Source organism: Streptacidiphilus fuscans (genome assembly GCF_015690355.1).
Taxonomy (GTDB): domain Bacteria; phylum Actinomycetota; class Actinomycetes; order Streptomycetales; family Streptomycetaceae; genus Streptacidiphilus; species Streptacidiphilus fuscans.
Genome location: NZ_JADPRT010000006.1, coordinates 56,132 through 282,824 on the forward strand (window position 1 = coordinate 56,132; position 226,693 = coordinate 282,824).

208 protein-coding genes and 2 pseudogenes (2 of these 210 cut by a window edge) are annotated in these 226,693 nt (G+C 72.1%); 112 read left to right on the top strand and 98 right to left on the bottom strand.

Annotated features, from left to right (window positions below):
- The 4 genes from I2501_RS16070 to I2501_RS40610 all read right to left on the bottom strand — a co-directional run.
- Positions 1-489, bottom strand: partial view of an aldo/keto reductase gene (locus I2501_RS16070; protein WP_196194730.1) — the 5' portion only. It extends 537 nt beyond the left edge of the window; 489 of the gene's 1,026 nt are visible here — the first part of the coding sequence; its start codon is at positions 487-489; the stop codon falls past the left edge of the window.
- Positions 486-920 carry a MerR family transcriptional regulator gene (locus I2501_RS16075; protein ID WP_196194731.1) on the bottom strand — a complete coding sequence of 145 codons (435 nt, stop codon included), beginning with the start codon at positions 918-920 and terminating at the stop codon, positions 486-488. The genes I2501_RS16070 and I2501_RS16075 overlap by 4 nt, the downstream gene beginning before the upstream one ends.
- 73 nt (positions 921-993) lie before the next feature.
- Positions 994-1,755 carry an alpha/beta fold hydrolase gene (locus tag I2501_RS16080; protein WP_196194732.1) on the bottom strand — a complete coding sequence of 254 codons (762 nt, stop codon included), beginning with the start codon at positions 1,753-1,755 and terminating at the stop codon, positions 994-996.
- Between the two features lie 269 nt (positions 1,756-2,024).
- Positions 2,025-3,560 (bottom strand): RICIN domain-containing protein, encoded by a 1,536-nt coding sequence (locus I2501_RS40610; RefSeq protein ID WP_196194733.1) that lies wholly within the window; start codon positions 3,558-3,560, stop codon positions 2,025-2,027.
- A gap of 329 nt (positions 3,561-3,889) precedes the next feature.
- Between I2501_RS40610 and I2501_RS16090 the strand changes: the two genes are divergently transcribed.
- The 7 genes from I2501_RS16090 (at position 3,890) to I2501_RS16120 (ending at position 12,891) form a co-directional block, all read left to right on the top strand.
- A complete protein-coding gene (locus I2501_RS16090; protein WP_196194734.1) occupies positions 3,890-4,189 on the top strand; it encodes a WXG100 family type VII secretion target in 300 nt (99 codons plus the stop codon).
- A gap of 86 nt (positions 4,190-4,275) precedes the next feature.
- Entirely contained in the window at positions 4,276-8,724 is a 4,449-nt protein-coding gene (locus I2501_RS16095; protein WP_196194735.1) for an FtsK/SpoIIIE domain-containing protein, read from the top strand.
- Positions 8,724-8,999, top strand: a complete 276-nt coding sequence (locus I2501_RS16100; protein ID WP_196194736.1) for a hypothetical protein — start codon at positions 8,724-8,726, stop codon at positions 8,997-8,999. The genes I2501_RS16095 and I2501_RS16100 overlap by 1 nt, the downstream gene beginning before the upstream one ends.
- A gap of 79 nt (positions 9,000-9,078) precedes the next feature.
- Positions 9,079-10,605, top strand: a complete 1,527-nt coding sequence (locus I2501_RS16105) for a hypothetical protein (protein WP_196194737.1) — start codon at positions 9,079-9,081, stop codon at positions 10,603-10,605.
- Between the two features lie 32 nt (positions 10,606-10,637).
- Complete coding sequence (locus I2501_RS16110; protein ID WP_196194738.1) at positions 10,638-11,393, top strand: hypothetical protein; 756 nt, start codon at positions 10,638-10,640, stop codon at positions 11,391-11,393.
- Positions 11,390-12,184 carry a hypothetical protein gene (locus I2501_RS16115; RefSeq protein WP_196194739.1) on the top strand — a complete coding sequence of 265 codons (795 nt, stop codon included), beginning with the start codon at positions 11,390-11,392 and terminating at the stop codon, positions 12,182-12,184. Before I2501_RS16110 ends, I2501_RS16115 begins: the two co-directional genes overlap by 4 nt.
- A gap of 35 nt (positions 12,185-12,219) precedes the next feature.
- Entirely contained in the window at positions 12,220-12,891 is a 672-nt protein-coding gene (locus I2501_RS16120) for a response regulator transcription factor (protein ID WP_215909690.1), read from the top strand.
- On the opposite strand, the gene I2501_RS16125 is transcribed toward I2501_RS16120, so the two are convergent.
- From I2501_RS16125 to I2501_RS16155, 7 genes are all read right to left on the bottom strand, one after another.
- Entirely contained in the window at positions 12,871-15,354 is a 2,484-nt protein-coding gene (locus I2501_RS16125; protein ID WP_196194740.1) for an AfsR/SARP family transcriptional regulator, read from the bottom strand. The two genes, I2501_RS16120 and I2501_RS16125, sit on opposite strands and share 21 nt — an antisense overlap.
- 54 nt (positions 15,355-15,408) lie before the next feature.
- Complete coding sequence (locus tag I2501_RS16130; RefSeq protein ID WP_196194741.1) at positions 15,409-16,497, bottom strand: PfkB family carbohydrate kinase; 1,089 nt, start codon at positions 16,495-16,497, stop codon at positions 15,409-15,411.
- Positions 16,497-17,486 carry a zinc-dependent alcohol dehydrogenase family protein gene (locus I2501_RS16135; RefSeq protein WP_196194742.1) on the bottom strand — a complete coding sequence of 330 codons (990 nt, stop codon included), beginning with the start codon at positions 17,484-17,486 and terminating at the stop codon, positions 16,497-16,499. The genes I2501_RS16130 and I2501_RS16135 overlap by 1 nt, the downstream gene beginning before the upstream one ends.
- Positions 17,483-18,361, bottom strand: coding sequence for a carbohydrate ABC transporter permease (locus I2501_RS16140; protein WP_408022744.1), 879 nt, complete (start codon positions 18,359-18,361; stop codon positions 17,483-17,485). The genes I2501_RS16135 and I2501_RS16140 overlap by 4 nt, the downstream gene beginning before the upstream one ends.
- Before the next feature lie 32 nt (positions 18,362-18,393).
- On the bottom strand, positions 18,394-19,356 hold the full coding sequence (locus I2501_RS16145; RefSeq protein ID WP_196194743.1) for a carbohydrate ABC transporter permease: 963 nt from the start codon (positions 19,354-19,356) through the stop codon (positions 18,394-18,396).
- Between the two features lie 28 nt (positions 19,357-19,384).
- Entirely contained in the window at positions 19,385-20,752 is a 1,368-nt protein-coding gene (locus I2501_RS16150) for an ABC transporter substrate-binding protein (protein ID WP_196194744.1), read from the bottom strand.
- A 146-nt stretch (positions 20,753-20,898) separates the two neighbouring features.
- Complete coding sequence (locus I2501_RS16155) at positions 20,899-21,660, bottom strand: DeoR/GlpR family DNA-binding transcription regulator (RefSeq protein WP_196194745.1); 762 nt, start codon at positions 21,658-21,660, stop codon at positions 20,899-20,901.
- A gap of 305 nt (positions 21,661-21,965) precedes the next feature.
- Between I2501_RS16155 and I2501_RS16160 the strand changes: the two genes are divergently transcribed.
- Both I2501_RS16160 and I2501_RS16165 read left to right on the top strand, forming a co-directional pair.
- On the top strand, positions 21,966-22,412 hold the full coding sequence (locus I2501_RS16160; protein WP_196194746.1) for a pyridoxamine 5'-phosphate oxidase family protein: 447 nt from the start codon (positions 21,966-21,968) through the stop codon (positions 22,410-22,412).
- A complete protein-coding gene (locus tag I2501_RS16165) occupies positions 22,409-23,104 on the top strand; it encodes an alpha/beta fold hydrolase (RefSeq protein WP_196194747.1) in 696 nt (231 codons plus the stop codon). Before I2501_RS16160 ends, I2501_RS16165 begins: the two co-directional genes overlap by 4 nt.
- Positions 23,105-23,692: 588 nt before the next feature.
- Here the strand turns inward: I2501_RS16165 and I2501_RS16170 are convergent.
- The 5 genes from I2501_RS16170 to I2501_RS16190 all read right to left on the bottom strand — a co-directional run bounded on the left by I2501_RS16170 (position 23,693) and on the right by I2501_RS16190 (position 27,868).
- Positions 23,693-23,890: a 4a-hydroxytetrahydrobiopterin dehydratase gene (locus I2501_RS16170; protein WP_328806396.1), complete on the bottom strand. Its 198-nt coding sequence runs from the start codon at positions 23,888-23,890 to the stop codon at positions 23,693-23,695.
- Positions 23,860-24,294, bottom strand: a complete 435-nt coding sequence (locus I2501_RS16175; RefSeq protein ID WP_196194748.1) for an MmcQ/YjbR family DNA-binding protein — start codon at positions 24,292-24,294, stop codon at positions 23,860-23,862. The genes I2501_RS16170 and I2501_RS16175 overlap by 31 nt, the downstream gene beginning before the upstream one ends.
- 59 nt (positions 24,295-24,353) lie before the next feature.
- On the bottom strand, positions 24,354-25,283 hold the full coding sequence (locus I2501_RS16180; protein WP_196194749.1) for a class I SAM-dependent methyltransferase: 930 nt from the start codon (positions 25,281-25,283) through the stop codon (positions 24,354-24,356).
- Positions 25,284-25,432: 149 nt separating this feature from the next.
- A complete protein-coding gene (locus tag I2501_RS16185) occupies positions 25,433-27,439 on the bottom strand; it encodes a S9 family peptidase (protein WP_196194750.1) in 2,007 nt (668 codons plus the stop codon).
- Positions 27,440-27,616: 177 nt separating this feature from the next.
- Complete coding sequence (locus I2501_RS16190) at positions 27,617-27,868, bottom strand: hypothetical protein (RefSeq protein WP_196194751.1); 252 nt, start codon at positions 27,866-27,868, stop codon at positions 27,617-27,619.
- Between the two features lie 471 nt (positions 27,869-28,339).
- Between I2501_RS16190 and I2501_RS16195 the strand changes: the two genes are divergently transcribed.
- The 5 genes from I2501_RS16195 (at position 28,340) to I2501_RS16215 (ending at position 31,923) form a co-directional block, all read left to right on the top strand.
- Positions 28,340-28,492 carry a hypothetical protein gene (locus I2501_RS16195; protein ID WP_196194752.1) on the top strand — a complete coding sequence of 51 codons (153 nt, stop codon included), beginning with the start codon at positions 28,340-28,342 and terminating at the stop codon, positions 28,490-28,492.
- 262 nt (positions 28,493-28,754) lie between these two features.
- Positions 28,755-29,015 carry a DUF6400 family protein gene (locus tag I2501_RS16200; RefSeq protein WP_196194753.1) on the top strand — a complete coding sequence of 87 codons (261 nt, stop codon included), beginning with the start codon at positions 28,755-28,757 and terminating at the stop codon, positions 29,013-29,015.
- Positions 29,002-29,223: a hypothetical protein gene (locus tag I2501_RS16205; protein ID WP_196194754.1), complete on the top strand. Its 222-nt coding sequence runs from the start codon at positions 29,002-29,004 to the stop codon at positions 29,221-29,223. Before I2501_RS16200 ends, I2501_RS16205 begins: the two co-directional genes overlap by 14 nt.
- A 147-nt stretch (positions 29,224-29,370) precedes the next feature.
- Entirely contained in the window at positions 29,371-31,047 is a 1,677-nt protein-coding gene (locus I2501_RS16210) for a phospholipase C (protein ID WP_196194755.1), read from the top strand.
- Between the two features lie 198 nt (positions 31,048-31,245).
- Positions 31,246-31,923: a DUF1707 SHOCT-like domain-containing protein gene (locus I2501_RS16215; protein ID WP_196194756.1), complete on the top strand. Its 678-nt coding sequence runs from the start codon at positions 31,246-31,248 to the stop codon at positions 31,921-31,923.
- A gap of 10 nt (positions 31,924-31,933) precedes the next feature.
- On the opposite strand, the gene I2501_RS16220 is transcribed toward I2501_RS16215, so the two are convergent.
- Positions 31,934-32,935 carry a helix-turn-helix transcriptional regulator gene (locus tag I2501_RS16220; protein WP_196194757.1) on the bottom strand — a complete coding sequence of 334 codons (1,002 nt, stop codon included), beginning with the start codon at positions 32,933-32,935 and terminating at the stop codon, positions 31,934-31,936.
- Between the two features lie 92 nt (positions 32,936-33,027).
- On the opposite strand from I2501_RS16220, the gene I2501_RS16225 reads away from it, so the two are divergent.
- Both I2501_RS16225 and I2501_RS16230 read left to right on the top strand, forming a co-directional pair.
- Positions 33,028-33,426 carry a VOC family protein gene (locus tag I2501_RS16225; RefSeq protein ID WP_196194758.1) on the top strand — a complete coding sequence of 133 codons (399 nt, stop codon included), beginning with the start codon at positions 33,028-33,030 and terminating at the stop codon, positions 33,424-33,426.
- A gap of 263 nt (positions 33,427-33,689) precedes the next feature.
- Positions 33,690-34,217 carry a GNAT family N-acetyltransferase gene (locus tag I2501_RS16230; RefSeq protein ID WP_328806397.1) on the top strand — a complete coding sequence of 176 codons (528 nt, stop codon included), beginning with the start codon at positions 33,690-33,692 and terminating at the stop codon, positions 34,215-34,217.
- A 3-nt stretch (positions 34,218-34,220) separates the two neighbouring features.
- Here the strand turns inward: I2501_RS16230 and I2501_RS16235 are convergent, their stop codons facing one another.
- The 3 genes from I2501_RS16235 to I2501_RS16245 form a co-directional block, all read right to left on the bottom strand.
- The gene (locus I2501_RS16235) at positions 34,221-35,000 is read right to left on the bottom strand and encodes an alpha/beta fold hydrolase (protein WP_196194760.1); all 780 of its coding nucleotides are present in this window, start codon (positions 34,998-35,000) and stop codon (positions 34,221-34,223) included.
- Positions 35,001-35,142: 142 nt separating this feature from the next.
- Positions 35,143-35,679 (bottom strand): NUDIX hydrolase family protein, encoded by a 537-nt coding sequence (locus I2501_RS16240; protein ID WP_196195026.1) that lies wholly within the window; start codon positions 35,677-35,679, stop codon positions 35,143-35,145.
- A gap of 99 nt (positions 35,680-35,778) precedes the next feature.
- A complete protein-coding gene (locus tag I2501_RS16245; RefSeq protein ID WP_196194761.1) occupies positions 35,779-36,732 on the bottom strand; it encodes a helix-turn-helix domain-containing protein in 954 nt (317 codons plus the stop codon).
- A 94-nt stretch (positions 36,733-36,826) separates the two neighbouring features.
- Between I2501_RS16245 and I2501_RS16250 the strand changes: the two genes are divergently transcribed.
- The gene (locus tag I2501_RS16250) at positions 36,827-37,009 is read left to right on the top strand and encodes a hypothetical protein (protein ID WP_196194762.1); all 183 of its coding nucleotides are present in this window, start codon (positions 36,827-36,829) and stop codon (positions 37,007-37,009) included.
- Positions 37,010-37,143: 134 nt separating this feature from the next.
- On the top strand, positions 37,144-37,599 hold the full coding sequence (locus tag I2501_RS16255; RefSeq protein WP_196194763.1) for an SPW repeat protein: 456 nt from the start codon (positions 37,144-37,146) through the stop codon (positions 37,597-37,599).
- Positions 37,600-37,654: 55 nt separating this feature from the next.
- Here I2501_RS16255 and I2501_RS16260 read toward each other — a convergent pair whose 3' ends face one another.
- The 3 genes from I2501_RS16260 to I2501_RS16270 all read right to left on the bottom strand — a co-directional run bounded on the left by I2501_RS16260 (position 37,655) and on the right by I2501_RS16270 (position 40,844).
- Complete coding sequence (locus tag I2501_RS16260) at positions 37,655-38,704, bottom strand: AraC family transcriptional regulator (RefSeq protein ID WP_196194764.1); 1,050 nt, start codon at positions 38,702-38,704, stop codon at positions 37,655-37,657.
- An 82-nt stretch (positions 38,705-38,786) separates the two neighbouring features.
- On the bottom strand, positions 38,787-39,725 hold the full coding sequence (locus I2501_RS16265) for an NADP-dependent oxidoreductase (RefSeq protein ID WP_196194765.1): 939 nt from the start codon (positions 39,723-39,725) through the stop codon (positions 38,787-38,789).
- Between the two features lie 195 nt (positions 39,726-39,920).
- Entirely contained in the window at positions 39,921-40,844 is a 924-nt protein-coding gene (locus I2501_RS16270; RefSeq protein WP_196194766.1) for an LLM class F420-dependent oxidoreductase, read from the bottom strand.
- Between the two features lie 150 nt (positions 40,845-40,994).
- Here I2501_RS16270 and I2501_RS16275 point away from each other — a divergent pair, with 150 nt between their 5' ends.
- Positions 40,995-41,945 carry a DUF2797 domain-containing protein gene (locus I2501_RS16275; protein ID WP_196194767.1) on the top strand — a complete coding sequence of 317 codons (951 nt, stop codon included), beginning with the start codon at positions 40,995-40,997 and terminating at the stop codon, positions 41,943-41,945.
- A 116-nt stretch (positions 41,946-42,061) separates the two neighbouring features.
- Here the strand turns inward: I2501_RS16275 and I2501_RS16280 are convergent, their stop codons facing one another.
- Complete coding sequence (locus tag I2501_RS16280; RefSeq protein ID WP_196194768.1) at positions 42,062-42,613, bottom strand: NADPH-dependent FMN reductase; 552 nt, start codon at positions 42,611-42,613, stop codon at positions 42,062-42,064.
- 132 nt (positions 42,614-42,745) lie between these two features.
- Here I2501_RS16280 and I2501_RS16285 point away from each other — a divergent pair, with 132 nt between their 5' ends.
- Positions 42,746-43,411 (top strand): TetR/AcrR family transcriptional regulator, encoded by a 666-nt coding sequence (locus I2501_RS16285; protein WP_196194769.1) that lies wholly within the window; start codon positions 42,746-42,748, stop codon positions 43,409-43,411.
- Positions 43,412-43,490: 79 nt separating this feature from the next.
- Here I2501_RS16285 and I2501_RS16290 read toward each other — a convergent pair whose 3' ends face one another.
- Positions 43,491-44,369: a glycoside hydrolase family 16 protein gene (locus I2501_RS16290; RefSeq protein ID WP_196194770.1), complete on the bottom strand. Its 879-nt coding sequence runs from the start codon at positions 44,367-44,369 to the stop codon at positions 43,491-43,493.
- Positions 44,370-44,511: 142 nt separating this feature from the next.
- On the opposite strand from I2501_RS16290, the gene I2501_RS16295 reads away from it, so the two are divergent.
- The 4 genes from I2501_RS16295 to I2501_RS16310 all read left to right on the top strand — a co-directional run bounded on the left by I2501_RS16295 (position 44,512) and on the right by I2501_RS16310 (position 49,138).
- A complete protein-coding gene (locus I2501_RS16295) occupies positions 44,512-45,381 on the top strand; it encodes an LLM class F420-dependent oxidoreductase (RefSeq protein ID WP_196194771.1) in 870 nt (289 codons plus the stop codon).
- A 305-nt stretch (positions 45,382-45,686) separates the two neighbouring features.
- The gene (locus I2501_RS16300; RefSeq protein WP_196194772.1) at positions 45,687-46,595 is read left to right on the top strand and encodes an alkaline phosphatase family protein; all 909 of its coding nucleotides are present in this window, start codon (positions 45,687-45,689) and stop codon (positions 46,593-46,595) included.
- A 3-nt stretch (positions 46,596-46,598) separates the two neighbouring features.
- On the top strand, positions 46,599-47,852 hold the full coding sequence (locus tag I2501_RS16305) for an EfeM/EfeO family lipoprotein (protein ID WP_196194773.1): 1,254 nt from the start codon (positions 46,599-46,601) through the stop codon (positions 47,850-47,852).
- Positions 47,853-47,941: 89 nt separating this feature from the next.
- Positions 47,942-49,138 carry a Dyp-type peroxidase gene (locus tag I2501_RS16310; RefSeq protein WP_196195027.1) on the top strand — a complete coding sequence of 399 codons (1,197 nt, stop codon included), beginning with the start codon at positions 47,942-47,944 and terminating at the stop codon, positions 49,136-49,138.
- A 28-nt stretch (positions 49,139-49,166) separates the two neighbouring features.
- Here I2501_RS16310 and I2501_RS16315 read toward each other — a convergent pair whose 3' ends face one another.
- The 3 genes from I2501_RS16315 to I2501_RS16325 all read right to left on the bottom strand — a co-directional run bounded on the left by I2501_RS16315 (position 49,167) and on the right by I2501_RS16325 (position 51,847).
- The gene (locus I2501_RS16315; protein WP_196195067.1) at positions 49,167-49,469 is read right to left on the bottom strand and encodes a hypothetical protein; all 303 of its coding nucleotides are present in this window, start codon (positions 49,467-49,469) and stop codon (positions 49,167-49,169) included.
- 177 nt (positions 49,470-49,646) lie between these two features.
- Complete coding sequence (locus I2501_RS16320) at positions 49,647-51,062, bottom strand: ricin-type beta-trefoil lectin domain protein (protein WP_196194774.1); 1,416 nt, start codon at positions 51,060-51,062, stop codon at positions 49,647-49,649.
- A gap of 215 nt (positions 51,063-51,277) precedes the next feature.
- Positions 51,278-51,847: a GNAT family N-acetyltransferase gene (locus I2501_RS16325; protein ID WP_196194775.1), complete on the bottom strand. Its 570-nt coding sequence runs from the start codon at positions 51,845-51,847 to the stop codon at positions 51,278-51,280.
- 170 nt (positions 51,848-52,017) lie between these two features.
- On the opposite strand from I2501_RS16325, the gene I2501_RS16330 reads away from it, so the two are divergent.
- On the top strand, positions 52,018-52,980 hold the full coding sequence (locus I2501_RS16330; protein ID WP_196194776.1) for an alkaline phosphatase family protein: 963 nt from the start codon (positions 52,018-52,020) through the stop codon (positions 52,978-52,980).
- A gap of 18 nt (positions 52,981-52,998) precedes the next feature.
- Here I2501_RS16330 and I2501_RS16335 read toward each other — a convergent pair whose 3' ends face one another.
- Complete coding sequence (locus I2501_RS16335) at positions 52,999-53,913, bottom strand: NAD(P)-dependent oxidoreductase (protein ID WP_328806398.1); 915 nt, start codon at positions 53,911-53,913, stop codon at positions 52,999-53,001.
- Between the two features lie 304 nt (positions 53,914-54,217).
- On the opposite strand from I2501_RS16335, the gene I2501_RS16340 reads away from it, so the two are divergent.
- Complete coding sequence (locus tag I2501_RS16340) at positions 54,218-54,619, top strand: helix-turn-helix domain-containing protein (RefSeq protein WP_196194777.1); 402 nt, start codon at positions 54,218-54,220, stop codon at positions 54,617-54,619.
- A gap of 257 nt (positions 54,620-54,876) precedes the next feature.
- Positions 54,877-55,089 carry a hypothetical protein gene (locus I2501_RS16345; RefSeq protein WP_196194778.1) on the top strand — a complete coding sequence of 71 codons (213 nt, stop codon included), beginning with the start codon at positions 54,877-54,879 and terminating at the stop codon, positions 55,087-55,089.
- A 227-nt stretch (positions 55,090-55,316) separates the two neighbouring features.
- Here I2501_RS16345 and I2501_RS16350 read toward each other — a convergent pair whose 3' ends face one another.
- The gene (locus tag I2501_RS16350) at positions 55,317-55,781 is read right to left on the bottom strand and encodes a hypothetical protein (RefSeq protein ID WP_196194779.1); all 465 of its coding nucleotides are present in this window, start codon (positions 55,779-55,781) and stop codon (positions 55,317-55,319) included.
- 307 nt (positions 55,782-56,088) lie between these two features.
- Here I2501_RS16350 and I2501_RS16355 point away from each other — a divergent pair, with 307 nt between their 5' ends.
- From I2501_RS16355 to I2501_RS16365, 3 genes are all read left to right on the top strand, one after another.
- Positions 56,089-57,750: an MFS transporter gene (locus I2501_RS16355; RefSeq protein WP_196194780.1), complete on the top strand. Its 1,662-nt coding sequence runs from the start codon at positions 56,089-56,091 to the stop codon at positions 57,748-57,750.
- Positions 57,751-57,848: 98 nt separating this feature from the next.
- Entirely contained in the window at positions 57,849-58,613 is a 765-nt protein-coding gene (locus I2501_RS16360; RefSeq protein ID WP_196194781.1) for a PIG-L deacetylase family protein, read from the top strand.
- A gap of 425 nt (positions 58,614-59,038) precedes the next feature.
- Positions 59,039-60,373, top strand: coding sequence for a glycoside hydrolase family 3 protein (locus I2501_RS16365; RefSeq protein ID WP_196194782.1), 1,335 nt, complete (start codon positions 59,039-59,041; stop codon positions 60,371-60,373).
- Positions 60,374-60,434: 61 nt separating this feature from the next.
- Here I2501_RS16365 and I2501_RS16370 read toward each other — a convergent pair whose 3' ends face one another.
- The 3 genes from I2501_RS16370 to I2501_RS16380 all read right to left on the bottom strand — a co-directional run bounded on the left by I2501_RS16370 (position 60,435) and on the right by I2501_RS16380 (position 63,922).
- The gene (locus tag I2501_RS16370; RefSeq protein WP_328806399.1) at positions 60,435-63,104 is read right to left on the bottom strand and encodes a DUF4118 domain-containing protein; all 2,670 of its coding nucleotides are present in this window, start codon (positions 63,102-63,104) and stop codon (positions 60,435-60,437) included.
- Between the two features lie 72 nt (positions 63,105-63,176).
- The gene (locus tag I2501_RS16375) at positions 63,177-63,677 is read right to left on the bottom strand and encodes a DUF6256 family protein (protein WP_196194783.1); all 501 of its coding nucleotides are present in this window, start codon (positions 63,675-63,677) and stop codon (positions 63,177-63,179) included.
- Positions 63,674-63,922, bottom strand: coding sequence for a DUF6186 family protein (locus I2501_RS16380; RefSeq protein WP_196194784.1), 249 nt, complete (start codon positions 63,920-63,922; stop codon positions 63,674-63,676). Before I2501_RS16380 ends, I2501_RS16375 begins: the two co-directional genes overlap by 4 nt.
- Before the next feature lie 529 nt (positions 63,923-64,451).
- Between I2501_RS16380 and I2501_RS16385 the strand changes: the two genes are divergently transcribed.
- Together I2501_RS16385 and I2501_RS16390 are read left to right on the top strand one after the other, a co-directional pair.
- On the top strand, positions 64,452-68,798 hold the full coding sequence (locus tag I2501_RS16385; protein ID WP_196195029.1) for a glycoside hydrolase family 38 N-terminal domain-containing protein: 4,347 nt from the start codon (positions 64,452-64,454) through the stop codon (positions 68,796-68,798).
- Entirely contained in the window at positions 68,795-69,544 is a 750-nt protein-coding gene (locus I2501_RS16390; RefSeq protein WP_196194785.1) for a DUF7158 domain-containing protein, read from the top strand. The genes I2501_RS16385 and I2501_RS16390 overlap by 4 nt, the downstream gene beginning before the upstream one ends.
- Before the next feature lie 25 nt (positions 69,545-69,569).
- Here I2501_RS16390 and I2501_RS16395 read toward each other — a convergent pair whose 3' ends face one another.
- The 3 genes from I2501_RS16395 to I2501_RS16405 form a co-directional block, all read right to left on the bottom strand.
- A complete protein-coding gene (locus I2501_RS16395; protein ID WP_196194786.1) occupies positions 69,570-70,547 on the bottom strand; it encodes a helix-turn-helix domain-containing protein in 978 nt (325 codons plus the stop codon).
- Positions 70,548-70,661: 114 nt separating this feature from the next.
- Positions 70,662-71,555: a peptidoglycan-binding protein gene (locus I2501_RS16400; protein ID WP_196194787.1), complete on the bottom strand. Its 894-nt coding sequence runs from the start codon at positions 71,553-71,555 to the stop codon at positions 70,662-70,664.
- 462 nt (positions 71,556-72,017) lie between these two features.
- The gene (locus I2501_RS16405; protein WP_196194788.1) at positions 72,018-73,562 is read right to left on the bottom strand and encodes a glutamate synthase subunit beta; all 1,545 of its coding nucleotides are present in this window, start codon (positions 73,560-73,562) and stop codon (positions 72,018-72,020) included.
- Between the two features lie 561 nt (positions 73,563-74,123).
- Here I2501_RS16405 and I2501_RS16410 point away from each other — a divergent pair.
- Positions 74,124-74,585, top strand: a complete 462-nt coding sequence (locus I2501_RS16410; RefSeq protein ID WP_196194789.1) for a transglycosylase SLT domain-containing protein — start codon at positions 74,124-74,126, stop codon at positions 74,583-74,585.
- 105 nt (positions 74,586-74,690) lie between these two features.
- Here I2501_RS16410 and I2501_RS16415 read toward each other — a convergent pair whose 3' ends face one another.
- Complete coding sequence (locus tag I2501_RS16415; RefSeq protein WP_196194790.1) at positions 74,691-75,065, bottom strand: hypothetical protein; 375 nt, start codon at positions 75,063-75,065, stop codon at positions 74,691-74,693.
- Between the two features lie 216 nt (positions 75,066-75,281).
- Complete coding sequence (locus I2501_RS16420; RefSeq protein WP_328806401.1) at positions 75,282-76,577, bottom strand: ROK family transcriptional regulator; 1,296 nt, start codon at positions 76,575-76,577, stop codon at positions 75,282-75,284.
- 217 nt (positions 76,578-76,794) lie between these two features.
- Here I2501_RS16420 and I2501_RS16425 point away from each other — a divergent pair, with 217 nt between their 5' ends.
- From I2501_RS16425 to I2501_RS16435, 3 genes are all read left to right on the top strand, one after another.
- A complete protein-coding gene (locus I2501_RS16425; RefSeq protein ID WP_196194792.1) occupies positions 76,795-78,270 on the top strand; it encodes an APC family permease in 1,476 nt (491 codons plus the stop codon).
- Between the two features lie 115 nt (positions 78,271-78,385).
- Positions 78,386-79,474 carry an ROK family protein gene (locus I2501_RS16430; RefSeq protein ID WP_196194793.1) on the top strand — a complete coding sequence of 363 codons (1,089 nt, stop codon included), beginning with the start codon at positions 78,386-78,388 and terminating at the stop codon, positions 79,472-79,474.
- The gene (locus I2501_RS16435) at positions 79,471-80,553 is read left to right on the top strand and encodes an SIS domain-containing protein (RefSeq protein WP_215909691.1); all 1,083 of its coding nucleotides are present in this window, start codon (positions 79,471-79,473) and stop codon (positions 80,551-80,553) included. Before I2501_RS16430 ends, I2501_RS16435 begins: the two co-directional genes overlap by 4 nt.
- Positions 80,554-80,647: 94 nt before the next feature.
- Here the strand turns inward: I2501_RS16435 and I2501_RS16440 are convergent, their stop codons facing one another.
- Positions 80,648-81,193: a hypothetical protein gene (locus tag I2501_RS16440; protein WP_196194794.1), complete on the bottom strand. Its 546-nt coding sequence runs from the start codon at positions 81,191-81,193 to the stop codon at positions 80,648-80,650.
- A 61-nt stretch (positions 81,194-81,254) separates the two neighbouring features.
- Between I2501_RS16440 and I2501_RS16445 the strand changes: the two genes are divergently transcribed.
- Positions 81,255-82,016 (top strand): helix-turn-helix domain-containing protein, encoded by a 762-nt coding sequence (locus I2501_RS16445; RefSeq protein WP_328806429.1) that lies wholly within the window; start codon positions 81,255-81,257, stop codon positions 82,014-82,016.
- Here I2501_RS16445 and I2501_RS16450 read toward each other — a convergent pair.
- Positions 82,002-82,412: a VOC family protein gene (locus I2501_RS16450; RefSeq protein WP_236046516.1), complete on the bottom strand. Its 411-nt coding sequence runs from the start codon at positions 82,410-82,412 to the stop codon at positions 82,002-82,004. The genes I2501_RS16445 and I2501_RS16450 overlap by 15 nt on opposite strands.
- Before the next feature lie 76 nt (positions 82,413-82,488).
- Positions 82,489-83,034: a DUF6328 family protein gene (locus tag I2501_RS16455; RefSeq protein WP_196194795.1), complete on the bottom strand. Its 546-nt coding sequence runs from the start codon at positions 83,032-83,034 to the stop codon at positions 82,489-82,491.
- A gap of 308 nt (positions 83,035-83,342) precedes the next feature.
- On the opposite strand from I2501_RS16455, the gene I2501_RS16460 reads away from it, so the two are divergent.
- Both I2501_RS16460 and pknB read left to right on the top strand, forming a co-directional pair.
- Positions 83,343-84,548, top strand: a complete 1,206-nt coding sequence (locus tag I2501_RS16460; RefSeq protein ID WP_196194796.1) for a PucR family transcriptional regulator — start codon at positions 83,343-83,345, stop codon at positions 84,546-84,548.
- Between the two features lie 265 nt (positions 84,549-84,813).
- Positions 84,814-85,881, top strand: a pseudogene (gene pknB, locus I2501_RS16465) (Stk1 family PASTA domain-containing Ser/Thr kinase); the annotation flags it as partial.
- A gap of 276 nt (positions 85,882-86,157) precedes the next feature.
- Here pknB and I2501_RS16470 read toward each other — a convergent pair.
- A complete protein-coding gene (locus tag I2501_RS16470) occupies positions 86,158-86,916 on the bottom strand; it encodes a YoaK family protein (RefSeq protein WP_215909692.1) in 759 nt (252 codons plus the stop codon).
- Positions 86,917-87,206: 290 nt separating this feature from the next.
- Between I2501_RS16470 and I2501_RS16475 the strand changes: the two genes are divergently transcribed.
- From I2501_RS16475 to I2501_RS16525, 11 genes are all read left to right on the top strand, one after another.
- Positions 87,207-87,452 carry a chaplin gene (locus tag I2501_RS16475; RefSeq protein ID WP_196194798.1) on the top strand — a complete coding sequence of 82 codons (246 nt, stop codon included), beginning with the start codon at positions 87,207-87,209 and terminating at the stop codon, positions 87,450-87,452.
- Between the two features lie 184 nt (positions 87,453-87,636).
- Positions 87,637-88,416: a YhjD/YihY/BrkB family envelope integrity protein gene (locus I2501_RS16480; protein ID WP_328806402.1), complete on the top strand. Its 780-nt coding sequence runs from the start codon at positions 87,637-87,639 to the stop codon at positions 88,414-88,416.
- Between the two features lie 66 nt (positions 88,417-88,482).
- Complete coding sequence (locus I2501_RS16485) at positions 88,483-88,941, top strand: MarR family winged helix-turn-helix transcriptional regulator (RefSeq protein WP_196194799.1); 459 nt, start codon at positions 88,483-88,485, stop codon at positions 88,939-88,941.
- Positions 88,942-89,045: 104 nt separating this feature from the next.
- Positions 89,046-90,821, top strand: a complete 1,776-nt coding sequence (locus I2501_RS16490; protein WP_328806430.1) for an MFS transporter — start codon at positions 89,046-89,048, stop codon at positions 90,819-90,821.
- A gap of 90 nt (positions 90,822-90,911) precedes the next feature.
- A complete protein-coding gene (locus tag I2501_RS16495) occupies positions 90,912-91,319 on the top strand; it encodes a hypothetical protein (RefSeq protein ID WP_196194800.1) in 408 nt (135 codons plus the stop codon).
- Between the two features lie 132 nt (positions 91,320-91,451).
- The gene (locus I2501_RS16500; RefSeq protein WP_196194801.1) at positions 91,452-91,838 is read left to right on the top strand and encodes a LapA family protein; all 387 of its coding nucleotides are present in this window, start codon (positions 91,452-91,454) and stop codon (positions 91,836-91,838) included.
- 158 nt (positions 91,839-91,996) lie between these two features.
- Entirely contained in the window at positions 91,997-92,371 is a 375-nt protein-coding gene (locus I2501_RS16505) for a DoxX family protein (RefSeq protein ID WP_196194802.1), read from the top strand.
- Between the two features lie 36 nt (positions 92,372-92,407).
- Positions 92,408-93,202 carry an Fpg/Nei family DNA glycosylase gene (locus I2501_RS16510; RefSeq protein ID WP_196194803.1) on the top strand — a complete coding sequence of 265 codons (795 nt, stop codon included), beginning with the start codon at positions 92,408-92,410 and terminating at the stop codon, positions 93,200-93,202.
- 121 nt (positions 93,203-93,323) lie between these two features.
- Positions 93,324-93,578, top strand: a complete 255-nt coding sequence (locus tag I2501_RS16515) for a hypothetical protein (protein WP_196194804.1) — start codon at positions 93,324-93,326, stop codon at positions 93,576-93,578.
- On the top strand, positions 93,575-94,033 hold the full coding sequence (locus I2501_RS16520; RefSeq protein ID WP_196194805.1) for a type II toxin-antitoxin system VapC family toxin: 459 nt from the start codon (positions 93,575-93,577) through the stop codon (positions 94,031-94,033). Before I2501_RS16515 ends, I2501_RS16520 begins: the two co-directional genes overlap by 4 nt.
- A 228-nt stretch (positions 94,034-94,261) precedes the next feature.
- The gene (locus tag I2501_RS16525) at positions 94,262-94,549 is read left to right on the top strand and encodes a hypothetical protein (RefSeq protein WP_328806403.1); all 288 of its coding nucleotides are present in this window, start codon (positions 94,262-94,264) and stop codon (positions 94,547-94,549) included.
- Between the two features lie 2 nt (positions 94,550-94,551).
- Here I2501_RS16525 and I2501_RS16530 read toward each other — a convergent pair whose 3' ends face one another.
- From I2501_RS16530 to I2501_RS16545, 4 genes are read right to left on the bottom strand one after another with little or no spacing between them, the layout of a single operon-like run.
- Positions 94,552-94,935 carry a hypothetical protein gene (locus I2501_RS16530; RefSeq protein WP_196194807.1) on the bottom strand — a complete coding sequence of 128 codons (384 nt, stop codon included), beginning with the start codon at positions 94,933-94,935 and terminating at the stop codon, positions 94,552-94,554.
- A 50-nt stretch (positions 94,936-94,985) separates the two neighbouring features.
- The gene (locus I2501_RS16535) at positions 94,986-95,897 is read right to left on the bottom strand and encodes a carbohydrate kinase family protein (RefSeq protein WP_196194808.1); all 912 of its coding nucleotides are present in this window, start codon (positions 95,895-95,897) and stop codon (positions 94,986-94,988) included.
- On the bottom strand, positions 95,894-96,856 hold the full coding sequence (locus I2501_RS16540) for a pseudouridine-5'-phosphate glycosidase (RefSeq protein WP_196194809.1): 963 nt from the start codon (positions 96,854-96,856) through the stop codon (positions 95,894-95,896). The genes I2501_RS16535 and I2501_RS16540 overlap by 4 nt, the downstream gene beginning before the upstream one ends.
- Before the next feature lie 52 nt (positions 96,857-96,908).
- The gene (locus I2501_RS16545; protein ID WP_196194810.1) at positions 96,909-97,805 is read right to left on the bottom strand and encodes a LysR family transcriptional regulator; all 897 of its coding nucleotides are present in this window, start codon (positions 97,803-97,805) and stop codon (positions 96,909-96,911) included.
- 69 nt (positions 97,806-97,874) lie between these two features.
- On the opposite strand from I2501_RS16545, the gene I2501_RS16550 reads away from it, so the two are divergent.
- Both I2501_RS16550 and I2501_RS16555 read left to right on the top strand, forming a co-directional pair.
- Entirely contained in the window at positions 97,875-98,804 is a 930-nt protein-coding gene (locus I2501_RS16550) for an EamA family transporter (RefSeq protein WP_215909693.1), read from the top strand.
- A 33-nt stretch (positions 98,805-98,837) separates the two neighbouring features.
- A complete protein-coding gene (locus I2501_RS16555) occupies positions 98,838-99,728 on the top strand; it encodes an ABC transporter ATP-binding protein (RefSeq protein ID WP_196194812.1) in 891 nt (296 codons plus the stop codon).
- Here the strand turns inward: I2501_RS16555 and I2501_RS16560 are convergent.
- Both I2501_RS16560 and I2501_RS16565 read right to left on the bottom strand, forming a co-directional pair.
- Complete coding sequence (locus tag I2501_RS16560; RefSeq protein ID WP_196194813.1) at positions 99,707-100,714, bottom strand: FecCD family ABC transporter permease; 1,008 nt, start codon at positions 100,712-100,714, stop codon at positions 99,707-99,709. The two genes, I2501_RS16555 and I2501_RS16560, sit on opposite strands and share 22 nt — an antisense overlap.
- The gene (locus I2501_RS16565; RefSeq protein ID WP_215909720.1) at positions 100,711-101,748 is read right to left on the bottom strand and encodes a FecCD family ABC transporter permease; all 1,038 of its coding nucleotides are present in this window, start codon (positions 101,746-101,748) and stop codon (positions 100,711-100,713) included. Before I2501_RS16565 ends, I2501_RS16560 begins: the two co-directional genes overlap by 4 nt.
- Before the next feature lie 126 nt (positions 101,749-101,874).
- On the opposite strand from I2501_RS16565, the gene I2501_RS16570 reads away from it, so the two are divergent.
- The 9 genes and pseudogenes from I2501_RS16570 to I2501_RS16605 all read left to right on the top strand — a co-directional run bounded on the left by I2501_RS16570 (position 101,875) and on the right by I2501_RS16605 (position 110,892).
- Positions 101,875-102,924, top strand: a complete 1,050-nt coding sequence (locus tag I2501_RS16570) for an ABC transporter substrate-binding protein (protein WP_196194815.1) — start codon at positions 101,875-101,877, stop codon at positions 102,922-102,924.
- The gene (locus I2501_RS16575; RefSeq protein WP_196194816.1) at positions 102,924-103,748 is read left to right on the top strand and encodes a siderophore-interacting protein; all 825 of its coding nucleotides are present in this window, start codon (positions 102,924-102,926) and stop codon (positions 103,746-103,748) included. The genes I2501_RS16570 and I2501_RS16575 overlap by 1 nt, the downstream gene beginning before the upstream one ends.
- 31 nt (positions 103,749-103,779) lie before the next feature.
- On the top strand, positions 103,780-105,258 hold the full coding sequence (locus I2501_RS16580) for a pyridoxal phosphate-dependent decarboxylase family protein (RefSeq protein WP_196194817.1): 1,479 nt from the start codon (positions 103,780-103,782) through the stop codon (positions 105,256-105,258).
- A gap of 66 nt (positions 105,259-105,324) precedes the next feature.
- Positions 105,325-106,608 carry a lysine N(6)-hydroxylase/L-ornithine N(5)-oxygenase family protein gene (locus I2501_RS16585; protein WP_196194818.1) on the top strand — a complete coding sequence of 428 codons (1,284 nt, stop codon included), beginning with the start codon at positions 105,325-105,327 and terminating at the stop codon, positions 106,606-106,608.
- Positions 106,605-107,087 (top strand): annotated as a pseudogene (locus I2501_RS39390) (GNAT family N-acetyltransferase); the annotation flags it as partial. The gene I2501_RS16585 and the pseudogene I2501_RS39390, both read left to right, overlap by 4 nt.
- 36 nt (positions 107,088-107,123) lie before the next feature.
- On the top strand, positions 107,124-108,902 hold the full coding sequence (locus I2501_RS16590) for an IucA/IucC family protein (protein ID WP_236046560.1): 1,779 nt from the start codon (positions 107,124-107,126) through the stop codon (positions 108,900-108,902).
- A gap of 190 nt (positions 108,903-109,092) precedes the next feature.
- Positions 109,093-109,488, top strand: a complete 396-nt coding sequence (locus I2501_RS16595) for a hypothetical protein (protein ID WP_196194820.1) — start codon at positions 109,093-109,095, stop codon at positions 109,486-109,488.
- A 40-nt stretch (positions 109,489-109,528) separates the two neighbouring features.
- Positions 109,529-110,173 carry a hypothetical protein gene (locus I2501_RS16600; protein WP_196194821.1) on the top strand — a complete coding sequence of 215 codons (645 nt, stop codon included), beginning with the start codon at positions 109,529-109,531 and terminating at the stop codon, positions 110,171-110,173.
- 101 nt (positions 110,174-110,274) lie between these two features.
- Positions 110,275-110,892 carry an LppU/SCO3897 family protein gene (locus tag I2501_RS16605; protein ID WP_196194822.1) on the top strand — a complete coding sequence of 206 codons (618 nt, stop codon included), beginning with the start codon at positions 110,275-110,277 and terminating at the stop codon, positions 110,890-110,892.
- Here the strand turns inward: I2501_RS16605 and I2501_RS16610 are convergent.
- Together I2501_RS16610 and I2501_RS16615 are read right to left on the bottom strand one after the other, a co-directional pair.
- Positions 110,880-111,239 (bottom strand): DUF4387 domain-containing protein, encoded by a 360-nt coding sequence (locus tag I2501_RS16610; protein WP_196194823.1) that lies wholly within the window; start codon positions 111,237-111,239, stop codon positions 110,880-110,882. The two genes, I2501_RS16605 and I2501_RS16610, sit on opposite strands and share 13 nt — an antisense overlap.
- Entirely contained in the window at positions 111,239-112,636 is a 1,398-nt protein-coding gene (locus tag I2501_RS16615; RefSeq protein WP_215909694.1) for an acyclic terpene utilization AtuA family protein, read from the bottom strand. The genes I2501_RS16610 and I2501_RS16615 overlap by 1 nt, the downstream gene beginning before the upstream one ends.
- Positions 112,637-112,805: 169 nt before the next feature.
- On the opposite strand from I2501_RS16615, the gene I2501_RS16620 reads away from it, so the two are divergent.
- The 7 genes from I2501_RS16620 to I2501_RS16650 all read left to right on the top strand — a co-directional run bounded on the left by I2501_RS16620 (position 112,806) and on the right by I2501_RS16650 (position 118,907).
- Positions 112,806-113,723, top strand: coding sequence for an SPFH domain-containing protein (locus I2501_RS16620; protein ID WP_196194824.1), 918 nt, complete (start codon positions 112,806-112,808; stop codon positions 113,721-113,723).
- A gap of 9 nt (positions 113,724-113,732) precedes the next feature.
- Positions 113,733-114,005, top strand: coding sequence for a hypothetical protein (locus I2501_RS16625; protein ID WP_196194825.1), 273 nt, complete (start codon positions 113,733-113,735; stop codon positions 114,003-114,005).
- Between the two features lie 50 nt (positions 114,006-114,055).
- Complete coding sequence (locus I2501_RS16630) at positions 114,056-115,015, top strand: ABC transporter ATP-binding protein (protein WP_196194826.1); 960 nt, start codon at positions 114,056-114,058, stop codon at positions 115,013-115,015.
- Entirely contained in the window at positions 115,012-115,791 is a 780-nt protein-coding gene (locus I2501_RS16635) for an ABC transporter permease subunit (RefSeq protein WP_196194827.1), read from the top strand. The genes I2501_RS16630 and I2501_RS16635 overlap by 4 nt, the downstream gene beginning before the upstream one ends.
- A 202-nt stretch (positions 115,792-115,993) precedes the next feature.
- On the top strand, positions 115,994-117,526 hold the full coding sequence (locus I2501_RS16640) for a serine hydrolase domain-containing protein (RefSeq protein ID WP_196194828.1): 1,533 nt from the start codon (positions 115,994-115,996) through the stop codon (positions 117,524-117,526).
- A gap of 138 nt (positions 117,527-117,664) precedes the next feature.
- Positions 117,665-118,303: an ATP-dependent Clp protease proteolytic subunit gene (locus I2501_RS16645; RefSeq protein ID WP_196194829.1), complete on the top strand. Its 639-nt coding sequence runs from the start codon at positions 117,665-117,667 to the stop codon at positions 118,301-118,303.
- 1 nt (position 118,304) lies between these two features.
- Positions 118,305-118,907 (top strand): ClpP family protease, encoded by a 603-nt coding sequence (locus tag I2501_RS16650; protein WP_196194830.1) that lies wholly within the window; start codon positions 118,305-118,307, stop codon positions 118,905-118,907.
- 59 nt (positions 118,908-118,966) lie between these two features.
- Here I2501_RS16650 and I2501_RS16655 read toward each other — a convergent pair whose 3' ends face one another.
- Both I2501_RS16655 and I2501_RS16660 read right to left on the bottom strand, forming a co-directional pair.
- Complete coding sequence (locus tag I2501_RS16655) at positions 118,967-119,428, bottom strand: helix-turn-helix domain-containing protein (protein WP_196194831.1); 462 nt, start codon at positions 119,426-119,428, stop codon at positions 118,967-118,969.
- A gap of 104 nt (positions 119,429-119,532) precedes the next feature.
- Positions 119,533-120,375, bottom strand: a complete 843-nt coding sequence (locus I2501_RS16660) for a helix-turn-helix domain-containing protein (protein WP_196194832.1) — start codon at positions 120,373-120,375, stop codon at positions 119,533-119,535.
- Positions 120,376-120,489: 114 nt separating this feature from the next.
- Here I2501_RS16660 and I2501_RS16665 point away from each other — a divergent pair, with 114 nt between their 5' ends.
- Together I2501_RS16665 and I2501_RS16670 are read left to right on the top strand one after the other, a co-directional pair.
- Positions 120,490-121,122: an NADPH-dependent FMN reductase gene (locus I2501_RS16665; protein ID WP_196194833.1), complete on the top strand. Its 633-nt coding sequence runs from the start codon at positions 120,490-120,492 to the stop codon at positions 121,120-121,122.
- 35 nt (positions 121,123-121,157) lie between these two features.
- On the top strand, positions 121,158-122,126 hold the full coding sequence (locus I2501_RS16670) for an aldo/keto reductase (RefSeq protein WP_196194834.1): 969 nt from the start codon (positions 121,158-121,160) through the stop codon (positions 122,124-122,126).
- Positions 122,127-122,189: 63 nt separating this feature from the next.
- Here the strand turns inward: I2501_RS16670 and I2501_RS16675 are convergent, their stop codons facing one another.
- From I2501_RS16675 to I2501_RS16695, 5 genes are all read right to left on the bottom strand, one after another.
- Positions 122,190-123,260: a DUF3048 domain-containing protein gene (locus tag I2501_RS16675; protein ID WP_196194835.1), complete on the bottom strand. Its 1,071-nt coding sequence runs from the start codon at positions 123,258-123,260 to the stop codon at positions 122,190-122,192.
- A gap of 51 nt (positions 123,261-123,311) precedes the next feature.
- Complete coding sequence (locus I2501_RS16680; protein WP_196194836.1) at positions 123,312-124,211, bottom strand: ABC transporter permease; 900 nt, start codon at positions 124,209-124,211, stop codon at positions 123,312-123,314.
- Positions 124,211-125,275: an ATP-binding cassette domain-containing protein gene (locus tag I2501_RS16685; RefSeq protein ID WP_196194837.1), complete on the bottom strand. Its 1,065-nt coding sequence runs from the start codon at positions 125,273-125,275 to the stop codon at positions 124,211-124,213. The genes I2501_RS16680 and I2501_RS16685 overlap by 1 nt, the downstream gene beginning before the upstream one ends.
- A gap of 137 nt (positions 125,276-125,412) precedes the next feature.
- A complete protein-coding gene (locus I2501_RS16690; protein WP_196194838.1) occupies positions 125,413-125,601 on the bottom strand; it encodes a hypothetical protein in 189 nt (62 codons plus the stop codon).
- A gap of 111 nt (positions 125,602-125,712) precedes the next feature.
- A complete protein-coding gene (locus I2501_RS16695; protein ID WP_196194839.1) occupies positions 125,713-126,378 on the bottom strand; it encodes a hypothetical protein in 666 nt (221 codons plus the stop codon).
- Between the two features lie 93 nt (positions 126,379-126,471).
- Between I2501_RS16695 and I2501_RS16700 the strand changes: the two genes are divergently transcribed.
- On the top strand, positions 126,472-127,215 hold the full coding sequence (locus I2501_RS16700) for a hotdog family protein (protein ID WP_196194840.1): 744 nt from the start codon (positions 126,472-126,474) through the stop codon (positions 127,213-127,215).
- A gap of 85 nt (positions 127,216-127,300) precedes the next feature.
- Positions 127,301-130,378, top strand: a complete 3,078-nt coding sequence (locus tag I2501_RS16705; protein WP_196194841.1) for a polysaccharide lyase family 8 super-sandwich domain-containing protein — start codon at positions 127,301-127,303, stop codon at positions 130,376-130,378.
- Here I2501_RS16705 and I2501_RS16710 read toward each other — a convergent pair.
- From I2501_RS16710 to I2501_RS16720, 3 genes are all read right to left on the bottom strand, one after another.
- Positions 130,368-131,060, bottom strand: coding sequence for a glycerophosphodiester phosphodiesterase (locus I2501_RS16710; RefSeq protein WP_236046566.1), 693 nt, complete (start codon positions 131,058-131,060; stop codon positions 130,368-130,370). The genes I2501_RS16705 and I2501_RS16710 overlap by 11 nt on opposite strands.
- A gap of 2 nt (positions 131,061-131,062) precedes the next feature.
- Positions 131,063-131,824 carry a uracil-DNA glycosylase gene (locus I2501_RS16715; protein ID WP_196195037.1) on the bottom strand — a complete coding sequence of 254 codons (762 nt, stop codon included), beginning with the start codon at positions 131,822-131,824 and terminating at the stop codon, positions 131,063-131,065.
- A 133-nt stretch (positions 131,825-131,957) separates the two neighbouring features.
- Positions 131,958-133,370 (bottom strand): polysaccharide lyase, encoded by a 1,413-nt coding sequence (locus tag I2501_RS16720; RefSeq protein WP_196194843.1) that lies wholly within the window; start codon positions 133,368-133,370, stop codon positions 131,958-131,960.
- 382 nt (positions 133,371-133,752) lie between these two features.
- On the opposite strand from I2501_RS16720, the gene I2501_RS16725 reads away from it, so the two are divergent.
- A complete protein-coding gene (locus tag I2501_RS16725) occupies positions 133,753-135,150 on the top strand; it encodes a sugar porter family MFS transporter (RefSeq protein ID WP_196194844.1) in 1,398 nt (465 codons plus the stop codon).
- Between the two features lie 55 nt (positions 135,151-135,205).
- On the opposite strand, the gene I2501_RS16730 is transcribed toward I2501_RS16725, so the two are convergent.
- On the bottom strand, positions 135,206-136,690 hold the full coding sequence (locus tag I2501_RS16730; RefSeq protein WP_196194845.1) for an aldehyde dehydrogenase (NADP(+)): 1,485 nt from the start codon (positions 136,688-136,690) through the stop codon (positions 135,206-135,208).
- A gap of 52 nt (positions 136,691-136,742) precedes the next feature.
- Complete coding sequence (locus I2501_RS16735) at positions 136,743-137,567, bottom strand: NAD-dependent epimerase/dehydratase family protein (RefSeq protein WP_236046518.1); 825 nt, start codon at positions 137,565-137,567, stop codon at positions 136,743-136,745.
- A 253-nt stretch (positions 137,568-137,820) separates the two neighbouring features.
- On the opposite strand from I2501_RS16735, the gene I2501_RS16740 reads away from it, so the two are divergent.
- Together I2501_RS16740 and I2501_RS16745 are read left to right on the top strand one after the other, a co-directional pair.
- A complete protein-coding gene (locus I2501_RS16740; protein ID WP_328806404.1) occupies positions 137,821-138,756 on the top strand; it encodes a 5-dehydro-4-deoxyglucarate dehydratase in 936 nt (311 codons plus the stop codon).
- The gene (locus tag I2501_RS16745; RefSeq protein WP_196194847.1) at positions 138,753-139,916 is read left to right on the top strand and encodes a hypothetical protein; all 1,164 of its coding nucleotides are present in this window, start codon (positions 138,753-138,755) and stop codon (positions 139,914-139,916) included. Before I2501_RS16740 ends, I2501_RS16745 begins: the two co-directional genes overlap by 4 nt.
- A 30-nt stretch (positions 139,917-139,946) precedes the next feature.
- On the opposite strand, the gene I2501_RS16750 is transcribed toward I2501_RS16745, so the two are convergent.
- Together I2501_RS16750 and I2501_RS16755 are read right to left on the bottom strand one after the other, a co-directional pair.
- Positions 139,947-141,230 (bottom strand): glucarate dehydratase family protein, encoded by a 1,284-nt coding sequence (locus I2501_RS16750; RefSeq protein ID WP_236046520.1) that lies wholly within the window; start codon positions 141,228-141,230, stop codon positions 139,947-139,949.
- Between the two features lie 191 nt (positions 141,231-141,421).
- Entirely contained in the window at positions 141,422-142,213 is a 792-nt protein-coding gene (locus I2501_RS16755; RefSeq protein WP_196194849.1) for an IclR family transcriptional regulator, read from the bottom strand.
- A 160-nt stretch (positions 142,214-142,373) separates the two neighbouring features.
- Between I2501_RS16755 and I2501_RS16760 the strand changes: the two genes are divergently transcribed.
- Positions 142,374-144,860 (top strand): polysaccharide lyase 8 family protein, encoded by a 2,487-nt coding sequence (locus I2501_RS16760; RefSeq protein ID WP_196194850.1) that lies wholly within the window; start codon positions 142,374-142,376, stop codon positions 144,858-144,860.
- Positions 144,861-144,881: 21 nt separating this feature from the next.
- Here the strand turns inward: I2501_RS16760 and I2501_RS16765 are convergent, their stop codons facing one another.
- From I2501_RS16765 to I2501_RS16775, 3 genes are all read right to left on the bottom strand, one after another.
- Positions 144,882-145,679, bottom strand: coding sequence for an SDR family NAD(P)-dependent oxidoreductase (locus tag I2501_RS16765; RefSeq protein WP_196194851.1), 798 nt, complete (start codon positions 145,677-145,679; stop codon positions 144,882-144,884).
- 77 nt (positions 145,680-145,756) lie between these two features.
- A complete protein-coding gene (locus I2501_RS16770) occupies positions 145,757-146,233 on the bottom strand; it encodes a (2Fe-2S)-binding protein (RefSeq protein ID WP_196194852.1) in 477 nt (158 codons plus the stop codon).
- Between the two features lie 63 nt (positions 146,234-146,296).
- Positions 146,297-148,654 (bottom strand): molybdopterin cofactor-binding domain-containing protein, encoded by a 2,358-nt coding sequence (locus I2501_RS16775; protein WP_196195039.1) that lies wholly within the window; start codon positions 148,652-148,654, stop codon positions 146,297-146,299.
- A gap of 274 nt (positions 148,655-148,928) precedes the next feature.
- Here I2501_RS16775 and I2501_RS16780 point away from each other — a divergent pair, with 274 nt between their 5' ends.
- The gene (locus I2501_RS16780) at positions 148,929-149,912 is read left to right on the top strand and encodes a sigma-70 family RNA polymerase sigma factor (RefSeq protein ID WP_196194853.1); all 984 of its coding nucleotides are present in this window, start codon (positions 148,929-148,931) and stop codon (positions 149,910-149,912) included.
- 46 nt (positions 149,913-149,958) lie between these two features.
- Here the strand turns inward: I2501_RS16780 and I2501_RS16785 are convergent, their stop codons facing one another.
- Positions 149,959-150,942 carry a deoxyribonuclease IV gene (locus I2501_RS16785; RefSeq protein WP_196194854.1) on the bottom strand — a complete coding sequence of 328 codons (984 nt, stop codon included), beginning with the start codon at positions 150,940-150,942 and terminating at the stop codon, positions 149,959-149,961.
- A 168-nt stretch (positions 150,943-151,110) separates the two neighbouring features.
- Between I2501_RS16785 and I2501_RS16790 the strand changes: the two genes are divergently transcribed.
- Positions 151,111-151,440, top strand: coding sequence for a DUF1330 domain-containing protein (locus I2501_RS16790; RefSeq protein ID WP_196194855.1), 330 nt, complete (start codon positions 151,111-151,113; stop codon positions 151,438-151,440).
- Between the two features lie 20 nt (positions 151,441-151,460).
- Here I2501_RS16790 and I2501_RS16795 read toward each other — a convergent pair whose 3' ends face one another.
- The 3 genes from I2501_RS16795 to I2501_RS16805 all read right to left on the bottom strand — a co-directional run bounded on the left by I2501_RS16795 (position 151,461) and on the right by I2501_RS16805 (position 156,601).
- Complete coding sequence (locus I2501_RS16795; protein ID WP_196194856.1) at positions 151,461-152,519, bottom strand: methyltransferase; 1,059 nt, start codon at positions 152,517-152,519, stop codon at positions 151,461-151,463.
- Positions 152,520-152,600: 81 nt separating this feature from the next.
- Positions 152,601-153,818 (bottom strand): cytochrome P450, encoded by a 1,218-nt coding sequence (locus I2501_RS16800; protein WP_196194857.1) that lies wholly within the window; start codon positions 153,816-153,818, stop codon positions 152,601-152,603.
- 209 nt (positions 153,819-154,027) lie between these two features.
- Positions 154,028-156,601 (bottom strand): RiPP maturation radical SAM C-methyltransferase, encoded by a 2,574-nt coding sequence (locus I2501_RS16805; protein WP_328806405.1) that lies wholly within the window; start codon positions 156,599-156,601, stop codon positions 154,028-154,030.
- 330 nt (positions 156,602-156,931) lie between these two features.
- Between I2501_RS16805 and I2501_RS16810 the strand changes: the two genes are divergently transcribed.
- From I2501_RS16810 to I2501_RS16825, 4 genes are all read left to right on the top strand, one after another.
- Positions 156,932-158,266 (top strand): circularly permuted type 2 ATP-grasp protein, encoded by a 1,335-nt coding sequence (locus I2501_RS16810; protein ID WP_196194859.1) that lies wholly within the window; start codon positions 156,932-156,934, stop codon positions 158,264-158,266.
- Between the two features lie 63 nt (positions 158,267-158,329).
- Positions 158,330-159,073 (top strand): dienelactone hydrolase family protein, encoded by a 744-nt coding sequence (locus I2501_RS16815; RefSeq protein WP_196194860.1) that lies wholly within the window; start codon positions 158,330-158,332, stop codon positions 159,071-159,073.
- Between the two features lie 64 nt (positions 159,074-159,137).
- Complete coding sequence (locus I2501_RS16820; RefSeq protein ID WP_196194861.1) at positions 159,138-159,404, top strand: DUF6295 family protein; 267 nt, start codon at positions 159,138-159,140, stop codon at positions 159,402-159,404.
- A 180-nt stretch (positions 159,405-159,584) separates the two neighbouring features.
- Positions 159,585-160,001, top strand: coding sequence for a hypothetical protein (locus tag I2501_RS16825; RefSeq protein WP_196195068.1), 417 nt, complete (start codon positions 159,585-159,587; stop codon positions 159,999-160,001).
- 12 nt (positions 160,002-160,013) lie between these two features.
- Here the strand turns inward: I2501_RS16825 and I2501_RS16830 are convergent, their stop codons facing one another.
- Complete coding sequence (locus I2501_RS16830) at positions 160,014-161,099, bottom strand: hypothetical protein (RefSeq protein ID WP_196194862.1); 1,086 nt, start codon at positions 161,097-161,099, stop codon at positions 160,014-160,016.
- Between the two features lie 335 nt (positions 161,100-161,434).
- On the opposite strand from I2501_RS16830, the gene fusA reads away from it, so the two are divergent.
- The 4 genes from fusA (at position 161,435) to I2501_RS16850 (ending at position 166,424) form a co-directional block, all read left to right on the top strand.
- Entirely contained in the window at positions 161,435-163,606 is a 2,172-nt protein-coding gene (gene fusA, locus I2501_RS16835; RefSeq protein ID WP_196194863.1) for an elongation factor G, read from the top strand.
- Positions 163,607-163,805: 199 nt separating this feature from the next.
- The gene (locus I2501_RS16840) at positions 163,806-164,648 is read left to right on the top strand and encodes a TrmB family transcriptional regulator (protein ID WP_196194864.1); all 843 of its coding nucleotides are present in this window, start codon (positions 163,806-163,808) and stop codon (positions 164,646-164,648) included.
- A gap of 107 nt (positions 164,649-164,755) precedes the next feature.
- Positions 164,756-165,394, top strand: coding sequence for a hypothetical protein (locus tag I2501_RS16845; RefSeq protein WP_196194865.1), 639 nt, complete (start codon positions 164,756-164,758; stop codon positions 165,392-165,394).
- A 61-nt stretch (positions 165,395-165,455) separates the two neighbouring features.
- On the top strand, positions 165,456-166,424 hold the full coding sequence (locus I2501_RS16850) for a D-2-hydroxyacid dehydrogenase family protein (protein WP_196194866.1): 969 nt from the start codon (positions 165,456-165,458) through the stop codon (positions 166,422-166,424).
- Between the two features lie 8 nt (positions 166,425-166,432).
- On the opposite strand, the gene I2501_RS16855 is transcribed toward I2501_RS16850, so the two are convergent.
- The 5 genes from I2501_RS16855 to trpS form a co-directional block, all read right to left on the bottom strand.
- On the bottom strand, positions 166,433-166,939 hold the full coding sequence (locus I2501_RS16855; protein ID WP_196194867.1) for a hypothetical protein: 507 nt from the start codon (positions 166,937-166,939) through the stop codon (positions 166,433-166,435).
- 58 nt (positions 166,940-166,997) lie between these two features.
- Complete coding sequence (locus I2501_RS16860) at positions 166,998-167,711, bottom strand: SDR family NAD(P)-dependent oxidoreductase (protein WP_196195040.1); 714 nt, start codon at positions 167,709-167,711, stop codon at positions 166,998-167,000.
- A gap of 173 nt (positions 167,712-167,884) precedes the next feature.
- Entirely contained in the window at positions 167,885-168,271 is a 387-nt protein-coding gene (locus tag I2501_RS16865; protein ID WP_196194868.1) for an MmcQ/YjbR family DNA-binding protein, read from the bottom strand.
- Between the two features lie 83 nt (positions 168,272-168,354).
- The gene (locus I2501_RS16870; RefSeq protein WP_196194869.1) at positions 168,355-168,966 is read right to left on the bottom strand and encodes a hypothetical protein; all 612 of its coding nucleotides are present in this window, start codon (positions 168,964-168,966) and stop codon (positions 168,355-168,357) included.
- A 182-nt stretch (positions 168,967-169,148) separates the two neighbouring features.
- Complete coding sequence (trpS, locus tag I2501_RS16875) at positions 169,149-170,198, bottom strand: tryptophan--tRNA ligase (RefSeq protein ID WP_196194870.1); 1,050 nt, start codon at positions 170,196-170,198, stop codon at positions 169,149-169,151.
- A gap of 322 nt (positions 170,199-170,520) precedes the next feature.
- On the opposite strand from trpS, the gene I2501_RS16880 reads away from it, so the two are divergent.
- Positions 170,521-171,018: an adenosine-specific kinase gene (locus I2501_RS16880; RefSeq protein WP_196194871.1), complete on the top strand. Its 498-nt coding sequence runs from the start codon at positions 170,521-170,523 to the stop codon at positions 171,016-171,018.
- Between the two features lie 22 nt (positions 171,019-171,040).
- On the opposite strand, the gene I2501_RS16885 is transcribed toward I2501_RS16880, so the two are convergent.
- The 3 genes from I2501_RS16885 to I2501_RS16895 form a co-directional block, all read right to left on the bottom strand.
- Positions 171,041-172,207, bottom strand: a complete 1,167-nt coding sequence (locus I2501_RS16885) for an alpha/beta hydrolase (RefSeq protein ID WP_196194872.1) — start codon at positions 172,205-172,207, stop codon at positions 171,041-171,043.
- Between the two features lie 57 nt (positions 172,208-172,264).
- A complete protein-coding gene (locus I2501_RS16890) occupies positions 172,265-172,711 on the bottom strand; it encodes a nitroreductase family deazaflavin-dependent oxidoreductase (protein WP_196194873.1) in 447 nt (148 codons plus the stop codon).
- Between the two features lie 121 nt (positions 172,712-172,832).
- On the bottom strand, positions 172,833-173,609 hold the full coding sequence (locus tag I2501_RS16895; RefSeq protein ID WP_196194874.1) for a hypothetical protein: 777 nt from the start codon (positions 173,607-173,609) through the stop codon (positions 172,833-172,835).
- 234 nt (positions 173,610-173,843) lie between these two features.
- On the opposite strand from I2501_RS16895, the gene I2501_RS16900 reads away from it, so the two are divergent.
- Positions 173,844-175,127, top strand: coding sequence for a cytochrome P450 (locus I2501_RS16900; RefSeq protein ID WP_196194875.1), 1,284 nt, complete (start codon positions 173,844-173,846; stop codon positions 175,125-175,127).
- Positions 175,128-175,178: 51 nt separating this feature from the next.
- Here I2501_RS16900 and I2501_RS16905 read toward each other — a convergent pair whose 3' ends face one another.
- Complete coding sequence (locus tag I2501_RS16905) at positions 175,179-176,141, bottom strand: serine protein kinase RIO (RefSeq protein WP_328806407.1); 963 nt, start codon at positions 176,139-176,141, stop codon at positions 175,179-175,181.
- A 316-nt stretch (positions 176,142-176,457) separates the two neighbouring features.
- Here I2501_RS16905 and I2501_RS16910 point away from each other — a divergent pair, with 316 nt between their 5' ends.
- The gene (locus I2501_RS16910) at positions 176,458-176,895 is read left to right on the top strand and encodes a cupredoxin domain-containing protein (RefSeq protein WP_196194876.1); all 438 of its coding nucleotides are present in this window, start codon (positions 176,458-176,460) and stop codon (positions 176,893-176,895) included.
- Between the two features lie 48 nt (positions 176,896-176,943).
- On the opposite strand, the gene acs is transcribed toward I2501_RS16910, so the two are convergent.
- Both acs and I2501_RS16920 read right to left on the bottom strand, forming a co-directional pair.
- Positions 176,944-178,956: an acetate--CoA ligase gene (acs, locus tag I2501_RS16915; protein ID WP_196194877.1), complete on the bottom strand. Its 2,013-nt coding sequence runs from the start codon at positions 178,954-178,956 to the stop codon at positions 176,944-176,946.
- A gap of 66 nt (positions 178,957-179,022) precedes the next feature.
- Complete coding sequence (locus I2501_RS16920; protein ID WP_196194878.1) at positions 179,023-179,667, bottom strand: acetate uptake transporter; 645 nt, start codon at positions 179,665-179,667, stop codon at positions 179,023-179,025.
- 220 nt (positions 179,668-179,887) lie between these two features.
- On the opposite strand from I2501_RS16920, the gene I2501_RS16925 reads away from it, so the two are divergent.
- A complete protein-coding gene (locus I2501_RS16925) occupies positions 179,888-181,231 on the top strand; it encodes an MFS transporter (RefSeq protein ID WP_196194879.1) in 1,344 nt (447 codons plus the stop codon).
- On the opposite strand, the gene I2501_RS16930 is transcribed toward I2501_RS16925, so the two are convergent.
- Entirely contained in the window at positions 181,212-182,270 is a 1,059-nt protein-coding gene (locus I2501_RS16930) for an ATP-dependent DNA ligase (protein ID WP_196194880.1), read from the bottom strand. The two genes, I2501_RS16925 and I2501_RS16930, sit on opposite strands and share 20 nt — an antisense overlap.
- Positions 182,271-182,330: 60 nt before the next feature.
- Here I2501_RS16930 and ligD point away from each other — a divergent pair, with 60 nt between their 5' ends.
- From ligD to I2501_RS16945, 3 genes are all read left to right on the top strand, one after another.
- Positions 182,331-183,341 carry a non-homologous end-joining DNA ligase gene (gene ligD, locus I2501_RS16935; RefSeq protein WP_196194881.1) on the top strand — a complete coding sequence of 337 codons (1,011 nt, stop codon included), beginning with the start codon at positions 182,331-182,333 and terminating at the stop codon, positions 183,339-183,341.
- Positions 183,342-183,356: 15 nt separating this feature from the next.
- On the top strand, positions 183,357-184,424 hold the full coding sequence (locus tag I2501_RS16940) for an NAD(+)/NADH kinase (protein WP_196194882.1): 1,068 nt from the start codon (positions 183,357-183,359) through the stop codon (positions 184,422-184,424).
- Positions 184,425-184,494: 70 nt separating this feature from the next.
- On the top strand, positions 184,495-186,009 hold the full coding sequence (locus tag I2501_RS16945; RefSeq protein ID WP_196194883.1) for a hypothetical protein: 1,515 nt from the start codon (positions 184,495-184,497) through the stop codon (positions 186,007-186,009).
- Positions 186,010-186,097: 88 nt separating this feature from the next.
- On the opposite strand, the gene I2501_RS16950 is transcribed toward I2501_RS16945, so the two are convergent.
- Positions 186,098-187,705, bottom strand: a complete 1,608-nt coding sequence (locus tag I2501_RS16950; RefSeq protein WP_215909696.1) for a hypothetical protein — start codon at positions 187,703-187,705, stop codon at positions 186,098-186,100.
- An 84-nt stretch (positions 187,706-187,789) separates the two neighbouring features.
- Positions 187,790-188,965, bottom strand: a complete 1,176-nt coding sequence (locus I2501_RS16955) for a metallophosphoesterase family protein (RefSeq protein ID WP_196194884.1) — start codon at positions 188,963-188,965, stop codon at positions 187,790-187,792.
- Between the two features lie 282 nt (positions 188,966-189,247).
- Here I2501_RS16955 and I2501_RS16960 point away from each other — a divergent pair, with 282 nt between their 5' ends.
- The 4 genes from I2501_RS16960 to I2501_RS16975 all read left to right on the top strand — a co-directional run bounded on the left by I2501_RS16960 (position 189,248) and on the right by I2501_RS16975 (position 193,997).
- On the top strand, positions 189,248-190,426 hold the full coding sequence (locus I2501_RS16960) for a phosphatidylinositol-specific phospholipase C domain-containing protein (RefSeq protein ID WP_196194885.1): 1,179 nt from the start codon (positions 189,248-189,250) through the stop codon (positions 190,424-190,426).
- A 211-nt stretch (positions 190,427-190,637) separates the two neighbouring features.
- Positions 190,638-192,209 (top strand): MFS transporter, encoded by a 1,572-nt coding sequence (locus I2501_RS16965; protein ID WP_196194886.1) that lies wholly within the window; start codon positions 190,638-190,640, stop codon positions 192,207-192,209.
- 63 nt (positions 192,210-192,272) lie between these two features.
- Positions 192,273-193,472 carry an MFS transporter gene (locus I2501_RS16970; RefSeq protein ID WP_196194887.1) on the top strand — a complete coding sequence of 400 codons (1,200 nt, stop codon included), beginning with the start codon at positions 192,273-192,275 and terminating at the stop codon, positions 193,470-193,472.
- Between the two features lie 9 nt (positions 193,473-193,481).
- Positions 193,482-193,997 carry a mycothiol transferase gene (locus tag I2501_RS16975; protein ID WP_196194888.1) on the top strand — a complete coding sequence of 172 codons (516 nt, stop codon included), beginning with the start codon at positions 193,482-193,484 and terminating at the stop codon, positions 193,995-193,997.
- Between the two features lie 17 nt (positions 193,998-194,014).
- Here I2501_RS16975 and I2501_RS16980 read toward each other — a convergent pair whose 3' ends face one another.
- A complete protein-coding gene (locus I2501_RS16980; RefSeq protein WP_328806408.1) occupies positions 194,015-194,695 on the bottom strand; it encodes an HAD-IA family hydrolase in 681 nt (226 codons plus the stop codon).
- A 381-nt stretch (positions 194,696-195,076) separates the two neighbouring features.
- Here I2501_RS16980 and I2501_RS16985 point away from each other — a divergent pair, with 381 nt between their 5' ends.
- Positions 195,077-195,820, top strand: a complete 744-nt coding sequence (locus I2501_RS16985; RefSeq protein ID WP_196194889.1) for a trypsin-like serine peptidase — start codon at positions 195,077-195,079, stop codon at positions 195,818-195,820.
- 31 nt (positions 195,821-195,851) lie between these two features.
- On the opposite strand, the gene I2501_RS16990 is transcribed toward I2501_RS16985, so the two are convergent.
- Complete coding sequence (locus tag I2501_RS16990; RefSeq protein WP_196194890.1) at positions 195,852-196,106, bottom strand: hypothetical protein; 255 nt, start codon at positions 196,104-196,106, stop codon at positions 195,852-195,854.
- Positions 196,107-196,463: 357 nt separating this feature from the next.
- On the opposite strand from I2501_RS16990, the gene I2501_RS16995 reads away from it, so the two are divergent.
- The gene (locus I2501_RS16995; RefSeq protein WP_196194891.1) at positions 196,464-198,104 is read left to right on the top strand and encodes an AMP-binding protein; all 1,641 of its coding nucleotides are present in this window, start codon (positions 196,464-196,466) and stop codon (positions 198,102-198,104) included.
- 32 nt (positions 198,105-198,136) lie between these two features.
- Here I2501_RS16995 and I2501_RS17000 read toward each other — a convergent pair whose 3' ends face one another.
- The 5 genes from I2501_RS17000 to I2501_RS17020 form a co-directional block, all read right to left on the bottom strand.
- Positions 198,137-199,096, bottom strand: a complete 960-nt coding sequence (locus tag I2501_RS17000; RefSeq protein ID WP_236046522.1) for a trypsin-like serine peptidase — start codon at positions 199,094-199,096, stop codon at positions 198,137-198,139.
- Between the two features lie 105 nt (positions 199,097-199,201).
- The gene (locus tag I2501_RS17005; RefSeq protein WP_196195045.1) at positions 199,202-200,305 is read right to left on the bottom strand and encodes an ABC transporter ATP-binding protein; all 1,104 of its coding nucleotides are present in this window, start codon (positions 200,303-200,305) and stop codon (positions 199,202-199,204) included.
- Between the two features lie 62 nt (positions 200,306-200,367).
- Entirely contained in the window at positions 200,368-201,189 is an 822-nt protein-coding gene (locus I2501_RS17010) for an ABC transporter permease (RefSeq protein WP_215909729.1), read from the bottom strand.
- A gap of 77 nt (positions 201,190-201,266) precedes the next feature.
- Positions 201,267-202,103 carry a molybdate ABC transporter substrate-binding protein gene (gene modA / locus I2501_RS17015; RefSeq protein ID WP_408022745.1) on the bottom strand — a complete coding sequence of 279 codons (837 nt, stop codon included), beginning with the start codon at positions 202,101-202,103 and terminating at the stop codon, positions 201,267-201,269.
- Positions 202,104-202,173: 70 nt separating this feature from the next.
- On the bottom strand, positions 202,174-202,569 hold the full coding sequence (locus tag I2501_RS17020; protein WP_328806409.1) for a TOBE domain-containing protein: 396 nt from the start codon (positions 202,567-202,569) through the stop codon (positions 202,174-202,176).
- 234 nt (positions 202,570-202,803) lie between these two features.
- Here I2501_RS17020 and I2501_RS17025 point away from each other — a divergent pair, with 234 nt between their 5' ends.
- The 6 genes from I2501_RS17025 (at position 202,804) to I2501_RS17050 (ending at position 211,315) form a co-directional block, all read left to right on the top strand.
- Positions 202,804-204,054 (top strand): MFS transporter, encoded by a 1,251-nt coding sequence (locus I2501_RS17025; RefSeq protein WP_196194894.1) that lies wholly within the window; start codon positions 202,804-202,806, stop codon positions 204,052-204,054.
- 544 nt (positions 204,055-204,598) lie between these two features.
- Complete coding sequence (locus I2501_RS17030) at positions 204,599-204,997, top strand: cell division protein SepF (protein WP_215909698.1); 399 nt, start codon at positions 204,599-204,601, stop codon at positions 204,995-204,997.
- 75 nt (positions 204,998-205,072) lie between these two features.
- Positions 205,073-208,381 carry a DEAD/DEAH box helicase gene (locus tag I2501_RS17035; RefSeq protein ID WP_196194896.1) on the top strand — a complete coding sequence of 1,103 codons (3,309 nt, stop codon included), beginning with the start codon at positions 205,073-205,075 and terminating at the stop codon, positions 208,379-208,381.
- Positions 208,378-209,046, top strand: a complete 669-nt coding sequence (locus tag I2501_RS17040) for a hypothetical protein (protein ID WP_196194897.1) — start codon at positions 208,378-208,380, stop codon at positions 209,044-209,046. Before I2501_RS17035 ends, I2501_RS17040 begins: the two co-directional genes overlap by 4 nt.
- 57 nt (positions 209,047-209,103) lie before the next feature.
- Positions 209,104-209,649, top strand: a complete 546-nt coding sequence (locus tag I2501_RS17045; RefSeq protein WP_196194898.1) for a TetR/AcrR family transcriptional regulator — start codon at positions 209,104-209,106, stop codon at positions 209,647-209,649.
- Between the two features lie 103 nt (positions 209,650-209,752).
- Positions 209,753-211,315: an MFS transporter gene (locus I2501_RS17050; RefSeq protein WP_196195047.1), complete on the top strand. Its 1,563-nt coding sequence runs from the start codon at positions 209,753-209,755 to the stop codon at positions 211,313-211,315.
- On the opposite strand, the gene I2501_RS17055 is transcribed toward I2501_RS17050, so the two are convergent.
- Both I2501_RS17055 and I2501_RS17060 read right to left on the bottom strand, forming a co-directional pair.
- Positions 211,284-212,195: a transketolase family protein gene (locus I2501_RS17055; RefSeq protein ID WP_196194899.1), complete on the bottom strand. Its 912-nt coding sequence runs from the start codon at positions 212,193-212,195 to the stop codon at positions 211,284-211,286. The genes I2501_RS17050 and I2501_RS17055 overlap by 32 nt on opposite strands.
- Before the next feature lie 39 nt (positions 212,196-212,234).
- On the bottom strand, positions 212,235-212,963 hold the full coding sequence (locus I2501_RS17060; RefSeq protein WP_196194900.1) for a thiamine pyrophosphate-dependent enzyme: 729 nt from the start codon (positions 212,961-212,963) through the stop codon (positions 212,235-212,237).
- 56 nt (positions 212,964-213,019) lie between these two features.
- On the opposite strand from I2501_RS17060, the gene soxR reads away from it, so the two are divergent.
- Positions 213,020-213,511 (top strand): redox-sensitive transcriptional activator SoxR, encoded by a 492-nt coding sequence (soxR, locus tag I2501_RS17065; protein WP_328806411.1) that lies wholly within the window; start codon positions 213,020-213,022, stop codon positions 213,509-213,511.
- Between the two features lie 7 nt (positions 213,512-213,518).
- On the opposite strand, the gene dacB is transcribed toward soxR, so the two are convergent.
- Complete coding sequence (gene dacB, locus I2501_RS17070; RefSeq protein WP_196194901.1) at positions 213,519-214,790, bottom strand: D-alanyl-D-alanine carboxypeptidase/D-alanyl-D-alanine endopeptidase; 1,272 nt, start codon at positions 214,788-214,790, stop codon at positions 213,519-213,521.
- 134 nt (positions 214,791-214,924) lie between these two features.
- On the bottom strand, positions 214,925-215,842 hold the full coding sequence (locus I2501_RS17075; RefSeq protein WP_196195049.1) for a Gfo/Idh/MocA family protein: 918 nt from the start codon (positions 215,840-215,842) through the stop codon (positions 214,925-214,927).
- 266 nt (positions 215,843-216,108) lie between these two features.
- On the opposite strand from I2501_RS17075, the gene I2501_RS40615 reads away from it, so the two are divergent.
- The 6 genes from I2501_RS40615 to I2501_RS17120 all read left to right on the top strand — a co-directional run bounded on the left by I2501_RS40615 (position 216,109) and on the right by I2501_RS17120 (position 223,627).
- On the top strand, positions 216,109-218,856 hold the full coding sequence (locus I2501_RS40615) for a PKD domain-containing protein (RefSeq protein WP_328806412.1): 2,748 nt from the start codon (positions 216,109-216,111) through the stop codon (positions 218,854-218,856).
- A 158-nt stretch (positions 218,857-219,014) separates the two neighbouring features.
- Positions 219,015-220,010, top strand: coding sequence for an ABC transporter ATP-binding protein (locus tag I2501_RS17100; protein ID WP_196194902.1), 996 nt, complete (start codon positions 219,015-219,017; stop codon positions 220,008-220,010).
- Positions 220,007-221,389 carry an ABC transporter permease gene (locus I2501_RS17105; protein WP_236046524.1) on the top strand — a complete coding sequence of 461 codons (1,383 nt, stop codon included), beginning with the start codon at positions 220,007-220,009 and terminating at the stop codon, positions 221,387-221,389. Before I2501_RS17100 ends, I2501_RS17105 begins: the two co-directional genes overlap by 4 nt.
- 110 nt (positions 221,390-221,499) lie before the next feature.
- The gene (locus tag I2501_RS17110; protein ID WP_196194903.1) at positions 221,500-222,207 is read left to right on the top strand and encodes a Clp protease N-terminal domain-containing protein; all 708 of its coding nucleotides are present in this window, start codon (positions 221,500-221,502) and stop codon (positions 222,205-222,207) included.
- Positions 222,208-222,263: 56 nt separating this feature from the next.
- On the top strand, positions 222,264-222,662 hold the full coding sequence (locus tag I2501_RS17115; RefSeq protein WP_328806413.1) for a PPOX class F420-dependent oxidoreductase: 399 nt from the start codon (positions 222,264-222,266) through the stop codon (positions 222,660-222,662).
- A gap of 146 nt (positions 222,663-222,808) precedes the next feature.
- Positions 222,809-223,627, top strand: coding sequence for a cutinase family protein (locus tag I2501_RS17120; RefSeq protein WP_215909700.1), 819 nt, complete (start codon positions 222,809-222,811; stop codon positions 223,625-223,627).
- Positions 223,628-223,633: 6 nt separating this feature from the next.
- Here I2501_RS17120 and I2501_RS17125 read toward each other — a convergent pair whose 3' ends face one another.
- Positions 223,634-226,693 carry the 3' portion of an AfsR/SARP family transcriptional regulator gene (locus I2501_RS17125; RefSeq protein ID WP_236046526.1) on the bottom strand. 63 nt of this gene lie beyond the right edge of the window, so 3,060 of the gene's 3,123 nt are visible here — the last part of the coding sequence; the start codon falls outside the window, past its right edge; its stop codon occupies positions 223,634-223,636.

Genomic DNA, 226,693 nt, shown 5'->3' on the forward strand with positions numbered 1-226,693 from the left:
CTCGCTCAGGCCGAGGTGCCTGACCTTGCCCTCGCGGACCAACTCGGCCATCGCGCCCACGGATTCGGCGAGCGGAACGGCGGGGTCGCGGCGGTGCATGTAGTAGAGGTCGATGACGTCCACGTTCAGGCGGCGCAGGCTCGCCTCGGCGGCCTGCTTGATGTAGGCGGGATCGTTGCGGATCGCGCGGTACGCCGGGTCGTCCCTGCGGTACTCGATGGCGAACTTGGTGGCCAGCGTGATCTCGTCGCGGTGCGCGGCGACGAACGGCGCGAGGAACTCCTCGTTCGCGCCGATGCCGTACATGTCGGCGGTGTCGATGAGGGTGACGCCCGCCTCGACCGTCGCCTCCAGGGTGTCACGGGCCGCCACGTCGTCGGTGTCACCGTAGGCGGCGCTGATCCCCATGGCCCCGAAGCCCTGGGCGCCGACCAGCGGGCCGCCGGTGCCGAGTTCGACCGTGCGGATCTTCTCGATGGTGCTGCTCATGATGGCGTCCCGGCCCTTTCCTGTGCCCCGTAGGCGCTTGTGTGACATGCCAACTTCTCGTCCAGCGCGTCCAGCGCGTCCTGCAGCTCCGCGATGCGCGCCACGACGTCGCCCCGGGTCTGCTCCAGCAGCTCCTGCCGCTCGTCGGCAGTCGTCTCCCCCTGCCGCGCCAGCTCCGCGTACCGGACCATCGCGGCAACGGACATCCCGGTCACCCTCAACTTGCCGATGAACGCCAGCCGTTCCAGGTCCCGCCCGTCGAACACCCGCTGCCCGGTGGCCGACCGGCCCACGTCGGGCAGGAGCCCGATCTGCTCGTACCAGCGCAGGGTGTGCGCGGTCAGCCCGGTCATCGCGGCCACCTGACTGATGGTGTACCGCTCCCCCTGTGCCATCACCGACTTCGGCGACGCGCTGTTGATCACCGTCATGCAGGCAAACCTAGAACCTTCGAGTGCACTCGAAGCAAACGCCTTCCAGAGGAAGGCGTTCGCTTCGAGCCGATCAGCGCACGAGGTGCCGGGCGAAGAAGCGGACCGCGCTGTCCGCCTCGAACCTCGGGAGTTCCTTGTGCCTGCCCGAGTTCACGTGCAGCGACTTCTCCTTCGAGGCGAAGGCGTCGAACAGCGCGAGGCCGTGCTCGCGGGAGATGTGCTCGTCGTCCCACTGGAGGTCGAACTCGATCGGGACGGTGATCTGCCTCGCCCTCTCGGCCAGCAGGTGGGGCCAGTGCTGGCCGAGGACCGCGGCCGTGATCCGCGGCTCGGCCGCGACCAGCGGCACGCCGATCGCCGTGCCCATGTTGAGGCCGAAGTACCCGACCGGCCCGGCCGTGCCGATCTCCGGGAGCTCCTGGAGCGCGTCCAGGGTCGCCTGCCACTCGGGCACGGCCTGTTCTGCGAGGTGGGCGTTGTAGCGGACGACGATCGGGCCGACGGGCTCGCCCGTCGCCATCGCCTCCTGCATGACGGCGATCTCCTCCTCGTCGTGGGCGGTCCGCGGCCGGTCGCCGTGGCCGGGCGCGTCGATGACCGCGACGTGGAAGCCGCAGGCGTCCACCAGGCGCTGGGCCCGGCCCGACATCGCCGGGTGCTTCTTGTGGTTGCCGCCGCCGTGGCCCATCAGCACCAGGGGTGCGCGCCCGCGGGGGTCGGCTGCCGGTGACCAGAGGACGCCGGGGATCTCGCCGACGGTGAAGTCGCGCTCGACCATGCCGTCGGACGACGACTCGGCGGTGAACTGCAGGGAATGCTGGAGAGAGTACATAGGAGTCACCCTTCGGGAGTGCCTGAATGTCGAGGCGCTCCCGGCGACCGCTACGTCAGCCGCCCGACCGTGACGAGAGGGGGAGCACCCATACGGTTACCGCGTTCATGGGTCTCACCTCCTCGGCCGCTGTCTCAATCGCTGTCTCTATCGGTGTCTCTATCGGTGTCTCGGTCGACTGGAACCTACCAGCACCGTCGCGCGGCCGCCCACGGGTTTTCCGGCCGCCGCGCGCGGGCCTCCGCTGCGCGGCGAACCCGGAGCCGGCGTCAGGGCCGCTTGAAGGTACTGGTGGCGCCGCTGCAGGCGGCCAGGTGGATTGCCGCGCCGCCATTCGCCACGCCGACGCAGAGGTTGGCCTGCTGTGAGTAGACCGTGGTGCCGCGGATCGAGAACAACTGCGCGGGATTGCCGCTGCACCGGGCGACCTGCACGACCGTCCCGGGGGTCGTGGCGCCCCAGGCGGCGTCCATGCACAGGCCCTGACTCTGGATCGTTCCGTTCGGCATGACCTGCCATGCCTGGTTCGCGTCCCCGTTGCAGCCCGCCAGCCGCAGCGGCGTTCCGTCGGTGCCGACCCCGGCGCTGAGGCACTTCCCGGTGGCCGGGTTCCGCAGCGCAGGCCCGGGCGGAGGGGGCGGGTTGCCCACCGGCGCCGCCGTGGTCGCTGCTGCGGTCGTCGGTGCGGCGGGCGGGCTGGTGGTCGGCGCGGAACTCGGACCGGTCGCGGTGACGTGCGGAAGGGCCGAGCCACGAGCCACGGGAGTGCTGCCCGAGGAGCCGATGTGACCGGTGGTCAGCAGGACCACCACAGCTGCGACGACCGCTGCGGCCCCGGCTCCGGCAACGCCCGCTCGCCAGGTGAGTCGTCGCTCACCGCCCCGGCCGGTGCCTGCGGACCCGAATCCGCCGGCCGCAGCCGCAGCCGGGACGGGATCGGGATCGGAGTCGGGCTCGGGGTCGTCGGGGTCGGGGGCCGCCAAGGGGTGGTCCGGTCGGCGGGCCACCGGGTCCGTCAGGAAGCCGGTCTCCACCATTCCGTCGGCGTCGAGGAGCAAGCGCCACCGTGGCTGCGGCACGCGACCGACGACGACCGCCGTCCAGCGTCCGGTCTGCTCCTCCGCGGCATGGTGAAGCGTCTCCAGGTCCCGCCCGTTCGGGGAGCCCGCCAGGACGAGGACCGCGCCCTCGAGACCGGCCAGCGTGGACGCGGCGTCACGCAGGGCGCCGAACTCCAGGATTCCCGGCTCGTCCCGTGGGGTCCTGAAGCCGACGCGCACCACCTGGACGTCCTGCGCCCAGGGGTTCGTCGTCAGCTCGCGGATCCAATCGTCGGCCAGGGTCCGCGCCTGGCGGCTGTCGCCCTCCAGAGCGATGATGCCGCCCGCTCGGGCGAGGTTGAGCAGCACGAAGCCCTGGCGGGAGCTGCCGAGTGAGACGAGTCGCGGAAAGGGGTCGGTGAGCGCCTCGGAGACCCTGGCCAGCTGGATCTCGCGCAGTGCGGCCTGCCAGACCCTGCCTTCCTGTTGGCAGCTCCAGCCTGCGGGCGGCTGCTCGTCGGGAGTGCTCAGGTGCAGCCGGACGGTGTCGGCGCCGACCACGAGCGTGTGCACCGCCGGTATCTCGCGGTTCGCGTCGTCGCAGGCGGCGGTGAGGGCACGGACCACCCGGTCCACGGTCCACAGACCGTGGTCGGGGCGGGCGGCCGTGCCCGGTCGGGAGGTGTTGCCGCGCCAGGGAAACAGCCGGGCGACCCACGCGCCACGGGCCGGTACTCGCTGTGCGGATCGGCTCGACACGGTCACCTTCGTCTCCTCGGCTGGGGTGGAGGGCACGGTCTCGGTCGCGGGTGGGCGGCCGGACCGACGGGGAGACCCGTCCGCGCGGCCCTCCCGCGCACTGACCGGTGGCCCGGCCCGTAGTGCCCCTCAGATCGTTCGCCGGGGCCACATCCTGTGTCAACGACGGGCAGGGGCAGGCCTCCTGGCCTTGGGCCCGTGGACCCACAGCGCGGTCGGTGGGCCTGGACCGGCCCTCCCGAGCGTTCCTAGCATCGTCGGCGTCCCCAGCGAACACGCAGCGCCAAGGCGTGGATGCGAACCGAGGCGGGGGCACGACGGAGAAGGGACCTCCCATGGCAAACGTGAACGTCACTTACCAGGAGATGTCGGACAGCGCGAACCGCATGCGCAACAACAAGTCCGACATCGACGCCAAGCTGAGCGAGTGCAAGAGCATTGTCGACAGCCTGACCGGCTCGGGCTTCGTCACCGACCAGGCGTCGGGCAAGTTCGACGAGGTGCACACCGAGTTCGTGAACTCGGCGAACCAGGCCATGGAGACCCTGGACCAGCTCTCGCAGTGGCTCGACAAGGCCGTTTCGGCGATGCAGGACATGGACTCCCAGCTGGCCGGATCGCTGAACAAGAGCTGAGCCCGGCGCGACGGGTCGGAACCCGTCAGCTCTGGCCAGGCAACCGGCCCTAGCCGCGACACGAGGAGTGGGGAAGCAGCAGCGCCATGATGATCACGATTTCCCGGCTCCCCGACTGGTCCGCCGACGTGGTGGTGGACGCCGAGCCCGCAACCAGCGTCCGCGACGTCGTCGCGAACCTGCTGGACAGCCTGGAGCCGGAGCGGTCGCCGGCCGTCGACACGCCGTCGGCGACCAGGGTCTACCTCGCCGGCCAACTGCTCGACCTGGACCAGCCGTTGGCCGGCAGCGGAATCCAGGACGGGGCCGTGCTCTGGCTCGACGAGCCCGGCCCCGCCAGGAGCGGTCTGCGCGGACTGGTCACCCTGCGGGCGGTGGCCGGGGCCGGTGCGGGCCGGGTCTGGTATCTCGACGCCGGGTTGCACCACATCGCGGCGGACCCGGCGGGCGGGATCGTGGTGGACGGGGAACAGCCGTTGCCGGTCAGCGCCGTCGCCAGGGTGTCGCTGGACGCCGTGGTGCGGGTCCGCGCGGGCCAGGCCGGCGTCCTGCTGGACCGGGACCCGCTGCCGGACGACACCGAGGTGCGCTGGCGGCAGCAGGCCCAACTCGTGGTGGGCGACACCGTGTTGGAGGCGCACGTGCTGTCCCGCCCGGACGCTGTCATCGCCGCCTCGTCGGACGGTGGGTTCCTGGACTACAACCGGCCTCCCCGGCTGCTGCCACCGGTCAGGCGCACCGCGTTCAAGCTGCCGAGCCAGCCCAAGGCGCCTTCGCTGAACGCCCTGCCGTGGTTGGCGACCGCCCTCCCCGCCGTCTTCGGCGGGGCCATGGCGATGATGCTGCACAACCTGATGTACCTGATGATGACCGCCATGTCGCCGGTGATGATGATCGGCACCTGGTACTCCGGTCGACGGCAGGGCAAGTCGAGCCACCGGCGCCATCTGGCCGAGTTCCGGTCGCAGCTCCAGGCGACCGAAGTGGACATCGCCGCCGCGCTGGGCCAGGAACAGGTGGATCGCCGGGCCGAATGCCCGGACCCCGGCGAGCTGTTGGTCGTGGCCACCGGACCGCGGGCCCGGTTGTGGGAGCGCCGCCGGACCGACCCCGACCACCTGCTGGTCCGGGTCGGCACCGCCGACCTTCCCACGGCGGTCGCCGTCGAGGCGGGTGAGCCCGGGCAGCGCGGTCGCGAGCTGCGGGCCGCGCAGGACGTCCCGGCCGCCTTCTCCATCGCGCAGGCGGGCGTCGTCGGCGTCGCCGGGCCGCAGGACTGGCCCCGCCGCACCACGCGGTGGCTGGTGGGCCAGTTGGCCGTGCTGCAGAGCCCGCGTGACGTGCAGTTCTACATCCTCACGGACCCGGAGGGCGAGGCCCTGTGGGAGTGGGCCACCTGGCTGCCGCACGCCCGGCCGCTCCTCGGCCAGCAGGCGCTGGCGCTGGTCGGTGCCGACGCGGAGACGCTGGGCCACCGGGTGGCGGAGCTGACCGAGTTGATCAAGGCACGTCGGCAGGCCCGCCTCAACGCGGGCGGAGGCGCGGTCTCCGCGGACCCGGACGTGATCGTGGTGATGGACGGCGCCCGCCGGTTGCGGGCGCTGCCCGGCGTGGTGACGATCCTTCAGGAGGGTCCGGCCGTCGGCGTGCTGAGCATCTGCGTGGACGCCGACGAGCGCACCCTGCCGGAGGAGTGCTCCACCGTCGTCGTCGGCGGGCCCGGCCGACCGGTCGGCCTGCGCCGTCAACGCGAGGAGCAGATCGACGGGATCCGCGCCGACGAGGTCGTCGACGACTGGTTCGACGCCGTCGGCCGCTGCCTCGCCCCGCTGCGCGACGTCAGCGACGGGCAGGGCGAGACCGCGTTGCCCGGCGCCGCCCGGCTGCTGGAGGTCCTCGGCCTGGAGGAGCTGACGCCGGGCGCGATCGCCGCCCGCTGGCGTGCCTCGGGACGCAGCACCAAGGCGGTGGTCGGCTACTCGTTGGACGGGCCGTTCGCCCTGGACCTGGTGAACCACGGGCCGCACGGCCTGGTGGCCGGCACCACCGGTTCCGGCAAGTCGGAGTTCCTGCAGAGCCTGGTCGCGGCGCTGGCGGTGGCCAACCGTCCCGACGCGATGACCTTCGTGCTGGTGGACTACAAGGGCGGCGCCGCGTTCAAGGACTGCGTCGACCTGCCGCACACCGTCGGCCTGGTCACCGACCTCGACACGCACCTGGTCGAGCGGGCGCTGGTCTCACTGAGCGCCGAACTGACGCACCGTGAGCACCTGTTGGCCGACGCGGGCGCCAAGGACCTGGAGGACTACCTCGACTTCGCCGAGCGCAGACCCGGCGACCTGGCCCCGATCCCGCGGCTGCTGATCGTGATCGACGAGTTCGCGTCCATGGTGCGCGAACTGCCGGACTTCGTCACCGGGCTGGTCAATGTCGCGCAGCGCGGCCGGTCCCTGGGCATCCACCTGATCCTGGCCACGCAGCGGCCGTCCGGTGTGGTCTCGGCGGAGATCCGTGCCAACACGAACCTGCGGGTCGCCCTGCGGGTGACCGATCCGGCGGAGAGCACCGACGTCATCGACGCCCGCGAGGCGGCCGGAATCTCCGCCGCCACGCCGGGCCGCGCCTACGCCAGGCTCGGGCACAGCTCGCTGATCCCGTTCCAGACCGGCCGGGTCGGCGGCCGTCGGCCGCTGGGCGACGGTGAGGCCGCCGCCGTGCCGCCCTTCCTCCAGCCCGTCTCCTGGTTGGACCTGGGGCGGCCGGTGCCGCAGCGCCCCCGCGGCACGGTCGAGACAGACACCGAGACCGACCTCGCGGCACTGGTGCGTACCGTCAAGCAGGCCAACGCGCTGGTGGGTGTCGCCCCGCAGCGGCGGCCGTGGCTGCCGCCGCTGCCGCTGTCGCCAGTGGTCGACCTCCCCGCGGAGCCGGTGCGTGGCAAGCGCGGAGACCCGGTCTTCTCCTGGGCCGTGCAGGACCTGCCGACTCGGCAGCGCCAGGAGCCGGTCACGGTCGACCTGGCCGCCTTCGGGCATCTGCACATCGTCGGCGCCCCCCGCTCGGGGCGCTCCACCGCGCTGCGTACGTTCGCAGCCGCAGCGGCTGCCGCCTCGGCGGTGACCGACCTGCACCTCTACGGCCTGGACTGCGGGAACGGCGCGCTGCTGCCGCTCAGCAGGCTGCCGCACTGTGGTGCGGTGGTCCAGCGTGTGGAGACCGAGCGGGCCGCCCGGCTGCTCAAGCGACTGCACGCCGAGGTGCTGAACCGTCAGCGCATCCTCGGCGAGGGCGGTTTCGCCGATCTGGCCGAGCAACGCGCCTCCGCCCTCGAAGCGGAACGGCTGCCGCACATCGTGCTGCTGCTCGACCGCTGGGAGGGGTTCGTGGGCAGCCTCAGCGAGTACGACGGCGGGTCGCTGACGGACCTGGTGCACACGCTGCACCGGGAGGGCGCCAGCGCCGGAGTGCATCTCGTCGTCGCAGGCGACCACATGCTGCTGAGCGGCCGGATGGGCTCGCTCTGCGACGACAAGCTGATCCTGCGCCTGTCCGACCGCACTGACGCCAGCCTGGCCGGGCTGAACCCCAGGAAGATCCCCGAGCACCTGCCGCCGGGACGCGGCTACCGCGCGCCCGGTGCGGTCGAGACCCAGGTCGCGCTCATGGCGGCCGACCCGGCGGGTCCGGCCCAGGTCGCCGCGCTGCACGCACTGGGGGCCAGTCTCGCCGAACGGGAGGCGGCGGTGCCGAAGTCGGCACGCCCGAACCGGATCGCGGCGCTTCCCACCCAGCTCTCCTTCGAGCAGGCCTGGGAGCTGGCCGAGACGCCGTCCCCGATGTGGGCGCTGATCGGCGTGGGGGGCGACGAGCTGGAACCGGTGGGCGCGGACCTGCTGGGCGACCAGCCCACCTTCCTGGTCGCCGGACCGTCGCGGTCAGGGCGCAGCACCGCGCTCTGCGTGATGGCCGAGTCGCTGCTGCGCGGCGGCGCGGAGGTGGTGCTCGGCGCACCGATGAACTCCCCGTTGCGCGCGTTCGAAGGACGCGCCGGAGTACGCGGCGTGCTCACCGCCGAGGCCCCGGCCGAGGCGGAGTTCGCGGCGCTGCTCGACCCGGGGGACGGCCCCGTGGTGCTGCTGGTGGACGACGCCGAGGTCTGGCGCGACCTGCCCTGCCGGGACTGGCTGAAGGCATTCGTCCGCAAGGCGTCGGGTGCGAACCGCGGTGTCGTCATCGGCGGGGACGTGTCCACGGTGGCGAGCGGCTTCTCCGGCTGGCAGGCGGAGGTCAAGCGCAACCGGCGCGGGGTGCTGCTGTCGCCGTCCAACACGGGCGACGGCGATCTCGTGGGCGTGCGGCTGCCCCGGTCGCAGGTGGCCGCGCGAGTGGTGCCCGGCGCCGCCCTGGTGCACCTCGGCACCGGCAGCCTGACCACCGCTCAGATCCCGCTGCCGGCCGCGGCGCCCTCCCCCGCCCCGTCCCCCGTACCGGCCGCCGCGTCCGGCGCGTCCGTCCCGACCGAGAAGGAGCAGTGATGGCAGACGTCGTGGTGAAGGACCTGCAGGATCTCGTCAGTGACCTCAACGACCTGATCGGCCAGTTCGAGGGCGCGCTCGACTTCCAGAACGAGGACAAGGGGCTGTGGGGACAGCACAACGCCAACCTCTCCATGGGCGACTTCGCCGCCAACTGGACCATCCACCGTGACGCGATGGTCAAGGACATGAAGAGCCTTCGGGACGAGGTCACCAAGGTCGACCAGGCGTGGGCGCAGAGCGACACCCAACTCCTCCAGTCGTTCCAGAACTGATGACCGGGATGCAGAAGATGAAGCAGACACAGCGGATGCGTGCGGATCTGAGGACGCGCGGCGAAGTCGAGGAGAGCCGATGAGTGTCAGGAATCTGGGCGACTGGTCGCCGCTGGGCCTGGGCTCGGACCCGGTCCGCGCCGACCCGGACGCCATCAGCGCGGCGCAGCAGCGGTACCAGCACATCGCCGACACCATCGACGACGCGACCGCCAAGCTGCAGAAGATCGTCGGTACCAACAGCGACAGCCTGGCCGGGCAGTACGTCCAGGGACTCCAGTCGGCGGCGAGTTCGCTCAACGACCGGCTCACCAAGGCCGGGGTCCGCTACCACGACGTCGCGAGCCAGATCACCAGCTACGAGCCCGATCTGGAGCAGGGACTGAGCGAGACGGCCGGGGCGCTGTCCGATGCCGAGGCCGCGCAGAACGCGCAGATCAAGGCATCCGCGATGCCCGATCCGAAGAAGAGCTCCGACGGCAGCACACCGCCCGACGAGCAGGCCAAGGGCGACGCGAAGAACAAGGCCACCTCGGACGCCGACTCCCAGATGACCGCGGCCAAGACCCGGCTCACCAACGCGATGGACGCGCTCAACACGGCGGGCAAGCGCTTCGGGGACGCGGTCAACTCCAAGAACTACAAGGACGGACTGACCGACACCTTCAAGGACAAGCTGGACGCGGTGATGGCCAAGATCAGCCAGGTCTTCGCGATCATCGGCATGATCCTGGGAGCGCTGGCCATCCTCATCCCCGGGGTCGACGTGTTGGTGCTGGCCTCGGTGGTCGCGGGGGCTATCACCCTGATTGCCAACATCACCCTGTACCACGACGGGAAGGGCAGCCTCGCGGACGTGATCCTCGGCGCGGTGGGACTCGGGCTCGCAGGCCTGGGCGCGATCGCCTCGGTCGTCGGCAAGGGCATCTCCGCTGCGGCCAAGGCCGTTGCTGTCGCAGGCAAGACGCGGCCGGTTCCCCTCGGCGGAGGGGACGGGTCCATCCCGCTGGTCCCGCTGCGGCCGATCGGCGGTGCGGGAGGCCGCCCGGTCCCCAACTTCTCCCGGCCCTTCGGGCCCGGGAACGAGCGTCCCGTGCCCAACTTCTCCCGGCCCTTCGGACCGGGCAACCGCCCGGGCGGGCCGCTCGGGCAGGGGTTCGGCGCGGGCCGTCCGATCCCCAACTTCTCCCGGCCGCTCCCGCAGCCGGGACCGAACGCGGCGGCGGACTGGAAGAACCTGTCCGACTGGTTCAACAACCCGGCCACCAACTTCCTGTTGGGCAAGGGGGGCGCCACCACCCCCGAGATCGGCTTCTGGGCCTCGGCCGCGAACCAGCTCAAGGACGCGGGCGACATGTGGAAGGGCCTGCTGACCAATCCGCTGCAGTTCGGCAAGGACTTCGGCAGCATCATCGCCGGTGTCAAGGGAGCCCAGGGCCTCCAGGAGATCGTCGGTGCGGCCGGCCTCGGAAAGATCTCGCCGCTCTGGTACGTCTGGGGCGGCCTGAACGGAGCCTTCGGCGCGGGCGCCGGCTTCGTCTACACGGGCGGGCGTCTCAACGGCTGGATCCCGGCACTCAACCCGCCCGGCTACGGAGCCGCGTGAGAAGGGGAGGACACATGAGCGCGGGAGGAACCGTGAGCGAGGATCTTTCGGAGCTGATCGGGACGCCGTGGTACTGGGAGTGGGTGCCGACCGGGCTGCCCGGGGAGCCCGAGGCGGAGGTCTGGACCGAGCACCTGACGGGCCTCTTCGACGACTGGACGGCCGAGGGCGTGGCCGCCGCCCGCGCGGGCTGGCCCGAGGACGCGGAGGCGGAGTTCCCCTTCGATCCCGCCGAAGTCGGCCGGGACACCGCCCGCTGGCTGCGCGAACGGGCGGAGCAGTTGCCCGAGTGGTCGCGGCTTGCCTGGGGTGCGGCGTTCGTGGCGGGCAGGGCGAGGTGGGCCCCGGTCCCGGTGGTGGTGGAGTTCCGCGCCCCGGAGGCGGAGGACCCGAACTACCTGATGGACGTCGTGGGCGCGCGCGGCCTGGAGATCGACGCGCGCGAACCGGCCGTCGACTACGTGACCACCCCGAGCGGTGACGGGGTGCGGGTCTTCGCCCTGTGCCGCAGCACGGAGGGCGCGGCCTACGCCCGCCTGGACGCCGCCCTGCGCCTGGACGTCCCGTCGAGGGACGACATGCCCGGCGTCAGCGCGGACGTCGTGTTGAGCACCTGTGTCTTCGAGATGGGGCTGATGGCCCTGATCGGCCCCGGAGTCGAGCAGTTGATGCAGCAGATCGCCGCGGACTGCGACCCTGCCGACGGCGGGCGCGCCCGGCTCGGCCTGGTCGCTGCCGCAGGGGGAGCTGCCGCCGGAGGCACGGACAGTGGAGAGGAGCAGGAGTGATCGACTTCGAGCTGGTCGTCCCCGACGGCTGGGTGCAGATCCCCACCACGGCCGACACCACCGCGCTGCGCCGTCGGATCATCGAGGAGGTGATCCGGCATCACCTGCCCGACTCGCTGCCACGCGACAAGGCGGGCCCATGGCGTCGGATGCTGCGCCGGGAGCTGACCGAGGCGACCGACGAGGCGGCGCGGAACAACGCCCGCTCGGTGCTGCTGCCGTTGCAGGAGTTCAGCGGGATCAGGTTGCCGGGATCGATGCTCGTGACCGTCCTCGAGTCGGAGGCGGAGGACGAGGACGCCGTCGAGGACGCAGAGCAGTTGCTGGGCGCGGTGCTCGCCGAGGCGGGACCCGGGGGCACCTATCTGGACATCGGCGGCGGCCCCGCGGTGCGGGTGGCCTCGGTGGTGGAGAGCAGCCGGATCGGACGCAAAGCGCCGTCGCGGAAGGTCTCGTACTACGTCGCGCACCCGGAGACGCCCGGCGTGTGGGGGCTGCTGACATTCACCGTGCTGTCCGACGGGGACGTGGAGGCCGCGCCGGTCCAGGCGGTCGAGCTGCTCTTCGACGCGATCGTGACCACGCTGCGCTGGGCGGACCGGGTCGACGTGCCCACCGAGGAGGAGGTGTTGGCCGAGCTGGCGCAACTGGCCCGAGAGGCCGGGGAGTCCGGGGAGGCAGGCGAGTCCGCGAGGGCCGGGGCGCAGCAGGCCGGGATGCCGGACGGCGAGCCGCTCGGCGAGGCGGTCGCCGCGACGGCCGGGCCTGAAGGCGGCGTGGACATGGCCTGAAGGGGGCGTGAAGCGGGGTCCGTCACGCTGGATCCATGACGCAGCCGCCCACCCCGGCCGCACCCGACGGGCCCCGCCTCGGCCTGGTGCGGATCGCCATCACGAGCCCTGACATCCTCGCCGAGATCCGGCAGGTGTTCGCCGGCAAGAACCTGGACGTCGAGTTCGTCCGGATGCCGTATGTCGAGGTCGCCGTCCGTCCCGCGGCCGGGGCGGTGGCGCTCCGGCAGCCGGCCACAGCCCCAGCGGTCCCTGTGGTGCCCGCAGCCAGGATCAACCCCCGCAGGCTGTGCGCCGAGTACCGGCTCAACGTGATACCGGTCGCCGACCGGGGCAGGGGCGAACCGGCGGCCCCCGGTGGGACAGCGCCCAGGTATGCGCCCGCGCCGCCGACCCCGCGCGAGCCGACCGTCTCGTTGTCGCAGCGTCAGCACGAGGTGATGGCGCTGGTCTCGTCCGGGGTGCGCAACGCCGAGATCGCGGCCCGGCTGCGCCTGCGGGAGAAGACCGTGAAGAACCACATCAACCGGATCTTCCGCACCCTGGGTGCGGACAGCCGGGTCGAGGCGGTGCTGATCTGGCAGGCCCAGCAGCCGCAGGTGTTCCGACCGGCGGAGCCGCAGGTGTCACGGCCGGCGGGAGTCGGGCGGCCGGTCCTCCCCCGGGCCGCCCGAGCGGTGTCCGTCTCAGGGGTCCGGGTCAGTTGACGGGACGGCGGCCGGAGCCCGCAGGAACGCGGCCACCTGGGCGGCCTCCTGCGCGCCGGCGCCCTCCAGTCGGGCCAGGGCGTCGAACGCCAACTCCCGCACCAGAGCGGGCCGCGTCCCCGAGGCGGCCCGCACCTTGGCCAGGCCGAACAGGGCCAACCCCTCAAGTCGACCGTTCCCCGTGGAGCTGGCTGCCGCCACAGCGTTGCGAAGGTGGCCGACAGTCACGTCGACATGGTCGAGCCGGTCCTGAGCCAGCCGCGAGCAGGCCTGGCTCAGCTGTCCGAGCAACAGGTCGCGAGTCATCCGGTCGAGCTCCAACTCACAGCTGCGTAGCCCGAGTTGGAGCAGCTCGATCCAGTCCTTGACGCGTCCGGACCCGTAGCAGCGCTCGAAGAGCAGGCCGACCAGCTGCGCGGCCTCCGCGTGGCAGCCGATCCGCTGCGCGGTTCGGACCAGCGGCGCGACGTCGTCCCAGGTCCGCGCGCGCCAAGCCCCCGGGTCGCTGGGGGGTAGCGTCAACGCCCCGACGTACCAGCGCAGGAGCCGTGCCAGCGCCTCGCGGCGCCACGCGGCGCTCTCGCCCTCGTCGTGCAGCTCCCCGGCGTAGAGGCGGGTCAGCTCGTGCATACGGAATCCGTTGCCCACACACTCGACCAGATGCTGGGCGGCCAGGTTCCGCAGCGCCGCGAGGGTCTCGGGCACCGGCAGGTCGAGCAGCGCGGCAGCCGCCTCCGCTCGAACAGGGGCCCCCGGCAACAGTCCCAGGGCGCGGAACGCCCGCGCGGACGAGGCGTCGAGTCGGGCGTACGACCAGGAGAGCACGCCGCGTACCGAGGAGAGCTCGTCGTCGGGGATCGACAGGCCGTCGAGCCGGTGCTGCACGTCCTCCAGATCGGCTGCCAGGTCCGCGATCGGGGCCGGGACTCCGGCGCTCACCTGCTCCGAAGCGATCCGTAGCGCCAGCGGCAGTCGGTCGCACAGCTCGGCCAGGCGGCGTGCGGCGGGCAGTTCGGCGCCGACCCGGTCCTGGCCGATCGACGCGGAGAGCAGCTGCACGGACTCCTCGTCGTCGAACGGGCCGAGCACCACCCGGCGGGCCGAGTAGCGCACGGCGAGGCGGCTGAGTCGGCTGCGGCTGGTGACCAGGGTGAACGAGGGTCCTGCGCCGGGCAGCAACTCCTCGACCTGCTCGGCGCAGTCGGCGTTGTCGAGCACGATCAGCATCCGCTTGTCCCGGACGATGCTGCGCCACAGCGCCGCCCGCTGCTCGTGGTCGGCCGGGACATCCGTCACGTGCAGGGAGGTCAGCAGGTGGTGCAGACTGTCCGCCGACGAGCGGGCCGGCTGCTTGGGAGAGAAACCGCAGAGATCCAGGTAGAGCTGGCCGTCCGGGTAGTGGTCCGCCAGCAGGTGGGCACAGTGCACCGCCAGGGCGGTCTTCCCGACGCCACCCACCCCGACGACCATCATGATCGCCGGAGCCGTTCGACCGCTGTCGCCGCTGTCCCCGCCGCCTTCGCCGTAGCCGCTGCCACTGCCACTGCCGTCCGAGGCGCCACACGCTACCGCGCGCACCTGTGCGATCGGGTCGGCGCGCCCGACGAAGACGCCGACGCCGTGCGGGAGTTGAGCCGGGGTAGCAGCCGGAGCGGTGGCCGTGGCCGGCGCGACCGGAGCGGCCGGGGCTACGGCCGCTGCCGTGGCGAGCCGCCCGTTCCGGGTCAGGATCGAGGAGTTGAGCTCGCGCAGCTCCGCTGAGGGGTCGATGCCCAGGTCGTCCGCCAGCACCCTGCGGAGGTCCTGGTACTGCGCGAGGGCGTCGGCGGTCCGGCCGCTGCGGCTGAGCGCCGTCATCAGCAGGGCACGCAGCCGCTCGTCGTACGGGTGGGCGTCGACGTGGGCGCGCAGCTCGTCGGCGAGACCGACCGGGCGGCCGAGGTCGAGCAGTAACTCCGCGCGTTCCGTCAGCAGGCGGAGTCTCAGGTCCGCGGCCCAGGCACGGTATCCGTCGGCGAAGGGGCCCGGCGTACCCGCGAGCGCCGGCCCCGGACGCCAGCGGGCCAGGGCCTCGTCGTAGGCGCAGAGCGCGGCGTCGGGGCGGCGAGCCCGGTCGGATCGCGCCTGGGCGGTCAGTCGCTCGACGACGCGGACGTCGAGCTGGTCCGGAGCGAGTCGCATCGAGTAGCCGGTCGCGGAGCTGGCGAGTGACTCGCCCGCACCGGCGAGTGCCCGGCGCAGGCCTGACACGTACGTGTGGATGCTGCCTGCGGCGGTGGCGGGCGGCGTGACTCCCCACAGATGGTCGACCAGATCGTTACGGGTGACCAGGATGCTGTTGCTCAGCGCGAGTACGGCGAAGACCGCCTGCTGCTTGGGGGGTCCGAGCACGACCTCCCGCTCGCCCGTGTACGCGCGCAGCGGCCCCAAGGTCTCGACCCGCAGGCGGTCTTCCTCCGTCACCGTCCGACCTCCTTGGATGCGGTGTGACAATTCGTGCTGCGACGACAGCCGGCCCTAGAGTCGGCTCGACGGCCGGGAGAGGGTCCCCAGCCGCCCGAAGACCCGCAACTCGTCGGCGCTCGGCGGGTCCGCGCCGGGGCGGCTGCACGTGGCCGCGCCGGCGTCGGCGGCCAGACGCAGCGCGGCCAGCAGAGGCGGTGGCAGCTGCGGACCCTGCGTCGCGGCCCGCAGCGCGTCCCGACCGACGACCGCGGTGTCCCCGCTGCCCTCGCCGTCGCCGTCGAGGCCGTCGCCATCGAGGCCGCCGTCGCCGCCGAGCAGTCCGGCCGTGAGCAGGCCGTGCAGCAGCCCGGCCATGAAGGCGTCACCCGCGCCGACGGTGTCGGCGACGTCCACGGGCACCGCCGGGACCGCGCAACTCCCGTGCCGCCAGAAGGCCGTGGCACCGGCGCCGCCACGGGTCAGCACCACCAGGGCCGGGCCGCGCTCGACCCAGCTGACGGCAGCCTGCTCCGCGCCGAGGTCCGGGTAGAGCCAGTCCAGGTCCTCGGCGCTGGCCTTCACCAGATCGGCGGCGCTCACCAGCGCCTCCACCCGGGGACGTTCGGCGTCCGGCGTGCCGAGCAGGGAGGGGCGCAGGTTCGGGTCGTACGAGACGGTGGCGTACGGACGGGCCGCCCGCGCGGCGGCGACCACCTGGGCCGCGCCCGGTTCCAGCGATGCGGCCAGCGAGCCGGTGTGCAGGTGCGTGCAGCCCGCCGCACCGCCGCGCAGGCGCTCCGCCATCCGCGTCGGCAGCTCCCAGCGCAGGTCGAAGGTGTAGGCGGGGACGCCGTCCTGGTCGAGCGTCACCACGGCGGTGGCCGTCGGACCTGCCGCCACCGAACCGTCGACCAGCACCACACCGTCGCCCGTCAAGTGGTCCCGGACCAGCGCCCCATAGGCGTCGTCACCGATCCGGGTCGCCAGGCGGACGGGCGAGCCCAGGCGGGCCAGCCCGAGCGCCACGTTGGCCGGGCTGCCGCCGGGGGTGGGCCGACGCACGCCCTGACCATCCGTCAGCACGTCGACCAGGGCCTCGCCGACCACCAGCGTCGGGGCCACGGCCTCCCCCGACTCCGCTCCGTGTCCGTTCTCCGGCATCAGGGCGTCACCAGGATCTTCCGGCCCTTGCCCGCCTTGAACTGCTGCAGCGCCTCCGGATAGGCGGCCAGGTCGAACCGGTCGCTGATGAAGACCTCCGGGTCGAGCACCCCCGCTGCGAACAGGTCGGCGGCGCGCTCGTAGCTGTGCAGCACGGCCATCGAGCCGGTGATGGTGATCTCCTGGTTGTAGATCCGGTACGGGTCGATGGTGGCGCGCGTCGCGTAGTCGGCGACGCCGAACTGCAGGTAGGTACCGCCCTTGCCGACCCGGCCGAGCGCGTCCTGGATCGCCTCCGCGTTGCCGGTGGCGTCGATGACGACGTCCCAGCCGCGCGGCTGCTCCAGTTCGTCCGGCGAGGCGGCGGTCCGGTTGCAGCCGAGCAGGCGGGCGGTGGTCAGCCGTTCGGCGTTGCGGTCGACCACGTCCACGCCGGCCGCGCCGGTGCGCTTGGCCAGCTCCAGCATCATCAGCCCCATCGTGCCCGAGCCGTAGATCAGCACCTGGCTGCCCATCCGGCTGCGCAGCACGTCGTAGCCGCGCACCGCGCAGGACAGGGGCTCGATCAGCGCCGCGTCCTCGGTCCGCACGTGGTCGGGCAGCTTGACGCAATTGCCCGCCGGGGCCAGCGCGAACTCGGCGGCGGCGCCGGGCCGACTGACCCCGATCGCGTTCCAGCGCTCGCACAGGTTGCCCCGGCCCTGGCGGCAGTAGTGGCAGGCGTGGCAGTAGAGCGAGGGGTCGACCGCGACCCGGTCCCCGACGGCGAGCCCCACCACGTCCGCGCCCGCGGCGACGATCCGCCCGGCGAACTCGTGTCCGGGCACGATCGGCAGGGTGGGGGCGAACTCGCCCTGCAGGATGTGGAGATCGGTCCCGCACAGCCCGCAGGCGGCGACCTCGACGACGACGTCCTCGGGCCCTGGGGTGGGGTCGTCGACCGTGACGATCTCGACCACCCCGGGGGCACTGATGACGGCTGCCTTCACTTGACGGCTCCCAGCGAGAGGCCCTGGACCAGCTTGTCCTGGGCGGCGAAACCGGCGACCAGGACCGGTATGGAGATACAGACGGCGGCGGCGCAGACCTTGGCCAGGAACAGGCCCTGGCTGGTGACGAAGCCGGTGAGGAAGACGGGCGCGGTGCCGGCGACCACCCCGGTCAGCACCCGGGCGAAGAGGAGTTCGTTCCAGCTGAAGATGAACGAGATCAGAGCGGTGGCGGCGATGCCCGGCGCGGCCACCGGGGCCACGATCCGCACCAGGGTGGTCGGCAGGGACGCCCCGTCGAGCGAGGCGGCCTCCAAGATCTCCTTGGGGACCTCGCCCAGGAACGAGCGCATCATCCACACCGCGATCGGCAGGTTCATCGACGTGTAGAGGATGACGAGCAGCCAGATGTCGTCCAGCATCCCGGCGTTCTGCGCGATCAGGTAGATCGGCAGTAGCCCGGCGACGACCGGCAGCATCTTGGTGGACAGGAAGAAGAACAGGACGTCGCTCCACTTGCGTACCGGCTTGATCGACAGCGCGTACGCGGCGGGGATGGCGAGCACCAGCACGAGCAGGGTCGACGCGACGCTCGCGGTCAGGGAGTTGATCAGCGGCGGCCAGGGGCTGACCCCCGTCCCGGCGCCGAAGAACTCGCGGTAGCCGGACAGGGTCAGCGGGGCGCCGAGGCTCGGCGGGTTGGTCGCGGCGTCCTGTTCGCTGTGCAGCGAGGTGAGCACCATCCAGGCGAACGGCAGGAAGAAGAGCAGTCCGGACAGCCAGGCCACCAGGCCCAGCACCCGTCCGCCGCCGCCGCGCCCGTCGCGGTGTGCGGTCGCGCGCCGGTCGGACCGGGCCGGACGTCGGGGCCGGATGCGGCGGATCACGGCGGTGGTCACGTCGGTGGTCACGGCTTCTCCTCCCGCAGCAGCGACGAGACGGTGCGCAGCGCCAGGGTGGCGATGAGCAGGGAACAGATGACGACGATCACGCCCTCGGCCGACGCCTGCCCGTAGTCGTGGCCCTCGTAGAAGGTCTGGTAGACGGCGTAGGGGAGGTTGGCGGTGCCCAGGCCGCCGGAGGTGATGGTGAAGACGGCGTCGAAGTTCTGCACCACGTAGATGCTTCCGAGCAGCGCCGCCAGCTCCAGATAGCGGAGCAGGTGGGGGAAGGTGAGGTAGCGGAACACCTGCCAGGTGCTCGCGCCGTCCACCTTGGCGGCCTCGACCACGTCGGCCGGGCGGCTCTGCAGCCCGGCGAGCAGGATCAGCATCATGAACGGCGTCCACTGCCAGACCAGCGAGGCCTCGACCGAGATCAGCGGCACGGACGACAGCCAGTCGGGCTGCGGCGCGTGGCTGCTGCCGAACAGGCTCCAGATCCAGGTCAGCGATCCGTTGAGCAGCCCGTAGGTGGCGTTGTAGATCGCGTGCTTCCACAGCAGCGCCGACGCGACCGGTACCACCAGGAACGGCGTGATCAGCATGGTGCGGACGACGCCGCGGCCGAAGAACTTCCGGTCGAGCAGCAGCGCCAGCCCGAGCCCGAGTAGCAGGCTCACCAGCACCACCGTGGCGGTCAGCACGACCGTGGTGAGGATCGCGGAGCGCAGCGTGGGATCGGTCAGTGCGTTGCGGTAGTTGCTCACCCCGCCGAACCCGCGGTCGGCCGGGTCGAGCGCGTTCCAGCGCATGAAGGAGATCACCACGGTGCCGACGAACGGCAGTTGGGTGACGACGATCATGAAGATCAGCGCGGGCAGCAGCGGCGCCCGGCGGGCCCACGCGCCTCGCTGCCGGGGCTTCTTCGTGGACGTGTGCGCCGCGAGAGCGGGCGAACCGCGACGGGTGGTCAGGAGGGGGGTGCTCATGGGGTCGCTCCGAGGTGTCGTCTCTGCGTCACTGGCCGGCGTGCTGGGCGCCAACCTTGGCCGCCAGCGACTGACTGGTGCTCAGGGCCTGGCTGACGCTGGTCTGGCCCGCGATCGCGGCGCTGATCTGCTGGGAGACCTGGGTGCCCAGATCCTCGAACTCGGGGATCCCGACGAACTGGATGCCGGGGGCGGGACGCGGCTGCACGCCGGGGTTCTGCGGATCGGCGGAGTCGATCGCGGTCAGCGTGGGCTGGGCGAAGGCCGTCGCCGCGGCGGTGTAGCCGGGGTTGGTGTAGGTCGAGGCGCGCTTGCCCGCCGGCACCCGGGACCAGCCGAGGGTGCTGCCGACCAGCTGCTCGTACTGCTTGCTGGAGGCCCAGGAGATGAACTTCCACGCGTCGCTCTGGTGTTGGCTGGCCTTCTGGACGCCCCAGGCCCAGGTGTAGAGCCAGCCCGAGCTCTTGGTCTGGTCGACCGGCGCGGGCACGTAGCCGAGCTTCCCGGCGACGGGAGAGCCGCTGCCCTCCAGGGATCCGGCCGCCGAGGTGGCGTCGTACCACATGGCGACCTTGCCCTGCTCCATGTCGTTCAGGCACTCGGTGAACCCGGACTGCGCGGCGCCCGCCTCGCCGTGGGCGCGCACCAGGTTCACGTAGAAGGAGGTCGCCTTGGTGAAGGCGGGGCTGGTCAGCTGGGCCTTCCAGTCCTTGGTGAACCAGGTGCCGCCCATGGTGTTGACCACAGTGGTGAGCGGCGCGATCACCTCACCCCAACCGGGCTGCCCGCGCAGGCAGATGCCCTTCATGCCGGGCTGGGCCCCGTCGGTCTCGGCGGCCAGCTGGGCGACCTGCTCCCAGGTCGGGTGGGCCGGCATGGTCAGGTGCTTGGCCGCGAACACGTCCTTCCGGTACATCAGGAAGGACGACTCGCCGTAGAAGGGCTCGGCGTAGATCTGGCCGTTGACGGTGAGCGACTGCTGGATGGTGGGCAGGATGTCGCTCTGGTCGAAGGTGGGGTCCGCGGCGGCCTCGGAGGAGAGGGGGGCCAGCCAGCCGTTCTTGGCGAAGAACGGCGTCTCGTAGTTGCTGATGGTCGCCACGTCGTACTGGCCGGACTGGCTGGAGAAGTCCTGGGTGATCTTGTCCCGGACGTCGTTCTCCGGCAGCACGGTGAAGTGCACGGTGATACCGGTGGACTGGGTGAAGTACTTGGCGGTGAGCTGCTGCAGGTCCTCCATCTGCGGGTTGTTCACCATGAGCACGTTGATGGAGTGCGCGGCGCCGCCCGTGGCGCTCCCGCCACCCGCGCCGGCGCAGGCGGTCAACAGCGCGGTGCTGAGCAGCAGGGCGCCCACGGGGGCGGTGCGGCGGAGGAGGCTTCGTCTACCGGTCATGTCGTCCTTCTTTCCGGGAGTCGGGTTTCCGAGGAGTGGGTGGAGGTGATGGGTGGGTTCATTACTTGTGCATGACATGCACTCCTTTAGGAGTGCACACGGACAGGGCACAAAAGGGTCGTGACTGCGCTACGGCCGACGCGGCGTCAGACCCTGATCACCGTGGGCCCCAGCAGGGAGTAGCGCCGGGCTTCGGCGTTGGGCAGGCCGGTGTCGGTCACGATCGCCTCGAACTCGCTCACCTGGGCGAACCGGCAGAAGCTGCTGACGCCGAACTTGCTGTGGTCCCCCATGAAGACACGCCTGCGGGAGACTTCGATCGCCTTCGCCTTGACGTCGGCCACCACGGGATCGGGGGTGGTGAGCCCCTGTTCCCTGGTGATGCCGTTGGAGCCCAGATAGGCCAGGTCGATGACGAATCCGCCGAGCATCGAGCAGGCCCAGGAACCGACGGTGGCCAGGGTCCTGGCGCGCACCCGGCCGCCGAGCAGCAGCACGGTCAGGTGAGCCGAGTCCGCGACGGCGGCCGCGGTGGTGAGCGACGCGGTCACCACCGTGAGCGGGCGGTCGACCGGCAGCAGGCCGGCGAGGATCTGCGGCGTGTAGCCCTCGTCGATGAACAGGGTCTCCGCATCGCCGAGCAGCTTCACCGCCTCGGCGGCGATCCGCTGCTTGTTCTCGACGTTGCGGTTGACCCGCTGGGCCAGGCCGGTCTCGAAGCCCGCGCTCTCGACGGGGTAGGCACCGCCGTGCGTGCGGCGGACCAGACCGTGACGCTGCAACTCGCTGAGATCGCGCCGGATCGTCTCCGGCGCGACGCCGAAGTCCGCGGCCACCTTGGCCACGTCCACCCGGCCCTCCTGCCGGGCCAGCACGAGGATCCGGTGCTTGCGCTCCTCAGCCCTCATCTGCCCGTCCCGCCTTTCGTCACGTCTCCGGACGCGCTCCGCCCGTTCGGACATCGCACGCCCGCTTGGTGCCCGTAGCAGAGTTATACCGGTGCCCGGGTGGCGCGAAGCCGCCCGTAATCGAGGGAATCAAAACCGATGTCTGCCCGTTTCGATCAGCGCGAACCATCAGATCAGAGCTGCCTTCGGAGCCGTGGGGCGGATGTGGCAATGCCCGAATACCCACCTTCCTGTGCCCGTTTTGACACGGGCCGGACAGACCCACCGGCTGGTCCCGGCCATCGCGTACGGCGCAGGATAGGGCCATGACGCCACCACCCTCCTTCGACGTGGACGAGTTCCTCGCGCAACCGCTCACCGCTCGGATCGCCACCAACGGGCCGACGGTGCGCCCGGTCTGGTACCTGTGGGAGGAGGGCGCGTTCTGGGTGCTGACCGGGCCCTGGGCGCGGCTGATGCGGCGGGTGGAGCGGGATCCCGACGTGGCGCTCGTGGTGGACGAGTGCGACCTCGTCAGCGGACTGGTCCGGCAGGTGATCGCGCGCGGCCGCGCCGAGTTGACGCCGTTCGACGTACCGCGCGGACGACGCAAACTCACCCGCTACCTCGGCCCGGACGAGTCCCGCTGGGACGCGCGCTTCCGCGCCTACCTCCACGACGACCCCACCTCACGCGGCACGACCTGGCTGCGCCTTCAGCCGACGACGCTGGTCGCCAACGACCTGACCTACGACACCTCAGGCCTGGCATGACCGACCAGCGTTCGATCGACGTCGCCGGGGTCCGCCTCGCCTACCGGCTTTCCGGACCGGTGGACGCTCCACCCCTGGTGCTGCTGCACGGGCTCGGCGCGGGCGCGGCCGACTGGGACGGCGTCCTGCCCGCCCTCGCTCGCCGCCACCGCGTCCACGCCCTCGACCTACGCGGACACGGCGACAGCGACTGGCCCGGCGCCTACTCGCTGGAACTGCTGCGGGACGACGTCCTCGGCCTCCTCGACGCGCTCGGGCTGGAGCGCGTCGACCTGGTCGGGCACTCGCTCGGTGGTGTGGTCGCCTACCTCGTCGCGGCGGAACGGCCCGGCCACGTGGGACGGTTGGTGCTGGAGGACGTGCCGCTGCCACGTCCGCGCGTACCCACGCGCCCGACCCGGCCGGACGGTCCGCTGGCGTTCGACTGGGAGATGGTGCTGGCGCTGCGGAAGCAGCTGGACACCCCTCCGGTCGAGTGGCTGGACCAGCTGGGCGCGATCACCGCGCAGACGCTGGTGATCGCCGGAGGACCGGACAGCCACATCCCGCAGGACGGCGTCGCCGAACTGGCCCGCACAGTGCGGAACGGACGCCTCGTCACCATCCCTGCCGGACACCTGGTCCACGCCACCGCGCCGGACGCGTTTCTCACCGCCGTCCTGGACTTCCTGCACCTGCACCCATCGGGCTGACACGCCGACGCGCTCGACCCGTCCATCGGACCGGCCGTCAACAACCTTGGCAACGGCCCACCTGCAAAGCCGTCTCAGCCATTCCGTGCATTCCTCAACTGTGCGGGTGCATACTGTTGGTGAGGCCTCGTCCGCATCCCCCGTCGGACGGGGCCTCATATGTGAGTACCCGGACTCATGCCCCCACGCCGCTGCAGCGCGATCCTGGAACCCAGCATGCCGTGGGAAGGGGGCCCGCCGTGTGGTGGTCGTTTCTGGGTTTGGGGCTGCTCTGCGAGGCAGCCGTCTGGTGGTTCACGCTGTACCTCGCGCGGCAGTCCCGGCAGCACGGCCCGTCCGGGCCGTCGATCATGGTCGTTGCCTTGGCCCCGGTGCTCGCCGTCGTGCTGGTCTTCCGAGTCGTGGGCATCCTGGCCGCGTTCGCCCTCGCGTGGCAGCAGCGCGGTGGAGTGGGGGGAACGGTCCTGCTGGCGATCGGCTCCGTGTGGATTGCGGCGATGGCTTGGGCAACTCTCTCGGACATCCGCTCCTCCCGGCAGGACGGTAGTCGCAGGCGCTTCATTCGTCGCTCCACCGCACCGCACGTCATCACGCAGGTGGAGCGACGTCCAGCTCTCCGGCGTGCCCGGCGGCGACCTTGTCGATCTGCGCGGCCAGGGCGAAGTCGGTTGCGGTCAGAACGCCGCCGGCGTCGTGGGTGGTGATGGTGAACCGGACCCCGTCGAAGGACAGATTGGTGTCCGCGTGATGCTGCGTCAGTCGGCCAAGCCGTGCTCGGCGAGCCACGCCTGCGCGCGGGTGCGGGAGGCCTGGGAGAGCCAGGCGTCCTGGATCAGCTCGGTCAGCTCCTGGACGTCGAGCTCACCGACACGGCAGGCGCGCAGCAGGACCGACGGATGCCCGTCGAAGTGCGGGGTGGTGAAGAACGGCTTCGTCCCATCCTGGACGAGTGACTGCTTCTCCGCGTCGGAGGGGACCCAGAAGACGATCACGTCGTCGTACGGCTCCCCCGTCTCGGGATCGACAGCGTCGCGTCGCGCGGTCCTGAAGAAGACGAAGGATTTGGAACCGACCTGATAGACCGGGTTGCTGCGCGGCCCCTGCACCACACTCACGTGCGGCATCGCGGCGGCGATCCGGTGCACGTCGGCGACCGTGGCGCGCCGACCCCGCGTCGGCCTGGTGGACATGGCAGGCAGCGTATTCCGGCGGAGGCCCGAACACGCTGCCACACGCGGGCGATACCGCCTCAGCGGCCCCCGCGCCGCGCGTTGCGGATGGCGCGGGTCGCGACCGGCGGCAGGAGGTCCTTGGCCAGGCGCTTGGCGCGGGCGGGGAGCGCTGCCGCCTCGGCCTCCTTCAGGCGGCGCTCCCGCTCGGCCTTGGCCGTGCGCTCGGCCACGATGTGGTCGTGGAACCGCGAGGTGCGGAACGACGGCGCCTTGAGACCGGCCTTGTTGCGCAGCCGGATGATCCGGTTGCCGCGGATCCGCTCCTCGTACGCGGTCAGCTCCGGGTGCTCGGCGAGCTCCTCCAGCAGCAGGTCCTGGAGCGGCGTGGGGTCACCCCAGGTGCCGTAGAACTTGTTGGCGGAGACGACGATCGGCAGCAGGTCCATGGTGGCCACCGCCTCCCAGACCGCCGCGCTGACGCCGGGGGTGTGCTCGGAGCGGTAGTCGTCCAGCACCACGACGCCCTCGGGCGAGAGCGTCTCCTTGGCGAAGGCGATGTCGCCGATCACGTGCTCGTACAGGTGCGACGCGTCGATGTGGACGAACCGCGCCGACTTCGGCTCGACGCGGCCGTCGGACATCACCGAGGTGGGCGCCTGGACGAGGTCCGGCAGCGCGTCGTGGAAGGCCAGGTAGTTGCTCTCGAAGGCCTTGCGGGTGAGCGTGTCGCGGTAGGACGCCGCCATCTCGCCCGAGTTGGCCTCGTCCGGGGCCTCGGAGTCGAACAGGTCGCAGACCGTGAAGGTCTCGCCCTCGCGGACGTAGTCCCCGAGCATGATCGCGCTGCGCCCGAGGTAGGCGCCCATCTCGATCAGGTTCCCTGGAGTCTCCGCCTTCTTCTGCTGTTCCAGGAACCAGACGAAGAGATGTCGGTCGACGGCGAAGAACCAGCCCCGCACGTCGTCCAGCGTGGCGGGCGGTGCCGACTGCGGTCCTGCGGTGCTCATGGGATCTCCGAGACGCCGAACGTGTGAAGACTGCGGCCGAGGCTACGAGACACCGGGCGCAGGCTCAAGTGACCTTTGTCTCTTTGGGATACTCTGCCCGGAGAACTCCTTGACTACGCGACACTGTGCACTCCCTGTGCCCTCGCCGGTCACTTGTCGGCCCTGTCGCCTTCACATCCTGCCGCTTCCCGGGCGTCCTCCGCCTGCCCTGCCAGCAGGACGTGCTCAGCCAGGAAGTCCCGAGCGCGCAGCATGATGTCGCGCTGGTGCTCCCGCCCGGCGACGATGTGGCCCGCCCCGGGATAGACCGCCAGCTGATGCGGGACGCCGTGGTGGCTGAGCGCGCGCTGGAGGTAGATCGCCTGGGAGAGGGGCACGTTGGTGTCCGCCTCGCCGTGCAGGATCAGCACCGGGGTGGTGATGGCCGCCGCGTACGAGACGGGACTCACGGCGTCGTGCGGGTGGGGCCCCGGTCCCTCCCAGCCGGTGGAGCCGCCGAGGAAGGCCTCCTGGGTGCCCAGTTCGCCGTGCGCGACCTGGAGCCCCCAGTCGGCGATGCCCGCGCCCACGATCGAGGCACGGAAGCGGTCCGTCCGGGTGACCGCCCACGCGGCCATGTAGCCGCCATGGCTCCAGCCGCTGACGGAGAGCCGCTCGGGGTCGGCCACGCCAGCGTCGACCAGGTGGTCCACCCCGGCGATGATGTCGGTGTACTCGGCGCCGCCGACATCCCCGGACACCATGGCCGCGAACGCGTGTCCACGGCCCTCGCTGCCGCGCGGGTTGGGCATCAGCACCGCGTGCCCGCAGGCCGCGAGCCACTGGGCCGAGAGGTACCACTGGAACTGCAGCTGGTCGGCCCACCGTTCGTACGGTCCGCCGTGCAGGCTCACATGGAGCGGGAACGGGCCGTCCGCGCGCGTCCGGCCGGGCGGGAGCACGAGCACGCCCTCGATCTCCAGGCCGTCCGGCGCGCGCCAGGACAGGCGCTCCTGTGCGCCCCAGACGACCTCGCGGAAGTGCGGCCTTGTGTCGCTGACCTGCCGAAACGCTTCGGCACCGCGTCGTACGTGGACGTCGACGGGCGCGTGCCCGGCGCTGATCAGCAGAGCGACCACCTCGCCGGTGCCGTCGACGGCCGGACCGTCGGCGCGCCCAGGGATCACGGTCAAGCGGTCGAAGCAACCGGTAGCCGGGTCGTACCGGCGCAGGGCGCTGTCGAGTCCCTCGGCGAAGAGGGCCAGCGGCGGCCGCCCGTCGGGGTGCTGCACCAGGTCGGTCGGGCAGACGTCCAGGCCCTCGGTGAGGTCGCGGTGCCGGCAGGCGTCCGCGCTCGTGGCCGCAGCCGGGAGGGCCGCCACGCCCGACTCCGGCACCGTCACGTCGAGCACCGCGCGCCCGCCAGCCCCGCCGGGCGGGGTCGTGCCGAGGTAGGACACATGCCAGTCATGCGCGTCGTGCCCGTCACCCCCACCGGCTCGCCACCACACCGGCGAATCGGCGTACATCGCGGTCGGCCCGAGGTCCTGCGCCGCTCCGGAGGCCAGATCGACGACGTGAAGGCGCGCGGTCCAGGCTCCCGGCTCCTCCGCGGGGACGTCCCAACTGATCACTGCGAGGGCGCGGCCGTCCGGGCGCACCTCGGCGGTGACTACGTGGCGGCCGTCGAGCGCTCCGAGCCCGGTCAGGCGTCGCGGGCTGCCCTGGCCCGGCGGGAGCAGCCAGAGCCCGTCGCCGGGTTCGGTGCCCCAGACGATGACGTCGCTCTCCCCCGCCGCGGACGCACCGGGCTGCGGCGGCGCGATAAAGGCGATCGCGCCGTCGGCGAGAGGGCGGTGGTCCAGGATCCCGCCGTCCCAGGAGAGCAGCTCCCGCTGGTCGCCGCCGCTCGGGTCGATCCGCATGAGCTGACCGTCCGCCAGGAAGACCAGCGCGGTCGAGTCGGCCGTCCAACGGGGCTGCGCCACCAGCCGCTTGCCGTCCGTCAGCTGCCGGGGCGGCGCGGAGCCGTCAACCGGGGCCACCCAGAGCAGGCTCCAGAGCTCCCCCGTGAAGGTGACCGGCTCGACGACGTACGCCACCCATCGCCCGTCCGGCGACACCGCCGGCCGCCCGGGCGACAGTCCGTCCACCAACAGTTCCGGCAGCAACTCCACGACATCTCCTCCCGTCGTCGGGCGCGCGCCCGACGCGGGGGCTGAGCCTAGGCGCTGGGGCGGAGGACAGTCACCGGAATTTCACCGACTACTGACGGTCCGTCACAGAATCAGCCGGGCCCGGCCCGCTCGGGGGTCGGGCCGGACCCGGCAGCTCGGTCGCCGCTCCGCCGCAGCTCACTCACCGCCGTCGAGGACGGTGACGGGCGCGCCCTGTGCGTGCGCGCGCTGCAGCGGAGCGGTCAGGTGGACCACGTACGGGCCGTTGCCGCGGCAGCTGTCGATCGCCACCACCTCGTCGTCGATCCGCAACCGGCACGGGACGGGCACCGGAGCGGTGAGCGGCAGGTTGGAGCTACGCCAGTGGATCGGGTCGGTCGGGTGCGCGGTGCTGACCGGAGCCACGGCGGAGACGAGCACGGGGTCCATGACCAGGCACGTTAGTGGCAGAGAGCCCCTCGTGGGGAGTCCTTCGATCAGGCTTTTTTCGGGACCTTTCCGCAGGTGGGACGGCATGTCCGTGCCACTTCGCACACCCCCGGAACGGGCCCGTTCCCGTCCTCCCTGACGCCGCAAGCGAGTTGACGGAGCGACGGCTGACGAACCCGCAAATCCGCCGCTGCAGCGGCTGCCGGTCGCCGGCACCGTCGTACAGCGTGCGCATCGGACGGGCGGGCCGCAACCACCCTACGCACACGCTGTGCGACGGCCGTGCGCTCGCGGAGCGACCCCCGAGCGGGGCGGGGTGACCGACCGGCCGACCCGATCGGGTACGTTCGAACGGACACCCCGAGCAGTGGGGGCAGACCGGCGACGGACACGGTTCCTTCACGATCCGCTCGCCGGTTCTCCGCACCCACTACTCGCTGAACTGCCACTTTGACGAGGTAAGGTGCCCGCGTGTCTGAGTCACCCCGCCGCCCGATATCCCCCAGCGAGATGGATTCCCTGCGCGACGCAGCCCCCGTCGACGCCGAGTTGCTGCAGCGGATCCGCGCCGCGCTGACCGCGCGCGAGAGCGAGAACGACGAGGATTCCGGCAACGCAGAGTGACGAAATGAACCGGCAGCGCGGCTCCCACCCCCGCCCACCCCTGCCCGCGCCTGCCCACGGGTCCCCCACGACAAGCGCGTGACAGCCGCGCAGCACGCATGCCGAGTGTGACCTGAATCACGCGCGCGACGGACCACGTGAGCAAGGACACGTGCCCACATGCCCCCACCTGGCGAAATGCCCCTTTTGGAGCGACGGCTTCTTTGATACCCAGGAAGAAGACCTGAAGCACCACGCACACGCACCACCCAGGAAGTCCGGCATGACGCGCGACAACGAATCCAGCCCGAACACCGGCCTCATAGCCTTCGACGTCGACCTGACCCGTCAGGAGACGCAGCGTCGAGCCCTGGTCATGGACGCCCTCGGGCCCGACTGGGACCCGGTCGCCGTGCTGCAGGACGAGGACGCCGCCTACGAGCTGCTCTACTCCGGCCTCGACGCCGAACAGCAGCGGATCCACGACGAGCTGGTGGCCGCGGGTGTGCTGCCCGCGCGGGAGTCCGGCCGTGCTGCCGATTGACCCGCACGCGGACCTGGGCCGCCGCGCCTGGGTGCCGTGCCCCTCCTGCGACGACAGCCGCGACTGCGGTGACTGCGGCGCCGCCCGGACCTGCTCCGGCCACTGGCGCTACCTGCTGGCCAACACCGGCAGCCGCCTGCACCTCCAGTGCCCGAGCTGCACCCACGTCTGGGACCACGAGACCGGCTTCGGCGCGACCCGCTCGTAGGGTCCGTACGTCCGATGCTGTACATGACACGGAAACTCATCGGCCCTTAAGCTCGAACGCGGCATTCGGACACCTGTACGCAAGACTCACGCCCATGATGGTTGACGACGCATCAGTAACATCGTCGCCCACCGGAGGCCAGAGCTCATGACGGACAGTCAGAACGCAGCCCAGGAGCCAGAGTCGGCCCAGTCCGCGCCGTCAGTGGCGCCAGTGGCGTCAGGGGCGTCAGCGGCAGCAGGGGCGTCAGCGGCGTCGCGCAGGAGCGGGATCACCCGGCGCGGCCTGATCGCCGGGGCGTCCGCCGCCGGAGCCGCGGCGCTGATGGGCGCGGCCCGCCCAAAGGGGCCGACCGCCGCGCAGTCGCGTCTGATCGACAGCGCGCTGGCGGCGTCGACAACGAACGCCTCCCTCTCCGACATCAAGCACGTCGTGGTGCTGATGCAGGAGAACCGGTCCTTCGACCACTACTTCGGCACCCTCTCCGGCGTGCGCGGCTTCAGCGACCCGAACGTGCCGCAGCAGACCGTGGGCGGCAGCAGCTACCCGGTCTTCGACCAGTTCGGCTTCCAGCCCGGCACCGGCGCCTCCGCGTCCGGCTACCTCCAGCCGTTCCGGCTGCTCAGCGACCCGCCGCTGGAGGACGGCCAGACCACCAACGACATCGACCACAGCTGGGCCACGCAGCACCGCAGTTGGAACGGCGGGGCGATGGACTCCTTCGTCTCCGCGCACCTTTCGGCGGACGGCGCCACCAACGGCCCGGTCACCATGGGCTACTACACCCGCGACGACCTCTCGTTCTACTACGCGCTGGCCGACGCGTTCACGGTCTGCGACGGCTACCACTGCTCGGTGCTCGGCCCGACCGACCCCAACCGGCTGATGCTGATGTCCGCCTCGATCGACCCGGAGGGCACGCAGGGCGGCCCGGTCGTCCAGACCTTCGGCAACCGGCTGGGCGAGTACGGCAAGCTCTCCTGGGAGACCATGCCGGAGCGGCTGCTCCAGGCCGGGGTGGACTGGAAGGTCTACAACGACCCGATCGGCCTGCTGGCACTCAGCCCGCTCCCCTACTTCAAGGCGTACAACAACCCGTTCTCCGTCACCGGCAGCGAGCTGATCTCCCGCGCGCTCACGCCGACCTATCCGGGCACCTTCCAGTCCGACGTGGCCAACGGCACGCTACCGTCCGTCTCCTGGATCATCCCGCCGGTCGCCGAGTGCGAGCACCCGGCCGCGCCGCCGCACTACGGCGAGTACTTCGTCCAGGAGGTGCTGGCGACGCTGGTCTCCAACCCGGACGTGTGGGCGCAGACCGCGGTCTTCGTCGTCTACGACGAGAACGGCGGCTTCTTCGACCACGTCGTCCCGCCGACCGCGCCCGAGGGCACGCCCGGCGAGTGGCTGGCCACGCTGCCGTCGGCGGCGGGCGGCGTCAACGGCCCGATCGGGCTCGGCTTCCGCACGCCCGCGCTGGTCATCTCGCCGTTCAGTGCGGGCGGTTTCGTGCACTCGGAGACGCTGGACCACACCTCGGTGCTGCGCTTCATCGAGACCCGCTTCGGCGTCGAGGTCCCCAACCTCACCGCCTGGCGGCGCGGCGTCACCGGCGACTTCAGCGGCGCGTTCAACCTGAGCGCCGCGCCCACGACCGCCTTCCCCTCGCTCCCGCAGATCTCGCTCGGCGACACCTCGGCGGCGGAGCAGGCGGTGCTCAACGCGCTGGCCGGAACGCTGGACGTCGGCATCCCGTACCCGCTGCCCAGCAGCAACTCCATGCCGACGCAGGAGACCACGCCCAACCGTCCGCAGGTGCCCTGACCCAGCAGGTACGACGAGGTCCACGACGGCGGGCACACCCACGGGTTGAGGTGTGCCCGCCGTGCTTGCTCTGCTCGTTCGATCGACATCGAGCGCTTGGCCGTGAACGCTTTCGCGATATATCGTAAGTCCGTACGTCGCAGACGACCGAACGATCGCAGTGATCACAGTGATCGCAGCCGAGCACGGGGAGATCTCATGGCAGCGGACAGTCAGCCCGTCGACAGGCTCGTCGGCAGGGCCGGGGCCGACGTCGGAGCACCCGCGCTCAAGGCCTCCCACGCCGACCGCGACGCCGTGGTGGACCGGCTCCAGACCGCGGCGGGCGAAGGGCGGTTGACCGTCGAGGAGCTCGACGAGCGGGTCGAGGCCGCGCTCACCGCCCGCACCGTCGACGAACTCGTCCCGCTGACCGCCGACCTGCCGCCGTCCGGCGCCCCGACCGGCATCCCGACGGGCGTGGCCGACTTCGCCGCGCCGGCAACGCCCGGCGACACCGTGCTGATCGAGCAGAAGGGCAGTCAGATCGCGCGTCGCGGCGCATGGACCGTGCCGCAGCGGCTGGAACTGCGCGCCGAGTGGTGCAAGGTCGTCCTCGACCTCACCGAGGCCCGGATCACGTACCCGACCCTGCACATCGACCTCGACATGCGCGGCGGATCGCTGGTCCTGATCACCGACCCGGGCATCGAGGTCGACAGCGACCAGGTCCGGTTCACCTTCGGCGGCCTCAAGGAGCGCGGCCGACGCCGATCCGGCCGCACCGGCCGGTTCCGGCGCGAGGAGGTCCCGACGCGCCTGCGGATCCACGTCACCGGCGAGCTGCACCTCGGCAAGATCCTGGTGCACCAGCAGCGGCGCGTCCGCGGCGCGTAGCCACACGGCCTCAGGTTTGGCGGGCGTAGGACGCGAGACGTTGGGCGAGCGCGCTGACGAGGTCGCGCAGTTCGTCGGGGCGCTCGATGACGAACGGACGGTCGAGCGTGGCGAGCAGCGCAGGCAACCAGTCGAGCCGCTCCACCCGAAGCCGGACCCGCAGCCAGCCCTCGGCCGCCTGATCATCAGTGACGGCCGTGGGCACGCACTCCTCCAGGGTGGCGACGCTGGCGGGAAGACGGGCGCGGATCTGCTCGACCGTGCCCTGGATCCGCAGGACCACCTCGTGCTGATACTCAGCCGTGGCGAACCCTGACACCACGCGCTCCGCCGGATCGGGACCCACGGGTGCCTCGAACGAGCCGGGCAGAGTCCGGGCGTCCGCGATGCGATCGAGCCGGAAGGTCCGGTCCTCGCCGATCCCCGGATCCGTGCCCGTGACATACCAGCGCCCCGAGTGGGCGACGATCCCGTACGCGTGCAAGGTGCGTTCGCTGCGCCGTCCTTCACGGTCGGTATAGCGGATCGAGACCGGTCGGCGGTGGCGCACCGCGTCGGCGACGGTGAGCAGGATCCCGGCGTCCGGTGTGCCGAACGCGTCGGCCGTGCCGGGCCGATCCGTGAAGGCGAGGGACTCCTGGAGCGCGTCCAGCCGACGGGCGATGTGCTTGGGCAACACCCGCCGGATCTTGGCCGACGCCGTCTCGCTCGCCGTGCGCTCCGCCGTCGTCAACCCGGCTCGGCGGCCGGCGACAAGGCCGAGCAGCACGGCCAACGCCTCGTCGTCGCTGAGCATCAGCGGGGGCAGGCGGTACCCGGGGGCGAGCCGGTACCCGCCATAACGACCGCGCACCGACTCCACCGGCACGTCGAGGTCGAGCAGTTGGTCCACATAGCGCCGCACGGTCCGGCCCTCGACGCCGAGCCGGTCGGCGAGTTCGGCCACCGTCCGAGTGCCGCCGGACTGCAGCAGCTCCAGGAGGGTCAGCACGCGGCCGGTGGGTCGGGGCATGTACTCAGCCTAGTGCCGATACAGGACCGATTCTGTCCTCTATTGCTCCTAGCCTGCGAGGGACAGCGATTCCGCCTGCCGAGGAGATCACCATGGACTTCGTCTCGATCCGCATCATCACCAGCGACGTCGCACGCCTCGTCGCGTTCTACGAGCGAGCCACGGGGGTGCAGGCCGCGTGGGCCACCGAGGACTTCGCCGAACTCAGGACCCCCGCCGCCACCCTCGCGATCGCCGGCACCCGCACCGTCCCGCTGTTCGCCCCGGGCTCCGCCCGTCCGGCAGAGAACCACAGCGTGATCACCGAGTTCCTCGTCGACGACGTGGACCGCGTGCACCAGAACCTGACCGGCTTCGTCACCGACTTCGTCGCCGGGCCCACGACCATGCCCTGGGGCAACCGGTCGCTGCTGTTCCGCGACCCCGACGGCAACCTCGTCAACTTCTTCACCCCCGTCACCCCGGCAGCCCGCGAGAAGTTCGCGCGGTGACGACGCCACGCACAGCCGCCCACGGGTGAGCCATGGCGCTTGCCGGCGTCGGGTGATGTAATGACCACATGCCTTCTGCATCACTTACATCATCGTCTCTTGCATCGCCTCTGGCAACGCCCGACGCTCCCGCCTGCGGCGTCCCCTCCCATGTCCGGGACTGGGTCGCCGGGTGGGCGGTCTCGCGCGGGGCCTCGGATCCGCGTACGCAGCCGTGGGGGTGGACACTCGACGTCGGGCAGCCGACCCAGGTGGCGAGGCACGTGGTCGTCGAAGCGGATGCGGAACGGGTGCGGGACGCCGCCGCGCAGGCGCAGGGCCAGGGCTGGTGGCTCAAGGTGTTCCTGCCCGGCTCGTGCGCGGAGCCGGAGGCACTGGTCGGGCAATGGCTCGGCGACGCATGGGCGTTCGACTCGGCGGCTTTCCTGATGTCCGTCGAACTCACCCCCACCGAACCGGGAGCGCTGCCGCCGGGCTACCAGCTCCGCACCTGGACCCAGGGCGGTGTCGTCCGCGTTCTCGTCGCCGCGCCCGACGGATCGTTGGCGGCGCGCGGCCAGGCGGGCCTGGCGGGCGACGTCGCCGTCCCGGACCAGATCCTCACCACCCCGGCCCACCAGCGGCGCGGCCTCGGCTCGGTGGTCGTGCGCAGCCTCCAACAGCAGGCGCTGACCGCGGGCGCCTCCCGAGCCGTTCTGGGCGCGACCACCGAAGGCCGCGCGCTCTACGAGTCCCTGGGCTGGCGCGCCCACACCGCGTTCGCCAGCGCCTTCCGGGCCTCGGGCGAGTAGGCCCTAGGCGAGGAAGTCGACGATGAAGGGCAACGTTCGCCGGAGCGGGCCCGCATCGACGGCGGCGGCCAGTTCGCCCAGGTAGTCACCATGGTTGCCGGGAACCACGAGCAGGCGGGCCTGCGGGATGAGGGAGGCCAGGCGGAGCGCGTGGTCGATGCGGATCACGTCCTGGTCGGCGGCCATGACGAGGGTCGGGGCCGTGATCGAGGCCATCAGCGCGTCGGGGAAATCGGTGAAGCCGGTCAGCATCAGCTCGCGGTCGAGGTGGAACATGCGCTCGGCGTGGGCCGGGTCACCGCTGGCCTTGAGGTCCGCCTCAAGGTAGGGCTGGGGCAGATCGGCGAAGCTGCCCGCCGCGAGCCCCTCCCAGAATCCGTCCACCATGCCGTCGCGGCGGAACGGCGCCGAGGCGACGACGAGTCGGCGGACGGCCCGCGGGTGCCGGACCGCCAGTTGCAGGGCGACCTGGCCGCCGTTGCTGAACCCGAGCACGTCGCACGGCTCCACGGAGAGCTCCCGCAGCAAGGCGGCGACGCCGTCCGCGGACGCCTCGAACGAGGCGGGGCGCTCCCCCGAACCGGTATGGCCGTGCCCCTGCAACTCGACGGCGAGGATGCGCCGCGACGCCTCCAACTCCGGAATGAGGCGGCCCCAGTTGGAGTCGATCGTCGATCCGCCACCGTGCACGAGCAGGAGGGGAGGCTGCGCTGCCTGGGATTCGCGGTGCCATTCGAAGTAGAGCGGCAGCTCTCCCGACGAGTATCCGTGCTCAACGCCCATGGCCGTGAGTCTAGCCGCGCCCACTGACAGTCCCTCAGACCTCGCCGGGCTCGGCGGGCCCTCCGTCGGGCCTTGTACGGGGCAGACACAGCAAACCCGGACCACCGCCCGACGGCGGCAGCCCGGGTCACGGAGCCGGTGGTCAGGGCAGGCAGGACGTGTGGGCGAGGGCCTGCTTGAGCAGGGCCCCCTGGCCGCCCTCCATCTCCTGCTGGACGAGCGGGGAGGCGGCCTCCTCGGGGGTGAACCAGACCAGGTCCAGCGCGTCCTGCCGGGGTCGGCAGTCCCCCGCGACCGGCACCACGTACGCCAGCGCGACGGCGTGCTGCCGTGGGTCGTGGTACGGCGTTATCCCCATCGTCGGGAAGTACTCCGCGACCGTGAACGGCTGGAGCGAGGCCGGGATCCGTGGCAGCGCCACCGGCCCGAGGTCCTTCTCCAGATGCCGCACGAGCGCGTCGCGCACGCGCTCGTGGTAGAGCACGCGGCCGGAGACCAACGTGCGGGAGACAGTGCCGTCCGTGCCCATGCGGAGCAGCAGTCCGATGTGGGTGACCTCGCCGCCCTCGTCGACGCGGACGGGCACCGCGTTGACGTAGAGCACGGGCATCTGGGCCCGCGCGGATTCGAGGTCGTCGACGTCGAGCCAACCGGGCGTCGTCTCGGTGGTGTCAGCCATCTCAGCCATTGCCTGATCTTATGGTGCGCCACCCCTTCCGCGCAGGTACCTCCTCGTCACACCCTCGGCGCGTCGACCGCCCCGACACCCGGTCCCGGGTCAGGCCGTCTGCGCGAAGGCGCGCCGGTACTCGGCGGGTGCGACGCCGACCGCGCGGCGGAAGTGGTGGCGCAGCATCGCCGCGGTGGCGAAGCCGCACGCGCGGGCGATCTCCTCGATCGTCAACTCCGAGCGCTCCAGCAGCCGTCGGGCGTGCAGCACGCGCTGGGCGGAGAGCCAGCGGTGCGGGGTGGTGCCGGTCTCGGCGACGAAGCGGCGCGCGAAGGTGCGTTCGGACATGTGCGCCCGACGGGCCAGTTCCGCCACCGAGTGTTCGCGGTCGAGCCGTTCGCTCAGCCAGGAGAGCAGTGGCTCCAGACTGTCGGCGCAGTGCTCGGGCACCGGCTGGACGATGAACTGGCGCTGCCCACCGTCGCGTTGGGGCGGGACGACCATCCGTCTGGCGATCGCCGTGGCCGCCTCGGAGCCGATCTCGCGGCGGACCAGGTGCAGTGCGGCGTCGATCCCGGCGGCGGTCCCGGCGCTGGTGATGATGTCGCCGTCGTCGACGTAGAGCACGTCGCGGTCGAGCTTGGCGTTCGGGAAGCGGTCCGCGAAGTCGTCGGCGTGACGCCAGTGGGTGGTGCAGCGCCGCCCGTCGAGCAGCCCGGCCGCGGCGAGGGCGAACGCGCCGCTGCAGACGGTCAGCAGCTGTGCGCCGCGCTCGTGCGACTCGCGCAGGGCGTCGAGCAGTTCAGGCGGGTAGGGGTCGCGGATGGTGAACGCCGGCAGGGCGATCAGGTCGGCGTCGTCCAAGGCGTCGAACCCGAAGGGCGCGGTCATCGTCCCGCCGAAGGAGGTCCGCACGGTGCGGTCGGGCGTCGGGGCGCAGACGCGGAAGTCGAAGGGCGGCACGCCGTCCTCGGTCCGGTCGATGCCGAAGACCTCGCAGATCACGCCGAACTCGAACGAGGCGAAGTCGTCGATCAGGGGCACCGCAACCGTACGCAGCATGAGGGACAGCCTACGCCGTTCGTGGCAGGATATCGACGCACCAGGGCGCTCCTGCCACTGGTGGCAGGATCTCGCCGAGCGCAATCTGAATGCCATGGAGATTCTGATCCCGCTCGGCACCATGGCACTTGTCCTGCTCGGCCTGGAGCGCAACGCCCGCCGGGCCCGCCGCGGCTTCCCCGTCGCGACCTCGACCTTCACCGCCCACGACCACCGCGACCGTGACGCGGAGCGCGTCCGCGACGAGCTCCGGGCGCGCACCCCGGAGCGGGCCTGATCCCACCGGCCCCACAGGCCTACCGGCACAACTGCCCACACCCTCCTCGAAATTCGCGCTCGGCATATCGGTACAAGTAGCCCGAAACGGTGAATAATCTACTTATCCCGAGCTAACGCGAGGAAGTGAGTGGGATGTCTGACCTTGGACATCGCGCTCCCGACATCACCGGCCATCCCGACCTGGCCGAGATGCGAGAGCGGTACGCGAAGCTGGACGCCCGCCGGGAGGCGGTCGCCATCGACGGACTGGTGCTGCTGACCGGAATCTACGCAGCCATTTCCCCTTGGGTCGTCCACTTCCGGGCGAGCAACATCGACCTCTCCGTGAACAACCTGATCATCGGCCTTGTCCTGGCCGCGTTCGGCCTCGGTCTCACCACGGCCGGCGACCGGATGTACCGACTGACCTGGACCTGCGCCGTGATCGGCGTCTGGATGATCATCTCTCCGTGGGGCGTCACCCTTGGGCACCACCCCACGGCCGGAATGATCTGGAACAACGTGCTGATCGGCGCCGTCGCCTGCCTCCTCGGCTTCGGAGCCGTGGGCCTGGTCATGGGCGGACGCGGCATGCGCATGCGTCGCTGACGCCCTCAGGGCCTGGCAGGCCCCGAACCTGCCACCTGCCTACCTGCCCGACTGCCTACCTTCGACCCGCGGCTCCGACCCGTTCGACGGCCGCGGGCCGTGCCATGCCCTGGAGCTCGCGCCGGAATGCGCCGGGTGCGACGCCGTACTCGCGCTTGAACGCCTTGCCGAAGGCAAACTCGCTGCCGTATCCCGCGCGGGTGGCGACCGCGCTCAGCGGCAGCTCCGCGTCCTCGCGCAACTGCGCCGCCGCGCGTGTCATCCGCCACCGGGTCAGGTACGCCAGCGGCGGCTCGCCGACCATAGTGGTGAACCGCCGTGCGAACGCGGCACGGGAGAGCCCGGCCTGGTCGGCGAGCGACTGCACGGTCCACGCCTCGGCCGGATCCCCGTGCATCGCGGCGAGCGCCGGAGCGACCGCCGGATCGCTCAGCGCGGCAAGCCAACCGCTACGCGCCTGCGCGGGCTGCTCGTCCAGCCAGGCGCGCAGGATGTAGAGCAGCAGCGCGTCGATCAGCGCGGCGACGATCCCGTCGGTCCCGAGGCGCGGACGCTCCAACTCGGCGCAGAGCAGCTGGACCGCGCTGCTCAGCTCGGGATGCCGCCCCGGACGGGCGGGCAGATGGATCAGCTCGGGGAACTGGGCCAGCAGCGGGTGCGGACGCGCCTGGTCCAGGTGGTAGTTGCCGCACAGCAGGCTGGTCTCCACGCCCGGCCCGCCCGGCCCGGCTGCCCCACCCGGCCCACCGGGCCCACCGGCCCCACCGAGCCGCATCCGCCCGATCGGGTAGCGCTCGGACCCTTCGGCCGCCGCCTCGAAGTCCCCCGGGCGCGGGGTCACCGGCTCGCTGTCCGGATGGTCCGCAAGGACGTGCGCCGACCCGCTGCGGAGGAAGACGACGTCACCGGGCGCGAGCGCGAGCGGCGGATGGCTCTGCCCGGCGTCTTCGGCCGGGAGCAGCCAGCACGTGCCGTGCAGCACCACGTGGAACCCCGCCCCGGCCACCGGCGGCAGCCGCAGCGCCCACGGCGCACACCCGTCGGTACGGACGGAGGCGGGCCGAGCCGTCCGCATCAGGGACAACGCGTCGCTCAGGATGTCCATGACTCGTCCCTCCTCCTCTCGGTGACGCCGTCTCACGCGGTCTGACGCCGTCTCATGCTCGGACGGTCGTCCGGCCGGACGCTCACACCGTCAGCACGATCTTGCCCTGGACGTGACCGCTCTCCAACAGGTGATGTGCCTTGGCGACATCGGCCAGGTCGAAGGTCTGCTCCACGAACGGGCGGATCCGACCGGCGTCGACCAGTGCGGCGATCGCCTCCAGCGAGGCGTAGTCGGGCTCGACCGACACCCCGGCGAAGACCCGGCCCGCGGCCTGGACACGCTCGATCAGTTCACGGTCGCCGTGCTCAAGGATGCTGACGAGGACGCCGCCCGGCCGCAGCACCTGGAGCGAACGGTCGCCCTGCGCGGTCGAGTCGAAGACGACGTCGACCGGGTGGTCGCGCAGCACCTCGGTGAAGTCGGCGCTGCGGTAGTCGATCAGCTCGTCCGCGCCGAGCCCGCGCAGGAACGCGCTCCGCGACTCACTGGCGTTCGCGATCACGTGCGCGCCGCGGGCCTTGGCGATCTGCACCGCGAGGTGGCCGACTCCCCCGGCCGCCCGGTGCACCAGCACCCGCTGCCCCTCGCCCGACTCGCCCACCTTGGCCAGGTCGACCAGGCCCTGCCACGCGGTGAGCGCGGCAAGCGGCAGCGCGGCGGCGTGGACATGGTCGAGGCTCGCCGGCTTGCGCGCCAACTGCCGTGAGGGAGCGGCGACGTACTCGGCGTAGCCGGTCGCGGCACGCGGGAAGAACGGCATCCCGTACACCTCCTCGCCGACCTGGTAGCGGGCACCCGGTCCGGCCTCGACGACCTCGCCGGAGATGTCCCAGCCGACCCCGAACGGCGGCTCGCCGAGCAGCGGGAAGGCGCCGGAGCGGACCGCGACGTCCACCGGGTTCAGCGCGCTGGCCCGGACCCGGACCAGGACCTCGCCGGACAGCGGCTTCGGCCGCTCCGTCTCGACCACCTGCAGGACCTCGGGACCGCCGAAGGACTGCTGAAGCACTGCACGCATGACGCTCTCCCCATTCGAAATCCGAGCCGCATCGGCTTTCTGCGACGGGATCTACGTTAGGGAGCGTGGGCGAGACGATGAATGGCCTGCAGTCTCCTCTGCATGTCTGATCGTCTCGCCCGACGTCACTTCCAAGCTGCTGCTGCTTGCACGCCGGCTTCCGCGCCGACGTGCGCGCCGACGTGCGCTCTGACGTCAGCCGAGCTGCGGCATCACCTGGTCGGCGATCAGGGCCAGGTGGTCGAGGTCGTCCAGATCGAGGATCTGCAGGTAGAAGCGGCTGCTGCCGGTCTCCGCGTAGCGGCCGATCTTCTCGACCACCTCCGCCGGGGTGCCCGCCAGGCCGTTCTCCCGCAGCTCGGCGGGCTCGCGGCCGATCGCGGCCGCGCGACGGGCCACCTCGGCCTCGTCCCGGCCGACGCAGGCGACCAGCGCGTTGCTGTAGACCATCGAGTCGGCCGCCCGGCCCTGCTCCTGCACGGCCTCGCGGACGCGCTGGATCTGCTTGGCCGAGTCGTCCACCGAGACGAAGGGCAGGTTGAACTCGTCGGCGAACCGCGCCGCCAACTCCGGCGTCCGACGCGGTCCCATGCCGCCCACCAGCACCGGGATCCGCTCCTGGGTCGGCTTGGGCAGCGCGGGGCAGTCCTTGAGCTGGTAGTAGCGGCCCTCGAAGTCGAAGGTCTCGCCGAGCGCCGTCCGCCACAGCCCGGTGACGATCGCGAGCTGCTCCTCCAGCCTGCCGAACTTGGCCGCGGGGAAGGGGATGCCGTACGCGGTGTGCTCGTCCTCGTACCAGCCCGCGCCCAGGCCCAACTCGACGCGGCCACCGCTCATCTGGTCGACCTGGGCGACCTGGATCGCCAGCACGCCGGGCAGCCGGAAGGTCGCCGCCGTCATCAGCGTGCCGAGCCGGATCCGCGAGGTCTCGCGGGCCAGTCCCGCCAGCGTCGTCCAGGCGTCCGTCGGTCCGGGCAGGCCGTCGACGTCGCCCATCTTCAGGTAGTGGTCGGAGCGGAAGAACGCGTCGTAGCCCAGGTCCTCGGTGGCCTTGGCCACCCGCAGCAGCGTGTCGTAACTGGCCCCTTGCTGGGGCTCGGTGAAGATGCGCAGATCCATGCGGGCCACGGTACGCGAGTCGACGGGCCGGTTCGGGCACCGCCTTTCCCCGCCGGAGCGTCCGCCTCCGCAGCGCCTGCCACGGGAGCATCTGTCATCAAAGCGTCAGCGTGGGCCGTCGTTGTCATACCCCCTCGCTACGGTCGGACCATGAGAGCTTCCGCAGCGGTCGACGGCAGTGGCGGATGGCGCTGCACGGGCGCCGGTTGGGACGCCGACGGGCCGGTGTTGGGCTGGTGGTCGCCCATATCCGGGGAGCGGCAGAGTCCGCTCGCCCTCGGCGGGCCGCTGGCGTTCACCGTGGGCGGCTCGCGGCGCTGCGTCGGGCTGCTGCACAAGGGTCGGCGGATCGCCTGCCCGCACCGCGCCGAGCTGCCCGGCACGGCGCACGGGGAGCTGTGCGCGGACTGCACGGCGGTCGACCGGCGCCACTCCGTGGCCGCGGACACGGCGTTCGACGATCCGCGCGTGTACCGGCTCTACCTGGCGTGGTTCGGGGCGGGCTGCGTCAAGGTGGGCATCACGGCGCAGGCACGCGGTGCCCGTCGGCTGACGGGGCAGGGTGCGTTGGCCCATCTCTGGCTCGGCGAGGGACCGTTGCCCGCTGTGCGGCGGGCGGAGATCGCGCTCGGCTCGGCCTTCGGCATCCCGGACCGGGTGAGCACGACGCGCAAGCGTGCCGAGCGGGCGGCGGCGGTCGCCGTCCCGGCCGACCAGGTCACGGCCGAACTGGAGGCCACGCGCACCCGGCTCCACGCCGCGTCCGCCTGGCCCGAGACGGTGCAGCGGCTCACGGCCCTGACGGTGGATCACCGTGCTGCCTACGGGCTCGACATAGCCGAACCACCGGCCCCGGAGGCGGAGATCCCGCACCTCTCCCCGGGTGTGACCGTGGCCGGAACGCTCCACGCGGTCGTCGGCACGGACGCGTACCTGCGGGCTGCGGCGCGGGGTGCAACAGCCTCGGACACGTCTCTGCTGCTCAGCCTGCGGCTGCTCGCCGGGTGGGAACTCGCGCGCGCCGCGCCGGACGCCGCCACGACCGCGCCCACGCAGCGCCTGGCCAGGCCGCAGGAGCCGCTGCCCACACTCTTCGGCTGACCCGCAGCGCAGGCACGGCCTACGAGCACCGACCGTCGGCATAACGCCGGACGGCCCCGGCCGCCGCGCGCAGGCGCGGCGATCCGGGGCCGTCGGAAGGGCGAACCGAAGGGAGATCAGGCGGAGACGGCCGCGTGGACCTGGCCCAGCAGCGCGGTCAGCTGCGCGGCAACCTCGGCGTCGTCCACCGGGTGGGTCTCGGCGAAGCGGGTGACCGAGCCCGGGATGGAGAGCTTGACGTCCTCGAGGACGTTCCCGCCCGCGACACCGGCCGCCTTGCGGGCCGCGTCCTGCGCCCACACGCCGCCGTACTGGCCGAAGGCGGTGCCCAGGACGGCGACCGGCTTGCCGGAGATCGCGCCCGCGCCGTACGGGCGGGACAGCCAGTCGATGGCGTTCTTCAGCACGGCCGGCATGGTGCCGTTGTACTCGGGCGAGAAGAGCAGGACGGCGTCGGCCTGGGCGACGGCCTGGCGCAGCTCGGTGGCGATGGCCGGGACGGTGCCCTCGACGTCGATGTCCTCGTTGTAGAACGGGAGCTCGCCCAGACCGTCGAGGATGGCGACCTCGCTGCCGGCCGGCGCGAGCTTCGCGGCCGCCTCGGCGAGCTGGCGGTTGGTGGAGCCGGCACGGAGGCTGCCCACCAGGGCGACGATACGGACGGACATGGATGCTCCCAACAGACAGGCCGCGCACCGGGCAGGGCACGGAGAGTTCTAGCGGACCGTGGTCCGGTTCCCAGTGAAACACATGAAGCGGACCACGGTCCAGTTAGCCCCGATGCGCGGTACGCTGACCGCATGACGTCGCCCTCCGAGCGTCCCGCCCCCGCGTATCCCGCGGCCGAGGCCAGGTCGCTCCCTGTGCTGCCGGTCCTGCTCGACGGTGAACCCGTCGAGCGCGCCGAGCGCGCAGACGCCGCGCGCAACCGCGCCAAGCTCCTCGACGCCGCGTCCTCGCTGATCCGGGACCGCGGGGCCGAGCACCTGACCATGGAAGGCGTCGCCTCCGCCGCCAACGTGGGCAAGGGCACGGTCTTCCGCCGCTTCGGCGACCGGGCCGGGCTGCTCTTCGCCGTGATCGACAAGACCGAGAAGGAGTTCCAGGAGTCCTTCCTCTTCGGCCCGCCGCCGGTCGGCCCCGGCGCTCCTCCGGTCGAGCGCCTCGAAGCCTTCGGCGTGACGGCGCTGCGTCACCTGCGCTGCAACATGAACCTCTACGTCGAGGCCGACCGGAACGCGGACCGCCGCTACACCTCCCCCGCCCGCGTGGTCCGCGAACGCCACATCACGCTGCTGCTCCGGGCGGCGGGCGTCACCGGCGACCTGGAACTGCTGAGCAACACGCTTTTGAGCTTCCTCGACCCGATGGCCACGGAACACCTGCTGGCCAACCGCGGCCGCACGCTCGCCGAGCTGGAGGGCGGCTGGCGGGACCTGGTCCAAAGGATCGCCCGGCCCGCCTGATCCGTCGCCAGTTCCCTGGCCCTGCACAGGTCCTGCCCAGGTCCAGCCCCCGAGCCCTGCCCTGGCCCTAACCCCAGCCCTACCCCCGCCCCGGTCCGGCCGCCAGCGGGTGCGGATGCCCGTAGTGGGGCTGCTGCCACACCCGGACCCAGTCCACGAGCATCGTGTCCGGAACGGGCTTGGCCGTACTGGTGTTGTCGATGATCAGGTACTGGGGCGCGTCGCCGTTGTCGAACGCCTCGCGCCCCACCAGCACCCCGTCGTAGTAGAACGTGACGGTCCGCACCGAGGGGTTCCAGTAGGCCGCGTAGTTGTGCCAGCCGGGGCCGAGGTTCGTGCACTGCCCGGGGCCCCCGGTGATCTGGTGCACGTGGAAGCACAACTGCCCGGCCAGACCCTCCATGACGTCGATCTCGCCGTCCCCGGGAAAGCTCTGGCCGTCGGACCAGAAGGCGGGCCAGTCGGAGACGGTGGTGCTCCCGGGCGTGTAGATGAGCGCCTCCATCAGGGCGGGCCCGGTGAACTCGAATCCGCCGGAGGCGCGGCCGTCGTGCGGGTTGGTGGAGACGAGTGCGCCGTGCGTGGCCGTGAGGGCGAGCGCGAGGTGGCCGTCCGAGACGGTGACGTTGCGCGAGTCGTAGCCCTGGGCCTCCTGGGTGTTGACCGGGCCGGTGATGCCCGTGCCGAACCAACCGGGCTGCCAGAGGGCGGTGTTGAGACTGCTTCCCGCGAAGTCGTCCTCGAAGGTGAGGGTCCAGTCGTCGTCCCGGAGCGGCCGTGCGGCAGCCACCGCTCGGCTCTCCGCCGCCTGGCCCGCCACCGTCCGACTCGCCACCACTCGGCTCGCCTCCACATGGCTCGCTTCCGCGTTGCTCGGCGTGACCCGGCTCGACGCCATGACGGCCAGCAGCGGCAGCACCGCTGCTGCGCACAGGGTGGTCAGGCGTTTCCGTTGCATGGATGACCTCGGCTCCTCACGGCGGTGTTCCTTGGCCGACTCAACGCCGCGCCGATGCCGCTGGTCACGCGTCCGAGGGATTCAGTCCCCCGGTCGGCCTGTCACGCGGCACAGCGGGCCGCCGCCGACCTACGCTCGGACCATGAAGCTCGGCCTGCACTACTGGAACTACTCCCGCCCCACCGACCCGGCCCGGATCGCGCCGACGCTGGCGCAGACCGCGCGGATCGCCGAGCAGGCGGGCCTCGCCTCGTTCACGGTGATGGACCACTACTTCCAGATGGAGCAGCAGGGCTCCGCCGAGGAGCCGATGCTCGAGGGCTACACCACCCTCGGCTATGTGGCCGCGCTCACCGAGCGGATGGAACTCGGGCTGCTGGTCACCGGGGTGATGTACCGCCATCCAGGCCTTCTGGCCAAGATCGTGACGACGCTCGACGTCCTCTCCGGCGGACGCGGCCGGCTGGGCATCGGCGCGTCCTGGTACGAGCGCGAGCAGCGCGGACTGGGTGTGCCCGTGGTGCCGGTCGCCGAGCGGTTCGAACGGCTGGAGGAGACGCTGCAGATCTGCCTCCAGATGTGGAGCGACAACAACGGCCCCTACCAGGGCACGTACTACCAGCTGACCGAAACCCTCTGCGTGCCCGCGCCGTTGACCCGCCCGCACCCGCCGATCATGATCGGCGGCAGCGGCGAGCGGAAGACCCTCCGCCTGGTCGCCAAGTACGCCGACGCCTGCAACCTCTTCGGCACCGGGGAGGCGGAGGTCGCGCACAAGCTCGACGTGCTGCGCGAGCACTGCCGGACCGAGGGCCGTGACTACGACCGGATCGAGAAGACCGTGGTGGCGGGCGGCTCGCCGCTGGACGACCCCGACGCCTTCCTCGCCCAGGCGGAGGCCTACGCCAGGCTCGGCGTCAGCGAGCTCCAGCTGATGCCGGACCGCGACCCGGTCGCATTCACCGAGCAGGTCGGGCAGACCCTCCTGCCGCGCATCGCCGCCCTGGGCTGAGCCGGGGCCGAGCCGGGGCCGAGCCCGCGCCGAGTCGCGAAGCTGACTCACGGCGCTGGTCCACGCCGCGCCGCGCCGCCTCCGGGTCAGGCACGCCCACGCGCGCCCACCCGACCAGGCGCCCCGCCACTCCCCCGCACCCCCGCACCCCCACCGAATCAGCACACCTTGCCCTTGCGGGAAGCGAGCGCAAGGGTTCACCATTCTGACGCGAACTCGTCAGATTCACGGCATCCAGCGCGCGCACCATACGGGTGACAGACAGTCAGGCCACGCACCATCCGCTCTCCAGCAGGAGTGAACCCATGCGTCGCACGTCTCGCCTCACCGCAACCTTCGCCGCCACCGCGGCTGCCGCCGGTGCCGCCGCGCTGGTGCTCGTCCCGCAGGCGGCCTCGGCCCAGCCGACGCCGCTCGCCCACCCCGCGGCCGCGCACGCCGCCGCCAGCGGCACCCTGCCGACGTACTCGCACATCGTCGTGGTGATGGAGGAGAACCACTCCTACTCGGACATCATCGGCAGCAGTGACGCCCCCTACATCAACTCGCTCGCGTCCGGCGGCGCGCTGATGACCCAGTCGTTCGCGGTCACCCACCCGAGCGAGCCCAACTACATGGCCCTCTTCGCGGGCAGCGACTTCGGCCTCTCCTCCGACGCCTGCCCGGTCAAGGAGGGCACGGTCGCCAACCTCGGCTCCGAGGTGCTGGCCGCCGGCTACACCTTCAAGGGCTACTCCGAGGGCCTGCCGAAGACCGGCTCCACCACCTGCACCTCGGGTTCGTACGCGCGCAAGCACGCGCCGTGGGTCAACTTCAGCAACGTCCCGACCACCGACTCCGTGCCGTACTCGAGCTTCCCGTCGAGCTCCGACTACTCCAGCCTGCCCTCGCTCTCGTTCGTCATCCCGAACCTCGACGACGACATGCACGACGGCACCGTCGCCCAGGGTGACAGCTGGCTGCAGAACAACATCGACGCCTACGCGACCTGGGCCAAGGCCAACAACAGCCTGCTGGTGGTCACCTGGGACGAGGACGACTACACCGAGAACAACCAGATCCCGACCATCTTCTACGGCGCGAACGTCGTGCCGGGCAACTACAGCGAGACGATCAACCACTACAACGTGCTCTCCACGCTGGAGCAGCTCTACGGCGTGGCCCCGACCGGCAACGCCGCCACCGCGCCGGCCATCACCGACATCTGGGGCTGAGTCTTGACCCGAGTCACCCGACTCGCGCGCCCGCTGCTCGCCGGGGCCCTGGTCCTGGCGGCGGCGGGCGGCGCCCTGGGCGTCGCGCTGACCCGCGACGGCGGCCCGTCCACGACGGCCGCGCCCGGGTCCGCACCGACGCCGACGCCGCTCGCCGTCAGCGTGGACAAGCACGGCTGCGGCGCGCCGCCGACCTCGCTCGCGGCCGGGCCGGTCGCCTTCGCGGTGACGGACAGCGCGTCGACCTTCGTCACGGTCTACCTCACCGACCCGGGAGGCGACCGCGCCTACGCGGAGATCCGCTGGCTGGGCCCGCGTCACACGCTGCCGCTGACGGGCTCGTTGGCGGCCGGTCGCTATGCGCTGCGCTGCGTCTTCTCCGACGGGCCGGTCGTCTCGTCGCCGACGCTCGCGGTCACCGGCTCGGCGAGCGGGACGCTCACCGGGTACGCGCCGATGCCCGACCTGGCGTTGGCGGGCGCGGTCGCCTCCTACCGTGCCTGGGTCCAGGCCGCGCTGCCCGGACTGCTGGCCGCCGCACAAACCCTCGACGCGGACGTGGCACGCGGTGACCTGGCCTCGGCCCGTGCGGACTGGCTGCCCGCGCACCTGGACTACGAGCGCCTCGGCGCGGCGTACAACTCGTTCGGCGACTTCGACGCCTCGATCGACGGCCGGGCGGACGGCCTGCCCCAGGGCACCGCCACCTCCGGCTGGACCGGGTTCTTCGCGTTGGAGCAGGGGCTGTGGCACGGGGCGCCCGCCTCCGCCCTGCGTCCGTTGACGCAGCATCTGGTGAGCGACGTGCAGGGGCTGATCGCCGACTTCCCGAGCGAGGACACCGACCCGGGGGACCTGCCGCTGCGCGCGCACGAGATCCTGGAGAACGGCCTGCAGTTCCAGCTCAGCGGTCACGCCGACTACGGCAGCGGCACCACGCTGGCCACCCTGGACGCCAACGTCCAGGGCACCCAGGAGGTCCTCTCGCTGCTGGCCCCGCTGCTGCGCGAGCGCGCACCCGGTCTGCTGGACGGCGTCGACCAGCAACTCGCCCAACTCCGCGTCCAGTTGGCCGCCTGCCGCACCGGCAGCGCCAGCGGAACCAGCGCCGGCAGCAACAGCGGAGCCGGAGCCGACTGGACCCCTGCCGCGTCGCTCGACCGCGACCGGCGTGAACGACTCGACGGCGCGCTCGGCGCGCTGCTGGAACAGCTCTCCGAGATCCCCAACCTGCTCGCCCCGAGGACGGACGCGTGAACGCCCCCCAGCCCGCAGCCCCCGATCACGCCGTACACGAGCCCGACCCGATCGGCCGCCGGGGCTTCCTGCGCGGCGCGACCGCCGGGATGGTCGGCGCGGCGGCGCTCGGCGCGTTCGCCGCGGAGGCCGCGACCGCGCCCACCGCCTCCGGAGCCACGGGCGTCGGTCCGTCGGGTCGTCTCTTCCCGTTCGAAGGCCCGCACCAGGCGGGCATCCTGACGGAACAGCAGGCCGCCGCGACCTTCGTCAGCTTCGACGTCATCGCGCCGGACCGGGATGCGCTGCGGGAGCTCTTCGCCACGCTGACCGACCGGATCCGGCAGCTCACCACGGGCGGCCCGGTGCCGCCCACGGACCTCGCCTCCGCGCCCACCGACAGCGGCACGCTCGGACCGGTCCTGCCCTCGGACGGCCTGACGGCGACGGTCGGCGTCGGCGCGTCGCTCTTCGACCAGCGGTACGGTCTCGCCGCGCGCAAGCCCGCCAAGCTGACGCAGATGCCCGTCTTCCCCGACGACGACATGGCCACCTCGACCGAGCTGCATGGCGACCTCTCGCTCCAGCTCTGCGCGGACTCGCGGGACACCGTGGCGCACGCGCTGCGCGACATCACCAAGCACACCCGCGGCGCGATACAGCCGCGCTGGAAGATCGACGGCACCCACTCCGCGCCGCGCCCGACCGGCACCCAGCGCAACCACCTGGGCTTCAAGGACGGCATCGCCAATCCCGACACCGCCGACGCCAAGGTGACGGACGCGCTGGTCTGGACGCACTCCGGGCAGGGCGGCGAGCCGTCCTGGACCGAGGGCGGCTCGTACCAGGTGGTCCGGATCATACGGATGCTGATCGAGTTCTGGGACCGGGTCTCGCTCGACGAGCAGGAGCGCATGATCGGCCGCCGCCGCGACTCCGGGGCGCCCATGGACGGCACGACCGAGACCGACGTCCCGAACTACCACGCCGACCCGCAGGGTCTCTACGTCCCGCTCAACGCCCACATCCGGACGGCCAACCCGCGCACGGCCGCCACCTCCGACCAGCAGATCCTGCGCCGCGGCTACAACTACGAACGCGGCCTCGACCTCGACGGCAACCTGGACGTCGGCCTGGTCTTCTGCTGCTACCAGCAGGACGTCTCCCGTCAGTTCGCCGCCGTCCAGGCCCGCTTGGCGGGCGAACCCCTGGTCGACTACATCTCCCCCACCGGCGGTGGCTACTTCTTCGCCCTGCCAGGCGTCCGCGACGCGCACGACACGCTGGCCTCGGGCCTGTTCGCCTGACCGGCAGGCGAGGCACCGTCCGTCGTGCTCACTCCTCGCCCGAGAAGCGCTCCCACGCGGACTGGCGGGTGATGCCGAGCGCCTCGCCGATCCGGCCCCGGGTGAGGACGTCGACGGCGTCGAAGCGGCGAAGGCTGTAGGACGCCCGGTCGGCTTGGAAGACCGAGACGTCGATGCGCGGGGCCCGGCTGCGCTGGGCGGGGATGAAGGCTGCGAGGGGAGCAGCTGAAGTGCTGGAACTGTGTGCATGGGTGACGCTGGACGCACAGGTCGTGCACATCTCGGCCGGGGCGGAGTGCTCTGCTCCGGTCAGGGATACGGGGTCGGACATGCGCGGCATCGTACGCCTGTTCAGGGCACCTTCGTGCACGTGCCCATTTCGGCCAACCTGGCCTGACAAGGCCTGAGTTGCCCCCGCACCGCCCTCCGACGCGCAACGCGCAACGCACGACGCCGCCGCCGCCGGGCGGGAAGGCCCGGCGGCGGCGTCGTCAGTCACAGGAGTGGGTCAGGGGATGTTCCACACCTGGTTGGCCGTGTCGGCGCAGTCCCAGATCTGCACCTGGGTGCCCGAACCGCCGTATCCGGTGTCGTCGAGGCACTTGTTGGACTGCGGGTTGTAGAGCTCGCCGTTGGACTCCGGGATCCAGACCTGCGCGGCGGTGTTGTTGCAGTCGTACAGGTCGACGGCCGTGCCGTCCGCCGTGCCGCCGCCGTTGATGTCCAGGCACTTGCCGAGCACGTGCAGCGTCGTGCCCGCCTGGACGAAGCTCCACTGCTGCGCGGGCGTGCCGTTGCAGGTGTAGACCTGGATCGGGTTGAAGTTGGCGGTGCTGGCCGAGCGGTCGTCCAGGCAGAGCCCGTTGTAGCCGGTGACCTGCCCGGTCGTGCCGCCGCCCCCGCCGCCACCACCACCGCTGCCGGTCGTGGTGTACGCGGCGACGTAGCCGACGCTCATGGTCCCGCCGGACGAGGTCGCGGAGGACGGCGAGGTGCAGCCGCAGACGCCGTTGGGGAAGCCGCCGCCCATGGCCAGGTCGAAGATGATCGAGAGGTTGTGGTCGAAGGCCTGCTGCCAGGTCGCCGTGCCCACCTGACTCTCACTCACCGAGAAGTACTGGTTGCCGTCGAGGTAGAAGGTGATCGTCTCGTTCGAGGCGTTGGTGCGGTCGAGGATCATCGAGTAGGTGTGATAGCCCGTCAGGCAGCCGGAACAGGCCTGCAGCCCGCTGCCGATGCCGTTGCCCTCGTTGCACGGACCGCCGGGGTAGGTGCCGCAGTGGATCGTCCCGGCGACCTCGGAGAGGGCGTTGACGTCCTCCATGATGTCGATCTCGCCGTTCTCGGGCCACTGGCCCGGGCCCAGCATCCAGAAGGCGGGCCAGTAGCCCAGCCCGTTCCCGGGGTTGGGCTGCTGGATCTCGGCGGTGACCTCCAGCTTGCCACCCGCGGGCGCGCCCACGTTGGCGCTGGTGGTCTGGATCCGGCCGGAGGTCCAGTTGCCGTTGCCGTCGTTCAGCGCGGTGATGTCCAGGTGGCCGTTGCCGTCCAGGTGGACGTTGCTGGACGAGTTGGTCATGGTCTCGATCTCGCCGGTGCCGAAGTTGGAACCGGGGCCGGTGTCGTACATCCAGTTGGCCGAGTTGGGCCCGGAGCCGGCCGCGCCGGAGAAGTCGTCGCTGAAGACCGTGTTCCACCCGGACGGCGGCCCCGGCACGGTGTCGGCGTTCGCGCCGCCGGGAGAGGCGACCAGCAGCGCGAACGCCGCAACGCCTGCGGCCGCGACCGCTCCGCAGCGCCGGGCGAACGACCGCGCCCATGAACGCGGCCTCCGGCGCGGCGGGATCGGACCGGCGTGGGGGTGGTGGTGGGGGTGACCGTGGGGGTCGGGGGTGAGTGGTGCGGACGGGGGTGCACTGACCATCTACGGCTCCTCGGAGTGGGGTCCTGCGGCCGTGATCGCGTGCGCAGCGGAGGCCGCCGGGGACCGCCACTGAGGGGTGCGCCGCGCTGCCCCGGCGGGGCAGCACTTGGCATGCTCCCGTTCACCTCACGGTGGCGTCAAGACTTGTGCGCGAGAAGGAAAGCGCACAGTCCTTGACTTCAGGACCTGAAGACAACTGAAGGCATCCCCCGGCCTCAGCCCGTCCGGCGGTCCCAGCCGCTGCGCCGGACGACGTACTCCAGGTCACCGTGCTCGGCGCCCTCGATCGGGACCGGGAAATCCTCGACGAAGCTGCGGACGTAGGACATCCCGGCCTTCTCCAGCACCCGCCGCGACGCCGTGTTGACCGCCATCGTGGTCGCGACGACCTCCGTCAGCCCGAGCCCGAGGAACGCGTGCCGGATCAGCCCTCGCGCGCCCTCGGTGGCGAAGCCCTGGCCCCAGGCGTCAGGCCGGATCCGGTAGCCGAGTTCGATCCCGCCGGACAGTCCGACGCTGTCGGCCGGACGCAGCGCGAACCACCCCAGGAACACGCCGGACTCCCGTTCCTCGGCCGCGAACCGGCCCAGGCCGGGCGGCAGCTCGCGGTACTCGCGGATGATCCGCGGCAGCGTCTCCCGCTCCACCACCTCACGCGGCACGGGCAGGCCGGTGTCGATGTAGCGCATCACCTGCGGGTCGCCGTGGAGCGCGGCGAGGACGTCCAGGTCCGCCTCGGTGAACGGGCGGAGCAGCATCCGGCGGGTTTCCAGAGAGGTCGGCACCGGCGTATTCGATCAAGGGCCGGCCTGACGCCGCAAGTCCGGACACCGCAGGCCCGGACACCGCAAGCCCGTGCGCAGCGCCAGGGACGCGCACACACCGCCGGGGACACGGACGCCCGACGCGCACCCCGCGTCGGGCAGGCCGCGGGGTGATCCGCAAGACTGGTGTCATGCGTCCGACCCGCCGTCACCCTGCCGCCCGGAAACCAGCCGCCCGGACCCTGCGCAGCGCCGCGACCGCCGCGTCCGCCGCCGTGGTCACCCTGCTCGCGCTCACCGGCTGCTCCTCGGGCGGCCCTTCCGAGCCGTCGGCCGTGCAGAGCTCGCTCGCCGCGCAGACCGACGCCACCGCCTCGGCCGCGGCAGGCAGCCTGCCCGCGCCACAGCACGTGGTGCTGGTGATGGAGGAGAACCACTCCTACAGCGACATCATCGGCAGCTCGGACGCGCCGTACATCAACGCGCTCGCGTCCCAGGGCGCACTGTTCACCTCCTCGTACGCGGTCGCGCACCCGAGCGAGCCCAACTACGCGGCGATCTTCTCCGGTTCGACGCAGGGCCTGACCGACGACTCCTGCCCGCACACCTTCACCGGCCCGAACCTCGGCTCCGAGCTGCTCGCCTCGGGGCGGACCTTCGCCGGGTACTCGGAGTCCCTGCCGAACACCGGCTACACCGGGTGCAACAGCGGCGACTACGCGCGCAGGCACAACCCGTGGGTCAACTTCCCGAACATCCCGGCCTCGGACAACCGCCCCTTCGCCGCGTTCCCGACGAGCGCGGCGGGCTTCGCCGCACTGCCGACGCTCTCGATCGTGGTCCCGAACGTCCAGAACGACATGCACGACGGCACGGTCCAGCAGGGCGACACGTGGCTGAAGGACAACCTCTCCGCGTACGCGACCTGGGCGAAGACGCACGACAGCCTGCTCGTCGTCACCTGGGACGAGGACGACAACAGCGCATCCAACCACATCCCGACCCTCGTGGCCGGGGCGAACGTCCGTCCCGGCCACTACGCCGAACTCGTCGACCACTACCGCACCCTGCGCACCTTGGAGTCCCTCTACGGCCTCTCCCCGGTCGGCGAGAGCGCCCAGCGCCAACCGGTCACCGACATCTGGCAGCCCTGAGCCGCCAAGCGTGAGGACCTACTCACCCTTCGGGTCCGGGCGGCCGGCGAAGTAGGTGGCGATCACGTCCTCGTCGCCGTGGCCGGAGGCGGCCGCGCGGGTGAGGCGGGCGGCGGAGGCCTCGACGAGGTCGAGGCGGGCGCCGGTCTCGGCCGCGGCGGCGAGGATGAGGCTGGTGTCCTTGAGGGCGGAGGTGACCGCGAAGTTGGCGGTGAGGTCGCCGGACAGGACGGCGGCGGACTTGGCGTGGAGGTACGGGGTGTCCAGCGGGCCGCCCGCGACGGCGTCCAGGAACAGGGCCGGGTCGACGCCGAGCGCCTCGGCCAGGTTCAACGACTCCGCGACGGAGCTGACCATGTCGATGACCCAGGTGTTGACGACCAGTTTGAGCGCGGTGGCGCGGCCCGGCTCGGTGCCGACCCAGACCGTGCGGCGGCCGATCGCGTCCAGGACCGGCGCGACGGCGGCGCGGGCGGACTCCGGGCCTGCCGCGAAAACGGTCAACTGGCCCTGCTCGGCGGGCTGGCGGGTGCCCGCGACCGGGCTGTCGACGTAGACCAGGCCGAGCGAGTCCGCCAGCGCCGCCAACTCCTCGGTCGCCGGGAGGCCCACCGTCGAGGCCTGCAACCAGATCTGCCCCTCGCGCAGCCCCGGACGCGCGGCCTCCATCGTCGCCCTGACGGCCGCGCCGTCGTTCAGGACGGTCAGCACGACGTCCGCGCCGCGCACCGCCTCGTCCGCGCTCGCGCACACCACCGCGCCGGAGGCGGCCAGTGGTTCGGCCTTCTCACGGCTGCGGTTCCAGGCGCGGACCGCCAGGCCCTCACGCCGCAGGCTACGGGCCATGCCCGCGCCCATGATGCCCGTGCCCAGCACGGCGACGACGGGGGTGGCGGTGGTAGCGGCGGTGGCGGTTTCGTGCGCGGACGTCACGTCGACGGCCCCTCTCGGTCGGGAGGTGCTGACCGAGGTCGGTGACGCGCCGCGCGAGTCATGGCACAGGGACGGCCGACGTCAGATCAGTCGTCTTTCGCACACTAGCAGTTGGGGGGTGGCGCAACCCGCGCAACGCGCCAGTCGGGGCTGAACCGGCCGTCGTGTCACCCGCGCCGCCCCGCAAAGCCGCAGCTCAGAACGGTTGCACGGGGCGCGCGTCACGGCGTGCACCCCCGACGGCGCGGGCGGGGCGTGTACCGACCATAGGATTTGGCGCGCCACTCCCTCGATAATGGGGGCCGTGGAATCCATCAGGCCCAGGGACGACCAGACCGGCGAGGATCTGGCGGCCCTGCTGCGCAGCGTCCTGGCCGAGCATCCGGAGTTGACGCAGAAACAGCTCGCGGAGTCGGCCGGCATTCCCTACGCCACGCTCAACGCGTGGGTGACGGGACGACGCGGTGCGGGCGGCCGGATCGCCTCCGACGACCTGCGCGCGCTGGCCGACGCGCTGCCGACGACCGTCACCGTCGCCCGGGTCTTCGCCGCGGCGGGCCGCCGCACCCCGTCCGACCTGGACGCGGAGCGCGAGGCCCGGCTGCTGGAGCTCTTCCACGAGCTCGACGCGGGCCAGCAGCGCGCGCTGATCGAGATGGCCCGCGCCCTGACCAAGCTGCCGCACGCCCGGGCGACGGCCGACTAGCGCCGTGTCAGGCACTGGAGGACGGTGCTAAGGAGGAATGGTGCTCCGGAGGAATGGTGCGCTGGAGGACGGTGCTACGGGTGGGGCGCGCGCTGCGCGCATGCGCGTCCGAAAGCTGCATCTCGTGCCCCACACCCCCCGTACAGCTCGCGCCTGCGGGAGTAGGGTCATTCCCCCTGAGCGCGGCAACAGACGCCACCGCGTCCCGCTCGACCGCCTCCCTCATGAGGGGCATGCCCATGTGTATCCACATTCGCATGGCAGACGTCGCACCCCAAGCTGTCGCCTGGGACCCGATCGAAGTCTCCATCCAGGTCAGGAGCGGGACCTCCGCCCGGTCCGCGCTCGCCGAGATCCGCGCCGTGCTCCGCGACCTGGGCGCGGAGCCCACCACCGACGACCGGCCGCTCTGCTTCTGCGGCGAGCCGCTGCGACTGCCCGGCGCGCTCCGCGGGGCGCCCGACGGTTGACGCTCCGTCAGCAGCCGGCGACGCGTCGACGGAGGCGTGCAGCCGGGCCAGGCAGTCCTCGAACCAGTCGCGCTCGGCGCTGCTCGACCCGGGCTGGAGCAGGTCGACCCGGTAGGCGAAGCGGCGCGCCTGGAGGCGGGTGACGTGCCACGCGGTGACGGCCCAGGCCAGCGTGCCGAGAGCGGAGACGCCGGTGAGCCCCGCGAGCACCCACAGCAGAAGGCCGTTCATACCGGGTCGCCCGGATCGCTCGTATCGCCAGGGTCGTCCGCGTCGCCCGTGTCGTCGACGTTGTCCGCGTTGTCCGCGTCGTCCGACTCGTCCGGTGGCCGTGGTGGCGCGGCGTTGACGTTCCAGACCTGGACGCGCACCCGGTCCACCACCGTCGCCAGCTCGCTGTAGATCACCGGCTCCTCGCCCAACTCCCGTCGCCTGCACGTCACCTCGCCGCCGAAGGCGCGCTGGTACTGGAGCATCTGCACGTCGTCCGGGTCGGGGTAGAGGTGGACCTGGAGCCAGGGCGCGGACCAGTGGGACGCGGTGAAGATCTGCACGCTCTCCGGGCGCGGGAGCGAGCTGAGCAGGCGGGACAGCACCTGGCAGGCGTGGAGGGCGTCGGCGGGATACGGGTCGACGGCGTGCAGCGCACCAGGCGGCATCCCGACCGGAGGCAGGGTCGCAGGCGTCGTCACCGGCATAGGGGGTGGGGAGAACGGGGCTTGGGACAGCGGGGCTTGGGACAGCGGGCGGACGCGACTGGCGTTCGTTACCGGTTCTGACATCTGACGCCCTTTCGGTGATGACCGGTTGAGAACGATGCGCCAATCTACTCGTAGATGTAGATGTATTTCCGTTTCTCCCTCGTTTTCCCGGCGCACGCTCCCGGACGCGCGCCCCGCCGACGCGATACCTGCTGCCAGGCCGGATAGGGTCGACGCAACGGGTGCAACGGGCGCGGCTCAGAGCCGACGCACGGCAAACGAACGGGAGCGGCACAAGGTGACGTCGGGCGCGGAGTCAGGAGTCGGCCGCCTGGCCCGGACCGCCAGAGGGCGGATCGTCGCCGACCGGAGCGGCGGTGTCCTCGCCGCCGTGCTGCTCGCGACCGCGCTCGGGATCTACTGGGCCCGGGACCTCTCCGGCGTCGCCGGCGACCTCTCCGCGCAGTACGCGTGGGCGGACTTCGCGGCCCATCACCCGGGCTCCGCCGACGACCTGGCCTGGTACGGCGGCATCTCGCCGGGCTCGTACAGCCTGCTCGCCCCGTACCTGATGGCGGCCGTCGGCGTCGTCGGCACGGGGTTGCTCGCCCTCCTCTCCTCGGCCGCGCTGCTGGGCGTGCTGCTGCGGCGGGCGGGCGGACGCTTCACCGTACTGACCTCCCTCTGGGGCGCGTTCGCGCTCTGGTGCAACGTGGCGGCGGGACGGATCCCCTACGCGCTGGGGCTGGCGTTCGGGCTCGGCGCGGTCGTCCTCGCGACCGGAGGGGAGGAACCGCATCGTCCCGGCCCGGGCCGGATCGCCGGGTGTGCGGCGCTGTCGCTGCTCGCCACGGCCGCCAGTCCGCTGGCCGGTCTCTTCCTCGAAGTCGTCGCGGCGGCACTGATCCTGACGCGGCGACAGCGGACCGGATGGGCGCTGGCGATCCCGCCCGCCGTGCTGGTCGCGGGGGCGGCCTGGCTCTTCCCGACCAACGGCGTGGACCCCATCACGCTGTCGACGGTCGTCTGGTCCACGGCCTTCGCCCTCGCGGCGGCGCTGCTCTGCCCGCGCGGCTGGCGCACGGTGCGGATCGCCTCGCTCGTCTACGCGGTGGGCGTGCTGCTGACCTGGGCCGTGCCGTCGCCGATCGGCGGCAATGTCGGTCGGCTGGCGATGGTGCTGGTCAGCGTCGTCTTCCTGGCCATGCTCACGGCCGAACCGCGTCCCAGCGTCGCGCGTCCGAGCGGACCGCGGCTGGCGGGACTGCTCGTCGCCTTCGGCCTGTCCGCGTACTGGCTGGTGGCGGCCGACCTGGTCGGCCTGCCCGCGCCGACGCCGACCGCCGAGGCCGCGCCGCTGGTGGCCGAGCTGCACCGCCTCCACGCCGACCAGGCGCGGCTGGAGGCGGTGCCGATGCTCAACCACTGGGAGTCGTGGGGCCTGGTGAACTCGGCCGACCTGGCCCGCGGCTGGAACCGCCAGCTCGACGTGACGCGCAACCCCCTCTTCTACGGCACCTCCGGCGCCACCCTCACCCCGGACAGCTACCACGCCTGGCTGCAGCAGTGGGCCGTCGCCTACGTCGCGATGGAGGCGGGACCCAAGGACGTAGCGGCGCGCGGCGAGGCGGCGATCGTCGCCTCCCACCCGGCCTGGCTGCGGCCGGTCTGGCATGACGCCCACTGGCAGCTGTTCCGGGTCACGGACGCGGAGCCGCTGGTCGCGGCCCCGGCGCGGGTGCTGTCGACCGACCCCGCCGACGTGGTGCTCTCGGTGCCCCGCGCGGGCACCGTCCCACTGCGGCTGCCCTGGTCGCCCTGGCTGGCGGCGTCCGGCCCCGCAGGCACCTCCGCCTGCCTGGTCCACGACGGCGCGTGGACCGACCTCCGCACCGACTCCCCCGGCGTCTACCGGATCAGCGCGCCCTACGCCTGGACCCGCGGAACGCCCTGCCCCTGACGCCCGCCGCCGAACCAAGCAGGCCGCTCGCCACCGCACTAGTGTGACGAACGGGACCTCCCCCCCGACCGGCCGAGACTGGTGGAAGGCGGCGTGCGATGACCGAGCCCACTCCCGAAGTTCCGCCGCCCTTCGAGCCGGTCGACGAGGACTGGCAGACCGCCCTCGCCGTGGTCGCGCACCCCGACGACATGGAGTACGGCGCGGCCGCCGCCGTCGCGCGCTGGACGAGGCAGGGCAAGCGGGTCGTCTACGCGATGGTCACCAGCGGCGAGGCCGGGATCGACGGCCTGGACCCGGCCGAGGCCGGGCCGCTGCGCGAGGCGGAGGAGATTGCGTCGGCAGCCGTCGTCGGCGTGGACACCGTCGAGTTCCTGCGGCACCCGGACGGGGTGCTGCAGTACGGCCTGTCGCTGCGCCGCTCGATCGCCCGCGCCGTGCGGCGGCACCGACCCGACGTGGTAGTCACTGCCAACTTCCGTGACACCTACGGCGGGACCTTCCCCAACCAGGCCGACCACATCGCCGCCGGTCGGGCAACGCTGGACGCCGCCCGCGACGCGGGCAACCGATGGGTCTTCCGCGACCTGCTGGACGACGAGGGCCTCGAACCCTGGGACGGCGTCCGGATGGTGCTGGCGGCGGGCTCACCGGACGCGGGTCACGCCGTGGACGTGACCGGCACGTTCGCCCTGGGCGTGGCCTCGCTCAAGGAGCACCGGGCCTATCTGGAGGGCCTGGGCGACAGCGCGATGGCGCAGCCGGAGGAGCTGCTCGAAGGCTTCGCGAGGATGGCGGGCACGCGCCTCGGCGTCCGCTACGCGTCCTCCTTCGAGGTGATCTGGCTCCGCCCGCCCGCCTGACGCGGGGCACCACGGTGACGCCGGGCACCACGCCCCATCACCCTCCGCACCCCCGCGGACACCCTCGATCACGCCGACGCGGAATTCGCCTCCGTCGACTGTGACTCCTTTCACGTGCATTTGTCCGGATCTCCGCGACCTGCCCTCGCCCGAGGACCTCACCGTCCGCCCTGACCTGCGGACTGACGCCCCGTCACCCGCTCCGGGCCACACGCCGACGTGATCTGCGGGTCCGGTCGGTTCCGCAGGCGCGGCAGTACGGTGGCAGGACCCTGTGTGTCAGACGTGTGCCAGACGGGGTCAGACCGGGTGGTGATGCCCCGCGGTGTGCTCCGTCGTCGGAGCCCGAGCCGCGCTGCGGCCCGCGACCGTCCCTGCCCCCGGGGATCGCCTGCGCCACCGACGTTCCGACGATGGGTCCCTCCATGCCGTTCCCCTCCGAGACCGATGCCACTCCCAGCACCACCCGTGGAGACCGGCCTCGTCGGCGGCGGAAGAGTGTGCTGCTGGTCACTGCCGTTGCCGCGGCCGGAGCCGCGCTGATCACCAGCTGTGCGAGCTCGACCACAGCCGTCCGCACCGCCTCCGCCGACGGGGCGAGCCCGCGCACCAGCGCGCCGGCCACCACGACGCCGACCCCCCGCAGCAGCTCCGCGGCCCCGGTGAAGCCGGCCCCCCGCACCAGCGCCCCGACGCACACGGCGACGCAGACCGCCGCCGCCGTCGCGCCGACGTGCACCACGCAGTCGCAGCTCGCCAACTGGTCCACACATCGCCTGGCGATGACCACCATCGCCGTCCCGGTCGACGAGAACAACGTCAGCGCGGCCACCGCCGAGGTGAGCCAGGGCGCGGGCGGTGTGCTGCTCTTCGGCACCAGCGCCCCGAGCTCCCTGGGCTCGGACCTGGCGGCCCTGCGCGCGAACACGCCCGGCCACGTCGGCCTGCTCGCGATGACCGACGAGGAGGGCGGCCAGATCCAGCGGATGTCCAACCTTGTCGGCAACCTTCCCTGGCAGTCCTGGATGGCCCAGAACTGGAGCCCCGCCCAGGTGCGCTCCGCCATGGCCGCCATGGGCAAGCAGATGGCCGCCGCGGGCGTGAACATGGACCTCGCCCCCGTCGCGGACGTCGACGGCCGCCAGGTCATCCCCGGCCCCACCAACCCGGACGGCGTCCGCGCGTTCAGCGGTGACAGCAACGTGGTCTCGCGGTACAGCGTGGCCGCGATGGAGGGCCTGCGCGACGCCGGAGTGGTTCCGGTGGTCAAGCACTTCCCCGGCCTGGGCGGCTCGAACGCCGACTCGGACTACGCCGCGGCCGACACCGTGCCGTGGTCGACCGAGCAGCAGGTCGGCATCCCGCCGTTCCAGGCGCAGATCGCGGCCGGGGCGCCGGCCATCATGGTGGCCAACAACACGGTTCCCGGACTGACCACCGGCCCGGCGTCGCTCTCCTCCGAGGCGATCACCGGTGAGCTGCGCGGCAACCTCGGCTACCACGGGCTGGTCATCACCGACTCCCTCGACGCCGGGGCGATCACGGCGGCCGGTTACGACCTCCCGTCGGCGTCGGTCCAGGCGATCCGCGCGGGCGCGGACATGGTGATGTTCAGCAACACCGCCCAGGCCGGCACGGAGACCAACGCGATCGCGGACGCCATCACCTCCGCCGTCGACAACGGCCAGCTCTCCCGCGCCCGGCTCGTCTCGGCGGCGGCCTCGGTCCTGGCCGTCCGCAACGTCAACCTCTGCGGCTGAGCCAAGCCGGCCCCGGCCAGACCCGGTCCTGGTCCCGGACCCGACGAGCGTCCCCGGCCGCTCACGCGGCCGGGTGCCAGACCGGAAGGTCGAGGACCATCGTCAGACCGCCCCCGGGCGTGTCCTCGCAGGTGAGGTCGGAGCCCATGGCCTCGGCGAAGCCGCGGGCCAGAGCGAGGTGCAGGGTGGGCCCGGCGCGAGTGGCGGCGGGCAGCACCACGCCGTCGAAGGCGGGCAGCGCGGGGTCGAAGAGCGCGTCGCGCTCGGCCTCCCGCAGGGACGGACCGTGGTCGGCCACCCGCAGCTCCACCCGGTCGGCGAACCTGCTGGCCGAGACCAGCACCGTCGGCGGCTCTGCAAGCGGCTCCGCGGCCGCTGAAACGGCGGCGGCCGCCACCGGCACCGCCGCCGGAGCGGCGGAGTGCTCAAGCGCGTCGGTGACCAGGTTGGACAGGATCCGCTCCAGGAGCGCGGGATCCGCGTCCACCTCCGGGATCTGGTCCAGCCCACGCGCGGCGATCCGGTCCGCTCCGTCGCCGTCCTCCTCGGCCAGCGTCTCCTTGACCGAGGCGAACACCCGTGCCGTGTCCGTGGCCTGATGCTGCGGCACCAGCGCGCCCGCGTGGGTGCGGCTGAGGTCGTAGAGGTCGTCGGCGAGCTCCGCCAGGCGGTCCAGCGACTCCTCGGCGACGTCGAGCAGCTCGTCCTGGTCCTGGCAGGCCGCGTCGTCCTCGGCGCAGCGCAGCGAGCCGACGGCGGAGAGCGCGGTGTCGATCGGCTGGCGCATGTCGTGGCTGACGGCGGCCAACAGGCCCGCGCGGCTGCGCTTGACGGCCCCCGCCGGGCCCGCCTCGGCGGCGGCCTGGGCGAGCCGGGCCCGGCCCAGCGCCGCGCGGACATGCGCGGCGAACGCGGTGAGCACCCGCCGGTCGGAGGCGGGCAGCGCCCGGCCGCGCAGGATCAGCGACACGTCCTCGGCCACCGCCACCTCCTCGTCGACCGTCCCCAACTCCCGTGCGGGCATGGCCGCAGGCTCGGTGAAGGCGGCGTCACCCGCGGCAAGACTGTCCGTCGCCAGCACCACGGTGTCCCCGGCCGGGCCGCGCGTGACCAGCGCGACGCTGTCCATGCCGAAGGTCTCCCGCAGCCGGTCCAGCAGCGGTGGGATGGTGTCGTCGCCGTTCAGCAGATCGTGGTTGAGCGCCGACAGGGTCTCCGCCTCGGCGGTCGCGCGGGCAGCGCGGTGGGCGAGTTCGGTGGCGCGGTCCACCACGGCGGCGACCACCAGCGCCACCACCACGAAGGCGACCAGCGCCAGCACGTTGTCGGCCGTGTCGACGGTGAACCGGTGGATCGGCGGGATGAAGTAGTAGTTGAGCAGCAGCGACGCCGCGACCGAGGTGAGCAGCGCGTTGACCACGCCGCCGAGCATCGCCACGCCGACCACGGCAAGCACGAACAGCATCGAGGTGCTGGTGAGGTTGAGCGACCCCCGCGCGGCCGTGAGCACCAGCGTGAGCAGCACCGGCACAGCCACTGCCACCACCGGGTACGCGATCCGCCGCCACGACGTCGTCCCGCGCCCCGCCCTGCCGCGCAGGCGCAGGCCGCGACCGGCGGCCTCGTGGGTGACCATGTGGACGTCGATGTCGCCGGAGTCCTCGATCGTGCTCTCGCCGATGCCCTGTCCGGCGGTCAGCGCGCGGGCGATCCGGCCGCGACGGCTGGTGCCGAGCACGAGCTGGGTGGCGTTCTCGGCACGGGCGAAGTCGAGCAGCGCGGCGGGGATGTGGTCGCCGACGACCGAGTGGTACGTGCCGCCCAGGCTCTCCACCAACTGCCGCTGCACCGCGAGCGCGGCGGGCGAGGCGTCCGCGAGCCCGTCGCTGCGGGCGACGTGCACGGCGAGCAGCTCGCCCCCGGCCGAGCGGGCGGCGATCCGGGCGGCGCGGCGGATCAGCGTCTCGCCCTCACGGCCGCCGGTCAGGGCGACCACCACCCTTTCCTTCGTCTCCCACACACCGCCGATCCCGTGCTCGGCCCGGTAGCGCTGCAGTCCCTCGTCGACGCGCCCGGCGACCCAGAGCAGCGCGAGTTCGCGCAGCGCGGTCAGGTTGCCGACGCGGAAGTAGTTGGAGAGCGCGGCGTCGACCTTCTCCGCGCCGTAGACGTTGCCGTGCACCATCCGGCGACGCAGGCCCTCCGGCGGCATGTCGACCAGCTCGATCTGGTCGGCGCGCCGCACGACCGCGTCCGGGACGGTCTCGCGCTGCGGGACGCCGGTGATCTTCTGGACGACGTCGTTCAGCGACTCCAGGTGCTGGACGTTGACGGTGGTGAGCACGTCGATCCCGGCGGCCAGGATGTCCTGGACGTCCTGCCAGCGCTTGGCGTGCGCGCCGCCGGGGATGTTGGTGTGTGCGAGCTCGTCGACCAGCACCACCTCCGGGCGGCGGGCGATGACGGCGTCGGTGTCCATCTCGGTGAACGTCGCCCCGCGGTACTCGCGGGACACCCGGGGCAGGATCTCGAGCCCGCGCAACCGCTCCTCGGTACGTGGACGGCCGTGGCACTCGACCAGCCCGACGACCACGTCGGTCCCCCGCTCACGGCGGCGCAGCGCCTCGTCGAGCATCCGGAAGGTCTTCCCCACGCCGGGCGCCGCCCCGAGGTACACCTTCAGCTGCCCCGGAACGGACCGGACATGCGCGCGAGTCTCGGACACAGACACGGCGGCCTCCCTCCGTACAAGCCCTTTCAGGGTAGGCCGCGCCGACGTGTGTCGTCGGTCAGCGTTCGTCGGTCAGCGTTCGTCGGTCAGCAGCTCGGCGCGGCGGGTGCGCCGGATGCGCCGTTGCTCGCAGAGCCAGGTCGCGGCCAGGTAGAGCGGCATGGTGACGGCGATCAGCAGCGCGCAGCCGGTCACCGCGCTGGCCAGGAACTGTCCGCCGACCTTGGAGACGCCCTGGTAGAAGCAGACCACGACGACCATCAGCAGCAGGTACCCGCCGAGCGCGGTCGCCCCCGTCTGCCACAGCAGCGCGGGCCAGCCCTGTCGCGCCCAGGCGGGCGTGAAGCGACCCGTCCGCCAGCGGCGTCCGCGTTCGTCCGGGTGGCGGGCGAGGGCGCGCAGGCCGAGCGCCAGATAGAGCATGAGCAGCACGTAGCCGACGAACGTCACCGCGAACGACAGCGCCCCGGACAGCAACGGCGGCGGTGTGGACGGCGGCTGATCCACCGTCACCGCCGTGACCGCCGTCGTCACCGCTACCGCCCCTGCCGCGTACGTCGCGAGCACGCTCACTGGCCGCTGCCCTCCCGGAGCAGGAAGTGCCAGCCGCGGATGAAGGTGTGCCAGCCGAACCAGAGCCACAGCGCGAACAGCACCCAGCGCCCGACCGGGTACCGCATCACGGCGCGGGCCGTGTCGCTGAGCGTCGGGTATCCGGCCGCGACGCCGCCGCGCGCCAGCGCGTATCCCTCCCAGGCGAAGAGCGCGCCGAAGACCGCCGCCCAGACGAGGTACCCGATCAACCGCTGGTGTCCCATTCCGCTCCCTCGTCGCCTCGCCACCTCGCTGCCCCGCCGCCTCGTCTTCGGGCCGGGCCCTATCGCCGATCGTGCTGCATGGCCTCGGCGAAGCCCGGCAGATCCCCTCCTGCGCCGCACGTCGTGTCGCGCGGCTCGCACCCGGAACGGGGCGAAAACGGACCCTGACGTGCGGCGTCAGGCGGAGTACCGTGGAATACGGCCTGCAGGGCGAGTGAGGAGCGAGACCGGGCAGTGCCGGGCAGATGCGCACCGCCCGGGACCGCGGTCGACGGCCGAACTGATACGCCGGAGGACGACAGCATCCGGCGCACTCCACCACCTCGTCCAGGCGATGCCCCGGAGGGCACGCGCTCTGTAGGTCGGCAGTGGAAACGCAGGTGTAAGAGGCCCGCGCGGGAACACGCCCGCGCGGGCCGGTGCGGTTCCGGGTGCTGGCACTCGGCCGGATCGCGATGGATGCTGCTGGTGTCGGCTCCGGTCGACGACCGTGACCAGCCAGACTGCCACCGGACGCGAATCGAGCATCATGCTGACTCTCCGCATCGCATCGATCGAGTGCACGGACCTCTTCGTCGCTGCCCCGGACGGCTCCGCCGAAGAACCGCGCCAGGTCCTCCAGGTCCGGGTCAAGGGAGCCCGTTCCGGCCGGGACGTGACGGTCACCGTCCGCGGTGGAGCCGAGGGCTCGCTGACCGCACCGGCCGGGCACGAGGTGCTCGAAGTCCCGGTCCGCTGCGCCGAACCGCCCGGCACGGAGGTCCCGGTGGAGGTCGAGGCGGTGGTCGGCAGACGCCGGGCGACGGCCAGGGCCACCATCACCGTGGCCGAGCCGGGCTGGACCATGTACATGGTCTCCCACTTCCACTACGACCCGGTCTGGTGGAACACCCAGGCCGGGTACACCGTCGCCTGGAACGACCAGAAGCACGCGCAGCGGCACCGGTCCGGCTTCCAGCACGCGGGGTTCGACCTGGTCCGCGCGCATCTGGACCTGGCCCGGCGCGACCCCGACTACTGCTTCGTACTGGCCGAACTCGACTACCTCAAGCCGTACTGGGACGCCTTCCCCGAGGACCGCGACGCCCTGCGCCGGCTGCTCGCCGAGGGACGCCTCGAGCTGATGGGCGGCCTCTACAACGAGCCGAACACCAACCTGACCGGCGCCGAGACCACCATCCGCAACGCGGTGCACGGTCTCGGCTTCCAGCAGGACGTGATCGGCGGCGACCCGGCCACCGCCTGGCAGCTCGACGTCTTCGGTCACGACCCGCAGTTCCCCGGCCTGATGGCCGCAGCCGGCTTGACCTCCTCGTCCTGGGCGCGCGGGCCGTTCCATCAGTGGGGCCCGAACATGACCCCGCACGGACCGAGGCCCAAGGACGCCGACACCGAGGGCATGCAGTTCGCGAGCGAGTTCGACTGGGTCGCGCCGAGCGGCGAGTCGCTGCTGACCCACTACATGGCGGGGCACTACAGCGCCGGCTGGAAGCTGGACTCCTGCGGCTCGTTGCGCGAGGCCGAGGACGCCGCGCTGCGGCTGTTCCGGATCCTGTCCAAGGCGGCGGCGACGAAGAACGTGCTGCTGCCCGTCGGCACCGACTACACGCCGCCGAACCGCTGGGCCACCGCGATCCACCGCGACTGGAACGCGCGCTACGTCTGGCCGCGCATCGTCTGCGGACTGCCGCGCGACTTCTTCGCCGCCGTACGGGCGGAGTTGGCGGCGAGCGGACGCCGACTGACGCCGCAGACACGGGACATGAACCCGATCTACACCGGCAAGGACGTCTCCTACATCGACACCAAGCTGGCCCAGCGCGCCACCGAGAACCTACTGGTCGACGCGGAGAAGTTCGCCACCCTCGCCTGCCTGCTGGGCGACGCCGCCTACCCGGAGGCGGCCCTGGACAAGGCCTGGCGGCACCTGGTCTACGGCGCGCACCACGACGGCATCACCGGGTCCGAGTCCGACCAGGTCTACCTGGACCTGCTCGCCGGCTGGCGCGAGGCCTGGGACCTGGCGTCCACCGTCCACGGCAACGCGCTCGAACACCTCACCACGCGCATCGACACGGCCTCGCTCGCTTCTCCGCAGGTGCTGACGGTCTTCAACCCGAGCAGTTGGGCGCGGACCGACTTGGTGCGGTTCACCGCACCGCCCTCCTTCGACGGGCTGGTCGACGCCGACGGGCGCGCCGTCCCCACGCTGCGCGAGCCGGGCGGGGTGGGCCCGGACACCCTCACCTTCCTTGCCCGGGACGTCCCTTCGCTCGGCCACCGCAGCTACCGGCTCACCTTGGACGCCTCGGACGCCTCGGACGGGACTACGGGCTCGGCGCCGGAGAGCTGGCAGGCCCGTGCAGGCGCGTCCATCGCCAACGAGTTCCATGAGCTGACCGTCGCACCCGAACGCGGCGGTACCGTGTCGAGCCTGCGCGAGCGGGCGACCGACCGCGAGCTGATCGCGCCCGGCGCGGTCGGCAACGAGCTGCTGGTCTACGACGAGTACCCCGCGCACCCGGACTTCCACGAAGGCCCGTGGCATCTGGTGCCCACCGGCCGCTACGACGGCTCGGCCGCGCATCCGGCGGAGTCCGTCGTGGCCGAGGAGTGCCCGCTGGGCGAGCGGATCACCGTGCGCGGCAAGGTCGGACCGGCCGCCTACACGCAACGGCTCACCCTCTGGCACGGATTGGACCGCGTCGACTGCGAGACCCGGCTGGACGACTGGACCGGCAGCGACCAGCTGGTCCGGCTGCGCTGGCCCTGCCCGGTCCCGGGCGCGCTGCCTGTCTCGGAGGTGGCGGACGCCGTGATCGGACGCGGCTTCGCGCACCCGGACGTCGACGTGGCCGTGCATCCGTGGACCCTGGACAACCCCGCCCACCAGTGGTTCGGCCTCAGCAGCGCCGCGCGCGTGGTGCTCACCGGCACGGACGGCGCGGCCGTCGGCGCGCGCGCCCTCGGGGTCGCCGAGATCGTCGCCCCGGACGAGGCGGGCGCGGCAAGTCTGGGACGTGAGCTGAGCGTGGCCCTGGTGCGGGCCGGGGTGACCGCCACCTGCTCGGTGGCGGACGGCCATCGCTACGGCGTCCCGGCGCTGGACTCGAACCTGCCGGACGTCCGGATCAGCATCGGCGGCCCGGAGGTCAACAGCTTCACCGCCGCCGTCCTGGACGCGGCCGGGCCGGCCCACGCGGACGAGCTGAAGCGCCAACTCGCCGCCGACGGCCACGCCTTGGTCTGGGTCCCGGCGCGGAAGCCGCTGGCGAGCACCTGGTTGCCCGGCGCGGACCTGACCGCTCCGCTGGACCTGCCCGTGCTCGTCCTCGCGGGAGCGTCGGGCGGCGACGGTGTCGAACTGGAGGCGGCCGTCACCCGCGTCGTCGCGGACCTGCGGGACGCGCGGATCGAGGTGCGCCAAGCCGCGGAGCTGTGCGGCGGGACGGACATCGAGTTCGAGGACCGGACGGTCGCACTGCTCAACCGGGGCATGCCGGGCTTCGCCGTGGACGTGCGCGGTCGGCTGCACATCTCGCTGCTGCGCTCCTGCACCGGCTGGCCCTCGGGAGTCTGGATCGACCCGCCCAAGCGCACCGCGCCCGACGGCAGCGGCTTCCAACTCCAGCACTGGACGCACACGTTCGCCTACGCGCTGGCCTCGGGGGCGGGCGACTGGCGCGCGACCGGCATGGTGGCCCGCGCCCACGACTTCAACCACCCGCTGACCGCTGTTCTGACGGATGCTCATGCTGATGGCTCGTCAGAGCTGCTACCGCACACGGCATCGCTGGTCGCGGTCGAGCCCGCCGGGCAGGTGGTGCTCACCGCGCTGAAGGCGACCGGCAATCCGCTGGCCACCGGCCGCTCCGGCGGCGCCGACCCGGTCAACTCCGGCTTCACCGCCCGGTTCTACGAGGCCCACGGCCGCGACGCCGAGACGCGGCTCACCGTTCCGGTCCCGCTCGCCTCGGCCGCCCACGCCGACCTGGTCGAACGCCCGGGCGCGGCGGTGGACGTCGCGCCGGACGGGACGGTCACCACGGCCGTCGGACCCAACGGCGTGCAGACCGTCCTGCTGACCACGACACCTCAGGAACGGGAGGCCACCACCGTGCTCGCGCCCGAACACGAGCCGGCCCAGCCGGTCTTCACCCGCTACTGGCTGCACAACCGGGGCCCCGCGCCGCTCGGCAACCTGCCCGTCAGCGTCCATCTCGAAGCCGCACCGACCGACCCCGACGGCGCGTCGACCACGCTGCGCGTCACGGTCGCCTCGGACCTGGTGGACAGCGCGGCAGAGGTCGCTCTGCGTCTCGTCGCGCCCGAGGGTTGGCAGGTCGCCCCGTCGGACCGTCCCGTCTGGCTGGCTCCGGGCGACTGGACGGAGATCGAGGCGACGCTCACCCCGCCCGCCCCTCCGGCCAAGCCAGGACCCGGGCCGCACCTGGTCCGGGCGCAGCTCGACCACGACGGCCAGACCGTCGAGGACGTCCTCTTCGTCGACGGCTCGGGACACCCCGTCACTGTCGACAACGACACGCTCACCGTCGAGTTGGACACGAAGCGGCTCGCGCTCCGTCCCGGCGGCAGCGCCACGCTGACCGCGACCCTGCACAACAGCGCGCCGTTCGCGATCCACGGCGAGTGCCAGGCCGTCAGCCCCTGGGGCACCTGGTCCGCCATCAGCCCGGCGACGCAGGGGTTCTCCGTGCCCGCCCACGGTTCGGCGCAGGTACGCGTCGAGGTCACCGCGCCGGGCGAGGCCCGAGGCGACCGGCAGGGCCAGTGGTGGGTGCTGCTCAAGACCATGTGGTTCGGGCACATCGGCTACTCGCCCGCCTTCCGTCTCCAGGTCGGGGAGCAGCCGTGATCGTCGCCCGGATCGGTGAGCTCACCGTCACCGCCGACGAGGTCGACGCGCGGGTCGCGGAGCTGCGGCTCGGTCCTTATGCGGGGCTGCTGCCGTCGCCGACCACCGCCGAGGGCCGCCAGTTGCGCCGGTGGACCACTCAAGTCCTGCTCACCGAAAGGGTGTTGCGCGACCATGCCCGTCGGCACGACCGTCCCGCTCCGCCCGACGCGCCCCGCCCGCTGCCGCAGTCGGCGCGGATCGAGCTCGGCAGCGTGCTTGCCGCGGTGCTGGCCACCAGCCCGGCGGCGTGGGCGGCGTACGACCTGGTCACCGCGACGGTCACGGTCCCGGAGGAGGCCGTGCGGGCGTACGCGGCCGGGGCCGCGACCGACGACAGTCGTCGCACGGAGCGGCGCAGCGTCGTCCACCGGTTCCGGGGACAGCCCGTCAACCAGGGGCGCCCGTACCTGGTCGCGCGGCACGAACTGCCGCCGCCGGTCGCGGCGGTGGTGTTCGCCGGGCCGGTCGGCGCGGTCGTGGAGCCGTCGCCCGACCACTGGTTCACCCTCGGCAAGCTTGAGCTCCCCGCCCGCGCGGACCCTGCGGCCGAGGCCCTTGCGGCGGCCCGAGACACGTTGACCGGGTCGCAGCGGCGACAGGTCTTCGCCGAGTGGACGAGCCGTCAGGTCGCCCGCGTCACCCTGATGCCCGGCTTCGAGCACCCGGCCGACATCCGCCAACCCGACGCGACCCACCACCACTGACCGCGTCCGCGAAGGCAGCGGTTCGCTAGGGCACCCGCTCGGTGAAGCACTGCGGTTGGGTCGGGTGCCCGACCGGGGTCAGACACGCCCGCAGGACGGCGCCGCGGCCCGCGGTGACCATCGGCGTGTCCGCCCCGTCCGAGGCCAGGAAGGCGTTGGCCAGCAGCAGGTCCTGCGTCGCCACCCCCGGCGTGGAGAGCGAGACGGTGTCCCCGACCTGCGCGTTCCATGCCTTGATCCAGGCGGTGTCGCAGGTCGTGCTGTAGCGGAACTGCAGGTCCGCTCCGGCGCTGGACGTGAAGTAGTCCGGTCCCACCGTCGTCGGCCCCATGCCGCAACCCGTCTGCTGCGCGTCCTGCCCCACGCAGGAAGCCCCCGCACAGCCCATCCGTATGGCCTTCCAGTAGGGCACGGCAGGAGGAGCGGGGCTGTCCGAACGCCATGCGTAGGCCACGCCCGCCGTCAGCATCGCGCAGACCACCGCGACGACGGCGAACAACCCCGTGCTGGACCGCAGCCGATGCAACCGGCGCGGGCGACGCACGGGCGCGGCGGCGGGCTCGGGTTGAGCGGCCGTGGCAGGCTCGTCAGGCGTCTCCGCCTGCTCAGAGGCGACCTCCGCTTTCTCGACCTCCTCGACCGCTACAGCCTTCGCGGGCGGCGCGGTGACGTCGTCATCGCCGCCGTTGTCGGTGACCGACTCCGGCAGCGATGACGACGTGACCGCTTCCGCTGGGTTCGCGGCGACCTTGCCGCGACCGCTCCAGTCCGCCTCCGCGAGCTCCCACAGGGCGCGGAGCGCCCTTTCGGGCTCGTCGGCGACCCGACAGAGCTCCTGCACGGCTGCCCACGGCGGCAGCGACTTGGCGTTGAGATAGCGCTCCCACGACGACTTGCTGTACGTCGTGGCCGCCGCGAGCTGCGCGAGTGAGAGACCCGCGCGGACCCGCAACGCACGCAGTTCTGCCGCCAGATGGCGGCACTCAGGACCCGTCGTGCTCATGCCCCTCCCCTCGCGCTCCGCTTCGGCTCCGCTTCGCTGCGCCTCAGCTCGCCGCTCACCACTGTCCCCTCGCGCTTCGCTTCGGCTCCGCTCCGCTGCGCCTCAGCTCGCCGCTCATCGGCGCAGCGCTCCCCAGGTCTGCGGCCCCACCTGCCCGTCGACCCCCAGGTGCCGGGCCATCTGGAACTGGATCACGGCCTTCTCGGTGTTCACCCCGAAGCTCCCGTCGATGCCCTCGGGCGTGAAACCTGCCCGCTGGAGCAGGCACTGGAGCTCGACCACCACCGGGCTCTGCATGGCGATCAGTGTGGTCGTCGTGGTCGTCGTGCTGTATCCCGCCTCCCACAGCCCGTTGACCTGCCTGTCGTGGCACAAGTAATGCGGCGGTGCCGCCACAATCGGCGGCACGGGCGGGGCGACGGTCGCGCAGGCGGCGGCCCCGTTCCAGGGCTGGACGACGGCCAGCGCGATCCCGGCCCCGGCGAGCGCGGCCACGGCCGAGGTGATGACGGTCCGCCAACCCCGGTGCGCCTGCTGCGGAGCGGCGGACCCCCCAGCCGCCACCCCCTCGACCGACCCGGTCACCGTCGGCTCGGTCACGGTCGGCTTGGTCACCGCCGCTTCGGTCACGACCGACTCGGTCGGCCCATCCGCTTCATCCGCTTCATCCACCTCGTCCGGCTCACCCGAAGCGTCCGACTCGGCCGGTTCCTCCACGCCCTCGGCGCGTGCCGGGGACGTGGACTGCCAGGCTTCGCGTGCGGCCTGATGCAGGGCCAGCAGCGGGACGGGGTCCGCGCCCGTCGCCCGGGCCAGGGACTCGACGGCCTCGCGCGGGGGCAGCAGCCGCCCGCCGAGATAGCGCTCCCACGACGAAGCGCTGTAGTCGGTGCGCGCGGCGAGCCGATCGAGGCTGGATCCGCTCTCGTCCTTGAGCCGTCGCAGCTCCGCGACCAGCTGTACCACCGCCGACGGCAGACCCTCCGGCAGTGCCTTCCAACGCGCCATGCGCCGCCCCCCAGTATGTGAACCGTGCTCACATGATCGGCTTTCGGCCGAGGCTCCTCCCCGGAGCTGGCGCGATGCTACCGCGCGTGGGCATGTCACCCCCAAGCGTCCCGCCGTACCGTCGTGGACCCGTACATCGCCGCAGGTCAGAGCCTCGCCGTCCCAAGGTCTCGGCAAATGTCCCGCCAGACTGGCGTCGTGGCACGCAAACCGGAAGCCTGTCTTTCACCAGCTGCCGTACCGCCGCAGTCGCGTCGGCGGAGCGGCAGCCGCCGTCCAGGCCCTCGCCGGGGAGGGGCCTGGGCGGCACACGGAACCAGACCCTCCCCACGGGTCACATCCAGTCATCCCCCGTGCGCAAGCATGCCCTGCCACCCCACCCAGGGACATCCGTCTTTCGGCCATCCGACGCGCCGGATCCGATCTCACGCCGGATCTCACGCCGCTTCTGTTCTCGTCGCGTCAGAGCGCGAGCGGCCGGTCGGTCGCGGAGATCGGGGTGGGCAGCTCGGTCGGCCGCCCGCGCAGATAGCGGTCGGCCGCGGCGGCGGCCGCGCGGCCCTCGGCGATGGCCCAGACGACCAGCGACTGTCCGCGTCCCGCGTCGCCCGCGACGAAGACGCCCGGCCGTCCGCCCGCGAAGTCCTCGTCCCGCGCGAAAGCACCGGTCGGGCCGAGGCGCAGACCGAGCTGGTCGACCAGCCCCGCATCCTCCGGGCCGGAGAAGCCGAGCGCGAGCAGCACCAGCTCCGCCGGGATCACCCGCTCCGTCCCCGGGACGGCCCGGCGGGTGTCCGGCTCGGCGTCGCTGAGGTGCAGCGCGCGCACGCGTCCCCGCTCGTCGCCGTCGAGCCGGACGGTGGTCGCGGCGAAGACGCGGACGTCGCCGTGCTCGCCGGACAGGTGCTGGTCGGCCGGATCGCCCGGCGCGACGACGCGCAGCCGGACCAGGTCCCGGCCCTCCTCGTGCGCGGGTGTCAGCCGGTGGATACGCGGATAGGTGGGCCACGGCTGGTCGTCGGGCCGCTCCTCGTCCGGCTGCGGCTTGATGTCGAGCTGGACCACCGAGGCCGCGTGCTGGCGCAGCGCCGTGCCCAGGCAGTCCGCGCCGGTGTCGCCGCCGCCGACGATGACGACCCGCCTGCCCTCGGCGGTGATCGGCGGCCGGGGGTAGTCGCCCTCCTGGACCCGGTTGGCCTGCACCAGGTACTCCATGGCCTGGTGCACCCCGGCCAGCTCGCGTCCGTGCACCGGCAGTTCGCGCGCGCGGGTGGCGCCGGAGGCGACGACCACCGCGCCGTGGTGCTCCAGCAGCGTGCGCGCGTCGAGCTCGGTGCCGACGGCGACGCCGGGGCGGAACACCGTTCCCTCCGCCTCCAACTGCGCGATCCGGCGCTCCAGATACCGCTTGTCCATCTTGAACGCCGGGATGCCGTAGCGGAGCAGCCCGCCGATCCGGTCGTCCCGCTCGTAGACGACCACCTCGTGCCCGGCGCGGGTCAGCTGCTGCGCGGCGGCGAGTCCGGCCGGGCCGGAGCCGATCACGGCGACCCTGGCGCCGGTGTGCTCCTCGGGCCGGATCGGGCGGGCCAACCCGTGCTCCCAGGCATGGTCGGCGATGGCCGCCTCGATCGCCTTGATCGCCACCGCGTCACGTCCGTCGATCGCCAGGACGCAGGCGCTCTCGCAGGGGGCGGGACAGAGGGCGCCGGTGAACTCGGGGAAGTTGTTGGTGGCGTGCAGGCGGTCGACGGCTGCGTCCCAGTCCTCGCGGGCAGCCAGCCCGTTCCAGTCGGGGATGAGGTTTCCGAGCGGGCAGGCGTGGTGACAGAACGGGACGCCGCAGTCCATGCACCGGCCCGCCTGGGCGCTGACCAGCGGCAGCAGCCCGCCGGGCACCTCGGCGTCGGGGACGTGCACGTCCTGCCAGTCGTCGACCCGGTCCGGAACCGGGCGCAGCGGCCAGTCACGACGTGGGGTGGTGAGGAAACGCCAACGTTCATCCATGGCGGGCTCCCGAACGGCAGGCTCCCGGCTGGTGCGACCTGCGTCACACCACCATACGACCGCCGAAGCCCGCCGTGCCCACGCAGCGCTCACGCTTCCTTCACGCGGCCTTCACCATCCAGCTGACCTGCACAAATGCCACATCAAGCGGACTGTACGGACACTCCGGACTTATGTGGCTTGAACCACTTCGCCACCAATTTCCTTGCCCGGCAGGGCGGGTGCGTGTGACGGTGTTGAAGCGTTGGACGACGTCGAGGCGTCCCCGACGACACAGCGGCCGGACGCACGGCCGCACCGGAGCCGACGGGCTCCGGGGTGATCGGTTCCCCACCCTCTTGTGTGCGAGAGGCGGCAGGTGCGACTGCCGAGCTGGGCATGCCGGATCACTTCTCCCACATCTGCACAACAACACCTCCCACACAGTGGCTGCGTCCTGCCTTGATTCGGCAGGCCCCGACGGTTCGGCCGCGCTGCGAGAGAGCTCGACGGAGCTCGCCACAGCTCGACCGCGTCCGCCTGCGGGGTCTCCGCCACTCCCCCCTGTCCACATGGAGTGACATGCGCATCAGCGCCCGCAAGACCCGTATTGCCGTCCGCGTTGCCGTTGCCGCCACCCTCATCGGCGGCGTCGCCGCGGGCACCGTCGGCACCGCCGAGGCCGCCGCCCCCGCGTCCGCCGTCTCCGGCTACTCCAACAGCATGTACGGCTGGATCGCCCAGGCCCAGGCCATCCTGGCCGCCCACGGCGACCACGTCCCGCCGGCGGACGCCATCGCCGCCCGTGCCATGACCGAGTCCTCCGGCAACCCGAGCGCCGAGAACCTCTGGGACGGCAACGCCGCCGCGGGCACCCCCTCGATCGGTCTGCTGCAGGTCATCCAGCCCACCTTCGACACCTACGCGCTGCCGGGCTACTCCAACATCTGGAACCCGGTCGACAACATCATCGCGGCGGTCCGCTACGCGAACGCCCGCTACGGCGCGTTCGAGAACATCGCCTACGGCACCAGCGGCTACTGAGCCGGCTGACGCAGCCTCACGACCAAAGCCCCTGCCGCCCGTCCCGGGCGTCGGGGGCTTGGCGTACCCGCGCACCCGCACGCCTGTGAACTGACGCGTGCGTGCTCACATGTCGAGCTCGCCCTCGATCAGCGCCAACTTCCGCCTGGCCATGGCCAGATTGGCCCGTTCTCGGTCAAGTACCAGGACCAGGAAGAGCCCTGCGCCCGTCCGGGCGGTCAGCGGGCGGATCAGGTGGTACTGCCGGGTCAGGGTGATCAGGATGTCCTCGATCGTTCCCTGAAGCCCGAGCATCTCCATGGTCCGGTGCTTGGCCCGCACCACGTCGGTGTGTCCCGCGGCGGCGATCGCCATGTCGAGCTCGCCGCTCCCGCCGCCCAGGGCGCCGAGGCTCATGCCGCTGGTCAGATCGACGAGCGCGACGCCGAGTGCGCCGTCGATGCCCATGGCGTCTTTGAGTGCGATGTCCGTGTTCACCATGATCGTGACGTTAGGGGCGCGCCGACCGGCGGATTCGACGAATTGCAGAAGTCTGCAACTCACCGAATGAGCAGGTGTATGCTCCCGCGCCCACCTGCTCCCACCTGCGGCCTCCTTGCGCACGAGAGCCGCGGGCGTTCGAACGCGACGCCGGATTCCCGCCAGCACTCACCCGACGGTCTGTCAATTGATGCATGCCAAATAATTGACTGCCCGTCAGACAGCCTTCGCCGCATGGCGTTCGAAGACCTCGGGGCGGGCGCTGCGAAGCGCTGTCGCGATCGCGCCGAGCAGGACCGCGTCGTCGCCCAGCGCGCTCGGCGCCACCCGGGGGCGCAGCGGGGTGAGCAGGCGGAGCGACTCGCGGACCGGGTCGAGCAGCAGGTCGGCGCTGTGTCCGACGCCGCCGCCGAGGACGACGAGGTCCGGGTCGAGCACGGCCGACACCGCGGAGACGACCAGCGCCAGCCGCTCGCCCTCCTTGCGCACCGCAGCGACGGCCGCGGGCTGTCCGGTGCGGGCGGCGTCGAAGACGTCCTTGGCGGAGGCGACCTCGTCCAGACCGAGCGCGCGGGCGGTGCGGACCACCGCGTCGGCGGACACCGCGTCCTCCAGCGCGCCACGCGCGGCGACGGCCTCGTCCTCGTCCTCGTCCTCGTCGACCACCCGACCGTCCTGCGCGTCGTCCCGCACACCCTCCCGTGCCATGTCCCGTGCGCCGTCCAGCGCGCCACCGTCCAGCGCGCCACCGTCGAGGGCGGCGAGCGAGACGGGGAGGAAGCCGACCTCGCCCGCCGCGCCGTGGGCACCGGTGAAGAGTTGACCGTCGGCGACGATGCCGATGCCCAGGCCGGTGCCGACCAGGACGTAGACGAAAAGGCGGCTGCCCTGGCCCGCGCCGAAGGCGTACTCGCCGAGCGCGGCCAGGTTGGCGTCGTTGTGCACGGAGAGGTCGGGGCCGCCCAGCTGTCCGCCGATCCGCTCCACGAGGCCGGCCCGGCCCCAGCCCGGCAGGTTCACCGCATAGCGGATCCGCCCGGACTCCTGGTCGAAGACGCCCGGCGTGGCGACCGCCGCGTGGACGACCCGGTCGGCCGGGACGTCGGCCTCGCGCAGCACCTGGCGTGCGGCGGCGACCACGGCGTCCGCGACGGCGTCGGCGGTGGTGCCGTCGTTGGGGACGTCGATCCTGGCCCGGACCTCGCCCGAGAGGTCGGCGACCGCGGTGCGCAGCCGGGCCCGGCCGATGTCGATGCCGAGCACGTACCCTGCTGTGGGGTCGGGCTCGTAGAGCACGGCCGTGCGTCCGCGCTCGGGGACGACCGTTCCCGCCTCACGCACCAGCCCGCCCTGCTCCAGCGCGGCGAGCGCACTGGACACCGTCGGCTTCGACAGTCCGGTCTCGCGCGCGAGCTGGGCGCGCGAGGCCGCGCCCGCGGTGCGCAGGTGCTCCAGCAGCAGCCACTCGTTGTTGCTGCGCAGGCGCTGCCGGTTCCAGGGTTGCTCGTCCACGTGCTGGTGATCCTCAATCAGTCCGATGGGATGCGTGCTCGACCACTGTAGGCAACTGGTGATCCAGGACACGCACCCCTTGACGAGATAAGTAAAGGAATTTAACTTTACGAAGTACCGAGCCTGCCCTGCAGCCTGCCCCGGGCCCGGCACCCCGCACGTTCCCGCACGTCCCCGCACGTTCCCCCACGCCCCCGCCCCACGGAGGATGACAACGATGTCCGAATCCCCCACACCCGGACTGTCCAGAAAAGTCGGACTTTTCCAGGCGACTGCCATCAATATGAGCCAGATGTGCGGCATCGGCCCGTTCGTCACCATCCCGCTGATGGTCGCCGCCTTCGGCGGGCCGCAGGCCATCATCGGCTGGGTGGCCGGCGCGCTGCTCGCACTCGCCGACGGCCTGGTCTGGGCCGAGCTCGGGGCCTCGCTCCCCGGCTCCGGCGGGACGTACGTCTACCTCCGTGAGGCCTTCCAGTACCGCAGCGGCAAGCTGATGCCGTTCCTGTTCGTCTGGACGGCCATGCTCTTCATCCCGCTGATCATGTCGACCGGCGTCCAGGGCATGGTCCAGTACCTCGGCTACCTGTGGCCGAGCATGACCACCGGCCAGGGGGACATCGTCGGCGTGGCCGTGGTGGCACTGGTGATCCTGCTGCTGTGGCGCAAGGTCGAGAACATCGGCCGGATCACCGTGGCGATGTGGGCCGTCATGATCGTCGCGGTCGCCGTGGTGATCCTGGCCGCCTTCACCCACTTCCACCCGTCGCTCGCCTTCACCTGGCCCGCGCACGCGATCCAGCTGACCCACGGCTCGTTCTGGATCGGCTTCGCCTCCGGCCTCACCATCGGCATCTACGACTACCTCGGCTACAACACCACCGCGTACATGGGCGCCGAGATCAAGAACCCGGGCCGGGCGCTGCCGCGTTCGATCATCTACTCGATCGTCGCGATCATGGGCATCTACCTGCTGCTGCAGATCGGCGTCCTCGGCGTCGTGCACTGGCAGGACATGCTGAACCCCAACAACGTGGCCTCCCAGTCCGTCGCCTCGGCCGTGATGGAGAAGACCTTCGGCAAGACCGCCGCCGACGTGGTCACCGTGCTGATCCTGATCGCCGCCTTCGCCTCGGTCTTCACCGGCCTGCTCGGCGGGTCCCGGGTGCCCTACGACGCGGCGCGCGACCGGGTCTTCTTCAAGTCCTTCGGCAAGCTGCACCCGAAGCACAACTTCCCGGTCCTCGGCCTGGTCACCATGGGCGTGATCACCGCCGCGGGCTTCGTGCTGGCCCGCCACGTCGGCGCCTCGGCCACGCACCCGCCGCTGGGGATCCTGATCACCCTGCTCACCACCGTCATGGTGATCATCCAGGCACTGGCACAGATCGCCGCGGTCACCGTGCTGCGCCGTCGGCAGCCGAACCTCGCCCGCCCGTACAAGATGCTGCTCTACCCGATGCCCAGCGTGATCGCCGGCATCGGCTGGATCGTGATCTACGGCTACGCCGACAAGGCCAACCCGGGTGTCCACCCGATCGAGTGGTCCCTCGCCTGGGTCGCGCTCGGGGTGGTCGCCTACCTGATCTGGTCGCGCGTGGAGAAGTCCTGGCCGTTCGGCCCGAAGGAGATCCACGAGGAGTACCTCGCCGCGCAGCAGCAGGACCGGACGGTCCCGGCCGCGTCGAGCTGACCCGGGCCCTGCTTCGCTCTTCGCCGCACCACCCACCCGCCGGTCCCCGGCCGGGCGCACGCACCGCACCCGCGGCGGTCGCGCCCGGCCGGGCCCTGCCCAAGGACGCCTCCCGATGCTGGAACACCCCGCGCCCCACCCCGACCTCGACAACGACCCCGGCAACGGCCTCGACCACGGGCTCGACTACGGCCTCCGGCCCGAAGCCGTGCCGTTCACCGTGATCGGCATCGACTTCGGCGGCACCAAGACCGAGATCGCCCTCGCCGACCCGCACGGCGCCGTCCTGGCCCGCGAACGGATTCCCACCCTGGCCGACCGCGGGCCCGAACAGGCGCTCGCCCGCGCCGGAGAGGCCGCCGCTCGCCTGGTCCGCACCTCGCGGGAGAGCTTCGGCGCGCCGGTCGCCGCCCACGCGGCCGTCGCGCCGGGCATCGTCCAGGCCGACCGGATCCTGCTCACGCCAAACCTGCCCGGCTGGGAGCGGATCGCTCTCGCCTCCCGACTGGCCGAGGAGTTGAAGGCCGACTCGGTCTCCGTCGCCAACGACGTCCGGGCCGGGGCCCTGGCCGAGCTGCGGTTCGGCGCGCTCCGGGACGCGGACCCGGGCGTCTACGTGAGCCTGGGCACCGGCATCGCCGCCGCGTTGACCGTCGGCGGACGCGTCCTCGCGGGCGCACACCACGCCGCGGGCGAGATCGGCTACATGAACCCCGGTGACTCCCCCGCCGACGCCGTCGCCGCGGGCCGAGCGCCCCTGGAGGAGGCCGTCGCCGGAAAGGGCCTGGGCGAACGCGCGGCCGAGCTGCTCGGTCTCCCGGTCACCGCGGAGGAGTTGTTCCGCAGCGAGCTCCCTGCGGCCAGGGAGCTGGTGGACGAGACGCTGACCCTGCTGGCCACCGCGCTCGCCAACCTCACCGTCTTCGTCGACCCGGAACGGATCGTCCTCGGCGGCGGCATGATGGCCTCCGCAGACGTCATCCTGCCCAGGCTCACCGAGCTGATCACCGCGGCGACCCCGTTCCCGCCCGAGGTGCGGGCCGCCCGCTTCCTCAAGGACGCCTCGCTGCACGGCGCCGTCGCCCTGGCCCTGGACGGCCTCGCACCCGGTGCCCCGGCCGCCCTGCCCGCCGTGACCACTCTGCCCGACCTGCCCGACCTGCCCACTCTGCCTGCCACGACGCGTCCCGGAGCGACCCGATGACCACGACCTCCCCTCAGCCCGCGCTGCTCGGCGTGCAGATGGACACCGAGATGCGCCAGCAGCCGGACGTCCTGGCGGCGTTGGCCGACCGGTTCCCGGCGCTGACCGCCGAGGTCGCCCGGCTGGCCGCGTCGCTCGGCGGTTCCGGCGGCGGCCCTGGTGGCGGTCCGCTCGGCGTGGCGTTCCTGGCGCGCGGCTCGTCCGACCACGCCGCGCTGCTCGGCCGCTACGCCGTGGAGCTGCAGACCGGGCTGCCGACCTGCCTGGTCGCCCCGAGCGTCACCACCGCCTACCACCGAGCGCCTGCGGGCTTCCGCGGCTGGCTGCTGGTGGCCCTGTCCCAGTCCGGCCGCACGCCCGAGATCGTCGACCTCGCCCGCCGCTACACCGCTGCGGGCGCGGCGGTTGTCGCGGTGACCAATGACGGGGACTCCGACCTGGCCCGCGCCGCCGCGCTGACCGTCGCCCTGGACGCCGGTCCGGAGCGCGCCGTTCCAGCGACCAAGACCGTCACCGCCCAGATGCTCGCCGTCCTGGCCGTCGCCTCGGGGCTGGGCGGCACGGACGGTCTGACGCATGCTCAGGCCGCCACCCTGCCCTCGGCCGTCGCCGAGCTGCTGGCCGACTCCGAAGGCCCGGCCGCAGCAGCCGAGTTGGTGGCCCGCCACGACCGGCTGGCCGTCGTGGGGCGCGGCGCGTGCTACCCGGCCGCGCTGGAGAGCGCGTTGAAGCTCCAGGAGACCACCGGCCTGATGGCGCACGGCTTCTCCACCGCCGACTTCCGCCACGGACCGATCGCGGTCTGCGGCCCGGACGCCCCCGCCGTGCTGCTGGCCGGCTCCGGCCCGGCCGACGCCGACACCCTCGACGTCCGTAGCGCCCTCGCCGGTCGCGGCGCGCCGACCGTCCTGGCCGGCACCGCGTCCGACGCGCTGCTGCCCTGGCCCGCCCTCGGCCACCTCGGCGAGTGCCTCACCGCCACCGTCCGCGGCCAGCAACTCGCCCTGGCCACCTCCCGCGCCCTCTCCATCGACCCGGACCAGCCCGCGGGGCTGAACAAGGTGACCATGACGTCCTGACTCTTCTTCCGCGCTACCTTCTGCGCTACGGTCGCGCTACCTTCCGCGGCAGCGGGTGGCCGCGCATGCTCGCCACCCGCTGACCGTCGAAGCGTCACCCGGCCGCCGGGGCGACCACCGTGTACCCGATCCCGCCCTGCGCCCGCTTCACCGCCTTGATCTGACGTCGCGCCAGCCAGAGCGGGATCGCGCCGAAGACGCCGAAGGACATGTCGATCGGCAGCCACCACAACGGCAGCCCGCGCAGCGGGCCGCAGATCAGCGCCAGCGGGATGATCCCGGCACAGGCGATCAGCGCGAACTCCAGCACCCACACGTTCCGGACGGGATCGCGGAGCGGCCCGACGAACGCGACGGCGATCGTCAGGTGCGCGAAGGCGAGCCAGTCGGTCCCGTAGGCGAGGAACGGATAGGCCTTCCCGGTCGCGGCCAACCCCTCGTGCACGTGCCGGATCCAGGCGACCTGGGCCGGAAGGTGGGCCGCCACCCCGGCGAGCGGCGAACTCCGGTCCGTGGCCCACCACAGCAGCCATCGGCTCTCGGTCACCAGCGGAAAGGCCGTCAGCCCGGCGAGCACCAGGCCCGCCATGAACACCACGATCCACACACGTGCGCGCCTCAGGCGCTCCCCCTCGGTCATGGCCGCCATCATGGACCTGTTTTTGAACGCGTTCAACTCCGATACTGGAGACGTGTTCACCGTGTACGAGGAGCGCCCGGCCGAGCGGTTCGCCGGGGCGGTGGTGTGGAGCCGGGTGCGGGAGTCGGCCGCGCCGACGCCGGTGCGGGTACTGCCCGACGGGTGCATGGACCTGCTCTGGATGGACGGCGAGCTGCTGGTCGCCGGGCCGGACACGGCCGCGCAGATCGTCTCCGGCGCGGCCGGGCAGCACTACACCGGGCTCCGGTTCGCGCCCGGCCGGGCCGCCGCCGTGCTCGGCGTCGCCGCGTGGGAGCTGCGGGACCAGCGGGTGCCGCTCGCCGCGCTGCGATCGGACCGCCTGGTCCGCGAGTGGAGCGAGCGCGTCGCGGACGCGGCCGACCGGGGCGTGGTGCTGGAGCTGCTGGCCGCCCAGCTCGCCGAGACCCGTGACCTCGCCGACCCGGTGCCCTCGGGCGTCCTGCGCGGCCTGCGGCGCGGCCTGGACGTGCCCGGGCTCGCACGCGGGCTGGCGCTGAGCGAACGGCAGTTGCGCCGGCGCTGCCTGGACGTCTTCGGCTACGGCCCGAAGACGCTCGACCGGGTGCTGCGGCTGGGCCGCGCGCTCGGCCCTGCTCGGGACGGGCTGCCCTTCGCGCAGGTCGCGACCGTCGCCGGATACGCGGACCAGGCGCATCTGGCCCGCGAGGTGCGGGCCCTCACGGGCGTGCCGCTGGGCCGCCTGCTGGCCGACGAGGCCGAGCAAGCCGCGCCGGAAGCCGCGCCGGGGACGACGCGGCCGGGCGGCTCAGGCGGGCAGTGAGGCGAAGAGGTCGACGCCGTTGCCGTCCGGGTCGTGGACGATCGCGTAGCGCTGGCCCCAGAAGGCGTCCCACGGGGCCTTGTGGCCGTGATGGCCTGCGGCGACCAACTCCGCGTACACCTTGTCCACCCCGGCGGGTTCGCCGCAGTCGAACGCCAGGGCCACCCGCGAGCCGCCGGTCGGCGGCTGCCACTGCGGGTCGAAGCTCCGGATCGTCTCGACGGTGTCCCAGGCCAGCCGCAGACCGCTCGGGAGCACCACGTCGACGTGCGGCTGGGAGTCCGCGTCCGCGGGGATGTCGATCCCGAGCAGGCGGTAGAACGCGAGCGCCGCGGCCATGTCCGTGACGGTGAGGCCGATCATCGAGAGGGGAGTCTGTGGAGTCTGTGAAGTCATGCCTTCACGCTAGCCACGGCGGCGCACCCCGGTCTTGAACGAATCGGCCACGTCGCGCTCCAGCGCGCGAGCCGGTTCACCCCGCGCAGGACCGGGTGCGGCTGCGCACCCGCAACGGGCCGAGCAGCCAGAGCAGCGCGAACCAGGCCAGGGCCACCCCGCCGCCGGTCAGGGCGGTCGTCGCGCCGAGCGCGATGTCGAGGATCAGCACCAGCGCCGAACTGATCGCCAGCGCCAGGAAGACCAGCCCCGCGACCAGGTACCGGTGCGCGGCGCGGACCAGTTGCTCCCTCACCGGCCGCCCGGCCATCAGCCGGTGCGCCGCGGCGGGCGCGAGCAGCGTTCCCGCCGCACCGACCGCGAAGGCGAGGGCCAGGCAGTAGACGATCCGCTGCAGGCCCGTGCTGCCCGAGAAGGCCGGGGTCACGCCCAGCGCGAGCAGCGAGGCGAAGAGGAACTGGATCCCGCACTGCGCGATCCTGACCTCCTGGAGGATCTCGGAGTAGGCGCGGTCGAGCTGCGCCTGCCGCAGCTCCGCCCCCGCCCGCGCGGCGTCGCCGCTCTCGTGGCCGTCGCGGTCCGGAACGGCGGCGGCAGCGGCAGCGGCAGTCAGGTCGAGCATCGCGGATCCTCCTTCGTCGAGGGCCGACCACCCGGCGCGCTGACGCGCCTTCTCCCTTAGGTGGCAAGGGAGTTGATGACTCGGGCCGACCGTGTCGGATCACCGTAGCCAGGGCGCGGAACGGCGTCCGTGGTCGTGCGCACAGCGATCGACGGCGGGCGCTGTGCACGCACGGTTCGCCCGCCGTTCACCTTCGGCCCGTGCCGACGCCGTCGCCGACGCCATCGCCGACGCGCCCGTTTGAGATGGGCCACACCGGCCACCCGGCCCGTTACCCGGGCGGTCGGGCTTCGCTACGCTCCCAGCGCATGTCAGCCGATTCACGCGTCGTCCTCACGGCAGTGGCTGCCCGGGTGATCGACCGGCTTCCCGAGCTCAGCGCCCGGATCGACGAGTTGATCGTGGCCCACGAGGGCGCCTACCAGAGCGGTGGGGCCGTCCCGCTCACCGTGCTCACCCGCTCCGTCGACGCCAACATGCACTCGATCCTGGAGGCGCTGGCCGGAGCGGCGCGTCCGGAGGACGACGAGCTGGCCTGCGCCCGCACGACCGGCCGGCACCGCGCCCAGCAGGGCGTGCCGCTGGAGTCCGTGCTGCGCGCGTACCGCCTGGCCACGCAGGTCATCCTGCACGCGATGATGGCCGAGGTCCGTGGGCGGCCCTACGACGAACTGGAGGCCTTCCTCGACGTCACCACCGCCGTCACCGAGGTGGTCGACCGCCACTCGCAGGCCGTCGTCGACGGGTACCGGCGCACCGAGGCCGAGCTGCGGCACCGGGACGCACAGCGTCAACAGGCCATGTTCGACGCGCTGTTGGAGGGCCGCGGCAGCGACTCGCAGACCGCGGCGGAGGCGCTCGACGCGCTCGGCCTACCGGCGACCGGCCGCTACGCCGTCGTCGTGGCCGCCTTCGACGTGGCGGCCCAGCACACCTTCAGCGCCGCCCGTGACGCGCTGGCCGCCTACGGCTTCACGGCCGCCTGGCGAAGCCGCAGCGACCGTGAGATCGGGCTGGTGTCACTGGCGGACGGGCCACTGTCACGCCTGCTGTCGACGCTCCGCCGCACGCCGCTCGGCCGGGTCGGGGTGTCGGACGCGTTCGACGGCGTCCGGGACGTGCCGGACGCCCACCGCTGGGCCGAGCTCGCGGCGCGAACGATCCCGCCGGGTGAGGCCGAGGTCGCCTCGATCGCGGAGCGGCTGCCCGAGGCACTGCTGGCGGCCAGCCCGGCGCTTGCCGAACGCCTCGCCCGGGACACCCTCGGCGGCGTGCTCGACGTCGCCCCGGAGGAGCGGGACCTCCTGCTGCACACCCTGGCCGAGTGGTTCGACCACGGCCGCTCGGCGGCGCGCGCCGCACTCGTCCTCTACTGCCATCGCAACACGGTGGTGAACCGCCTGCACCGCATCGAGCACCTCAGCGGCGGCAGTCTGGACGACCACCGGTTCCTGCTCCACTGCTATCTCAGCCTGCTGACGCTCCGACCACCACGTCCGAGCGCCGCGGGCTGACGAACTGACGGGCCGACGGTTCGCGCATCGGCCGACGCGGGCCCGTGCGGAGCACGTTCGGGGGACGTTCAGCGGCAGTCGGCACAGAGCCTTTTCACAGCTTCGGCCCGATATGGGTGTGATCACTGTCACAGCAGGCCGGATCGCGTCCGTCCTGCCGGTCACGGTTCCGTTACCACGGCATTCACCCTGTAGCGTGATCGCCGCACGGTCGACGCACGCTGACGCGACGTCCGGGTCGGCAGCGGTTGGAGAGGGCTGAAGCATGGAAGAACGGCGTCGTCTGGGCGGACGGTACGAGCTGGGCGGCCTCCTCGGACGAGGCGGCATGGCCGAGGTGTACATCGCCCATGACGTCCGGCTCGACCGGACCGTCGCCGTCAAGACCCTGCGCGCGGACATGGCTCACGACGAGACCGGCCTGGCCCGCTTCCGCCGCGAGGCGCAGTCCACGGCGAGCCTCAACCACCCGGCCATCGTCGCCGTCTACGACACGGACGAGGACCAGTTCAACGGCGCGTCGATCCCGTTCATCGTGATGGAGTACGTCGAGGGCTCCACCCTGCTCAAGCTGGCCCAGAGCGGTCGCCGCCTGCTGCCCGAGCGCGCGCTGGAGATGACCGTCGGCATCCTCCAGGCGCTGGCGTACTCGCACCGCAGCGGCATCATCCACCGCGACATGAAACCGGCCAACGTGATGCTGACCCGCACGGGCCAGGTCAAGGTGATGGACTTCGGCATCGCCCGTGCCATGGGTGACGCCGGAATGACCATGACGGCGACCTCCGCCGTCATCGGCACCGCCCAGTACCTCTCCCCCGAGCAGGCACGCGGCGAGCAGGTGGACGTCCGCACCGACCTCTACTCCACCGGTTGCCTCCTCTACGAACTGCTGGCCCTGCGCCCGCCGTTCATCGGCGACTCCCCGATCTCGGTCGCCTACCAGCACGTCCAGGACCAGCCGCTGCCGCCGTCGACGTTCGACCCGCAGATCCGGCCGGAGATCGACGCCATCGTGCTGAAGGCGCTGACCAAGGACCGCGAGGCCCGCTACCAGACCGCCGACGAGATGCGCGCCGACATCGAGCGCGTGCTGGGCGGCCAGCCGCTGACCGTCGCCGCCCCGATGGTCAACACGGTCGCGGCCGGCTCCCGCAACCAGGACTTCGGCGCCCCGCAGGGGGCCTCGCGGCCGGCGGCTGCGGCTCCGTCCCCCGCCACGACGTACGGCACCTCGCGGCCCCGCGCCGCCGCGTCCGCGTCCGGCGGGGGGAAGGACCAGCGGCGGGCGTACGCGCTGATCGCGCTGCTGGGGGGCGTGGTGTTGCTGGTCTCGTGCCTCGCAACGCAGGCGTTGATGAGCTGACTTCGGTCGTTGCACTACCTAGGGGCCCGGGGCTCTGCTGATGTGCGGCTCCGCCGCGTGGGCGCGACCAGGTGGTGCTGTCGCTCCCGCAGGTAGTTGCACTACCTCAGGGGCGCGGGGAACTGCGCGACAAGCCACCCTGGGACGTAAAGCACCTAACGCGCAGGGCCATCCACACAGGGTGGTTGGCCGCGCAGCTCCCCGCGCCCCTGAGGTAGTGCAACTGCGCCCCTGACGTTGGGGTCAAGCTTCCGCTGTCATCGCGACAGCGACAAGCAACACCAGTGCGATCGTCAACGCCCAGGCCGCGCCGACGTGCAGGAACACCCCTCCGCCGCACAGCGCGCCGCACAGCATCGCCGTGACCGACAGAACCCTGCGGAGGGACGCGTGGGCGGGTTTGTCGGTGGCGAGACCGGTGAGGGTGAGGGTCAGGACGGTGGTCGTCAGGTCCGGGACGGCGAGCCTGCGGACCACCGCGTTCTGCATGCCCATGCCGCAGCCGAGCAGGGCGATCAGCCCGACCTTCGCGCCGACCGAGGTGTGTCCCGCCGTGGCCGCGACGACGATCGCCGCCGCCACCAGCAGCGACTGGACGCCGACGACCGTCCGGAACAGCGGGACCGTCGCCGCGCCGGAACCCGCGCCGGAGCGCGAGTCGGAACCCGCGCCGGCGGCCTCGCGGAGGCCGGAGAAGCGGCCGACCAGCCACGCGCCCGCCGCGAACGCGCCGATGGCGAGCAGGGAGGCCCAGACCGACAGGTCCGGCGCACCGGCCAGGGAGAAGCCGAGGAAGACCACGTTTCCAGTCATGTTGGCGACGAAGACCCGACCGAGCCCGAGGTAGCTGACCGCGTCCACCACCCCCGTGACGAAGGTCAGCACGACCAGCAGCACCGGCAGCGCCCCGAAGCGGTTGCCGTCCGGCGGGAAGAGGCGGTCCGCCGCACTCCGCAGCAGCTCGCGCACGCCGCCCGAACCCGGCTGCTGCGACTCGGTCATGACGGCTCCTCCGACGGCTCGAACGGCCGTCCTGGCACGTGGAGGGCCAGAGGCGAGCTTCTCATGAGCCACGACCACGCGTCCTGATTGGCGGGACTGGTCCGCTCGGGCGTCGGCGGCCGTCAGCGCGGTGACGTCGTTCAGCCGAGAGGGTGAAACGTCGCGCTCGGGCGATCCCCCCGGGCCCCCACCGGCGTTGGTGCGGTGTACGTCGACTCGCTGGTCGGGTCGACAACAGACGTGATCCACGGATCTTCTGATCCACCGACAGTTCCTGAAGGGACAGTTTCATGCGTAGCACCAAGCGCGGGCTCCTGGTCACCGTCGTCGCCGCCGCCGGCATCGTCGCCGCGGGCGCGGGCGTGGCCTCCGCCAGCAGCACCGCCAACGGGGACGCCTCCAACTCCCCCGGCTTCATCTCCGGCAACCTGGTCCAGGTTCCGGTCCACATCCCGGTCAACGCCTGCGGCAACACCGTCAACGTGATCGGCGCCCTGAACCCGGCGTTCGGCAACGGCTGCGTCAACAACGGCTGAGCCACCGCGCAACTGGGTGCCCCCGCTCCGACCGCTTCCGCGGCGGGGCCGGGGGCACCGGCGTTTCCGGACACCCCCACGGCATCCGCCTCACCGCATACACGCGCATCCGCCGCCCGACGTGCGCCACACCGGAGCGCGCCGCTTTCTGGCGGAGTGCGCGGCCTGGAGCGATCCTGTGATCGTGAGGCACGCGGCTGCGCACTTCCTGCACCGGCTCTGGGAGGAGGGCCGGGAGGTGGAGATCCTGCAACGCTCCATGGCCTTCGCCGCGCTCTTCTTCGTCACGCTGGTGCCGCTGCTGGTGGTCATCTCCGCGGCGTCCGCGTCCCGTGGCAACGGCATCACCCAGTGGATCACCGACGGTCTCGGCCTCTCCGGCTCGGGCGCGCACGCCGTCCGGATGCTCTTCGCCTCGCGCAAGCAGACGCTCAGCACCACCACCGCCTTCGGCCTCGCCGCACTCGCGGTCTTCGGCCTCTCGCTGCTGGCCTCCATGCAGACCGCCTTCGAGCGGATCTGGAAGCTGCCGCGCGGCCCCTGGCACACCACCTGGCGGCAGGCCGTGGGGCTGGCCGGGCTGATCGGCTACATCCTGATCGCCGCCTGGAGCGGCGTGCCGTGGCAGAGGACCGTGCTGCAGCCGACGCTGCACGTGGTGGCGACGATCTTCGGTGGCCTGGTCATGTTCTGGTGGTTGCAGTGGCTGCTGCTCGGCTCCCGGGTGAGCTGGGGCCGCCTGCTGCCGGGGGCGGTGTCGACCATGGTGGCCCTGGCCGGGCTCCGGGTCTTCTCCCGTTTCGTCTTCGCCCCGCTGCTGGTCTCGAACGCGGTCTCGTACGGGACGGTCGGCACGGTGCTGATCTTCCAGTCCTGGATGATCGGCTTCGGCTACACGATCTACGGCGGCGCGCTCGCCGGCCGCATCCTCGCCGAGGCGCACCCCACCCACACCGATCACTGACCTCCTTGCTCGGGAGGGGCCTCGGGGGGTAGTTACAACTGATTGATTAAGCTAGTGTAAGTATTCGTGGAAGCTACCCCATCCCCCGAGCACGCGCCCGAGCACGCGCCCGAGCTCGCAGCCGGACTGCGGCTTGCCGTGGGCCGGATCGCGCGGTCGCTGCGGCAGGCGCACGCCGTCGGCGACCAGACGCTGTCCGAGGTGTCCGTGCTCGCCCGGCTGGACCGGGACGGCCCGATGTCGCCGAGCGCACTGGCCGCGTGCGAGCGGGTCCGCCCGCAGGCGATGGCCACCACGCTGGCCGGGCTTGTCGACCGCGGGCTGGTCGCCCGTGCACAGGACGCCAGCGACGGCCGACGCATGCAGATCTCCCTCACCCCGGACGGCCTGCGGTTCCTGTCCGACCGCCGCTCGGCGTCGCTCCGGCGGCTGGCCGAGGCGGTCGACGCCGCCCTCACCCCGGCCGAGCAGGAACAGCTGCTCGACGCCATCCCCCTGCTGGAACGACTCGCGGAGCAGCTGTGATACCCGACCAGCCCTCGTCCGGGAAGGCTCCTTCCGAGAAGGGTCCCTCCGACAACGCCCCGTCCGGCACGGCCCCGTCCGGCCAGTCGCCCGCTGGCGCGACCGTGGTGCGGAGCGACCGCTACAAGTGGGTCGCGCTGTCCAACACCACGCTCGGCGTGCTGATCGCGACGGTGGACAGCTCCATCGTGATCATCTCGCTGCCCGCGATCTTCCGCGGCATCGGCCTGGACCCGCTCTCCCCCGGCAACATCGGCTACCTGCTCTGGATGATCCTCGGCTACACCCTGGTCTCCGCCGTGCTGGTGGTGGCGCTGGGTCGGCTCGGCGACATGTTCGGCCGGGTCCGGATGTACAACATCGGCTTCGTCGTCTTCTCGCTGGCGTCGCTCGCGCTCTCGCTCGATCCCCTGCGCGGCGGCGGAGGCGCGCTCTGGTTGATCGGCTTCCGCATCGTCCAGGCGGTCGGCGGCTCGATGCTGACCGCCAACTCGGCCGCGATCCTCACCGACGCCTTCCCGTCCCGGCAGCGCGGCATGGCGCTGGGCATCAACCAGATCACCGCCCTGGCGGGCATGTTCCTGGGTCTGCTGGCGGGCGGCGTGCTCGCGGCGATCGACTGGCGTGCGGTGTTCTGGGTCAGCGTCCCGATCGGCGTGGTGGGCACGTTCTGGTCGTACCGGAGCCTGCGCGAGGTCGGCACCCGCAAGCCGGGGCGGATCGACTGGGTCGGCAACATCACCTTCACCGCCGGGGCCGCCGTGCTGCTGGCCGGGGTCACCTACGGGATCCAGCCCTACGGCGGCCACTCCACGGGCTGGACCAACCCGTGGGTGCTGGCCGGGCTCGGCGGCGGCGTGCTGCTGCTGGTGGGGTTCTGCATCGCCGAGACCAAGGTCGCCGACCCGATGTTCCAGCTGAGCCTCTTCCGCATCCGCGCCTTCGCGGCGGGGAACATCGCGGCGCTGCTCATCGCCATCGCGCGCGGCGGCATGCAGTTCATGCTGATCGTCTGGCTCCAGGGCATCTGGCTGCCGCTGCACGGCTACAGCTTCGAGCGGACGCCGCTGTGGGCGGGCATCTTCATGCTCCCGCTGACAGTCGGCTTCCTGATCGGCGGCCCGGCGTCCGGCTACCTGTCCGACCGTTACGGCGCGCGGCTCTTTGCGACCACGGGTCTGCTGCTGGTCGCCGGGTCGTTCATCGGCCTGGTGCTGCTGCCGGTCGACTTCTCCTACCCCGCGTTCGCCGGGCTGCTCTTCGTCAGCGGGCTGGGGCAGGGGATGTTCTCCGCGCCCAACACGTCGTCGATCATGGGCAGCGTCCCGCCGGGCCAGCGCGGCGTGGCGTCGGGCATGCGGTCCACGTTCCAGAACTCCGGGACCGCGCTCTCCATCGGCCTGTTCTTCTCGCTGATGGTCGTGGGCCTGTCCGGCACGCTGCCGCACACGCTGAGCAGCGGCCTTCAGGCCCAGGGCGTCCCGGCGGCGACCGCGCACCAGGTCGCCTCGCTGCCGCCGGTGGCGACGCTGTTCGCCACCTTCCTCGGCAACAACCCGATCGGCCACCTGCTCGGCCCGAGCGGCGTGCTGAACACGCTGCCCGCGCACGCGGTCCAGACCCTGACCGGCAACAGGTTCTTCCCGGAGCTGGTCTCCGACCCGTTCCACCACGGGCTGGTCACGGTCTTCGGCGCGGCGGCGCTGATGGCCCTGGTCGCGGCGGGTGCGTCGATGCTGCGCGGCAAGCACCAGGCGGCGTCCGCGACGGCGGGCCGTCCGGGCTCCGGCACCGGTTCCGGTCCTGGTCCCGAGGCGGACGCGTCCGGCGGCTCTGCGGCTGCCGCCGGACAGGACGACGCGGCCACGACCCGTTCCTGACTCCCTGGAATCAGGCAGGGCCACCACAGGGTTTCCACAAAGTGGCCCCGTAGGGTCCAGGTCCACCTGCGAGTGATCGGAGCACGACCCATGGCAGAACTGCACATGTTCGCGGGCGGAACCACCGTCGAGGACCGGCTGGTCCCCGACGCCGCCTGGTGGGTCCGGCCCGCGCACTCCTCGCGGGGACGCCAGGCGCTGGAGATCTACCACGGCGACAGGCTGCTCGACGTGATGGTCGAGGGCGCGCTCGCGCCCGAGGTGCTGCGCGGCGCCGTCCGCGGCGAGCCCGCCGAGCCGGTGCTGGCCTGGGGCCTGCTCGCGGCCGAGGACGGGGTGCCGGAGGTCCGCTTCGGCCGGGAGTCGGCCGCGGCGGAGGTTCGCGTCGTCGCGGACGTCTTCTGGGTTGCGCTCGGGCCCGCGGACGCGGACCGGGTCACCGTCCTCGCCCACCCGGGCGCCGAGCCGGAGGGCCTCCGGGTCGGCCGACCGCGCTGAGCCTCCTGGTTGAGCCTGCCTGGTTGGGCCGTCTGGTTGAGCTGACTGGAGGAACAGGCCCGGCCGAACGGTCAACCGCTCCTTCCCGGGTATGAGCCCGACACGGAGAACACGACCGGGCGGAGGAGCGACATGGCCAGGAAAGACACCCCCGCGTCCGCGCCCGCGCCCGACACCGCACTGTCGGGCGCGCAGCAGGACCACGACCCCCACCGGCACCTGCGCCGCACCCGGCTGAGCTCGGCCTGGGTGGCCACCATCGTCGCGGCCCTGGTGCTGGTGCTCCTGCTGATCTTCATCCTGGAGAACAGCGCCCGGGTCGACGTCTCCTTCCTCGGCGCCCACGGCCACCTGCCGCTCGGCGTGGCGCTGCTTCTGGCGGCGGTCTGCGGCGTGCTGCTGGTCGCCATCCCGGGCACGGCCCGGATCCTGCAACTCCGCCGCGCGGGCAAGAAGCTCGCCGCCGCGCCTCCGGCCCCGGCCCCGGCCCCGGCCCCGACCGAGCCCACCGACACCTGACGACGTCACGGCGGCAACGGCTAAGCTCTGCTACCGACCGGTAACGAGGGCTCACCGACCGCTGCGAGGCATCCGTGTACGCGACGACGACACCCGAGCGATCCGCCGCATGCGCCCGACCCGCAGCATCCGACCGCTCGGCCCGACGGCTCGCCGGGTTGCTCGCCACTGCAGGGGCCCTGCACTTCCTCTCCCCCAAGCCCTTCGACGCGATGGTCCCGCGCGCCCTGCCCGGCCCCGCCCGCGCGTGGACGTACGCCAGCGGGGTGGCCGAACTCGCCGTCGCGGCGGCCCTGGCCTCGCCCCGTCACCGTCGGCTGGGTGGTCGGCTCGCGGCCGGGCTCTTCGTCGCCGTGCTGCCCGCGAACGTGCAGATGGCGGTCGACTGGCGGGAACGGCCGCTGCCGCTCAGTGCCGGTGCCTGGGCTCGGCTGCCGCTGCAACTGCCGCTGGTCGTCGAGGCCGTCAAGGTCGCTCGTGGCAGCGGCGGCGTCAGTGCCCCGTGCGAGGATGGTCGCCCCAGCAGGGTGTGAGACGGCACGCATGACGCGGGACGGGAGGAGCGCGAGGTGCCCGAGGGCGATTCGGTCTTCCTGGCGGCCAAGCAGCTGCACGACGCGCTGGCCGGGCAGTCGCTGACCGTCTCCGACCTACGCGTCCCGGCCCATGCCACCGCCGACCTGACCGGCCGCCAGGTGCTGGACGTGACCCCGCGCGGCAAACACCTGCTGAGCCGGATCGAGGGCGGCCTCACCCTGCACACGCACCTGCGCATGGAGGGCCGCTGGCGGGTCTTCCCCACCGGCGCGCCCTGGCACGGCGGCGCATCCTCGCAGATCCGCGCGGTCCTGGGCAACGCGACGAGCACGGCGGTCGGCTACCGCCTCGGCATCGTCGAACTCCTCCCGACCGCCGCCGAACCGCGCATCGTCGGCCACCTGGGCCCCGACCTGCTCGGCCCCGACTGGGACCCCGCCGAGGCCGTCCGCCGACTGACCGCCGACCCCCGACGCGGCTTCGCCGAGGCGCTGCTCGACCAGCGCAACCTGGCCGGGATCGGCAACGTCTACGCCAACGAGCTGTGCTTCATGGCGGGCGTCTCCCCGTGGACCCCGGTCGCGGACGTCGCCGAGCTTGACCGCGTCGTCCGCCTCGCCCACCACCTGCTCACCGTCAACCGCCTCCAGCACGCCCACGTGACGACGGGTGACCCCCGCCCCGACCGCCAGAACTGGGTCTACGGCCGCACCCACAAACCCTGCCGCCGCTGCGGCCGCCCCATCCGCACCGGCCGCCTCGGCACCCCACCCAAGGACCGCACAGCTTTCTGGTGCCCCCGCTGCCAGCCCCGCCCACAGACGTGAAGGCCGCGACGGCTCTCTCCGGATCCTCACACCTACGGGGGACACCACGCGGATTCGCAGGCGCGCCACCGCTCGGACCAGGCACCATGACGTCGACGGCACAGGCGATTGGAGGACTGTTATGGACAACGCACAGGCGCCACCCGAGCCACCGACGATCACGGCTCATGTCACAGTGACCGGCGAGGCCGCAGAACTACTCCGCGACCTCGCAGCGGTCGCCGGCCGGAGCCCTGAAGAGCTGGCGTTGGAGTACGCCACGGGGAAGTTGGTCCTCCCCACCACGGACCAACCGGTTGAGTGGGCAGTGTTCGAGGGACCGACCGATCTTTCGGAACGCAGCGAGGAACTGCTGCAACAGGGCATGGGCCAGTGACTCTCGACGCTCCGCGTACAGCAGTCGCGGACACCTCCGTACTGCTTGCCGCGTTCAACCACCGCGATCAGCGTCACGACCGGGCAGTCGAGGCGTTGAACATGCCGCGAGTGCTGATGATCTCCCCACTGGTAATGGCCGAGCTGGACTACCTCCTGCACCGCCAGGCCTGCGAAGCAGTCGCCGTCGACACGGTGACCCGACTGGTCGCACTCGCCGGGCAGGGCATCGTCCACTTCGCGAGCGTGGACCGTGGGTTGTACGTGGAAGCCGAGGAAGTCCTGCGTCGTCACAAGGGCATGCGACTCGGCCTGACCGATGCCGCCAACGTCGTGCTGGCGCACCGGCTGCACCGTCCCGCCATCGCGAGCTTCGACGGGCACTACCTCAGCATCGCGCCGCGCTCGGAGCGTGAACAACCCCTGTGGGTCGCCCCGGGACCGAGCGAATCCTGAGCGAGGCTCCCCACTCATGCGCCGGTGTCGAGGCCCGGAGCATTAACCTCAAGCGTGGCCAGAATCAGTCTTTCCCGGACCGTGGATGTTCCCGCGAGCGTGTGCTGGCGGCGTGTCACGGACTGGGGACGTCATGGTGACCGGGTGCCGTTCACGCGGGTGTTCGTCGCGCGGGGGTCCGGGCGGGAGTGTGGGGACGTCGTTGTCGCCCGGACCGGGGTCGGGTCAGTGGGGTTCGACGATCCGATGGAGATCGCGGAGCTGCGCGCGCCGGAGCCGGGGCCAGACGCGGAGGGGTCCGGATTCTGTCGGCTCGTCAAGCGCGGTCGGCTGGTTCGTGGTTGGGCCGAGCTGAGCGTCACGTCCGTGCGCGGCACATCGCAGACGGAGGTGCGCTGGGAGGAGGAGATCCGGGTGGCCGGTGTGCCGGGGTTCGCCGATCCGGTGGTCGCCGTCGTGGGCCGGGTCGTGTTCGGGCGGGCGTTGGATCACCTGTTGCGCGGCGGGCCGCGCTGAGCTCAGCCGCCCGTGCCCGTCAGGGCGACGATGCGGCTGTCGTAGCCCGGGCCGACGTCGGCGGTGAGGACCACGTCGGAGTGGTGGGTGTGGGAGTCGACGGTGATGTGGTGGTCGTCGCCGCAGACGCGGGTGACCATGTCGCTGCCGAAGTAGAGGCCGAGGTGCATCTGGACCGCCTTGAGGAGGACGCAGCCGTGGTCGCTGGTGACCTCACCCCGTAGGTGGAACGCGCCGTGGTCCCTGGTGACGAGCAGTCGGGCGTGTCCGCTGACGGAGGAGTCGCCGCTGTAGGCGTCCAGGGTGATCGTCTGGTGGTCCGGCGTGCGGGTGAGGGCGGTGCCCGCCAGCATGAGGACGCCGGCGGCGACAGCGTGGAGCTTCATGTTCCCTTCAACCGCGGGATCGGCCGCAGGTCACCGACCACGGACCGGGATCATCCGGATGGCCGCGCCCCCTGACGCTGGACCGCGCGGGCGCCCGCCGCGCAGGCGTGGACGGCGGCGCGGAGGGGGTCGGTCCCGGCGAGGCGGGCCGCCAGCAGCGCGCCCGCGAAGGCGTCACCCGCACCCGTCGTGTCGACGGCGGGTCGCTCCAACATCGGCGCGGGGACGCGGCCCAACAGCCCCTCCGGACCGGCCAGCAGCGCGCCGCGCGGGCCCAGTTTCACCGCGACCAGGCTTCCCGTCCGCTCCGCGAGCAGCACTGCGGCGCGCTCGGGGTCGGTGGCGCCGCTGAGCAGTCGCGCCTCGTCGAGGTTGGGCAGCAGCACATCCGTCCCGGCGCCCACCAGTTCCAGAAAGCGTGCCGGTCCGAGCAGGCCCAACTCGCCTGCCGAGGCCGGGTCGACGCTGACGCCGAGCCCGCGCTCCCAAGCGCGTCGCAGCAGCAGTCGGGCCAACTCCCGCCCCGGCTCGGCGAAGAGGAGGTAGCCGGAGAGGTGCAGCCAGGCCGTGCCGTCGAGCAGGGCGTCGTCCCAGTCGGCGATGCCGAGGGCCGCGCTCGCGCCCCGGTCGTTGAGCATGGTCCGCTCGCCCCGCTCGTCGACCAGGCAGACGACGACGGTGGTCGGCCGCTCCGCGTCGACGCGGAGTTCCGGCGTGACGCCGACGCGGCGCAGCTCGTCGCGGTGCCAGTCCGCCGACTCGCGGCCGACGCGGGCCAGCAGCGTGACCTCCGCGCCCGAATCGGCCGCCCAGGCGGCGACGTTGGCGGCCGAGCCGCCCGGGAGCAGCGCGATCGAGGCCGGGGTGTCGGTGGCGGGGGTCAGCCGTCCGGCGTGGACGGCGACGACGTCCGTGGCGAGGTCGCCCACGACCAGCAGCCGACCCGACGAACCCGGCGTCACCGCTCCGCCGAGGCGGACGAGGCGTGCGAAGTGTCCGAGGCGTACGCGACGGCCACCGCCGTGGCCACCCGCACGTTGCCGCGCACGGCGGCGAGGTTGGCTTCCAGCGACGCGCCGTGCGTGTGCTCGGCGAGGTAGGCGAGCAGGAACGGCGTGACCGCCTGCCCGGTGACGCCCTCTCGGCGGGCCGCGTCGAGGGCCTCGGCGAGGACCCGGTCGTGGAGGGCTGGGTCGAGCTGTTCGTCCGCCGCGACCGGGTTGGCCACGACCAGCGCGGACGAGGCGGTGCCGACCGCGTCCTGTGCCCGCATCACCGCAGCGACCTGGTCCGGCGACTCGGCGCGCCAGTCGACGGGCAGGCCGGAACTGCGCAGGTAGAAGCCGGGGAACAGGTCGGTGCGGTAGCCGATGACGCCGACGCTCAGCGTCTCCAGGCGTTGCAGCGTCGCGGGGACGTCGAGGATCGACTTGACCCCGGCGCAGACCACGGTGATCGGGGTCCGGGCCAGCAGCCCGAGATCGGCGGACTCGTCCTGGTCGGTGACCCACTCGCGGTGGACGCCACCGAGGCCGCCGGTCGCGAAGACGCGGATGCCCGCGCGCGCGGCGAGGTGGGCGGTGCCGGAGACGGTCGTCGCGCCGCTCTCCCCGAAGGCCAGCGCGGGCGCGAGGTCGCGGACGCCCAGCTTGCGAATGCCGTCCTGGAAGGCGATCCGCTCCAACTCGGCCTTGGCCAGGCCGATCCGGGCGCGTCCGTCGAGCACGGCCACGGTCGCGGGGACCGCTCCCCCGGCGCGGACCAGCGCCTCCAGCTCGTGTGCGAGCGCGAGGTTGCGCGGCCGGGGCAGGCCGTGGGCAATGATCGTCGACTCCAGCGCGACGACGGGCGCGCCGCGCTCCAGCGCGTCCCTGACCTCCGCGGAGAACTCCACAGCCTCGTGCGTCGCGTCGTTCGTCATGGTGGTGATCCTGACCGGTCGGTCCCGGCCCGAAACCCTCCGGCGTCACACGCTAACGCGCGTAGAGCTCGGCGAGCAGCGCGACGACGTCGTGGGTGGCCGGATGCGGGTCGCTGCGCCGCCAGATCAGGTGGACCGGGACCGGCGGCGCGTCGCGGACGCGGCGGTAGGCGATGCCGTCGCGCCGGTACTGGGCCACCGTGCCCTCCGGGGTGAGGCCGACACAGCGGCCGGTGGCGATGGCGGCGAGCCAGTCGTCGATGTCGCGGGTGTGCTCCAGCCGGGGGCGCTCGCCCTCGGGCCACAGGTCGGCGGTGGTGGTGCCGGTGCGGCGGTCCACGACGAGGGTGCGGGAGCGGAAGTCGTCCAGCAGCACCGTGCGCCGCGCGGCCCACGGGTCGTCGGCGGCCATGGCGCAGTAGCGGCGCTCCTGCCCGACCAGCGCGTTGGCGTGGTGGCGGGCGTCGACGGCGGTGCGGATGACGGCGAGGTCGCAGAGCCCCTCGTCCAGTCCGCCGGTGGCGGTGTTGCTGCGCACCAGCTGGAGTTCGACGTCGGGTCGGGCGCGCGCCCAGCGGCGTTGGAACTCGGCGGTGTGGCGGCCCATCGCCGACCAGGCGTGCCCGATCCGGAGCCGGGTGTGGCCGGTGGCGACCTCGGCGAGCAGGTCGTCCGCCTCCGCGAGCAGGTGCCGGGCGCGGCCGAGGACCCGCGTGCAGGCGGCGGTCGGCGTGACCGATCGGCTGGTGCGATGGAGCAGACGCACGCCGAGGACCTGTTCCAGGGACTGGATCGTGCGGGAGACGGCGGCCTGGGAGAGACCGAGTTCGGCCGCCGCGTCGGTGAAGCCGCCCGCGTCGACGACGGCCACCAGGCAGCGCAGGTGCCGGAGTTCGAGGCTGCCGCCGCGTTCTGCCTTGGTTCCGTCGGCTGCGCCCGTTCGATCCATGCGTCCAGCGTATCAATTGGCCGATCCATGCATTTTGTGCATGCATCAAGCGGGTGCATGGTCGATGACATGGCGACGCAGACGAGCAGGGCGGCGACGGGGCTCGGCGACCCGCGAACGGGGAGTGCGCAGGCAGGGAGTGCGCAGGCGGGTCAACTGGTCGGAACGGCAACGATGCTGGGCAGCGCGCTGTCCAACCAGGTCGGCGCGGCCGTGGCGGCGACGGCCTTCCCCGCGATCGGGCCGGCGGGGGTGGTCGCGGTGCGGCAGTGGGTGGCGGCCGTCGTGCTGGTCGCCGCCGGACGGCCGCAGCTGCGGTCGTTCACGCGGGCGCAGTGGTGGCCGATCCTGGGCCTGGCCGTGGTGTTCGCGACGATGAACCTGTCGCTCTACACGGCGATCGACCGGATCGGGCTGGGCCTGGCGGTGACGCTGGAGTTCCTCGGGCCGCTCGCCGTCGCGCTCGCGGGTTCGCGGCGCGCGATCGACCTCGGCTGCGGGCTGGTCGCCGGTGCGGCGGCGGTGGTGCTGGCGCGTCCGCAGCCGTCGACGGATTACCTCGGGATCGGGCTGGGGCTGCTCGCGGCGGCGTGCTGGGCCTCGTACATCCTGCTCAACCGGACGCTCGGGCAACGCGTCCCTGGCGCGCAGGGGTCCGCCGCGGCGGCGCTGGTCTCGGCGCTGCTCTACGTTCCGGTGGGTGCGGTGGTGCTGGTCCACCATCACGCGTCCGGGGGCGCGTTGGCGCGGGCGGGGGTCGCGGGCGTGCTGGCGTCCGCGGTGCCGTTCCTGGCCGACCTGTTCGCGCTGCGCCGGGTGCCGACGCGGTTCTTCGGGCTCTTCATGAGCGTCAATCCGGTGTTCGCGGCGCTGGTCGGGCTGGTGGTGCTGGGTCAGTCGCTCGGCTGGGTGGAGTGCGTCGCCATCGCGGCGATCGTGGCGGCCAACGCGACCGCCAGCGTGGCCTCGCTGCTGTCAGGACGACACCGAACAGCTTGACAATATTAGGTTAGGCTAACCTAAGTTAGTTGCATGCTAGAGACCCGCGCGCTCCGCCTCGACTACGGCGGCCCGCGCCGCCGCCCCGCCGCGACACGCCCCGGAGCAGGCCGACCCGACGCACCGTCAGCGGTGGTCGCGGACCTGGACCTGCGGCTGCCCGAGGGCGCGGTGACCGCGATCATCGGCCCGAACGGTTGCGGCAAGTCGACGCTGCTGCGCGGCCTGGCCCGGCTGCTGCGGCCCAGCGCCGGATCGGTGCTGCTGGACGGCGCGGACCTGCACCGACTGCCCTCGCGCGAGCTGGCCCGCCGCCTGGGCCTGCTGCCGCAGCAGCCCACGGCGCCGGACGGGATCACGGTCGAGGGCCTGGTCCGGCTCGGCCGCCATCCGCACCAGGGCCTCTTCAGTCCGTGGACCGGCGCCGATCAGGACGCCGTCGACCAGGCGCTGGCGCAGACCGGGACGGCCGAGCTGCGCGACCGCCTGGTGGACGAGCTCAGCGGCGGCCAGCGTCAGCGCGCCTGGATCGCGCTGACGCTGGCCCAGCAGACCGAACTGCTGCTGCTCGACGAGCCGACCACCTTCCTCGACCTGCGCCACCAGTTGGAGGTGCTCGACCTGGTCGCCCGGCTCCAGCGCGAGTCCGGCCGGACCGTCGTCGCCGTCCTGCACGACCTGGGGCAGGCTGCCCGGTACGCCGACCACCTGGTGGTGCTGGAACAGGGTCGGCTCGCCGCCGCGGGCGCACCGGCGGAGGTCCTCACCGCCGAACTGGTGGCGCGGGTCTTCGGCGTGGAGTGCCGGATCGTGCCCGACCCGGAGTCCGGCACCCCGCTCGTCGTCCCAGCCGCCCGCCACGGTGCGCGCCGAGCGGCGGGGACGTCGAACACCGAGCCCGCTCAGGCCGCCGCGCGGCGTTGAGTCGCCAGCAGCCAGACCAGGTACCCGCCGCCCAGCAGCCCGGTCACCACCCCCGCGGGGAGTTGGTGGCCGGGCACCAGCCGTTGCGCCGCCCAGTCCGCGAGCACCAGCAGCACCGCGCCCGTCGCGGTCGACGACAGCAGGTTGGGACCGGGCGCGCGGGTCAGCCGGCGGGCCACCTGCGGTGCCGTCAGCGCGACGAAGGCCACAGGGCCGACGGCGGCAGCCGCTGTCGCCGCGAGCAGCAGCGCGGCCACGAGCAGCGTCCGTCGCGTGCGTTCGGCGGGGACGCCGAGCGCGGTGGCGGCGTCGTCGCCGAGTTCCAGCAGCCGCAGCGCGCGGCCGTGGCCGAGGCAGACGACGGGTCCGAGCAGCCCGAGCACGACCAGCAGCAGCACCGCGCCGCTCCAGTCCGCACCGTCCAGGCTCCCGGTGAGCCAGAGCATCGCCCGTGCGGCGTCCGTCAGCTGACCACGCGTCAGCAGATAGCCGTTGACGCCGGTCAGGATCGCGCCGACCGCGATGCCGACCAGGACGAGCTGCTGCCTCCCCCGCCCGGCGAGCAGCACCACCGATCCACCCGCCACCAGCGTGCCGGCCACGGCACCAAACGGGACGGCGAGCGCCCCACCGCCGAACAGGACGATCGCGCTCAACGCACCGGTGGCCGCGCCCTGGGTGAAGCCGAGTACGTCCGGGCTGCCCAGCGGGTTGCGCACCAGCGACTGGAACACCGCGCCGGAGAGCGCCAACGCCGCTCCGGCGAGCAGCGCGGTCAGCACGCGCGGCAGGCGCAGCTGCCAGACGATGAAGTGTGCGCTCGGATCGCTCGTCGCGTTCGCGCCGAGAAGGCTGCGCAGCACGTCGAGCGGCCCGATCGGGACGTCCCCGCCGCCCAGCGCCAGCACGGCGACGGCGAGAGCGGCCAGGCAGAGCAGCGCGGTCACGGTCCGCGCGCGCCGCGTCAGGCCCTCGGTGCGCCTCATGCGTCACCCCGGCGGGCGCGCAGCAGGTTGAGCAGCAGCAGGCCGCCCACCACGGCCGTCACCACACCGACCTGGAGTTCGCCGGGGCGGGCCACCAGGCGGCCGAGGACGTCGGCGGCCAGCAGCAGGCACGGGCCAGCCACCACGCAGTAGGGCAGCAGCCGTCGCGGGTCAGGACCGGTGAACCGCTCGACCAGATGCGGCGTCAGCAGCCCGACGAAGACGATCGGCCCGCACGCCGCCGTGGCTGCGCCGCACAGCAGCGTCACGGACACGACCGCTCCCGCCCGGGTCGCGGTGAGGCGGGAGCCGAGGGCGCGGGCCGTGTCCTCGCCGAGGGCGAGCGCGCCGAGCGGACGGGCCAGCAGCAGCGCGAGCACCAGTCCGGCGACGACGAACGGCGCGAGCGCGGCGACCGTGCCGAGCTCGGCGGAGGCGAGCGAGCCGACGGTCCAGAACCGCATCCGGTCCAAGGCGTCGCTGTCGAGCAGCTCGACGGCGCTGACGTAGGAGTAGAGCGCGGCGTTGACCGCCGTCCCCGACAGCACCAGTCGGGCGGGGGTGGCGGCGCGACCGCCGCCGACGGCGTAGACGAGCACGGCGACCCCCGCCGCCCCGGCGAAGGCGAACCAGACCGCCCCGGCGAAGCCTTCGAGGCCGAGGACGGCGGACGCGGTGACGACGGCCGCCGAGGCACCGGCGTTGATGCCGAGCAGTCCCGGGTCGGCCAACGGATTCCGGGTCAGCGCGCGCATCACTCCCCCGGCCGTCCCGAGCGCCGCGCCCGCCAGCAGCCCGAGCAGAGTGCGCGGCAGCCGCAGGCCGTGGACGACGTCGTACGCGGGCGAGGCGGGATCGGTGAGGCCCTGCCAGACCGCCTGCGGGGAGAGCGCCCGCGCCCCGAGCGCCAGCGAGAGGACCATCACGGCCGCCAGCACCGCCGCGGCGAGCAGTGCCCGGGTGAGACGCGGCACGGGCGATGAGGGCGGGTCAGCCGTGGCGGGTGTCAGGGCCGACGGAGCCGACGGGGCCATGGTCATCGAGGTCCTCCTCAAGGGCGGCGGCAGAGCCGAAGGAAACTTAGGTTAGGCTACCCTAAGTTGACCTTGGCAAGGGGCTCTCCCCGCCCCTCCCTGAAACCTCGAACCACCAGGACTGCCATGCCACTTCACCCATCCCGCCGCTCCCTGCTCGCCGCCGGCGGCGTCGCCGGACTCGGCGCTCTCCTGGCCGCCTGCGGCTCCGGCGGCCCCTCCCCGCAGTCCGTTGGAAGCGACGGAAACTCCGGAAGTTCCGGAAGCTCCGGCGGCTCGGCCGGCTCGTGGACGTTCACCGACGACCGGGGCACACGCGTCGCGCTCCCCGCGCGCCCGAGCCGCGTCGTCGCCTACACCGGCACCGCCGCCGCACTCCACGACTTCGGGGTGACCGACCGGATCGTCGGCGTCTTCGGCCCGACCAGGCTCGCCGACGGCAGGCCCGATCCGATGGCCGGAAACCTCGACCTCGCCAAGGTGACGGTTCTCGGCAACGCCTGGGGCGAGTTCGACCTGGAGAAGTACGCCGCGCTGCGCCCGCAACTGCTGGTCACCGACATGTGGGTGCCCAAGCAGCTCTGGTACGTCCCGGACGCGAGCAAGACCACGATCGCCGCGCTGGCCCCCACCGCCGGGATCACCATCGCCAAGATCCAGCTGCCCGAACCACTCAGCCGCCACGAGCAGTTGGCGGGCCTGCTGGGGGCGGACCTCACCGCGAGCGCCGTGGTCGCCGCCAAGCAGCGGTTCCAGCAGGCCGTGGAGACGGTCCGTCAGGCAGGCAAGGCCAAGCGCGGGTTGCGGGTGATGGCCGCGTCCGCCAGCGCCGACCTGCTCTACGTCTCGGATCCGGGCGTCTATCCCGACCTCAGCTACTACCGCAGCCTGGGCGTCGAGCTGGTCACCCCGGCCAAGGTCCAGGGCGGCTTCTTCGAGCCGCTGAGCTGGGAGAACGCCGACCGGTACGCGGCCGACCTGATCCTGCTGGACAGCCGCAGCTCCGCGCTGCAGCCGAAGGACCTCGCCGCCAAGCCGACCTGGCAGCAACTCCCGGCCGTCAAGGCGGGTCAGGTCATCCCCTGGCTCAGCGAGGTGCGGTTCTCCTACGCGGGCTGCGCGCCGCTGATCGAGCAGCTCGCCGCGGCACTCGACCGCGCGAAGCGGGTGGCCTGATGGCGGCCTCCGGTTGGGACTTCTTCCGGCTGCGGGTGCTGCGCGCCGTGCCGCTCGGCGCGTCGGCGGTGCGGATCACCCTCACCGGTCCGCAGCTCGACGGCTTCCGCTCGGGCGGCCGGGACCAGCGGTTCAAGCTCTTCCTGCCGCAGCCTGGCGAGGCCGAGCCGCTGGTCCCCACCTGGGCGGGCAGCGAGTGGTTCACCGCCTGGCGTGAACTGGACCCGGCGCAGCGCGGCATCATGCGCAGCTACACCGTCAGCGCTCAGCAACCCGGCACGCTCGACGTCGACTTCGCCGTCCACGGCGGCACCGGCCCCGCCGCGCGCTGGGCCGCCTCGGCACGGCCTGGGGACCGCGTGCTCGCGCTGGGCCCGACCGACCCGGACAACGCGGGCGTCGACTTCCGCCCGCCGCCGAGAACCGACGCGGTCCTGCTGGCCGGTGACCTGACGGCGCTCCCGGCCATCGCCGCCATCCTCGAAACGCTGGACCCGGCCCTGCCCGTCCGCGCCTTCGTCGAGGTCCCCGACCGCGCGGACCACCGCGCTCTGCCCTGCGGCAGCGCGGACGCCCAGGTGCACTGGACTGCACCCGGCGAGCTTCCCGAGGCGCTCGCCGACTGCCCGCTGCCGGGCGACGCACCGTACGCCTGGATCGCGGGCGAGGCGGGGAGCGTCCGGGCCCTCCGCCGCCATCTGGTCCGCGACCGCGGCCTCCCCCGCGCGGCGGTCACCTTCACCGGCTACTGGCGGCTCGGCGCGACCGAGGAGCAGCTGGTCGCCGAAGCCGTCGCGATACCACCGCAGACCTCCCGCCACTGATCTGACTATTCATCAGAATTAGAGGAGACCCATGGCCATCCCGCAGCACGCGCGGACCCAACTCCTGCACGCCGCCTCCGCCGACGCGTACGCCGACCTCGTCCACCACGGCGCGCGCCGCGTCGCCGCCCGCGTGGTGCGGGCGCAGAGCGCGGGTCCGTTCACCGGCATCAGCCCCGACGCCCTGGCGGCCGAGTTCGCCGGGATCGACCTGGACGTCCCGCTCCCCGACCCGGACACCGCGCTCGACGAGCTGGAGCGGCTCTACCTCCGTGACGCGGTCTGGTTCCACCACCCGCGCTACCTGGCCCACCTCAACTGCCCGGTCCTGCTGCCCGCACTGCTCGGCGAGACCGTGCTGGCGGCGGTCAACTCCTCGCTGGACACCTGGGACCAGAGCGCGGGCGGCACGGTGATCGAGCAGCATCTGATCGACTGGACCGCCCGCCGGATCGGCCTAGGACCGGACGCGGACGGCGTCTTCACCAGCGGGGGCACCCAGTCCAACCTCCAGGCTTTGCTGATGGCCCGTCAGGAGGCCTGCGGCGGCGACCTCTCCCTGCTTCCGCGGCTGCGCGTCCTCGCCTCGTCCTGCGCGCACTTCAGCGTCACCAAGGCCGCCACGCTCCTCGGCCTCGGACCGGATGCGGTGGTGTCCGTCCCCTGCGACGCCGAGCGCCGGATGCAACCGGCCGCGCTGGAACGGGCGTTGGAGCAGTGCCGCCGTGCTGGGGAGGTGCCGGTGGCGGTCGTCGCGACCGCCGGGACCACCGACTTCGGCAGCATCGACCCGCTTCCGGAGATCGCCGACCTCTGCGCCCGCCACGACGTGTGGCTGCACGTGGACGCCGCCTACGGCTGCGGCCTGCTCGTCTCGCCGACCCGCCGCGCCCTGCTCGACGGCGTCGAGCGCGCCGACTCGGTCACCGTCGACTTCCACAAGTCCTTCTTCCAGCCGGTGAGTTGCAGCGCCCTGCTGGTCCGCGACCGGTCGGTGCTGCGGCACGCCACCTACCACGCCGACTACCTCAACCCGAAGCGCATGACGGAACGGCGGATCCCCAACCAGGTCGACAAGAGCCTGCAGACCACCCGGCGCTTCGACGCCCTCAAGCTCTGGCTCAGCCTGCGCACCCTCGGCGCGGACGCCATCGGCGAACTCTTCGACACCGTGGTGGACCTGGCCGCCGACGGATGGGAGCTGCTGACCGCCGACGACCGCTTCGAGGTCGTGGTCCGGCCGCAGCTCAGCACACTCGTCTTCCGCTGGGCTCCACGCCAGCACCGGGCACGTCAGCAGGACCTGCTCGACGCCGCCAACCTGCACGCCCGTGACGCGCTGGCCGCGAGCGGCGCGGCCATGGTCGCCGGAACGGTCGTGGACGGTCGGCACCACCTCAAGTTCACCCTGCTCAACCCGGAGACCACGACGGCCGACCTCGCCGCCGTCCTGGACCTGATCGCGGCCCACGCCGAGGCCTACCTCGACCTCGCGGCCCAGGCCGCCTGAAACACCGGCCCCAACCGGCTGGCCCGAACCGCCCGCCTGAACCATCCGCCCGAACCGGAGTCACCCATGGACGACCACACGCACACCCACGACTTCGTCGCCGTCGGCCTCGGCCCGTTCAACCTGGGCCTGGCCTGCCTCACCGATCCGGTGCCCGATCTCGACGGCGTCTTCCTGGAGCGCAGGCCGGAGTTCGACTGGCACCCCGGCATGCTGCTGGAACAGGCGAGCCTGCAGACCCCCTTCCTGGCCGACCTGGTCACCCTCGCCGACCCGGGCTCCCCGTTCTCCTTCCTCAACTACCTCAAGCAGACCGGGCGGCTCTACTCCTTCTACATCCGCGAGAACTTCTTCCCGCTGCGCCGCGAGTACGTGGACTACTGCCGCTGGGCCGCCTCCCGGCTCGACACCCTCCGGTTCGGGCGCGACGTCACCGCGATCACCCACGAGCCGGAGCGCGAGCGCTACCGCGTCGAGTGCGCCGACGGCGAGGCCTTCCACGCCCGTCGGCTGGTGCTCGGCACCGGCACCCCGCCGCACCTGCCCGCGGCGCTGGACGGGTTGGACGGTCCGGCCGTGCACAGCTCCCGCTACCTCGACCACGCCGCCGAGCTGCGCCGGTGCCGCAGCATCACCGTCGTCGGCAGCGGCCAGAGCGCGGCGGAGATCTACCAGGACCTACTGGCCGACATCGACCGCCACGACTACCGGTTGACCTGGGCCACCCGCTCGCCGCGCTTCTTCCCGCTGGAGTACACCAAGCTCACGCTGGAGCTGACCTCGCCGGAGTACGTCGACTACTTCCACGCGCTCCCCGCACCGGTCCGGGACACCCTCTCCGCCACGCAGAAGGGCCTCTACAAGGGCATCAGCGCCGACACCGTCAACGCCCTGCACGAACTCCTCTACGCCAAGAGCCTCGACGGCCCCGTCCCGACCCGGTTGCTGACCAACACCGAGCTGACGGACGCCCGTTGGGACAAGGCAGAGCAGCGCTACGAGCTGACGCTCCATCAGCACGAACAGGACGTCGTGCACCGCATCGCGACCGAAGGGCTGGTGCTGGCGACCGGATACCGCTACCAGGAGCCGCCGTTCCTGTCCGGCATCGCCGACCGGATCGCGCGCGACGGGCAGGGCCGCCTCGCGGTGCGCCGCGACTGGTCGGTGGACACGGGCGACCGAGGCGAGATCTTCGTCCAGAACGCCGCGCTGCACACCCACGGCCTCGCCGACCCCGACCTCGGCATGGGCGCGTACCGCAACTCCAGCATCATCCGCTCGCTGACCGGGCGCGAGGTCTACCCGATCGAGCGCCGCATCGCCTTCCAGGAGTTCTCCGCCGCATGAACCGCAACGCCCGCAACGCCCGTGTCGAGGCCCGTCCCGATCAGGCCCACCCCGACGACTTCACCTTCCGTCCCGTCGATCCGGACGCCGACGCCGCGCTGCTGCACGGCTGGGTCACCGACCCCAAGGCGGCCTTCTGGCTGATGCAGGGGGCGAGCGTGGCCGATGTCGCCCGCGAGTACCGCTCGTTGGATGCCTGGATCGGCCTGTTCCACGGTCAGTCTGCTGTCCTGACGGAGCGTTACGATGTCGCGTTGAGCGAGCTCGCCGACGTGCACCGTGTCCTGCCGGGCGACGTCGGCATGCACTTCCTCACCGCTCCGACGGACACACCCGTCCCCGGCTTCACCCGCGCCGCCATGACGGCGGTGCTGCGGTGGCTCTTCGCCGACCCGGCGGTGCGGCGCGTCGTGGTCGAGCCGGACCTGCGCAACCGCGCCGTCCACGCGCTCAACGCCGCCGTCGGCTTCCGCCCGGTGCGCGCGGTCACGCTGCCGCACTCCGGCAAGCGCGCGCTGCTCAGCACCTGCACCCGTGAGCAGTTCCACGCCGCGACCGGTGACCGCGACCCGCTCGCCCACCTCACGCCGGAGCTGTGGGCGGCGGCCAACCGGCGGCTGGTCCGCAAGGCGCTGGCCGAGTTCGCGCACGAGCGCCTGATCAGTCCGGTCCTGCTCCCCGAGGGGGGCGACTGGTACGGGGTCGGCAGCGACGACGACACGGTGGCCTACCGCTTCCGTGCCGAGCTGCTGACGCTGGACCACTGGCGGATCGACCCCGACTCGATGACCCGCGTCCGGACCGCCGACGGCGCCGTCCTGCCCCTGGACGCGGCCGAGCTGGTGCGGGAGCTGCGCCGCAGCCTGGGCCTGAGCGACGCCGTGCTGCCGCTCTACCTGGAGGAGATCACCAGCACCCTCGCCTCATCCGCCTACAAGCTCTCACTCCCGCCCGTCCCCGCCGCCGAGCTGGCGACGGCCGACCTGCAGACCGCCGAGGCGGGCATGACCGAGGGGCATCCGTGCTTCGTCGCCAACAACGGCCGGTTGGGCTTCGACGCCGCCGAGTACCTGCGCTACGCGCCCGAGGTCGGCGCACCGGTCCGCCTGCTCTGGGTCGCCGTCCACCCCGACCACGCCGTCGTCGCCACCGGGAGCGGCGTGGACCCCGCCGACCTGGCCGACCTGACGCTTGGGACGCTTGGGACACCCAACGGCCTGGACGACCATGTACTGATCCCCGTCCACCCCTGGCAGTGGCACAACCGGATCGCCGTCACCTACGCCGACGAGATCGCGGCGGGCCGGATCGTGCTGCTCGGCGAGGGCCGCGAGAGCCATCTGCCGCAGCAGTCGATCCGCACCTTCTTCAACACCACCGTCCCCGGCAAGCCCTACGTCAAGACGGCGCTGTCGGTGCTCAACATGGGCTTCGTCCGCGGCCTTTCGGCCGACTACATGGAGCACACGCCCGCGATCAACGACTGGCTGGCCGACCTGGTCAGCGCCGATCCGACGCTGACCGCCTGCGACTTCTCGATCCTCCGCGAGCACGCGGCCGTCGGCTACCGCCATCCCCGCTACCCGAAGGGCACGCCGCAGCAGAAGATGCTGGCCGCGCTCTGGCGCGAGAACCCCTTCGCGCTGCTGCGCGAGGGCGAACGCGCGGTCACCATGGCCGCGTTGCTGCACACCGACCGCGACGGCGCGCCCGTCGCCGCGGCGCTCGTCACCGACTCCGGCCTGCCGGCCGAGGAGTGGCTGCGCCGGTATCTGACGGCGTATCTGGTTCCGGTGGTGCACTGCCTGTTCAGGTACGGGCTGACATTCATGCCGCACGGCGAGAACGTCATCCTGGTCCTGGACGACCACGGCACACCGCTGCGCGTCTTCTTCAAGGACATAGCCGAGGAGATCGCCGTCCTCGACCGGGACCTCCCGCTGCCCGCGCAGGTGGAGCGGATCCGCGCCGAGGTCCCGCAGGAGCTGTGGGCGCTGTCGGTGCAGACCGACGTCTTCGACTGCTTCCTGCGCTTCCTCTCCGCCGAGCTGCACGCCTGCGGCGCGCTCGACCAGCGCGCCTTCTGGGCCACGGTCGCGCAGGTCATCCGCGACTACCAGGCGGCCCACCCGCAACTGGCCGAACGGTTCGCCCGGCACGACCTGTTCGCCGAACGCTTCCCGCTGTCCTGCCTGAACCGGCTGCAACTGCGGGACAACCAGCAGATGGTGGACCTCGCCGACCCTTCTGGCGCACTGCAGTTCGCGGGCACGCTGGCCAACCCCCTGGCCTGAGTGCGGAACGAGCGCGGAACGAGCGCAGAACGAGCGCGGCGGCCGTATACCACAGGCGACCGCCGTGGCTCCCCCGGCCGGAAGCCGACCATGGTGGCGAAGGGTGCCGGACCCCACCGGACCGGCACCCATATCCGTGATCCGTGATCTGCACATCCGTACCGAACGTACCGAACCCAGGGGGGTCGCCGTGGACGAGCTCATGCACAAGCTGGTCTCCGCCGTCATCGTGGCCGTGCTGCTGACCGCCGTCAGCGCGATCAGCGTCGCCACCCGCAAGCGCAAGGTCGCCCGCGCCGAGGCCGCCGCCCCGGCGCCGACCGAGGACCCGACCCACGCGCTCCTGCGCGAGGCCTGCGCCCACGACCAGCGGCGCGACCAGCTCGCCGCCCAGGGCCACGCGTCCGAGTCACTGGAGTACGCCCGAGCGGCAGCCGACCGCTGGCGCGCGCTCAGCGACCAGCGCCCGGGACGGTTTCTGACGGAGCGTCGCGCCGCACTCGCGCGGCTGGCCGAGCTGCTCAGCGCCGCCGGACTCGACGGCGAGGCCGCCCGCGCCCGTACCGAGGCCGAGGCGCTCGTCTAAGGCAGCAGCCCGCTCCCGTCGGCCCGAAGGAAGAACGACCATGCCCCACGCCCTGTGGACCGGGCGCTCGGCCACCCCGCACGAGGCCGCAGCCGACCTCGGCGGCGCGCTGGCCCGCGAACTCGGCCTCGACCGCGCCCCCGACGTCCGCGTCCTGCCCGCCGACACCACCGGCTCCCCGGCCGGCAGCCTGCTGCCGCCGCGCGAGCGGTACAGCGGGATGCCGGCGCCCACCGACGCCTACCTGTACGTCGACGCCGCCCGCCCCCGTCCGTTCGAACTGCGTGCCGCGCTGCTGCGCGGCCGTACCCTGCGCGGCCGGACGCTCGGGCTGGGCTCCCTGCTGTACGCGGTGCCGCTGCACGCCAAGGTCGCCACCCAGGTGGCGCTGACCGGCGGCGGGGCGGCCGGCCCGCAACGCTTCGCCGGTGATCCGACGGCCGCCGCGCGCCTGAACGCGGATGCCGACCTGGCCACCCGGGCGAGGGCGGTGGCGAGCACCAGGGCCGGTACGGACGCGCGCCACACCTGGGAGGTCGACGGCCTCCTCGCCGTCGAGCCCGCGCCGAGCGGCGCGGTGCTGCTGGCCCGCACCCTCTACCGCGCCACCAGCCCACGCTGGGATCCGCGCGCCGTCGCCGTCCTCGACCTCGCGGCGCGCATCGAGACCCTGCTCGCCCCCTGACCGACCGCGCAACCAAGAGCAACACCGAGAGCAACACCAACGCTGACACCGTCACCGACGCCGGACCGAGCACCACGCACGGACGACAGGGGGAGCCCCAGATGCCGACCGAACGCAACGTCACACCGCCTCAGCAGCCGCCGCGCCGAACCGCGTCCGGCCCTCGCAGGCGCTCCCGCCCGGCCCTCGCCGTGCTCGGCGCGCTCGGGGCGGCCACCCTGGTCCTGACTCTCGCGACGGGCTGCCAGAGCTCGTCGGAGTCGGATCCGTACGCGGGCCCGACGGACACCTACGCCCCGCCGACCGACCCGTACGCCTCGCCCACCGACCCGAACGCCGACCCGACGGACACGTACGCCGATCCCACGGACACGTACGCCGACCCCACGGACACCTACGCTCCGCCCACGGACCCGTACTCGCCGCCGGCCGACACCACGCCGCCGTCGCCCAGCCCCTACGACTCGGGCACCTGCCTCAACGGCACTCTGCCGGACTCCACGACGGCGCAGTCGGTCGACGACGTCAACCAGGTCGACTGCTCGGCCTCGGACGCGCACTACAAGGTGATCCAGGTCTTCTACGAGACCACCGACCTGAGCCAGTGCGACTCCGTGGCGGACACGCAGTACTCGTTCTCCTCCGAGGAGACCTGGAACGGCGCGACCATCAACTCCTACGTCTACTGCCTCGTCGGCCTCGGCTCCTACGCCCGCTGAGCGGCGTCGCCGGGGAGCGCGACCGGCAGCCGCAGGCCCAGCAGCGGACCGTGCTGCTGGGCGCCGTAGACGTCGCTGTCGCCCACGCCGCCCGACGGGAGAGGTCGGCGCAGGTTGATCTTCACGGCACGGGCCGGGTCGTAGTAGATCGCCTCGCCGACGTCCTCGACCGGGACGCCGTACAGCCCCGCTACCAACTCCCGTGTCACCGCCCGTTCCTGCTTGACCAGCTCGTACTGGGCGCGGCTCGCGAAGATGACGTCGAGGGTCAGCTCGAAGGGGCCCGCGTTCTTGCTGCGGACCACCTCCGCGAGCTCGGCCAGCGGCGCGGTCGGTCGGTCGCTCATCACTGTTCTCCCAACCCCGATCCCAACTCGACGAAGGTGACCGGGAAGAGGGCCGCAGGAGCGTCCACCGCCATCAGGTGGTAGACGCTCCACTCGTACACCGCACCCGCGTGGAAGTCCGACGGCGAGTACGGGAACGCCAGGTTGCCCGCCGTCGAGAGCCGTCCCGGATAGCCGAGATGCAGCATCGTGGAGCGGGCGAACGAGCAGAGCGTGTCCGCGAGTTGCTGCGTGTCGGCGACCGCCTCGATGACGATCCCGACCTCGTGGCCCGCCACCGGCGTCGGCTCCCACGTGCCCATGCAGGCGTCGCGGCCGTAGGCGCGGACGATCAACTCGTAGCGCTCGGCCGGGATGTCGGGGAAGTTGTCGGCGACCCGCGCCCGCACCGCGGCGACGATCTCGTCCAACGCCTCGATGAAGCGCGGGTCCCGCGCGCCCGCCAGCGAGACCGTCCGGTGGCCGCGCAGCCGCGCGCCCTCCAGCTTGACGGCGTACGGGCGCGGGACGTACCGCGATCCGGAGACCTTGACGCCGCGCTCGCCCTCCGGCGTGAAGACGCACGCGCTCAGGTCCAACTCCCCGCCCGGTCCCGGCAGACGGTAGGGGTCGCTCTTCTCGTAGAGGGTGTGCGCGGCGACGGAGGTCGGCGTGCAGCGACGCTCCGGCGTCAGCGGCTCGACGACGAAGTGGTCGCGGCGCAGCGTGCCCAGCATGCAGTCGCTGCCGCTGCCAGGCAGAGCCGCGATCGCGGCGCATTCGAGGATCTTGCCCAGGTGCAGGGCGAGTCCGGCGTCGAAGCCGTGCAGCAGCGGCAGAGCCGCGAAGACCGCAGGGTCGTAGGCGCGACCCGCGAGCACCACGTCCGCCCCGCCCGCCAGCGCGGCGACGAACGGCTCGGCGCCCATCTGCGCCACCACGTGCGTGCTGGCGTCGACGTCCTCGGGCGTCAGCTGCGGGCCGAACGGCACCGAGGTGATCCGGCCCTCGTCCAGCGCCTCCCGGACCGTGGCCTTGTCGACGTCGGCGGGGATCAGTGCGACGCGCAGCCGTAGCCCGTGCGCGGCGATGATCTCCTCGACAATTTCGCGCAGCCACTCCAGGTGCGGTGCGGCGCCCGCGCCGCCCGCCGATCCGACCACGACCGGGACGCCCAGGCGGCGTCCGGCGAGGATCATCCGCTCCAGGTCGCGCCGCACAGCGACGCGGTCGGTGAAGGAGACGCCCGCCCCGAGGTAGTACGGACCGGGGTCGCTCGACCCGGCGTCGACGGCGATGACGTGCGGCTCACGGGCCAGGCCCGCCTCGAACGAGGCGTCCGGAAAGCCGTAGCCCAGGATGGCCGTCGCCGACAGCACCCGGATCTCCTGCATCGCGCCTCCCTGCCCGTCACGCATCGCCCGTCACCCGTCCGCTCGCAGCCGCTCGCGATCAAGTATCGCCGTCGGTCCCAGGCTCCGGTGCGGTTGGGGTGCCGACCCGATGGGAAGAAAAGTGATATCTCTATCTACGCGACGGTGGTGCATCCCGCACCCGCGCGGGGAGGCGAGAGGCGAGGTGGCCGAGATGGACGCAGCCGGCAGGGGTACGACCGGGGGCAACGCACCTGTAGGCGGTGCACCCGTGGGCGTGGTGGAGCGGGAGGCGGCGAGCCTCCCCGGCGGTATCGGACTGGTCGTCGGCCTCGCCCTGATCGCGGGCGGGATCGCCCTGGTCAGCTCCGCCGGGAACGGGAGCCACGCCCCCGGCGCTGTGGTGCTCGTCCTCGGCGTGCTCGCGCTGGCCGGGCTCACCGCGGTCGCGCCCGGCCAGGCGCGGGTGGTGACCCTGTTCGGGCGCTACCTGGGCACAGTCCGCACCAACGGGCTGCGCTGGCTCAACCCGTTCACCAAGCGCCAGCGCGTCTCGACCCGGATCCGCAACCACGAAACCGAGACGCTGAAGGTCAACGACGCCGACGGCAACCCGATCGAGATGGCCGCGGTGGTCGTCTGGCAGATCGCCGACACCGCCCAGGCGGCCTTCGGCGTCGACGACGTGGTCGACTTCGTCTCCATCCAGACCGACACCGCCGTCCGACACATCGCGGGCAGCTTCCCGTACGACGCGCGCGGCGAGGCGCGGCTGTCGCTGCGCGAGAACGCCGAGGAGATCACCTCGCGGCTCTCCGCCGAGATCGCCGACCGGGTGGAGCGCGCGGGCGTGGTGGTGCTGGAGTCCCGGATCACCCGCCTCTCCTACGCACCCGAGATCGCCCAGGCGATGCTGCGCCGCCAGCAGGCGGACGCGATCGTGGCGGCGCGTCAGCGACTGGTCGAGGGCGCGGTCGGCATGGTGCGCAGCGCGCTGGACCAGCTGGCCGAGGAGGAGGTCGTCGAACTGGACGAGGAGCGCAAGGCGGTGATGGTGAGCAACCTGCTGGTGGTGCTCTGCAGCGACCACGCGACCCAGCCTGTGGTCAACACCGGCACCCTCTACCAGTAAGCGCCCGCCGTGAGCGAACGCAAGAGCATCCTGCTGCGGCTCGATCCCGCCGTCCACGACGCACTGGCGCGCTGGGCGGGCGACGAGCTGCGCAGCACCACGGCACAGATCGAACTGCTGCTGCGCAACGCGCTGTCCCAGGCCGGTCGGCTGCCCGGCAACGTCGGCAGCATGCCGCGCCGCGGCCGTCCGCCCAAGCGTCAACAGGCCGATGCGGCCGAGGGCGAGACAACCCAGACCTCGTCGGACCCGGACGCCAGGGCCGAGTCCGGCGAGGAATGAGGCCGGCGGGTCCATTGTCCGGGCCTCCTTAAAGTGATATCACTTTAAATGTGAGTACGACGCTGAAGACCACCTCACCCGCGCTGGCCGTCACGGGCCTGGCCAAGCGCTTCGGACCCCGCACGGCCTTCGCCGACCTGTCGTTCCAGGTCGACCAGGGCGAGGTGTTCGGATTCCTCGGCCCCAACGGAGCCGGCAAGACCACCACGGTCCGCACGCTCGGCACCCTGATCGCGCCGAGCGAGGGCAGTGCGACGGTCGCCGGGCTCCCGCTGACTCCGGAGAACGGGATCGAGATCCGCAAGCGGATCTCGCTCATGCCGGAGTCCCCCGGCCTCTACCTGCGGCTGACCGTCGCGGAGAACCTGCGGTTCTTCGCCGGGCTGCACGAGCTGACGGACGTCAAGGAGCGCATCGACCGGGCCCTGCGCGCGGTCAACCTCACGGACCGGGCCGACGACCCCTGCCGCAGCCTCTCCAAGGGCCTGCGGCAGCGGGTCGGCCTGGCCCGCGCGCTGCTCAACGACCCCTCCGTGCTCTTCCTCGACGAGCCCACCTCCGGCCTGGACCCGGTCTCGGCCCGCGAGGTGCACGAGCTGATCGACGGCCTGCGGCGACGCGGGGTGACCATCTTCCTGACCACCCACCGGCTGGCCGAGGCGGAACGGCTCTGCGACCGGGTCGCCATCCTCAACACCACGCTGCGCACCATCGGCCGCCCCGACGAGCTGCGCGACCAGCTGTTCAGCAAGACGCTCGGCATCCGCACGTCCCGGCCGCTGGCCGACCCGGCGGCGGTCTTCGACGGGCTTCCGGGCGTGGAGAGTTGGCAGACGGACGACAGCGGCGGCTACGTCCTGGCCGTCACCGACCCCGACCTGGCCGCGCCCGCCGCAACCCGCGCCCTGGTGGCCGCGGACGCGGACGTGCTGTCGCTGAGCCAGTCGCACCACTCGCTGGAGGACGTCTACCTCCAGCTGATCGACACCGACGGGGAGACCGCCTCATGAGCCTCATCCTGACGCGCCGCCAGGGCCCTGGCCGGACCGGTCCGATCAGCTGGCCCCGGGTCCGCGCGGTGGCCCGCAAGGAGGTGCAGGACTACCGGCGCAACCGCTTCATCGTGATCACCATGACGGTGATGCCGGTGATCTTCATGATCCTCCCGGTGATCGACATCTTCGCCCTGCCGTCGGACGTGGCAAGCTCGATGCTGACCAAGCGGGTCGGCCTGTCGCTGCTCTACATGCTGATCGCCCCGGCGGTGACCCCGGCGGCCATCTCCGCCTACTCGGTCGTCGGCGAACGCGAACAGGGCACCATGGAGCCGGTGTTGACCACGCCGCTGCGCACCGAGGAGTTCCTGATCGGCAAGGCGCTCGCGGCGCTGCTGCCGACGCTGGCGATCTCCTACGGGATCTTCGGCCTCTTCCTGCTGCTCGTCAAGGTGTTCGCGCACCCCAACGTGGCCACGGCCGTCTTCCAGGGACCGCTGCTGCTGGCCCAGGTGCTGTTCACGCCGCTGGTGGCGGGGTGGTCGATCTGGGCCGGGATCGCCATCTCGGCCAGGTCCAACGACGTGCGCGTCGCCCAGCAGCTCAGCACGCTGGCGAGCCTGCCGCCGGTGGCCATCACCTCGCTGTTCTCGTTCGGCGTGCTGACGCCGACCCTGCGGCTGGCGCTGATCATCGCGGCTGTGCTGCTGGTCGTCGACAGCCTGGGCTGGCGCGCCGTCTCCGCGTTGTTCGACCGGGAGCGCCTGGTCACCGGGAAGCGCGCGTCCTGACGCGTCGCCGTCGTCCGTGCCGTCGTCCGCCGGGTCGGCTCTCGCCTGCGCCCGGCGGACGAGGTATCGTCGGGTCGGCGGTGACCGGCCGCACCTGGGTTCGCGGGCAGGGCTCCAAGCTCACCGGATGCAGCACGCACATGCACAGGCATGTCTTTCCAGCCCGATGTCGCGAACCCGCGGGCGCCGAGGAAGGACTGCCATGTCGTCCGACACTTCCGCGTCGTCGCGCGCACTGCCCGACCGCCCGAACCTCCGCTTCCTCAAGCTGGAGGCCAAGCGCCGCCTCGCCGCAGGCGAGTTCCCGACGCTGCACGACGCCCAGCTGGCCGTCGCCCGCGAACACGGGATGCCCAGCTGGACCGCGCTCAAGGAGCACATCGCCGCACTGGACACCGCCGGCGTCGACGCCGATGCCGATGTCGATGCCGGTGTCGACCACCAGGCGCTGGCGCAGGTCCGCTGGGTGGTGGACCGCTTCCGCGGCGCCGACCGGCCCGGCTGGACCGCGCCCGACCGCGCCGAGCTGGGCGAGCACTTCGCTGACCACTTCCTGAGCATGGTCCCGCCCGAGCAGATCGCCGCCACCCTGGCCGGGCAGGCGGCGCGGCTGCGCGAGCCGCTGACCGTGCTGGGCTCCGCGCCGCAGGCCCTGCGCGCGGGGCTCGGCGACCTGCGCGTCGAGGCCGTGGCCGACCGGCTCCCGCCGCACCGCCTGGTCGGGCTGCGCGTCTACCCGGCGGGCCTGCGCGTGCGCGACCCCCGCGTCACCGAGCCGCCGACGTCCAGCGACGGGCCCGTGCCGGAGGAGGCAGCCGAGCTTGTCGCGGAGTCGCTCGCCGACGTCGGCCTCGTCGGACTGGTCGCGGCGGGCCCCTCTTGGTCCCAGGCGCGCGGCTGGGCCGATCTGGAGCAGGACGTCCCGCTCCGCCCCGACCACCGGTTCCCCGCCTACGCGATCACCAAGCTGATCACGGCAACGGCCGTGCTGCACCTGGTCGGTGAGGGCGCGCTGGCACTCGACGACCGGGTCGACGACCACCTGCGCACGCTTCGCCTTGCCGACAGCAAGGTGACGGTCCGTCAACTGCTGAGCCACACAGGCGGAGTGGACAACCCGGAGCAGGCGTTCGGCGAGCCGGTCACGGACGTGGGCGCGCTGCTCGGCCCGGTCGTGGGCTGCTCCGGCCCGCGCGGTGAATTCGCTTACAGCCACGGCGGGTTCGCGGTCCTCGGTGAGCTGGTCGCCCAGCTGACCGGACTCCCCTACGCCGAGGCGGCCGCCCGGCTGGTCCTCCGCCCGCTCGGGATGGACGCCTCCTCCTACCCGCTCGCGGTGCCCGAGGCCGACGCCGTCACCGGCTACCGGCTGGGCCAGGACGGGCAGTTCGAGCCGGTGGCGACGCCGCTGGCCACGCTTCAGGCGGCGGCCGGACTCTGGTCCACGGCGCCGGACCTGGTCCGCTTCGCCGCGGGCTGGCGCTCGTTGCTCCCCGACGAGCTCGCGGAGCAGGCGCTGACCCCGCAGGCGCCGCGCGACGACTCCGGCGCCGCGATCGGCCTGGGCTGGCTGCTGCACCTCACCCGTGACGCCGTCGGCCACGGGGGCGGCGGCGACGCCTCGGCGACCTCGCTGCTCGTCCGCCCGAGCACCGGACAGGTCGGCGTGGTCCACGCCAACCGCCAGATCCCGGCGGAGCCGCTCAACGCGAAGCTGCTGCGCATCACGGCCTGACGGATCGCCTGTTCCCGTCGCTCTGCCCGTGGCGAATCTGCGGCGGGCAGAGAAGCGTGATCCGGAGGTCTTCCGAGGTCAAGAGTGGAGTCGAGGGCATATCCCAGCCTCGACTCCACTCTTCGACGAGGAGACCCGATGACTCCACGCACCCTGCTCGCGCCCCGAGCGGAGGAGGGCGACACCGCGCCCAGCCGGTTCGACGACCACCTCGCGGCGCAGCTGCTCGCCCAGCGGATCGTGCTGCTCGGCACCCAGGTCGACGAGGTGTCGGCCAACCGGGTGTGCGCGCAGTTGCTGCTGCTGTCGGCGGAGGACCCGCGCACCGACATCAGCCTCTACATCAACAGCCCCGGCGGGTCGGTCACCGCGGGTCTCGCCATCTTCGACACCATGCGGCTCATCCCGAACGACGTCTCGACGCTGGCGATGGGAATGGCGGCCAGCATGGGCCAGTTCCTGCTGACCGTGGGCACGCCCGGCAAGCGGATGGCGCTGCCGAACGCGCGGATCATGATGCACCAGCCCTCCGCAGGCATCGGCGGCACCGCCGCGGACATCGAGATCCAGGCGGAGAACCTGGAGTTCACCAAGAAGGCCATCGAGCGGATCACCGCGCAGCACACCGGTCAGAGCGAGGAGACGATCTCGCGGGACGGCGACCGGGACCGCTGGTTCACCGCCGAACAGGCCAAGGAGTACGGAATGGTGGACCGGGTCGTGGAGTCGCTCGCCGACATCCGCCCGGCCACCTCGCGTCCACGGATGGGGTTGTGACATGGGGTCGTACACGGTTCCCTACGTCGTCGAGCGGACCGCGCAGGGCGAGCGCTCCTACGACGTCTTCAGCCGGCTGCTGAACGAGCGGATCATCTTCCTCGGCACCGAGATCGACGACGGCGTCGCCAACGTGGTCATCGCGCAGCTCCTGCACCTGGAGTCGGCCAACCACGAGCAGGAGATCTCGATCTACCTCAACTCGCCAGGCGGATCGTTCACTTCACTGATGGCGATCTACGACACCATGACGTTCGTGCAGGCGCCGATCTCCACGTTCTGCGTCGGCCAGGCGGCCTCGACGGCGGCGGTGCTGCTGGCCGGCGGGGATCCCGGGCGCCGGTTCGTGCTCCAGCACGCGCGGGTGCTGCTCGGCCAACCCGCCAGCGGCGGGCAGCAGGGGACGGTCTCCGACCTCAGCGTCGCGGCCAAGGAGATGGCCCGCATCCGCGCGCAGGTGGAGGAGGTCCTGGCCCGGCACACCCACCGCGACCCGGCCGCGCTGCGCGCGGACATGAACCGCGACAAGATCCTCACCGCCGAGGAGGCCGTCTCCTACGGCATCGCCGACGAGGTGCTGCGGCGGCGGGCTCCGTTCGCCTGACGGCGCCCGCGCCCGGGACCGCAGCCGGTACGACGAGGGGGGTACCGGCCGCGGTCCGGTCAGGCCGCGAGGCAGAGGCCGTCGTGGCGCGCCGTGGGCGAGGTGCGTCCGCGGTCCGGCCGGCCGTGGGCGTGTTGGGTGCGTCGGGCGTGCCGGGTCAGGTCGTCCTGGGCGAGCGAGAGCAGGTCGCCGAGGCCGAGCCCGAGGGCCCGGGCAGCCGCCGCGAGCACCTCGGAGGAGGCCTCCTTGCGACCGCGCTCCAGCTCCGACAGGTACGGCATCGAGATCCGGGCCGCCTCCGCGACGTCCTTCAGCGTCCGCTCCTGCGCGAGCCGCTCCCGCCGCAGCGCCCCGCCGACCACGTCCCGCCAGAGCGGCTCCTTCGGCACGGGCGTCTGTTGCACGGACGTCGGCTGCGCGGGCGCCTGCTGCAGGGGCGTCTCCGTCGCGGACGTCTGCCGCGCGGGAGCCTTCGGGCGCAGGGGGATGACGCGGGCCTCGTCCGACGCGTGAATGCTCATCCCTCCAGCGTAGGGATCCTGCCCACCGGGGGAAGGGAGCGGCGTTCTGCCCTGGGTGAAGTCCGGGTCACCGGGTCGGCGCTCCGGGTCTCCGGGGCATCGCGCTACGAGATCGCCCGCAGTCCGGGGCGCTGCTGCTGCCGCAGTGCGTCCACCGCCTCGGCCGTGCGCTCGTCGGCCGGGAGCAGCACCACCAGCTGCTGTTCGTCCTCCGCGAGTTCCAGCGTCTCGCGGAGGAAGCGCAATGCCGACCCGGAGGGGTGGTCGAGGCGGAGCGCGCCGCGCTGCGGCACGGTGTGCTGGTTCAGGCGGCGGGTGAACTCCGGCCCGGCCACCACCGCGAGCTCCGCCGCCAGGCGCTCGTGCTGCGCGACGTTCGGCCCGACCCAGAGGTCGAAGACCTGCTGGTCGGCGATGTCGTCCCAGTCGGCGAAGAGAGAGCGGGCGCGCGCGTCGGTGAAGACGTAACGGGTGAGGTTCGGGGCCTCGTCGTCGAGCAGGCCACTGCCGCCGAAGACCGTCTCGAACGTGCTGCTCACGGCGAGGATGTCACCCCACCGGTTGGCCACCATCGCGATGCCGTCCGGTTCGAGCAGCCTCAGTGTGCGCAGCACGGACGGGCGGACCTCGCGCGGCGCGCGAACGGGCAGGGCGGCGCGACCGGCGCACTCACTACCGCTGATCTTGGTCAGGTAGCGCAGATGGCTGCGCTCGGCGGTGTCCAGGCTCAGCCCGTCGGCGAGCGCGTTCACCACCGCCGGGGAGGGGTTGCGGTCCCGGCCCTGCTCGATCCGGGTCAGGTATTCGACGCTGATCCCGGCCCGCACGGCGAGATCGGAGCGGCGCAGGCCTGGCGACCGGCGGCGGCCGTGGTCCGGCAGTCCCAGCGTCTCGGGCTGGATGCTGTCCCGCTTGGTGCGGATGAAGTCCCCCAGAGGCGTTCCCATGCGAACCACCCTAGGCGAGACTGACCTGCGCGCGGGAGCGCTCAGGGTGGCCCTGCGGGGGCCAGCCTCCGCACGGTCTGGTTGCCGCCCGGCGGGGGCCCGAGGGTGGTGGCCATGGAGAACACCACGAACACCACAGACGCCGTGCAGTCCGCGCAGGCGGCCAACAAGCTCGTCATCGTCGTCGGCAGCGTGCGCGAGGGCCGGTTCGGTCCGACCGTCGCCTCCTGGGTCGCCGAACAGGCCCGGAACCACGGCGAGTTCGACGTCGACGTCGTCGATCTGGCGGACATCGACCTGCCGTTGGCGCTGCCGGCCACGCCGCCCAAGCTCGCCGGGGACGCCTATCCCCGGCCGGAGGGCATGCGACCGCTGACCGACGCCCTGGACGGCGCCGACGCCGTCGTCCTGGTCACCCCCGAGTACAACCACAGCTACCCGGCCTCGCTGAAGGCCGCCATCGACTGGCACTTCACCCAGTGGACCGCCAAGCCGGTCGCCTTCGTCAGCTACGGCGGCGGCGCGGGCGGACGGCACGCGGTGCTGCACCTGGAGAACGTGCTGACCGAACTGCACGCCGTCACCATCCGCGACGGGCTCGCCTTCCCGAACTACTTCACCTCCTGGGAGGACGGCCGCCCCGGCGACCCGGAGACCGAGACCTACGCGAAGATGCTGCTGAACCAACTCGCGTGGTGGGCCACGGCGCTGAAGACGGCCCGCGCCAACGCGCCCTACCCGGCGTGACGCAGAGAGGTACGGAGATGCAGAGAGGTACGGAGATGGAGTACACCACTCTCGGACAGACCGACCTGCGCGTCAGCCGGATCGCACTCGGGTGCATGGGCCTCGCCGATCCGACGCGCGGGGTCAACCCCTGGGCCCTGGACGAGGAGTCGGCCGCGCCGCTGTTCCGGCGAGCAGTCGAGCTGGGCATCACGCTGTGGGACACCGCGAACGTCTACGGCGGCGGCAGCTCCGAGGAGTTCGTCGGCCGCGCGATCCGCCGGTACACCCGGCGCGAGGACGTCGTCGTCGCCACCAAGGTGGGGCTGCCGATGGACGACAGCGCGGAGGGCTCAGGCCTGTCGCGCAAGGCGATCGTCCGGCAGGTCGACGGTTCGCTCGCCCGGCTGGGCACGGATTGGATCGACCTCTACCAGATCCACCGTTTTGATCCGCGCACTCCGATCGAGGAGACCATGGCGGCGCTGGACGAGGTGGTCCGGGCCGGGAAGGTCCGGTACGTCGGCGCCTCGTCCATGGCGGCACGGCAGTTCGCCGCGATGCAGCAGGTCGCGGCCGACCGGGGCGGGGCCCGGTTCGTGTCGATGCAGAGCCAGTACAGCCTGGTCCAGCGCGACGAGGAGCAGGCGATGTTCCCGCTCGTCGCGGCGCAGGGCGTGGTCGCGCTCCCCTGGTGCCCGCTGGCCAAGGGCAGGCTGGCCCGCCCGTACGGTGCGGTCACCGGCCGCTCGGCCAACGATCCGGCCGGGCAACGCTTCTACGCCGACGTCGAGCGCCCCGTGGTCGACGCGGTCGGGCGGATCGCCGCCGACCGAGGCCTGCCGATGGCCCAGGTCGCCCTGGCCTGGGTGCTGGGCAACCCGGTGGTGGCCGCGCCGATCATCGGTGCGACCCGTACCGGCCATCTCGACGACGCGGCGGCGGCGCTGACGGTCCGTCTGGACGCCGACGAGCGCGCCGCGTTGGAGAGTCCGTACGCGGTCGGTGTGCCGGCCGGGTACTGACGCTCCGTCACTGAACCCACCGTCACTGAACCCTCCGTCACTGACGCTCCGTCACAGAAGTGCTCAGCTGCCCTCCAGCACGATCCAGGTGCGTCCCGGGGCCAGTTCCATCTCCTTGCCGCCGACCGTGTACTGCGTCTGGGAGGTGTCGTTCGGCTTGGTCCACTGGCCGTGCCAGACCTTGCCGTCACGGTAGAAGTCGGCGCTGCCCTGGCCGCTGGTCTGGGAGAAGACCTCGTTGTCCGCGTGACCGGCGTTGTAGTCGGTGTACTTGCCCTGGACCACCTTGACGTGCTGGATGATGACGTTGACCGTGTTCGCCCGGCCCGCGTCGGTGGTGGTCACCGGATGGCCGTCGGCGGAGACCAGCCACTGGTTGCCCGAGGCCGTGAAGGTGAAGGACGCGGCGGGCATGCGGGCCGTGACCGAGCTCGCCGCCGCTCCTCCCGCCGGTTCCGCGCCGAAGCGGAGGCCGATGTCCTGGGCCTTGGCCAGGTTGGGGAAGGCGGCGAAGATCTGCGACGGCTGGATGAAGGTCGGCGCACTCCCGCCGTTGCTGAACAGGTTGGGGTTGTTGATCGGGTTGATCTCCTGGAGGTTGGCCCGCGCCAGGTCCGGCTTGAGCCCCGATATCGCGCCGGAGTAGGCCAGTCCGACATGCCCGAACGCCGCCAGCAGCGGGATGTCGGTCTGCCGGGCGCTGCGCACCGGGCCGACCTTGGGCGGCACGTGGTTGCTGTCGAAGACGACGAGGTAGCGGCTGAGGCCGCCCTCGACCTGGATCGCGTAGACCAGGTCCGCCGAGTTGAGTCCGGCCTGCTGGAACTGGGCCTGGCCGACGTTGTCGATCTTGACGGCCAGTACGTGGCCCTCCGGACCCTGCCCGGTGAGCGGGTTGTTGGGCGCCGGTGGCGCGCTGGTGGTGGGCGGAGGCGGCGGCTGGGTGGTCTTTGTCGGCGCGGGTTTGCCTCCGCCGCAGGCCGCGAGGCCGGCCCCGACGCCGACGGCCGCCAGGGCGGCGACCGCGGCGATAAAGGCCTGGCGTCGCCTGCCGCCATGTTGCCGCGTGCGGGTTCGTGAAGGGGCTCCCGAGGAGCCGTCCTGGTGCGGGTCGGGATTCGCCTGGTCCGTCATACACGCTCACCACCTGCGGGAGAGAGGGACAGGGAAGGAACGAGCAAAGCCTCACGACAGCACGCGGCGCCGGAAGTTGCGCAGCCCGAGTGCCAGGAACAGCGCACAGAAGCCCGTCAGCACGGGGTAGATCACCACCAGGGACATGTGCGACGCGTCGGTGAGCCCGGCCCGCATGCCCTCGGCAATGTAGATCAACGGGTTGACGAGCACCAGCACTTGGAGCCAGTGGAAGCCCCCGACGTGGACCGCGCCCAGCCGGGTCCACTGGTAGTAGGTGCCCCCGAGGAAGACCAGCGGCAGCACCACGAAGCCGAACATCAAGCCGATGTTGCGCGGCTCGAAGGTGGTTCCGAGCACGAGCCCGAGGGAGGTCATCGCCACGCACGACAGCGGGATCAGCGTCACCACCACCCACCAGTGCACGCTCAGATGCGCCGTCACACCCGGCGCGTGGACCACGGCCGCGATCGGGAAGACGATCAGCGCAGAGATCAGCGCCTGCGTCGCGCCGGACAGCACCCGGGCCAGCGCCACCAGCCAGATCGGGCAGGGCGCCTGCACCCGGTCCTCTATCTCGCGGGTGAAGCCGAACTCCTGGGACAGCTGGATGGCGACGGACTGGATGCCCTGGAACATGATGGAGATCGCCACAACGCCCGGCACCAGCACCGTCGCGAAATCCGACTCCCCCGCCCGTCCGCCGCCTCCGCCGACGCCCTGGCCGATGGCCGGGAACACGTAGAGGAAGACGAAGACCAGCAGCAACGGCTGCATGATGGTGCGCCCGACGAACTCGCCGAAGTTCTTGCGCAGCACGGTCAGGTCGCGGCGGATCAGCGCGCCGAGCGCGGTCCGGCTGGACGCGGCGGCGGAGCGGGTGGGCCGCAGCGCCACGGACGTGGCCGTGTCCGCCGGGGCCTGCACGGGGTGTGTCAGGTGAGCCGACATCAGTCCCGCAACTCCTTCCCGGTCAGCCGGATGAAGACGGTCTCCAGCGTGGTCTCGGCCACCGACAGGTCCGCGATCTGGAACCCCTCGGACTCGGCCGCCTCGAGGACGCGCGGCAGCAGCCGGTCGCCGCCGTCGACGTGGAGTTCGACGCGTCCGTCGGTGACCCGGGTGCGCACGACGCCCGCCACCGCGCGGGTCAGCAGCGCCGCCAGCGCCTCGCCGTCGTGGGGCGCGTCGGACTGGCCGTCGTGGCCCGTGTCGTGGTCGGTGTCGTGGTCGACGAGTTGGACGGTGACCTGGGTGTCCGCCTCGATGCCGCGCTTGAGCGCGGTCGGGGTGTCCAGGGCGAGGATCCGGCCGTGGTCGATGATGGCGACGCGGTCGCAGAGCCGGTCCGCCTCCTCCATGTTGTGGGTGGTCAGCAGGATCGTCTGGCCGTCGGCGATGAGCCCGGCCAACACCTCCCACAGCGCCAGACGGCTCTGGGGGTCGAGCCCGGCCGTCGGCTCGTCGAGGAAGAGCACGGCAGGGCGGTGCAGGATCGCGCGGGCCACCATCAGCCGCTGCGCCATGCCGCCGGAGAGGATGTGCACCGAGGCGTCCGCCTGCGCGGTGAGGTGGAACCGCTCCAGCAGCGCGTCGGCGGCGGCGCGGGCGCGGCGCGAGGGCAGGCCGAAGAGGAGGCCGTGGAAGTAGAGGTTCTCGCGCACCGTGAGCGACCGGTCCAGCGTGTTCTGCTGGGTGACCACCGAGATGACCTGCTTGGCCAGGGTGGGACGGGCGACCACGTCGATCCCGGCGACCTCGGCCCGGCCTGAGGTGGGGACGACGCGGGTGGTCAGCATGCCGACGGTGGTGGTCTTGCCCGCGCCGTTCGGGCCCAGCAGCCCGAAGAGTTCGCCCCGGCGGACCGCCAGGTCGATCCCGTCCACGGCGGGTGCCGTGGCCTTGGGGTAGACCTTGGTCAGGGCCGCGGCGCGGATGACCGTCTCCTCCGCCGTGTCCGCGTCCGCAGTCGCGGAGGCGGAGGCCGAGGAGTTCGGGATCCCGGGTGCAACCATGCCTCACCTCGCCACTGCGACGTGCAGGCCTGACCTGACCTTCCCAGGATGCTCCGAACGGGTTGCCACGGACAACCGGGCGGGTGAGCCGGGCGGGTGAACCGTGCCGATGCGGGCGCACGAGGGCGGCCTGCCGGTCAGTCGCGCGGACGTCCGCGCAGGCCCAGGACGAGCAGCGCCACGCCGCCGGCCACCAGCACGACGCCGAGCACCGTGTAGCCGGGACGCCCGGTCATCACCGAGCCGTGCAACGCGCCCACGCCCTGCGCGATCCAGACTCCGCCCAGCGCGATCAGCACCAGCCCGATGACCCTGGGGACCCACATGGTGTCCCACCTCCCGCCGCCGACGGCCCGAGCTCTCCCACCAGTACGCCCCGCCGCGCAGCGGCTCGTCAACAAGCCTGCGGACGGCGTCAAGCGCTCAGCGGCTCGCGCTCACGCAGTGCGACCGGTCAGCACCACGCCGCGTCCGGCGAAGAAGGGCTCCAACTCGGCGTGGGTCAGCCGGACGAACCGCTGCGACCGTCCGGCGAAGCCGGAGGGGTTGTGCAGGAACAGGGCATCGTCGTCGGCACCCGTTCCTGCGGCTGCCCCGCCCGCGCCGACGGCGAGGACCAGGTGTCCGCCTCGCTGCGGCGGCTGCCGCTCGGGCGTGCGGACCCACGGGTGGACCGAGAGCATGACCAGGCTGCCGCCCCGCACCAGCGAGGCGACCTCGCCGAGCGTCAACTCCGGGCGCACGTCCACCTGGAGCGGATGACGCGCGCTGGTGTGCGCGGCGAACGGCGCGTAGATCAGCCCGCCCAGCCCGCCGTCGTCCCGCTTCACGTAAGCACCGGCCCGCAGGTAGTCACCGGCCAGGTCCAGGGCGCGCGGCGGCCGCGTGCCGGTGACGTGGTGCAGCGCCATCCGCAGGCAGGCCATCCCGCACAGCCGCCGCGCCCACCAGGCGTACTCCTCGGGCGTCGCCGCGCCGGACGCCGCCCAGGCCGGGTCCTCGGCCGCGGACAGCCGACCGCCGATGATCGCCTCGACCAGCTCGGGCGACTCCCACTGGGCGTAGTACGGCACATCGTGCACGACGTCGGCTTGCGCGATCATGACTGCCGTTCTATCACGCGCTCTCCTCTGCTCCCGCCTGCTCCCAGCTGCTCTCCCGCGCTCCGACGCCCGCCCGCGTGCGAGGATCGGCGCATGTCGAACCCCGTCGAGTTGGTCGTCCCGTCCCTGTTCAACGGCCCGCCCACGTCCGCGAACGGCGGCTGGATCTCCGGCGCCCTGGCCCAGCACGTCGGCAACGCTGACACCGTCGTGGTGACGCTTCGTCAGCCACCGCCGCTGGAGCGGCCGATGACCGTCGTCCCGGTGCCGGACGGCCCGGACGCCGCCCCCGGCGGGGTGCGGCTGCTCGACGGTGAGCTGCTGGTCGGCGAGGCCGCCCCGGCGCAGCTGGCCGAACTGGGAACACCGCCTCCGGTCCCCTTCGACGTCGCCGAAGCGGCCCAGGCTGGCTTCCGCGGTCACAAGCACCACCCCTTCCCGACCTGCTTCGCCTGCGGCACCGGACGCGGCGACCTCGAGGGCCTGCACCTCTTCGCCGGCCCGGTCACCGACGAGCCCGGCGCGCTGCACGCCTGCACGTGGATCCCGCGCGCGACGCTCGCCGATCCCGGCGCGGCGCGGGTCCGGCCCGAGTTCGTCTGGGCCGCGCTGGACTGCCCGGGCGCGTGGACGGTGGATCTGGAGACCCGGGACGTGGTGCTCGGCCGGATCACCGCGCGGGTGGACGGCACGCCCGCGCCGGGCGAGGCATGCGTGATCACCTCGCGTTTGATCAGCCAGGACGGCCGCAAGTTCACCACCTGCACGGCGCTCTACGACAGCACGGGACGCCTGCTCGGCGAGGCGGAGAGCGTCTGGATCGAGCTGCGCCGGTAAGGAAACGCTGCGAATGATCGATCGACTGATCGTTTGAATGAAATTCGGTGAATCGATCCCAACTTATTGACGTCCGATCAAACGAGTGAGCACTATCCGTGGCATCCCCGATGCCACGGAGGCCCACGTGCGCCACTCCCCTGATCGCCGTCGCCCCTCCTTCGCCCTGCCGCCGCTCCCCGCGCTGACCCGACGCCGCCTGCTGCAACTCGGCGGCGTCGGGCTCGGCGCACTGGCGCTGCCGCTCGGCGCGGCCTCGTCCGTCGCCGCAGCGACCGACCCGTACGCCGCGCTGCGCTCCGCCTGGACCGGCTATCTCACCGGCGGTGTCACCGACACCTCCGGCTCCGTCTACGCCCCGGCTATCACCGGGCTCAACGCGGAGGCCGCCGCCTTCCTCGCCTCGATCCAGACCGGCTCGGGCCGGACCTCGCTCTGGTCCGACCTCCCGCTCGGCTCGGTCTCGGCCAACATGACCACCACCTTCTCCCGGCTCAAGACCCTGGCGCTGGCCTGGGCGATCCCAGGCACCGACTACACCGGCAGCGCCTCACTCGCCGCCACCGTCGCGTCGGCGCTCGACTTCATGACCTCCTCCGTCTACGCGCCGGGCATCACCCCGTACAACAACTGGTGGGACTGGCAGATCGGCTCCAGTCAGGCGCTGGAGGACATCGGCGTCCTGATGTACAGCCAGCTGACGTCCACTCAGGTCGCCGCCTGCTGCGCCGCCATCGACACCTACGTGTCCGACCCGACGAAGCAGCTGATCGTGCCGAGCAGTTCCACCACCTCGACCGGGGCCAACCGGCTCGACGAGTGCCGCGCGGTGATCGTGCGCGGCGCGCTCGGCTCCGACCCGACGGCCATCGCCACCGGCGTCGCCGATCTCTCCCCCGCGCTGCCGCTGGTGATGTACGGCGACGGTCTCTACGCCGACGGCTCCTACCAGCAGCACTCCGGGGTCGCCTACACCGGCACCTACGGCGAGATCTACTTCGCGGACGTGGTGGCGCTCGTGCTGCTGCTCCAGGGTTCGCAGTGGGCGATCACGGATCCGAACCTGGCCAACCTCTTCACCGGTGTCGCCGACGGCTTCGCGCCGATGGTCCACAACGGCCTGATGCTGGACTCGGTGCGCGGCCGGGCCGTCTCCCGCTTCAACGAGTCGGACGCCGACGACGGCTTCACCGCCGCGCTGACGCTGCTGCGCTACGCCGAGGCCACCACCGACGCCAACCTGGCCGCGACCTGGCGGGCGACGGCCAAGGGCTGGCTCCAGCGCAACACGGTCAGCACGATCGCCTCCACCACGCAGTCGATCGTCGACTACACCACCGGCCAGACGGTGACCACCTCCACCGCCGGGGTCGCGGGCATCGCCCTGGCGCAGAGCGTGCTCGCCGACTCCTCCGTCCCGGCCGCGCCGGAGCCGCAGACGCACCGTCAGTTCCCGGACATGGCACGGGCTGTGCACCGCCGTCCCGGGTGGGCGTACTCGTTGTCGCTCTGCTCGCGCGAGATCACCCGCTACGAGGTGATCAACGGCGAGAACCTGCACGGCTGGTTCACCGGGGACGGGATGGGCCAGCTCCATCTCGACACCGACGTGGCGCAGTTCAACGACGCCTACTGGGACACCGCCGACCTGTACCAGCTCCCCGGCACCACGGCCGACCAGGGCGCGCTGGCCAACTCCGCCGGGCAGAACACCAAGCCGAGCACCAGCTGGGTCGGCGGCTCGGTCCTGTCGGGCGACTACGGCACGGTGGGCATGCAGCTCCAGGCGGCGTCGACGAACCTGACGGCGGTCAAGTCCTGGTTCTGCCTGGACGATTCGGTGGTCTGTCTGGGTGCGGGCATCACCTCGACCAGCGGCAACCACGTGGTGACGACGGTCGAGAACCGCAACCTGCACACCGGCGGCAGCGCGACCCTCTCGGTCAACGGCAACTCCCAAGCCACCAGCCCCGGTTGGACCAGCACGGTGAGCGGGGTGCACTGGGCCAGCATCAGCGGCGTCGGCGGCTACTGCTTCCTGTGGCCGAGCGGGGCGAACAACGTCGTGCTCGCCGACTCCAGCCGCACCGGCAACTGGACGGACGTCAACGCCCTCGCGCCCACCACACTGGCGAGCGACACCCGCCCGTACCTCTCCGTCGCGCTCGACCACGGCGCGAGCCCCACCGGGGCGACCTACTCGTACGTCCTGCTGCCGACGTTCACCGAGGCGCAGACCGCCGCCTACGCCGCCGCGCCGCCGGTGTCGGTCCTCAGCAACACCCCGACCGTGCAGGCCGTCACGGACAGTGCGCTCGGCGTGACGATGGCCAACTTCTTCGCGGCGGGCACCGCCGGGCCGATCACGGTCGACGCGCCCGCGTCGGTGTCCATGCAGACCGCCACGCAGGCCGGCGGCGGGCAGCTCACCGTCGCCGTCTCCGACCCGAGCCGGGCCGCCGCGACCGTGCATGTCACCGTCGCCGCCTCCGGCTACACCTCGTTCGTCTCGGCCGACCCGACCGTCACCGTGCTCGCCGTCGGCGGCGGCACGGTCGAACTGCTGGTGGAGACCGGCGGCAGCCGCGGCGGCACGCACAGCGTCACGTTGGCCACCTCCGGCACCGCACTCACCCCCGCCAGTGGCAGCCTCCTGCCCGCGACCGCCGACACCTACGTCCGCGACGGCTCCTACGCGTCCACCAACTACGGCACGTCGACGACGTTGCAGGTCAAGAACGCCAACGCGAGCAACACCGGCTACGACAGGATCGCGCTGCTGAAGTTCGACACGACGGGCGTCAGCGGCACCGTCGCTCGGGCGGTGCTCTGGCTGAACGGCAGCGTCCAGGACTCGGGTGGCAACCAGACCACGCTCCAGGCCTTCGCCACCTCCGCCGACAGCTGGAGCGAGACCGGCACCACCTGGGACAACGCCCCGTCGCGGGGTACCGCGCTGGGCACCGGCGCGCTCTCCAGCACCGCGGACTGGGTCGGCCTCGACGTCACCAGCGCGGTCGCGGCCTCGCTGACCGGAGCGGGCGGAGACGGCACCGCATCCCTCGCCGTCTGGGAACCGACGGGCGTCACCGGTCTGGCCGTCGTGCTCAACTCCCGCGAGAACAGCGCCAATCCGCCGGTGCTGGAGGTGGTCACCCGCTGACGCGCGGGATGACCGTCCTGGCCGCCGCGGGGTCGTTGGTGATCAGCACGTCGACGCCCCGCTCGGCCAGGCGCGTCATCCGGGCCGGGCGGTCGACGGTCCAGACGCTGACTTGCAGGCCACGCCGGTGCGCGGCCCGGACGAGCGGGCGGGTGACCCGGTGCTGCTCGACGTTGAGGAACTCCGGGCGGATCCGGTCGAGGATCCGCCCGCCGGGCAGCAGCGGCGACTCCCAGCTCAGCGCGATCCGCGCCTCGGGCGCGGCCTCACGGATCAGGCCCAGCGCGGCCCGGTCGCCCGCGAAGACGACGGCGTCGAGTACGCCGAGCCCGCGCAGCAGCGCCAGCGCGGCCGTGCCCTCGGTCGGACCGGGGACGTCGACCATCACGACGGCACCCGACGAGCAGGCGAGCTCCACACCCTGACGCAGCGTCGGAACGCCTTCACCGTTCTCGCCGCCGTCCAATTGCGCCAACTCCTCGGCGTCCAGGGCCGCGACGGCACGTCGGTCGCCCCAGAGCCGCTCCAGCGTGGCGTCGTGGAGCAGCACGGGCGTACCGCAGCGGGCCACCCGCACGTCGACCTCGATCCAGTCGACGCCGAGCTCCAGCGCGGCCCGGAGCGAGGCCAGGGTGTTCTCGCGTGCCACGCGCGGTGCGCCCCGGTGCCCGACGACCAGCATGGTCACCCCGCCTCGCCCCGCGTCGCCGCACCCTCGGTGGCCACGGCGTGGGCGCGGGCGAGGACGTCGCGCAGCATCGCCGGGGTCAGCCGTCCGGTGAAGGTGTTCTGCTGGCTGACGTGGTAGCAGCCGAACACGGCAAGGCCCGGGCGATCCGGGTCGGCCGCCGCCAGGTCCACCCGGACGCCGTGCCCGAAGCGCGGCAGCGGACGCGGCAGCTGCCAACCCGCCTGTGCCAGCGCGGGCATGACGGCCTGCCAGCCGAACGCGCCGAGCACCACCAGCGACCGCAGCGTCGGCCGCATCAGCTCCAGTTCCCGTACCAACCACGGGCGGCAGGTGTCCCGCTCGGTCGGCGTGGGCTTGTTGTCCGGCGGCGCGCAGTGGACCGGCGCGGTGAAGCGGACGTCGTGCAGCCGCAGCCCGTCGTCGCGCCGCTCGGAGGTCGCCTGGTTGGCGAGGCCCAGCTCGTGCAGCGCGGCCACCAGGACGTCGCCGGAGCGGTCGCCGGTGAACATCCGCCCGGTCCGGTTGCCGCCGTGCGCGGCCGGGGCCAGGCCGACGAGCAGCATCGACGCGTCGTGCGGCCCGAAGCCCGGGACCGGGCGGGACCAGTAGTCCCAGTCGGCGAAGGAACGGCGCTTGACCCGCCCGACCTCCTCGCGCCAGGCGACCAGGCGCGGGCAGGCCCGGCAGTCGCTGACCAGGCCGTCGAGTGCCCCCAGGTCGCGGGCACCCGTGGCCTGCTCCTCGGGAGTCGGCACGGTCGGCACGGTGGCTCCAGGGCTGCCCAGTCAGAACGGGCGGAAGGGCGGACGGGCGTCACGGCCATCGTCGCACGGCCGCGTGCCCGCCCGCCTGATCTCAGTTCTTCAACGGCTCAGCCCTTCGACCGACTCAGTGCTGCACGCCGCTCGACAGCGAGAAGTCCGCGAAGTCCGCGTGCGTGGTCACCTTGGGACCCCAGCTGGTGTCGTGGCCGCCGTAGAAGGTGGAGAAGAAGACCCCACTGAACGGGATCGACCCGATCCCCGAGGCCGCACCGGAGAAGGACGCCGCCTGGTTGCCGTCCAGCCAGACCGTCACGTCGCCCGTGCTGCGGTTGACCAGCTGCTCCACGGTGTGCCAGTTACCGTCGGCGAGCCACTTCCAGTCGCCGACGCCGAGGTCCACGCCGTAGCCGGTGGGGCCGGAGTTGGTGGGCGTGTAGAGGTAGACCTCGCCGTTGTTCGGGGCGGCGCTGGTGCCGCGCCACATGTACCGCGTCGACCAGCCGTTTCCGTGGTTGCCGCCGGACTCCTGGCCGATCTGGCCGCCGTAGAGGCCGGGCAGCTTGCCCGCCTTGCCCCAGTCGTACCCGGACGGGAACTTGACGCTGTACTTGAGGTCGAGCGTGCTGCCGTTGGCAAGTGCGCTGCCGCCGCTCAGCGAGCTCAGCTGGGTGTAGAACTGGCCGCCGCCGGGGTTCGGGCAGTCGGTGCACGAGTTGGCCGAGGAGCCCGCGCCGTAGGTCACCTGGAGCGCGCTGCCGTCACCGGGCGCGGACGAGTCGGAGATCTCCTGGAGCTGCGCCTGCCCCCACGCGCCGGTGGAGGTCCAACCCCAGGCCGACTTCCACGCGCTGGAACCGTAGCCGGTGAACTGCCCCGTCCAGGCAGCCTGGTTGCCGCTGCCGGTCGAGGTCGCGGACGGGGTGGGCGACGGCGTCGCACTCGCCGAAGCGGAGGCCGAGGCAGAAGCGGAGGCGCTGGCCGACGCGCTCGCAGACGAGCTCGGCGTCCCGGTCGGGGTGCCCGCGCTGCCGAAGACCTCGAACTCGTCCACGGTGAAGCCGGCGTTGCCCGCGTAGTGCTCGCCGTAGATCTCGATCCAGCGGGTGCTGACCCCGCTGGGCAGGGCCACCGTCTCGGTGCCGCCGGTTCCGGCGGTGACGGCGGTCTGGGTGTGCCAGGTCGTGCCGTCCGGAGAGGTGCGGATCTTGAAGGAGGTGCCGTAGCCGCTCCCCCAGACCACGGTGACGTGGTCGACGGCCTGGGTCGAGCCGAGGTCGACCTTGAGCTCCTGCAGCGTCGCAGGGGCGCTCTGCCACGCCGTCGCGGTGTTGCAGTCGGTGGCGTTGCCCGGAGCGCTGCCGCTCGCCGTGGTGGTGGCCGTGGTCGCGGCGCCGCAGGCGAGGTCTCCGGGAACGGCAGCGGCCGACGAGGCGGACGAGGTGCCGGCTAAGGCGAGCGCGGCGGTCCCGCTCAACGCCACGGCGACCGCGCCGGCCAGGGTGAGGGGGACGAGTCGACGGGAACGATGGGAGGTCATCGGACTTCTGACTCCTTTTCATGGGGTCGGGCGCCCGGCCAACGGGCCTGGGCCGGTCCTGACGAAGCGTGGGAATCATCGTGGGCAGCGGGGCCGGGCAGGGGCAATCGTCAGAACGTCAAGGAATGGCAAAGTTGTTCGTCATTTCGATTGCAGTTCAGAATCGTGAACCGACATATGCCTAGCAAGAACCCTGACCGGAACATTCCGACGCCCCGCTGATCTCGAATGTGGACAGGACCCTTGACCACGCCCACTGACGGAGCTTCAATCCCCGAGCGGCACCCCGTCGCCACCACGCCACGGCCAACGGCCCGGACCGGTCCTGCGAAGCGCGCCACGACCATCCACCGGACCCCGCTCCGAGACGAGGCGATCCCGCATGACCCAGGCCACCGCGTCCGCATCCTCCCCACCGTCCCCCGGCCGAGGGACAGTCACCCGCAGAGTCAGCCCAACCACCCTCTACGTCTTCGGCGCACTGGGCGGCATCCTCTTCGGCTACGACCTCGGCGTCATCGCCGGGATCCTGGTCGTCATCTCCAAGGCCTGGAACCTGTCAGGCTTCGACAAGGGCGTGGTCACCGCCAGCCTCTCCGTCGGCGCGATGGTCGGCGCGGGCCTCGCCGCCCGGCTGACCAGCAGGGTCGGCCGCCGCCGGACCATCATGGTGGCGGGCGGCGTGGTCATCGTCGGCACCGTCGCCTGCGCGCTGGCCCCGGGCTACGGCGCGCTGGTCGGCTTCCGGACCGTGCTCGGCCTCGGCATCGGGCTCTCCTCGGCGACCGTGCCCACCTACCTCTCCGAGCTGGCGCCCGCCCGGATCCGCGGCGCGATGGGATCGCTCAACCAGATCTTCATCGTCAGCGGCATCCTGATCGCCTTCCTGGTGGACTACTGGCTGCAGCCGCACGCGCTGTGGCGGTGGATGTTCGCCGGCGCGCTGGTCCCGGCGCTGGTGCTGGTCATCGGCCTCACCTTCCTGCCGGAGACGCCGCGTTGGCTGCTCAACCTGGGCCGCGAGGACGAGGCCCGCGCCGTGCTGGCGAGCACGCACCCCGCCGACGAGATCGACGCCGAGCTCGCCTCGATCCGCCAGGTGATCCGCCTCGACAGCGAGCAGACCTACCGCATCCGTGACCTGTTGCAGCCCTGGGTGCGGCCGATGCTGCTGGTGGCACTGCTGCTGGCGGTCGGTCAGCAGTTCAGCGGCGTCAACGCGATCAACGCCTACTTCCCGACCATGCTGGTCTCGCTCGGCTTCACCGCCAACACCGCACTGCTCTCCGCCATCGTCCTGGGCGTCACCAAGCTGGCGTTCACCGCCTGGGTCGTCTTCGTGGTCGACCGCTGGGGGCGCAAGCCACTGCTGCTGATCGGCAACGTGGTCATGGTGGTCACCCTGGCACTCACCGGTTTTGTGGTGCTCAACGTCCACGACAAGGGCACCCTCGGCACGCTGACGGTCATTCTGCTCGTGCTCTACCTCGCCGGCTACGAGCTGGGCTGGGGCGCGGTGGTCTGGGTGATGATGTCCGAGGTCTTCCCGCTCAAGGCGCGCGGCGCGGGCATGGGCGTGGGCGCGGTCGTGCTCTGGGCGGCGACCGGACTGATCACCGCGATCTTCCCGATCATGTCGGACAACAACCATCTCGGCATCGGGAAGTCGATGTACGTCTTCGCGGCCATCAACCTGGTGCTGTTCCTGCTGGTCAAGCGGCTGGTGCCGGAGACCAAGGGCCGCAGCCTGGAGCAGATCGAACTGGGCCTGCGCGGCTGACGCCGGGCAGCGCGAAGGGGGACGGACCGTCACGGTCCGTCCCCCTTCGGACACGTCAGCGCAGCTCGGACGGCAGCAGCTCCGCCGGGACGTCCTGGTACGCCACCGGCACCAGCCAGCGGTCGATGGCCGCGGCGCCGACGGAGGTGTGCGCCGGGCTGGTGGAGGCCGGGAAAGGGCCGCCGTGGTGCTGGGCATGGGACACCGCGACGCCGGTGGGCCAGCCGTTGACCACCAGCCGCCCCGCACGCCGTGCGGCCACGGGGAGCAACGCGCGGGCCTCGTCGAGGTCCTCCGGCGTCTCCCGGTCCAGCTGGACGCTGACGGTCAGGCTGCCCTCGACCTCCGCGAGCCGGGCCCGGGTGCGCTCGGGGTCGCCGTCGACCACGACGACGCCGACCGGACCGAACCGCTCCTGCCCGAAGACCTCGGGCGCACGGTCGTACGTCTCGCCGTCGATCGCGAAGACCGTGGGCGTCGCGGCCCACGGCCCCTTGCCGGGGCGGCCCTCGGCCAGCACCCGCACGTCGTCCCGGCCCCGCAGCTCGGCGACGGCGTCCGACCACGCGTCGTGGATCCGGGCGGAGAGCATCGGGCCTCCGTCGGTCCCCGCGACCGAGTCGGCCAGGGCACCGAGCAGTGACGGGTCGTCAGGAACGAACATCAGCCCGGGGTTGGTGCAGAACTGGCCGACCCCCTGGGTCAGCGAGGTGGCGTAGCCGGAGGCCACCTTCGCCGCCTCCCCTCGGGCCGCGCCCGGGAGGACGACGACGGGGTTGACCGAGCCGAGCTCGCCGTGGAACGGGATCGGCACCGGGCGCTCGGCACAGAGCTTGGCCAGCGCCAGGCCACCGCGCGTGGAGCCGGTGAACCCGACGGCGGTGACGGCCGGATGCGCGATCACGGCGGCCCCGGCCGCGAAGCCGTACACGACGTCGAAGACCGGCGGCGCACCGGCGTCCGCGAGCGCGGCCTTGACCAGCTCGGCGGTGCGCCGCGAGGTCCCGGGGTGGGCCTCGTGCGCCTTGACCACCACCGGGCATCCGGCGGCCAGGGCTGACGCGGTGTCACCACCGGCCACGGAGAAGGCGAAGGGGAAGTTGGACGCGGCGAAGACGGCGACCAGGCCGGTCGGCTGCTTGACCCGGCGCAGGTCGGGACGGCCCTCGGCGGCGGGCTCGACGACCCGGCCCAGATACGCGCCCTCGCGCACCACCTCGGCGAAGAGCCGCAGTTGCCCGGTGGTGCGGGCGACCTCGCCGGTCAGCCGCGGCAGGCCGAGCGCGGTCTCCGCGTCCGCGAGCGCGGCGAGCTCCTCGCTGTGGGCGTCCAGCGCGGCGGCGACCGCCTCCAGGGCGCGGGCCCGGTCCTCGCGCGAGGCCCCCGCCCAGGCGGACGCGGTCGCGTCCAGGGCGGCGCAGATCCGGTCGACCTCGGCGGCGGAGGTCGCCGGCACGGGCGCGCCGACCGGCTCCCCGGTGCGCGGGTCGTACCCCTGGACGGGCGGTTCCTCGTCGGTCCGGGACGTGCTGTTGGTCATCGCAGGTGTCTCCTCAGTGCCGGTCGGGTCTGGGCCGGTCAAGCCGGTCGGGTCAGGGCCGGTCGAGCCGGTCGGCGTCGAGATCGGGGAAGGTGAACTGGCCGCCCAGGTAACGGTAGACCGGGTCGTCGGCGGGCGGCTCGCCGTGCGCGGCCAGGATCTTCTCGGCGTAGACCTCGGCGTCGTCGGTGGGCCGGTAGCCGAGGGCCCGCGCCTCCTCCAGCGAGACCCAACCGCCGCGCGTGTTGGGCGAGACGCCGTAGACGATCCGGAAGCCCGGCTCGGGCGCGGCGAGGCTGGCCTCCAGCAGCCGGGCGCAGTCGTCCGGGGAGAGCCAGGTGGACAGCGCACGCGGGTTGGGCGGCTCGGGGAAGCAGGTCATGATCCGGATGCAGATCACGTCGAGCCCGTAGCGGTGGTGGTAGAGCGCGCCGAGCGCCTCGCCCGCGACCTTGGAGACGCCGTAGTAGGTGTCGGGCAACGGCGGCGTGTCGGCGGTGAGCGGGTACTCGTCCGGGGTGTGGAAGCCCACCGCGTGGTTGGAGGAGGCGAACACGACGCGTGGCACTCCGGCGCGTCGGGCGGCCTCGAAGACGGTGTAGGTGCCGTGGATGTTGACGTCCATGATCTGCTGCCACGGCGCCTCGAGCGAGTGCCCGCCGAGGTGGATCACCGCGTCCACTCCGGCGCAGGCCGCCTCCATCGCGGCCATGTCGGTGACCGACGCGTGAACCAGCTCCTCGGCGCCGTCCCCGGCCTCGCCGGGGGCGAGCGGTTGGATGTCGAGCAGCCGGAGCACGCGGTCGGGACGGGCCAGCCGGGGACGGATCAGGGTGCCCACGCCGCCTGCGGCGCCGGTGATGAGAATGCGGGACAAGGTCTCTCCCTCGCACTGCCGGTTCTGCGTCGTCTCGGTTCCGCCCATGCTCACAGAAGATCAGGGCGTTCACAATCCCAATCGCTGATCATGTATATGAACATCTATGCCTTGACCCGGGTCGAACGGCGAGCTTACGCTTCCCGCGTTCATGTCCATGTACGCTGATTATGTATGTGGCCCGCTAGGTATATGGCCCGCTGCGCCCCCAGTGCCGGTGAAGCCGCCCAGTGAAGCGAAGGGAACCGCGACCGTGCCCTCTCCCTCCCGTCAGCCCTTGGCCGCCCGCCTCGACGGGCTGCTCTTTTTTCCGGTCACCGCCTTCGACGACTCCGGCGCCTTCGACCCGGTCGGCTACCAGGGACACGTGGAGGCGCGACTGGAGGACAGTCCCGCCGCCGTCTTCGCCGCCTGCGGAACCGGGGAGTTCCCGGCCCTCGCGCCCGCCGAGTACGAGCAGGTGCTGCGCGTCGCCGTGCGCGCGACGGCCGGCCGGGTGCCCGTCATCGGCGGCACCGGCTACGGCACCGCACTCGCCCTCGACTACGCCCGCGCCGCCGAACGCGCGGGCGCGGACGGCCTGCTGGTGCTGCCCCCGTACAGCGCCGACGGCGGCCAGGACGGCCTGCTGCGCCACTACTCCGCCCTCGCCGCCGCGACCCCGCTCGACCTGGTCCTGTACCAGCGCGACCAGGTGGCCTTCACCCCGGACACCGTCGCCGAGCTGGCAGCGGTGCCCAACATCGTCGGTTTCAAGGACGGGCGCGGCGACCTGGACCTGATGCTCCGCATCGTCAGCGCGGTGCGCACCTCCGGCGCGGACGAGGACTTCCTCTTCTTCAACGGGATGCCCACCGCCGAGATGACGCAGCAGGCCTACCGCGCGATCGGGGTGCCGCTCTACTCCTCCGCCGTCTTCTGCTTCGCCCCCGACCTCGCCCTCGCCTTCCACCGCGCGCTGGAGAAGGGCGACACGGCCACCCTCACCACGCTCACCGACGTGCTGCTCCGCCCGTACGTCGAGCTGCGCCGCCAACGGCCGGGCTACGCCGTGTCCCTGGTGAAGGCCGCGACGCGCGCCGCCGGGCACGCCGTGGGCGGCGTCCGCGCCCCGCTGACCGAGCCGGAGCCCGAGCACCTGCGCATCCTCCAGGACCTGCTCGCGCGCGCCCGCCAGGCGCTCGGATGAGCGCCGCGACGCCCGCCGGCGCCTACCTCTACCCGTGGGACGTCGTCGGCGACCCCGGCTGCGCGGAGCGGGTGGCCGAGCTCGGCGTCCGCCGCGTCGCGGTGGCCGCCGCGTACCACACGGTCCGCGCGCTGACGCCGCGTCACCCCGACCACCGGGTCGTCACCGCGGACCACTCGGCGGTCTACTACCGCCTGGATCCGGCTCGTTGGGCGGACGCCGACGGCCTGCGGCCCGTGGCGGCGTCCTGGGCGCCCGCCGGGGCGTTCGAGCAGGCCGCGGCGACGCTCGCCGACGCCGGCCTGGAGGTCTACGGCTGGGTGGTGCTGGCCCACAACCAGCGACTGGGCTCGCTCCGTCCGGACGCCGCGGTGGTCAACGCCTACGGCGACCGCTATCCGTGGGCGCTGTGCACGGCCGCTCCGGCGGTCCGCCGGTACGCCGCGACGCTGGCCGCGGAGACGGCCGCGCTGCCGCACCTTTCGGGCCTGGAGCTGGAGTCGTGCGGCTGGTACGGCTTCGACCACCTGCACGCCCATGACAAGACCTCCGGGGTCGCCCTGCCGCCCGCCGCCCGGCTGCTCTTCTCGCTCTGCTTCTGCGGCCCCTGCGCGGACGCCTACGCCGCCCACGGCGCGGACCCCGACGCGCTGCGTCACGCCGTCCGAGAGTCCCTGGACGGGGTCTTCTCCGGCCAGGCGCGGGACGCGACGCTGCCGCCCGAACTCGCCGACGTGGTACGGCGGATGCGCATCGCCACGGCCACCGCCTTCCGCGCCGAGGTGCTGGACGCCGTGCGGGCCGAGCGGCCAGGGCTGCCCGTGCTGCTGCACACCCACCCCGACCCGCTCGCCTTCGGGGCCAACCCGGGCGCCGAACCGGCGACGCTCCACGCCACCGCCGACGGCGCGGTGCTGCAGTGCCCGGTCCGCTCCCCGGCCGCGTTGGACGCGGTCCGGGCGCAGGCAGCGCCCGGCAGGCGGGTCGTCGCCACCGTCACGGCGCTGCGCGGCATGGGGGCGGACCTGGACGACCTGCCCGCGTGGTGCGCCGACCTCGTCGCCGCGGGCGCCACTGAACTGCGCTTCTACCACGCCGGGCTGGCCTCGGCGGCGGACCTGCGCGCGGTCCGCGCGGCGGTGGCCGGAGTCAACCCCTGACCACCGCCGCGCGCGGATCTTGACGGACCGTCAGAACCGCGGCGTCCGACGCTCCCAGGCCGGGTCGGCGAGCACCATGCCGACCCGGTCGTCGCGGCTCCGGACGCCGCAGTCCAGATACTGCTTGTGCAGGCGCTCCAGCGCGTCGCGGTCCAACTCGACGCCCAGGCCCGGCTGCTGCGGCACGGCCAGCGAGCCCTCGGACCAGACCAGCGCGCCCGGCCGCACCACCTCCTCGCGCTGCCACGGCGAGTGCGTGTCGCAGGCGTAGGTGAGCCCGGGGACGGCCGCGGCCAGGTGCGTCATGGCGGCCAGGGAGATGCCGAGATGGGTGTTGGAGTGCATGGAGAGGCCCCAGCCGAAGGTCTCGCAGATGCCCGCGAGCCGCATGCTGGCCCGGAAACCGCCCCAGTAGTGATGGTCCGTCAGCACGATCTTCACCGAGTCGAGCGCCGCGGCCTCGGGAATCTCGGCGAAGGAGGTGACGCACATGTTGGTCGCCAGCGGCAGGGAGGTGGCCCGGGCCACCTCCGCCATGCCGGGGTTGCCGCCGGTGGGGTCCTCCAGGTACTCCAGCAGGCCCTCCAGGCGCGGCGCGATGCGCTTCGAGGTCTCGACCGACCAGTTGGCGTTCGGGTCCAGCCGCAGCGGGTGGTCGGGGAAGGCCGCGCGCAGCGCCTCGATCGCCTCGGCCTCCGCCTCCGGCTCGAAGACGCCGCCCTTGAGCTTGAGCGAGCGGAAGCCGTAGGTGTCGACCATCCGGCGGGCCTGGGCCACGATCCCCTCGGGGTCGAGCGCCGCGCCCCAGTCGTCCGCCGGGTAGCCCTCCGGCGCGGCGCCCTCGGGGTGGTGCGCCCAGCGGTAGAAGAGGTAGGCGCTGAACGGCACGGCCTCCCGCACCGCCCCGCCCAGCAGGTCGCAGACGCGCAGCCCGGTGGCCTTGCCCTGGGCGTCGTAGCAGGCGACCTCGAGGGCTCCGACGGTCTGCGCCACGGACTTCTCGCGCGAGGCCGCGCCGATCAGATCGGTCATGCCGACGGCGTCGACCGCGCCCAGCGCCTCGGCCACCCGGGTGGCGAGGCCGTTGAGGTCGAAGACCGAGAGCCCGACCAAGGCGGGTGCGGCGGCACGCAGGTTGGCGAGGGTCGGGTCGTCGCCGTAGGCCTCGCCGAGACCGGTGATCCCGGTGTCGGTATGGAGCTCGATGACGGCCCGCAGCTGGTACGGCTGGTGCACGCCGGAGGCGTTGAGCAGCGGTGGGTCGAGAACCGCCACGGGCGTGACGACGATGTCGGTGACCTTGGGAGTACGCAACGGCTTCCCCTTGGGAGACGTTCGGTGATCTGCGGTGGCGCCGCCCAGCAGTGCATGTGCACTCTGCATATTCACATTTATGAACGGACACCACGGATATGAACAGCCTAGATCCGCAGCTCCGCCTGAGCAACCATCAGCACGCCGGTCAGCCCCGGTCAGCCCACTGCCGGCCCACCGCCGGACCCGCCTCAGAGGTGCCGCGTGGCCAGCGCCAGCCGCTCCCGCGCGCCGAAGAGCGCGTCCCGGATCATCTGCTCCCGCCCCGGCGTCAGTCGGGCCACCGGGACCGAGCAGCTGACCGCGTCGCGGGCCGGGGTGCGATAGGGGATGTCCACCGCGAAGCAGCACAGCCCCAGGGTGTTCTCCTCCCGGTCCATCGCGTAGCCGCGCTCGCGCACCGCCCGCAGGTCCTCGATCAGCGCCGCCCGGCTGGTGTGGGTGTGCTCGGTCACCGGCTCCAGCCGCTCCGGCAGCATCCGCTCGATCTCGGCGTCGTCGTAGGTGGCGAGCAACGCCTTGCCCAGCGACGTCGCGTACGCGGGCAGCCGGCGGCCGACGCGGGTGAACGGGCGCAGGTAGTGCTGCGAGGCGCGGGTGGCCAGATAGACGACGTCGGTGCCGTCGAGCCGGGCGAGGTGGATGGTCTCGGTGGTGTCGTCGGCGAGCCGGTCAAGCACCGGCCTGGTGGCGGCGACCACCTCGTCGCCGTCGATGTAGGAGGTGCCGACCAGCAGCGCGCGCATGCCGATCCCGTAGCGGGTGCCGGTGACGTCGGTCTCCACCCAGCCGAGCTCGACCAGGGTGCGCAGCAGCATGTAGAGGCTGGACTTGGGGTAGCCCAGCGCCTCCTGGACCTCGGCCAGGCTGTGCAGTCCGGGCCGCCCGGCGAAGAACTCCAGCAACTCGACCGTGCGCACGGCGGACTTGACGTTCGCGCCACCGCTCGCGGCGGCGGTTGCGGCAGGGCTGGGCAGCGCCATGGGTCGGCCCCCTCGGAAGTTCGTACCGGTGATGCGCGGACGTTCACGGAGACGTTCACGCACGTGGACTGCGTTCAGCATAGACCGCAGGCCTTGTTCAGGCATATGAACTCTGTCCAACTCCTTGACTGGCATCCGGGGAGGCCCTGTCATGTCATCCATGGACCAGACGACCGACGAGACTTCGCTGGCAACGACCCGTCGCGCGCCGCTGACGCGTCGCCACCTCCTGGGCACCGGTGCCGCCGTGACCGGTGCCGCCCTCCTCGGCGCGGCGGCTGTCGCTCCGGCCGCCACCGCGGCCACGCCGACGTCCGCCCCGGCGGGCACACCGGCTCCGACGCCCTCCCCCACCACGACCCCGGACCCCTTCGACCAGCTGCGCGGAGTCTGGTCCGACATCCTCACCGGCGGCAGCGCGGTCGATCCGAGCGACCCGGACTACGCCGCCGCGATCGCGACCGTCGACGCCGCAGCCGCGGCCGACATCGCGCTCTACGACAACTCGGCCACCCCGGCGTCCGTCTACACCGACATGCCGTTCACCCATGTGGAGAACGCCAGCGGCACCTACGCCCGGCTGCTGGCCACCGCCGTGGCCTGGGCGACGCCCGGCTCGCACTACCACCAGGACCCGACCGTCGCGGCCCGGCTGGTCCAGGCGCTGCGGCTGATCGGCACGGCGTACTACAACCCGTCCTCCGCCGAGGTCGGCAACTGGTACCACTGGGAGATCGCCGCTCCGCAGGACCTGGTCAACACCTGCGCGATACTCGGCGCCCAGGTCCCGGCCGCCGACCTGGCCTCCTACCTCACCACCGTGGCCCACTTCGTGCCGGACCCCACCCACCAGCAGCAGGGCACCGTCGTCACCACCGGCGCCAACCGCTCCGACATGTGCCAGATCACCATCCTGCGCGGCATCCTGGCCAAGGACGCCTCGCTGGTCACGCTCGGCCGCGACAAGCTCTCCGACATCTACCCCTACGTCACCACCTCCGACGGCTACTACCAGGACGGCGGCTACATCCAGCACGGCACCGTGGCCTACAACGGCCACTACGCGTACGTGCTGCTGAACGACCTGAGCCAGCTCTCGCTGCTGCTGACCGGCTCGTCCTGGCCGATCACCGACCCCGGTTTCGCGGTGATCCTCGACTCCGTCGACCTCACCTACGCGCCGTACATGTACGACGGGTTGGTCATGGACGTGGTCCGCGGCCGGTTCCTCTCCCGGCAGGGCGAGACGGACCACGACGCGGGACACGACATCACCGAGGCGGTGCTGCGGCTGATCCCGGTCGGCTCGCGCGAGCAGCAGAAGCGCTGGAAGGCGCTGGCCAAGGGCTGGATCACCCGCGAGACCTTCGCGCCGATCAAGGCCACCGCCTCACCCGCCCGGATGGCACTGATCAAGTCGATCCTCGACGACCCCCTGGTCCGCCCGGCGCAGCAGGGGCCGAACCACGTGCAGCAGCCGTCCGTCGAGCGCGCGGTGCACCGACGCGAGGGCTGGGGCTGGGCGGTCGCGCTCTCCAGCAGCCGGATCACCCGGCTGGAGGCGATCAACGGCGAGAACCAGCGCGGCTGGCACACCGGAGACGGCGCGACCTACCTCTACACGGGCGACAACGGCCACTTCACGGACAACTACTGGCCCACCGTCGACTGCACCCGCCTGCCCGGCGTCACCGCCGACACGATCCCGCTGCCGAACAGCGCGGGCAACGGCACGCTGCCGCCGACCACCTGGGCGGGCGGCGCGGTGCTGGACGACCGGTGGGGCGCGGTCGGCCTGGACCTGGTGGCGTACGGCTCGCCGCTGCGAGCGCGCAAGTCCTGGTTCTGCCTGGACGACTGCGTGGTGGCGCTCGGCGCGGGCATCACCGGCAGCTCCGGCCACACCGTCGAGACCACGCTGGAGAACCGCAACCTGCACCCGACGGGCACCAACCGGCTGACCGTCGACGGCACCGCGCAACCGACCACGCTCGGCTGGACGGCGGCGTTCCCGGCCACCGAGGGCTGGGCGCAACTGGAGGGCGTCGGCGGCTACGTCCTGCTGCCGGGCGGCACGTCGACCGGCACCGTGCTGCGCGCGCTGCGCGAACAGCGCACCGGGGCCTGGGCGGACATCGACAACGGCCCCAGCACCGGCGGCACCACCACGCCGTACACCAACACCTACGTCACGCTCTGGCTGGACCACGGCGTGGACCCGACGGACGCGCAGTACGCCTACGTCCTGCTGCCCGGTGCGGACGCCCGCACCACCGCGCAGCGGGCGGCCCGCCCGCTGGTCGAGGTGCTGGCCAACTCGGCCGACCTGCAAGCCATCCGGGACCGGCAGCAGGACCTGACGGCGGCCAACTTCTTCACCGCGGGCAGCGTCGCCGGCCTCACCACCGGCGGTCCCGCCTCGGTGCTGGTGCAGCGCCGCCCGGCAGGTCTCTCGGTGGCGGTGAGCGACCCCACCTGCACCCAGTCCACGCTCACCGTCACCGTGGCCGGCTTCGGACCGATCCGCAGCGGCTTCGGCGAGGAGCCGGGTGTCCGGGTCCAGGTGGCCGACGGCGTCGCGACCGTCACGCTGGACCTCACCCAGGGCCTGCCCGGCACCACCCGCACGGCCCGGCTGCGGCTCTGACGGCTCCCGTACTCCGTCGGGTCAGCGCGCCAGGTAGCCGCCGTCCACCGGGAGCACCACGCCGGTGATGAACGAGGCCGCGTCCGAGGCCAGGAACGCGATCGCCCGGGCCACCTCCTCCGGCTCCCCGAGCCGTCCGAGGGGGTGGGACCGGGCCATCACGTCGAGGTACTCCGGTCCGCCGGGCTCGTCCTGGAGTGCCTGGACCCGCTCGGTGGTGATGGTGCCGGGGGCCACCGCGTTGACCCGGATGCCACGGTCCGCCCATTCGACCGCAAGGTGCATGGTCAGCCCGGACGCGACGAACTTGGCCGGGCCGTAGGCCGCCTGACGCGCCTGCCCGGCCAGTCCGGAGATCGAGGAGACGCAGACGACCGCGCCGCCACGGGGCTGTCCCGCCATCGCCTCGATGGCGTACTTGCAGGTCAGAAACATCCCCTTGCCGTCGACGGCCATGACCTTGTCCCAGTCCTCGGGGCTGGTCTCCGCCAGGTCGGAGAGCGGCAGGATCCCGGCGTTGGCCACGGCGACGTCCAGCCGCCCGAAGCGGGTGACCGCCTGGTCCACCATCCGGCGCACGTCCTCGGGCACGGTCACGTCGCAGACCAGCGTCACGACCTCGCCGCCCGCGTCGCCCGGCGCGTCCTCCCGCATGGCCGTGCGCGCGGTGAGCCGGGCCAGCCCGTCCGCGTCGACGTCGGCGGCCACCACCTGGGCGCCGAGCCGGACCAGCAGCTCGGCCGTGGCCCGCCCGATCCCGCTCGCCGCGCCCGTCACCAGACAGGACCTGCCCCGCAGATCCACCAGCGGTTCCGCCATGTCGCCTGCTCCTTCGCTCGATCGTCGCCCACCGATCCGAACGAGGCGCAGGCTCCAGGGTCACGCCGGAGCCTGCCTCAGAACTTGTCCGCCGCCGAGAGGATCGCCTCGCGGATACGGACGTAGGTCCCGCAGCGGCAGATGTTGCGGATCTCGTCGAAGTCCGCGTCGCCGATCTCGTGGCCCGCGGCGCGCGCCTCCAGGACCTTGGCGACGGCCGCCATGATCTGCCCCGGCTGGCAGTAGCCGCACTGCGGGACGTCCATCTCCAGCCAGGCCTCCTGCATCGGGTGCAGGTCCTTGCCCACGGTGGCGGGCAGGCCCTCGATGGTGGTGACCTCGTCCGTCGCCGCCACGTCGGAGACGGGGATGCAGCAGAGGTTCACCGCCTTGCCGTTGAGGTGGCTGGTGCACGCCTGGCAGACGCCCAGCCCGCAGCCGTACTTGGGCCCCCGCACGCCCAGGATGTCGCGCAGCACCCAGAGCAGGCGCACGTCGTCCTCGACGTCCACGGTGACCTGCTTACCGTTGAGGACGAAGGTGTGCTGGGGCATGAACGGAACTCTCCTCGGTCGGCGGTCGGAAGCTGGATTGACGGGTCGTCAGTGCGCGCGGGCTCAGTACGCGCGGCTGAGGCCGTCGGTGGGCGACTGCGGGATCGGCGGCACGGTGGGCAGCGGCGTGAAGCCCAGCGGCTGGTCGTGGTTGATCGGGAAGGTGGTCGGGAACGTCCCGGTCGCCCGCGCGTACGCGCACGCCACGGCCGCCATCGACGCCGCCACTCCGAACTCCCCCGCGCCGCCGGGCTGGCCGGTGGTCGGCGGCATCACCACGATCTCCAGGTCGTTCGGGACGTTCCACTGGCGGGTGTAGAAGTAGTTGTCCCAACTGCCTTCCTGGAACACGCCGTCCTGCAGGTGCAGCGACGAGCTCAGGGTCAGCGCGATGCCGTCCATGATGCCGCCCATCATCTGCGCCTTCAGCCCCAGCGGGTTGACGGCCAGGCCGACGTCGACGGCGCAGACCGCCTTGGTCACCCGCGGCCCGGTGTACGCGTCCGGGATCTTCCGGTCGACCGTCGCTGGCGTGCAGTCGATCTCCACCAGCATCGCGACGAAGCCGTGGTACTCCGCGTGCAGCGCGATGCCCTGGGCGGTGCCGGGGGCCATCGTCCGTCCCCAGTCGCCCTGTTCGGCCACCTTGTCCAGCACCGCGATCGCCCGCGGGTCCTTGAGGAAGGAGCGACGGAACCGGTACGGGTCCTGGTTCATGGCGGCGGCCAGCTTGTCGACCACCAACTCCTGGGCGCAGCGCACGTTCGGCGAGTAGATGTTGCGCATGCTGCCGGTGTTGAAGCCCTTGTCGACCTCGCTGAGCAGCTGCGTGGTGACGCCGAAGTTGTAGGGCGTCTGCTGGGTCAACTCGAAGATGGTCTCCGAGAAGCCGATGTCGCCGACCGGCAGCTTGGCGACCAGCGCGGTGATGATCTCGCCGAGCCCGTGGCTGAAGTCGGTCGCCACCGAGGTGTGCCGCTGCTCGTAGCTGATGACCTCGCCCAGCGAGTAGGTCGCCCGGACCCGGGAGGTCGACATCGGGTGGCTGCGGCCCTGCCGGAAGTCGTCGGTGCGGTGCCACATCAGCCGGACCGGCTTGCCCATGGCCTTCGAGATCTCGGCCGCCTCGCGGGCCGCGTCGAAGAAGAGCTTGCGTCCGAACGACCCGCCGCCCTGGACCACGTGCACGGTGACCGCCGAGACCGGCAGGCCGAGCTCGGCCGCGATCGCCTCCTGCGCCACGATCGGCGACTTGAGCGAGGCCCAGATCTCCGCACTGTCCGCACGCACGTCGGCGACGGCGCAGTTGGGCTCCAGCGCGCTGTTGCTGGCGAAGTGGAAGGTGAACCGCTCGTCGACCGCCTCCGTCAGCAGCGGCAACGGCGGAACGACCAGCGGCAGTTCGGCGGCCTTCAGCTCGGCGAGCACGGTGTCGTCCGAGGAGTGGTCCTCCGTTCCCGGACCCCAGGTGACCTGCAGCGCGCGCACCGCGTCGATGCACTGGCCGAAGGTCGCGCCGCGCACCGCGACGCCGGTGGAGACCACGGCCACGTCGGTGATCCCCGGCATGGCCAGCACGGCGGCCTGGTTCTGCACCGAGACGACCGTGCCGTTGATCGTCGGCGGACGGCAGACCATGCTCGGCAGCGCGCCGTCGACCTGCAGGTCCATCGCGAACTGCTTGCGCCCCGTGACCGCGTCCAGCGCGTCGATCCGGCCCTGCGAAGTGCCGACGACGCTGAAGTCCTTGGCGTCCTTCAGCGTGACCGAGACCGCCGTCGTGCTCACCGCGGCCGCCGCCGTGGCGAGCTGACCGTACGTCATCGTCGCGCCGGTGGCCGAGGTCACCACGCCGAGGCCCGTGGTCAGCGTGTCGATCGGCTCGGAGAGCAGCTCGGCGGCTGCCTTGAGCAGTTGCCCCCGAGCCAGCGCGGCAGCGACCCGGATCGGGGTGAAGGTGGAGATCGTGGTGTTGGAGCCGCCGGTCAGCTGGTTGAAGAGCAGCTCGGGCCGGGCGTCGGCGAGGGTGATCCGGACCTGGCTCAGCGGGATGTCCAGCTCCTCGGCCACGATCATGGCGCTGGAGGTGGTGATGCCCTGCCCGACCTCGGCGCGGGGCAGCGCGAGCGTGGCGGTGCCGTCGGTGCCGAGCTGGATGCTGATCAGGTTGGCCGTGGGCAGGGCCGCGTCGGTCAGCATGTCGTTGAGGTCGTAGATCTCGGACGGCTCCGGCAGCGACGGGATCCCCGCCTCCGGCAGCCCCGACTCGGGCGCGGCCGCGGAGGCGCGCTGCGGCGCCGCGACGCCCTCGCCGAACTGCGCGGCGACCGTCAGCGTCGAGGCGGCGAGGACGTATCCCAGAAAGGTCCGCCGCCCGACTCCCGGCTTCCCACTCCGCCCGTCCGTCCCCTGGTCGCCCATCAACGCCCCTCCGGCTTCGTCCACTTGACCCTGTTCCGACCGTGCGACGCCATCCGACCCGTATGCGCACGTACGCGCCCGTACGCGCAGGATCCGCCTCTTACGCGTCAGTAAGGTGTCGGTCCTGGAGCTTTGCACAGTTGACGACGTCGCGCCACGTCTCGTGCGATCTTCGGTCCGGCACGGCGAAGTTGAACGCTTGCCCGAGGAGGCGGCCCGGTCTGTGATAGGCAGCAGTGCGGCAGTCGCCGTGTGGCCGAGAGGGGAACCGTCCGTGGACGACCGTGAGGAACTGAGCAGGCGCTTCGAGGCGGAGCGGTCGCGGCTGCGCGCCGTCGCCTACCGGATGCTCGGCTCGCTCGCGGAGGCGGAGGACGCCGTCCAGGAGGCGTGGCTGCGCCTCGACCGCGCCACCAGGGCCGGCCAGGCCACCGGCACGGACACCGGCACCAGCACCGACACCGACGCCGACGCCGAGGAGATCGAGAACCTCGCCGGCTGGCTGACCACCACGGTCGGCCGCATCTGCCTGAACCAGCTCCGCTCGCGCGAGCGCCGCCGCGAGGACGCCCTGGACGCGGCGGTCGTGGAGCCCACCCTCGGCCGCGAGGCCGCGGCGGAGCAGCACCCGGCCGACCCGGAGCAAGAGGCGCTGCTGGCTGACGAGGTCGGCCTGGCCATGCTGGTGGTTCTGGACACGCTGACCCCGGCCGAGCGGTTCGCCTTCGTGCTCCACGACATGTTCGCCGTCCCCTTCGACGACATCGGCCCGATGATGGAGCGCACCTCGGCCTCCGTCCGGCAGTTGGCCAGCCGCGCGCGCCGCCGGGTCAGGGGCGTCACCGTGATCCCGCAGCCGGATCCCGACCGGCGGCGGCAGGTGGTCTCGGCGTACCTGACGGCCTGCCGTGGCGGGGACTTCGAGGCGCTGGTCACCCTGCTCGACCCGGACGTGGTCATCCGCGCCGACGCGGCCGCAGGCCCGACGCCGCACCCGATCTCGCTCAGCGGCGCGCGGATCGTCGCCAAGGCGGCGCTCGGCTCCAAGGACCGCGCCCAGGTCACCGAGGAGGCCCTGGTCAACGGCGACTACGCGCTCGTCATGGCCCCGCTGGGCCGCCTCGCGGTGGTGCTGACCTTCGCCTTCACCGAGGGCCCCGACGCGCGGATCACCGAGATCAACGTGATCGGCGACCCGGAGCGGTTGCAGACCCTGGAGTTCGGCGTCCTCGACCTGCCCGAGGAGCCCGGGGACTGACGCCCGCTCAGCCTGCTCGCCCCTCCTGCCCGTTCCTCGGCCGTGCTCAGGCCTCGGCGCGCAGCCGCTTCAGCGTCTCGACGTCGGCGGCGTGCCCGAAGCCGGGCGCGGCGCTGCGGTCGGGCGTCTCCAAGATCAGCGGCACCCCGTCCGTCGCCGGGTGCCGGAACAGCTCCTGGAACGGCTCCGCTCCGATATGGCCGTCGCCGATGTTGGCGTGCCGGTCCTTGCGGGCGCCGACGACGTCCTTGGAGTCGTTGGCGTGGATCAGCTTGAGCCGCCCCGGACCGAAGACCTCCTCTAGCAGGTCCAGCGCCTCCGTGACGCCGCCGGGCGCGGCCAGGTCGTGCCCGGCGGCGAAGGCGTGGCAGGTGTCCAGGCAGACGCCGACCCGCGGATGGCGGTCCAACGCGTCGGCGTACGCGGCCAGGTCCTCGATCCGCGAGCAGAGCGACTGGCCCTGACCCGCCGTCGGCTCCAGCAGCAGCCAGGGCGCGTCCACGTCGTCGCCCTCGCGCGCGGCCCGCTCTGCGAGGGCGTCCAGCTCGTCCAACAGCGGACGCACGTCCGCCCGGACCTGGGCCATCGCCTCGGCCCGGCGTGATCCGCCGTCGGCCGCGCGTCCCACCGCCGAGCCGGTGTGCACCACCACGCCCAGCGCGCCGATCGCGTGCGCGCGCACCAGCGAGTGCCGCAGCGAGTCGGTGGACCGCTCCCGGGTCGCGGCCGTGTCCGAGCCGAAGTTGATCAGGTAGGGCGCGTGCACGTACGCGGGGACGCCGCGCTCCCGGCAGGCCGCACGGAAGGCCCGGTCCTTGGCCGGATCGCCCTCGGGCGTGGCCCAGCCACGCGGGTTGGCGACGAAGACCTGCACCGCCTCCGCCCCCATCCGCTCCGCGTAGGCGAGCCCGGTCCCGACCAAGCCGCGACCCGCGACCGGGACGTGCGTCCCGATCGGGTTGCGCAGCCGCGCGGCGGTGGCGGAAGCAATGTCGGACGCGGCGTCGGTGGTGTCGTGCGGGGCGTGCATCCCCGCAGCATGCCACGGACGGGAGGAGAGCCGGTCCGCGGGCCCGACGGATGACGGATACGTGACGGATTCGCGGACCTGCGCACACGCGGAGACTCGAAGCGTCGGAACGAGCGAGCCGAACCACCGACAGCCGAGCACCGAGAACACACAGAACCGGAGACCGAGATGACCGCCTACGCCCTCGCCCTTGTCCACTCCGTCGAGTTCGGCCCGGAGATCGTCGAGTACCTGCAGCGGATCGACGCCACCCTCGACCCCTTCGGCGGCCGGTTCGTCGTCCACGGCGGCAACGCCGAGCTGCTCGAAGGCAGCTGGGACGACATCCGCGACGTGATCCTCATCGAGTTCCCGGACGACACCAACCTCCGCGCCTGGTACGCCTCACCCGCGTACCAGGAGATCCTGCCCCTGCGCACCCGCAACATGAACGCCACCGCCGTCATCCTGACGGGTGTGCCTGCCGGCTACCGGGGCGTCGACTCCCTCGATCACTGACCGCCGGGCGAACAGGGACGTCACCGCGCGGGAGCGGCTTCCAGGACGCAGAAGCCGGTGGGTCCGGTGACCGCGTTGGTCACCGTGAATCCGGCGTCCCTCAGCAGGGTCGCGTACTCGTCCCGGCTGCGGTCCTGGCTGCCGAACAGCACCAGCATGGTGAGATCCCGTATCGCGGCGTCGAGCTGGTTGCTGGCGTCCGCGACGCGTTCGACGACGAGCAGCCGGTCCGTGGCGCCCATCGCGGCGTGGCAGTTGCGCAGGATTCGCAGGGCGGTCTCGTCGTTCCAGTTGTGGATCACCGACTTGAGCAGGTAGAGGTCGGCACCCCGGGGGATCTCCCGCAGCAGATCCCCCGTGAGGAACTCGCAGCGGTCGGCCAGGCCCGCCTCCGTCAGCGATCGGCGGGCGTGGTCGATGACGGCGGGTTGTTCGAGCACCATGGCGCGCACCTGCGGATGGCGGCGGAGCAGTCCGGCCGTGAGCGTGCCGTGTCCCGCGCCGAGATCGGCGACGGTCCGGGCGGCGGAGAAGTCGTAGAGGCCGAGGACCTCGTCCAGGGCACGTTCACTGTTCCACTGCATGGTCCGGGTGAAGGACTCGGCGACCTGGCTCTGCTCACTCAACTGGTCCCAGAGCGACCGCCGGTGGCGATGCTCGTACGCCGACTCGCCGGACCGCAGGGCGTGATCCAGCTCGGCCCAAGCGCCGTAGTAGTCGTCCCCCGCCATCAGCGAGTGCCCGTGCAGGGAGCCGGAGTCGCTGCGGAGCAGGTCCGCGAGCGCAGTGCCCCGGTACCCCGCTCGGGACTCTCCGGCCTCTCCGGCCTCTCCAGCCTCACCGACTGCGCCGACTGCGCCGACCTCCTCGACCAGTCCGAGCCCTTGGAGCGCGCGGAGATAGCGGCGCAACACGGGTACGCCGATCCCGGTGACGTCGCTGAGCTGCTGCTCCGTCATGGTCCCGTCGGCAAGATGGTCCGGGATCTTGAACCGGACCGCGGACGCGATGATCTGGGTGACGACATGACTGTCGAGGAGAGCGGCGAGGTGTCCCGATCTGCTGCGCTCGGATTCCACGATGGCGGTCCTGTTCTCGAAAATCCAGCGGAACGGCGGGTCAGGTCCGCGGCCTGGTCAGCGGCCTGGTCCGCAGCCTGGTCAGCGGATGAGCACGGGCAAGGAGCGCAGCCCGCGCAGGGTGGCGGTCGGGTCGAACTGCGGCGCCCCGGCCGCGGTGAGGCCGAGTCCGGACCCGGCCAGCGCAGTCACGACGGCGCGTAGCTGCGCCGTGGCCAGGTTCGCGCCCAGGCACGCGTGAGCGCCTCGGCCGAACGCGATATGGACGCCCCTGCGTCGTCCCGGATCGACGTCGTCGGGGTGGGCGAAGACGCCGGGGTCACGGTTGGCCGCGGCGAGGAACAGGATGACGACCTCTCCTCGGCGGATCTTCTGCCCGTCCACCACACGGTCCTCGGTGGCGACGCGCGCATCGGCCTGCACCGGGCCGTCCAGCCGGATGAGCTCCTCGACGAGCCCGTCCAGCCCGTTCAGCCCGCCCGGCCCGTTCAGCCCGTCCGGCCGCGCCGGGTCTCCGGTCCCGTGCAGCAGCGCGGGGGTCGCTACGAGCCGGGCCAGCGCATTGCCCAGCAGGCGGCTCACCGACTCGTATCCGGCGTGCAGAACGGTGCGCAGCGAGTTCGCCAGCAGCGCCGGTGACACCTCCGGCGCGGCGAGAGCCGCCCGTCGTGCCGCCCCGATGAAGGCAGCACCGTCGCTGTCACGCAGCCACTCGCCCATGAGCCGGGCGAGTTCGCCCCGGGCACGGGTCCCCGGTTCCGCGCGGCTCGGGTCGAGGCCAGCGTCCATGCTGAGCACGATGGCGTTCGACAGCTCTTCGAACCGTGGGCCGTCGGGCGCTTCGACGCCGAGGAACTCGCACATGGTCTGCAGGGCGACCGGTCGCGCGAACTCCCGGACCAGGTCGACCGGGCGGTCCTGCCCGCGCAGGGCCGCGACGTGTGCGGTGGCGATCTCGGCCACCCGGTCGGCCATGGCCGTGGGCGACTGCTCGTGGAGCGCGGTGACGAGCAGGTGCCGGATCGCGCCGTGCTCGGGTGGGTCCAGGGACTGCACGGTCAGGTGGGCGTCGGGGATCTCCTCACCGACCCTGCGGAAGTCCGAGGCGAAGGCGGCCGTGTCGCTCAGGACCTGGCGGCATTCCTCGTATCCGGTGAGTACCCAGGAGTCCAGCACCGCGTGCCAGTAGACCCTTCTGTGCTCCCGGAGCCTCCGGTAGAAGGGGTGGGGATCGGCAATGACGTCCGGCGCCAGGGGGTTGTAGATGGGGTCTCGCAGAACCTGCGCCTCCGCGGTCATGGCCGCCCTCCTTAGTCTGCGCTGCTTCCGTGGACAGGAACCGCGTTGCGGCCATGCCGACGTGCGTGGGCATGGCCGCAACGGCTACGAGTTTCAGTGGACGTAACGCATGGTGGTCTCCCTTCCGTGAGGACGCGCATCGCAGTCGGGGACGCGTCCCCGGCTCCGCGGCCGTGAGCGTCCCGCCGGGCGGCGGCCCGGCGGGGGTCTCATCCGTGCCCCAGCACCTCGATGGGGAGCGGAAGCCGGTGCAGGCGGTAGGGCAGCGCGACGGCAAGCCCGCCCAGGGCGAGCAGGATGCCGTCGCGGAGCAGGTCCTGGACCGCCGGGAAGGTGGGGTCGTCCGCGGTCGGCAGGGGCCGCGGTGTGTCGTAGTGGTCGAGGAGGCTGCCGGATTCGGGACTGTCCAGGACGGTCTCGGCCCGGGTCGCGCCCGGACGGGAGTCGTGGACGACCGTGAACCCGGGGCCCCGGCGGCAGTGCAGGAGGCCGTAGCGGTGGGACTCCCGCCACGCGTCCAACGCCGCTGTCTGCTCCGCGTCCGCTTGGGCGTCCAAGTGGTCCGGGGGGCTCAGGTGATGGAGCACGCGGGGGTCAGGAAGGCCGGAGAGATCGGCACGCCAGGGAAGCACCTGCGCCCGGGAGGTGTGGTCCCTCAGCGTGCGGATGAACTCCAGCGTCTCCCGCGCCGTGTCCGGCGCGAAGGACACGGCGCAGGCACCGGCCGCACCGTCCACGCCGCCTGCACTGCCCGCGCTGCCCGCGCCGGGCGTGGCCGGCTGCGCGGCGGGCTGCGCGGCGGGCTGCGCGTCGCGTTTGATGCTCGCCCTGTTCGTGGCCAGGGCGACGAAGCGACCGTCGGACTCGAAGACCAGTCCCTGCTTCTTCCAGGACGCGAGCCACGTCTCGACCTGCGCCGCGTCGACGTCATGTCCCTGGTCGGCCAGCCGCTTCCGGAGCGCGGCCGCGTGCCGGGGCGTCCGGAGCACCTCGTACGCGGCGGCCTCGGCGGACTCCAGCCTGATCTGCCGCTGCGGCCAACCCGCCCGGCGGTCCTCGATCAGCAGGCCGCCCGATCCGTCCCGGCTCATCAGCAGGCTGCTGACCGGGTAGTTGCCACGCCAGGTGACGATCGCCGTGCGCAGTCGTGCGGCCGTCGACTCCTGGATCCCCACCGCCGGGGAGTCGAACTGGTAGACGAGGTCGCGGAGTTCGGCTTCAGGCAGGTCGTAGACATGGCCGTACAACGCGGCCGGGCGGCGCTGCGGGAAGCCGAGTTCGGGACGTTCGAAGTTCGGGCTGTAGCGCTCCAGCAGGATCCGGACGCGGCCCGCCGGCGGCTGAAGGTGCGACAGAGCGGGCAACTGGTCGAGGACCGCCGCGTAGTCGGCCTCCCGCTCGCCGGGAAAGCCGTACAGGTAGTTCCAGTCGACGGTGACGTCGTTCTCCTCGCAACTGCGCAGGAGCCGGATGTTCTGCGTGGCGTGGACGCCCTTGTCCATGATCTTCAGAACGTCCGAGCTGAGGTTCTCGATGCCCGGCTGGATATGGACCAGCCCGGCCGCGCGGAGTTTGGCGACGTCCTCCTCCCCGAGGTTCGACTTGACCTCGTAGTAGAAGTTCACGTCGTGGCCGGACGCCTCCAGTTGGGGCAGCAGGGTGCGCAGGTAATCCATGTCGAGGATGTTGTCGACCGCCACAATGTCGAGGATGCGATGGCGTTCCACCAGTTCCTCGAGATGACGGCGGGCCTGCTCCGGAGGGCGGGAACGGAATTTCATGGTCAGTCCGTTGAGCCCGCAGAAGGTGCACGTGTGCTTCTCGCCCCACCAGCAGCCCCGCGCCGCCTCGTACAGCAGGGTCGGTTTGACGAACGAGCTGACCGGACTCTTCTTCAGTTCGCTGAAGTAGCTGTCGAAATCCGGACAGGGCACGTCGCGCATCGCGAGCAGCGGACCGGGCGGGTTCGTCACCGCGTCCCCGTCCTTGGTAGTCCAGGACAGGCCGTGGACCTCCTCCACCGGCAGTCGGCCGTCGAGATGGTCGATGAACTCCACGTAGGACTGCTCGGCCTCACCGCTGATCACGTAGTCCACGAAGGGGAAGTTCCGCTGGAGCGCCGGCCCCATCGGGGCATCGCAGTTCCCGCCGCCGAGCAGGATCGGGATGTCCGGGGCGATCTCCTTGACCGCCTTGGCCATGGCGAGCGAGGGCACGTTCTGCTGGAAGGTGCTGCTGAACCCGATGACGTCCGGCTCCTCGGCGACGATCTCGCGCGCGAGTGCGGTGACGAATCCCGCGGCATGCTCCGCCATCGCCTCGGACTTGCCCGGATTCACGCCGTGCTCCGCGAGATAGGCGCGATAACGATCCCGCCGCCAGTGCGGAGTTCCGTACAGCGCGGGGGTGAAAACCCAGTCGCCCATGCCGTGCCAGACACCGATGTTCGCGACGTAGTCGTAGTCGTCCGGCGTGATGGCGCCGTGGCTGACTTCATAGAGGTGTTCGGCCCAGCGCAGGTTCACGAAGTGCGAACGCACCTCGTGCCGACTGCGGCACTTGTCGGTCTGGACCTGGAGAATACCGAGCGGCAGGGACGGTGTCGCCAGAAGATGCCATGGCATGGAGACAAGTGCAATCCGCATGTTCTCGATTTCTTGTAAGAAACGATCGGCGGGGTGCTGGACAGACGGCGCGGCCAGGATACGGCCAGTCCTCTGACCAGGTATCATGTGCTGCCACAGCGCCGACCTCGACAGGTTCATGGCCCGTGAGGCCGTCATTGCGGCTTCGCCAACGACCTTCGTTCACGACCCTGGGTGCGCGCAAGAGGTGTCGCGTGAGAAGACACAATATTTCCACGAGGATAAAACGAACGTCCTCATCCGCCGCAATGCGGGAATTCATGGCATTGCATACGGATCACGGTCATTGAACCGGCCTGATCCGCTACACGAAGTTCGCTCCGGTTCACACGCGAAGTCCATTTCCTCCGGAATTTTTTCCGAAATATGACCGGCGGCGCCAGGCAGGGTTGCGGCGGAGACTTCGTGCGGGGACACTCGGCACGGGTCAGGGGAAGTCACCGGTCGGGGAAGGGAACCGGTCTGCCGATGGACCGCACCACTGAGCTCTACCTCGAAGAATGCAGGACCCCCGGCAGCCGGCTGCGCCACGCGGTCGCGGACGCGGATCTTCCGCCGGTCCTCACCCGGGTGTCGGGTCACCGCCTGCTGCCCCGCCCGCTGTTCGTCTCGCAGCGTGAACTCCGCAGCTTCGAGCGGGACGTGGACGCGCTGTTCGACGTGCTCGTCTCACTCCCCGCCCGTCTCTTCGACGGTGACCACGCGCGCTTCCACGCAGCCCTCGGTGTCGGGGCGCGCGAGTCGGCGCTGCTGAGCCGGCTCGGTGCGAGCACGCCGCCGCGCTACGGACGCACGGACATGTATCACGACGGCGACGGCTTCAAGCTGCTGGAGTTCAACATCGTCAGCCAGGTCGGCGGCGTCGACCGCGCGGGCAGGCTGCCGAGCGCACTGATGGACGTCCCCGCCTTCGCGGAGTTCGCCGTCGCCCACCGGCTCCGATTCACCGACACCGGTCGCGAGGTGGCCGAGACGCTCCGGGCAGCCGGTCTGACGGTCACTCACGGCAGCGAGCCGGTCGTCGCCGTGGTGGAAGCGCCGGGCGAACTGGACCTGTACCGGTACAGCTGGGAGCCCTTCCAGGAACTCATGCACGGCTGGGGACTCGACGTCCGCCTGGGTGAGCTCCACGACCTCGACGTCCGCGACAGCGGCGTCTTCCTTGCCTGCGAACCGGACACACCACGTGTCGACGTCCTGCTGCGGGCGTTCGGCATCGACCAGGTCTGCGCCGCGCCGGAGTCCGAGTCGCAGCTCGAACGGGTCGTCCGGGCGCATCAGGACGGACGCGTCGTGCTGTGGACCCCGATGGGCGGCGAGTTGTACGGGAACAAGGGCTGTCTCGCCCTGCTCCACGACCCCGCGTTCCACGGTGCGTTCTCGGTCGCCGAGCGCGCCCTGATCGACCGGCTGGTGCCCTGGACCGGGGCGGTGGACGGCCGGGTGGACGCCTACGCGCTCTCCCACCGGGAGGAGCTGGTGCTCAAACCCAACGGCGGCACCGGCGGCACGGGCGTCGTGGCCGGCTGGCAGCTGTCGGACGAGGCCTGGGCCGCCGCTCTGGCCTCGGCACGCCGGAGCGGGGCCGTCGTCCAGCGCCGCGTGGTCCCGCGTACCGAACCGGTCGTGGATCCTGCCGACGGGCAGGTCACCGACTGGCACGCGGTACTGGGGATGTACATCACCCCGTCCGGCCAGGCCGGCTGCAACGCACGAGCACTGCCTGCCGAGCAGGCCGTGGTCATCGGCAACGGAGCCAGCCCCGACACGCGCACCGCGGCGGTCTTCGTCGTCGCGGACTGACTGACTGCGGAACACCGACCGCCGCCGAACGAAGGCTTCAGGCACGCGTGGTATAGCTGTGCCATGAACGGATCTCTGAGCGCTTCCACGATCCACTTCCCGGCCCACGGCGGGGACGAGATCGAGGGCTACCTGGCCCGCCCCGAAGGCGACGCGCCGCGCGGTGGCGTGGTGGTCATCCACCACATGCCCGGATACGACCGGGCCACCAAGGAGATGGTGCGTCGCTTCGCCGAGATGGGCTACGACGCCATCTGCCCCAACCTGTACTCCCGTGAGGCTCCCGGCGCCGCGCCGGACGACGCCGCGGCCGTGGCCCGCGCCAGTGGCGGTGTGCCGGACGAGCGCCTGGTCGGCGACGTCGGCGCCGCCGCCGCGTACCTGCGGGCGCTGCCGCACTCCAACGGCAAGATCGGCGTGATCGGCCACTGCTCCGGCGGTCGCCAGTCCGTGCTCGCCGCCTGTCACCTGGACCTCCAGGCCGCCGTCGACTGCTACGGCGCGTTCGTCACCCTCGACCCGCCAGCGGACTTCCCGACCTCGGCCCGCTCGCTGGTCGACCAGCTGCCGCAGCTGCGCGCGCCGCTGCTGGGCCTGTTCGGCGCGGAGGACAAGTTCCCCTCCCCCGACCAGGTCGAGGAGCTGGACCAGCTGCTGACCAAGGACGGCAAGCCGCACGAGTTCCACAGCTACGAGGGCGCGGGCCACGCGTTCTTCGCCGTGGACCGCCCGTCCTACAACGTGGCGGCGGCCAACGACGGCTGGGAGCGGATCGCCGCCTTCTTCGCCGCCAACCTCGGCAACTGAGCGTTCGATCGACCGAGCGTTCGAGCAACTGAGCGTTTGAGTAACTGAGCAGGAGTTCTGGACCATGTGCACGTACACCACCGTCAAGACCGAGATCGACGGCAGCGGCAAGGGGCCGGGCGGCTCCTGGTTGCACGTCACGGACGCGACGGTCTACTACGACCACCCCGTCCACGCGATGCACGAGCACACGCTCAACATCGACCTCGCCGACCCGTCCCGTGACCCGGCGGCCCGGGTCGCGCTGGAGCTGACGGCGGAGTCGGCACGGCGTCTGGTCGCGGCGATCCAGGAGGCGCTGGCGGCGGTTCCGGAGGAACTGCTCACCTGAGCCGACCGGCCGAACCAACGGGGGCGCGCGTCACCATGCGCGCCCCCGGCGTTTTCCCGCGCTTTCCTGCGCTTTCCCGCGCTTTCTCATGCCGCCTTCATCAATCCCGGCTCCCCACCGGGTATCAGCCTGGCAGCACCCCGTCAGCCGGACGGGGGCGAGCAGGGCAGGCGACTGAACATGGGACCGTTCGGACCGTACGGACGCGGGGGCCCGCACCACGGGGACCTGTGGATCTTCCCGGTGATCACCATGGTGATCTTCTGGGTGCTGTTGCTGATCGTCATCGTGGTGCTGATCCGCTTCATGACCCGCCGCTCGCGCTGGAACGCGCAGCAGGCGCACCAGGGCGGACCCGGCACCGCCGCCGGACCAGGAGGCTGGCCCGGCCCACCGAGGTGGGGTCCGCACGCGCAGGCCGCACCCACCGCAGAACAGCTGCTGGCCGAGCGCCTGGCCCGCGGCGACATCGAGGTCGACGACTACCACCGCCGTCTCGCCGCCCTCCGCGGCGAATCCGCCGCTCCTCCGCCGCCGACGGAGCCCCCGGCCCCGCCGATGCCGCCCGAGCCACCTGAGCCGCCGCCGACGCCGTGAGACCTCCTGCGCCTACTCCGCCGCGTCCGCCGGCTCCGTCCGCGCGACGGGCGCGGCCAACGCACGTGCCGCGCGGCGGACGCGCCAGGCATGCGCGACCGGCGGGAACAGGCGCGGCCCGACGCTGCCCGCGTCGTCCTTGGTCCAACCGAGGTTGTACTGGGCGAAGGCGAGGTTCGCCCGACCGGCCAGCGTCGCAAGCCGGTTCGCGCGCAGATGGGTGCTCTCGGAGCCGATGCGCACGACGAGCAGCCGGTCGCCGTCGGCGTCGAGCAGCACCATCCAGCGGCGATGGCGGAACGTGACCTCCTCCACGACCTCGGCCAGGGTCGTGGGCCGGGGTCCGGGGCCTTCCGCACTGAAGCCGTAGACGACCCCGCGCCGTGCCCGGACCCGAAGCAGCTCGCCGTCCCAGTCCAAGGCCGGGAGCCGCTCGGCCGGGAACGGCAACCGGTACTGCTTCGAGGCGGGATCCAACCGCAGCGGCCTACCCGGCCTGCCCGGCGCGGGCACGTGCCGCTGCGGCAGATCTCCCCGGACCAGGCTGCGCTTCGGGTCGGCCAGCTCCTCCGTCACCCGGTCCACCATCGCCGCGCGCCGCAGCGGACGCGGCATCAGCCGCCAGGTCGGGACGTCCAGCAGGGCGGGCAGCGGCGAGAGCAGCAGGAACCAGAGGCCCACCGAGCCGCACGTCCGCGACAGCTGGTCGAGATGGTCGTAGCTCGCCATGCTCGCGCTCGCGGGCAGCCCGTCGCGGCGGTAGGCGAACCAGGCGTTGGCGAGCAGCCCGAAGGACGCGCCGTAAAGGGCCACCACCGAACCCCGCCAGCAGACCCGCCGATGCCGCAACCGCCAACGCAGCGCCGGGAGTTCGGTGCGCGGAGCGCGCCAGACCCAGAGGGTCGCGGCGGTCAGCAGCAGGACCACCGCGGTCGAGAAGTACACGTTGTCCAGCGGATCGCTGTCGTCACCCGCCGGAAAGCAGAAGCCGATCCCGAGCAGCACGAAGAGGACCACGACCGCGATCCGCGCCTTCCGCCGCTGGTACCGCGCCCGCGCGCCCACCACCGACGCCAGTCTCCGCCAACTGCCCGCCACGACGCTCCCCCTCGTCCGTCATCGGCCCGCGTGCCGGCCCATGCCCCGGCCTGCGATATTCGGATGCCCCGCGGCGGATGCCTTCCCTACACTCGCCACGAACCGAGTTGAGCCATCAGACAGGGACGAGAGGAGCCGGGCCATGCGTCAGCGTAATGCCGCCCTGGTTCCTGTCCTCCGTCGGGCCGCTCGGTCCGAGGTGATCCTGGTGTCCTCGTCCCTCCGGTCCCGGCTGCGCGGCCGGTACCGGACCCGGTGACGACACCCGCGTTCTGACGCGCCCGTCCCGGGCAATCGCGCCGACCTGTCCAGGATTTCCTGAAAGGCCACCGGCCGTGCGTACCAACCGGATCAACCTGCTCTCCCGCGTCCGCAACATCGGCATCCTCGCCCATGTGGACGCCGGAAAGACCACCGTCACCGAGCGCGTCCTCTTCCTGACCGGCGCGACCCACAAGCGCGGCGAGGTCCACGACGGCACCACCGTCACCGACTTCGACCCGCAGGAGCGCGACCGCGGCATCACCATCTTCGCCGCGGCGGTCAGCTGCGACTGGGACGGGCACCGGATCAACCTGCTCGACACCCCCGGCCACGTCGACTTCGCCGACGAGGTCGAGCGCTCGCTGCGCGTCCTCGACGGCGCGATCGCGGTCTTCGACGCCGTCGCCGGGGTCGAGCCGCAGAGCGAGTCGGTGTGGCGGCAGGCGGACCGGCACGGCGTGCCGCGGATCGCGTTCGTCAACAAGCTCGACCGCGCCGGGGCCGACCTCGACGCCGCGGTGGACTCCATCCGTCGGCGGCTGCACCCCGCCCCGCTGGCGGTGCAGCTGCCGATCGGTCAGGAGGACGCGTTCACCGGCGTGGTGGACCTGGTCCACCTGCGGGCGCTGCTCTGGCCCGCCGGGACCGTGCCCGGTAATGCGGACGGAACTGCGGGCGGAGCGACGGGCGCCATGCTTGTCGCCCCGGTGCCGGAGGAACTCCGCGCGGGGGCCGAGGCGCGGCGTCACCGTCTCGCCGAGGCCGTCGCCGAGCTGCACCCCGCCGCCCTGGAGGAGTTCTGCGCGCTGGGCACCCTCTCCCCCGGGACGCTGACCGCCGCGCTCCGCGATCTCACCCGCAGCGGTGAGGCCGTGGTGGTGCTCTGCGGCTCGGCCTACCGGAACCGGGGCGTCGAGCCGCTGCTGGACGCTGTCGTGGCCTACCTCCCGGCTCCCTCGGACCTCCCGCCGGTCCAGGACGCCGGGAACGTTCACGGCACTGACCGCACCGACCGCACCGACCGCACCGTCGGCACCGACCGGTCCGCGGAACGCCCGGCCGATCCTGACGGGCCGCTGGCCGCGCTGGTCTTCAAGGTTCACGCGGCGCCGACGGGACGGCTGACGTTCCTGCGCCTCTACGCGGGGACGTTGCGGAAGGGCGACACCGTGCTCGACACGGCCTCGGGCCGCAGCGAGCGCGTGGGCCGGATCCTCCGCGTCCAGGCGGACCGTCATGTCGACATGGAGCAGGCCGTGGCCGGCGACATCGTCGCCGTGATCGGTCCCCGTTCGGCGCGGGTCGGGGCGACCCTGTGCGCGCCGGACGCACCGCTGGTGCTGGAACCGCCGAGCGTGGCCGTCCCGGTGGTGACGGTCGCGGTCGAGCCGCGTCGCTCGGCCGACGCCGGGCGGCTGGCGACGGCGCTGGCACGGCTGGTCGAGGAGGACCCGTCCCTGTCGGTCCGCACCGATCCGGAGACGGGTCAGACGGTGCTGTCCGGCATGGGCGAGCTGCATCTGGAGGTCGCGGTGGAGAAGGTCCGCCGGGAAAGGGAGTTGGACGTGGTCGTGGGCCGCCCGCAGGTGGCCTTCCGCGAGACGGTGACGCGTCCGGTGGGAGCGCTCACCTACCGGCACGCCAAGCAGGACGGCGGCTCGGGTCAGTTCGCCCAGGTGGTGCTGGACGTCGAACCGGCGGAGCAGGGCGAGGAGTTCGCCTTCCGCTCCACCGTGGTCGGCGGCCGGGTCCCGCAGGAGTTCGTGCGCGCCGTCGAGGCGGGCTGCCGCGACGCGCTCGTGGACGGCCCGGTCGGCGGCCACCCGGTCACGGGTGTGCGGGTCACCCTGACCGACGGGGCGACCCATGTGAAGGACTCCTCGGAGTTGGCGTTCCGCACCGCCGGACGCCTCGCCCTGCGCGAGGCGCTCCGACAGGCCGCGCCGATCCTGCTCGAGCCGGTGGTCGAGGTCACCGTGACCGTTCCCGACGACGCGGTCGGCGGCGTCCTCGGCGATCTGGCCGCCCGGCGCGGCCGGGTGACGAGATCGACGGCCCGCACGGGCACGTCGGCCACGGGCACGGGCACAGGCACGAGCACGCGCACGACCACGGGCACTGCGGTGGTGACGGCGACGGTGCCGCTGGCCGAGCTCTTCGGCTACGCGACCCGGCTCCGCAGCCGCACCCAGGGCCGCGGCACCTTCACGGTCCGCCCCACCGGGTACGCCCCGGCGCCGTAACCGTGCGTCATCGTCGGCCTGCCCCCTCCCTCGGGGGGCGGGCCGACGACCTTCGCGGACAGGCCGCCGACTTGACGGATTCTCACAAGTTCTCACAAGGTTCACGCATCCACCGCACACCCTCACCCCACACCCGTGCGTGGTGTGACAGACTGCTCACGGTTGGCAACCAGCCCGGTCCGTCTGATATGACTGGGACATGTCACTCACGGTCCCTTCCGTCCTCGCCGAAGGGCCCGCCGAGCGGGCTCTTGAGTCCCTTGGCCTGCCGCCTTACGCGGCAAGGGTCTACGCCGCGCTGGCCCGTGTCGCGCAGGCGACGGCGGCCGAGCTGTCGGAGGAGGCGCGGGTCCCCCGACAACGCGTCTACGACGTGTTGGAGTCACTGATCGACCAGGGCCTGGTGACCAAGGGCCCGGCCAAGCCGGCCGTCTTCCACGCCGTGGACCCGCTCGACGCGAGCGCCGTGCTGCTCGGCGCGCAGCGGGAGAACCTGGTCCGGCTGGAGTCGATCGCCGCCGACCTGGTGGCCGACCTGCGCCGCGCCTGGCAGTGCGCCCGCGCCGCCGCCCGCCGCGCGGGACGCCGGGATACCAAGTCCGCCGACACGAGCGGTGACTCCGGCCGGATCACGATGGCGCGCATGGAGCACTGGCGTGACTACGCGATGCATTCGGTGCTGGCCACCGCCCGCCCGCCGTTCGAGGGCCTCGGCGACCCGGACTGGATCCGCCGGGTCCGCACGCTGACCCGCTCGGGCGGGACGGTGCGCTGCATCTACCACTCCGACCTGCTCGACGACCCGGCGCTGGTGCGCCAAGCCGCCGCCTACGCCGCCGCCGGCGAGGAGGCACGGATCACCGACGGCGTGGAAACCCGGATGATCCTCACCGACAGCGCCCGCGCCCTGCTGACGCTGCCCGGCGCGGACCGGGCGTCGGCCACCGGCCCGGTGCTGATGATCGACCTCCCGCCCGCCGTCGAGGAGTTGGCGGAGTCGTTCACCCGCCTCTGGGACCACGCGACGCCGTTCGCGGCCTGAACAGGCCCTGGCCTTCAGGCCTCTCCCCGGCCACGCGCGGCGCGCGGGCCGGGGACGGGCGCGCGAGAATGGTGCGAGGGGTCTGCCCGTCCGTCTGGGAGGACCCGATGAGAAGCCACTCGCGCTACCCCCGCTACACGGCAGCAGCCGCCGCGCTCGCCGCAGGAGCCTTCGTACTCGCGGCAGGAAGCGCGTCCTCGACGCCCAACGCCTCCGATTCCAGCACCAGTGCCACCTCCAGCACCGCCTATCCGTCGTCGAGCATGACGTCGTCCAGCTCGATGCCCGCGCCCTCGTCCAGCACGAGCGGGTCCGGCGTGACCGTCACCCTGCACCTGTACAGCGTCCAGGAGATGTCCAACCTGTACACGCCCGACGGGACGGTGGTGACCAACCCGAGCACCGCGCCGACCCTCGGCAGCTACGTGGTGTCCACGAACACCGACTACACGGGCACCCAGGCCTCCCACGGCTCCGCCGTGGTCGCCACCGACCACCTCTACTGCCTGATCACCAAGGCCCCCGCCACCGCCACCTGCTCGGCCCAGATCGCGATGGTAGACGGGTCGATGCTGATCTCCGACAACTCCACGCAGAACCTCGCGACCAGCCAGAACTCCACCGCACCGATGACCTTCCCGATCACCAACGGCACCGGCAGGCTCGCGGGCGCCCACGGCACGGTGACGGTCACCCCGATCGCCAACAGCGGCAACGCGAACTTCACGGTCACCTACACGAAGTGAGCACACGGAGTGCGCACACCGAGTGCGCGCGTCGTGATCCCGCGCCGCTAGGCTCGGGATCATGGAGAAGCTGCGCTGTGCCGTCCTCGACGACTACCAGAACGTCGCACTGACCGCCGCCGACTGGTCCCCCGTCACGGACCGGGTCGAGGTGCGGACGGTGCGCCGGCACATCAGCGACCGCGAGGAGTTGGCCGAGGCCGTAGGCGACTGCGAGATCGTCTTCATCATGCGCGAGCGCACGCCGTTCGACGCGGAGCTGTTCGCGCGCCTGCCCCGGCTGCGGTTGCTGGTCACCTCCGGCATGCACAACGCCTCCGTCGACTTCGACGCGGCGGCACGCCACGGCGTCACCGTCTGCGGGACCGCAGGCACCGCGGAGCCGCCGGCCGAGCTCACCTGGGCGCTGCTGCTGGGCCTGGCCCGGCATGTCACCACCGAGAACGACGCGCTGCGCTCGGGCGGTCCGTGGCAGCAGACGGTGGGCACGGACCTCCACGGCCGCCGTCTGGGCCTGCTCGGGCTCGGCCGGATCGGCTCACGCGTGGCCCAGGTGGGACGGGCCTTCGGCATGGAGGTCTCCGCCTGGAGCCAGAACCTCACGGCGGAAAGGGCCGAGGCGGAGGGCGTCGCACTCGCCGCCAGCAAGGAGGAGCTGCTGGAGAGCAGCGACTTCGTCTCCGTCCAACTGGTGCTGAGCGACCGGACCCGCGGCCTGGTCGGCGCGCCGGAGCTGCGGCGGATGCGCCCCACCGCCTTCCTGGTCAACACCTCGCGCGCGGCCATCGTCGACCAGGACGCCCTGGCCCAGGCGCTCCGCGAGGGCTGGATCGCGGGCGCGGCCGTCGACGTGTTCGACATCGAGCCGCTCCCGGCGGACCACCCCTTCCGCACGCTGCCCAACCTGCTGGCGACGCCGCACATCGGCTACGTGACCGAGCGGAACTACTCACGCTTCTTCACCGAGGGCGTCGAGGACATCGCCGCCTTCCTCGACGGCAGCCCCGTGCGAACGCTCAGTAAGGGCTGAACGCCAGGTCAGGCGGCCGACCCGCGCGACCCGCGCGACCACCAGTGACGCCTCGGCGCCCGGTGCGAGACTGGCCCGTCGGTCAGATCCTCGTCCGATGCGCTCGGCTCGGGCGAGGACGACGCCGAGGCCGCTGCCCCCGACGCTGCCTCCGAGGCCGACGGCTGCGAGGCCGTCGGCTGCGACGGCGGCGGCGCGACCGGTCGGCCTGCGGCGTCCTTCGGCGGGTGCAGGCCCTCGCGGTCGTACTCCGTCGTGGCGATGACCTCGATCAGCTGGTCCTCGCTCATGTCCTCCGAGCCGGGGACGTGCGGGACAAATCCCATCAGCACGCCGTCCTGCAGCACCTCGGCCTCCAGGCCCAGCGCGTCGCTGCTGTCCCAGACCGCTTCGCCCTCGTCGTCGGGGAGCACCACCCGCACCGCGTACTCGTAGACGCCGAGGTCGGCGAGGTGCGCCATCACGCGGCGCGCCCGCAGCGCCGCCACCAACCGCTCCGCCCGCTCCTGCTCCATCGCGGCACCGCCTCGGTCGACTGGCCCCGTTCCCCACGGTAAGCCGGTCCGGCCCGCGCTACATCCCGCCGGCGACGCGCAGCACCGCGCCCGTGGCGAAGGACGCGTCGGCCGACATCAGCCAGGAGACCGCTCCCGCGATCTCGGCCGGATCGCCGGAGCGCCCCATCGGGATGGTCGAAGCGAGCTTGGCCGGGCGCTGCGGATCGGCGTGGAACTCGGTCCAGATGACGCCCGGCGCCACGCAGTTGACCCGGATCCCGTCCTGCGCGACCTCCTTGGCCAGCCCGACCGTCATCGCGTCCACGGCCGCCTTCGACGCCGCGTAGTGGACGTACTGGCCGGGACTGCCGAGCGTGGCCGCGGCCGAGGAGATGTTGACGATCGCACCGCCGCCGTTCGCGCCCATGTCCCGGATCGCGCGGCGGGCGCAGAGCAGGTAGCCGAGGACGTTGGTGTCCAGCGCCCGGCGCAGTCCGTCCACGTCGGCGTCGGCCAGACGGCCGTTCGGCCCGCTCTCACCCGCGTTGTTGACCAGCCCCGTCACCGGGCCGAGTTCCCGGGCGGCGGCGTCGAAGAGCGCGTCCACCGCGGCCTCGTCGCCGGTGTCGACAGCGACCGCCACCGCCCGACGCCCCACAGCGCGGACGGCGTCCGCGACCTTCTCGGCGGCGGCACGGTCCGAGCGGTAGCCGACGACGACGTCGTGACCGTCGGACGCGAGACGTTCGCAGATCGCCGCGCCGATGCCACGGCTTCCGCCGGTGACCACCGTGACGTGCTGCCTGGCGACGTGCTGCGTCGCATCCTGCACTGCGACCTGCGCTGCGACCTGCACTGCGTCCTGCGCTGCGTCGTGCACTGCGGACCTCCAAGGCCGAGTCGATCTTCCCGCTCGACCCCAGAATTCCACAGCTGCTCCGCCCGAAGCGCTCTGATTCCGGCTCAGCTCTCGCCCAGATACTCCTTGACCAGCTTCTTCGGCGCGCGGTCCAGCCAGGCCTCGGTGATCAGCTCCGTCAGCTCCTGGACGTCGATGTGGTCGAGCTGGACCAGGACCGCCGGGTAGCCGTCGAAGTGCGGCGTGGTGAAGTAGACGTCACCGCCCTGTTCGACCAGCGCCGCCTTGACGCCGAGATCGGGCACCCGGACACCGAGGATCGGCCCTCCCGGCGCCGCAGCGCCGAGCGCGGCCAGATCGGTGGAGCGCAGCGGGCGCTCCCAGACGAAGCCCTTCTCGCCGACCCACCAGTGCGCGTGGTCGCGCGAGGGGCGCTCGCTGGTGCCGGGCAGCCCGAGCGCGATCCGGCGGACGTCGTCCCAGGTCGCCATGGAGCGAGTCTAGGTCCGTCCGACCGGCCGCGCCCGGGCCGCAACGCAGCAACGCCGCAGTGCCTACCTCGGATACGCCTGAGTCAGCCGCGCTTGCCGCCGAGGAAACCGCGTCGGCCGCTGTCCTCCGCCGGCGCAGCGGTCTTGGCGTTCGCCTCGACCTTGGCCCTCCCCTCGGTCCTCGCGTCAGCCTTGCCCTCGGGCTTGACCGTGTCCGCCGGGGCCTTGTCGACCTTGAGCGCACGGGCCAGGGCGACCACGTCGTCCAGCGACCGGTGCACGGCGGCAATGCGCAACGCGCTCTCCACCGCGGCCACGGCTGGGCCGTCCGCCAGCGAGCCGACCAGGAAAGCGACGTCCGCTATCGGTCTGTGGACCACCGCCGCACACAGGATCTCGTGCCCTCTCGCCTGTTGAGCGCCGTCAAGTGACGCGAGTAGTCGTGACACGTCCTCCAGCGGGCGTCCTGCCGCGATCGCACAGGCCGGGCTGGGTGAGCCCATCTCACCTGCGGAGTCGAGGATCGCGAAGAGCTGCGCCACCTCCTCCACCGGGCGGTTCGCGACCGCGGTGTGGACCAGCGAGGACGCCCAGTCGTGCCCGGGGGCGGCGACGACGTCGGCGGCGGTCCGGCCGGAGGCGGTCTGGGTGTTCTCGGTCGTGGAGGACGGGTCGAGCGAGAGAGCGCGTGCCACGGGACTACTCCAGTGTGTGCAGTGATTCCGCAGCGTCCCTGCGGAAACGCCCGTCCCGAGCTCGGAGGGTTTCCGGGGTTCCGCAGACGAACGCTCCCACCAGCGTCTCCGCCACCCGGCCGGACGAACACCCCGGACGGCCAAGTGGGGGAATCGTCCCGGCGGGTCGGCCCGAGGCGGCGTCAGTACCGCGCGTTCATCGCCGCGCGGACCTCCTCCAGCGTCGCGTCGGCCACCTCGTTGGCGCGGGCGTTGCCGTGCCGCAGCACCTCCCGGACCGCGTCACGGTCCCGGGCGAGCTCGGCGCGGCGCGCCCGGATCGGGGCGAGGTGGCCGTTGACGGCGTCGGTGACCCGCCGCTTCAGGGCGGCGCCGCCGCCGTCGCCGAGCTCCTCGGCGACCTGGTGCGGGTCGACGTCCTCGCAGAGCGCGGCCAGCAGTACCAGGGAGGAGACCGCGGGGCGGTGGACCGGGTCGTAGCTGATCCGACGGTCGGCGTCGGTGACCGCACCGCGGATCAGCCGGACCGTCTCGTCCGCCGTCGCCGCCAGCGAGATCGCGTTGCCCCGGCTCTTGCTCATCTTGGTCCCGTCGGTCCCCAGCAGCAGCGGCGCGGCGGAGAGCAGCGCCTCGGGCTCGGGAAAGACAGGCGTCCCGGCGGCGTAGCGCTCGTTGAAGCGCCGCGCCACTGTTCGGGTGACCTCCAGATGCGGCACCTGGTCCTGACCGACCGGAACCACCTGGGCCTTGCAGAAGAGGATGTCCGCCGCCTGGTGCACGGGATAGGTGAACATCAGTCCGCTGACGGCGTGTTGACGCGAGTGGGCGATCTCGTCCTTGACCGTCGGATTGCGCTGCAGCTCGGCGACGGAGACCAGGCTGAGGAACGGCAGCAGCAGCTGGTTGAGGGCGGGGACGGCGCTGTGGGTGAAGATCGTGGCGCGGTCCGGGTCGATGCCGACGGAGAGGTAGTCGAGGACGAGCTCCGCGACGTGGCCGGGCAGGTCCTCGGCGACGTCGCGATCGGTGATCACCTGGTAGTCGGCGATCACGACGAAGAGCTCCGCGCCCTGCTCCTGAAGCGCGACGCGGTTGCGCAGGGTGCCGAAGTAGTGCCCGAGGTGCAGGCGTCCGGTGGGACGGTCGCCGGTCAGCACGCGGGTGGCGGTGCGGGTCGGGCTGCCGGCACGGGTCACGGTGCCGGCACGCGTCAGGGTGCTGGTGCTGGTCATGGTCTCTCCCGGTGGTCGCGCTGGGCGCTGGTGTGGGTGGCAGGGCCGTGGGACGGCGGGCCACCCGCGCCTGGAAGAACCGGGACCGGGAAAACCGAAAGGCCGTCCGGACGGACGGCCCAAGGCATGCGTGGTGCATGCGTGCGTGAGGGTCGGCCGCTCCTAGGAGGAGCGCCACCAACCCAGCGACGTCGTGCGCACGCACGAAGAACGATGCATACGGCAAGCATAGCGTCCGGGCCTGGGCGCGGCGCGGAGTTTGCGCCGGAGTCCCGCGCACGGCCGAGGTGCGCCCGGCCGGACCGCCCCGCACGCTGGAGTCATGTCGAGCGAAGCGGTCAGCATCGAGGTGGTCGGCGTGGACAAGCCGGACGACCTCAACGTCGTCATCGGCCAGTCGCACTTCATCAAGACAGTTGAGGACCTGCACGAGGCGCTGGTCGGCATCAGTCCGCACCTGCGCTTCGGGCTGGCCTTCTGCGAGGCCTCCGGCCCACGGCTGGTCCGCCGCTCCGGCAACGACGCCGAACTGACGGCGCTGGCCGTCGCCAACGCGACGGCGATCGGAGCCGGGCACTGCTTCGTCGTGCTGCTGCGCGAGGGCTACCCGGTCAACGTGCTGAACGCGATCAAGGCCGTGCCGGAGGTCTGCGGCCTGTTCTGCGCGACCGCCAACCCGGTCCAGGTGCTGGTCGCGGTGACCGGGCAGGGTCGCGGCGTCGTGGGCGTGGTCGACGGCGAGCCGCCGCTCGGCGAGGAGACCGAGTCCGACGTCACCGCGCGCAGGCAACTGCTGCGGACCATCGGCTACAAGCTGTGAGCCACGCCGGCTCAGCGGCCGGTCATGGCGCGGGCTCCGGCAGATGGTCGCTCAGGAACGTCAGGCAGGCCGGGAGCAGCCGGACCCAGGTGGTGAAGTTGTGGCCGCCGGTGTCGACCGTCGCCTCGGCGACCGTGGTCGGCGGGCGCACCAGCGCGGCGAAGGACCGGGCCAGCGCGTAGGTGTCGCCGTCCTGCTTGCTGCTGGCCAGCATCAGCGCCACCGGCGGGGCGGGCAGGTTCTGCATCCGCCAGCTCAGGTCGGCCTCGTTGCGCCGCAGTTGGCTGCCGCCGAAGAGGTCGCCGGTGGTCACGTCCTCGGCCGCCTTGAAGTAGCCGGAGAGTGAGGCCGCGGTGGCGTAGAGGGCGGGGTTGCGCATCGCGAGCTTGAGGGCGCAGTAGCCGCCGGTCGAGTCGCCGATCGCGCTGAAGCCGCGCCCGTCGGTGCGGACCCGGTACGAGTTCTCCACGTCCAACGGGACGTCGGCGGTGAAGTACGTCTCCGCCTGCGGGCCGTTCGGGATGTCCTCGCACTCGCTGTCCCTGGGCATGGACGGCGAGGGCTGCATCAGCACCTGGATCATCGGCTTGATCTTGCCCTGCTGGATCAACTGCAGCTCGATCGAGGGGTACTGGAGCTTGGTGACCAGATTGGTGGCCTCGCCGGGGAACCCGGTCATGCTCACCAGCACCGGGAACCGGTCCTTGGCGTAGGCGGGTTGGAAGTACTGCGGCGGCAGGTAGACATAGCCGTCGGTGGTCAGCCCCGTCACCGTGCCCGGGAACCGCACCCGTTCCAGCTTGCCCGCCTTGGCCGGGTCGAGCAGGCCGATGCCCGCCGAGGCCACAGTGGTCTGGCCCAGCACCTGGACCTGCGCCCCGGCCGGTCCGTGCAGGCCGGACCCGGACGCGGTGTGCCCCGCGCCCGCGCCGGCCCCGACCGTGACCGGTCCCTTCGCCCCGATGCCCAGCAGGTCGGACCAACTGCTGTAGAAGGAGAAGGAGTCGTTGACCCAGAGCCCGAGCGTGCAGATCAGGAGCACCTGCGTCACCACGATCGTCCCGATCCGGCCCAGGAACGCCCACCAGTGGCGCTTGGCGAGGCGGGGCCAGATCCAGACCGTCCCGGCGACCGACAGCACGGTCAGCACCACCCCGAGGATCAGCACCCCGCTGCCGGTCAGCGACACGACGTTCCTGCTCCTCCGGGCCTCTCGTCTCTCGCGCTCGGTCGATCTGCCCGCGCGCTAGTGCGCCGTGGCGGCCGGCTCCAGGACGAAGACCGGGATCTGACGGTCCGTCTTGAGCTGGTAGTCGGCGTAGTCGGGGAAGGCCGCGACGGCCCGCTCCCACCACTGCGCCTTCTCGTCGCCCGTGACCTCACGGGCCGTCATGTCCTGGACGGCGGTGCCGTCACGAAGCTCGACGTTCGGGTCGGCCTTCAGGTTCCAGTACCAGACCGGGTGCTTGGGCGCACCGCCCTGGGAGGCGACCACGGCGTAGCTGCCGTCGTGCTCGACCCGCATCAGCGGGGTCTTCCTGAGCTTGCCGCTCTTCACGCCGCGCGAGGTCAGCAGGATGACCGACATCCCGCGCATGGACATGCCCTTCGTCCCACCCGAGGACTCGATCTCCTCGACCTGGGAACGCACCCATTCGGTCGGACTCGGCTCGTACTCACCCTGCAGCGGCATGCGGTTCCGTCCCATCGCGATCTCGGAAGGCGACTGTTCCGATACCGACGATACTGCGGCACACCGACATCATCACCATCCGGCACACCCCGAGCACACGCGGGCACGTGCAGGCACACGCCTACCCGATACAGACGATGAGCAGCTGGATCGCGCAGTCGGTGCCCGGGGTCCCGGACGGAACGGTGACTCCGGGCGTCGGCAGCGAGGGGATGTAGGTCGGGCTGGCGGGCCCGGTCGGCGCGGGCGTCGGCTGGACCGGAGTGGGCTGGACCGGCGTCGGGACGCGCGACGGCAGCGGCGTCGGGTTGCCGCCGCCCGCGGAGCCGGTCGGCAGGGAACCGCCGGGCAGGGCAGGCGTCGGCCAGCCGGTGAGCAGGCCGGTCGGCACGCCGGACGGACCGTCGCCCGGCGTCGCGTCCGCGACGGCCGCCACCGGTGCGGTGTCCGGGGACTGAGCGGCCGTCAACCCGGGTGCGGTGCCGTAGCCGCCGATGGTCGGGCTCTGCGGCGCGTCGACGCCCGGGGGCAGGCCGAGCAACGGGCCCGAGGTGGAGGGCAGCGAGCCTCCCGCCGCGCTTGCCTGCCCGGTGTTGGCCCCGGCTCCGGCGACGGCGCTCATCGCGGCGAAGCCGAGCCCGGCCGCCAGCAGCGCGGGGGCGACCTTCCGCGCGCCTGCCTGCCGCATCGGCCGTCGCGCGTGGCTGACCGGGACGTGCGGGCGTCCGGCCCGAAGCACCCGCGTCTCGGGGCGCGTCGGCAGCGGACGCATCGTCACCCTGGGCCGCGGCGGGTCGGCCGGGGTCGGCACCTCGGGCAGGGTCCGGGCGTCCGCGCCGCAGCCCGCGCAGGAGAAGGCGCCGTTGAGATAGCGATGACAGGGCGGGCAGAACCTCATGACGGGCCTCCGCGAGGCGCGGGACGGGAAGGGAGGGTGCGTGCCGCCGGGGTCGATACCCGCGACACGATCTTCACAGTCGCAGCCGCCTCGGCGAAGGACCGCAATCTCCCCCAAACTGCTCACGGCCGTCCGGCTGAGCTGGTAATCTTCCGGGCCCTGCAGTCAGTTGGCGCGGTCGGGGGCAGGATGAGCCTTGTCCTGCCGTTCATCCACGAAGCCCGAGGAACCGCCATGGCGCACGCGACCGAGCACACCGACGCCGAGAGCCACGCCGACGCGGACTTCTCCCTCTTCGATCCCCGCTTCCGAGCGGACCCCTATCCCGGCTACACCCGCCTGCACGCCGCCGGTCGGCTGCGCCGGACCGCGTTCGGCGCGTGGATCTCGCCTTCCTACCGGGTCTGCTCCCAGGTGCTGCGCGACCCGCGCTTCGGGCGTCCCGAACTGCCCGAGGACGGCCGGACCCGCTCCTTCCTCGGCCTCAACCCGCCGGACCACACCCGCCTGCGCCGCCTGGCCGCCAAGGCGTTCACACCGCGGCTGATCGAGGGCCTGCGCCCGCGTATCGAGGAGCTGGCGGAACAACTGCTCGACGCGGCGCTGGGTCAGGACGGGGCGCAGGAGCAGGGCAACGTGCACGGGCAGGACAACGCACAGGAGCAGGGCGAGTTCGACCTGGTCGCGGCCTTCGCCCACCCGCTGCCGGTGATCGTGATCAGTGAGCTGCTCGGCGTGCCGACGGAGGACCGCGACCGGTTCACCGCGTGGTCCGACACGCTGGCCCGCGCGCTGGGGCCCGAGTACCTGCTGCCGCCGGACGCGCTGGCCGAGATCGACAGCACCCGCGGGCAGTTCGAGGCGTACTTCCGCGAACTGGCCGCGCAACGCCGAGTGCAGCCGACCGACGACCTGCTCAGCGCCCTGGTCGCGGTCTGCGACGACGGCGAGGTGCTCTCCGAGGCGGAGCTGATCGCAACCTGCACCCTGCTGCTCATCGCCGGGCACGAGACCACGGTCAACCTGATCGCCAACGGCACGCTGGCGCTGCTGCGCGAGCCGCAGCGGCTGGCCTGGTTCCGCGCCCACCCCGAGGCCGCGCCCGCCGTGGTGGAGGAGCTGCTCCGGTTCGACCCGCCGGTCCAGCTGACCATGCGCACGGCGCTCGTGGACGCCGACGTCGAGGGCGTCCCGATCGCGGCGGGCGAGCAGATCCTGCTGGTGATCGGCGCGGCCAACCGCGATCCCGAGGTCTTCGCCGACCCCGACCGGCTCGACTTCTCCCGCGCCGAGAACACGGGCGGCAGCGCAGGCGGCACCGACCGCCACCTCGCCTTCGGGCTCGGCATCCACTTCTGCCTGGGCGCGGCGCTGGCCCGGCTGGAGGGCCAGATCGCGCTCACCGCCTTCGCCCGACGGGTGCACGAGCCGGAGCTCGCGACGGACGAGGTGTCCTACCGGGACAACCTCATCCTGCGCGGCCCCGCCTCGCTCCCCGTCAGGCACCGGCGCGGCTGACACCCCTGCGGACTGACTGACGGACTGACGGACTGACGGACTGACGATCCGTCAGTCCAGCCGGGCGTCGAAGGCCAGCGCTTCGGCCAGCGCCTCCACCTTCCGCTGCGGCAGTCCGCGCGCGGTGAACCAGGCGCCGACGTTGCGGACGTCGCGGTCCAGGAAGGCGCGTCCGCGCGGGTTGGCGATGACGTCGACGATCTGCGGCACGTCGATGATCACCAGTCGGCCCTCGTGGACCAGGATGTTGTAGGCGCTCAGGTCCCCGTGCGCGTAGCCGTCCCGGGCGAGCAGCGAGAGGCTGTGGCCGAGCTGCTCCCAGAGGTCGTCGAGGTCCGCCTCCTCAGGGCGCACCTGGGCGAGCCGCGGGGCGGCGGCGCCCTCGGCGTCGCCGATGAACTCCATGAGGATCTCCGTGCCGAGGATCTGCACCGGGTACGGCACCGCGGCACCGGCCTGCCACAGCCGCGACAGCGCGCCGAACTCGGCCGCCGCCCACTGCCCGGCGATGGCCTGCTTGCCGAACTCGGTGCGCTTGGACATGGCCCGGCTGACCCGGGACTCCTTGTGCGTGCGGCCCTCCAGATAGCCGGAGTCGCGATGGAAGAGGCGGTGGTTGCCGTCGCGGTAGCGCTTGGCGGCCATCAGCGTCCGGCGGTCGGTGCCGGGGACGCTGCGTTCGAGGAGGAAGACGTCGGCTTCCTTGCCGGTCTTGAGGATGCCGAACTCCGTGTCCACGGCCGCGAGTTCGGTGACCACCCAGTCGGGGCGCGGCTCGGGGCCCTTCTCGGTGGGCGTGGACCGGTCCCAGGTCGACCAACGGTCGCCCTCGGGCGGCAGTTCGGCGGAGGAGTTGGATGTGGTGGAGGCGGCGGAATCGGGCTCGTTCTCCGCACCCGGCAGCCAGTCGCCGGGGAAGTCGTACTCGACGGCGTACTCGGCATCGCGGTCACGACCACGGCGGGACATCCGCACGAAGGAACGGTCGTCGCTGTCAGCAAAGCGCTTGCGCACTGATGGGTCTCCTGCGGGAGGGCCCGCCGGAGCGCGTGGAAGTGACGCGGGTTCAGCCGGCGAGCTGGTGACGAGGGAAGGCGTCTGGCGCGCACGCGAGGGCGCGCCGCATGAAGGCGGCAACCACGACTACGCACCTCCTCGCTCGGACTCACTCGTACCCACAGGAACGTCAGCCATCGTAACGAGCGCCACCGACCGCGCAACCGAATTAACCTCGCCGATCCCCCGCGCGCGCCGCCTCCCACGCCAAGGCCCGCACCGCTAGCGTCAACGGGAAGCCCCGCCCCGCCCGTGACGTCGAAAGCAGGCGCTGATGACGCGCTCCCTCGCCATGGCAGTCGCGCTCGCCGCGCTCACCCTGGCTGCCACCACCGGCTGTTCCTCGTCGAGTTCCAGTTCCCCATCGTCCGGCGGCTCGACCGCTGCGGCCTCGACCTCCGCCGGCAGCGCCAGCAGCGCGGCCACGGGCACGGGCACCGCCGTCACGGTGAAGGAGACCGAGTTCAAGCTCGCCCTCTCCACCACGGCGTTCAAGCCCGGCGCCTACACCTTCGTCGCGCAGGACGCCGGGACCGTCTCGCACGCGTTGGCGATCGAAGGCCCCGGCGTCCCCATGCAGCAGACACCGATCCTCGCGCCCGGCGGCAAGGCCGACCTCTCGGTGACCCTGAAGCCGGGCAGCTACGAACTCTGGTGCCCGGTCGACGGCCACAAGGCCCTCGGCATGGACACCCACATCACCGTCGCCTGACGGCTCTCACTCCGTCACCCTCACTCCGCCACCCTCACTCCAGCGCGCTCACTCCGTCGCGTGCGGGAGCTTGGCCGAGATCAGGTCCATCACCGACGCGTCGGTCAGTGTCGTGGTGTCCCCGAGGGCGCGGTCCTCGGCGACGTCCTTCAGCAGCCGTCGCATGATCTTGCCGGACCGGGTCTTCGGCAGTTCCGGGACCACCTGGATCTGCCGGGGCTTGGCGATCGGCCCGATCTCCTTGGCGACGTGGGCCTGGAGCGTCTCGACGAGCGTCGGGTCCTCCTCGGTCCCGCCGCGCAGGATGACGAAGGCGACGATGCGCTGGCCCGTCGTCTCGTCCGCCGCGCCGACCACCGCGGCCTCGGCCACCGCCGGGTGGGAGACCAGCGCCGACTCGACCTCGGTGGTCGAGATGTTGTGCCCGGAGACGAGCATGATGTCGTCGACCCGGCCCAGCAGCCAGAGGTCGCCGTCCTCGTCCTTCTTGGCGCCGTCGCCGGCGAAGTAGTAGCCCTGGTCGGCGAAACGGGCCCAGTAGGTCTGCACGAACCGCTCGTCGTCGCCCCAGATGCCGCGCAGCATCGACGGCCACGGCTGGTCGAGGACCAGCAGTCCGCCGCTGCCGTTGGGCACCGGGGTGCCGTCGATGTCCACCACGTCGGCGGAGATTCCGGGCAGCGGCCGCATCGCCGAACCCGGCTTGGTGGCGGTGACGCCGGGCAGCGGGCTGATCATCATCGCCCCGGTCTCGGTCTGCCACCAGGTGTCGACGATCGGACAGCGCTCACGCCCGATGTTCTCCCGGTACCAGATCCACGCCTCGGGGTTGATCGGCTCGCCGACCGTGCCCAGCAGCCGCAGCGAGGAGAGGTCGTAGCGGGCGGGGATCTCGTCACCCCACTTCATGAAGGTGCGGATGGCGGTGGGAGCGGTGTAGATGAGCGTCACGCCGTAGCGGTCGACGTTCTCCCAGAACCTGCCCTTGTGCGGGGTGTCCGGGGTGCCCTCGTAGAGCACACCGGTGGCCCGGTTGGACAGCGGCCCGTAGACAATGTACGAGTGGCCGGTCACCCAGCCAACGTCAGCCGTGCACCAGAAGACGTCGGTGTCCGGCTTGAGGTCGAAGACCGCGTTGTGGGTGTAGGAGACCTGGGTCAGGTAGCCGCCGGTGGTGTGCAGGATGCCCTTGGGCTTCCCGGTCGTGCCGGAGGTGTAGAGGATGAAGAGCGGGTGCTCGGAGTCGAAGGACTCCGGGGTGTGGCGGTCGGACTGACGCTCCATCAGTTCGTCCCACCACAGGTCCCGCCCCTCGGTCCAGGGCACCTCCTGCCCGGTGCGCCGGGCCACGATCACGTGCTCGATGCTCGCGGCGACCCCGCCCGACTCGTCCGCCCCGACCGCCTCGTCGGCGTTCGGCTTGAGCGGCACCACCGTGCCGCGGCGGTTGTACCCGTCCGCGGTGATCAGCACCTTGGCGCGGGCGTCGTCGATCCGCGAGCGCAGCGCGCTGGGCGAGAACGCGGCGAAGACGACCGAGTGCGGCGCGCCGATGCGCGCGCAGGCCAGCATCGCGACGATCGTCTCCGGGATCATCGGCATGTAGATGGCGACCCGGTCCCCCGCCCGGACGCCGAGTTCGGTCAGCGCGTTGGCCGCCTTGGAGACCTCGCGCTGGAGTTCCGCATAGGTGACGGAGCGTCGGTCACCGGGCTCGCCCTCGAAGTGGAAGGCCACCTGGTCGCCGTGGCCCGCCTCGACGTGCCGGTCGACGCAGTTGTAGGCGACATTCAGCTTGCCGCCGACGAACCAGCGGGCGAAGGGCGCGCCGCTCCAGTCCAGGACCTGGGTCCACTCCTGGTCCCAGTGCAGCCGCCGGGCCTGCTCCGCCCAGAAGGCGAGTCGGTCCGCGCGGGCCGCCTGGTAGGCGTCCGCGCGGACGTTCGCGGCCTCGGCGAGCGCAGCGGGCGGCGCGAACCGCCGCCCCTCGTGGAGCAGGTTGGACAGCGTCTCCTGCGCCGCCCCTGTCGCTGTCTCCCGTGCCGGCTCTTCCGCAGCCATGGTCGGTTCCTCCTCAGGGTCGGATCCTCGGGGCGGGGTGTGTGACCGCGCAAGCGGCGGGGTCGCTCACCGCTCCAGCGGCGGGATGGGCAGCACGGTGCGCTTGTGCTGCGCGTTCACGACGGTCGCGGCGGAGGCGTAGAACGCCGCCGCGGCGGTGAAGATGCCGATCCAACCACCCACCTTGATCATCGTGTCCGGCGCGGGCACACCGTTCTGGAACCAGCCGATACCCAGGAACAGGAAGGCCAGCGTCAGCAGCGCGAGAACGACGACCACGGCGAGGTTGGTGCGCAGTGCGGCCAGGGTCAGGTAGGCGGAGATGATGCACCAGCCGATCAGGTAGAGGCCGATCGCCTGGTGGATGTCTCCGGTGGTCAACTTGACGTTCGTGATGATCCACCAGTACGAGAGCCAGAACGCGCCGTACGAGCAGAAGGCCATCAGGCCGAAGGTGTTGCCGCGCCGCCACTCGAGGACGCCGGCCACGAACTGCGCCAGACCGCCGTAGAACGCGGCCAGGCCCAGTACCACGAGAATCGCGCCGGGCTCCTTGATGATGTTGGCGTTGACGAACGACAGCACCAGGGTGGTCAACGCGAAGCCGGCCAACCCGAGCGGCGCCGGATCGGCGTACGCGGGGGTGGGGGTGCTCGCCGTCAGCGGACTGGACGACGAACCGGACGACGCAGTGGGGGTTTCGTTGCTCATGACCGTGCTCCTTCCGAGAGGACTCGATCAGGACATCGCACAGGACGTCACGAAAATCACAGTACGGCGGCTTTTGCCCCCCGTACAGCTGACAAACACGGAAGCTTTTACCTTCCGAACGCACCCCGCCTGACCAGCGAAGATGTGGAGGCTGTTAGCGCGCCGAAAAATCCGGACGACGAACCCTCCGGTTCTGCGATGATCGCGCCGGAGGAAACCCATGCACCGACTGTTCAGTCCTTACCGTTCCGTCTTCCGCATCCCCGGATCCCGGTCGCTCTTCGCCGTCGCCCTGCTGGCGCGCGTCCCGGCGACAGCCAAGGGGATGCTGCTGACCCTGCACATCGTGCTCGACCTGCACCGCGGCTACGGCGCGGCGGGTCTGGTCGCGATGGCGCTGACCATAGGCGTCGCGGCGGGCGGCCCGGTGCTGGGACGGATGGTGGACCGACACGGGGTCCGGCCGGTGCTGGTGGTGACCGGGCTGGCCGAGTCCGTCTTCTGGCTGACCGCGCCGTTCCTCCCCTACGCCGCGCTGCTCCCGGCCACCCTGGTCGGCGGGCTGGTCGCAGTGCCGGTCTTCCCGGTGATCCGGCAGGCCGTCTCGGTCCATGTGCCGGGCGGGCAGCGGCGACAGGCGTTCGCGCTGGACTCGATGATCGTCGAGGTCGCCTACATGATCGGCCCCGCCGTCGCCGTCCTCGCCGTCACCGGCATGCACCACGCCGAGCCGTCCATGCTGGCCGTCGGCGTGCTGACGCTGGCCAGCGCCGCCGCGCTCTGGCCGCTCGGCCGCATCCTCACCCCGAGCCTGCCGCATGCCGCGGACGCGGCGGACGCCGCGCCGACCGCCGAGGCGCAGGTGAGCTCTGAGGCCGCCCGGACCGCCAAGGCCGGACGCCCGTTCTGGCTGCACCCGGGCCTGCTGCTGACGCTGGCCGTCTGCATGTCGGCCAACCTGGTGCTCTCCGGCACCGAGGTCTCCGTGGTGGCGTCGCTGCGCGCCGTGGGCCAGACCCAGTGGGCGGGCGTGACCATCATCGCCTGGTGCGCCGCCTCCCTCGTCGGCGGCTTCTGGCACGGGACAACGGCCAAGCCGCTGCGGCTGCCGGTGCTGATGCTGATGCTCGGTCTGGGCACCGTCCCGATCGGCATCGTGGCCTCCCACGGCTGGATCTGGGCGGCGCTGGCGCTGATCCCTGCGGGCCTGGTCTGCGCGCCCACCATCGCGTCGACGGCCGAGGCGATCAGCCGCGCGGTTCCGGACTCGGCGCGGGGGCAGGCCATGGGCCTGCAGGGCTCCGCGCTGACGCTGGGCGGCTCGCTGGGCGCACCGCTGACCGGCTCGATCATCGACCACTCGTCGCCCGTCTGGGGCTTCGTGGTGGCCGGTCTGATCGGCACCGTCCTCGCCGGACTGGCCCTCGCCTACCGCCCGCGTCCGGCCGCCCCGACCGCTGATCCCGTCGCCGTCGAACCCGTAGCGGTCGAACCCGTAGCGGCCGGGCCCGTTGCCGTCGACACGACAGACGGCGAACTGGCCGTCACCGCAGGATCGCACTGAGGTCGTAGCGCACGGGCTCGTCCAACTGGGTGTAGTCGCAGCTCTCCGGGGACCGGTCCGGACGCCAGCGCTTGAACTGCGTGGTGTGCCGGAACCGGTCCCCCTGCATGTGGTCGTAGCCGACCTCGATCACCCGCTCCGGCCGCAGCGGCACCCAGGACAGGTCCTTGGTCCCGGTCCAGCGGCTGGTCGCGCCCGGCAGCCGGGAGCTCGCCTGGGCGTCCTCGTTCTGCCAGGCGGCCCACGGGTGGCCGTCGGCCGTCTCCATCCGCAGCGGCGCGAGTTCCTCGACCAGCTCCGCGCGCCGCTTCATCGGGAACGAGGCACAGACCCCGACGTGCTGCAGCCGCCCCTCCGCGTCGTGAAGGCCGAGCAGCAGCGAGCCGACCACCGGTCCGCTCTTGTGCTCGCGGTAGCCGGCCACCACGCAGTCGGCCGTGCGCTCGTGCTTGATCTTGAACATCTGCCGCTGGTCCGGCGCGTAGGGCAGGTCGAGCGGCTTGGCCACCACGCCGTCCAGGCCCGCGCCCTCGTACTGCTCGAACCACTGCTGCGCCTCCGCCTGGTCCAGCGTCGCGGGCGCGAGGTGCAGCGGTGGCTCGGCGCCGGTGAGGACCTGCTCCAGCTCGGCGCGCCGCTCGCGCTGCGGGGCGGCCAGCAGGCTGCGGTCGCCCAGCGCCAGCAGGTCGAAGGCGACGAAGGAGGCGGGCGTCCGCTCGGAGAGCAGCTTGACCCGGGACGCCGCCGGATGGATCCGCTCCGTCAGCGCGTCGAAGTCCAGCCGGTCGCCGCGGACCAGCACGATCTCCCCGTCCACCACGCAGCGCTGCGGCAGCTGCCGTTCCAGCTCAGCGACCAGCTCGGGGAAGTAGCGCGTCAGCGGCTTGCCGGTACGGGAGCCGATCACCGTCTCCGGCCCGTCGCGGTGGACGATGGCGCGGAAGCCGTCCCACTTGGCCTCGTAGAGCATCCCCGGCGGGATCGCCTTGACGGACTTGGCCAGCATCGGCTTGACCGGCGGCATCACGGGCAGGTCCATGAGCCGATTCTGCTGCCTCGTCCGCGTGCCCGCAGTCCCGGGACCGCCTACGGTGAGGTCATGGCCGACGCGCTGGAGCTTGAGATCGGCGGGCGCGCGGTGCGCGTGACCCACCCGGACAAGGTGTACTTCCCCGAGACCGGCTACACCAAGCTGGACGTGGCCCGGTACTTCGAAACCGTCCAGGACGGGGCGCTGCGCGCGGTCCGCGACCGTCCGACGACGCTGCAACGCTTCGTCGACGGCATCGGCGGCGAGGCCTTCTACCAGAAGCGCGTCCCGCGCGACCTGCCCGACTGGATCCCCAGCGCCCGCGTCACCTTCCCCAGCGGCCGACCGGCGGACGAGATGTGCCCGACCGAACCGGCAGCCGTGCTCTGGGCGGTCAACCGCGGCTGCCTCACCTTCCACCCGTGGCCGGTCCGCAGCTCGGACACGGACCACCCCGACGAGCTCCGCATCGACCTCGACCCGCAGCCGGGCACCGACTTCACCGACGCCGTCCGCGCCGCGCACCGGCTCCGCGAGGTGCTCGGCGAACTCGGCCTGACCGGCTGGCCGAAGACCTCCGGCGGACGCGGCCTGCACGTCTTCGTCCCGATCCGCCCCGAGTGGACCTTCGTCGAGGTGCGCCGCGCGGTGATCGCCATCGGGCGGGAGCTGGAGCGCCGGATGCCGGAGCAGGTCACCACCGCGTGGTGGAAGGAGGAGCGCGGCAGCCGGATCTTCGTCGACTTCAACCAGACGGCCCGGGACCGCACCATCGCCTCCGCGTACTCGGTCCGGCCCCGGCCCAACGCCCCCGTCTCCGCGCCGCTGCGCTGGGACGAGCTGGACGAGGCGCGCCCCGACCTGTTCGACATCGTCACCATGCCGCGCCGCTACGCCGAACTCGGGGACGTCCACGCGGACATGGAGGACCACGCGTTCGACCTGACGGCGGCTCTGGAGCTGTCCCGGCAGGACGAGGAGGAACGCGGCCTGGGCGACATGCCGTATCCCCCCGAGTACCCGAAGATGCCCGGCGAGCCGAAGCGCGTCCAACCGAGCCGCGCCCGCTCGGACACCTGAGGGACGGGACGGACCATGACCGTGCACCGCGTCGGACTCGTCGTCCACCAGGGCCGTGCCGCCGCACGGGACGCCGCGCTGACCGTGCGGGCCTGGTGCGAGGCGCACGGACTGCCCTGCACCGAGATCGACGTCTGGTCGACGGACCAGCACCGCCGCTCCGGCCGCGAGGAGGCCCACGCGGCCGGAGACCCGGACCTGGTCGTCACCCTGGGCGGGGACGGGACCTTCCTGCGCGGCGCGCGGATCGCCGTGAAGACCTCGGCCAGCGTGCTCGGCGTCGACCTGGGCCACGTCGGCTTCCTGACCGAGGTTCCGGTCCAGGACGTCACCGCCGCCCTCGACGCCGTCCACACCGGCCACGCCCTGGTCGAGGAGCGCATGACGCTGACCATGCGGGCGTCCAGGCCGCCGGAGATCCCGGAGGAGCTGGAGTCCTTCCTCTGCTTCGGCCACGGCCCAGCCCTGCCGCCCCCGCCGGTGCGACCGGAGAGCACCGAGGGCGACGGCTGGGGGTTGGCCCTGGACGTCAACGCCCTCAACGACGTCGTCGTGGAGAAGCTGGCCCGCGACCACCAGGTCAGCGCCGGCGTCTACATCTCCGGCCGCCTGCTGGCCGCCTACTCCGCCGACGCCCTGGTGGTCGCCACCCCGACCGGTTCCACCGCCTACTCCTTCGCCGCCGGAGGTCCCGTGCTCTCCCCGCACATGGACGCCGTGGTGTTCACGCCGATCGCGCCCCACATGACCTTCAACCGCACCGTGGTCGCCGCCCCCGACGAACCCGTCGCGCTGCGCATCCTGCCGCACTCCGGCCGTGCGGCGGTCACCATCGACGGCCAGTTGCGAGGCGTGCTCGACCCCGGCGACTGGATCGGCGTCTACCGCGCCCCACAACGCGTCCGCCTGATCCGGATCCACCCGACCGACTTCTACGGCCGCCTCCGCGACCGCTTCCGGCTCACCGACGCACCCGCGACGGCCTCTGACGGGGAGTCGGCACCCTTCTTCTTCCGCCCCGACTCCCCCGTCCCACCCGACCTCGCGGGCCTCCGCCTCCTGCCCCCGACGGCGGCCCGCTAGGCTTCGGCGTCCGACCCGGCCCTGCCGGCCGGACGAGCAGGGCGGGTGGACCAGGCAGGGGGAGAGAGCGGTGCCGGAACACGAAGCCGAGGCGGACGACCATGTCCTGACGTCGGCGCTGCTCACTGCCCTTGGGGTGGTCGACGAACCAGCCCAACGGGACGAGTTGTGCCGGGAGTTGGAGTGGTTCGCGCATCCGCGGGTACAGGCCGCCACGGCACGAGCGACGCCCGTGGACACGCTTGTCGAGTTCCTCGCGACCACGCGGCTCGCGCTGCCCGCCGCCCGCAGTCGGGCGCTTCGGACCGGGCTGGCGGAGGTAGTCGATTCCGGCCGGAGCGCAGTCACGTCCCCTCGGGACGTCGTGATCCGGCTGGTGCGCGAGGTGTTCGGTGCCCCGGCAGGGCAGCTCGCGGATAAGCTCACCCAACTGATCTCCCGCTCCGGCCAGTCCGGGTGTGGCCTCGACAGCACGACCGTGCGAAGGCTCTACGCCGAGGCGTCCGACCTGTGTGACGTGTGGGTGCTCGCCCTGAGCGGAGGGCTCGTGACATCCGTCGACGCGCAGGGCACGGCCGACGAGTTGTACGCGACCGAGGCCGCGGTCCGCGCCGTGTTCGACCCGGACGACCCGGCCGGCCTCGGCCGACGACGCCTGGATCTCGTCGACCTGGTCCGTCAGCTGACCGAGCTGGTGGCACTCGACCGGTGGGGGCTGCTCCCGGAGCGGGACTGGCCCTCGGCGACCGCTCCCGCACTAGGCTGGCCGGCCGTGCTCGCCCAGGCCCAGTACCGGCTGCGCCAGATCTCAGCCTCCGGACCACCGCCCCGGATCGAGCACGGCACCGGCAAGGACCGGACCCCGTCTGGCGACCGGCGCCACGGCCTGGCACTGCACCTCCTGGCCGCCTTCGACGCTTCCCAGAATGCCTCTCGCGACGGCTCCCACGCCCTCGCCGGTCCGACGCCTGAGCAGCGCGAGGCGGGCCGTCAACGCATCCAGCGATCACTCCACCCGGCGATGCCCTGGGCGACCAGGCTCCAGGTCGCCGATCTCGCCTGGTCCCTCCGCCGGACGCCGGAGCTGATGGCGGACTACGGGCTCGGCGACACCGACGGTGCCGAACAGGCCGCTGCCGACCTGCCTGCCCTGCTCAGCGACCTGCGGCCGGGCTGGTTCGCGGTCGGGCCCGATCACCTCCCGCTCAACAGCTGGGAGCTCCGCGAACTCTTCCCCGAGCTCTGTCGTCTGCTCGCCGTCCGCCGCGAGCAGGTGTCGGACGCCGACCTCGGCGCGTACTGGGACTCCAACGACCCGTCGATCCTTCCGGAACTCGTCGCCGGGGCCTACCTCGCGTCGTGCGCGGCACCTGGCCGCTTCGCGGCCGCGCTCTCGGGTGAGCTCGCCGCGTTCGGCCTGCTCTTTGCCGAAGACGCCGCCACCGACGCCGCCCTCGCGCTGCTCGGCGAGCAGCCCCGCCAGGCGGAACCCGGCACCCCTTGGTGGGACGACCTGACCTGGCAGGCCTGGCTTCGGGGGGCCGCGGCCGAGGTCATGCGACAGGCTCGTCCACGGAGTCGGTGATCTGACGCCGGTGGGCGAAACCAAGCGTGTCCGGCCGAGCAGAGCCCGGCCGGACACACGGACCTGACTGCAGGTCAGTTCTCGCCCGTCACTGCCCCGGGACGTACACGATGCCGCGCAGTGCCTCGCCGGACTGGGCCGTGCGGAGGGTCCGGAAGGTGTCACCGGCGGCGCTGGTCGCGTCGAGGTGGTCGGTCACCCGGACCAGGCGGTTGGGGTCGGCGCCCTCGTCCGTCGCGCCGGAGACGGTGGAGGTGACCGCCCAGACGGAGACCGTGCCGTCCGGGTTCACCTCGCCGGTGAGGTTGCGCAGGCCGTCGGTGGCCGGTGCCCACGGCAGGCCGGTGACGGGGTTGTCGCCGGTGGGGTAGCCGGAGACGGCGTAGGGCGTGCCGAGGTCGAGGCCGCTCTGGATGGTGTACGCCAGCTTCCACGAGCCGTCGCTGAGCTCCCACTTCTGCAGTCCGGCACCGGTCTGCGCGGCGGCGTCGGTGTAGCTGCCGGTGGCCGCGTCGTAGGTGTTGGAACCGCTGCCCTCGTCGGCCACGTACATCGTGGTGTCGTTGGCGAACCACACGCCGAACGGGAACGACGTGGTCGACTTCGTCGCGGTCGGGAAGCCCGCCAGGACGCACATGTTCTCCGGCAGGCCGGTGGACTGCAGCGTCGCCGGGTTGTACGACAGCCCCGAAGTCGGCAGCGGCGCGCCCGGTACCGGGAGGCCGACGCCGGACGGGCAGGCCTTGCCCGTGGTGTCGATGAAGTAGACGGTGTTGACGCCGTTCCCGCCGCTGCCCTTGGTCAGGTAGACGACGTTGTCGTGGACGGTCAGGCCGCGGAAGTTGTCGTCCTTGCCGACCTTGTCGGCCTTGTCGCCCAGCGCGGTGATGTTGAACCCGCCCATCGGGGTCGGCTGGCCGACCTGCTGCTCGCTCTCCGGCAGCGTCGAGGGCGTGGTGAGCTGCGCACCGGCGCCGGCGATCACGCCGACCGGCTGCGGGTTGCTGCCGTTGCCCGCGTTGCCCGACATGAAGAGCTTGTTGTCGGCGCTGTCGAGGATCGCGGCGCGGCCGTTGTTGCCGCTGTAGGCGTTGGTCTCGGTGTAGCTGAAGCTGCCGTTGCCGTGCAGTTCGGCGACCGCCCGGTAGAACGACTCCCCGACCGGGTTGGTCGGGTCGACGACACCGGGGGTGTTGGAGTTCGACACGTCGACCGCGCCGACGGGCGCCACGTAGCCCATGAACGTGAGCGCGCTGCCGTTGGTGGACAGGTTCAGGCCCAGCTCGGACTTGGAGGAGAAGCTGGAGACCAGGTGGTCGCCGTTCGGGCCGGACGGCACGTCGAGCGTGCGCATGGTGTGGCCGGACGGGGTGATCGTGTCGAGCAGGATCGGCGAGGTGACGCCGAAACTCCCGTCCACCGACTCGTTGTTGAAGACCTCCGGGTAGCCGCCGTCGGCGACGGCGGTGACGCAGTCCGTGGTGCAGCCGGGCGGCAGCTGCGTGACGCCCGGGACGACGGTGTTCTTGCCCGCGGTGTAGACCGTGCGGGACAGGATGAGGTGGCCCGGGAGGAGGACGTGGTTCGGTCCGGCCGGACGGTGCGCGGGCGCTGCGGTCGCGGCCGTACCGGGGAACAGCACCAGACCGGACAGGACGCCACCGACAGCGGCGGCAAGGGCGAGGCGGGAGGCCATCTGGGTACTCCTGGGAAGAGTGAAAGAGACGGGCAGGAGAAAAGAGAGTTGACGAGCTGACGAGCCGTCAGTTGCTGCGGGTCGTCAGTTGCAGCTGCCGCTGCCGGAGTCGCTGTACTGAAGCGCGCTCGCGTCGAAGCCCGGGCCGGCCAGGACGGGCTTGTAGTCCCAGCTGTAGCCGTGCGGCTTGAGCGTGAAGTTCATGACGCCGAAGGCGCTGGCCTGGGCGGTGACCACGTTGGGGTTGGCGTAGTTCCCCTGCGTACCCGCGAGGGTGTCCAGGGCCTCGCCGCCCGAGCCGATGATGAACTCCGGGATGCCGTGGGCCGGGTCGTACTGACCCGCCGGGTTCATCGGGCGCAGCCGGGCGTAGGCGTGCTCGTGGCCGTTGAGGATCAGCGTGGCGCGGTGCTGGTAGAGCAGCTTCCACCACGCGTCGGCCGCCGCGCCCTCGACGCCGCCGGCTCCCGGCGCGGACGCGGGGACCGTGGCGGTCGCGGCCGTCGTGGCGCTGAACGTCGGCTGGTGCCAGTAGGCGATGGTGCACGGGCGCTGATTGGTGGTCAGGTCGTGTGCCAGCCACTGGGTCTCCTGCGCGAGGAGGCCGTTGTCCGTCGTGGAGCAGTCGTGCTTGAACTCGTCCGAGTCGCACTCGGCGTTCAGCGAGACGATGTGCCAGTTGCCCAGGTCGTAGGAGTACCACCCCTGGTTGGCCGCGGTGTCGTCACCGGCCTGGCCCTGGGTGGTCGGTGCGCCGGACTGGTCGTGGCCGTTGAAGTAGTCGAAGTAGCCGGTCCCGTTCTGCGCGGCCTCGTTGTCGCCCTTCTTGGCGTACGCGTAGTACTCGTGGTTGCCCGGCGCCGGACGCTCCAGCATCTTCAGGCCGCCCCATGCCTGGTCGAAGGACTGCTCGAAGTCGGTCAACTTGCCGACCTGGTACTGCTCGTCGCCCAGCAGCGCGACGACATCGGGGTGCATGTCGGTGGCCTGCTTCGCGGTGGCGAACTCGGCACTCATACCGCCCAGGGTGGGAGAGCCGCACTTGAGCGAGGTCGGGGTGGCGGAGTTCTCGGGATCGTCCGGTTCGCAGGCGATGTCACCGACCGCCGCCAGGGTGTACGAGGCGGCGCCGACGCCGTGGCCGGCGTAGGGCCAGTCGTTGTCGCTGCCGTGCCGGTTCCCGACGGCGACGGCGGTGCCCGTGACGGCGAGGACGGCGAGTCCGGCTGCTGCGGCGGAGAGCTTGGTGGCACGGCGCATGTGCGGGGTCCTTCCACAGGAGAAGCGGTCACCGCACGTTAAGCGGTCGATCTAACAGCTGATACAAACGTGCTCTAACGCTCCGATGAACACTCCGACCGCGCATCGCGGCCAAGTGGCTGACAGTCCGTCATCTCCGCGCTCTTCCAAGGGGGGCGCCCAGTGCCTACCATCCGGTAATCGAACGGACCGCCACGATCGGCGGCCTGTCATGGCTCACTCATCTGAGCCACCCGGTCACCCGGTCACCCAGTGACCCCGAGGGAGAGGACTCCAGAGCAGATGCGCCTCACGTCCCGCATCACGCCCCGCCTCACGTCCCGCATCACGCCCCGCCTCACGTCCCGCATCACGCCCCGCCTCACGTCCCGCATCACGCCCCGCCTCACGTCCCGCACCGCGCTCCGCTTGCTGACGCCGGTCGCGCTCGCCGTGCTGCTGGCGGCGACCACCGGGGGCGGCTCCGCCTCCGCGCAGCCGACCACGTCCACGCCCGCCTTCGACAGCCTGACCCAGCAGAGCCACACGGACTGGATGGCCTCGCTGCCCGACAGCACCGGGCTGGGCGCGCTGTCCGTCCCCGGGACGCACGACACGCTGGCCATCCACGGCGGCCTCGCGCCCTGGGCGTACGAGGCGCAGGAGGACCACGGCGACAGCGCCGCGACGCTCACCGCTCAGCTCGACGCCGGGATCCGCGCCATCGACATCCGGGTACGGGTCGTCAACAGCGGCACGGCGTTCGCGATCCACCACACCGACGTCTACCAGAACGCCAATTTCGACGACGTGCTCACGCACGCGCAGGCGTTCCTGACCGCGCACCCGGGCGAGACCGTGCTGATGGACCTGCACGGCGAGTGCGACGCGGACACCACCGAGGGCGGCAGCGGCACCTCGTCCATCGGCCACTGCGCGGACGACCCCGCGTCGACCACCGCCGCCGACCGGATGCGGATCCTGCAGAGCTATATCGCCCGCTACCCCGGCCTCTTCTACGCGCCGACCGTCACCGGGACGTCGACGGCGGCGATGCCGACACTCGGTCAGGTCCGCGGCCACATCGTGCTGACGAGCTTCACCGGCCCGCTCGGCGAGGTCTACCCCGGATACGGCCTGTCCCAGCTGACCGGCGCCAACGCCGGGTCCTACGTCGAGAACGACTGGACCCAGTGCACCACGGCGACCAAGTGGGGCGAGGCGCAGTCCAACATCGCCGCGGCCGGCGCCGACACGACGGGCGCGATGTTCACCACCTACCTCTCCGCCAACTGCTCCCCCTTCGGCGGGGGCCCGGCGGACGTGGCGGGCGGCTACCTGTGGCAGACCGGCGTCAACCAGCTGGCGCTCAACTACCTCACAGGCAGCGGAAGTTCGAGCCGAACTGGGGTGGTGCTGATGGACTACCCCGGCTACGCGCTGATCGACGCCATCCTGAACCGGGACGGCGCGGCGGGCTGAACCACCCGCTGCTCAGCACGCCGCACGAGCCTCCGCCGCGCGGAGGAAAGGGCGGGACACGACGGGCTTCCCCGGCGTGTCCCGCCCCCGTGTTCCACCGGCCGACGCTCAGAACCACCGCAGAAGTCGCACAGGAGATCCGCGCTGTCACTGCCCGGTGCTACCGTCTGGCCACTGTGTGGACGTCAGGGACGACAGGGGGAGTGTGCACATGAGTGGAAGCGGGGCCGCCACGGGCCGAAGAGGCCTGGTCCTGGCGGCGATGATCTTCGCGGTGGCGATGACCTTCATCGACCAGACGATCGTCTCGATCGCCGCGCCCAAGATCCAGAGCGAACTGCACCTGACCGGTACCGGCATGCAGTGGGCCATCAACTCCTACCTGCTGGCCATGGCCGCCCTCTTCGCCTACGGCGGCAGGCTCTCCGACACCCTGGGCCACCGCCGCATGGTCACCCTCGGCGTCGTCATCTTCGCCGCCGCCTCGGCGCTGTGCGGCCTGACGCCCACCGGCGCGCTGGCGCAGAGCTGGATCATCGCCTTCCGCGCCGTCCAGGGCCTCGGCGGCGCGATCATGTACCCGGCGGCCCTGGCCATCGTCGTCAACACCTACGAACTCCGGGAGCGCGGCCGGGCGTTGGCGCTCTTCTTCGGCATCGCGGGCGGGCTGACGGCCGTCGGCCCGATCCTGGGCGGTTACCTGACCGAGTGGACCTGGCGCGGCATCTTCTGGGTGAACGTTCCGGTGGCGCTGGTCGCGCTGCTGCTGATCTGGATCTCCAAGCCGCAGACCCAGTACCGCCCGGCGCCGATCGACTACCCCGGCCTGGCGCTGATCGCCGGCGGTGTCGGGCTCAGCGTCTTCGGCTTCCAGCAGTCGCACGTCTGGGGCTGGTCCAACCCGGCGATCTGGCTGTCGATCGCGCTCGGCGCGGCGCTGCTGGTGTTCTTCTTCCGCTTCGAGCGGGGACGGCCCTCGCCGCTGATGGACGTCTCGATCTTCCGCGACCGCGCCTTCGCGGTGCAGTGCCTGGTGCTGGGCCTGTCGATGACGGTCTTCCTGCCGATGTTCTTCTTCGCCAGCGAGTACGCGTCGGTGGCGCTCGGCCAGTCCGCGCAGCAGGCCGGTGTGACGCTGCTCTACTTCTTCATCGGCTTCATCGTCACCGCCCAGATCGGCGGCCGGATGCTGGACCGGATCGGCGCCAAGCGGCCGGTCGTGGCGGGTGCGGTGCTCTCGGCGGTCGGCTTCTACCTCTGGGCCAGCAAGATGCCCGACCTCAACCTCAGCCACATGACCTCGTACATCATCCTGTCCGGTGCCGGCATGGGCCTGATGATCGGTCCCTCCAACACCGACGCCGTCAACCGCGCCTCCAGCCTCTCCTACGGCGAGGCCACCGGCATCACCCAGACGGTCCGCAACTACGCCTCCAGCCTGAGCCTGGCCATCCTCGGCACGGTGATGATCTCGGTGTTCCAGTCGCAGATCGCCGACTCACTGGTCGCCCAGGGCGCGACCCGCGCGGCGGCGAACGCGGCGGCAGCCGCCGCGGCCAAGCAGGGCGGCGGGAGCAGCGGCGGTAGCGGCGGCAGCGCGGTGATCCCGCACTGGATCCAACTCGACTTCGCCCACGCCTGCCAGGCGGTCTTCTACGGCATGGCGGGCATCATGGCCGTCACGGCCGTGATCGCCCTCCTGGGCCTCCGAGGCGGCGTCCAGGCCGAGCGGACCGCGCACGCCGAGCAGCCCGGGATACCGGACCCGACCGGGTCCGCCTGACGCTCCGGCATTCGACCAAAGAGGGCAGCCCGCCGAAGAGGACAGTCCACCCAAGAGGAACTGATGCCGCGCACCGTCCGACTGCTGCTCCTGGCACGGGTGGTGAACCAGCTCGGGGCTTTCTCGCTGCCGTTCCTGACCGTGCTGATCAGCACGGACTACCGGGCGAGCGTCACCACCGCCGGGCTGGTCTCGGCCGCGTTCGGGCTGGCCACGATCCCGTCCCGGCTGGCCGGGGGACGGCTCGCGGAGCGGGTCGGGCGCAGTGGGGCGATCGCGCTCGGGCTGGTCGGTTGCGCCGTCGCGCAGCTGGGCATCGCGGCGTCGCGGTCGCTGGCCGCCGTCGTGGTCTGGGCGGTGCTGCTCGGCCTGGCCTTCGAGCTGTACGAACCGCCCAGCCAGGCGCTGATCGCCGAGGCCGTGCCGCAGGCGCTACGGGTGCGCGCCTTCGGCTGGTTCAGCGCGGCGCTGGCGCTCGGCGGTATGGGCGCGGGCGTGCTCGCCGCCTGGCTGGGCAGGTTCGACCTGCGCTGGCTCTTCGTCGCCGACGCCGCCACCTGCCTGGCCTGCGCCGCGCTGGTGCAGCTCGCGCTGCCCGGCCACCGCCGACCGCTCCGCGAGCCCGCCGGGGTGGCGGAGCGATCGGTCGACAGCCCCGTCCGGCCGTGGCAGGACCGGGCGTTGCTCACCATGCTGGCCACCGGCACCGTCTACGCCCTGGTCAACCAGCAGACCCTGATGACGCTGCCGCTCTCCCTCGCCCGGCACGGTCTGCCGCCCGCCGACGCGGGCCTGCTGTTCACCGCCTCGGCGGCGACCACCGTCGCCGCGCAGCCGCTGCTGCGGATACGTCGGCTCAGCTCCCTCTCCGCGCCCGTCGCGCTGGCGCTCGGTCAACTGCTGCTCGCCGCCGGGCTCCTCGGCTACGCGCTCGGCGGTTCGCTGCTGCTCGGCGTCGTCGCCTCCGCCGTCTGGAGCCTGGGCAACCTGCTGACGATGGGGCGCGCCTACGCGCTCGTCGCCGATCTGGCGCCACCGGGCGGCGCCGACCGCTATCTCGCCGTCTTCGGCATCAGCTGGGGCGTCTCCGCCACCCTCGCCCCGATCCTCGGGACGCAGTTGCTGGCCCACTACGGAACGACCGTCCTCTGGGGCACGACGGCCGCCGCCTGCCTCGCTCTCGCCGTCGTCCATCTGCGACTCACCACCGCCGCGCTGCGCCCGGCTTTGTCAGTCCCGGGTTCTGTCAGTCCCACGATCTAGCCTGGACCCGTGACTGTCGCAATCGAGCTACTCACCGATGCCTTCGGGCGCGTCAAGGAAGCCGTACACGAGGCCGTCTTCGGCCTCGATCCGGAACAGCTGGCGTTCCGGGCCGATCCGCGCGCCAACTCCATCGCCTGGCTGGTCTGGCATCTGACCCGCATTCAGGACGACCACGTCTGCGACATGGCCGACATGCCACAGGCCTGGACCGAGCTGGGCTGGGCCAAGCGCTTCGGCCTGCCCTTCCCGGTGGAGGCCCACGGCTACGGGCACACCTCGCAGCAGGTGGGCGCGGTACGCGGGCTGACGGCGGAGCAGTTGCTGGGCTACCACGACGACGTCCACAACCGCACCGTCGCCTACCTGGCCGGCCCCGGCGGGCAGCATCTGGACCGGATCGTCGACACCCGCTGGGACCCACCGGTCACGGCGGCGGTCCGGCTGGTCAGCGTGATCGCGGACGACCTGCAGCACGCCGGCCAGGCCGCCCTGGTGCGCGGGCTCGTGGAGCGCCGGAAGTAGCGTCGGACGACGGTGCGTCACCCGACGAACAGCGCCACCGTCCCGTCGCGCTGCACCAGCGGCCGTACCAGGGTGAGGTCGCTGACGACCACGTCGGCCGCGCACAGCTCGGCCGGGTCGTGGGTGGTGGCCAGGGCCAGCGTCGCCATGCCGGCGGCGCGGCCCGCCGCGAGGCCCGCCGGGGCGTCCTCGACCACCAGGCAGCGCGCGGGCTCGACGCCCAGTCTGCTCGCCGCCCTGAGGTACGCCTCCGGGTCGGGCTTGCCCCGGGTCACGTCCTCCGCCCCGACCAGCATCGGCACCGTCAGCCCGAGGGAGGAGAGCCGACGCAGCGCCAGAGTCCGGGTGGCGGCGGTGACCACCGCCCAGCGGTCCCGGGGCAGCGCCGACAGCAGCTCCTCGACGCCCGGCAGCAGTCGGCCGCTCGCCGCGTCCGCGAGCTCCAGCTCCTGCACCCGGGCCACCGCGGCGAGCTGCTCGTCGACGGCGCGTCCCGCCAGCAGCTCCGCGACCACCTCGCCGGCCGGACGGCCCGCATAGCCGACCTGGTCCAGGCGTTCACGTGCGACGCCGTGCTCCTCGGCCCAGCGGGTCCAGCAGCGGTGGACCGACGGCATGGAGTCGATCAGCGTGCCGTCGTTGTCGAAGAGCACGGCGTCGACGGTGAGTACGGCGGGGGCGGAGAGATGGGCGGCCACGGCAGGACAGGTCCTTCGCGTCGGGGAGGGGGCCTGGTACCTCTCCAGCCTCTCTCCTCTCAGTGGATCCTCCAAGAGGCAGAGGTCCCGCTCTTTCACTTCGTGCTCCTGTCGGCTTCAGCGTCGCGTCGCCCACGCGTCTTCCGCCGTACGGCCGGATGCGGTGACGTGGGGTGATTTTCCGCGCGGGGGCTTGTGACCAGCGGCTGCGGCACGGCAGCATGTCGCTCGATTCCCGCTGCAGCCACTGCCCTCCCCTGCAAGGCTCACCCCTGCGAGGCTCCCCTGAACCACGCCTTGTCGTCCCCCGACGGCACTCCAGACGGCACTGAGCAGGACCTCGACGCCGCTCCCCGCCGGCGTCGACCGTCCCTCTCCGCCATGGCCTGGCTCGTGGTGCTGGCGCTCGCCGGCGCGACGGGGGCGGCCTCCCCCTCGCAGGACCTCGGCGCGTCCCGCACCGCGATCGCGAACCGCGTCGACTCCCGCGTCGGCGCGCTGTTCTCCGGCGGCGGCGTCGCGGGCACGCACTACTGCACGGCCAGCGTGGTCGACAGCCCTCGGGGCAACATGATCGTCACCGCCGCGCACTGCCTGAGCGGAGCGAACGGGGACAAGGTGTTCGTCCCCGGCTACCGCGACGGCCTGGCCCCGTACGGGGTCTGGCAGATCGCGCAGACCGTCGAGGACCCGGGCTGGACCGCCAACGGCGACGTGAACGCGGACGTCGCCTTCGGCCTGCTCGAACCGCTCGACGGCCGGCCCGTGCAGCAGGTCGTCGGCGCCAACCGGATCGCGGTGGACCAGGGCTTCGACCACGTGGTGACCATCACCGGCTATCCGAACAGCTCCGAGGAGCCGATCACCTGCACCGACCTGGTCGACCGGTTCAGCGCCACCCAGATGCGCATCGACTGCACCGGCTACAGCGACGGCACCAGCGGCAGCCCGTGGTTGATCCCCGGCCAGGGCGGCCCGACGGGCGACGAGGGCACGGTCATCGGTGTGATCGGCGGCTTCGAGCAGGGCGGCTACACCGACGACGTCTCCTACAGCTCCTACTTCGGCGACCGCATCGACGCCCTCTACCACCAGGCCCTGGAGCAGGACGCCCAGCTGGGCTGAGCCGCGACCGGCTCTGTACCGGGTCGAGCCGTCAGACCTGGTCGCCCGGGTACCAGGCGATGGCGTGCGCCTCGGCCAGGGTCGACCTGACCTGGCTGCGGTAGCGCCGCGCCTGCTGCGGATCGGTCTCGACCAAGGCGGCGGCGGCGAGCGCGGCGGCCGAGGTGGACCAGGCCAGCAGCCGCACCGCGTCGTGGAAGGCCGCGTCCAGCAGCCGTTCGTCGGGCAGATCCGCCGCCTGCCGGGCCAGGAGCGTCGACAGCACCCGGAGATGGGTGCGGGTCACGCCCGGTGGTGGAAGTGGATCGTTCGCGTGTCTGCCCACGACGGCGACTCCCAGAAGGGAAAGAAGAGGGTGAGCCTCGTTCCCCGAGGCTCGTTCACCCATGATGGCGTACGACCTTGTGGCATGTACGCGCATTCATCGAACAGCAACGAACAGGATCTGCACAGCTGTCGTCCACTCCTGTCCCGGCGCATGGACCTTCCCTCGCGCGCCCGCTCCCGACAGGATGGAGATCCACAGTGTTGGTCCCAACCCCGTGCACTCCAACCCCTGTGCAGTCCAACCGTCGTACGGTCCAACCGCCGTGCAGTCCAACCGCCGTGTAGTCCAGCCCCCGTGCCCTCAGGGAGTTCCGCCATGGATGCCGATCTCGATCCGCGCCTGTCCCACCGACGCGGCGAGGCCGCCCCGCCGCTGCCGGAACTGACCGTGGGCGCCGACCTGGCCCGGACCGCGCGCCGCCACCCCGACCGTGACGCCCTGGTCGAGCGCGCCAGCGGGCGCCGCTGGACGTACGCCGAGTTCGACGCCGCCGTCGACGACCTCGCCCGCGGCCTGCTCGCGGCAGGGATCGAACGCGGCGACCGCGTCGGCATCTGGTCGCCCAACTGCGCCGAGTGGGTGCTGGCCCAGTACGCCGCCGCCCGCGCGGGCGCGATCCTGGTCAACCTCAACCCGGCCTACCGGCAGCACGAGATCGCCTACGCGCTCCAGCAGTCCGGCACCAAGCTGCTCATCTCCGCGACGCGGGTGAAGACCAGCGACTACGTCGCCCTGGTCGACGCGGTCCGTGGCGACTGCCCGGAGCTGGAGCGCGTCGTGTTCATCGGCACGCCCGACTTCGACCGACTCGTCGCCTCCGGCGGCGACGTGCCGCTCGCCGAACTGCGTGCACGCGAGGCGGAGCTCTCCCCGGAGGACGCGGCGAACATCCAGTACACCTCCGGCACCACCGGCCGTCCCAAGGGCGCCACGCTCTCGCACCGCAACATCCTCGGCAACGGCTTCCAGGTCGCCGACGTGCAGGGCTGGACGGCGGACGACCGCGTCTGCGTGCCGGTGCCCTTCTACCACTGCTTCGGCATGGTGATGGCGAACCTCGGCGCCATCTCCCACGGCTCCTGCCTGGTCATCCCCAGCCCGCTGTTCGACCCGATCGAGGCGCTGGACGCCGTCCAGGCGGAACGCTGCACCGTGCTCTACGGCGTGCCGACCATGTTCATCGCCGAACTCGCCCAGCTGGAGGCGCATCCGGACCGCTGGGACCTGTCCACCCTGCGCACCGGGGTGATGGCCGGCTCGCCCTGCCCGGTCGAGGTGATGAAGCGGGTCATGTCCGAGATGGGGATGGCCGAGGTCACCATCGCCTACGGCATGACGGAGACCAGCCCCGTCTCCACCCAGACCCGCCCCGACGACTCCCTCGAACACCGTGTCGCCACCGTCGGCCGCGTCCACCCGCACGTCGAGATCAAGATCGTCGAGCCGGACACCGGCGTCACCGTCCCCGTCGGCACCCCGGGCGAACTGTGCACCCGCGGCTACTCGGTGATGCTCGGCTACTGGAACGAGCCGGAGCGCACCGCCGAGGCCGTCGACGCGGACGGCTGGATGCACACCGGCGACCTCGCCGAGATGGCCGAGGACGGCTACGTCTCCATCGTCGGCCGGATCAAGGACATGGTGATCCGCGGCGGCGAGAACGTGTACCCGCGCGAGGTCGAGGAGTTCCTCTACTCCCACCCCGACATCGAGGACGTGCAGATCATCGGCGTCCCGGACGAGCGCTTCGGCGAGGAGCTGATGGCCTGGGTCAAGCTCCGCCCGGGTGCCAGTGAGCTGACGGTGGAGCAGCTGCGCGCCTACTGCGAGGGCAAGCTGGCCCACTACAAGATCCCCCGCTACCTCCACCTGGTCGACGGCTTCCCGATGACCGTCACCGGCAAGATCCGCAAGGTCGAGATGCGCGAGGAGTCCGTCAAGCTGCTCGGGCTCTGAATTACCGTCAGCTGACGTCACGTCAACGCTACCTACCCGCCCTGTGCGACCGCCTGGTCGTACAGGGCGAGGACGTCGTTGTCGAAGTACGGGCTGTAGGAGACGTCCGGGGTGTCGCCGCCCTGCTGGTACCCGCCGATCACGCCGATGACCGTGCCCGTCCGGGTCGCCCTGTCGAAGGCAGTCAGCCACGGGCTGCCGCTGGTGCCGCCGGGGAAGGACTTGCAGGCGATCTTCATCTGGTACGCGCTCTGCTGCGTCGTGGAGTTGAAGCAGGCGATCGGCTCGCCCGCGTTCGACGGATAGCCGGTCAGCGAGACGGTCCGGCCGAAGCCGAGGTTGATGCCGAGCCGGTTGCCGCCCAGCACCGAGGCGATGGTCTGCTTGTTCACCGTGCCGAGCACCAGGAACGCGACATCGAGGTCCGGGTCGCTGGAGTCGATCCAGCGCTGGTCCACGACGATCGACTTGACCGGCCACTCCCCCTGCGGCTCGGTGCCGTTGCGATAGCCGGGCACGAAGACGATGTCGGTGTTGTAGCCGCCGCCCTTGCCGCCGTGGACGCAGTGGGCGGCGGTGACCACAATGCTTTCGCCCTTGCTCTGCACGACGCTGCCGGTGCAGAAGTGGTCACCCTTCTGGCTGGTCGAGAAGATCGCCCCGACCCGGGCCGTGATCTCGTTGGACTTGGCGGTCCTGGTGTTCCCGCCGTGCGTCGACAGCGCCCGTTGCAGGCGTTCCTGCGACCACGGCGACGGCGAGGGCGCGGTGCTGACCACGGGGCTGCCGGGCACGGCTGCCGCACTCGACGCCCCGGCCACGCCGGACGCGCTCGACGAGCCGGATGCACTCGACGAGCCGGCCATACCGGCCGCGGTCGCCGAGCCGGTCGCACCGGACGTGAGGGAGGCACCGGCCCCGGACGAGCATCCCGCCAGCACACCGATCACCGCCACCACGGCAGTCACGCGCGCCGCCACCCGCTGACCCATGGACCATCCTCCGCCCGACCCGACCGACGCACCGTCCCGATCATCGTCGGCCCGTCGGGCCCGATGGCCGCAGCGGCGCGCCGTCAGGCCGGCGGCAGACAGCCCTTACGCCGGATACGCGCGCGTCTGTGCGGCCTTGACGGCGGCCCAGACCTCGCTGCCCTCGCCGATGGCCAACTCGGCGACCGCGGCCGGGGTCAGATCCGCCGTCAGGCGCAGCGGACCGGCGAGGTCCAGGCGGACCTGGTCGCCGTGGAGCTCCATGCCGACGACGGTGACCGGCCACTGGTTGCGCGCACTGGTGTCGGGACGGCTGCCGTGGACGGTGACCGCGGCGGGCGGGAAGGCGACGAAGACCGGCCCGGTGTGCGCGTCGTCCGCCGCGAGGACGGTGCCCTCGGCCGCGACCTCGCGCGAGGCGTCCAGCTCGACCAGGTGCCCGTCGGCCGTGCCCCGGAACAGGTTGAGGCCGACCAGGCGGGCGATGTAGTCGCTGCGCGGATGCCGGGCGATCTCGGCGGGCGGGCCCTCCTGGATCGCCAGGCCCTGCTCCAGCACCACCAGCCGGTCGGCCAGCACCATCGCGTCCAGCGGGTCGTGGGTGACCAGGACGGCGACCGCCTCGAACGCGGCCAGGTGGCGGCGCAGCGTGGTGCGCACCTCCAGCCGGGTGCGGGCGTCGAGGGCGGCCATCGGCTCGTCGAGCAGCAGCAGCCGCGGCTGCGGCGCCAGCGCCCGCGCCAGCGCGACGCGTTGGGCCTGCCCGCCGGAGAGCGCGCCGGGACGCGCCCCGGCGTGGTCGGCCAGCCCGACGCGCTCCAGCCACTGCCGGGCCTCGGCCCGCGCGTCGGCCTTGCGGCGGCCGTGGGTGCGCAGGCCGAACGCCACGTTGTCCAGCGCGGAGAGGTGCGGGAAGAGCAGGTAGTCCTGGAAGACCACGCCGACCGGCCGTTGCTCGGTGGGGACCCGGACCCGTGCCGCCGGATCCTCCAGGACCTCGCCGTCGAGCCGCAGATGTCCCTCGCTCAGGCGCGTCAGTCCGGCCAGCGCGCGCAGCGCGGTGGTCTTGCCCGCGCCGTTCGGCCCGAGCAGCGCGACCACCTCGCCGGGCGCGGCGGTCAGCGCCAGGTCGAGCGCGAAGCCGCCCCGGCTCACCGCCAGGTGCGCGTCCAGTCCGCTCAACTCTCCGTCTCTCCTTACTGCTTCAATGCGTCACTGCTTCGGTGCGTCACTGCTTCAGTGCATCCCGGGGCTCAGTGCGTCCCGGCAGCTCAGTGCGTCCCGGTCGTCCAGCGACCGCGCAGCGCGAACAGGACGGCGAGCGAGACGAGCAGCAGCACCAGGCTGACCGCGATCGCGGCGTCGGGGTTGTCCTGGAGCGCGAGGTAGACGGCGAGCGGCATGGTCTGCGTGGTGCCGGGGAAGTTGCCCGCGAAGGTGATGGTCGCACCGAACTCGCCCAGCGCCCGCGCCCACGCCAGGACCGCGCCGGCCCCCACGCCCGGCGCGATCAGCGGCAGCGTCACCCGCCGGAAGACGGTGAACCGCGAGGCGCCGAGCGTCAGCGCGGCCTCCTCGTAGCGGGCGTCCGACCCGCGCAGCGCCCCCTCGACGCTCAGCACCAGGAACGGCATCGCCACGAAGGCCTCCGCGACGACCACCCCGGCCGTGGTGAACGGCAGCGAGTAGCCGAACTGCTGGTAGATCCACTGCCCGACCAGCCCGTTGCGGCCGAAGACGAGCAGCAGCGCGACACCGCCGACCACCGGCGGCATCACCAGCGGCAGCGTCACCAACGTCCGCGCCAGCCGCCGGCCGGGGAACGTCGTTCGGGCCAGCAGCCAGGCCAACGGCACGCCGAAGACCAACGACAGCCCGGTCGCCAAGGTCGCGCAGATCAGCGAGAGCCGCAGCGCGGGCCAGACCGCGTCGCCGCTGAGCAGCTCCGGCATCGCGCTCCAGGGCGCCCTGACCAGCAGTCCGATCAGCGGCAGCACCAGGAACGTCAGGCCCACGGCCGCGGGCAGCAGCAACGCGAGCGGCGCCCCGCCGCGCGGCCTGCGGGCCGCCCGGATCGGGACGCCGCGCTCCAGCGTGTCGGAATCACCCGTCGCGGGGTCGCCCGTCGCGGAGTCGCTCGTCACAGAATCACCGGTCGCGGAATCACCGGTCACGGCGCCTGGAAGCCCGCGGCCTGCAGCACCTGCTCACCCTGCGGCGAGGCGACGAACGCGGCGAAAGCCTGCGCGGTGGCCGAGTTGCTGCTGCCCTTGAGCGCCACGATCGGGTAGGTGGTGATCGCCTTGGTGGCGGCGGCGAAGTTGACGCCGGTGACCTTCTTGTCGGCGCCCTTGACGTCGGTCTGGTAGACCAGCGCGGCGTCAACCTCGCCGAGCTCGACCTTGGTCAGCGCGGACGTGACGTCCTGCTCCAGGGTGACCGGCGTCAGCTTGACGTTCGCGGCGGCCAGCGCCTTGACGGCCGCAGCGCCGCAGGGGACGGTCTTGGCGCAGAGCGCGACCTTGTACTTGGGGTCGGCGAGCTGCTCCAGCGAGGTGATGTTCTTCGGGTTGCCGGGGGCGACCGCGATCTCCAGCTCGTTCTTGGCGAAGTCCACCGGCGCACCGGCGTTGTCGCCCTTGGAGGTGACCGTCTGCATGGTCGCGGTGCTCGCGGCGGCGAAGACGTCCGCCGGGGCGCCGTTGACGATGGACGCGGCCAGCGTGTCACTGCCGCCGAAGCTGAAGGTGACCGAGGTGCCGGGGTGGGCCGCCTCGAACTCCTTGGCCAGCGTGGTGAAGGTGTTCTTGAGCGAGGCGGCGGCGAAGACGGTGATCTTCCCCGTGACGCCGGCGCTGCTCGCCGCGGAGGCCGTGGGCGAGGAGGACGAGCCCGCAGAACCCGAGGAGGAGGACGAGGAGCTACAGGCCGCCAGACCCACCAGGGCGAGTGCGACTGTCGAGGCGGCGGCGACGCGGCGCAGCCGGGACATGCGGGACACGGTCAGACGGGACATCGGGAAACCCCCACGGTTTCGTCAGGAACGGACGTTCGTCAGGAACAGCGGCGGGCTGCCGTCAGGTCCTCTCGACCACGACGTTGGTCGACTTGATCACAGCGACGGCCGGCACCCCGGGCTCGAGCCGCAGCTCCTCCGCGGATTCGCGGCTGATCAGCGACACCACCCGGAACGGCCCGGCCTGGATCTCCACCTGCGCGGCGACGTCCCCGAGGATCACCTCGGTGACGATTCCACGAAAGCGGTTACGGGCGGAGGAGGGAAGCCCCTCTGCCGCCGCGGTCTCCGGCCTGGCGAGCTCGCGGGCGAATGCGGCGAGCTCACGACCGGGGACGATGCGGTGGCCGTGCTCGTCCCGCTCGGCGGTCACGCGGCCCGCGTCGACCCAGCGCCTCATGGTGTCGGCGCTGACTCCGAGCAGGGCGGCGGCCTCGCCGATCCGATAGCTGTTCACGTGACGATCATCCTGTCGCAATTGCCAGCTCTCCGTCACTCGTAGCATGGCACAAGCGACTGACACCGCCCAAGCCACCTCGCATGTGCAGGTGTCCATGATCTGCCGCGCGGCCGCCCCTCCGCCTCCGCGTCACGTTCGCGCCGCCTCCGGGCGACCTCCGCGCCGCCGCAATCTTGATCAGATCTGGTCCAGACCTATGAGAGGCACCCCCGCAGCCGCTAGGTTTTCCGCGTGACAGAGCTTTCCCAGAACCGTCGGGCGCGACGCTCCGTCTCCGCCGTCTTCGTCATCCATGGCGCGGTGACCGGGAGCTTCGCCACCCGGATCCCCTGGATCAAGGACCACCTGCATCTGAGCGCGGGTCAGCTCGGACTGGCCCTGGTCGCGCCCGCCATCGGCTCGTTCGTCGCCATGCCGCTGGCGAGTCGGCTGCTGCACGCGCGCGGCCACCGGGCCGGGATCCGGCTGCTGATCGTGCTGTGGAGCGCCGCCCTGGCGCTGCCCGCGCTCGCGCCTGACCTGCCGCTGCTCGCCCTCGCCCTGCTCTGCTACGGCGCGGCGGCGGGCGTGGCGGACGTGGCCATGAACGCCCAGGGCGTGGAGGTCGAAGCACGGCTGGGACGTTCGATCATGTCCGGGCTGCACGGCATGTGGAGCGTCGGCGGCCTGCTCGGCTCGGCCGTGGGCGTGGCCGCCGCAGCGGCGTCGGTCGCCGCGCCGGTGCATCTGGCGGCGGTGGCCGCCGTGCTGGTGCTGCTCTCCCTGGTGGCCTGCCGCGGCCTGCTGGACATCCGTCCCGAGCCGGAGGAAGAGGCGCCACCGAGGTTCACCCTGCCGCCGCGTTCGGCGCTGCTGATCGGAGCGGTGGGCTTCTGCGCGGTCTTCGCCGAGGGCGCGTCCGGGGACTGGAGCGGCGTCTACCTCCGTACCGTGGCGAGCGCTTCGCCCGCGATCGCGGCGGCCAGCTACACGGCGTTCGCCTGCACCATGGCCGCCGCGCGGCTTGCGGGCGACATGCTGGTGCGCCGCTTCGGCCCGAAGCGGACGGTGCGGGGCGGCGGGATGATCGCGGTCGCGGGCGGCGTGCTGGTGGTGGCGGCTCCGACAGCTCCAACGGCAGGACCGGTCGCGGCGATCACCGGGTTCGCCCTGCTGGGGATCGGCATCGCGGTCGTGGTTCCGCTCTGCTTCGCGGCGGCCGGGCACAGCGGGGACAACCCGAGCCGGGCGATCGCGGGCGTCGCCACCGTCACCTACACCTCCAGCCTGATCGCGCCCGCCACCATCGGCGCCATCGCCCAGGCCACCTCGCTGCGCGGATCCTTCGCCGTCGTCACGCTTCTGACGGTCGGTCTGGTCGTAGGTGCGGGCATCCTCGCCCAAGGAGCCCGCGCATCAGGCCCCGGCGCATCGGGACCCCGCGCAGGAGGGGCCGGCGAGCAGGATCGGCATACTACCGAGACATGCCAATCGAAAATGTGACCGATTCCGAATATGCCGATTCTGGTTTCCTTCTGCTAATCCGATGGCCGCATTAGCGCGAACCCGCAATCATGGGCGCATGCCGCAACCTGACGGGCCGTCCGACGGACTCCCGCACGGTCGCGGCGGGTAGCTCGCTGCGCGACACCGGCACCCGAACGCGCCTGACGGACCGTCGGGGACATCCGGGAACGCTCGAGATGCCGGGCACGTGAGTGGACACGGAGTAGCCAGCATGCCCGCACCAGATCGGGTGAAACCGGCCTGTTCGGGATGTCAGCAGTTCCAGTGAGTAGAAATTCGTACGACAGTTCGAATGGAACCAAGCGAATCAGGATTACGTCCGAACGAATCGTCAGAATGATTGACACGTACGGCGCGGCGACGCGTCCGGACGGGTGTCTTGTCGGTGATCAATGCGATACTCGGACAGCACCAGGGAAAGAACGACACAGCACGGGCGTGTGCCGGAGATCTGCATCACAGACATGCAGCACGCGGCACCGCATCTCACGGGGTAGCAGGACGGATGGGGAGGTTGGGCATGGGAGCAGCACTGCGTGACGACTACCGCGGGTGGCTGGCGCCTTCGGGGAGGTACCCGGTGGCGGTCCCGGACTTCGAGGAGCCTTGGGACTCCCCGGAGCTCGACCCCGCGCCGCAGCCCTCGCCGCGGATCACCCAGGTCAAGCCGACCGGCTTCGAGTCGGCCCGCGAGATCGGCGAGCACGTCCGCGTCGGCACCCCGGTCATCATGGACCTCAGCCAGATGGCCGCCCCTGACGCCAAGCGTCTGATCGACTTCGCCTCCGGCCTGGTGTTCGGTACTCGTGGCACCATGGAGCGGATCGCGCGCCGGGTCTTCCTGCTCGCGCCGCCGGAGATCGAGGTCATGGTCATCGACAACGCGTCGGACGACTCGGGCTTCTACAACCAGAGCTGATAGGGGCGAACGCCCCGTCGCCGGCAGCCGTGCCCCCGTCGCGGCTGCCGGTTCTGTTGTGAGCGGGGTTCTCGGATGTTGGCACTGCACGGCCTGTGGCGGGCGGACGGCCGCCTCGCCCTCTGGGCGGAGGACGCGGCAGCCTCCGGCAACTCCGGCAGTGCCACCAGTGCCACCAGCTCCGCCGGGCCCGGCGGCACCACGGCAGAGGGCATCCACCCGTTCGCCTCCTCCCCCGAGGCGCTGCGGGAGCTGCTCGGCGCGGTCGGCCCCGGCCTGGAGTGGCTGGCCGGACGCGCCGACGAGGACGACACCCGGCTGCTCCTCCCGACCTCGGAGGGCACGCCGCTCCCCTCCCCCGAGATCGCGTTCCCTGGCCCCTCGCGGGCACCCGCCCCGGCGGGACCGCTGCTCGCGCCCTGGCAGGTGCCCTCACTGCTCTTCGACGCCGACGAGGCGGCGCAGTTGCTCGGCGCGCTGCACGATCCGGAGCGCCAGGCCGTCCACCCGGACATCCCCGGACGCGGCCCGGTCGAGGTCGGCTACGGCGCGTCGCTGCGCTGGCTGACGGCCGTGCACGACCTGGCCTGGCGGCTGGTCGGCCGCGGCCGGGTCCTGCCCCGGGTGCACACCCGGATTGGGCTGACGCCCCCTCAGGCCGTCTGGACCCCGGCCCCGACAGCGGCGGACGCCTCCGAACTCGCCGCCCTCGCCGCCGCCTGCCCGGCCGCCTGCCGAGCCGAGGAGGGCCACCGTCGCGGAGCCGCAGGTCTGGCCGAGGAGTTGCTCGGCGTCCTTGTCGACCGCGAGGCCCGCGCGGTCCTCGCCGACGCCCGGCCGGCCTCGACGGATCCGCTGGCCGCCGCCCTCGCTTCGGACGACGGCACACTGCCCGAGCACGGCGACGACAGCAACGGCGCCAACGGTGACGACGTCGGCGGCAACGGCGCCGCGGACCGGTGGCAGGCGCTTGCCGACGCACTGCGTCCCGCCCCCGCCGCCGGACCGCTGCGGCTCGGCTTCCGCCTGGTCGAGCCGCAGGGCAGTGCTGCGGACGAAGGAAGCGCTGCCGACGAAGCGGGCGGGGACGACTCCGACGACCGGTGGTGGCTCGACCTGATGCTGGCCCCGGCCGACGAACCCGCGGGGCTCCTCACCGCCGCAGAGCTGTGGGCCGCTGGACCGGCCGCCCAGGTGCTGGCCTCCGCGGTCCCCGAGCCGGAGTCCGCCTTCGCGCTCGAGCTCTCCCGTGCCGCCCGTATCCATCCCCTGCTGGCCCCGCTCGCCGAGCAGGACCGCGCCCAGGGCTGCTGGCTGGACCGCGCCGACGCGCTGCGGTTCCTGCGCGAGGCCGCGCCCGCCCTGGGTGACGCGGGATTCCTGGTGCTGTTGCCCTCGTGGTGGCGTGAGCCGCCCGAGCTCGGCATGCTGCTGACCGCGCGGCCCGCCCAGGCCGGGGTGGTCGAGCGGGAGAGTCCCGTCGGCCGGGACGAGATGCTCGCCTTCCACTGGCGGCTCGCGCTCGGCGGTGAGCCACTCACCGCCGAGGAGTTGACGCAACTCGCAGGCGCCAAGGACACCTTGGTCCGGATCCGCGGCCGCTGGCTGGAGGCGGATCCGACCCGTCTGGACGCCGCCATCGCCTTCCTCGACCGCGCGGGCGAGGGGAAGATGGCCACCTCCGAGGTGCTGGCCCTGGTGCTCGACGCCCGCGAGCCGATCGGGCTGCCGGTTCTGGACGCCACCCACGAGGTCAAGGTCGAGGGGCAGCTGCGCGAGCTGGTCGCCAGAATCGGCGGTGCCTCCGATCAGCCGCAGGAGCCGGTGGACGTGCACCTGCCCGCCGAATTCCGCGCCGAGCTGCGCCCCTACCAGCGCGACGGCGTCGCCTGGTTGGCCTCCCTCGCCCACCTCGGGCTCGGCGCGGTCCTCGCCGACGACATGGGCCTCGGCAAGACCGTGCAGACCCTCGCCCTGCTCGCCGCCGAGTACGCGGGGTCGTCCGACGGCGGAGCCGCACCCCGGCCCGGCGCGCCCACCCTCGTCGTCTGCCCCATGTCCCTGGTCGGCAACTGGGAGCGCGAGTGCGCCAAGTTCGCGCCCGCGCTCCGCGTCCACGTGCACCACGGCGCACGACGCGGGGGCGCGGCGCACGTACGGGAGGCCGCGCTGGCGGCGGACGTGGTGATCACCACCTACGGCCTGGCCGCCCGCGACTTCGAGGCGCTGCGCGCCGTCCGCTGGCACCGGATCGTCGCGGACGAGGCCCAGGCCATCAAGAACGCGGCGACCCTCCAGTCCCGCGCGGTCCGCGCGCTGCCCGCCACGCACCGGGTCGCGCTGACCGGCACCCCGGTGGAGAACCGTCTCGCCGAGCTCCACTCGGTGCTGGACTTCGCCAACCCGGGTCTCTTCGGGACGGCCGAGCGGTTCAAGGAGCGCTACTCGGTGGCGATCGAGCGCAACGCCAGCGTCCGCGCCACCGCGCTGCTGCGGCAGCGAACCGCGCCCTTCGTGCTGCGCCGCCTCAAGACGGACCCCGCCATCGCCGCCGAACTGCCGAGCAAGCAGGAGATGACCGTCCTCTGCAACCTGACGGCGGAACAGGCCGCCCTCTACCGCGCGACGGTGACGCAGCTGCTCCAGCGGATCAAGGCGCTCGGCTACGGCCGCGACCTGGAGCGGCGTGGCATCGTGCTGGCGACCCTCACCCGGCTCAAGCAGATCTGCAACCACCCTGCCCAGTTCACCGGCGAGGGCAGACTCGTCGGCGGCGGACGCGGCAGTGGCGGACGCGGCGGCGCGGTCCGGCTCGCCGGGCGCTCCGGGAAGCTGGCGCGGCTGGAGGAGATCCTGGAGGAGGCGCTGGCCGAGGGCGACAGCACCCTCTGCTTCACCCAGTTCGCCCGCTTCGGCACGCTGCTCCAGCCCTATCTGCGCCGCCGTCTCGACTGCGAGGTGCGGTTCCTGCACGGCGGCGTCCCCGAGCGCGCCCGGCGCGAACTGGTCGACGCTTTCCAGGAGGACGACCGCCCGTCGGTCTTCCTGCTCTCGCTCAAGGCGGGCGGCACCGGGCTCAACCTGACCGCCGCCAACCAGGTCGTCCATGTCGACCGCTGGTGGAACCCGGCCGTCGAGGAGCAGGCGACCGACCGCGCCTACCGGATCGGGCAGCGCCGCGACGTGCAGGTGCGGCGGCTGGTGTGCGTCGGCACGGTCGAGGAGCGCGTCGACGAACTGCTCACCGCCAAACGCGCGTTGGCCGACGCGGTGGTCGGCGCGGCCGACCCGGGCGGCAACGCCCTTGACGTGCTGACGCATCTCGCCCCGGACGCCCTGCGCGAGGTGCTGACCCTGGCCGAGGAGGCGGTGAGCGAGCTGTGAACGCGTTGAGCTGGTCGCGGCGGTTCCTGGCGCGGGTCGAGTCGCTCGGCGTCGGCCTGCTCGCCGACCAGATGCGGGAGGCCGGCGGCTCGAAGCAGGTGCGGGACGTCTCCGTAGCTCCGGGAGCGGCGCGGGCCCGGGTGGGCGGCGTGGAGGTCTGGGCGGACCTGCTCGTCTTTGACGCGCAGCAGTGGGAGCAGGCGGAGACGGCGCTGCTCCCGGTCCGCGACCGGCTGCTGGCGGGCGAGGTCCCGCCCGACGTGGACGCGCTGCTCGCGCGGGTCGGCCTGCCGCTGCTTCCCGCGCAGGCCGCCGAGCTGACCCTGGACTGCGCCTGCGGCTACGACGCCGGTCCCTGCCGGCACCAGGCGGCGCTGCTGGGCGCGATCGCGCTGGCCTTCGACCACGACCCGTTCCTGCTGCTGCGCTGGCGCGGCCGCGACCGTGCCCGGCTCACGGCCCGGCTGCGCCGCGAACCCCGCCGGGTCGGCCCGGAGCCGCTCTCCCCCGGCTCGTTCTGGACCGAGCCCCGGCCCTACCCGAAGCCGACCCCGCAGCCCGCCGACCCGTCCCTCGACCAGACACCGCTGGACCGGCTGCCACCGTCGCTGGCCCGGACCCTGCGTCCGCTCTACCAGGCGCTCATCGAGCGGGACCGCGAATAGCGCGACATCACACGATCTCCTGAGACATCCGTGTCTCAGATGAGCTATCCTCTCTTCATGGCCACCGATCGCGACTCCGTCCTCATCGCCGCCGTCGCGCTGCTCTCCCGGCAGCCGAACGCGGCGATGGACGAGATCGCGCGCGCCGCCGGGATCAGCCGGGCGACGCTGCACCGCCTCTTCCCTGGCCGGGACGCGCTGATCCGCGAGATCGGCGCCTACGCCCTGGTCCGGATGGACGCCGCGCTCGACGAGGCCGCCATCGACGAGGGCGACCCGGTCGAGGCGTTCCGGCGGCTCGCCACGGCGTTGATCCCGGTCGCCCAGCTCACCGCCTTCCTGTCCGGCGAGAGCCGGCTCTTCGACGACACCGAGATCACCGACGCCTGGGACCGGATGGACGCCCGCGTGGCCGCGCTCTTCCTGCGTGGCCAGCAGTCCGGGGCCTTCCGGGTCGAGCTCCCCGCCGCCTGGCTCAGCGAGGCCTTCTTCGACCTGCTGGCAGGCATCGGCTGGGCCGTCGAGGACGGCCGCCTGGCCCCCAGGGACAGCATCCGCGCACTGACCGAGCTCTTCCTCGGCGGCGCGGAGCGCCGGGCCTGAACCGCTCCACCCGTTGCACCACCCCACAGACACAGCTCTTCCCCAAGGACACCGGATGCCCACGGATCTGACCGTTCCGCAGACCACCTCCGCCTACCGATATATGAACTCCAGCGCCCCGCGTCGGCGCTGGATCGCCCTCGGCGTGCTCGTGCTCGCCGTCCTGCTGGTGGCCGTCGACGCCACCGTGCTGGTGCTGGCCCTGCCGTTCATCAGCGAGAGCCTGAACCCCTCCTCCACGCAGCTGCTCTGGATCGGCGACAGCTACTCCTTCGTCATCGCCGGGCTGCTGGTCAGCATGGGCTCGCTGAGCGACCGCATCGGCCGTAGGCGACTGCTGCTGTACGGCTCCGCCGCCTTCGGCCTGGCCTCGCTGCTGGCCGCCTACGCGCCGAGCGCCGCCTGGCTGATCGCCGCCCGCGCCCTGCTCGGCGTCGCCGGGGCGACCATCATGCCGTCCACCCTGTCGCTGATCCGCTCGCTCTTCCCCGACGACAAGGAGCGCGCCCGCGCCATCGGCATCTGGGGCGCCGCGGCGACCGCCGGGGCCGCCGCCGGACCGCTGCTCGGCGGTGTGCTGCTGGAGCACTTCTGGTGGGGCTCGGTCTTCCTGATCAACATTCCGCTGGTGCTGGTGCTGCTGGTGCTCGGCCGCAAGCTGCTGCCCGAGTCGCGTGACCCGAAGCCGGGCGCGTGGGACATGGCCAGCGTGGTGCTGTCACTGGTCGGCATCATCGGCGCGGTCTACGCCGTCAAGGAGGCGGCCGTCGACGGCCCCGCCGGCCTGGGCCGCTGGGACGTCTGGGTGGCCGCCGTGCTCGGCGTGGGCTGCCTGGTCGCGTTCTGGCGTCGCCAGCTGCGGTTGCCAATGCCGCTGCTGGACGTCCGGCTCTTCGCCGAACGGCGGTTCACCGCCGCCGTCCTGGCCGCGCTGATCGCGTTGATCGGGCTGTCCGGCGTGGTGTTCTTCCTGTCGCAGTACTTCCAGCTGGTCCGTGGCTGGTCGCCGCTGCAGGCCGGGCTGGCCGACATGCCCGCGTTCGCCGGTTCCACCGTCGGCGCGCTGGTCGCCGCCTCGCTGGCCACCCGCCTCGGCTACCGCCGCGCGCTGGCGGCCGGGCTGCTGGCGATGGGTCTCGGCCTCGGCGCACTCGGCTGGATCGACGCGTCCACCTCCTACCTGCTGATCGGCACCGCGTTCGCGGCGGTCGGTCTGGTCGAGGGCGTGGTCTACGCGCTGTCGACCACGATGGTGCTGGAGTCGTCGCCCGCCGAGAAGGCGGGCGCGGGCCGCGCCCGGGCCCGGGGCGCCCACGGGGTGGGGCCCGCGCGGGGGCACGCCTTGGTGGGCACGGTGTTGACCGCCGTCTACCGCTCCGGCCTGGTCCTTCCCGCCGTGCTCCCGGCCGGGACCGACGCCGCCGCCCGCAATTCGCTGGGCGGAGCCGTCGAGGCCGCTCACCACTTGCCGGGCGCGAGCGGGGACATGCTCCTCGACACCGCCCGCCACGCGTTCGTCCACGGCATGAGCGTGGCCGCGTTCCTGGCCGGGGGCCTGCTGGTGGCGGCGGCCGTCCTCGTCTGGACGCTGCTGCGGCCGCGTCGCGACGCCGATCGCCGAACGGACGGCCGGACTACCGACGTGTCTTCGGCGCCCAGTCGGTGATCCGCTGCCGCAGCGAGCGGGCGTCCAGACCGTGCGCGGCGATGTGCTCCGCCATCGTCCCGTAGTGCCGCACCTCCTCCCGGGAGACGCCGAGGCCGAGCACCCGGTGCGCCCGGTCGCTGAGCGCCTCGGTCACGAACGGGACCGAGGTCCCGGCCAGGTACGGCTCGACCACGACGACGTCCGCGCTGCCGCGTCCCGCCAGGGCGGCGCGCAGCGTGACGGCGTCGAAAGGGCGGACGGTGGTGGCGTAGAGGACGGTCGCGTCCAGTCCCTCGGTCGCCGCCAGCACGTCGTCGAGGACCGGCCCGACCGCGACCACCACCGGGCCGCCCCCGCCCGGCACGCCCTCACGGACCGTCAGGAACCGTCCGGGGACGACCGGGCGGGCGACGGCGTTGCTCTGCGCGGACAGCCGCACGTAGACCAGCCCGTCCCCGGCCGCAGCGTCGCGGAGCAGCACCTCGGCCTCGTCCGGATGCCCGGGGACGTGCACGGTCCAGCCCGGCAGTGTGTCGAGCAGGGCCACGTCCCCCGGCGACATGTGCGTGCGCCCGCCGGCGGGCCAGTCGTACGAACCCAGCGCACTGACCAGGACCGCACCGACGCCCTGGTGCCCGAGGTCCAACTTGACCTGCTCAAAGGGCCGTTCGACCAGAAAGCTGCCGAAGGTGTGCGCGATCGGCCGGATCCCGGTCAGGGCCAGCCCGCCGGTCACCGAGACCAGGAGCTGTTCCCTGATCCCGACGTTGACCACCCGGTCCGGGTGGGCCTCGGCGGCAGCGCCGAAGCTGGCGGCGGAGATGTCCGCGAGGACGACGGCGACCCTGGGGTCCTCGTCGAGCAGGGCACTGGCGGTGGAGATGAAACGGTCACGCATGATGACAGGACTCCTTGATGAAAGGGAGCGAAGCAGGGGTCAGTTCTTGGGCTCGACGACCGCGACGACGGCGTGCGGACGGCCGGGATGCGGAGCGGTGAACGCCGCGTACAGCGCGTCGTGGTCACGGCCGTCGACGGTCGTGGTGGACCAGCCCGCGGTGGCGAAGTGGGAGGCGATACCGCCGTACCACCCGTGCGTGGCGGACTGGTTGTCGATCACCACCGTGTGCAGCCGGTCCAGTCCCGCCGCTCCCGCGTAGGCGATCGCCTCGTGGTTGCTTCCCTCGTCCAGCTCGGCGTCGCCGATCAGCACCCAGACCGCCGGGTCCAGCAACCCCTGCGCCCGCAGCCCGAGCGCGGTCCCCACGCCGAGCGGCAACCCGTGGCCGAGCGAGCCGCTGCCGATCTCCACGCCGGGGACCAGAGTCCGGTCCGGGTGGTGGCCGAGCACCGAGTCGTACTGCCCGAAGGTGTCGAGCAGCGCCGGGTCGAGGAACCCCTTGGCGGCGAGCACGGCGTAGTAGGCCATCGGGCCATGGCCCTTGGAGAGCAGGAACCGGTCCCGGCCCTGGTCCGCGGCCGTCTCGGGGGCGACCCGCAGCACGCGGTCGTAGAGGACCCAGAGGGCGTCCAGCGTGGAGCTCGCCGCCGGGCCGTGCTTCTCTGCCCCGGTCATCAGGGACATCAGGCCGTGCAGGTGGTCGAGGTCGTGGGAGTCGCGCAGGGCGTGCCGGTCGCGAACGGGATTCTCTGTGGTCAGCGTCATGCGACTAGGCTGCAACTTCAAGCGGACTTGAAGTCAAGCGCGTGGGAGGCGACGAAGTGACCAAGCCCGAGGACCGCCCTTCCGGAGACCGACTGCCCAGCGACCGACTGACCATCGGCGAACTGGCGGCGCGCAGCGGGCTGGCGACCTCGGCGCTGCGCTACTACGAGCAGCTCGGGCTGATCAGCTCCGAGCGCACGGCCGGGGGCCAACGCCGCTACCACCGTGCGATACTGCGCCGGCTCGCCTTCGTCCGGGCGGCCCAGCGGGTCGGTCTGTCGCTGGACGAGGCCCGCGAGGCGCTCGCCCGGCTGCCGGAGGACCACGCGCCCAAGGCCGCCGACTGGGCCCCCGTGGCCCGTACCTGGCAGCGCAGGATCGACGCCCAGATCGCCGAACTGCAGCTGCTGCGGCGCAAGTTGGGCGGCTGTATCGGCTGCGGCTGCCTGTCGCTCAAGAAGTGCGGCCTCTACAACCCCGACGACTCGGCCGCCGACCGCGGCCCGGGCGCCCGCTACCTCCTCGGCGACACACCGTCGACACCCTGAGGCGCGTTCACATACAGCCCTCGACCGTGGCGGCCAGCGCGTCCTCGGCGTTGCGGGCCGCAGTCAGGTTGGGCTCGTCGTTCTCGACGAAGGAGAAGGCCTTCCAGCGCCCGTCCTTGCCCCGGGTGATGCCCGCCAGCGCGATCGCGTTGTACAGCGAACCCGTCTTCGCGTCGACCCTGCCCTTGGCGCAGTCGGTCGGCCAGGACGTGAACCGCCCGTACGCCGGGCCGAGGGTGCCGTCCACGCCCGCCACCGGCAGTCCCCAACGGATGGGCCACAGCTCGGAGTTGTAGCGCGCGTCGACCGCGAGCGAGGCGAGCTTCGTCAGCGCCTGCGGCGTCATCCGGTCGTCCTGGGAGAGTCCACTGGCGTCGTACATCACCACTCCGCCCAGCGGCACGCCGTAGCGGGCCATCGCCGTCCGCACCGCCCGGGTCGCGCCCTGCCAGTCGGCGGGCAGGCCCTCGGCCAGCGCGGTCAGCCGGGCGAAGCCCTCGGCGTTGTCGTTGTCGCTCTCCTTGAGCATGTACTCGATCTCGGACGCGAGCGACGGCGAGGTGTGCGCGGCCAGCGTCACCGCGCCGCGCGGCGCGGTCGCGTGGGCGGCCCCGGTGGTGGTCACTCCGTGGCCGCGCAGTCCGGCGGCGAAGATGTTCCCCGCCTCCAACGCCGTGTCCATCACCCGCTCGCCGACCACCGCGAGCGCGCGCACCGGCGCGACCTCGCTCGGGTAGTAACCGCTCGGCCAGCCGGGCGAGAGCGCGGGCGCCGGGAAGAGCGAGTCGTCGACGCGCAGCGTGACGCCGGTGAGATGCCGCGCCTTCAGCGCGGACGCCGTCGTGGCGGCGAGCGCGTCGAGGTCGGCGGAGGTGAGGTGCTGGTCGCCGCCGCCGACCAGGTAGACCGTGCGGCCGGAGAGCACCACCCGGGTGCTCTCCGTGTGCCGCGTGCCCAGCACGGTCAGCGCGGCAAGTGCCGTGGCCAGCTTGGACGTCGACGCGGGCCGCAGTGCCTCGCCCGCGTTCCGGGACCAGACCACCTGCCCGCTGGCGACGTCCACCACCACCCCGCCCGCCACCGCTCCGAGCGCGCCGGGGAACCGGTGGCTGAGGTCGCGCGCCATCGCCTGGTCCTGCGGCGAGAGCGTCGCGCCCGCCGCGGTGGCGGTCGTCGTCCCGACCGCCAGCGCGGACAGCGCGGCGATCGCGGTGACGCAGGCGCGCCGCAGCGCGTGACGAGGCAGCACGGGACGCGGCAGCGCGGGACGAGACAGCACCGGACGAGACCGTGGCATGAATCCCCCTGTGGCAACGGAGCGACCAGTTGCGGCGAACCGTCCAAAAGCATGCCAGGGAACTACATCTGACGGTAGATCACCTCATCAGCACCCGCCCCGTCAGCGGCGCCCCGTCACCGCGCGCCCTCGATCCGGCGCACGATCTCCTCGCACAGCTCGTGCGTGCGCAGAGCGTCGCGTCCGTCGAGGAGCTTGCCCGCGCGGACGGCGTCGAGGAAGGCGAGGACCGCCTGCTCGATGCCGCGCTGCCGGGCGACGGGAATCCAGTCGCCGCGACGGGTGACGGTCTGGCCGCCGCCGCTCCGACCCGAATCGTGGTGGATCACCTCCGCCAGGTTGACGACCGCGCGCTTGGTGTCGCTTCCGGAGACCTCCAGCACCTCCTCCGTCGACCCGCTGGCGCGGTTCATGATCCCGAGCGCGGTGAAGCCGTCCCCGCCCAGCGTCAGCACGAGGTGCTCCACCAGGCCGTCCCGGCACCGGGCCCGCACGTCCACGTGCTCGATCTCGCCGGGGACCAGGTACCGCAACGTGTCGACCACGTGCACGAAGTCGTCGAAGACCAGCGTGCGCGCCGCCTCCGCCAGGCCCACCCGGTTCTTCTGCAGCACGATCAGGTCCCGCGGGCTCTCCTTCGCCCCCACGTAGCCCGGGGCGTGGCGGCGGTTGAACCCCACCATCAGCGACCGCCCCCGACGCTCCGCCAGTTCGACCAGGCGGCGGGCGCCCTCCACCGTGTAGTCCAGCGGCTTGTCCACGTACACGTCGACGTCGGCCTCCAACAGCCGCTCCACGATCGGCACATGCTGGTCCGTGGACGCGTGCACGAACGCCGCCCCGATGCCACTGTCGATCAACTCGCCGAGGTCGGTGAACCGGTGGCCGGGCGCGACGCGGTAGGCGTCGCCCAGCCGCTCCACCTTCGCCCGGTCCCGCGTCATCAACCGCAGGTCCAGCCCCGGAAGCGCGCCCAGCACCGGCAGGTACGCCTTCTGCGCGATGTCGCCGAGACCGATCACACCCACCGGAATCAACTCGTCGAAAGCGAAGGAATCGGGCATCTGCACTCCAGATCTACCGGGCGATCATCAGCGGCCCACCCTACGTGCATTTCCCGCCCGGATCCGAGATCCAAAAGCCGCCGAACCTTCCGACAACAGGGAACGAACGCGAGACGAAAAGGCCCGGATCTCACAAAAATCTACGCGCATCTACTTGCCCGGCGGTCGATCCCCGGTGACCATACGGACGGTGGTTGAGTGACCATGCACGTTCAACGTGCGGAGGGGAATCACAAATGAAGAAGTGGAAGAAAAGATCGGCGAGTGTGGCGTTAGTCGCCACCATCGCGCTGGGTGGGGCCTCGCTGGCCACGGTCGCGGGAGCCGGCGGGTTCCCGACGACCGGCGTCGGCTCGTGCACCCTCAGAGGGTTCAACCCGACGACGAGCCCGACCAACGGCGCGAATCTGCCGATCGGCAAGCGCCCGATGACCTACAAGCCGGACGACGTCGACTGCTCCCACGCCGTCTTCGCCGCGCCCGGCGTGGAGTTCGCGAAGTTCCCGCAGCCGAAGAACTTCAAGATCACTGACAAGACCGTCGAGCAGAAGGTCGGCGCCCAGAAGACGATCGTCGGGAAGCCCGCCGCGGCGGTCAACCCGTTGGCACCGTACTTCCCGCCGTTCCAGCACTTCGTGATCATCTATCGCGAGAACCACACCTTCGACGACTACCTCGGCGACTGCGCGACCACGATCGCGGCCGGCTGCAACGGGCAGGTGGAGAGCACCAACCACATCAGCTCCGTGCCGGACCTCCACTCGCTGGCCAAGAACTACGCGCTGTCCGACTCGTACAGCACCGGCGTCCAGCCGCCGTCCGGCCCCAACCACTGGTTCCTGTTCTCGGGGCAGTCCTCGTCCAGCAGCCAGCAGCAGTCGTACCCGTCGACCGGCACGGAGTTCGACCGCTTCCTGCAGAGCGACTCCGGGCCGACGGACGAGGGCACCAACGCCTGTACTCCGCCGTCCGGCTCCAGCAGTGGCACCAGCCCGTACACGTTCATCATGAACGGCGACATCTACTGGATGCTCAACAGCGGCAGCGGCTACTGGAAAAACCCGGGCGACGGCAAGGTCGAGGTCCTGCCGCCGAACCGTCCGGGGACGACCATCCCGGAGGAGCTGCACACCACCGAGTACACCTGCAACAACCAGAGCATCCCCGACAGCACGGTCTCCAGCGACTACCTCAACTTCGTCAACCAGTACGGGATGCCGGCGTACAACTACGTCGAGCTGTTCAATGACCACCCGGGTACGTACCAGGACATCCCTGGCAACGACACGGCGACGAACAACATCGTCACCTCGATCATGAGCAACCCGACGTACAAGAACAACACGCTCATCATCGTCACCGAGGACGACACCCAGAACGGCAGCAACGGCGCGGACCACGTCAGCAACACCTACCGCGTGCCCCTGCTGGTCATCGGGAACCCGGCGTACGTCAAGCAGCACTACGTCTCGCACGTCGCGTACACCACCGCCAACGTGCTGGCGGCGATGGAGCGCACGATGGAGAACGTGCACTCCGGCGTCATCAATCCGAGCGACAGCCTGGGCGCGTCCACGTTCCCGATGACGACGGCCGACCAGTCGGCGCTCGGCGACCCGCTGGAGGACTTCTGGGTCCAGGGCGCGACTCCTCTGTCCGCGAGCGCCACGGGGTCCCCGACCACCGGCAACGCCCCGCTGACCGAGAACTTCACCGGTTCGGCCACCGGCGGCACGGCCCCGTACACGTACAGCTGGAACTTCGGCGACGGGACCACCAGCACCACCCAGAACCCGAGCCACACGTACAGCGCGGCGGGCACCTACACCGCGACGCTGACCGTCACCGACAGCGCCTCCCCGGCCAACACCGCGACGTCGCAGGTGACGACCACGGTCAACGCCGTCGGCAACCCGCTGGCAGCCACCGCCTCGGCGACCCCGACCTCCGGTCAGGTCCCGCTGAACGTGGCCTTCACCGGCACCGGCACGGGTGGCACCCCCGGGTACACCTACAGCTGGAACTTCGGTGACGGGACCACCAGCACCTCGCAGAACCCCAGTCACTCCTACAGCACCGCGGGCACCTACACCGCGACGCTGACCGTCACCGACAGCGCCTCCCCCGCCAACACCGCGTCCTCGACGGTGACCATCACCGCCGACCCGATCGCGGCGACGGCACCGGGCGCGCCCACCGGCCTGAAGGGGACCGCAGGAACCGGGCAGGTCTCACTGAGCTGGACGCCGCCGACCAACACCGGCGGCGAGAACATCACCTCGTACAAGGTCTACCGCGGCACGTCCAGCGGCACCGAGTCGCTGCTGACCAGCGGCGGCTGCAGCGGTCTGGGCGCGGTGACCTCCTGCACCGACAGCGGTCTGACGGCCGGTCAGACCTACTACTACACGGTCACCGCGGTGAACGGCGTGGGTGAGGGCGCGCAGAGCAACGAGGCGTCCGCCACCCCCACCGGCAGCACGGGCTGCACGGCCGCTCAGCTGCTCGGCAACCCGGGCTTCGAGAACGGCGCGTCCAACACCTCCCCGTGGACCGTCACCTCGACGCACAGCCCGACCGAGGTGATCAACAGCAACAGCATCGAACCGCCGCACAGCGGCACCTACGACGCCTGGCTCGACGGCTGGGGCAAGACGACCACCGACACGGTGGCCCAGACCGTCACGCTGCCGACCGGCTGCAGCAGCTACAACTTCAGCTACTGGCTGCACATCGACACGGCCGAGACGTCGACGTCCACCGCCTACGACACCCTCAAGGTGCAGGTGCTCAACAGCTCCGGCACCGTCCTGGGCACCCTGGCCACCTACTCCAACCTCAACCACAACACCGGATACGCGCAGCACAGCGTCAGCCTGGCGTCGTACGCCGGACAGCAGGTGACGCTGAAGTTCACCGGCTCCGAGGACTCGGAGTACCAGACCTCGTTCGTGCTCGACGACACCGCGCTCAACGTCAGCTGAGCCGGACAGGTCGGACGAGCCGGACAGGTCGGCTCTGATCGCGTAATCCGCCGGGTGGTGCACTTCGGTGCGCCACCCGGCACTTCGACATCAGTTGGGCTGGGACATCAGCTGGACTCCGACATCAGCTGCGAGGCGGCTGAGGGATGGATGGACGCATGGAAACCCCCGTCGCGGTGAAGGGCCGCGGCATCACCAAGGTCTTCGGTGATGTCGTCGCGCTCGACCACGTCGATGTGAGCATGACGCAGGGTCAGATCCACGGCCTGGTCGGCCCGAACGGCGCCGGCAAGACCACCCTGCTGGGCCTGTTGCTGGGCCTGGCCGTCGCCGACGAAGGACATCTGGAAATCCTCGGCGCTCCAGTCGGACGCCAACTGGCGGCGCCTGACGGTGTCTCCGGTTTCGTCGACGGCCCCGGCCTCTATCCCACGCTCACCGCCAGGCAGAACCTCGCGACGCTCGTCGCGCTGCGCCCCGACGACGCGCCCGCAGGGGGAGTCGAGGAGACCCTGGAAGAGGTCGGCCTCATCGACGCCGCGGACGAGAAGGTCCGCGGCTTCTCCCTGGGCATGCGCCAACGGCTGGGCCTGGCAGCGGCGTTGCTGACGAAGCCGCGGCTGCTGGTGCTCGACGAGCCGTCCAACGGCCTGGACCCGGTCGGCAAGAAGCACGTGCACGGCGTGCTCAACCGGCTGGCCGCCGAGGGCGTCACGGTCGTGATGTCCAGCCACCGGATGGACGACCTGGAGGCGCTCTGCTCCGAGGTCACCATCCTGTCCACCGGACGTGTGGTCTTCTCCGGACCGGTGTCGAAGCTCTCCGACGACAACCGCGAACTCGACTACCGACTGCGCACGTCGGACCCGTCCGCCGCCCGCACGGTCGCTGCCGGAACGCCCGGCGTCAGCATCGTCCAGGGTGACGGCATCGTCCAGGGCGGCGGCGACGTGCTCGTCGTCCGGGCGCGGGTGGCGGCCGTGGACGCACTCGTGGCCCGGCTGGTGCGCGAGGACATCGCGCTGCGCGAACTGGCGCCCGTCGTCTCGCCGCTGGAAGCGGCGTTCCTGGCCCTGACCGAGCAACTCTCCCCCGCACCGCAGTCCGAGGGCACGGAACAACTCGCCGCCGCAGAGCAGGAGGCCGACCGATGACCACGACCGTCGCCGACGCCGAGGCTCCCGACAGCGGGGCCCCCGCCACCGGGCCGACCGGCGCAGCGGGCGCGCGCCCGGTCGCCGTGGCCCGCATCCTCCGCTTCGAGCTGGTCAAGCAGTTCTCCGCCTGGCGGGTGCGTCTGCTTGTCGGGCTGTGCTGGCTCGGTCCCGGGCTGCTGGTCTTCGCGGTCGACCAGCAGGGCACGCTGCCGTCCGACACCCTGTTCGGCCGGTGGATGCACGCCACCGGGTGGGCCGGGTCGCTGGTGGTGCTCGGCTTCTCCGGCACCTGGGCGCTGCCCCTGGTCACGTCCATGGTCGCCGGCGACGTGTTCTCCTCCGAGGACCGGCTGGGCACGTGGCGCCATCTGCTCGTCGCGGTCCGCTCCTACCGGCGCATCTTTGCGGCCAAGGCGCTCGCCAGCGTCACCGTGATCGGGCTGCTGGTGGCGGGCCTGGCTTTCTCCAGCATCCTCGGCGGGCTGCTCGCGGAGGGGAACCAGCCGCTGGTCGGCCTGGACGGCCACCTGCTCACCGGCGGGGACGCGGCCGTCCGGGTCCTGCTGTCGTGGGTGTGCGTGCTGGCGCCGACCCTCGCGCTCGCGGCCATCGGGCTGCTCGGGTCCGTCGCCCTCGGCAAGTCCCCGATGGGCCTGCTCCTGCCGATGCTCGCCGCCCTCGGGATGCAGGTGGCGCAGATGCTGCCGCTGCCGGTCCCGGTGCGCCTCGCGCTGCCCGGCTACGCCTTCATCTCCTGGAACGGCCTCTTCACCGAGCCCCAGCAGCTCGGACCGCTGCTGATCGGCATCGGGGTCAGCCTGATGTGGGCGGTCGTCTCGACGGCGCTGGCCTACCTGCTCTTCCTACGCCGGGACTTCACCAACCTCAACAACGACGGCGCCGGACGCCGGGTCCTCACCCTGGGCGCGCTCCCGCTCGCCGGCCTGCTGGCCGCGACGGTCGGCGTCGTCGCCGTGACGACCGGGACGAGCGGGTCCGGCATCACCCAGACCAAGGTGCAGAACTCGGTGGCCACGGTCTTCACCCACCTCTACCCGTACCAGCAGCGGGAGATGCGGCAGCCTCCGGTGACCGAGGCGCAGTTGCAGACCACCGCGAGCTGCGACAAGAGCGAGGGACTCGGGGCGCAGCAGGGGCCGGGCAACGACTGGCGCTGCACGGTCTCCTGGGTTGTCGGCAGCTCCGGCGTCACCGCCCAGGCCATCTACCAGCTCAACGTCACCGCGAACGGCCGGTACGAGGCCGACGGGGACGGTCCGGTGCAGGTGAACGGCTACTTCCTGATCGTCGCGGGCGGAAAGGTGGTGCCGAACCCGCTCTGGCAGTTCGACGGCAACGTCGATCTGCTGCACTGACCTGCCGGACCGAGACCTGCTGCGCTGGTCCCGCAGTGCAAACCGCTGCACCGATCGGCGACCGTCAATTTCCTCTTGACGGTCGCCGACCGTCAACTTAGTCTTGACGCATGAGCCCACTCGACATCAGCCTCGCCGACCTGATCGCCCGCCTCGACGAGGAGCTCCCCGCCGCCAACGAACTGACCCGCATCAGCGAGGCACGGCTTCGCGCCCAGACCATGTCCGACCTCGGCGACCAGCTCGTCGACCACTACGTCAGCCAGGCCAGGCAGGCCGGGGCGTCCTGGAGCGAGATCGGCGACGCGATCGGCGTCTCCAAGCAGGCCGCCCAGCAGCGCCACACCCCCGCCGCGTTCGAGCGGTTCACCAACCTGAACCGGCACGGCATCGTGCTGGCCCAGGAGGCCGCCCGCACCCACCGGCACGACGCCATCGGTACCGACCACCTCCTGCTCGGCCTGCTCGGCGAACCGCGCGGCCTGGCCTACGAGGTGCTGGTCGCCAAGGCCGGCTCGGAACAGGCCGTCCGGGACGCGATCGAGGCCGCGATGCCGCCCGCCGGGAAGAAGCCCGCCCGGGGAGGTCACATCCCGTTCCGCCCGGAGGGCAAGCAGGCCATCGACCACGCGCGCCAGGCGGCGGCCGATCTCGGCCACGACTGGGTCGGCACGGAGCACATGCTGCTCGGTCTGATCCGCACCGAGGAGGGCCCGGCCGCGCAGATCCTGCACAGCCTCGGCTTCACCCCGGAGGAGCTGCAGGAGATGGTCAAGGCCGCAATCACCGCACGACTGGCCGCGCGCGCCAAGCCGTGACGCATGGCCAGGCGTGCCGCACGGTCGGACGATGACGCCCCGGTAGCCTTGGCCGGGTGACCGCACTCGACCCGAGCACCCTGGACGCGCTGACGCGCGCCCGCTACGTCAGCCTCACCACCTACCGCAAGGACGGCACGCCCGTGGCCACCCCGGTGTGGCACGTGATGGACGACGGCCTGCTGTACGTCTGGACCGAGGCCGGCTCGTGGAAGGTCAAGCGGCTGCGCCGGGACCCCCGGGTCAAGGTCGTGGTCTGCGACGTTCGCGGCCGCATCGCTCCCGGCGCGGCGGAGGCGGTGGGCACCGGCCGACTGCTCGACGCCGAGGGCATCGAGAAGGTGCGCCGCCTGCTGGGCCGCAAGTACCTGATGGCCCGTCTGGGCCACATGTACTCCTCCCTGACGGGCAGGCGGCGCCGCCATCCCATCGCGGCACTGGAGATCACCTTCTGACGAGACGTCAGCGATGGGTGTCAGGAGGCCAACAAGGCTCCTGCGACCGCGAGTCATCGGTATTTCATCAGGATGCGAACAACCGCGCCTAACGTCAGTTGCGTTCGTTGCCAGGCACGTCCACAAGGCCATGAGGAGATCCGGCAATGTCGCAAACGAGCAGGACGGCGCGTGTTGTTCGCACCGCGGTGATGACGGCGGCGCTCGCGGTCGGCACCGCCGTCGCGTTCCCCGGGGGCGCGCAGGCGGACAGCGCGGGGCACGTCTACATCGAGGTCGGCGGCACCGGCGCCACCACCGCCACTCCCTCGTGCCCCACCACCACCTCCTCCTACAACAGCGTGAACGGCGCTCTCCCGGCCGGATCGCAGGCGGTCGAGGTTTGCTACCCGGCCACGGCCGGCCCGATCCTCGGCTTCCACGGCCCGCTCATCTCGCTCAACCCGCTGCAGGTCAACCCCGACGCCCTCACCGCGCCGAGCTACGACGCCAGCGAACAGGCCGGCTACCAGGCGGCGTTGAAGGCCGCGGAGGACGCCCACAACGCCAACCCCGGCGCGCGCATCACCATCACCGGCTACTCCCAGGGCGCCGAGGTCGCGGACCAGGTGCTCCAGACGATCGCGAGCGGCAGCACCGGGATTCCGCGGTCCCAGGTCGACGGCATGCTCTACGCCGACCCGATGCAGCCGGGCACCGGCGTCGTGTCCAACATCCCCAAGGGCCTTGGCATACCCGGGGTCGCCACCTCCCCGGGCGCGGGACCGGCGGAGTTCAACGGCATCCCGGTCGCCCGGTACTGCATCCACGGCGACTTCATCTGCGACGCCAACCTCACGACCGTGCAGGGCTACTTCACCATCCACGGGGACTACCCGATGGCCGGCAACGTCATCGCCCAGACCCTCGCCCAGGACGGCCAGGACGGGGTCTTCTGGCGCAACACCAGCGGCGGCCCCGCGTAGGTCGCCTCAGGGCCTCCGGGGCTCACCGCCTCCGAAGCCGCCGAGGCCGTCCAGCGCGCGGGAGATCCGCGCGCGGTTGGCCTCGGCGGCGGGGAGGCCGGTGGCCCTCTCGAAGAAGTCGCGCGAACCGGAGCGGTCCTCGGCCACCGCGCCCTGCCAGAGCATCCGGTGGCGGATCGCGATCTCCGACTCCGTGCCGGTCTCCTCGTCGAGCAACGCACGTGACCGGCACCGGAGTTCGGCGGCAGCCTGCGGGTTGCCCAGCTTCACCTCGGCCTCGGCCAGCCGTCCGAGGACGGCGGAGTACAGGGGGACATCCCCGAGACGCCGGGCCAGATCCTCGGCTTTCCCGAGGGTGCCCGCCGCCTCGGCCGGCCGGCCGAGGTCGAGTTGGAGACCGCCGAGACGGAGCAGGGTCTTGCCGAGAAGCCGGGGACTGCCGTTCCGCTCGGCAAGGGCGATCGCCTCCAGATAGCGGGCGTTCGCCTTGTCGTGCTCGCCGAGTTGGTGGTGCACGTCCCCGGCTCGGGTCATGATCGATCCCACAAGCCAGTCGTCGTGGGCCAACTCCCCCGACAGACTGATGACTTCGGCGAAGTGCGACATGGACTCGGCTATCTGCCCGGCCAGGTTGGCGAAGGTCCCGAGACCGGCCGAGGCCCTGGCCTGCTCGTGCGGGTCGCCCGCCCGGCGGCTGATGTCCAGCGCCTCGGTGAACCAGGTACGAGCCGGCGCGTAACGGCCCTGCAGCCCGTACATGATGCCGAGTCCGGTGCGCAGCGCGGCAGCGGCCCGCAGGTCTCCGGCTCGGTCGTCTCCACCACCGTCGACTCCGGCACCGTCGTCTCCGGCACCGTCGACCAGCGGCACCAGCAACTCCAGCGCCGTGCGGCACTCGTGGAACCTGCCCTGCCGGGTGAGGTAGTCGACCAGACCCTCGGCGATCCGGCAGGCGTCGTCGAGATGACCCGTGGCCGCCGCCTGGCCGACCACGTCGACAAGTTCACCGCCTGCCGCGTCCAGCCAGTTCGTGGCCTCCTCCCAGTCCGCGAAGGGCCGGGTGCCCTGCGGGCCGGTCCGCAGCGCCGGGTTGCCCCAGTCGCTCGCGGAGTGGGCCGCCGCCACATAGAGCCCGAACACGCCGCTCCGGGCGGCCGTGGCGTCGGCAGGTGATGTCATGTCAGGTGACGCTGCGTCAGGTGGAGCCGTGGTACGTGATGTCGTCGCGATCCGGCGGGCGTAGACCGCCACCAGGTCGTGCAGCCGGTAGCGCTCGGCGGCCACCCGCTGCACCAGGCTCGCGTCGGCCAGGCTCTCCAGCGCGCGTCCGGCCTCGCCGGGCGTCCCGCCGAGCAGGGCGGCCAGCGTCAGCCGGTCCAGCCGCACGGTGGGTGACAGGCCCAAGGCACGGAAGGCGCGCTGTTCGGCGGCAGGGAGCTGGTCGTAGGAGACCTGGAAGGCGACCTCGACGCTGCGGTCCTCCGCCGCGAGTGCGTCGAGTCGGCGCTCGTCGTCCGCGAGTTGGGCCACCAGCGCCTCCACCGCCCACAGCGGACGATCTTGGATCCGCGCCCCGACGATCCGTAACGCCAGCGGCAGCCGGTCGCACAGCGCGGCCAGTCGGCGCACGGCGGCGTCCTCGCGCTCTGCCTCCCGAGCGTCCCGTGCGTCCCGTGCGTCCTCGCCACCGGACGTGCCGCCGACGATGCGGGCGAGCAGTCCGGCCGCGTCCTCCATGCCCAGGGGCGTCAGCGAAAGCCTGCGGTCCGCGTCCAGCCCCGTCAGCCGCCGACGGCTGGTCACCAACACCATGCTGCCGGAACCGGCGGGCAGCAGCGGTCGCACCTGCTCGGCGCGGGCGGCGTCGTCGAGCACCAGCAACAGCCGCAGCGACGCCGTCGCCGCCCGCCACGAGGCGGCCAACTCGTCAAGATCCTCGGAGTCCTCGCCCTCACTGGCTCCCACCGCCCGCAGCAGTCGCCGCAGTACGCGGTGCGGGCCCGCCGCCTCACGCCGCTCACGGCTCTCCCGGTTCTCCCGGCCATCACGGCTCTCGCGGTTCCCGTGGAGTTCCACGAACAGGCAGCCGTCGGGGTACTCGTCCCGCAGCGTGCGGGCCGCGCGCACCGCCAGGGCGGTCTTCCCGACCCCCGCCATGCCGTCCACGACGCGGACGGTCACCCCCCGCGCGGCGGCGGGTGCCACGAGCAGGTCGAGCTCCCTTTCCCGGCCCGTGAAGTCGCCGATCTCGACGGGCAGTTCGTGCCGCGCCCGGCGCTTGGGCCGCGTGGCGAGACCCGGTTGCCGGGGCCCGCTCGCGTCACCGCGGAGGACCGCCTCGTGGACGCGACGCAGTTCGGCACCGGGCTCCACGCCCTGCGCGTCCACCAGCCGACGGCGCGTCGCGGCGTAGACGTCCAGTGCGTCGGCCTGCCGGTTGCCCGCGTGCAGGGCACGCATGAGCAGGGCGGCCAGCGCCTCGTTGTGAGGGTGGGTCGCCGTCAGCGAGAACAGCTCCGCGACCACCTCGGCGTGCCGACCCAACCGGAGTTGGCAGTCGGCCTTGTCCTGGACCACCAGCAGCCGGTGCTCCGCCAGCCGCAGCCGCTCCCCCTCCGCGAACGGCCCGGGGATTCCGGCCAACGGCTCGCCACGGAACAGCCCCAGCGCCGTGGACCACACGCCCACCGCGGCGTCCAGGTCTCCGGCCTCCCGCGCCGACCGGCCTTCGGCTGCACGCTCCTCCCAGCGCGCCACGTCCAGGCACGCGTTGCCCGGCGCGAAGCGATATCCGCCGCGCACGCTGTCGATGACGGAGTCCGCCGGGTCCGTACTGCGCGGCGTGCTCACTTCCTCGTGACGGGCGTCCAGGCGCCGGCGCAGCCGGTACACGTAGACGGGGACCACCCGGTCGCCCGAGGCAGGGGGTTCCGAACCCCACACGTCGTCGAGCAGTTGCCGCCGACTGACCGTCCGTCCTGCTCTCAGCAGCAGAGCCGCCAGGACGGCCTGTTCCCGAACCGGCCCGAGTTCCAGATCCGCCTCGCCTCGCCAGGCCTGGAGCGG

Coding starts and splice junctions, on each gene's coding strand:
- I2501_RS16655 (WP_196194831.1), bottom strand. CDS start 119,428: ATGAGCATTCACGCGTCGGACGAGGCCCGCGTCATCCCCCTGCGCCCG.
- I2501_RS16995 (WP_196194891.1), top strand. CDS start 196,464: ATGGATGCCGATCTCGATCCGCGCCTGTCCCACCGACGCGGCGAGGCC.
- I2501_RS16900 (WP_196194875.1), top strand. CDS start 173,844: ATGGCGCACGCGACCGAGCACACCGACGCCGAGAGCCACGCCGACGCG.
- I2501_RS16620 (WP_196194824.1), top strand. CDS start 112,806: ATGGACGCAGCCGGCAGGGGTACGACCGGGGGCAACGCACCTGTAGGC.
- I2501_RS16400 (WP_196194787.1), bottom strand. CDS start 71,555: ATGGCGCGTTGGAAGGCACTGCCGGAGGGTCTGCCGTCGGCGGTGGTA.
- I2501_RS16175 (WP_196194748.1), bottom strand. CDS start 24,294: ATGTCCACCAGGCCGACGCGGGGTCGGCGCGCCACGGTCGCCGACGTG.
- I2501_RS16410 (WP_196194789.1), top strand. CDS start 74,124: ATGCGCATCAGCGCCCGCAAGACCCGTATTGCCGTCCGCGTTGCCGTT.
- I2501_RS16700 (WP_196194840.1), top strand. CDS start 126,472: ATGTCGAACCCCGTCGAGTTGGTCGTCCCGTCCCTGTTCAACGGCCCG.
- I2501_RS16220 (WP_196194757.1), bottom strand. CDS start 32,935: ATGCCCCGACCCACCGGCCGCGTGCTGACCCTCCTGGAGCTGCTGCAG.
- I2501_RS16265 (WP_196194765.1), bottom strand. CDS start 39,725: ATGCGTGCAGTGCTTCAGCAGTCCTTCGGCGGTCCCGAGGTCCTGCAG.
- I2501_RS16645 (WP_196194829.1), top strand. CDS start 117,665: ATGACTCCACGCACCCTGCTCGCGCCCCGAGCGGAGGAGGGCGACACC.
- acs (WP_196194877.1), bottom strand. CDS start 178,956: ATGGCTGCGGAAGAGCCGGCACGGGAGACAGCGACAGGGGCGGCGCAG.
- I2501_RS16695 (WP_196194839.1), bottom strand. CDS start 126,378: ATGATCGCGCAAGCCGACGTCGTGCACGATGTGCCGTACTACGCCCAG.
- I2501_RS16120 (WP_215909690.1), top strand. CDS start 12,220: ATGACGCAGCCGCCCACCCCGGCCGCACCCGACGGGCCCCGCCTCGGC.
- I2501_RS16100 (WP_196194736.1), top strand. CDS start 8,724: ATGGCAGACGTCGTGGTGAAGGACCTGCAGGATCTCGTCAGTGACCTC.
- I2501_RS16145 (WP_196194743.1), bottom strand. CDS start 19,356: ATGAGCACCCCCCTCCTGACCACCCGTCGCGGTTCGCCCGCTCTCGCG.
- I2501_RS16710 (WP_236046566.1), bottom strand. CDS start 131,060: ATGCTGGTCGTCGGGCACCGGGGCGCACCGCGCGTGGCACGCGAGAAC.
- I2501_RS16245 (WP_196194761.1), bottom strand. CDS start 36,732: ATGCTGCGTACGGTTGCGGTGCCCCTGATCGACGACTTCGCCTCGTTC.
- I2501_RS16850 (WP_196194866.1), top strand. CDS start 165,456: ATGGAGAAGCTGCGCTGTGCCGTCCTCGACGACTACCAGAACGTCGCA.
- I2501_RS16605 (WP_196194822.1), top strand. CDS start 110,275: ATGCCGACCGAACGCAACGTCACACCGCCTCAGCAGCCGCCGCGCCGA.
- I2501_RS17045 (WP_196194898.1), top strand. CDS start 209,104: ATGGCCACCGATCGCGACTCCGTCCTCATCGCCGCCGTCGCGCTGCTC.
- I2501_RS17050 (WP_196195047.1), top strand. CDS start 209,753: ATGAACTCCAGCGCCCCGCGTCGGCGCTGGATCGCCCTCGGCGTGCTC.
- I2501_RS16785 (WP_196194854.1), bottom strand. CDS start 150,942: ATGCACGCCCCGCACGACACCACCGACGCCGCGTCCGACATTGCTTCC.
- I2501_RS16225 (WP_196194758.1), top strand. CDS start 33,028: ATGGACTTCGTCTCGATCCGCATCATCACCAGCGACGTCGCACGCCTC.
- I2501_RS16955 (WP_196194884.1), bottom strand. CDS start 188,965: ATGCGCCGTGCCACCAAGCTCTCCGCCGCAGCAGCCGGACTCGCCGTC.
- I2501_RS16680 (WP_196194836.1), bottom strand. CDS start 124,211: ATGTCGGCTCACCTGACACACCCCGTGCAGGCCCCGGCGGACACGGCC.
- I2501_RS16585 (WP_196194818.1), top strand. CDS start 105,325: ATGGACGACCACACGCACACCCACGACTTCGTCGCCGTCGGCCTCGGC.
- I2501_RS16790 (WP_196194855.1), top strand. CDS start 151,111: ATGACCGCCTACGCCCTCGCCCTTGTCCACTCCGTCGAGTTCGGCCCG.
- I2501_RS17030 (WP_215909698.1), top strand. CDS start 204,599: ATGGGAGCAGCACTGCGTGACGACTACCGCGGGTGGCTGGCGCCTTCG.
- I2501_RS16160 (WP_196194746.1), top strand. CDS start 21,966: ATGACGCCACCACCCTCCTTCGACGTGGACGAGTTCCTCGCGCAACCG.
- I2501_RS16315 (WP_196195067.1), bottom strand. CDS start 49,469: ATGTCCGACCCCGTATCCCTGACCGGAGCAGAGCACTCCGCCCCGGCC.
- I2501_RS16495 (WP_196194800.1), top strand. CDS start 90,912: ATGGCAGAACTGCACATGTTCGCGGGCGGAACCACCGTCGAGGACCGG.
- I2501_RS16345 (WP_196194778.1), top strand. CDS start 54,877: ATGGCAGACGTCGCACCCCAAGCTGTCGCCTGGGACCCGATCGAAGTC.
- I2501_RS16610 (WP_196194823.1), bottom strand. CDS start 111,239: ATGAGCGACCGACCGACCGCGCCGCTGGCCGAGCTCGCGGAGGTGGTC.
- I2501_RS16880 (WP_196194871.1), top strand. CDS start 170,521: ATGTCGAGCGAAGCGGTCAGCATCGAGGTGGTCGGCGTGGACAAGCCG.
- I2501_RS16970 (WP_196194887.1), top strand. CDS start 192,273: ATGCCGCGCACCGTCCGACTGCTGCTCCTGGCACGGGTGGTGAACCAG.
- I2501_RS16545 (WP_196194810.1), bottom strand. CDS start 97,805: ATGGATCGAACGGGCGCAGCCGACGGAACCAAGGCAGAACGCGGCGGC.
- I2501_RS17000 (WP_236046522.1), bottom strand. CDS start 199,096: ATGGGTCAGCGGGTGGCGGCGCGCGTGACTGCCGTGGTGGCGGTGATC.
- I2501_RS16280 (WP_196194768.1), bottom strand. CDS start 42,613: ATGTCCGTCCGTATCGTCGCCCTGGTGGGCAGCCTCCGTGCCGGCTCC.
- I2501_RS17120 (WP_215909700.1), top strand. CDS start 222,809: ATGTCGCAAACGAGCAGGACGGCGCGTGTTGTTCGCACCGCGGTGATG.
- I2501_RS16440 (WP_196194794.1), bottom strand. CDS start 81,193: ATGACCGAGGGGGAGCGCCTGAGGCGCGCACGTGTGTGGATCGTGGTG.
- I2501_RS16090 (WP_196194734.1), top strand. CDS start 3,890: ATGGCAAACGTGAACGTCACTTACCAGGAGATGTCGGACAGCGCGAAC.
- I2501_RS16650 (WP_196194830.1), top strand. CDS start 118,305: ATGGGGTCGTACACGGTTCCCTACGTCGTCGAGCGGACCGCGCAGGGC.
- I2501_RS16690 (WP_196194838.1), bottom strand. CDS start 125,601: ATGTGGGTCCCCAGGGTCATCGGGCTGGTGCTGATCGCGCTGGGCGGA.
- I2501_RS40615 (WP_328806412.1), top strand. CDS start 216,109: ATGAAGAAGTGGAAGAAAAGATCGGCGAGTGTGGCGTTAGTCGCCACC.
- I2501_RS16385 (WP_196195029.1), top strand. CDS start 64,452: ATGCTGACTCTCCGCATCGCATCGATCGAGTGCACGGACCTCTTCGTC.
- I2501_RS16810 (WP_196194859.1), top strand. CDS start 156,932: ATGGACCGCACCACTGAGCTCTACCTCGAAGAATGCAGGACCCCCGGC.
- I2501_RS16890 (WP_196194873.1), bottom strand. CDS start 172,711: ATGCCGCTGCAGGGTGAGTACGAGCCGAGTCCGACCGAATGGGTGCGT.
- I2501_RS16555 (WP_196194812.1), top strand. CDS start 98,838: ATGCTAGAGACCCGCGCGCTCCGCCTCGACTACGGCGGCCCGCGCCGC.
- I2501_RS16215 (WP_196194756.1), top strand. CDS start 31,246: ATGGCAGCGGACAGTCAGCCCGTCGACAGGCTCGTCGGCAGGGCCGGG.
- I2501_RS16295 (WP_196194771.1), top strand. CDS start 44,512: ATGAAGCTCGGCCTGCACTACTGGAACTACTCCCGCCCCACCGACCCG.
- I2501_RS16720 (WP_196194843.1), bottom strand. CDS start 133,370: ATGACCTCCCATCGTTCCCGTCGACTCGTCCCCCTCACCCTGGCCGGC.
- I2501_RS16155 (WP_196194745.1), bottom strand. CDS start 21,660: ATGAGGGCTGAGGAGCGCAAGCACCGGATCCTCGTGCTGGCCCGGCAG.
- I2501_RS16405 (WP_196194788.1), bottom strand. CDS start 73,562: ATGGATGAACGTTGGCGTTTCCTCACCACCCCACGTCGTGACTGGCCG.
- I2501_RS16460 (WP_196194796.1), top strand. CDS start 83,343: ATGTCAGCCGATTCACGCGTCGTCCTCACGGCAGTGGCTGCCCGGGTG.
- I2501_RS16660 (WP_196194832.1), bottom strand. CDS start 120,375: ATGGGAACGCCTCTGGGGGACTTCATCCGCACCAAGCGGGACAGCATC.
- I2501_RS16320 (WP_196194774.1), bottom strand. CDS start 51,062: ATGGTCAGTGCACCCCCGTCCGCACCACTCACCCCCGACCCCCACGGT.
- I2501_RS16540 (WP_196194809.1), bottom strand. CDS start 96,856: ATGACGAACGACGCGACGCACGAGGCTGTGGAGTTCTCCGCGGAGGTC.
- I2501_RS16360 (WP_196194781.1), top strand. CDS start 57,849: ATGACCGAGCCCACTCCCGAAGTTCCGCCGCCCTTCGAGCCGGTCGAC.
- I2501_RS16940 (WP_196194882.1), top strand. CDS start 183,357: ATGACCGTGCACCGCGTCGGACTCGTCGTCCACCAGGGCCGTGCCGCC.
- I2501_RS16925 (WP_196194879.1), top strand. CDS start 179,888: ATGCACCGACTGTTCAGTCCTTACCGTTCCGTCTTCCGCATCCCCGGA.
- I2501_RS16855 (WP_196194867.1), bottom strand. CDS start 166,939: ATGGAGCAGGAGCGGGCGGAGCGGTTGGTGGCGGCGCTGCGGGCGCGC.
- I2501_RS16270 (WP_196194766.1), bottom strand. CDS start 40,844: ATGGATCTGCGCATCTTCACCGAGCCCCAGCAAGGGGCCAGTTACGAC.
- I2501_RS16775 (WP_196195039.1), bottom strand. CDS start 148,654: ATGGGCGACCAGGGGACGGACGGGCGGAGTGGGAAGCCGGGAGTCGGG.
- I2501_RS16670 (WP_196194834.1), top strand. CDS start 121,158: ATGGAGTACACCACTCTCGGACAGACCGACCTGCGCGTCAGCCGGATC.
- I2501_RS16600 (WP_196194821.1), top strand. CDS start 109,529: ATGCCCCACGCCCTGTGGACCGGGCGCTCGGCCACCCCGCACGAGGCC.
- I2501_RS16755 (WP_196194849.1), bottom strand. CDS start 142,213: ATGGCGCTGCCCAGCCCTGCCGCAACCGCCGCCGCGAGCGGTGGCGCG.
- I2501_RS16475 (WP_196194798.1), top strand. CDS start 87,207: ATGCGTAGCACCAAGCGCGGGCTCCTGGTCACCGTCGTCGCCGCCGCC.
- I2501_RS16950 (WP_215909696.1), bottom strand. CDS start 187,705: ATGGCCTCCCGCCTCGCCCTTGCCGCCGCTGTCGGTGGCGTCCTGTCC.
- I2501_RS16240 (WP_196195026.1), bottom strand. CDS start 35,679: ATGGCTGACACCACCGAGACGACGCCCGGTTGGCTCGACGTCGACGAC.
- I2501_RS17055 (WP_196194899.1), bottom strand. CDS start 212,195: ATGCGTGACCGTTTCATCTCCACCGCCAGTGCCCTGCTCGACGAGGAC.
- I2501_RS16865 (WP_196194868.1), bottom strand. CDS start 168,271: ATGGCGACCTGGGACGACGTCCGCCGGATCGCGCTCGGGCTGCCCGGC.
- I2501_RS16395 (WP_196194786.1), bottom strand. CDS start 70,547: ATGAGCACGACGGGTCCTGAGTGCCGCCATCTGGCGGCAGAACTGCGT.
- I2501_RS16560 (WP_196194813.1), bottom strand. CDS start 100,714: ATGAGGCGCACCGAGGGCCTGACGCGGCGCGCGCGGACCGTGACCGCG.
- I2501_RS16380 (WP_196194784.1), bottom strand. CDS start 63,922: ATGGGACACCAGCGGTTGATCGGGTACCTCGTCTGGGCGGCGGTCTTC.
- I2501_RS16200 (WP_196194753.1), top strand. CDS start 28,755: ATGACGCGCGACAACGAATCCAGCCCGAACACCGGCCTCATAGCCTTC.
- I2501_RS16640 (WP_196194828.1), top strand. CDS start 115,994: ATGTCGTCCGACACTTCCGCGTCGTCGCGCGCACTGCCCGACCGCCCG.
- I2501_RS16260 (WP_196194764.1), bottom strand. CDS start 38,704: ATGGACATCCTGAGCGACGCGTTGTCCCTGATGCGGACGGCTCGGCCC.
- I2501_RS16150 (WP_196194744.1), bottom strand. CDS start 20,752: ATGACCGGTAGACGAAGCCTCCTCCGCCGCACCGCCCCCGTGGGCGCC.
- I2501_RS16500 (WP_196194801.1), top strand. CDS start 91,452: ATGGCCAGGAAAGACACCCCCGCGTCCGCGCCCGCGCCCGACACCGCA.
- I2501_RS16895 (WP_196194874.1), bottom strand. CDS start 173,609: ATGAGGTTCTGCCCGCCCTGTCATCGCTATCTCAACGGCGCCTTCTCC.
- I2501_RS17105 (WP_236046524.1), top strand. CDS start 220,007: ATGACCACGACCGTCGCCGACGCCGAGGCTCCCGACAGCGGGGCCCCC.
- I2501_RS16675 (WP_196194835.1), bottom strand. CDS start 123,260: ATGACGGACCAGGCGAATCCCGACCCGCACCAGGACGGCTCCTCGGGA.
- I2501_RS16745 (WP_196194847.1), top strand. CDS start 138,753: ATGAGCGCCGCGACGCCCGCCGGCGCCTACCTCTACCCGTGGGACGTC.
- I2501_RS16290 (WP_196194770.1), bottom strand. CDS start 44,369: ATGCAACGGAAACGCCTGACCACCCTGTGCGCAGCAGCGGTGCTGCCG.
- I2501_RS16165 (WP_196194747.1), top strand. CDS start 22,409: ATGACCGACCAGCGTTCGATCGACGTCGCCGGGGTCCGCCTCGCCTAC.
- I2501_RS17110 (WP_196194903.1), top strand. CDS start 221,500: ATGAGCCCACTCGACATCAGCCTCGCCGACCTGATCGCCCGCCTCGAC.
- I2501_RS16815 (WP_196194860.1), top strand. CDS start 158,330: ATGAACGGATCTCTGAGCGCTTCCACGATCCACTTCCCGGCCCACGGC.
- I2501_RS16080 (WP_196194732.1), bottom strand. CDS start 1,755: ATGTACTCTCTCCAGCATTCCCTGCAGTTCACCGCCGAGTCGTCGTCC.
- I2501_RS16450 (WP_236046516.1), bottom strand. CDS start 82,412: ATGACTTCACAGACTCCACAGACTCCCCTCTCGATGATCGGCCTCACC.
- trpS (WP_196194870.1), bottom strand. CDS start 170,198: ATGACCAGCACCAGCACCCTGACGCGTGCCGGCACCGTGACCCGTGCC.
- I2501_RS16685 (WP_196194837.1), bottom strand. CDS start 125,275: ATGGTTGCACCCGGGATCCCGAACTCCTCGGCCTCCGCCTCCGCGACT.
- I2501_RS16615 (WP_215909694.1), bottom strand. CDS start 112,636: ATGCGTGACGGGCAGGGAGGCGCGATGCAGGAGATCCGGGTGCTGTCG.
- I2501_RS16285 (WP_196194769.1), top strand. CDS start 42,746: ATGACGTCGCCCTCCGAGCGTCCCGCCCCCGCGTATCCCGCGGCCGAG.
- I2501_RS16770 (WP_196194852.1), bottom strand. CDS start 146,233: ATGCCCCAGCACACCTTCGTCCTCAACGGTAAGCAGGTCACCGTGGAC.
- I2501_RS16235 (WP_196194760.1), bottom strand. CDS start 35,000: ATGGGCGTTGAGCACGGATACTCGTCGGGAGAGCTGCCGCTCTACTTC.
- I2501_RS16515 (WP_196194804.1), top strand. CDS start 93,324: ATGGACAACGCACAGGCGCCACCCGAGCCACCGACGATCACGGCTCAT.
- I2501_RS16845 (WP_196194865.1), top strand. CDS start 164,756: ATGAGAAGCCACTCGCGCTACCCCCGCTACACGGCAGCAGCCGCCGCG.
- I2501_RS16635 (WP_196194827.1), top strand. CDS start 115,012: ATGAGCCTCATCCTGACGCGCCGCCAGGGCCCTGGCCGGACCGGTCCG.
- I2501_RS16130 (WP_196194741.1), bottom strand. CDS start 16,497: ATGCCGGAGAACGGACACGGAGCGGAGTCGGGGGAGGCCGTGGCCCCG.
- I2501_RS16470 (WP_215909692.1), bottom strand. CDS start 86,916: ATGACCGAGTCGCAGCAGCCGGGTTCGGGCGGCGTGCGCGAGCTGCTG.
- I2501_RS16840 (WP_196194864.1), top strand. CDS start 163,806: ATGTCACTCACGGTCCCTTCCGTCCTCGCCGAAGGGCCCGCCGAGCGG.
- I2501_RS16425 (WP_196194792.1), top strand. CDS start 76,795: ATGTCCGAATCCCCCACACCCGGACTGTCCAGAAAAGTCGGACTTTTC.
- I2501_RS16920 (WP_196194878.1), bottom strand. CDS start 179,667: ATGAGCAACGAAACCCCCACTGCGTCGTCCGGTTCGTCGTCCAGTCCG.
- I2501_RS16190 (WP_196194751.1), bottom strand. CDS start 27,868: ATGGACCCCGTGCTCGTCTCCGCCGTGGCTCCGGTCAGCACCGCGCAC.
- I2501_RS17060 (WP_196194900.1), bottom strand. CDS start 212,963: ATGACGCTGACCACAGAGAATCCCGTTCGCGACCGGCACGCCCTGCGC.
- I2501_RS16435 (WP_215909691.1), top strand. CDS start 79,471: ATGACCACGACCTCCCCTCAGCCCGCGCTGCTCGGCGTGCAGATGGAC.
- I2501_RS16300 (WP_196194772.1), top strand. CDS start 45,687: ATGCGTCGCACGTCTCGCCTCACCGCAACCTTCGCCGCCACCGCGGCT.
- I2501_RS16725 (WP_196194844.1), top strand. CDS start 133,753: ATGACCCAGGCCACCGCGTCCGCATCCTCCCCACCGTCCCCCGGCCGA.
- I2501_RS16180 (WP_196194749.1), bottom strand. CDS start 25,283: ATGAGCACCGCAGGACCGCAGTCGGCACCGCCCGCCACGCTGGACGAC.
- I2501_RS16570 (WP_196194815.1), top strand. CDS start 101,875: ATGCCACTTCACCCATCCCGCCGCTCCCTGCTCGCCGCCGGCGGCGTC.
- ligD (WP_196194881.1), top strand. CDS start 182,331: ATGGCCGACGCGCTGGAGCTTGAGATCGGCGGGCGCGCGGTGCGCGTG.
- I2501_RS16275 (WP_196194767.1), top strand. CDS start 40,995: ATGAGAGCTTCCGCAGCGGTCGACGGCAGTGGCGGATGGCGCTGCACG.
- I2501_RS16910 (WP_196194876.1), top strand. CDS start 176,458: ATGACGCGCTCCCTCGCCATGGCAGTCGCGCTCGCCGCGCTCACCCTG.
- I2501_RS16960 (WP_196194885.1), top strand. CDS start 189,248: ATGCGCCTCACGTCCCGCATCACGCCCCGCCTCACGTCCCGCATCACG.
- I2501_RS16825 (WP_196195068.1), top strand. CDS start 159,585: ATGGGACCGTTCGGACCGTACGGACGCGGGGGCCCGCACCACGGGGAC.
- I2501_RS16730 (WP_196194845.1), bottom strand. CDS start 136,690: ATGACCAACAGCACGTCCCGGACCGACGAGGAACCGCCCGTCCAGGGG.
- I2501_RS16930 (WP_196194880.1), bottom strand. CDS start 182,270: ATGGACCTGCCCGTGATGCCGCCGGTCAAGCCGATGCTGGCCAAGTCC.
- I2501_RS16105 (WP_196194737.1), top strand. CDS start 9,079: ATGAGTGTCAGGAATCTGGGCGACTGGTCGCCGCTGGGCCTGGGCTCG.
- I2501_RS17035 (WP_196194896.1), top strand. CDS start 205,073: ATGTTGGCACTGCACGGCCTGTGGCGGGCGGACGGCCGCCTCGCCCTC.
- I2501_RS16250 (WP_196194762.1), top strand. CDS start 36,827: ATGGAGATTCTGATCCCGCTCGGCACCATGGCACTTGTCCTGCTCGGC.
- I2501_RS16455 (WP_196194795.1), bottom strand. CDS start 83,034: ATGCTCGACCTGACTGCCGCTGCCGCTGCCGCCGCCGTTCCGGACCGC.
- I2501_RS16255 (WP_196194763.1), top strand. CDS start 37,144: ATGTCTGACCTTGGACATCGCGCTCCCGACATCACCGGCCATCCCGAC.
- I2501_RS16415 (WP_196194790.1), bottom strand. CDS start 75,065: ATGGTGAACACGGACATCGCACTCAAAGACGCCATGGGCATCGACGGC.
- I2501_RS17100 (WP_196194902.1), top strand. CDS start 219,015: ATGGAAACCCCCGTCGCGGTGAAGGGCCGCGGCATCACCAAGGTCTTC.
- I2501_RS16075 (WP_196194731.1), bottom strand. CDS start 920: ATGACGGTGATCAACAGCGCGTCGCCGAAGTCGGTGATGGCACAGGGG.
- I2501_RS16820 (WP_196194861.1), top strand. CDS start 159,138: ATGTGCACGTACACCACCGTCAAGACCGAGATCGACGGCAGCGGCAAG.
- I2501_RS16365 (WP_196194782.1), top strand. CDS start 59,039: ATGCCGTTCCCCTCCGAGACCGATGCCACTCCCAGCACCACCCGTGGA.
- I2501_RS16530 (WP_196194807.1), bottom strand. CDS start 94,935: ATGAAGCTCCACGCTGTCGCCGCCGGCGTCCTCATGCTGGCGGGCACC.
- I2501_RS16580 (WP_196194817.1), top strand. CDS start 103,780: ATGGCCATCCCGCAGCACGCGCGGACCCAACTCCTGCACGCCGCCTCC.
- I2501_RS16965 (WP_196194886.1), top strand. CDS start 190,638: ATGAGTGGAAGCGGGGCCGCCACGGGCCGAAGAGGCCTGGTCCTGGCG.
- I2501_RS16430 (WP_196194793.1), top strand. CDS start 78,386: ATGCTGGAACACCCCGCGCCCCACCCCGACCTCGACAACGACCCCGGC.
- I2501_RS16210 (WP_196194755.1), top strand. CDS start 29,371: ATGACGGACAGTCAGAACGCAGCCCAGGAGCCAGAGTCGGCCCAGTCC.
- I2501_RS16330 (WP_196194776.1), top strand. CDS start 52,018: ATGCGTCCGACCCGCCGTCACCCTGCCGCCCGGAAACCAGCCGCCCGG.
- I2501_RS16095 (WP_196194735.1), top strand. CDS start 4,276: ATGATGATCACGATTTCCCGGCTCCCCGACTGGTCCGCCGACGTGGTG.
- I2501_RS16310 (WP_196195027.1), top strand. CDS start 47,942: ATGGTCGGCGCGGCGGCGCTCGGCGCGTTCGCCGCGGAGGCCGCGACC.
- I2501_RS16565 (WP_215909720.1), bottom strand. CDS start 101,748: ATGGCCCCGTCGGCTCCGTCGGCCCTGACACCCGCCACGGCTGACCCG.
- I2501_RS16550 (WP_215909693.1), top strand. CDS start 97,875: ATGGCGACGCAGACGAGCAGGGCGGCGACGGGGCTCGGCGACCCGCGA.
- I2501_RS16665 (WP_196194833.1), top strand. CDS start 120,490: ATGGAGAACACCACGAACACCACAGACGCCGTGCAGTCCGCGCAGGCG.
- I2501_RS16765 (WP_196194851.1), bottom strand. CDS start 145,679: ATGGCGGAACCGCTGGTGGATCTGCGGGGCAGGTCCTGTCTGGTGACG.
- I2501_RS16575 (WP_196194816.1), top strand. CDS start 102,924: ATGGCGGCCTCCGGTTGGGACTTCTTCCGGCTGCGGGTGCTGCGCGCC.
- I2501_RS16800 (WP_196194857.1), bottom strand. CDS start 153,818: ATGACCGCGGAGGCGCAGGTTCTGCGAGACCCCATCTACAACCCCCTG.
- I2501_RS16805 (WP_328806405.1), bottom strand. CDS start 156,601: ATGACGGCCTCACGGGCCATGAACCTGTCGAGGTCGGCGCTGTGGCAG.
- I2501_RS16985 (WP_196194889.1), top strand. CDS start 195,077: ATGGCCTGGCTCGTGGTGCTGGCGCTCGCCGGCGCGACGGGGGCGGCC.
- I2501_RS16760 (WP_196194850.1), top strand. CDS start 142,374: ATGGACCAGACGACCGACGAGACTTCGCTGGCAACGACCCGTCGCGCG.